The organism is Frischella sp. Ac48, assembly GCF_019641635.1.
In the GTDB taxonomy this organism is placed as follows: Bacteria; Pseudomonadota; Gammaproteobacteria; order Enterobacterales; family Orbaceae; genus Frischella; species Frischella japonica.
Window position 1 is genome coordinate 115,343 of record NZ_JAETXP010000009.1, and the last position, 221,657, is coordinate 336,999.

Below are 221,657 nucleotides of genomic sequence, written 5' to 3' on the forward strand. Positions count from 1 at the left end.
CGTGTGATTAAGGATTTACGTACTGTTCACCATTTTAATGGTTATATTCATATGAAAACGATACCTGGTGCCAGTCGTGAATTAGTTTATCAAGCCGGATTATATGCTGACCGTTTAAGTGTCAATTTAGAAATCCCGACCGAAGCTAATCTTAAACGTTTAGCACCAGATAAAGATCATCAAAGTATTTATTCACCAATGAGACATATTCAACAACATTTATTGGAAAATAAAGAAGAGCGTAAAAAATATCGTCATGCGCCAAAATTTGCTGCCGCTGGACAAAGCACGCAAATTATAGTTGGTGCTACGGATGAGTCTGATAAGCAGATTTTAGAGCTTAGTTCAAAACTTTATAAACGACCTAGTATGAAGCGCGTCTACTATTCTGGTTTTATACCGGTCAATAGCTATGATAAACGTTTACCCGTTGTACAAGATGTGCCACGTAAGCGAGAAAATCGTCTCTATCAAGCTGATTGGTTATTGCGTTTTTATCAATTTGAAGTCAATGAAATCGTTAATGATGATTATCAGGAGCTTGATTTAGATATGGACCCAAAATTAGCTTGGGCAATTAGGAATCCGCAATTTTTTCCGGTAGATATAAACCGCGCCAGCTATGAGAAGATATTACGGGTTCCAGGAATTGGCCTAAAATCGGCAAAATTAATCGTTACTGCCCGCCAACATGGGCGGTTGAATATTGATGCTTTGAAAAGGATCGGAGTGGTACTAAAACGAGCTCAATTTTTTATTATTTGTGCAGGAATGCGAACATTTAAGATGCAAGAAGCATCAGCTGATTATATTCGATTATCATTACAAGAGCCGATACCATTAATTGAAACGGCTCAACCGCAACAGTTAACGATGCTTTTATAGGAATAGTATGCTGGTTTTTCGTTATGATGAAACTTTTGAAGGGTTATTGACCGCAGTATTTGATGCATTTGCATTGAAAAAATGGCCAGAGCAGGTATTAAGTCGGCATGACGTGGTACCTTTATTTACTAGTGAAGAGTATATCGTTTTCACGGATGATAAAAAAGCTGAACGTGTTAGTACTGCAATGAAAAAACGTCTACCAAATATAGCCTTAAATCAATTAACTTATGTGTGGTTTTCTGAATTACCTGAACGCAGTTCGCTCATTTTCCGCTATTTAATAAAACTCTTTAAAACAAAAAAAGATATTTCAACTAACTTTGCTGATCCAGATGTCTTAGCTGTGAAGCAATTAGCGAAAAAAGTATCAAATGAACGTCATTATTTAATGATGTTTGTCCGTTTTAATGCAATTGAAAATCAAGGTGAAAAAGTTTATTTTGCTACGGTAGAACCTAGGTATAATGTTTTACCATTAGTTGTTGCTTTTTTTAAAGATCGATTTGCTGATCAGAAATGGGCTATTTTTGATACTAAACGCCAGTTCGGTTATTATTTTGACCTTAAGCAGTTAGATCTTGTTACGTTGGATGAGCAAGCTGATTTGTTACTCGACGGTGCCATTAATCAAAATTATCTATCAGCTGAAGAAAGACAGTTTCAGAAATTGTGGTATCATTATTGCCAAGCTTTAACGATTAAGGAACGAATTAATCCTAAACTACAACGGCAATTTATGCCTAAACGCTTTTGGAAACATCTACCCGAAACTTGGCATAAAACATTTGATAACTAATATCAAAAAGTTTTATAGCAATATAACTGACATTTTCTATGTTTATGCATTGATATATTTGGTACGTTCAGGTAACCAACTATTAATGAATTTTAGTGCAATGTCAGGTTGAAATTTTAAAATATATTGCGCTACTTTTTGGATATGGTGAATTAACATTTGGTCGCGTATTAAGTCAACGACTCTAAAATCGGCTAGACCAACTTGTCGGGTACCTAAGATTTCGCCTCCACCACGAATTTCAAGATCTTTTTGTGCAATAACAAAACCATCATTACTGTCACGCATCACGTTCAGCCGTTGTTTAGTTACTTGACTTAGGGGAGCTTGGTACATTAATACACAGTGTGAGGTAGCTTGTCCACGCCCGACTCGACCTCGTAATTGATGTAATTGAGATAATCCGAGCCGTTCAGCATTTTCAATAATCATCAAACTAGCATTAGGTACATCTACACCAACTTCAATAACCGTGGTTGCAATTAATAACTGAATTTCACCCTGTTTAAATGCTTGCATAATCTGTTGTTTTTGCTGTGGTTTCATTTTGCCATGTACTAAGCCGACAGTTATGTTAGGTAATAATTGTTGTAGTTCTCTATAAGTCACTTCAGCTGCTTGGGCAGATAATATTTCTGATTCTTCCACTAAAGTACAAACCCAATAGATTTGCTTACCGGTTAAACAAGCTTGTTCAATGCGTTCAATAACTTGATCACGTCGTGTATTTGGTAATACTACTGTTGTGACAGGCGTACGTCCAGGTGGTAATTCATCAATAATCGATATATCTAAATCTGCATAAATTGTCATAGTAAGGGTACGTGGAATTGGTGTAGCCGTCATAATTAACTGATGTGGATAACGGTTATCTTTAATCCCTTTTTGCCATAAGGTTAAGCGTTGATCAACACCAAAACGGTGTTGTTCATCAATAATTACCAAGCCAAGCTGGGCGAATTTAACTTGCTCAACAAATACCGCATGGGTACCGATTAGGATATTCGTTTCACCTGATTCCAACTTGGCATAACATTCACGTTTTTGTTTAGCAGTTAACTTTCCTGCCAATAGATTGATCGTCAAACCTAATCGCGTAAACCACTGTGTAAAATTGTGATAATGCTGCTCAGCTAGAATCTCTGTAGGGGCCATTAATACGACTTGTTTATCATTTTCGACTGCATTAAGTGCTGCTAATGCAGCAACTAACGTTTTACCACTACCGACATCTCCTTGTACTAAACGCATCATTGGTTTATCTAGTGCCATATCGTGCCATATTTCTTGCACGACACGTGTTTGGGCTCGAGTTGGTGAAAAAGGCAAAGCCTCCAAAAAAGGGGTAATAAAACGATTTTTAACAATCATTGGGATTGCTAAATGGCTCTGATTCCGCGATTTCAATAACTGCATGCTCAATTGATATGCAAGAAGTTCCTCAAAGATCAGCCGTTTTTTGGCAGGATGACTACTGTCTTCGAACGATGCTATATCAATATCCAGAGGGGGTTCATGTAAAATGGTTAATGCTTGCTCTATACTGGGAAAATCCGCGATAAACTGTTTAGGAATAATCTCTTCTGTTGGATTGCGTGTTAGAAGTATTAAACTCAAATGTATAAATTTACGTATAATTGTTTGGGTTAAACCATATGTTGCGCCGTAAATCGGAGTATATTTCTCAGTTTCAAGATTCGTGAATGCTTGGGGGATATCGCGAACTTGTATTTGGGGATGAATCATTTCTGGATAAAGTTTGCCTTTTTTAACTTCACCATATGCTTTTACCCATTTTCCAGTTGCAAGATTTTGTTGCATGTTTGGATAAAAATTCATAAAACGTAATGTAATGATTCCGCTTTCGTCTCGTATCGTGCAAATTAACATTCTTTTTTTAGTAAAAAGGATTTCGGATTTAATGATTTGACCTTGAACAGTGGTATGTTCACCGATGATGATTTGTGCGATAGGACTATAAGTTGAACGATCTTCATAGCGTAGGGGTAAGTGTAGTAACAGATCACGAATGGTGTAAATACCTAGATGATTAAACTTTTTAGCTAATGCATCACCTAATCCAGGTAAATGACTAATCGGTAAGTGTTGCAATAATCGTTTAGAGACCGTCATAATTAATTGATATTACGTACTACACTGACTACATCCTGCTGGAGACCGATTTTTCTAATAATTTCATTTAGCTGCGTAAGATTTTTTACTTCAATATGTAGGATAATCGTATAGATTCGCGAATCTTTCTCTTCAGTATTTAGCCATTTCACGTTGGCTGATTCTGCTTTTATCGTCGAAATGATATATTCTAAGGCATTAGCAGTATTATCAGCGATATCAATTAGTACTTCTGCCACTAATAATTGATTTATTGACGGTGACCATTCTAAGGCAATATATTTATCAGGTTGATTTTGATAACCGGTAATATTTCGACAAGATTCATGATGAACGGTTAGCCCTTTTTCTGGATTAACACGACCAATAATAGGATCACCCGGAATAGGATGGCAACATTTTGCAAAGGTGACTAAGAGTCCTTCAGTTCCGGTAATTGCCAATTTTTTAGGGATTTTACTATCGTCAATAATCTCACTATGGTCAATCCCTTTGGCAACTAATTGACTCATTATATTACCGAGACCGATTTCAGCTAATAGATCATCAAAACTATTGAGCTTAGCAAAACTAACAATCCGATCAATGATTTTGGCTGGCACATTTTCAACACCACCTTTATCTGCCAAAGCATAACCTAAAAGTCGTTTACCTAACATGATAGCATCATCACGTTTTAAGTTTTTAAGAACTTGTTTAATACGTGAACGAGCTTTAGAGCTAACCACAAAATTTAACCATCCAGGATTAGGTCGACTATAAGCGGAAGTAATAATTTCAACCGTTTGACCATTAGATAAAGATTGTGACAATGGATATGGTTTACGATCTACCAATGCACCTACACATTGATTACCAATATCAGTATGTACGGCATAGGCAAGATCAACTGGTGTAGCTCCTTCTGGAAGCTCAACGATTCTTCCTTTTGGCGTGAAAACATAAATCTCTTTAGGAAAGAGTTCTGATTTTACATTTTCAATAAATTCAAAAGAATTTCCTGCACTTTGTTGTAATTCCAATAATGTTTGCAACCAACGTTGTGCTTTAATCTGTGCAGTTGTATGTTTAAATTTATCTTTCTTGTTGTACATCCAATGTGCTGCTACACCCATTTCAGCGATTTGGTTCATATCCTCGGTACGAATTTGAATTTCAACTGGGGTACCGTGGGGACCGATCAATGAAGTGTGGAGTGATTGATATCCATTGGCTTTTGGTATTGCTATATAATCTTTAAAACGATTATGGCGTGGTTTGTATAAGTTATGAATTAGACCGAGTACACGATAACAATTGTTCACATTATTGACAATAATGCGAAAAATATAGATATCCATGATGGTTTGGAAGCGTTGTTCTCGGTGTTGCATTTTCTGATAAATGGCATAAATATTTCTTTCAATGCCTTGTACCGATGCTTTAATTTTCGCTTTCGATAAACGTACTTCAATTTCTGACAGAATTTGTTGGATTAATTCTTTACGAGTTTGTCTAGCTGATATGACAACCTTATTTAAAACTTGCGCTCGATTGGGATACATAGCCGTAAAACTTAAAACTTCTAATTCTGTTTTAATGTGATGAATTCCTAAACGATGAGCTAAAGGTGCGTAGATTTCCAGCGTCTCTTTTGCAATTCGCCTTCGTTTGTCTGGTCTTAGTGAATCAAGCGTTTGCATATTGTGAGTACGGTCAGCAAGCTTAATCAAGATAACCCGTACATCTTCCACCATAGCCAAAACCATTTTACGAAAATTTTCCGCTTGTGCTTCCTGACGATTGCGAAATTTCAATTTATCTAGCTTAGAAACACCTTCTACTAATAAACCGACAGGTGCACCAAATTTTTGAACTACATCTTGATAGGTTACAGGCGTATCCTCAATGGTGTCATGCAATAAAGCGGCAATGATCGCCTCATAGTCTAATCGCATGTTTGCCAGAATACAGGCAACAGCAACTGGATGAATTATATAAGGTTCGCCGCTGGCGCGAAATTGTCCATCATGAGCGCTATATGCAAATACATAAGCTTCCCAGATTCGCTTAATTTGCTTACCGGGAAGATACGTTGTGATCAATTTTTCCAAAGGGGAAAAATATTGCATATCCGCAGACATTGTTTTGATACTTTAATGCTGATTATTCGTAAGAAGATTCATCTTCAAAAAGAATAGTATCATGTAAAATAGAGCGGGTTTCAGTTTCTTTTTCTTGGCGAGCCTGATACTCAGAAGCATCAAGAATATTTTTGTTAATAAAACCTTCTTCAATTTCACGTAATGCAATAACGGTTTCTTTATCGTTTTCTTCAGAAACCAACGCGGCTTTACCTTCAGCCTGTAGTTGATGTGCGCGTCTTGCGGCGATTAAAACCAGATCAAATCGATTACCAATGATATCAACCGCATCTTGAACCGTTACACGTGCCATGTTTACCCCTATATTTTTCCGAAATGTTAAAGATTTTCTTAACCTAATCTTTAATTTTACTGAATTTTAAAATAGATTGCTATGCTTATTTAATTGTTATCATTATTATATTTAACTTTTTAAAGAAAAATTTTCGTAAATTTTATTTAAGTAATTGATTTATAGTGTTTTTGTTGTTTATTTGTTGTTTCGTTGTTTTCAAACTTTCAGCAATGATAATTGACGATAGTTGTTCCAAAGCAGTACTAAAATTTTCGTTAATAATTGTATAGTCATATTCAGCGTAATGTGACATTTCTCTATGTGCCTTTTGCATACGTTTTTCGATCACTTCTAGCGAATCCTGACCACGTTTAAATAACCTTTTTTCTAGTTCGGTTATGGAAGGAGGCAGAATAAAAATACTTTTAGCTTGAGGCATTTTTTCTCGAACTTGTCTAGCTCCTTGCCAATCAATATCCAGAAAAATATTAAATCCTTGCGCTAATTTTTGACTAATAGCGGATTTAGACGTACCGTAGTAATTACCAAATACGGTAGCATGTTCAATAAAAGCATCTTGTTTTATTAATTTCTCAAACTCATCATTTTGAATGAAATAATAGTGTTCCCCATTATTTTCACCAGGTCTTGGTGTACGTGTTGTATGTGAGATAGATACCATTGCTGGATGAGGATTAGATTGCATTAAATAAGCGTTAATTAAACTTGATTTTCCCGCACCACTTGGCGCTGAAATAATAAAAAGTGTTCCTGTAAACATTATATTTTCAATATCAATGAATTTGCATCTATTATTCATAAAAATGAGTAAAAAGAAAATAGAATAATGTAAAAAACAATCAATCGGTTGTGATAATTATTATTATTTTTACAACTACCTTGAGTGCTCACCAATTATTGTGATTGTTCTAAGCTTAAGATTGAATATAAAAACAAATGTAAAGTGATATTTACTGTAAGGTCCAACTGCAAAATCCATTAACTTTATGATATCATTACAAATATTGTTATTCTTCTTATTTTTCAACTATGACCACAATTAAAGATATCGCTAAATTAGCTGGTGTTTCGCATGGTACTGTTTCCAATGTGTTAAATGGGAGGGGAAATGTTAGTGTCAAGAAAATCAAATTAGTTGAAGAAGTCGCACAAAAGTTGGGATACCAATTAAATGTCCAAGCTAAAATATTAAAAGAAGGCTTTGCTAAAACGATATCGATAATTTTACCCAATGTAATAGCACAGCAATTTAGTTATCTTTATAACAAATTATTTATATCTCTAAATGAATTGGGATATGAAACAACTATTTATCTAACCTATAATACCCAAGAACTTGAATTACAATTTATTCAAAAAATTGCCACGAAACGTGATTTAGCCATTATTACGGTTTCGTGCCTTGATAATGCCCAAGTCTATTATCAAAATTTAGCGATTCCTCGCGATAAGATTATCTTTGTTTATAATCGTCCAAAGTTAGCAGAAAAATTCATTTCGCTCGATTTTAAACAAGCGGGAGAATTTATGGCAAAAGCTATTATGGCTAGAAACTATCATAATATTGGTCTATTAGTTGATGCTGAAAATAATACTTATGCTCATGTATTTAAGCAAAGCATGTTAGGCAAATTTAAACAGTCAAAATATCTAATTAATGTACATAATCAATTAAGCTCAAATTGTACAGAGTATAATAAGGCTTTTGATTTTTTCAGGGATCCTGATATAAGATTTGATGCTATTGTTACTAGCGGAATTGAAAAGGCACATTATATTAAAAATGCATGCTATTTTGGTTCTCAGCAACATTGTCCGCCTATTTTTACACTGAGTGATAACTGTTATGCATATCGAGATGATTTTTACCAATATCAAATGCATTATGGGTTATTAAGCCAATCGATTGTCAATGTGATCGAAAATAAAAAATTATCACCTTCAATTGATAATAGTTATCGACTTTTAACCTCATTTAAGAGTATCAATAATATTGAAAAAGATACTATTAACGTATTAGTATTGCCGAGTCCAACTACCGAAATCGTAAAAAAATTATTACCTCATTTATATAAAAAAACCGGTGTTACCGTAAATTTGATTATTAAATCGTTTGATGAGGTACATAAAATTCTGCATAATTTAGATAAATATCCCGAAATTGATGTTGTCCGGGTAGATATTGCTTGTTTTCCATGGTTCGCTCATTCGGCTTTTAAACCGTTAACCAATCTCGATGTTAATCTTGAGCAGTGCTTATCTCAATACTCAACTTATATTGTTGAGCGTTTTAGTTATATCAGCGGTGTCCCCTATGCAATACCCTTTGATCCAAGTATTCAAATGTTATTTTACCGGAAAGATATTTTTAATGATCCATTGGTTAAACGTTATTATTTTGAAAAATATCGGCAACAGTTAATGGTCCCAACAACGTTTAGTCAATTTAATCAGCTGACTGAGTTTTTTAATCAATATTTCAACCCCGAATCACCGATAAAATTTGGTAGTTGTGTAACATTAGGTAATCCAAAAATTTTAGCTTCGGAATTTTTGTTAAGATACTATGCTCATGGCGGTTCATTAGTCCAAAATGATCATATTGAATTAAATAAAATTACTGCATTGATCACCTTACGTGAATTTGAAGAATTTATACACACCGCTAAGAATTTAGATGCTGATTGGTGGCTTGAATCGGTTAAACAATTTGAACGTGGCAATATTGCTATGTTAATTGTCTATATGAATTTATTTTATGGTGTATTTAATCATCGTATTTTACCTCTTACTGGCTATGCAGCCGTACCCGATAATAAACCTTTATTAGGTGGTGGATCTTTATGCATGTCAAAATTTAGTGGAAAAGATAAAGCAGTTTCTGCATTTTTTAATTGGCTTTTCTCGTCAGAAATTAACGAACAGATCGCTTTGCTTAGCGGTTCAAGTTTTACGGATAATATTTCTATGAGTCAACAGGTCATGAATAATTATCCATGGTTAAATATTGCTAAAACAAACTATCTTAATGGAATTCGAGAAAACTCGATTAATAATAAATTTTATTTAGATTTACCTCAAATAGAAAAAATTATTGGTCATCATCTTTTGTTATGGTCAAAACAACAATACAGTATTGAAGAAACAATAAATAATTTGAATATTGAGTTAGCTAAAAAAACCGGAGAATTATTAAACTCGGGGCTAACAGTTTAGATAGATTTCTAAATTAAAAAATAATTATTTGTTATTTTGAATGTTGTGATTGAATTTTATTGGCTAGAATATTTAAGATAAAAAAATTGCTAATAACCCATGAAATTATTAGCAATTTGAGTCACATTCCCTGTAATTAGAAAATTATTATTATTATTTTGATATTATTTTATTATTATTGTTGTTTTATTATTGTTGTATTCCCTCTCCCTTCATCATTATATTAAAGCTTATTGATTTGTTTTTTTCGCTAATACATCTTTGTCATTAAAGAAAATCCAGAAACCTACTGCTACTACTGCGGCAACGACTGCTGGATAGATCCAAAATTCCTGCCATTGAACGGCGGCTTGTGGCATTGTTTCTTCTGTAACAATACGGTTATTAATAAACCCACATACAGAGGCAGCCATAAAAACACCGAATCCATTTGAAACAATAAAGCGTAATCCTTGAGCTTGGGCTTTTATATCTGTGCTAGCTTTTCTATCGATATAGATGTCACCTGCGGTGAAAAAGAAATCCCAGCAAAGACCTTGTAGTAATAGTGCCCCAATAACATAATATAAATAATTTTCCGATACAGCTGCTTCAGAGAGCATTAGACAGCGGATAATCCAACTGATGGCGCCAAATAAAATGACTTTTTTAAACCCAAATTTGCTCAAAATAAATGCTAAGAAGACCATAAAAATAACTTCTGTAGCAGTCGCAATTTGCATCATTGATGCTGGATCAATTTGTAAAACTGGAAAATAGACAGGAAGATAAGCACTATAAGCGGTTTTAGATATCATTAATATAAATGTTGAAAACATAAAAACTGAGAAGTATTTATCTTTAAATAAAGATAATGCATCTAAGCATAGGATTTCTCGCATTGAAATCGTTTTGTTTTTAGCCGCTGGGGGTGTATTAGGTAAAGTAAAACAATAAATGCCATAAATGATTGAGGCACCAGCAGCCAAAATAAAGGTGTTAGTTGTTTTTGTGATATTAAGGACTTTGTCACCCATTAAAAAGCCTACCGTCATAAAACCAATAGTTCCAAACACACGCACAATCGGGAACCATTTTACACCATCAATATGCCTAAAACTTACACTGTTTGCCAGCGCGGTAGTCGGATAGAATAATAGACCGACTAAAAAAATCATAATTAAAAAACCAACTTCATTATGTTCATGAATAAACATAGGAATTGAAAAAAGTATTCCGGCGTTTAATAAATGTAAGATACCCATTACTTTTTGCGAAGCAAAAAATCTATCAGCAATCATTCCTACAAAAAGAGGAGAAATAATAGTAGCTACACCCAACATTGAATAGGTTGAACCCACTATTTCTTTTAAACTGTAAGCGGCAAGGACTGCCCCAATTACCATATTCCATGCACCTTGCACAAAATATTGCAAAAACATCATGACTAATAAGCGGGGTAATTTAAACATTATTTATATTTCCTTTTTAGACCATTTTTATTAAGCCATCATAGGCAACTTCAATTTTATATGGTTTAAATATTTCAACTAATTCATCATGCATAAACCCACAGCTATGAGAATGATGAGATGTTATCAATTGTGTTTGTTCATGGAAAATATTCTCACTAAGCATTCTTTTTTGTGCAGCTAACACAGTTTCAATACTCATATGATTATCTGTTCTATCATTTTGTCGGTAGCCATAGGTGCATTCAAATACAGCTAAATCTGGCTGTATACCACTATCTTTTAACCACTGCCATGTTAGCTCAGGAAAATATCCTGAATCGTGTCCATATAATATGGTTTTTCCACATTTTTCAATTAAATAAATATAACAAAACTCCCACTTAGCATGGTTAGCTAATAAAGGTGTAATTCGGTATCCACTTGATGTTGTTACTGTTTGAAATGGTACGATTAAATTAAATACAAAACGTTCACTACTATATTCAGGTAATACATGTAAGCAACCATTAATCGCAACATCGTTTCCATAAATATATAATGGATGGGTAATGTTAAACCCAAAATTAATCATACGACTATATAAATCACCAACATTAAAATGATCGGGGTGTGTATGCGTAAAGATTAAATCTTTTATTTTTGTTACATCAATGTTTTCGCGCATTACTTGATAACTAAATTCAGGGGCAAAATCAATCTGCATAAGATCATCAATAATAACAGAACTTCGTGTTCTTACATCCTTACCTTTTTGGACACGTGTTTTTTCACATATTTCACATTTACAAAAAGGATTAGGAATACCTTCTGATGCAGCGGTTCCAAGAAATTGGATCTTCATTTTTATCTGAACACCTAAATTTATTCGATTAACTATTTGTTATTCTATACTATTTTTTTTTATATTGGAACGTTTCAATTTAAAAAAAATTAATTTCCTAAATCATAAATTTCGACGATGTTTTTTTAAATTGTATTATTCAAAAAAATTATTGAAATAAAAATGGACATTGTTCTATTACCATGTGATTTGAATAAAATGGCGAAGTTTTTACTTTTTATAATTGGGAAGGATTTTTAGGTAGATGAAACGAAAATATTAAGCTATTAAATATTTTCGTTTTTTAATCGGTACTAATTTAAAATTAGGTTAGACTTCTTTCCATAAAATCATTGCTTCGGATGAAATTTCGCTCGCATCAAAACTATTAATGGGGAGCGTTTCTTCATCAAAGGCAATATCACCACCATCGATAATTTTGTCACCTTTTTTAATTTCTTTGAAATCAAATACTTTAGTGTCACATAAATGAGAAAGGGTAATATTTTGAGTTGCTCTAAACATGGTTTCAATGCGACCAGGGAATTTTTTATCCCATTGCGTTAGCATATCTTTAATCACTTTGCGTTGTAAATTAGGTTGAGAACCACATAAATTGCATGGAATGATTGGGAAGTTTTTTAACTCTGCGTATTTGGCAATATCTTTTTCTTTACAATAAGCCAAAGGACGGATCACAATATGTTCACCAGTGTCATTCATTAGTTTTGGTGGCATTGCTTTCATTTTTCCACCATAAAACATATTAAGAAATAATGTTTCTAAAATATCATCGCGGTGATGACCGAGGGCAATTTTAGTCGCCCCAATTTCGCTTGCAGTACGGTATAAAATACCCCGTCGCAATCGTGAGCAAAGCGAACAAGTGGTTTTACCTTCTGGGATCTTTTCTTTTACAATACCATAAGTATTTTCACTTACAATTTTATATTCGATACCTAAAGAAGAAAGGTATTGTGGTAAAACATGTTCAGGGAAGCCTGGTTGTTTTTGATCAAGATTTACTGCTACTAGCTCAAATTCGATGGGGGCGCTGATCTTAAGGTTGATAAGAATATCAAGCAAGGTATAACTGTCTTTACCTCCTGATAGGCAAACCATGATACGGTCACCATCTTCGATCATATTAAAATCGGTAATTGCTTCACCAACTTGACGTCTTAAGCGTTTATGTAATTTATTTTGATTGTAGGTTTTCATTAAAATAGACTTTATTAATAAATAATGAATTTGGATAAAAAAGATAATTGGTTAATATCTGTACTAAATTTTGCTGACATCCGTTGAAACTCTAATAGTTAATTTTAAAAAGTATCGTTAAAGGAAAACTATGATTTATATCAAGTTAAATTGATTGCTTAGTGATGTAAATAGTTACTCTATCTTAAAGCAAAATTTATTAGGAATATGATCACAAGAGCTAACCTATAATATGATTCAAAAGTAAATTAAACAGTAAAAAGTAATACAACGGATATCTCTTATTAATCAGCTCGACTCATAAAACGACGTTCGACAACATGAATCTTTATTTTTTCACCATTATTGATATATTCAGGAACTTGCACGGTTAGGCCAGTTGTGAGTTTAGCTGGCTTGGTTCGAGCACTAGCTGAAGCACCTTTAATACCGGGATTGGTTTCGATGATTTGTAACTCAACGGTTTGTGGCAATTCTAGAGCAATAATTTGACCATCTACTGTTAATACTTGAATACCTGGAATGCCACCTTCAGGAATAAACAATAATTCATCTTCTATTTGATCTTGTTTAAATGAATAAGGTGTAAAGTCTTCATCATCCATAAAAACATATTCATCACCATCAATATAAGAAAAAGTAACTGGTCGACGACTTAATTCGATTGTGTCTAAAATATCATCACCTTTGAAGCGTTCTTCAACTTTTAAACCTGTTTTTACGTCAGAGAAACGCATTTTATATAGTGTACTCGCGCCACGAGCGCTAGGACTTTGCACTTCAATATCTTTAACTAAAAGTAATTTTCCATTATAGCTGATCGCATCGCCGCGTTTTACTTCATTTGCTTTTGCCATGATTCAGTTTTTCCCGTTTTGTAATAAACTTCTATTAATCTAAAGACGGCTATTTTAGCGCTAACTTGCTATGATAACCAATCATTTTCTTAAATAGGATTGTTAATGAAGCCGCCTCTTTTAATGTCTCACAATCATTGTGGTACTGGTTTGATTGTGCCAGCAATTAACCCTAACAATAGCGAGTAAACAAGTGGGAATGGCGATAATTATTTGGGTTGAGCAGAATTGTTGACGCTAATTTGTTCAATTCTCTGTTATCTATTCTAGCGAATAATCTAATTTAATCGATAAACATGTTTATTCTACTAAGGCGTTGGAAATTATTCTAACTTATAACTATCTAAAAAATAGCCATTCAATTGTTTTTAACGACGGTAAAGAGGCAAAAGTGTTAAAAGTTAAATGGTTATATCAGTTTTTTTATTAATATACCCAGCTTATTTAAGCTAGCTATTATTTTATAAGTTATTCCAGTGCTATAGGAACAATAATGAATTATCCTAATATTATCAAAAAGCTACTATCCAAATTTCGGCTTAATATTTAAGTCAATAAAATTGGTAAAACGAAAGACCATTTTTTACTCAAATTAGGTCATTTAAAGCCAATGCCAAATTTACTGTAATGACAAGCAGGAACTATCAAGCAAATTATCAAATGTTAAGCAAATTACTTGTTAATGAGTATTGGTTCTATTTAATAGAATTAGTTAATTATTAGAATTATTTATCTCGTAATAGTAAATTTTTGCTACACTTTGTTAAATTTTTTTATATTTTATCGGTTATGCAAAATAAACTTAAACGTGATCTTAAAGCTCGTCATTTATCCATGATTGCGATTGGTGGTTCAATCGGAACTGGATTGTTCGTGGCATCAGGTGCGACTATTGCGCAAGCAGGTCCTGCTGGTGCTTTACTTTCTTATGCCATTATCGGATTAATGGTTTATTTTTTAATGACAAGTTTAGGTGAACTGGCCGCTTATTTACCAGTATCAGGAACTTTTGCCACGTATGGCGCTAAATATGTTGATGAATCTTTTGGGTTCGCAATTGGTTGGAATTATTGGTATAACTGGGCGATAACGGTTGCGGTAGATTTGGTCGCTGCCCAATTAGTGATTTCATATTGGTTTGACTTGGGTAGTTATAGTTGGTTATGGAGTTTACTCTTTTTAATGATCATCTTTTTCCTTAATGCTATTTCAGTTAAAGGTTTTGGTGAAGCAGAATTCTGGTTTTCATTGATAAAAGTTGTCACTATTGTGATTTTTATTGCTGTTGGTTTATTAATGATTATTAGCATTTTGAAAGGGAATATGGGTGCTGCGATTGTTTGGCAAAATTGGATAATAGATGATGCGCCATTTGTAGGTGGATTTTCATCGATGATTGGAGTGGCAATGATAGTCGGTTTTTCATTTCAGGGCACTGAATTGATTGGTATTGCTGCCGGTGAATCCAAAGACCCTGAAAAGAATATTCCAAAATCAATGCGGCAAGTTTTTTGGCGTATTTTACTGTTTTATATTCTGTCTATTTTGGTGATCAGTTTTATTATTCCTTATACTGATCCGCGCTTGTTACGTAATGGTGAAACCGATATTAGTGTGAGTCCGTTTACATTAGTATTCCAAAATGCTGGATTGTTGTCTGCTGCCGCATTAATGAATGCGGTAATTTTAACCTCAGTGTTATCGGCAGGTAATTCGGGGTTATATGCATCAACACGTATGCTTTATGCGTTGGCTAAAGAGGGGAAAGCTCCTAAAATTTTTAGTCGCTTATCTAAGGGGGGAGTTCCAAGAGTGGCATTAATTGCAACAACGATTGTAGCAATGTTATGTTTTTTAACCTCTATGTTTAAGGACCAACAAGTCTATTTATGGTTACTAAACTTATCCGGTATGACAGGTTTTATCGCATGGTTAGGTATCGCGATTAGTCATTATCGTTTCCGAAAAGGATATATTAGACAAGGGTATAATATTTATGATTTACCTTATCGTTCAACCCTCTTTCCATTTGGACCAATATTTGCCTTTGTGTTATGTTTATTTATAACGTTAGGGCAAAACTATGAAGCGTTTTTACAAGATAAGATAGATTGGTATGGTGTACTGGCTACTTATATTGGTTTACCGCTATTTTTCCTTATCATGTTTACTTATAAGTATGTGAAAAAGACTAAGTGGGTAAGCTATGAAAAAATGGATTTTTCTCGTATCAAAGAAAATTAAACCCAACCAAATTTAACAATTTTAATTTGTAATTTTAGCCGGTATATTTCCGGCTAAATTTTTTTATTTAGCTCAATATGAGGACAACAGTTCCGTATAAATTTTTACTAACTAATTGTTAAAAAATATTTTTTCATTAACTATTTTGTAATGACATGGCATTTTGAAATAGATGATAAAATTTATTGTATTTAAGCTGCGGATATAAATTAAAATTAAGCGGATGAAAAATTTGCTAATTTTAAGTAATTCTACGGTCTAAGATTTATTAAAATAAAAGCGATAAAAACCCATATCGCGCAAAATGCGCGATACAACAATAGCTACTGTAGTGAGATTATTATTAGGTTTAACGACTACGAAAGATAATGCGAGCTTTTGATAAGTCGTAAGGCGTCATTTCAACAGTAACTTTATCACCTGTTAAAATTCGGATATAGTTTTTACGCATCTTACCAGAAATATGTGCTGTTACTACGTGACCATTTTCTAACTCTACACGAAACATAGTATTAGGCAATGTTTCAAGTATAGTGCCTTGCATTTCAATGTTATCTTCTTTTGCCATTGGTTCCTCGAAATATTAATTTGTACTCAAATTGCTAATGATTAACAAATAACTATCCATTTTAAGGGGTAGTTATTAAATATAATTTAGCCGGCGAAATGATGCCGAAAAAAGTTACAGAAGTAAAGTGATTTCTGTTATTTTTCATTAATTAAGCGCCATATAAATGTTGTGTTTGAATATATTGCCAAACTTTTGGTGGTAATAACGACTGATAATCCTGACGATTTTCAATATGCTGTCTAATTTCCGTTGCGGAGATGGCTTTTAAGGGCGTATTAGCAAAGTATATTGATCCACAAGGGTTTTGTTGAAGATCGGTGATATTCTTTGTGCTATGCTGTAATAGCCATTTTTGTAACTGAAGATTGTCAGTTGTATTGGTAAAACCGGGACGGGGACAGATTAATAAATGACAATAATCTAACAATGATTGCCAATGATACCACTTAGGTAAATTACATAATGAGTCCTGACCAATAATAAATGCTAAGCTCTTATGTTCACCATATTCAGACCGCCAGTTTTGTAAGGTATCAATAGTATATGAGGGTCTATTAGGTTTGGCGTGAGTGATTTCACGAACGTCAATTGAAAAAAGGGGGTAGTCTTCAATTGCTAATTTAATCATTGCGAGGCGTTGAGCAGTTGTTGCTTTGGGTTGTGCTTTATGTGGCGGAATGTAATTGGGTAATAGACTGATGTGAGTTAAGTTAATTTCTTTAGCCAATGCCATGCTCGGTAGTAAATGACCATAATGAATCGGATCAAAGGTACCGCCAAAGAGTGCTGTCAAATGGCCGGACATATTAATCTCCCACTATTTTTAAACATAAGGCTGTTAATAATTCCCAAATTGCCGCTTGATAATCGGATTTTAAAGCGATTTCCAGTTCGGTTAATTGTTTTAAAATTAGGTATAACTGTTCAAGGGAAGTTCTATTTAAATAAGGCGTAATGACATTTCGGCGATTTTGCCAAACTTTATTTATATCATAAGCGGATTTAAGATCATGCTTTGCAGAATATTTTTTTAGATTGATTAGTTGAATTAATTCACGTTGAATCGTTCGAACTAAGATCAGCGGTTCCGTGCCATTCATTTTGAATTGTTGCAAAATATGAATAACACGCTTTGTTTTAGTCATTAGCATGGCATCGATAAGATGATAAGGGGTAAAAATAGCACAATCATCTAAATTATTCTCCAACTGACTAAAGCTGATTTTACCCTTAGGATAAAGTAATTTTAACTGTTCAAGCGTCTGAGTGAGTGCTAATAAATTACCCTCATAGTAATAACATAAAAGTTCAATACCTTGTTTTTCTATTGTTAGATCAAACAATTGTAATTGCTGATTTAGCCAGATGGGTAATTGATTTGCATCAGGTGTATTACAGTTAATAATTAAAAGCTGATCAGACAATGTTTTTAGCCAACTTGCGTTTTCTTGTGCCTTTGTCATTTGTGATAATGTGACTAATAAACTGACATCGGGCGATAACGTTTGGCAAAGTTCATCTAATTTTTTAGCTATGCTAGCATTCAGCAAATTATCACCGAATTGCAATATCAATAGTGTTTGGCTTGAAAATAGACTCATCGCGCGACTATTTTCATAAATACTATCCCAGTTGGTTTGATTATCGATACTGAAAACAGTTTGTTCGGTAAAACCTTGTTGATGCATTTTCTTGATTATTTTGTTTTGAGTGACATCCCGAAGGTAGGGATCATTTCCTATCGTCAGAAAGTAACACCATGCACCATCCTGTTCTAGTTTTGCATCAAGCTGATTAGCAAAAATTTTTATCATGGTGTGTTAAGTTTATTATCAATAGTGTTGATTGATTTTAATTTACTAATTAATTGTTTAGCTACTTGGGTATACATTTCTTTTTCGATTAAATTTTGCTCGGCGCTTTTAGCCAATGCGGTAGCAGGATTGTCAAAAAATGTTCTAAATACTTTTGTCGTAATAGGGTAGATGTCATTACCGGCAATGATAACTTGAGCATTGACTGTTAAAATTAATTGATATTCAGCAGATTTACCATTTTGATAAATCGAAATGGTCTCTTTACTAATATCGTTACTTAAGATACGTAGGGAAGGATGATTTTGATTGGCATTTTCATTAACTAATTTGACTTTGTTCTTAACTAGTAAATCTTTGATAGTACGAGATAATGAACCATACGGATTGTCACTATAAAACGTCATGGTCTGAAATTGTTGTGGAATTTCTGTTTCATGTTGTAAATGAAATCCACAACCGGTTAACCACAACACTGCAAAAAATACTAAACAAAACAATTTTTTCATTTGGACTACCTAATTTTTCAGGGGTAATGATTATTACCCCAAATAGTTATAGCTAAATCAACTGTTGTATCAGGAAGTTATTAACTAACCACAAGGTTAAGTAATTTACCTGGAACATAGATGATTTTACGAATGGTAACACCGTCTAAATGTTTTTGGATATTGACTTCTGTTTTTGCCATATCCGTAACCAATGCTTCACTAGCATCAGCTGGTACTGTTAATTTAGCGCGTACTTTACCATTGATTTGGACAATAATGAGTTTTTCATCTTCAACCATGGCTGACTCATCGGCCAATGGCCATTGAGCATTATCAATAGTAGTTTTATGGCCTAATGCTTGCCACATAACGAAACATGCATGAGGTATCATTGGATAAAGTAAACGCACGATTGCGTTCAATGCTTCATCCATTAACGCTCGGTCTTGTTCAGTTTCTTGTGATGCTTTTTGTAAACGATTCATAAATTCCATCACAGCAGCGATCGCAGTATTAAATGTTTGGCGACGACCAATATCATCGCTCACTTTAGCAATGGTTTTATGTAATTCACGACGCAAGGTTTTTTGATCGCCGGTTAACTGATCAAGAATTAATGGCTTTACCACACCTTGCTGGGTGTGTTCATACACCAAGCGCCATACGCGTTTAATAAAACGATTGGCTCCTTCAACGCCAGATTCTTGCCATTCAAGTGTCATTTCAGCAGGTGAAGCGAACATCATAAATAAGCGTACAGTATCAGCACCATATTTTTCGACCATTTCTTGTGGGTCGATACCATTATTTTTTGATTTCGACATTTTGGTCATGCCAGCATGAATTAGCTCACGTCCGGTCTTATCAAACGCTTTGGCAATTCGCCCCTTTTCATCTCGCTCAACGGTGACTTCGGTTGGGGAAATCCAAATACGTTCACCTATTTCGGTGGTGTAATAGAACGCATCGGCTAATACCATACCTTGGCAAAGTAATCGTTTAGCCGGTTCATCAGAGTTGACCATGCCAAAATCACGCATTAATTTGTGGAAGAAGCGGAAATAAAGTAGATGCATGATAGCATGTTCAATTCCACCAACATATTGATCCACCGGTAACCAATAATTGGCCGCTTTTTCATCTAACATACCACTGTTATAGTGTGGGCAGGTATAACGTGCGTAATACCATGATGATTCCATAAAAGTATCAAAGGTATCGGTTTCGCGTAGTGCTGTTTCGCCATTAACGGTTGTTTTTGCCCAATTCGGATCGGCTTTAATAGGACTAGTTATGCCATCCATTTCAACATTTTCTGGTAAAATGACTGGTAATTGATCTTCCGGGGTCGGGATTGTTGAGCCATCAGCTAATGTGACCATCGGGATTGGCGCACCCCAATAACGCTGACGAGAGACCCCCCAATCGCGTAAACGATAATTGACTTTACGTTCACCAACACCTTTAGCAATTAATTTATCGGCAATGGCATTGAAGGCTTGTTCAAAGTTAAGTCCATCAAATTCCCCAGAATTAAATAAATTACCGTATTCTGTATAAGGTTGTTGACTCACATCTGGTGCATGACCTTGTTGATCTAGGATGACAGCTTTAATTGGTAAATGATATTTACAAGCAAACTCATGATCGCGCGCATCATGCCCCGGTACAGCCATAACTGCACCGGTTCCATATTCCATTAATACAAAGTTGGCGATCCAAACCGGAACTTTTTCATTCGTTAATGGATGGATGGCGTAAAAACCTGTAGCAATACCTTTTTTCTCCATCGTTGCCATATCAGCTTCTGCGGTTTTGGTGTTTTTACACTCAGCAATAAAGGCGGTAATTTCGGCATTATCTTTACTGGCTAATTGCGCTAAAGGATGCTCAGCCGCGACCGAAACAAAACTCACTCCCATAAAGGTATCTGGGCGGGTAGTATAGACTGTTAATTTTTCGTTGTAATTTTCAACGTTAAAGTCAATTTCAACTCCTTCCGAACGGCCAATCCAATTTTTCTGCATGGTTTTAACTTGCTCAGGCCAACTTTCTAAACTATCTAAGTCTTTTAATAGTTCATCGGCATAGGCAGTGATTTTGATAAACCATTGTGGAATCTCTTTACGTTCAACTGGCGTATTACACCGCCAACAACAACCTTCAACCACCTGCTCATTAGCTAATACAGTTTGATCAGTCGGGCACCAGTTGACTGCTGAGGTTTTTTTATACACCAACCCTTTCTCATAAAGTTTTGTAAAAAACCACTGTTCCCATTTATAATATTCTGGTTTGCAGGTGGTCACTTCTCTGTCCCAGTCATAACCAAAACCAAGTAGTTTTAATTGCTTTTTCATATAAGCAATATTTTCATAGGTCCATTTAGCTGGCGCAGTATTATTTTTAACCGCTGCGCCTTCTGCAGGTAAGCCGAAAGCATCCCAACCAATAGGTTGTAATACATTTTTACCCTGCATGCGTTGATAACGTGAAATAGTATCGCCGATGGTATAATTACGAACATGACCTAAATGCAGTCGCCCAGACGGATAAGGTAACATAGATAAGCAATAATATTTTTCTTTGCTTGGATCTTCAGTGACATGAAATGTGTTATTATCTTGCCAGTGTTGTTGCACATGCGCTTCAACTAGTTCTGGGCAATATTGTTCAGTAAAATGATTTTCTTTCATATTATTTGACATAGTCTGCTAAGGTCCTGTTAACGATATTCTTTGTATTTGTCATACAACCGTCTAAAAAAATGATCTGTTAATTGTATTGTTTATTGTCCCAAATTGAAATATCTTATCGAAATTTTGTGTCATTTTTGTTGCTTTTATCGGGGCTTTTATTTATTAAGATAAAATAGTTAATACTCTTTGTAATGAATTAAATTGTTTTTTTAAGTTTTCACAATTATTGGCTAATTTGTTTAGTTATCTTTATAAATAATAATTTGATTAATCAAACTAATCCTAACTGTTCCTTTAATAGTTTTAAATATCGGCGACTAGCAGGTACTGAAATATCATTATTGAGTATAATATCTGTGTGACTGGTATGGGAAAAACGAATTTCTTTTAGTTTTTGTATATTAATTAAATATTGGCGATGACAATAGATTAACTGCGTTTTTTCCTCTAATGTTTTTAAGGTGAGTTCTGTATAATACTCTACATTATCATGGTTAAAAACATAAACACCGCTGGTTCGGCAATTAGCATAATAAATATCATTAGGATCAATTAAATAAATCCGATTATGCCCCATACACGGGATATATTTTAAATATTTATCAGTTTTTAGTTGTTCTAGATTTTGTTTTTCATTAATGATTAATAGTCGTTGAATCGTCTTATTAAGGCGAAGGGGATCGATTGGTTTAAGTAAATAATCAAATGCTTGTTCTTCAAATGCTTTAATAGCATATTCTTCATATGCTGTTAGAAAGACAATATATGGCATGTGTAATGGTGAAATCATACTTAGCATTTCGATACCACTAATTTTAGGCATTTGAATATCTAGAAATACCACATCAGGTGATTGATTATGTATAGCTTTAATAGCTTCAAAAGCATTGCTACATTCGGCAGTAATATTAATTTCTGTAAATTCCTTAAGTAAACAACGTAAATTCTCACGTGCCAGCGGTTCATCATCAACAATTATGATATTTAGCATTTCTATGCTCCTTGTCTAATGGCAATTTTAAGATTGCTTTTGTATAGATATCTGACTCACATTGGATCGTTAAACCATATTGTTTACCATAACGTATTTGTATTCTTTCATGCACTAGGGTCATACCTAGCCCGTTATTACTTTTATGTTCTTTGCGATAATTACCCGCATTATCTTCAACTTCCAGAACTAAGATTTGTTGATATTTGTGAGCACGAATGGTAATAGTACCTAAACCAATCATTTGTGATATTCCATGTTTGATAGCGTTTTCTACAATTGGTTGTAAAGAGAATGCGGGAAGATAGGCTTGTTCTAATAATTTTGGTACATGGATTTGAATATCAAGTTTGTCAATAAACCGCATTTTTTCAATTTCTAGATAAGCTGTTATGTGATCAAGTTCATCTTTTAACGTCACGATTTCTTCTGGGCGTTTTAAATTTTTTCTAAAAAAAGTTGAGAGATGCTGGACTAATTTTGAAGCTTGTTCTTGATCACGGCGAATAACAGCAAGTAATGTATTAAGCGAGTTAAATAAAAAATGCGGATTGACTTGTGCATGAAGCAACTTAATTCGTGTTTGAGAAAGTAATTGTTGATAACTTTCGTTTTGACCAGTGAGAATTTGTGCAGATAATAAACTCGCTATCCCTTCACCTAGAGTCCGATTAATCGAACTAAACAATGTGTTTTTTGCTTCATAGATTTTTATGGTACCAACAACCTCTTTTTTTTCACCTCTTAAAGGAATGACCAGTGCGGATCCTAAGCGACATTGTTTATTAATCGAACATTGATAAAGTTCATGTAAACCATCGAGATATTTCACCTCGTTATCTTCAATCGATTCTAATGTAGCTTTTGAGGTTATTGGGGTACCTGGTAGGTGATGATCACTACCGATACCAATAAATGCTAGTATTTTTTCGCGATCGGTTATTGAAACGGCACCAACGCCAAGTTCTTGATAAATGATATGTGCCACTTTAGTACTGTTTTCTTGATTGAATTTATCACGCAATAGTCCTTCAGTACGTGCAGCAATACTTAAGGCTTTAGCTGAAAAAGTCGAAGTATATTTATCAAAGATAATTTTTCTATCTAATAAAATTTGCATAAACATAGCAGAACCAATGCTGTTAGCAACAATCATGGGGGCGGCAATGCTATGAACCGCATGTGAAACAACGTCATAGGGTTTAGAAAATACCAGAATCATGATCATTTCTAACGACTCAGATAGCATAGCTAAAATTGCGATGATAAAGGGGTTGTATATTAGATCTACCCTTCCTTTTTTTAACAAAATATAGTGAACTATCCCGCTAATAAATCCAGTTAATATTGTAGAAGTCATACAAATTTCGGCGGTAATTCCGCCTAAACTATAACGGTGCAAACCACCTGTAACACCAACTAGTAAACCGACATAAGGACCGCCAAGTATACCACCTAATATCGCACCAATTGCTCGAGTATTGGCAAGTGTATCTTCAATTCGAAAACTGAAATAAGTTCCCATTATGCAAAAAAAAGAAAAAATAACATAGCAGATTAATTTATGGGGCAGACTGACGGTGACTTGCATGATAGGTATAAATATAGGTGTTTTACTGAGTAGATAAGCAATAACTAAATAAACACACATCTGCTGTAACAATTGTAAAATCAGATTAAATTCAATCATAATTCTCTTAGATTAATTAGATTATGAACTAGCGACAGTGATGAACTTCAGCTAAACTATATTATTAAATTATTGTGTTTAAAGATAGTAATATGAATCAAAAATCCTTTATAAATGATAATTCCAATATCATGACATCCGAAATTTTGGCAGATGGTCGGCCACGTCGCCAAATTCGTAGTTTTGTATTAAGACAAGGTCGATTAACTAAAGGGCAAGAACAAGCTTTAGAAAAATTGTGGTCCAGTTGTGGTATTGATTATAATGATCAACATCAAATAGATTTCAATCAATTATATGCTCATCAACAACCAATTGTTTTAGAGATTGGTTTTGGGATGGGTGCTTCATTGATTGAAATGGCTGATAAGAATAAGAACGAGAATTTTTTAGGTATTGAAGTTCATCGTCCAGGTGTTGGGGCGTGCTTAATGGCGATTGAACAACATCAATTAAATAATATTCGGTTAATGTGTCATGATGCGGTAGAAGTACTGGAAAATATGGTTGCCGATGCATCGCTTAGTAAAGTTCAGATTTTTTTCCCTGACCCATGGCATAAAGCAAAACATAATAAACGCAGAATTATTCAACCTGAATTTGTACAGTTGTTGCGCAAAAAATTAAAAATGGATGGGATATTACATTTGGCCACCGATTGGCAACATTATGCGGAGCATATGTTAGAAGTATTAAATTCTGCTTTTGGTTTCCAAAACGTGTCGCTAAATAACGGATATATACCAAGGCCAGATTATCGCCCAATGACAAAGTTTGAAAAGCGTGGTTTAAATTTAGGTCATGGTGTTTGGGATTTACAGTTCAAGCGCATTAAATAATATAATTTATGTCGCATATTTTATTCCGGTTATGTTAAAGTAAGCAAAAAGTTTTATAAAAATTATATTAAGATTAATAAATCATAAAATCTTGAAATAAGAAAAAATCAAAACGATTAAATCTGGTGCTATTGCATTAGATTATCTATTAGTAGGAGAAAATATGTTTTTCTTGAAACGCAGTTTGATCGCATTTTGGTTAATGATTGCATTAATGACTTGTGTGGTAGCCAAATCTCACAAAGTTATATCGGGAGCCGTACATAACGCAGGTGCTGATGCAGTTTTTCCTGTAACGTCCACTATTTTATACACTCAAGATCAAGCAATGTTAATTGACACACAATTAACTAAAAAAGATGCGCAAAAAATGGTTGATGAAATCAAAAAAAGTGGTAAACCGTTGACGCTGATTTATATTAGTCACAGTGATCCTGATTTTTATTTTGGTTTAGAAACCATTCTTAAGGCTTATCCAAGTGCTCAAGTCATTGCTACGCCAGCAACCGTTGAGGTGATCAAAAATACTGGCCGGGAAAAATTAAAATATTGGCAAAAATTTATTGGTGAGCAAGCGCCAAGTCGTATTGTTATACCAACTGCAATAGTTGGTAATTCATTCTATTTTGGTAAAGAAGAATTCCAAATTAAAGGGAAGGATCCGCAACGAACTTATCTTTGGATGCCTCAGCAAAAAATGATCATTGGTGGCTCTTTGTTATCGAATAATATGTTTATTTGGACAGCAGATGCGCCAACTTCAGAACAACGCAAGCAATGGGATAGTATCGTGCTTGATATGAAAAAATTAGCTCCTAGAATCACCATACCAGGACATTTTTTAGGCGCTGATCCTATTGCAAATGAAGCAATCGAATTTACTCATCAATATATTCAAACTTATGATGATGTTTTAAAAAACTATCATTCATTTAATGAAATTATAAAGCAGATGAAAATACATTATCCTAACCTTGGCGGTGATCTAAATTTACAAATAAGCACAAAACTTATTTTAGATAAAACTAAACCTTAATGCATATTAATCATTAAGATGAGCAGCGATCAAAGGCTGGTTATATTTAATGTATAGCCGACAAAAAAAGCCCTATTTTGGTAAGCCATTATTATCAGATTAATTTGATCTGAATTTATGAGTATCTTGGTTTTACACAGAATATACATAGGTTAACAGACGATGGAGCAATATCAGTTAGAGCAAATTATTATTATAAGCCGACACGGAATAAGAACGGCGTTACCCGAAACGTTACGCTTTTTGCAAACCGTCACACCTAAATCATGGCCACAGTGGGATTGTAAGCCTGGTTATCTGACAACACGAGGTGGTACCCTAGAAAGTTTCTTTGGCGCATATTTTAGGAAATGGTTGCTACAACAGAAATTTGATATTTCACCTGATAAAGTTTTTGTCTATGCCAATAGCTTACAGCGTACAGTCGCTACAGCACAGTATTTTACGTTAGGCGCTTTTCCTGGTTGCGATATCACAATTCATCACAAATATCCGATTGAACGTATGGATCCGATATTTAATCCTTGTGTTCGTAATGCATCATCACTATTTAAGCAACAAGTTATCCATGATCTAAAGCATTATACTGGTTCAAGTGACTTGATCGAACAGTTAGATAAAAAGCTAACCCCCGCTTATGAGTTATTAGCGGAAATTTTGGATTATCGTCATTCAAAATGCTACCAAAAATACCAATGTGAATTTACTAAGTTACCTACGACTTTTGATTTAATTATCAATGAAGAACCAAAAATTAGAGGAGCATTGGCGTTTGGAACAGCTGTGGTCGATGCATTAACTCTACAATACTATTCCGGCTTTAAGCATCAAGATAATGCTTGGGGGATGATAAATTCGTTTCAACACCGAGCGATGCTTGCTAATATAAAAAATCAGTATATTAATTTATTATTTAAATCACCAATATTAGCTAATCATATTGCCAAACCACTTATCACGTTTATTAATCAAATGATGCAACAAAAACAACATCCATTAGTACTGCTAGTAGGGCATGATTGTAATATTGCGTCTATTATGGGAGCATTGGAATTCAAAGATTATCAATTACCGGAACAAATCGAAGAGACACCGATTGGTGGTAAATTAGTATTACAGCGTTGGCGTAATCTACAAGATCAGCAATCATACTTTAAAGCCGAATATTTCTATCAAACCATTGAACAATTGCACTTGGCGAGTGAATTGAGTTTAAATCATCCGGCCAGGCATATTACACTTGAACTTAATGGTTTACAAACAAATGGACAGGGTTTATATCCTTGGTCGGAGTTCAAAGAACGTATAATGAAATATTTGACAGGTGTAACATTTGAATTATAGTAAATAGAAAAAATGAAATAATAAAATAATTGCCAATTATATTATTAGAGCATATCAACATCAATCATATTAATACGAAAGAGAGAAATCCAAAATGTCTACATTTTATATTGCCATAAGTGTATTAGTTTTATTAGCCTTAGTTACTGTTTATAAAGGGATCACGATTGTTCCCCAAGGTTTTCAATATACCATTGAACGCTTTGGTAAATATACCCACACATTAGAACCTGGTTTAAATGTTATTATTCCTTTCATGGATGGTGTCGGGCGGAAAATTAATATGATGGAACAGGTATTAGATATTCCATCCCAAGAAGTCATATCTAAAGATAATGCTAATGTGCAAATCGACGCAGTTTGCTTTATTCAGGTTCAGGATGCTGCAAGAGCAGCTTATCAAGTCAATCAACTTGAAAGAGCGGTTATTAATTTGATGATGACCAATATTCGTACAGTATTAGGGGCAATGGAATTGGATGAAATGTTGTCACAACGTGATCATATCAATACGCGTTTATTAGGGATTGTTGATGAAGCAACCAGTCCTTGGGGTGTTAAAATTACCCGTATTGAAATTCGTGATGTCCGTCCACCATCAGAATTGATTGCAGCGATGAATGCCCAAATGAAAGCTGAGCGTAATAAACGAGCTGAAGTCTTAGAAGCAGAGGGGATTCGTCAAGCGGCTATTTTACGTTCTGAAGGTGAAAAGCAATCTGAGATTCTAAAAGCTGAAGGGGAAAGACAAGCTGCCTTTTTACAAGCCGAAGCTCGTGAACGTGCGGCAGAAGCTGAAGCAAAAGCTACTCAAATGGTATCTCAAGCAATTGCAGCAGGTAATATCAATGCGATTAACTACTTTGTTGCACAAAAATATACCGATGCCCTACAAAAAATAGGTTCATCTGAAAACAGTAAAGTGATTATGATGCCGCTTGATGCAGCTAATTTAATGGGAAGCATTGGTGGTATTGCTGAGTTAATAAATAGCACTAAAAAATAATTAATACAACCAAATGAGGATACAGATCATGGCTGAATTTCTAACCGCGTTGTATAGCAATCCATCTTGGGTATTCATTGCTCTGGGGGGAGTATTGTTAATTATTGAATTACTCGGTACCGGTGGTTATTCTTTATGGAGTGGTATTTCTGCTTTTATAGTGGGAAGCCTTGCTTGGATCGTACCGTTTTCTTGGTCAATGTTATGGATTTTATTTGCGATTTTTACGTTGCTAACGGATTATGTGTGGTACTTATGGTTGAAACGTAAAGATAAGTCTAAAAGAGGTGTCTCAAATCAACCTCAACGTAATTTATGGGATGATTTTTGGGATACCTTGGTGGATTTGCTGAGTTAATAAATAGCACTAAAAAATAATTAATACTATCAAATGAGGATACAGATTATGAATGAATTTCTAACCGCGTTGTATAGCAATCCATCTTGGGTATTCATTGCTCTGGGGGGAGTATTGTTAATTATTGAATTACTCGGTACCGGTGGTTATTCTTTATGGAGTGGTATTTCTGCTTTTATAGTGGGGAGCCTTGCTTGGATCGTACCGTTTTCTTGGTCAATGTTATGGATTTTATTTGCGATTTTTACGTTGCTAACGGCTTATGTGTGGTACTTATGGTTGAAACGTAATGGTAAAGATAAGTCTGAAAGAGGAGTCTTAAATCAACCTCAACGTGATTTAATTGGGTTAAAAACAGTTGTAGTTGAAGCAATCATAAATGGACATGGTAGAATAAAAGTCAATGATAGTACATGGATGGCAAAAAGTGAACAAAATTTTAATATCGGAGAATACGTAACAGTTGTAGATTTTGACGGCAATATCTTAAAAGTTGTTAAAACTCAATAGTAAAAAATAATTAACTTGATAGCAAATGTCATAGATGTTTTAAAATTATTTTCAGTTTGAATGTTAAGAATATAAAGAGGAAATGCAATGGATAGTCTTAGAAGTTTTAAACGTAAACTTATGCTAGGGGCCGGTTTGTTTGCGATGGTCGCCACTAGTAATCTTTATGCAGCAGGGACGTTAGTCTATTGCACTGAAGCTTCACCCGAAAATTTTAATCCACAAGTTGTAACCAGTGGTGTTTCAATGGATGCGGGTGCGGTGCCTGTTTTTAATCGTTTGGTCGAATTTAAATTAGGTACTACTGAAATCATGCCATCTATTGCTAAGTCTTGGGATGTTAATGAAGATGGTACTGCTTACACATTCCATTTACGTGATGATATTAAATGGCATAGTAGTAAAAACTTCAAACCAACTCGTAATCTTAATGCTGATGATGTTATTTTTAGTTTTATGCGTCAAAAGGATGCCAATCATCCTTATCATAATATATCAGGCGGTCAATATGAATATTTCACCAGTATGGGAATGGATTCGCTTATCACTAGTATTGAAAAGGTTGATGATTATACGGTGATTTTCCATCTTGCACATCCAGAAGCCCCGTTTTTAGCCGATATGGCAATGTCATTTGCTTCTGTTATGTCAGCAGAATATGCCGATAAAATGATGAAAGCGGGTACGCCAGAAAAATTTGATCTCAATCCAATCGGTACAGGACCATTTACGTTTATACAATACGAAAAAGATTCTCGTATTTTATACAAAGCAAATTCGGATTACTTTGGCGAAAAAGCCAAGCTCGATCGTTTAGTGTTTTCAATTACCCCCGATGCTGCAATGCGTTATGCCAAAGTACAAAAAGGTGAATGTCATGCAATGCCATATCCAAATTTGGCAGATATCGAACGTATGAAGCAAGATAAAAATATCGTTGTTGATGAAATGGCCGGATTAAATATTGGTTTTCTATCTTATAATATGGATAAAGCGCCATTAGGTGAATTAAAAGTTCGGCAGGCACTAAACTTAGCAATCAACAAACAAGCTATTATTGATGCAATATTCCAAGGTGCAGCTGAGCCAGCGAAAAATTTTATTCCACCAACCATGTGGAGTTATAATAATGAAGTTAAAGAAGATCCTTATGATCCAGAGCAAGCAAAACAGCTATTAAAAGAAGCTGGACAAGAAAACGGGTTTACCATTAATTTATGGGCGATGCCAGTACAACGTCCGTATAATCCAAATGCTCGCCGTATGGCCGAGATGATCCAAGCTGATTGGGCCAAAATCGGCGTAACGGCTAATATAATTAGCTACGAATGGGGAGAATACCTTACTCGAGTTCGAAGGGGTGAACATGATGCGGTATTAATGGGTTGGTCCGGTGATAATGGTGATCCAGATAATTTCTTCTCAGTAATGATGAGTTGTGATGCGGTTAAAGCCGGCTCTAACTATTCTCATTGGTGCTATAAACCTTTCGATGATCTATTACAACAAGCGCGTGTTGAATCCAATCATGAAAAGCGTGTTGAACTTTATAAACAAGCACAATTGATTATGCATGAACAAGCTCCAGCCTTCTTGATTGCTCACTCAAGAGTGTATATGCCGGTGCGCAAAGAAGTTAAAGGTTACATTATGGATCCGTTAGCGTTACATAATTTTAACCAAGTTAGCATTGAAAAATAAGTGTGTTCATATAAACCTACATAAAGTTCTGTTTTTATCGGCAGAACTTTATTTTTATCCTTCTTTAATTTATTGATGGCTTTGATTTTAATCAATAAATATTTAGTTATCACCTTTTTAAACAAAATCATTACTTATGATCCAATAGTGTGCCTTATATTAACACAAGATAAGTATAAGCTACGCATATATGAACATAAGACAATTTATGGTTGATTGGTATAGACAAATAATTAGAATTCACTATACTTTAATGCCTTATTTTTATAATAGTACAAACGTAATAAGAATGGTTGAAGTAAATGTTAGCTGCTTGTAAAGCTGTTAACGTTAGGATGATATTCGTAAAACAATCCCGCCCATTATTTAATATAAATATTGAATAAATTACCTTTAATCTTTCGCGTAAATATTATCTTACTATATAAATTTAATAAAAATAATATTCATTCTTAATATAAGCAAAGAGCAATATAATATGTTCCAATTCCTTTTAAAACGATTTGGTGTATTAATACCGACATTTTTAGGTGTTACGATCTTAACCTTCGTTTTTGTGCATTTAATTCCCGGTGATCCTGTCCTAATTATGGCTGGAGAGCGTGGTTTATCGCCGGAAAGGCACGCTGAATTAATGGCACAACTTGGTCTTGATAAGCCCTTATATCAACAATATTTTAATTACTTAATCGGCATTTTTCATGGTGATTTAGGTGTTTCTTTTAAAAGCCAAATTCCGGTTTGGGAAGAATTTGTACCACGTTTCAAAGCAACCTTTGAATTGGGTATGTCTGCTATGGTGTTTGCGGTATTTTTTGGTATTCCTATTGGTGTACTTGCTGCCGTTAAGCGCGGTTCGATATTTGATCATACCGCAATTAGTTTGTCATTAACCGGTTATTCTATGCCAATCTTTTGGTGGGGGATGATGCTAGTTATGTTAGTGTCAGTCCATTTAAATCTAACCCCTGTTTCAGGTCGGGTGAGTGATATGCTATTTTTAGATGATAGTAATCCTTTAACCGGTTTTATGCTGATTGATACCTTATTTTGGGGTGAAGAAGGTGATTTTATTGATGCAGTGCAACACCTAATTTTACCATCCATCGTATTAGGTACCATTCCTTTGGCTGTCATTGTTCGTATGACGCGTTCAGCAATGCTTGAAGTATTAAATGAAGATTATATTCGAACTGCTCGAGCTAAAGGGGTTAGTCGTTGGCGAATTATTATGGTGCATGCATTACGTAATGCGATGATTCCAGTTGTGACAATAATTGGTTTACAAGTCGGATCAATGCTTGCCGGTGCAATATTAACTGAAACTGTTTTTTCATGGCCGGGAATTGGGCGCTGGCTGATCGATTCATTACAGCGTAGAGATTACCCTGTCGTACAGAGTGGGGTATTGATTGTTGCAACGCTAATCATTTTGGTCAATCTGGTGATCGATATGTTATATGGCATTATTAATCCACGAATACGTCATAAAAAATAAGAGTCTTTTGCCCATGAATAGTAAAATTTTATCAGAAAATGTTATTGAGCAAGATATGGAAAATAGTGCACCACTACCAATGACACCATTACAAGAATTTTGGTGTTATTTTAAGAAAAATAAAGGTGCAGTTGTTGGTTTAATCTACATCATTATTGTCGTTTTTTTAGCAATTTTTGCCGATTTTGTGGCTCCGCATTTGCCGGCTGAACAATTCAGAGATTATTTACTTGCCCCACCTGTTTGGATGGAAGGAGGAAGTTGGCAGTTTATTCTTGGTACCGATGATGTTGGTAGAGATATTTTATCGCGTTTAATTTATGGCGCTCGGTTATCATTATTAATTGGTTGCTTGGTTGTTATTTTATCGCTAATTTTAGGTATTACCCTTGGTTTAATCGCCGGTTATGTTGGTGGGATTGTTGACAACCTCATTATGCGGATTGTCGACATCATGTTAGCTTTGCCAAGTTTAATATTGGCATTGGTTATGGTTGCCATACTCGGTCCATCTATTATCAATGCAGCAATAGCTTTGGCATTTATTGCACTACCTCACTATGTTCGTTTAACCCGTGCCGCAATGATAACCGAATTAAATAAGGATTATGTCATTGCATCAAAAGTGGCTGGTGCAGGTGCATTTAGACAAATGTTTATTAATATCTTACCCAATTGCTTGTCCCCTTTAATTGTGCAAGCATCATTAGGTTTTTCCAATGCCATATTAGATATGGCAGCACTTGGTTTTCTAGGTATGGGCGCTCAGCCACCAACACCAGAATGGGGAACGATGCTCTCAGATGTTTTACAATTTGTACAATCTGCATGGTGGGTTGTGACATTCCCAGGACTGGTCATTTTAATGACAGTGCTTGCATTTAATTTAATGGGTGATGGTTTGCGTGATGCACTGGATCCAAAGTTGAAACAGTAAGGGGATGTAATATGGCGTTATTAGAAGTTAAAGAATTAGCTGTTCAATTTGGTGAATTTAAAGCGGTAGATCGTATTAGCTATCAAGTTGAACAAGGTCAGGTAGTCGGGATTGTTGGTGAATCTGGGTCGGGTAAATCGGTTAGTTCATTAGCAATTATGGGACTCATTGATTTCCCAGGTAAGGTAACTGCCAATGCGTTACATTTTGATGGGCATGATCTGAAAACCATTTCTGAAAAAGCACGACGTAGAATAGTCGGTGCTGATGTCGCCATGATTTTTCAGGATCCAATGACCAGTTTAAACCCCTGTTTTACTGTGGGTTATCAAATTATGGAAGCAATTAAAATTCACCATGGTGGCAGTAAAAAGCAACGTCGTGAACGAGCTATTAAATTATTAAACTGTGTTGGTATTCCTGATCCAGCTAATCGGTTAAATGTGTATCCACATCAACTTTCTGGTGGTATGAGTCAACGTGTGATGATAGCGATAGCGATTGCTTGTAATCCAAAATTATTGATAGCCGATGAACCAACTACTGCATTAGATGTGACCATCCAAGGGCAAATTATCGAGCTATTATTAGATCTGCAGAAAAAAGATAATATGGCGTTGGTATTAATCACCCATGATCTTGCGTTAGTTGCTGAAGCTGCCCATAAAATTATAGTCATGTATGCAGGGCAAATCGTCGAAATTGGTGATGCCGAAGTGATTTTTAAATCACCGTTACATCCATATACTCAGGCATTACTTAACTCATTGCCGGAATTTACCCAAGATAAGCAACGTCTTGCGTCTTTATCAGGTGTGGTACCCGGCAAATATGATAGACCACATGGCTGTTTATTAAATCCTCGGTGTCCTTATGCTGATAAGCAGTGTAAAACCGTTGAACCAATATTACATGCGCGAAGTGAAAATCGACAAGTGAAATGTCATTATCCCTTATCGCCAGAGGGGAATCCAAGTTATGAATAACAATACCGATAATCCTGTACTATTAGAAGCTAAAAATCTTAAACAATATTATCCAGTTAAAAGTGGTTTATTAAAAAAGCAGACCAAACAAGTTAAAGCGGTTGATGGGGTATCCTTTAGCCTTGAAAAAGGCAAAACATTAGCGGTTGTTGGTGAGTCTGGTTGTGGTAAATCATCATTAGCCAGAATGTTGACGATGATCGAACGACCGACATCGGGTGAGCTCTTTTTCAAAGGACAAAGCTTATTAGAAGCTGATCCTAAAACCGATAAATTACGTCGTCAAAAGATCCAAATTGTTTTTCAAAATCCCTATGCTTCATTGAATCCACGAAAAAAAATTGGCACAATTTTAGAAGAGCCATTATTAATTAACACCGAATTATCAAAGAGTGATCGCAAAGCCAAAGTTTTGGCGATGATGAGCAAAGTTGGATTAAAAGAAGAATTTTATGATCGTTATCCGCATATGTTTTCCGGTGGACAACGACAACGCATTGCTATTGCTCGAGGTTTAATGCTTGATCCTGAAATAGTCGTCGCTGATGAGCCAGTATCTGCGTTAGATGTTTCGGTTCGCGCTCAAGTGTTAAATTTAATGATGGATTTACAAGATGAGCTTGGTTTATCTTATGTGTTTATTTCACATGATCTTTCCGTCGTTGAGCATATTGCCGATGATGTTATGGTAATGTATCTAGGACGATGTGTTGAACAAGGCAGTAAAAATACCGTCTACGATAACCCGCAACATCCCTATACTCAAGCTTTATTGTCAGCTACGCCGCGTTTAAATCCTGATTTAAGACGAGAACGTATCAAACTGACAGGTGAGTTACCTAGCCCATTAAATCCACCAAAAGGGTGTGCCTTCAATGCGCGCTGCCGATTAGCATTTGAGCAATGTACACAACAACAACCACAATTAATTGATTATGATCAGCATAAAATCTCATGCTTTTTTGTTGAAAATCAAACTTATCAGCCTTAATCAAATGATAAATATTAGATAAAACCGTCTTTTTAAATAGCTGCTGCATATGTAATATGCAGCACGACAATCCATGTTAAATTAATATTATCAAATCCAGTTTTATCCGATTTTCTTTGTGATAAAAGTTTGTCGTATTATCCAGCAATTTTTGAATTACAAATGAATATGACGCTTTAATTTTGGTGATTAATTATCTATTTATGCTATCCGAAATTAACTTTAGTCAATTTAAAATTCTCATTATATAAAGTATGACTGAGTATTTTTTAATACTCAGCTTAAAATAGATAATATTCTTTTGATTTTAAGCAATATATCAAATATATAACAGTCTTTAAGTAAAATTTTGCAATTTGACGGTTTTTACTTATATACTGTTTAGTAGTACGATAAATAATTTAAATTAAATAGCTATTGAGAAAATAAAAATGGTAAAAATTATAAATACAGAAAATGCTCCAGCTGCAATTGGTCCTTATGTTCAAGCGGTTGATTTAGGTCAACTATTATTTGTTTCAGGACAAATTCCTATTGACATAAAAACCGGTAGTATGCCAAGTGATATAAGTGATCAGACTCGCCAAAGTTTAGCCAATATTAAAGCTATTCTACTGGCGGCTGGTTGCGAACCAGCTAATATTATTAAGACGACGGTATTTTTAGCTGATTTAAATGATTTTACCGCCGTAAATGCGGTTTACGAACAATTTTTTAGAGAAAATAATGCATCTTTTCCCGCCCGTTCTTGTGTTGAGGTGGCGCGTATTCCCAGGGATGCTAAAGTTGAAATTGAAGTAATCGCAGTTAAGAACCCATAATGGGCAAATCATAACAGTTAAGCTTTTCGATTATTTTATCTTGTTAGATAACAAATTATATTAATGACTAATTTTTGAATATGTATCAATGATGAGGCGCCATAATGAGTAAATTTCTTTTGAGAGTGGTTCTAATTAGTTTTTCTTTATTCGTTTTCGGTAACGCAGCCGCTGCTTTGACTGAAAATAAAGACTATATTCTTATAAAAAATCAACCAGCTAACCATGAAAATAATCAGGGTAAGATAGAAGTGATAGAATTTTTTTCTTACGGTTGTTCTTATTGTTACAAATTGGAACCGGAAATTGTGTCATGGCTAGCTGAACAACCTAGTAATGTGACCTTCAAACGTGTTGCCATACCGCGAAAAGGGAAATGGTTTGCTTATGCCAAATTTTTCTATGCTTTAGGTATGATTTCACCGACTGAGCAAACACGGATAATGCCTTTAATTTATAAAGCGATTCATGAGCAAAAATTAAATCTTGAAGATGAAAATGAATTATTAGATTGGGCTGAAAGTGAAAATGTAGATCGCCATTTGCTTGAACAATTTTATCAATCTGATGATGTTGAACAGCAAGTCTCTCAAGCGCTCGATTTAGCTAAATCTTATGAGTTGCAATATGTACCGACGATTATTGTGAATAATAAATATCAAATAGTATTAGATAGTACAAATAATTATGCAGGTACAAAAGAGAAACTGAAAGAACTGATTGAGCTTGCCGCAGCTAATGATTAATGATAATAAATTATTGAAATTCAATATGTTAATTATCACGACCGGTTATTACAAAATCATAATAAAAAGAAATGATCTATATTGATTGGTTAAAAACTTAGTGTAATAATCGATACATATTCATTAACTCACTCTAAGAAAAAGAAGGCAGTTATTATGTTTGAGAAAGTCGCTCCCTATGCAGGCGATCCAATTTTATCTTTAGTATATGATTTTATTCAGGATAAAAGGGATGAAAAAGTTAATCTGAGTATCGGTTATTATTATGATGAAAATGGTAAGGTGCCACAATTGTCTTGTGTAAAAACAGCAATTGATGCCTTGTATCAAACGCGTGATAACGCGACGCTATATTTACCAATGAGTGGATTAGCAAGTTATTGTCAGGCAATTCAAAATTTGCTGTTTGGTAGTGATAGCCCGATAGTAAAGTCGGGTCGAGTTGTGACAATTCAAACGCTAGGGGGATCGGGGGCACTAAAAATTGGTGCAGATTTTCTGTGTCGTTACTTTCCAGATTCCCAAGTTTGGGTCAGTGACCCGACTTGGGAAAATCATGTTACCATCTTTAAAGGTGCCGGTTTTACAGTTAATCATTATCCTTATTTTGATAGAGATACAGGTGGGGTAAATTTTGATGCAATGTTAACGACTTTAAGTCAATTACCCGCTAAAAGTATTGTTTTGTTACATCCTTGTTGCCATAATCCAACTGGCGCTGACCTGACAAATTTACAGTGGGACTTAGTGATCGAACAACTCAAACAACGTGATTTAATTCCTTTTATGGATATTGCTTATCAAGGATTTGCCAGGGGAATTGATGAAGATGTTTATGCTATCCAAGCGCTTGCTGCATCAGGAATATCCGGTTTTATCAGTAATTCTTTTTCGAAAACTTTTTCATTATATGGTGAACGGGTAGGAGGGCTGTCAGTAATTTGTGATGATAAAAACATTGCGAAAAATGTTTTTGGTCAATTACAAGCAACGGTACGTTGTAATTATTCCAGCCCAGCCAATACCGGAGCTCAAATTGTTGCTCATGTTTTAAATAACCCTTCGTTAAAAGCATTGTGGATAGAAGAAGTGAATACAATGCGTAATCGCATCAAACAGATGCGTACCACAATGGTTGACACGTTAAAACAGATTATACCTGATCGTAATTTTGATTATTTATTACAACAACAAGGGATGTTTAGTTATACCGGATTAACCAAAGATCAGGTTGAAAAATTGAAAACAGATTATGCTATTTATTTAGTTGGCAGTGGTCGTATGTGTGTTGCCGGACTAAATAATCGTAATGTCGTTAATGTCGCTTCAGCATTTGCTGAAGTTTTTTAAGTCAAGGAGAAATCTAATGCGTAAAATAGTATTGATGTTATCAAGTCTCTTAATCGTTCTTGCTGTTGCTGGTTGTCATACAGTAAAAGGGGTCGGTGAAGATATTCAATCGGGTGGTAAAGCACTGTCAAATGCATCAGGTGAATAGGCTATTTTAATGAAAGGGAGTGTTACTGTGCTAAATTAAAATCAGTTGGCACTTCCTTATTTTATGCATAATGAAAAAGTTGTACGTAATACTATTTTCCCTTTTTGGCTTAGTAGGTTGTCATGCTTTAAATTTTAAAGTTCAGCCTGACAGGCTACCACATTGTCAATACAATACATTAGCAGGTATTGAATTCCAATTTAATCAATTACCCCAAAACAAGCTTACTGAAGGCTTTAATCACATTTATGTTGCACAGAGTCGAGCTAGTGCAACCCTTTCATCAGCATATCAGGGCATGAAAGGTAAGTTAACGGGTGAGATTATTCAACGTGAATATCCTGATTCTCATATTTGGATACACCGATTTAATGCACTTTCTGTTTTGTTTGATGATGATGTAGATAATGATCTTTATTTAACAACGGAACAAAAAGTCCGAAGAGATCGAAATTCAAACTATATTTTTTATAAGGCAATTTTATCTAATTGCCAAATAGTTTATATTTCTGTCAATTCACTATCAAATAATTTTTATGATCCACAGTTAATTAGTGATCAAGGACTCACTGTTATAAATGATTAAGTTAAATTTAAAGAAAATTATTTCTTCTCTAAATTAATAATTACTCTTAAGCGTAATTGAGTTAGATTATTTTTCTACGCATGGTTAACAGGATATTAACTTTACTTTCAATAAATGTGGGGAATCATTCTCTTAAATGTAAAATACTATCAATTGACACGATAGTTAAACTGTATTAGAAATTTGTTATTACATCACATCTTATGAAATAAAGATTGGGTTCCGTAATAATTGCTGTATTATTTGGTATTTATGATTAATAAATTACCGATATAATTTGTTATTAGATACCAAATTATATAGCATTATCAATGCTAATAATTATTTTATAAAGAATAGATTGGATTTGGCTGTTTTTTCATTTATGTATGATTTAAGGACACCTTGTTGCAACAACGCGTTAAGCTTATGCTAAGATAGTTGATACTATCCGTTATACACTGAATTTTATTTATAGGATAAGGATTTTTATGTTTACCAATTTTCAATCTTCGGTAACAGGCAAGGTTACCAAAGCGGTGATACCGGTTGCCGGATTAGGGACTAGAATGTTACCTGCAACAAAAGCAATTCCGAAAGAAATGTTACCGGTTGTGGATAAACCGTTAATTCAATATGTAGTGAATGAGTGTATTGCGGCAGGTATTACAGAAATTATTTTTGTTACACATTCGTCTAAGAACTCTATTGAAAACCATTTTGATACCAGTTTCGAATTAGAAGCAATGCTAGAAGCACGTGTTAAGCGACAATTATTATCGGAAGTACAATCAATTTTACCAAAAAATGTGACGCTTTCCAGTGTGAGGCAAGGGCTTGCCAAAGGGCTAGGGCACGCTATTTTATGTGCTTATCCGTTAGTTGGTAATGAACCTTTTGCGGTGGTATTGCCGGATGTCATCATTGATGAATACACCAGTAATTTAAAGCAGGATAATTTAGCTGCGATGATTGCTAATTATCATCAAACTAAACATAGCCAAATAATGGTAGAGCCGGTACCTCATGAGATGGTATCTTCTTATGGTATCATTGATTGTCATGGTGAAGAACTTTCTGCTGGCAATACCATACAAATGTATGGAGTTGTTGAAAAACCATCGGAGAAAGAAGCGCCTTCTAATCAATCCATTGTCGGACGTTATGTTTTGTCAGAAAAAATTTGGCCATTATTAGCAAAAACTCCCCCAGGTGCCGGCGATGAGATTCAATTAACCGATGCAATAGCTATGTTGCTCGAACAAGATAGTGTTGATGCCTATTGTATTATTGGTCGTAGCCATGATTGCGGTAATAAACTGGGCTATATACAAACCTTTGTAGAATATGCTATGCGTCATCAATCATTAGGTGAAGATGTAACAAATTGGTTGAAAACATTGAAGTTTTGATTTTCATCACTTAAATTGATTTTGACTAAACTGTTTTTTGTTTATTTCTGTTCAGTTTAAGTTCTTATGATAACAGCTTGCTTCATTTCTTTAACACTAATGGAGCAGGTGAAACAGATGAGATTACTGATTACGTAGGTTAAGTATAAAATTTGTTAAAAATAACCAACCAATTTAATCTTGTTTAGCTAAAAAAATCATCATGTTAAATAATGATAGTAAAATGAGACTGATTATTAGTTGGTTGGCGATGACTTAATAATAAATCATTATGTTGTTCTAGCTATTTTCAAGCGGGTTTATTTTATAAAAAAGCGATAGTATTAGTTAATTAAATAACCGACAATTGTCGGTTATTAATCGAATATCGGATTATACAATTAACATTTTAAACGCTCAGGCCAATCATTTTGCGTTAATGACAAAAACTCTTTAACAATTTTCGGTGAACCAGCAACGACATTGCCGGAAACTAAATAATTATTACCGCCATTAAAATCAGTAATAATACCGCCAGCTTCTCTTAAGATAAGTTCACCTGCCGCAATATCCCATGGTTTTAATCCAATTTCGAAATATCCGTCTAACCGCCCACTGGCAATATAGCAAAAATCTAAAGCAGCTGAGCCATTACGCCGAAAATCGCTACATTTGGTAAACATCTTTTCTAAAACATTAAAATAGTATTCACTATATTGTTTCATTTTATGTGGGAAGGCAATGGCAAATACACTACCTTGTATCTCTTTTACACTCAGATTGGTACGAATACGATAACCATTTAGCTGCGCACCCTGACCTCTGGAGGCAGTAAATAACTCATTAAGCATCGGGTTATAAACGACACCAACTTCCGTTCGCCCTTTAATACGAACAGCAATGGAAACTGCACAATGAGGAATGCCTTTAATAAAGTTGGTGGTGCCATCAATTGGATCGATAATCCACTGAATATCAGTATCTTGACCTTTAATCAGCCCACTTTCTTCACTGATGATGGTATGATCTGGGTAAGCTTTTTTAATTGTTTCAATAATTAATGATTCAGCCGCGCGATCAACATTGGTGACAAAATCATTTTCACCTTTCGCATCGACCTTAACAGAAGATGGATTTTCATAAGATTTTATAATTACATTACCCGCTTTACGGGCAGCGCGAATAGCGATATTCAGCATCGGATGCATAACGATATTTCCAATTGGTGTTAAAGAACAAAATATTTTCCCCAAAAAATAATGGGGTAATGAGACGATTTAGCCGTATAGTATAACAGTATTTTAGGCTTTTTCTAGTTTATGTTAAAATACGACATAAATTTTCTTGGATTTTCAGATAATGCTTTCATTGACAAATATAAAAATCGTTTTAATCGAAACTTCACATACTGGTAATATGGGCTCAGCTGCTCGAGCTATGAAAACCATGGGTTTAACGCAATTGTGTTTAGTTAATCCCATCATTAAACCGGATTCGCAATCCATTTCATTAGCCGCCGGTGCGAGTGATATTATTAAAAATGCACAAATTGTTAATTCTATGGAAGAAGCTATTGCTGAATGCGAAATGGTTATTGGGACTAGTGCACGCTCACGTCATTTACAATGGCCTCATCTAGAGTCTTATCAATGTGGTGAGAAAATTGTGGCAGAGCTGCAACAAGGCCATAAAGTTGCATTGGTTTTTGGGCGGGAGCGAGTTGGCTTAACCAATGAAGAATTGCAAAAATGTCATTATCATGTTTCAATTCCGGCTAACCCAGAATATAGTTCATTAAATTTAGCCATGTCAGTGCAGGTATTATGTTACGAGATTCGGCGCACAATTATTCAATTTAATCAGCAACCTCAACAAATAAATGAAGCAAATGATTATCCAAAAGATATGGACATAGAACGTTTTTACCAACATTTGCAACAGACATTAATTAATACTGGTTTTATTAATGTTAATCATCCTGGGCAAATTATGGGGCGTTTACGTCGACTATTTACCCGCGCTCGTATAGAACAGCAAGAGTTAAATATTTTACGTGGTATTTTAACCTCAGTTGATAAACAACAGAAAAATTAATCTAATCAGATTAGATGTAATGTTTTTTATATTTCTGTAAATTTTAGTTCCGATTTTAATCTATTTACAAACTTGTTTGATTATTCAGCAACTGGATTTTATTAAATATTTATGCGGAGAAACAGTCTTCCCATTAACGGATTCTGGTGGCAACAAGTTAGATTGTAATATTCCTCAATAGTGCGTGTAATTATGTCGGTTAATGTTATGATAATCCATAAAATTCATTGAGTTATAGTACAGGAAAATCCTGTAAAGCTATGACGGATAATTAATTAGATATTGATAAATAATTAATCGTTATAGTGCATCAGTGATTATTATTGATTGTGGTTTGTGAAAATAGGTACTATTTGTTAATTAAGATGACTTATGCGCCATGCGGATAATTTATTTCAATGTTTCTCTTTCAATGAACAGGGCCATTATTATTACTAGATAGCTTGTAGATCGTTTGCGAGTTTCTAAAAAACAATTTACATAAATATCCAAAATCGTATTAATCATTATCAAATAAAAAATACAATTAGATTTAAAAAATCACTAAAGTTTAGCGATATTGTTCTTATTACTCAAACATACCAAAGATTATAAAGAGTATTTGTTATTATCCAAAGTACAGTGATTAGCAGCAAAAAAGTTATCATTTATCGGTAATGACTTATTATGAGATAAAATTGTTTTTTTCAACTAAATATACCATCGATTTTTATTGTCTGGGACTTTAATACTAAAAATATTAAGTATAGAGGGTGTTAAGATTTTTAATAAGTAAATAGAAAGTAAGAAAATTTGGTTTTTACCCTGATTTTAATGTTTATTTATAGCTGTCATAAATATTTAAGTAAAAAACGAATTCTATTTAAGAATTTTTGAAAAATACATTAATGAACTAATAAATCAGTTTGTAAGTTATGATACAAACTGATTTAAGCGATTAATATTAAATTGCAACACTAGACGCTTTTTTTACGCCAAGTGGTACCGTTTGCACCGTCTTCGAGCACAATATTCATTGCGTTTAATGCATCTCGAGCTTGATCGGCAAGTGCCCAATCTTTTGCTGCGCGAGCTTCATTACGTTGTTGAATTAATGCCTCAATTTTCGCAATATCCAAATTATCTTGGTTATCACTTTGTAAAAAGTGTAGCGGATCTTGTTCGAGCAGTCCAAGTACCTGTGCTAAATAACGCAATTCAGCCGCTAACTGATTAGCTAATTCAAGCTGAATATCAGCTTTGGTTTTATTGATTTCTCTCGCAAGGTCGAATAATACCGAGAAAGCTTCAGGAGTATTAAAATCATCATTCATAGCGAGGCAAAATCGTTGTAGATAATGGCTATTAGCCGGCACATATACCAATGATTTATCTGTATCACGTAAAGCAGTATATAATCGTTCGAGTGCAATGCGAGCTTGTTTTAGGTTTTCTTCACTATAATTAAGTTGACTACGATAATGTCCCGATAGTAAGAAATAGCGTACTGTTTCAGGATCATAATGTTTTAAAACATCACGAATCGTGAAAAAATTACCTAATGACTTAGACATTTTTTCTTGATCAACCATGACCATACCTGAATGCATCCAATAATTAACGTACTGGCCATGATGTGCACAAGTGGATTGGGCAATTTCATTTTCATGATGTGGAAACATTAGATCAGAACCCCCACCATGAATGTCAAAATGCTCACCTAATTTATCGCAATTCATAGCAGAACATTCAATGTGCCAACCTGGACGACCTTTACCCCAAGGTGAATCCCAGCTAGGTTCATTTGGCTTAGACATTTTCCATAAAACAAAATCCATCGGGTTACGTTTAACATCGACAATATCGACTCGCGCCCCGGCTTGCAATTGTTCTAAATTTTGTCTGGATAGAATACCGTAATTTGGATCACTATCGACAGCAAACATCACATCACCATTATCGGCAACGTATGCATGGTCATTGGCTAATAATTTTTCAACTAGTTTTATAATTTGTGGAATTTGCCGCGTAGCCCGAGGTTCAATATCAGGACGCTGAATATTTAAAGCATCGAAATCAGCATACATTTCTTGTAGCATGCGTTCGGTAAGTTGATCACAGGTTTCGCCATTTTCTAGCGCTCGTTTGATTATTTTATCATCGACATCAGTAATATTGCGCACATAGGTTAAGTCATAACCTAAAAAGCGTAGATAGCGCGTGATAACATCGAATGCAACAAACGTTCTGCCATGACCAATATGACATAAATCATAGATCGTTACCCCACAAACATACATGCCAACTTTTTTTGCATGAATCGGTTGAAATAATTCTTTTTCGCGAGTTAACGTGTTGAAGATTTTTAACATGAAATTTCCAGTTAAATGTTATTAACATGTTCAACAATATAACAAACTTAGTCGTAGGCTCCAATAGAAAGGGTAAAAGAAAATTTTGCCGACTACTGAGAAAATAAAAAATGTATCGGGGAAGGCCCGACAAAAGTCGGGCTAAAAATCAATAAATTTAATTTTTGATAAGGCGATAAATCCAAATCAATAAAATTGCGCCTAATACAGAAATGATTAAACTTGGGAAATTAAAACCTGAAACGCTTCCCCAACCAAGGAAAGTACTGATATAGCCCCCAATTAGTGATCCAGCAATACCTAATAAAATCGTTTTAACCACACCAACGCTTCCAATTGGCATGAAAAATTTTGCTAACCAACCAGCAATAAGACCTAAAATAATCCAGCTTAAAATACCCATGATTCTTTCCTTTATTAATGACATTGATGAAAATCTTAGTTACTACACTGTTTTAAATTTTACTTTAAAACAAGACTGATTTAGGTTTTAACATTATTACTGATTGTTAAATCTTTTTTAGACTCGTTATTGATCAATAAATCAGAAATGCAATGAGCTTGTCAAAATCAATATTTAATAACTTTAAAAAATAATTATATTCATTCTATAAAAATATTTATAAAAATCCAATAGTTATATTTATTTTATCTGATAGGGTGTGACAATTAATTTAGTTAAAAACGCCACTTTATGATTTGAGAGGGTCTTCGAATTGGTGGGCTGTGTTACCCACCGATTAGTCAATTATTCAAATAAAGATTGATGTAGAAGATTTACAATTGAGTCGGCATCATTACTCTTAACTAAAAAGCAGATATTGTGTGTACTGGCACCATAACAGGATAGTCGAATACTAAATTGTTCTAATGGATCAAAAACTTTTTTAGCCATACCTTTAATCGTAGTTAGATTATTTCCAATTATTGCAACTAAGGCTAAATCTTCTTGCACTTCTACATTGCATAATGAGGACAGCTCATCAAGTAATTCTTTAGTGATTAAGCTACAACCATCGGTACTTGTTCCAGTAGTATCAATCGTTAATGCAATACTAACTTCAGAAGTGGTGACTAAATCGACAGAAATATTATGTTTAGCTAAAATAGCAAATACATTAGCCAAAAAACCTTGGGCATGTAGCATATTTAGGCTATGCAGGGTTAAAAGTGTTTGTTTACGACGTAACGCGACAGCTCTAAATAGTGGTAATTCAGATTTAATACTATTGGCGCTATAAACAATCGTTCCTCCTTCATCGGGTGCTTTACTTGAACCAACAAATACAGGTATATTGCTGCGAACTGCTGGCACTAGTGTTGCAGGATGAAGTACTTTAGCACCAAAAGTCGCCATTTCGGCAGCTTCTGCAAAGGTAATTTCATCAATACGTTTAGCATTCGATGCGATACGCGGATCGGTGGTAAAAATTCCTGCTACATCAGTCCAAATATCTATTTGTGTGGCATTTAATGCTTCGCCTAGCAAAGCTGCCGTATAATCACTGCCTCCACGACCTAATGTAGTCGTTTTACCTGAACTTTCGCTGCCAATAAAACCTTGTGTCACGATGATATGTTGTGTGTTTAACGATTTAAGATGAGCACAGCAAAGTTGTTTAATTTCTTCAATCTTTGGCACTGCTTTGCCAAATTTATTATCAGTTCGCATTACTTTACGCACATCAAACCAGATAGCCTGTTTATTTTTTTGTTTTAACACTTCAACAAATAAGCGTGAAGACATTAATTCACCGTAACTGACTAATTCATCGGTAAGAGCGGGAGAAGTGGCCAAACTGGCGGCTTCGGATAAAGAGGCGATGCTATTAATAGCGTGATCTATTTCTTCGCGAAGGTGTGGATTCTCAGGAAGTTGTTCTAAAATATTATATTGAATGTTTTGGATTTTAGCGATGTGCTGCTTACGAACTTCGGGTTCACGTCCTTCAGCTAAGGCTACTAATAAATTGGTTATTCCTGCCGACGCCGATAAAACAACGACTTTAACATTGGGATTATTCAAAACGATATTTGCACTGTTACTCATCGCCTGATAATCGGCAACACTGGTGCCACCAAATTTTGCAATAACACATTGTTGACTTTGATTGCTCATTCTTTCCTCGTTATTATTCTACGGATTGGTGTCTGTTAAGATGATTTATCTAGCATTTTACAGATTTTATCTGATTAAAGTAGTCACGATTAAAAAATATTATGTTGTTATATTTTTAAGAAAATATCATGATATCTCGTTCATTGTAGAAATGATAATCAAAGATTTGTTAATATTATTCTAAAATTGCGAGATAAATGTGATGCTAAATTAAATCATTAGCCATTCTGTAGGACAACTGTCCCACAGATTTTTGGTGTTATTTGATTAATTCATTGTTTGTTTTAATTTTGTATAAACCGATAATAATTGTTGATGAGCAGTAAATTCTGAAAGATTGTTATCAAAGGCAAATAACCCAAAGAAACGTTTTTCAGCAGTGACATATTGCCACATGGTCGTAACCGTTGTTTCACCATACATTTTATTAAATGCTGCTTGGTAATCTGAAAACTGTTGTTTATCGCGCGATAATGCAAAATCGACTAGCGTTTGCAAACAACGATAGGCATGGTTACGTTCCTTACTGAAAATCGAACTATTCATTTCGATAGTCCAATCGATCCAATCTTTTGCTTGTTCTAAATCTTGTCCTGCTAAGGCTAACATGGCTTTTAATTCTCCAACGCGTAGAGTAAACCAAGCATTATTACTACCGGTTGCCAGACCTAGTAACTCACGAATTCGGCCAGAATCATCGAAACTATTATTGTCAAGTTGGTTAATCAGGGCTAAATATTGATCAATGTTTAGTTCACTATTAGGTAATGACAATATGGTATTACGCCAATCTATCGCCATGTTATTGTTAGCAATTAACAAATCTTCAGGGGGGTAAATTTCTGACATACCGACGGCTAAAATACGACAAGCATATACGTCTAAATGTTGATAATCCATAATCAAAACTTCAATATCTTGTTGCTTCATGATGGACATAAGATTATGAAATTCTTGTTCAGTTGAACCTGAAAAATCCCAATCGACAAACGCATAATCAGCTTGTTGACTGAATAAGTCCCATGAAATTAATCCACTTGAGTCAATGAAATGGGTTTCTAAATTGCTAAGATCAGCTACATCATCATTATCAAATGAAGGCGGGGAAAAAACATCTAAGTCTTTTAAGCTCCGACCTTGTAATAACTCAGTAACAGTTCTTTCTAGTGCAACCCCAAAATCAGGATGTGCGCCAAATGAAGCATAACAGGTACCATTGTCTGGATTGAACAAAACTACGCAGATTACTGGAAACTGTCCACCTAATGATGCATCAAAACAGAAAATAGGAAAGCCTTCTTGTTCTAATGATGCTATCGATTTTACGGTATTAGGATAGCGGTTTAAAACGTCATTAGGAATAGTTGGCAAACTTATAGCTTGTGTAATAATAGAGTTTTTAACATAACGTTCAAAAATTTCTGATAATGCTTGAACCCGAGCCTCGTTTTGGCTATTGCCAGCAGACATACCATTTGAAGCATATAAATTAGCAATCAAATTAACGGGGACATACACGGTTTTTTGATTTGATTGTTGTATAAAAGGTAAGGCACATATACCACGTGCATTATTACTGGATTGTAAATCAATCAGATCACGTGCTGATAATTCATGATCAGGATCATAGAATGATAATAATTCTGGTGAAAGTATTCCCTCTGGTAAGCGATTATCATCAGTAATGGCAAACCATTTTTCTGTAGGGTAATGGACGAAGTCACTATTTGCTACTTTTTGTCCTAAATAAAAATCAGAAAAAAAGTAGTTAGTCGACAAGCGTTCAAAATATTCACCTAAAGCTGAGGCTAAGGCTGCTTTTTTGCTAGCACCTTTACCGTTAGCAAAACATAGCGGGCAGTTTTTATTTTGAATATGTACTGACCAGACATTGGGCACAGGATTAAGCCAAGATGTTTCGTTAACTTCTAAATCGAAATTAGCAAGGCGTTGCTGGAAATGGGTAATTGAATCTTCTAAGGCGGCATCTTTACCGGGTATATAAGTTTTCATTAAAAAGTCTCAAAATTTTATTATGTTAATATTATTGCATTCTTAATTATAATACCTTTAATTAATGTAGCAGTTAATTATTGCAGAGAAAATCGATTATCTCTAAAAATTTTTATAGGAAAATTAATAAAAAATTGTTAATCGACAAAGACTTTTAGTCATAGCTTTTTTAATTTATGATACATCGTCGACGACAAAATTCTTTAATTTTAATTAATTGAGTGGCATTAGCATGGAGGATATTTATCGGTTAAACCACAATAATTAACGCTTTGCTTTATCAAATTTTAGTTACGCATTTGCTATGTTAGGGGATATAAGGGGATCCTATCCATTATTTTAAGTTCAGTAAGTATTCGTAACAGATACGAATTGATGTCAGTGTAATTTAATTTGAGTCATAATATTGGAAAATTAGTTTACGTTTTACCAACCACTAAAAATGAAAAAAGCTTATCATCAAATGATTATGCAGATCATTATATTTATAAAATCGATAATGAGTAGCCGCTTTGCTTCTGTTTTATCTGTATAATTTAAAAATATGTTATTAAATATCCTGTTTTAACGAGTAACATATTTTTCAATATTATTCAGCAGTTGGTCAATTCGTTTAATGGCCATCGTGGTTTAACATTTATAGCTAAATCAGTAGCTTGTTGAGCTTTTAAACGCACCATGCCTGCGTAAGCTATCATTGCGCCATTATCGGTACAAAATTCTACCCGTGGATAATGTATTTGCCCATGAATTTTATGTATCATTTCACCTAGCTTTTGGCGTAACACGGTGTTAGCACTAACCCCACCAGCAATAACTAAACGTTTATATCCCGTTTGTTCTAAAGCTCGTTTAGATTTGATTACTAAAGTGTCAACTAATGCGTCTTCAAAAGCTCGAGCAATATCAGCTTTAGTTTGCTCATTTAATGGTAAATGTTGATGAATAGTATTCGCAGCAAAAGTTTTTAGACCAGAAAAGCTAAAGTCGAGTCCTGGTCTATCGGTCATAGGACGTGGGAAACGGAAACGATTTGGGTCCCCGAAACGTGCTAAACGAGATAATTTTGATCCCCCAGGGTAATCTAATCCTAATAATTTAGCCGTTTTGTCAAAAGCTTCGCCGGCGGCATCATCAATCGATTCCCCTAATAATTCGTAGTGTCCAATTTCTGTTACTTTAATGAGTTGAGTATGTCCACCGGATACAAGTAAGGCAACAAACGGAAATTTCGGTGGATTTTCTTCCAACATAGGGGCTAATAGGTGTCCTTCCATATGGTGTACTTCGATAGCTGGTACCTGCCAAGCATAGGCTAAAGAGCGTCCAATAGAGGCTCCGACAAGTAAAGCACCAATTAATCCCGGACCGGCAGTATAAGCAACTGCATCGATGTTCTGTGAGGATAATCCTGCTTCCTGCAATGCTGCCTTGATTAAAGGGACCGTTTTACGGATATGATCACGTGAGGCCAGTTCTGGAACAACTCCACCGTAATCAGCATGCAGATCAATTTGTGAATAAAGTTGATTAGCCAGCAAACCTTGTTGGTCATCATATATTGCAATACCTGTTTCGTCACAGGAGGTTTCAATTGCCAAAATTTTCATTAGTTATACTCATTACTTTTGCATAGGTCTATTCATTCGTTTCAACGTAGTGCATCATTGATCAAGTTTGATGTACTCATTCAAGAATGTCACATGTCTGATTACTAATTGGTCATATTGTCTAGTGGGTGGATTGAAAATTGCCTATTGTTCATTATGACATTTCATCGTCATGTTGGAACGTTGCCATATTGCCTTCGCTCCATAAATCTTCTTCAATGGGATCATCAGCAGCAATACGATGTGATTCATTGGCCCATTCGCCTAAATCAATTAATTGGCAACGTTTGCTACAAAAAGGTCGATAAGAATTCTCGTTACTCCATTCAACCAATTTTTGACAAGTTGGACATTTTACAATGTTTTTTTCTGCTTTCATATTTATTATGCCATTAATAACATTCTAATTATTATAGCATAGTCTTACCTTTACTTTAATTCAACAACACGCTAATTCAAATTCGACCAACATTTCTTGGTCATTATTATTCATAATCGGTTCCAATGGTAAAAAACGAATAGCATACCGGTTATTATTGCCAGAAACTTGTGGATATAGTTTTTTATCTAACGGGACTTTAATTCTCAATAAGCTAATGTCATCCTGACTATTTTGATAAAAATGATTAGTACAAGAGAGCTGTTCAAAGTGACTCGATTGACGAATGAGTTGCATACATAGCGATATCGTTTGAAATAAAGTCGACAAACTTTGTAACCATTGATCGATTTGCTCTTCTCTAATCGTTTGTGGTTGTTGTAACCATAGGTGAAAAAAAGGTAAATCAAAACTACAGCATCCACCAGGGATTGTGATTCGTTTACGAATTGAAGATATGAAACGATCTTCCTTTAAATCCTGACCTAGTTTAGGATTGAAATTCAGTTCGTGTATAAAAGTATTTAATTTAATTAATAGATCATCAAGTAAAGGCTTATCTACACCTGGTACATCAAGCCAAATTGATAATTTCTGTTTCTGTTCTTCAATATTTTTGAGTAAGTCACTCCGAATATCATTGCGCTCGATGATTTCCAAAAGTTCGTCTAATAAATGAAAGAAAAACAAAGCATTGTTGGCTTCAAAATTTTTATTATGTAGCAGTTGCTTAATTAAAAATTCGAGACGTAACCAAATTCGCATTTTTTCATTGAGTGGATGTTCAAAAATCACCATAGTTTTTGCATTATCCATGTGTATATATAATTAATTTCTAAATAATTTTTTGTGATAATTTAAGGTATTGTTTATGTAATTGTGTAACTTGTTGAGAAAGGTCAGCTGTTTGATCATCATTGATAATAATATCATCGGCATAACGACGTCTATCTTCACTAGTTATCTGCGATGATATCATATTTTTTGCTAAGTTTTTATCAATTTTATCGCGTTTTTGTAGTCTTTCTAATTGAACTTGCTGCGATGTTTCAATTATTAATATGCGATCAGCATATTTATGCCATTGATTTTCAATTAATAATGGTACAACCCAAATGACATATGGGGTATGGAATTGCATTATTTGTTGTTGGGTTTCAGATTGAATGATAGGGTGTAAATATTGATTTAACCATGACCTTTGTTCTGGATAATTAAAAATTATGTTACGTAATTTGGCTCGGTTTAATTCTCGAGATGGTAAAACGATATGTTGACCAAAATGGGCTACAATATGTTGATAAGCTGGTGTATCAGGTTTAACAACTTGTCTAGCAATCATATCGGCATCAATAATCGGTACTCCCAATTGCGCGAAAAGATTGGCAATAGTTGTTTTACCACTTGCTATTCCACCGGTTAAAGCAACAATATAAGGCATAATAATTAAATTAAATTCTCGATCATGTTATTAGCTTATCATACCGAGTTATAACTGCAAAGGTTTGTAATATTATTGGTTATAGCTGATTTTTATTCTCAAAAAAGCGTAAATAATCCCATTAAAAGTGAGCTATTTAGATAAAAAACGAAATAGTGATTTCAATAAAATGCTCATTTTATAATGATAAATTCAACAAATTAATAATCCATAACCTGCAATAAGTAAATATGGACCAAATGGAATAGCTGTCATTTGATTAATGGTGTGTTTCTTAAACGATTTTATCCAAGATTTTTTAATAATAAAAAAATGAATCAGACCCAATGAGCTGGCGATAATTAGCAATATTGGTAATTGAGGATATTCAAGCCAAGAGCCTAATGCGACGAGCAATTTAATATCGCCACTACCTAAACCGATACGTTTGGTTAATAAATAATAAAAAAGGGATGGCAACCCCAGTAAAAGTAACCCAAATATACTTCCACATAATGCCTCCATTAAATTTAAACGACCGAGTTCAAAAACCGCACAGATCATTCCTAACAATAAGATTGAATAATTAAAACTATCTGGTAGTAGCAAATAAACGTAATCAATAATGATTAAAATGGTGAAAATAATACTTAATAAAATTAATATTATTGACCACAGGCAAATGCCATAATAACTGACAATTAACATGCAAATAATGGCAAAAAATAGTTCAGCAAGTAAATAATGAATCGCAATTGGTGCAGCGCATGAATGGCATTTACCTTGTTGCATTAACCAAGAGATAACCGGGATAAGTGAGAACCATGTTAATTGGGATTCGCATTTGGGACAATGAGAACGTTGCAATATAATTGCATTAAAAAATTGGTGACTAGTTTGGATTGGGGAATAACGACTTACCACTAAATGGGTAAAACTACCCAAACATAATCCCAACCAGCCAGTTACGATGATAACAATGGTACTCATTAATGGATAATGCTCCCTAATTGAAAAATTGGTAAATACATTGCTATGACTAAGCTACCGATAATTAGTGCCATGATTGAAATCATAACTGGTTCAATTTTGCTTGTTAAGCTGTCAGTTAGTTGATCATTGTGTTGTTGATAATAATTAGCTAGTCGTTCTAACATAATATCAAGAGTACCTGATTGTTCGCCAATCATGATAAGCTGAAAACAGAGTTTTGGAAAAATTATAGATTCATTAATAGCAAAACTGAAGGATTTACCTTGTTCTATGGTCATTTTGATATTATTTAGAACCTCTTGAAATATATGATGGTAAGTCGTTTTTTGGGCTGTCATTATGCCAGTGACTAATGGAATACCGGATTGTTGAGTAACTGTTAAAGTTTCGAAGATCTGCGTTAAGTTGGCTGTTGTCATTAATTGGCCGATAATTGGTAGTTTAAATAATTGTTTTTCAATTATTTTTTGATAACGTTGTTTGAGGTATTTTTGATAAATAATACCAGACAGCAAACCAATGCCAAAAATAGACAGTACGTGATCACGCAAGAAATCAGAAAATACTATAATTGTTAAGGTAAAAGGGGGAAGTTCAGCATCAAAATTTTGATAAATATCTTTAAAATTAGGTAATACAACTAATAACATAATCAGGCTGACAGTTATAGTCATTAATAATAAAAAAATTGGGTAGCGTAACGCTTTTTTTATTCTATTATTAAGCTGTTGACTCTTTTCTAACTGTTCACCCAAGCGCTCAAAACTGTTTTCTAATTGTCCTGTTAGTTCTCCAGTGGCAATAATTTCTTGATAAATTATTGGAAAAATATCCGGATAAAAACGCAGGGTTTGAGTAATTGTTTTACCTTCTATTAGGTGTTGTTTAATTTCATTAAGTAACCATTGCCATTGAAGAATGGGGTGTTCATTTGATATTAATGTTAACGTTTCTATAATTGGTAGCCCGGCTTTTAACATGGTTGCTAACTGTTTGGTTATCACAATCAATTGCTGACAAGAAAAGCTTCTTTTGGTGATATATCCTTTTGCTGTCAACTTAAAAAATATTTTTTGCTGGCCCAACAATAATTGCCGGGCTTGTATGCCTGAGTTTGCTACTATTACGTGCTGCTTGCCGTGAAGGTCGTACCAAAGATAGAGTTTTTTCATAAACATAACCACCGATTAATAATTTTCTCCCAGTGCGCGTTGAACTTCTGCAAATGAAGTAATGCCTTGTTTGACTAGATTTAATGCAGATGTGGATAACGTGATAATTTGCTGTTGCTGCATTAGTTGCTGTATTTGGTCTAACGTGAATTGATTGTGCGCCAGGAGTAAGGAACGAATCGCCGGTGTAATCAATAGAAATTCATAAATACCCGTGCGACCACAATAGCCACCAAGGCAATATTGGCAACCTTTAGCAAGGTAATGAGAATAATGTTTGGGCTGGTCATTTTCTTCAACAATCAAAGTATTTTCGGCTAAAACTTTACAATTAGGGCATAACTTCCTGATTAAGCGTTGTGCTATGATGAGTTTTAAACTCGAAGCGATGAGATATGTTTTAATCCCCATTTGATTAAGCCGGAATAGTGCTTCAGCACTTGAATTAGTGTGGAGTGTTGAAAGTACTAAGTGACCAGTTTGTGAAGCTTGAATTGCGATTTCGGCAGTAATTGTGTCACGTATTTCCCCAATCATAATAATATCTGGATCTTGTCTTAATAACGCTCTTAAGATCGGAGCAAAATCTAATCCTGCCTTTAGATTAATTTGTGTTTGATTAATCCCTTCTAATGGGATTTCGATTGGATCTTCAACACAACAAACATTACGTTGTGAACTGTCAATATAATTCAATCCACTATATAAGGTGACAGTTTTGCCACTACCGGTAGGTCCGGTGACTAAAATTAATCCCTGAGGATTATCAAGTACAGTTTGATAATCTAATTGTTGTTCAGCGGTTAAACCAATCTGGTTAATTAATAAACTATGTTGAGCACTATCCATAATGCGTAATACAATTTTCTCACCATCAATCACCGGTAACGTCGAAATCCGCATATTTAGTTTTCCTAAACATAATAGCCCATCTTGTGGTAAACGTTGTTCGGCGATATTTAGATTAGCCATAATTTTAATGCGTACTGTAATTTGTTTAGCTAATTGAGTCGGTAAGGTATTAAAGAGCTGTAATATTCCATCAATGCGTATTCGAATACGGTAAACATTCTGATAAGGTTCAAGATGAATATCTGAAGCTCTTTTCATTACTGAATCTTGAATAATTTGGTTAGTCAATTCAATGACTTCATATTCGGCATATTGTTTAGAATTGTTCATTATTAAAACCTAAATACGTCGTTACAAGCTTGAGTCAACCCATTATTTAAAGGATTGGTTTGACAGTTCTTTGACCAACTTATATCACCATTTGTCGTATTAATTGTGGGGGTTAATACCACCGTTAGACCCGATAGAGTATTACGTCCTATTATGGTAATGAGACCGGATGCAACTTTTATGGACGCAACATAATTAGTTGTTTTAGTATCGGCAATACCATTACTTCCACTATGACAAGCCGAGAGTTTCCCTTGTTCAAATGCACAGATTTCAACAGCAGATTTATAATGACTCATGGTCTGTAACATATCGGTCATTGCTGCTTTTTGAACATAGCCTTGATAAGTCGGTAAACCGATGGCGGTTAAAATCGCAATTACTGCTATGGCGATCATTAATTCAATTAATGTAAATCCTGATTGGTGAGCAGTTAAGTGTAAAGAGTGTTTGAACATAAATGTCTCGGTAAATTTTCAAATTAATCTGAGTGATAAAACTATATTCTTTTTTGAATTTGATTTGACTTAGGAAACTAAAATATGGTGGGTAAAAAGCAAATCATTAACCAAGATTCCAACACATGATATAATTTTGCGACATGAAGTACAAAATGCTGATACTAAAATAGGATTAAAATGTTTAGCAAAATACAAAATGGTCGTTTAAGCGGAGCCGAATTTATTGCTTCGCCATTTTTTGATGAGCGACCAGTTGGCGAAATGATTACATTATTGGTAATTCATAATATTAGTTTGCCTCCTCAAAAGTATGGTGGGCCATATGTTGAGCAGTTATTTACTGGGCAACTTAGCCCTAATGAGCATGAATATTTTCAATCCATTTATCAATTAAAAGTATCAAGTCATTTATTTATTCGGCGTAATGGCGAAGTTTTGCAATTTGTTTCTTTTGATAAACGAGCTTGGCACGCGGGGGTATCATGTTTTGAAGGCAAAGAAAAGTGTAATGATTATTCAATCGGTATTGAATTAGAAGGAAGTGATTTTGATGCATTTACTGACATTCAATATCAACAATTGACTATGATAACCCAATGTTTAAAAAAGTATTATCCGATTAAAGCCTTAGTTGGACATAGTGATATTGCACCGAATCGTAAAACAGATCCAGGACCTTATTTTGATTGGGAACATTACCATAATTTATTAAAATAATCGTGTAGTTATGATTAATTTAGATAAACGATAACCTTATAGTGTGAACGAACATGGATAATTTTAAACAACAGTTAAATCAGCTACTCAATGACATTGAGTTAGAGATGCAACGCATTGCGTTATGGCAAGCGCTACCTCCCGAGCCAAATGCTTTTTTAAGTGAGCAACCTTTTGCTATTGATACGATGCAATCCAATGAATGGCTTCAATGGGTATTCTTACCCAGAATGCGTGCCATTATCGATGCTAATAGTGATATTCCACGTAATTTTGCTTTACATCCCTATTTTGAAGAAAGTTTGAAAGAAGAGGAGGAGGTATTAAACCTACTCCAGCTAATCAAAACCCTCGATGAGTTAGTTAAAGAATAAAAAACAGCAGGCTATCAATTAAAAAAATAGGCATTAATAGGCCAATTGACCAACGCATATAACCAAAAAAGCTGGGCATATCAAAACCAGATTGTTCGGCAATACTTTTCACCATAAAATTAGGTGCATTACCAATATAGGTAAGCGCTCCCATAAAAACAGATCCCATTGATATTGCTAATAAAGTTGTTGGTAAACTTTGCATAAGAAAATTCGCCGAACCAGAGGCAAGATTAAAAAAGACTAAATAAGTGGGTGCATTATCCAAAAATCCAGATAGCAAGCCACTCAACCAAAAATACATTAGATTTATTGGCTCACCATAATCGTTAGTTACTAACGATATGATATTGGATAAACTGCCTTCTTTGCCCATTTTTAAAATAGCAATCACAGGTGAAATGGTGATAAATATACCTATAAACAATTTGGCCACTTCAATGATGGGTTGCCAATTAAATTGATTTTGCTCGCGAATGGATTTGCTGGTCATGAGTGATAATAAGGTAAGAATGACTAATATCATATCACGAATTATATTGGGTAATGTGAGCGTTGTTCCTAATATGTTGATTGATATATCTGACTGCCATACACTTGTAGCCAATATGGTAACAATGATGGCAAATAAGATAATAAAATTGGTTTTTCCTTTGATGGTTAATGACAACGTTGGCTTACTTAGCAATCGTTGACAGTCTTTTCGGTAATAATAACCATCAATATTATAAAATAAAATAAGTAATAATGCTGTATTGATTAATACTGGTAAACTCATGTGCTTTAATGTCCAAATAAAATCGACACCATTTAGAAAACCGATAAATAACGGAGGATCGCCCAATGGGGTTAATCCTCCTCCAATATTTGCTACCAAAAAAATAAAAAAGATGATGGTATGTACTCGGTATTGACGTTGTTTATTGGCACTTATGATAGGGCGAATCATTAACATTGCCGCGCCAGTAGTTCCCATGACAGATGCTAAAAACGTACCAATGGCGAGTAACAGCATATTATGTTTTGGGCTACCATTAAAATTTCCTTCAATTAAAATTCCCCCAGCTACGGTAAATAATGCGGCTAATAGGATAATAAATGGGATATATTCGATTAGAACAGTATGGCAAATGAGATGAGTTATCGCTAATAGACCAAATTGCCAACCATAAGCTATGATAAATAATAAGCTACAACCGCCAATGATTTTGCCGTAATGTCGATGCCATATAGTGCTAATCAATATAGGTAATAGGGCAATAGCAAATATGATTACGATAAAAGGAATCGTCCAATACAGTGAAAGAGGGGGAATGCTATGATCATTCGCATATGTGAATGGTGAAATAAAACAGAATAAACCAGTGATAATAAGCGATTTTAATGACATTTTTATTCAATATAGTTTCGATTTTGAACCGACTATTCTAACAATCATTTTTGTAAAGAAAAAATAAAACTTTCTCATTTTGTTTTAAAAATGTTCTATGTTAATTGCTTGATATATAGCGTATCTTTTGTTGTATTAGTATTTTAAATCGCGGCTATCTTCTTCTGAAATATTGTTTTATTAATTTACAGGCGATCTTTCAATGAAAAAAGTCTATATAAAACATTGTCATTTCTTTTCAAAAAATAACATTATAAATTTAATGTAGATTATCTTGTTACAGTTTATAAAATAGTTAAATATTGTCGGTAAACAATAGCTTATAAATTGAGTTGTTGAAAATAAAGTTACTAAGTAAACATTTTTATGCTGTTAGATAATATTAAGGCATCTTTTGATGCCTTATAAATATCAATGAGAAATGTTTTATTCAGGAACGTAGTTTTTAATACTTTCGGATGCACGTCGAGATTCTGCTTTATGTTGCAGTTTATTGAGCTGTTTTTCAAGTTTGCTAATTAATTCGTTGACAGCAGTATACATATCATCATGTTTTGCCGAAGCTACAAGTGGAGATCCTTTGGTAGTGATAGTGGCATCAACCATGAAACCATCAGGTTCCTTAGATAATATGAAGTGAGGATTAATCAGTTGCGCTCGCCATTTATTGAGTTTAGACATTTTATCTTCAATATAACTTCTGATCGCTGGTGTAATATCCATTTGTTTACTTGTAATATTTAAAGTCATGATTGACCTCCCTTTTTATTATTTAGGAACAAATAACCCTGATTAGATTTACTTATTACATTGGCAAATAATTGACAAAAGGTCAACTGTTCTTTGCCAAATATTTGAATATGCACCTAACATTAATTTTTATAGTACTAAATTTATACAATAATAAAATTATTTAGTTATCAGAACGAAGCAGTTAGCCTAAATTAATCTTCACCATAACCGGCTGATGAGATAAGTTTACCGTCTAAGTAAGCTTTGCCATCTTGCATATTTAAGCGATTATCACAAAACCATTTGACAACTAATGGATAGATTCGATGTTCCTGAGTTAAAACGCGTTCAGTAACATCTTGTTCTGTATCATTATCAAAAATAGGTACTTTAGCTTGCAAAATTATTGGTCCACCATCTAAGTCTTCGGTAACGAAGTGAACGGTGGTACCATGTTCTTTATCTCCTGCTTCGATGGCTCGGCGGTGGGTGTGTAGTCCAGGATATTTTGGTAATAAAGAAGGATGAATATTTAACATCTTACCAGCATAATGTTGAACAAAATCTGTTGTTAGAATACGCATATAACCAGCGAGAACAATCAAATCGGGCTGATAGCAGTCAATTTGTTGTTGTACTTTATCATCAAATTCTTCACGTGAAATAAATGCCTTATGATTGATGACATGACTAGGAATATTTGCCTGTTTAGCGCGAATTAAGCTATAAACATTGGGTTGATTACTTATTACTGCAACCACTTTACCATTTATTTGATTTGATTGGCACGCATCAATAATCGCTTGGAGATTTGAGCCGTTACCAGACACTAATACCACAATTTTTTTTTTCATTTTTTATCCAAAAATAAAGGGCAGGAATTTGCCCCTTACCCATTTTGTTATTCAATAAGCACGCGTTCTGCAGATTGGGATGCTGTTATGTGACCTAATAACCAGGCGGTTTCGCCACTGTTATTAAGTATTGTCAAGGCTTGTTTTACTGATGATTCGGGTAATACAATGATTAAACCTACGCCACAGTTAAAAGTACGATACATTTCATGTGTATCTACATTACCGGCTTGTTGTAACCATTTAAAAATAGCAGGCCATTGCCAACTCTTAGCATTAATCACTGCTTGGGTATTATTAGGCAGGATGCGTGGGATATTTTCCCAAAATCCACCGCCTGTAATATGTGCAATGGCATGAACGTCAATTTGTGTGAGTAAATTCAGTACAGATTTGACATAGATTTTGGTTGGCGCTAATAGATGATCGGCAAGTGGTTTATTAGTTAGCTGTTCTGTATTGGGATCAACGCCACTCACTTCAAGAATTTTACGCACTAAAGAATAGCCATTGGAATGTGGTCCACTAGATGCTAATGCAATGATAGCATCACCATCTTGAACCTTAGTGCCATCAATGATGTCAGCTTTTTCGACTACACCGACACAAAAACCGGCAATATCATAATCGTTTTTATGATACATACCAGGCATTTCAGCCGTTTCTCCGCCGACTAAGGCACATCCTGCTTGTTGACATCCTTCGGCGATCCCCGTTACCACAGTGGTAGCAACTTCAACATCTAATTTGCCTGTGGCATAATAATCTAAAAAGAATAGCGGTTCAGCGCCCTGAACAATTAAATCATTTACACACATAGCAACCAGATCGATCCCGATAGAATCATGGCGATTTAAGTCCATAGCCAAGCGTAATTTGGTGCCGACACCATCTGTACCAGAAACTAAAATAGGCTGTTTATACTTTTGTGGAATTGCGCACAACGCCCCAAATCCACCTAAACCTCCCATTACTTCTGGGCGAACAGTTTTTTTTACAACGGGTTTAATACGATTAACTAATTCATTGCCGGCATCAATATCAACACCAGCATCTTTATAACTTAGCGGAGTTTTGTGTGACACGGTGAATTTCCTTTCTGGTTAGAGTAAAAAAATTGCCACTATTCTAGCAATGTTATGAATAATAGGCGATAGGTTATTTAGATAATCAGTAAGCGAGCGATTATTGTTAACTATAAAATGTAAACAAGGTGATATCAATAAATTGAAATTTGACCAGCGTAGTCAGTTTTATTGATTGGCTGATTAAAGTCATGGTCGTTTAACTTGCTATTTCACTAAATCAAAGTATAATTAGCAGCCATTCATGAGCAGGTATTTTTATTTGTTGTGAATTTTGTTGGAGTCACTGAATTAGAGATCGGGGCTTCTGTTTTTTTTATTAATCTAATATTGAGGTTTTTTATGTCTCTAACTGCTGCAGATAAAGCAAAAATTGTTGCTGATTTTGGTCGTGGAACTAACGATACTGGTTCTACAGAAGTACAAGTTGCTCTTTTAACCGCTCGTATTAATGACTTACAAGGTCACTTTTCTGAGCATAAAAAAGATCACCATAGTCGTCGTGGTTTATTACGTATGGTGTCTAGCCGTCGTAAATTACTTGACTACTTAAAACGTACTGATGTTGAACGTTATAATCAGTTAATTCAAAAATTAGGTTTACGTCGCTAATTTTAAAAAACGCAAGAAGAAAGCCACTTATGAAAAGTGGCTTTTTTTATCACTGGAAATACGTTTATATATTTCTTAATAGTGCATTCAAATATTAAATATTTTCATAAATTGCTGGACATTTTCAGACAATATATTCAATATTTAATCATCAGAATAAGTCCTTTTCCTTTTGTTGTCTCGATCATATCATTTCTTTTTGTAGATGGAGTAAACATCTATGGCGGTGAGTTAGCTGATAAGCTAATACTCTTAAAATAAGGAGGATCATGATAACAAGCCATCAACATTTTATAGCATAATTTGAACATGATATAACTGTACTGATGGTTATGAGAAGATATACAGAAACAAAATGTTAGTATCAATTTTTTATAAAGCGATCATTTACTCGCTGTCATGTTTAATTTTAGCGTCTTTGTTTACATTTATCAGATAGAATTTGCCACTTTGAGGGAGTAAGATTTATTGGATTGTTGCAAGATTATCACTCTGATATTTACCGCATCATAGCTAATGGCTTTATTGACTCAGTAAATTAATTGATTTGGTTACTGACTTTATTTTTTACAAAATCTAAAAAAATGTTCAGTCTATTGACTGAACATTTTGAATATTTTCTTTTTACAAAGAAGTCAGAAATATCTGTAATTAAAATTTACTTCAACAAAGTTTTAGCTTGTGCTAAAACATTATCAACGGTAAAACCAAATTCCTTGAAGAGTAGATCTGCCGGTGCAGATTCCCCAAATGTGGTCATACCAATCACTTTTCCAGTTAGACCGACATATTTATACCAATAGTCTGCAATGCCCGCTTCTATTGCAATACGCTTGGTGACAGCGCTTGGTAGTACTGTTTCTTTATAAGCAGAATCTTGTTTATCAAATACATCCGTTGCCGGCATAGAAACAACGCGTACGTTTTTACCTTGCTCAGTTAACTGTTCATAAGCTTCAACGGCAAGTTCAACTTCTGAACCCGTTGCGATCAAGATTAGCTCTGGTGTACCGTTACAATCTTTCAGAATATAACCGCCACGATAGACATTTGCGAGTTGTTCTGCGCTACGATCTTGTTGTTTTAGATTTTGACGGGAGAAAATCAATGCGGTTGGTCCATCTTGTCGTTCAATAGCATATTGCCATGCGATAGCTGATTCTACCTGATCACAAGGACGCCATGTACTCATATTTGGTGTTAAACGTAAACTTGCTGTTTGTTCAACAGGTTGGTGGGTTGGCCCATCTTCTCCTAAGCCAATTGAGTCATGGGTGTAAACAAAAATTGAACGGATTTTCATTAATGCCGCCATTCTTAAAGCATTACGTGCGTACTCCATGAACATTAAGAATGTTGCACCATAAGGCACAAATCCACCATGTAAAGCAATACCATTCATGATAGCAGACATACCAAATTCACGTACACCATAGTGAATATAATTACCATTAGGGTGGGCTAAAATTTCTTTAGAACCAGACCACATGGTTAAGTTACTTGGAGCAAGGTCGGCACTACCGCCTAAGAAGTCTGGTAAAATTTTGCCAAATGCTTCAATGGCATTTTGCGAAGCTTTACGAGTAGCAATAGTTGCTGGATTAGCCTGTAAATGTTCGACAAATGCTTTAGCTTCTTGTTGCCAATTCTGTGGTAATTGATTAGCTGTACGACGTTTAAATTCTTTGGCTAGTTCAGGATATACTTTTTCATAAGATGCAAAACGAGCATTCCATTCATCTTCTGACTTTTGACCTTTTGATTTTGCATCCCATGCCGCGTAATATTGTTCAGGGATTTCAAATGGTGCATATTGCCAACCTAGATTTTTACGTGTTGCTTCAATTTCCGCGTCACCCAATGGTGAACCATGGCAATCGTGTCCACCCGCTTTATTTGGAGAACCAAAACCAATCACGGTTTTACACATTAATAATGATGGTTTATCAGTGACTGCTTGTGCTTGTTCAATTGCTAATTTAATTGCATTGGCATCATGGCCGTCAATATCTCGGACGACATGCCAACCATAGGCTTCAAAACGCTTAGCTGTATCATCAGCAAACCAACCTTCGATATGACCATCAATAGAAATACCATTTTCATCATACAATGCGATAAGTTTGCCTAATTTTAAAGTACCAGCCAGTGAACACGCTTCGTGAGAAATACCTTCCATTAAACAACCATCACCGACAAACGTATAGGTAAAGTGGTCTACGATTTCATGCCCTGGTTGATTAAATTGTGCTGCTAAGGTTTTTTCTGCTATCGCCATACCGACCGCATTAGTAATACCTTGTCCCAGTGGACCAGTTGTTGTTTCGACACCAACAGTATAACCATATTCAGGGTGTCCTGGCGTTTTGGAGTGTAATTGGCGGAAGTTTTTAATATCATCAATTGTTAAATCATAACCGCTTAAATGCAATAAGCTATAGATCAACATTGAACCATGCCCATTGGATAAAACAAAACGGTCACGGTCGACCCAATTAGGATTACCAGGATTATGTTTCAGAAAACCTCGCCACAAAACTTCAGCAATATCTGCCATACCCATAGGGGCGCCGGGATGTCCTGATTTGGCTTTTTGTACGCCATCCATACTCAATGCGCGAATAGCATTAGCTAACTCACGATGAGATAACGTGGTTGTATTCATGTTCTATTATCTCCAACAATATCAATTTTATAAGGGATAGAATTATCTATAAATTAATCAATGTCATATGAGATTGATTACAGTAATTTTGCTAGCATATCTTCCAGTTTTCCTTGATCAACGGCAAAAGCACGAATACCTTCAGCCAATTTTTCAACCGCCATTGCATCAAGGTTATGTTGCCATCTAAATTCTGCTTCAGTCATTGCCGCTGGTCGACTAGCTTGTGGTTGATTTGGATTCAATTTACGCTCAACTGGTGCTGTAGAATTTTGCATTTCCGTTAGTAAATTAGGTGCAATCGTTAAACGGTCACAACCAGCTAATGCTAAAATTTGTTCCACTTTACGGAAACTTGCTCCCATCACAATGGTTTTATAATCATGCTGTTTGTAGTAATCGTAAATGTTACGTACTGAAATGACACCGGGATCTTGATCGGCATTGTAGTTGGCAATAGGTTGTTTGGCTTGATACCAATCATAAATACGTCCTACAAATGGCGAGATTAAAAAGACATTTGCTTCAGCACAAGCGCGTGCTTGGGCAAACGAAAATAATAACGTTAGATTACAATTGATCCCTTCTTTTTCAAGCTCTTCAGCTGCACGAATACCTTCCCAGGTAGAGGCTAATTTAATTAAAATTCGCGATTTATCAATGCCTTTTTGTTGATATAGCTGAATTAATTTACGTGCTTTTTCAATACATTTTTGGCGGTCAAAAGAGAGTCTGGCATCGACTTCTGTGGAAATGCGTCCTGGTACATATTTTAATATTTCGACACCAATATTGACGGCGACTTGATCACTGGCATTAATCAATTGCTCTTCTTTTGAACCTCCAAGTTGTTTTGCTGTTTGTATAGCTGATTCAATTAAATGCTTATATTGTGGTAATTGTGCGGCTTTAAGCACTAATGATGGGTTAGTTGTGGCATCTTCCGGGGAAAATTGCTTGATTGAATCGATATCGCCAGTATCGGCTACAACAACAGTAAACTTTTTGAATTCTTCTAATTGACTCATATGCCTGTCCTCAAAATAAATGTATGTTTTAACATTATAAGCGAGCTTATTATAGTGATGTCGTATTTGAATAATACTATAATAATTGTTAATGATGTTTTATTATTAAACCAATATTTATTGATTTTATTTGTAAAATGAAACGATAATATTTTTCGTTAAGGATTAGATTTTTCATTAGATATTGATTTTATTCTACTAATAAAACTGTCATGCCATTATTATTTCATAATTAAAAATTATAGTGTCAGTAAATCAATCTGAACAGTTTTCATCCCTATTCTATGATGTTTTTACTTTTTATTTACTTATTGCTAATAAAAAAGGTAACAAACATTAATTTCAAAAGAAAATGTTATCGTTATATTTATCTTATATAGTCGTATTCTACTCTTAATTTATATTTAATAACGTTGCATCTATCACATAATTGTTAACTTTTTGTGTAATATTGGGTTGAATTACTAAATGTTTTATTTAATAGCTTAATAAATGTCTAAGAAGAGTTTAAAATAAAAAGCCTTGCTATTTAGCTAAATAGCAAGGTGATAAAATCTAAACAAGTTAATTATTTTTTCGCGCGTTCGAATGATTCTAAAATTTCTTTACGAGCGGCATCGGCATTATCCCAACCATCTACTTTAACCCATTTTCCTGATTCAAGATCCTTGTAATGTTCAAAGAAATGTTTAATCTGTGCTTTTAATAATTCAGGTAAATCATTAACATCTTTGATATGATCATATTCTTTAGAAAGTTTAGTATGTGGAACGGCAATTAATTTTGCATCCTGACCGGCTTCATCCGTCATTTTTAATACGCCAACTGGGCGACAACGAATTACTGAACCTGGTTGTAAAGGATATGGTGTCGGTACAAGTACATCAACTGGATCACCATCAAGCGATAAAGTATGGTTAATGTAACCATAGTTACAAGGGTAAAACATAGCCGTAGACATAAAGCGATCAACAAAAACCGCACCACTTTCTTTATCAACTTCATATTTGATTGGATCAGCATTAGCTGAAATTTCAATTACTACATAAATATCATCAGGTAGAGATTTACCTGCAGGTACATTTAAAAGACCCATTTTATTATCCTTAGATTTGCTTGGTAAAAGTTGGCATATTATATACTGATTCTGGTTAAGTTTGTACTTTTTGATTGTTAGTGAAGATGAGTTTAAGGGAATGTTTTTGTCATGAATATTATTGGATTATGTGATCATTACTTGGTTAGCTTTTTTTAAAAAAGATGATGTTTATATGGGCATTAATGGCTGAAGTGTAGTACTTAATATTTTACTAGTAGCCGAGTCAAGAATAGGCAAGCTCTCAATGTTCCTTGTTAGCGGCGGGGGAAATTGGTCTCTAGGTGATTACTTTTCGCTATTGTCTGGTTCAAACGTGCTAACCTTCCGCTGTTGACAATACTTTGTAAGTCGTAGAACCATATCAAAATTTTTATCTTGACGTATTAATATACTTTAATTATATAAAATAATTACTATATATAAAATCAATTAGTTATATAGTGTTAATTAACCTCATATCGACACAGCAGAATGACGTATCCAAAAGGTATTCGTATAAAAAATTACCAATTACATAAGCATCGAAAGCAATATATTGTGCCGTTATAATAAGGACGAAAAAAATAGCAGGTAAAGTTAGAAAGCAATCAGTGCATGTTAGTTAAATTACAAGGTATCCAAAAATTCTATTACTAATGTGTTTATTGAGATAAATTTAAATAATAATATAATCAATAAATTATAACCCTTTCAAAAAAGGGTTTTTAATTCCCAAATTGCAGTTTGCCTCTTTATGCATAAAGTTTATGTTTTGTTCACTGTCGTATAGCAATAACAGTAAAATACATCATAATTTATGATGTGTTTTTTGTTTTTATTTATCTGGTTGAAACATCAGAATCTGAAGTTTTCTTTAAAAACTTGAGCGAAGTAATTGAGGCACTATATTTTAGTGCCTTATTTTGATATAAAAATTAATAAATATACAATTTCCTTAAGTAAATATTACTAATGGTTTGACTAGATTTTATAAGACCATAAAAATACCTTAAGCTAAAATGATCTGAAAAGTTGCTTTATTAATAATCTTATATCACTCGATTTTTTATTGCCGATAAAGCACGACGAATAAATGCGATGCATATCACAATAAAGATCGTTAATCCCAAAAATTGTTCAACCACACTCGTATGATTACCGAAAATAGCCTGCATAAAATGCGTTAAAGCTAATGGTGAACTATCGTTATCACTTGAGCTACTAATAACAATCACAATAGCTAAAATAACGCCAACTAGGGTTTCACCGACAATTAATCCTGAGGCGATGAGCGCACCTTTTTGTTCAACCTTGCGTTCATGTTGTGGATTATGGCTGATTTTGTTGGCTTGACGACGCACAAACCATGAAATTAAGGCGCCTATAAAAATAGGGGTAATAATTAATGGTGGTAAATAAATTCCCATCCCAACGGCAAGTGCTGGTAGGCGAAATTTACTTTTAGTTAATCCAAGGCATAAATCAATAACAATAATCACTGCACCAATTGCAATGCCAATTAAGATCATGGTCCATTCCATTTGATCAGTAAAAATTCCTTTGGCGATGGTAGCAACTAGAGTGGCTTGCGGGGCAGCTAAAATTTGTTTTGGATCCATATTTGCTCGTGGAGTAGCGCCACTGAATCCATAAGCATGGTAGAGAATATCTAACACTGGGGCTATGACAATTGCGCCAATGACGACACCAATTAACAATGCAACTTGTTGGCGCCATGGTGTAGCTTTGACGAGGTATCCAGTTTTTAAATCTTGTAAATTATCATTAGATATGGTGGCAACAGCTAATACTGCACTAGTAGTGAACAGTGCTAAAGCGGTAATAAAGTGTGAACCTTCTACGGTATTTAACATGCCATTGATTTCGCCTAAGCCAAGAAATAATAAAGCTATGACGGTAATCGCAATAATACTAATTCCCGAAATTGGGCTAGCAGAAGAACCAACTAACCCCGCCATATAACCACAAGCTGCGGCAATCAAAAAACCCATAAAAAAAGCAAATAACACTGAGCTGATGACTAATGTCCAGGCAATACCGGCTGATAATCCACTATCAGCAATAAAGGAATAAAAGGTAAAAAACAAAATCACCAACATACTAGCCATAATGATTAAAATCGTTTTTGGCGACAAATCTTGTTCTGTCCGTTCGATTTTTTGATGGTGTTTTTCAGATTTTAGTGAAGTTAACGAACTTTTTAATCCTTGATATACTGGTTTGATTAAGGTTAATAACGTCCAGATCGCAGCAATCGAAATGGTACCAGCACCGATAAATCGCAGATCTTTTGACCATAAACCCATTGCAACATTCATTAATGAGGCATCAGTTGGATAATCTGTTAAGGAACTTAAAATTGGAATGGCAAAACACCATGAAATGATATTACCGATTAAAATAGCAATTCCTGACATAATACCAACTAAATAGCCAGCACTTAATAATGCTAAAGAAAAACCAAGAGGGATTTGAAAAATTGATTTTCCGTAACTAAACCAATAAGCTGTACCATCAGCAATCACTTTAAAACCGTTGGTTAATAAACTAACGCCAGCAGCAATGGTTCCACCAAATATTATATCTTTCAAACCTTCATTATCCGCTTTAGCAACTTGATGATTATCGACATCACTGCCGGCTTTTAAGATTTCTGCGGCAGCCACACCTTCCGGAAAAGGGAGATCACTTTGTACTACCATGACTTGTCGTAACGGGATTGTAAATAAAACGCCAAGCATACCGCCAGAAGCACAAATAGCAAAGGTCAGCCAAAAAGGAAAGCTCTGCCAGTAACCGACCATTAATAATGCCGGTAAAATAAAAATCATGGATGATAGAGTACCTGCCGCAGAAGCTTGCGTTTGTACCATATTATTTTCAAGAATCGAGGAACCAGGGAAAAAGCGTAATACCGCCATTGAAATTACCGCAGCCGGAATAGCAGAAGAGATGGTTAAACCCACCTTCAGCCCCAAATAAATATTTGATGCAGTAAAAATGACTGTAATAAAAGCTCCTAAGATCATGCCTCTTAGGGTAAGTTCTCGTAAATTATGCATAAGTTTATATCAATATCAATAAGTTAAGTTAATTAGTATACTATAATTTTTTCTTCGTGAAAAACAACATGAGTTCGTGTATTTCTGTTGTAAAATTAGATTTAATATAATTATTGATTAATAATCAATATATTACAATTTATTATTGTTACTGTTGAGGGAGTATTATTTTTATATTTAGTGAGAAATTTGTCTTTTAAACATTAATCATGTTACAAAATAATGATATTTGTTGATCGAGAATTCGGTTAATCTCGCATTTTTAGTTACTATCAGTATAATAGCTTTTTAACAGCCATTTTTGAGAGGCTATTGTGCAATCCATTGAAAAATTAATTGCAATAATGAAGCAATTGCGTGACCCTACGACGGGATGTGAATGGGATCGGATTCAGACATTTGATTCGATCAAATCTTGTACTTTGGAGGAAACTTACGAGGTTTTGGATGCGATTGAACATAAAAATTATGCCGAACTTAAAAAAGAGTTAGGGGATTTACTGTTCCAAATAGTCTTTTATTCTGAATTAGCTGATGAACAAAACTTATTTAATTTTAATGATGTATGTCAGGCAATCAGTCACAAATTAATTCAACGTCACCCTCATATTTTTACGGATAATAAACAAAAAATTGCCTGGGAAACATTGAAACAGCAAGAACGTAATCATAAACAACAGTTTTCAATTCTCGATGATATTCCGGCGTCAATGCCAGCATTAATGCGAGCTGAAAAAGTGCAAAAACGCTGTGCTGCGGTGGGTTTCGATTGGGATAACTTAGCACCAGTAATTGAAAAGGTGCAAGAGGAGTTAGATGAAGTTATCACTGAAGTACAACGCACGCCACCAATACAGCAAAATATTGAGGAAGAAGTTGGTGATTTATTATTTGCAACCGTTAATCTAGCTCGTCATTTAGGTTTGCGTTCGGAATTCACATTACAACGAGCAATCGGTAAATTCACGCAGCGCTTTAAACAGGTTGAAGCGCATATACAAAATCGTCATCAATCATTAAGTGATGTTTCACTTGAAGAGATGGAACAGATTTGGCAACAAATTAAGCAACGAGAAAAGCAGAATATAACTTAAGAGGTATTTTATGTCGTTAGAAAATAATGAACTTTATCAGGAAATTCAAGCATGGGCGCAAAATGCCGTATTTAATAGTCCCACCTGGAGTATCAATCAATTAGATTACTCGGAAAAAAGTATCAGTGTCATTGAAGTGATTTTAAGTGAATTAGCAGAAAAAAATTTAATATTATCTGAAGAACAGGTCACAATGATTACGCAAGAGTATGGCTGCTATTTATTGTTAACGGCGCATAAATTATACGGTGGAGAATTTTTTTGGAATAGCGATAATAATCAGCCAATGTTAATTGTTGGTGAACCTGAAGCGACGATTGTATTATTGACATGGCAAAAGGTTCGTGGTCGATTATTGGGAGATAAAGCTGATCATATTGCTTATTTTATGGAACAGTTTGGTAAAGAAGCAACACATCCTGAGGCAGGTAAGCAATTAATCTTTATGTAATGGCTGAAAATTCATTATGCAGTATTACGTTACGCAGTATTTGATTAAATACATTATTGTTTCGTTTTAATTACATGTAGTTATACACTTAAATACATATTAAAAGGTATTTGTACAATTTCCATTAAGTTAGCTATGATATAGGCTTATATTATATTGAAAATAAGGCAACTTTAATGTATTTATCTGAAGTTTATATAAATGGTTTTAAAGGTATAAAACAGTTGACCTTAGCGTTGAATAAAGATGCGAATGTCATGATTGGTGAAAATCAATGGGGGCGTTCAAGTTTAATTAGTGCTTTAATGTTATTATCATTGGATAATTTATTTTATCAGTTTACCGAAAGTGATTTTTTCGATGATGAGCATTATCAGCCAAATACTGCAACTGTACGTTTTATTTTTACCGAATTGGCTGATCATGAATTAGATACGCCAGCTTATCAATCATTAAATGCTATTGCCTATCAAACAATGGATAAGCATAAATCTATTACTTATCTTATTGAAGCAACTAAGGTAGAAAATGCCATTGTTACCAAACATGAATTATTAGATCAAAATGGTAAGGTAATGACTCATGTTAATCAGCAAGATTTGATTACACAATTAATTAATCTTCATCCAGTGATGCGATTAAAAAATCCAGTTGATGATAGCTGTTTACCTGTTACCAATCAGCCACTTTCTGATTATTATGCTAAGCAATTAGCAATGCAATTATCAGAGCGTGCTCAGCAGTTTTCTGCTGATGATTTAACCAAAAGTTTAGCAGCAGCAAAAGCATTGTTTGAATATTATTTAGCTTATGATCCTTCACGCTTACGCTACAAGAAGCAATTTTGCCAATCACCAGCTAGTAATCAAGCTTGGGATTCTTTAGCTCGGCTAAATAATATACTTGATGATCTCGATGATCATTATACCCGAACAATGTTACTCGGCATTTTTGGATCTTTATTTCTGGCGCAAGAAGGGAAGCAATTAAACCAACAAGCTACACCAATAATGATCCTTGAGGAACCAGAAAGTCAATTACACCCGATTATTTTATCGGTTGGATTTCGGTTACTAAAAAATTTTCCCGCGCAAAAGTTTATTACCACTAATTCAAGTGATTTAGTGTCATTATTTTCATTAAACCATATTTATCATCTTATCCGTAAACCATCAGGTATTATTGCTATGCATACTGGTGAACACGGATTAAGTCGTGATGACAATCGTAAAATTTTATTTCATATTCTATATCGTCGGGCATCAGCAGTGTTTGCGCGTTGTTGGTTACTTGTAGAAGGTGAAACGGAAGTTTGGCTATTAAGAGAACTTGCCGAACTCAGTGGTTATCATCTCAACACTGAAGGTATACAATTGATTGAGTTTGCTCAATGTGGACTAAAACCGTTAATCCGTTATGCGAATAAAATGGGTATTCATTGGTATGTGATCACTGATGGTGATGCGGCAGGCAAAAAATATGCCGATACGGTGCGCACACTATGCCCAGAAGGAAGTGATATTCATCAGTTTTTGACAATATTGCCAGCACGGGATATCGAAAATTTTCTATTTGAACATGGATTTAGTCATGTTTACAAACAGATTGGTTTTAACACTACTGAGCATATTGATATGCCAGTTAATCGTATTGTTCATAAAGCAATACGCAAAAGTTCTAAACCGGATTTAGCGATTGCAATATGCGATGATGTCAGAAAGCGAGGCATGCAAACAATTCCTCATTTACTCACCCATACCTTTGCTAAAGTTATCCGTTCGGCTAAACAATTTTATTAACACGAGCACTTAAAAATAAAATTATTTGATTGTGGCTATAGATCGGTTCTGTTATACTACGCTCCCGTCTTGTTGATAATAATGTCTTGGTTAATTTCGTATGTATATCGTTTAATAAACCGGCACTATTAATTCTTGTTATTAAAAATAAAGGTACTATTTTTTATGGTCACAAATTATATCTTTGTTACGGGCGGTGTAGTTTCTTCCCTTGGTAAAGGCATTGCGGCAGCATCTCTAGCTGCTATTCTTGAAGCGCGTGGTTTAAAAGTGACCATGCTTAAACTTGATCCCTATATTAACGTTGATCCTGGTACAATGAGCCCAATTCAACATGGGGAAGTTTTTGTTACAGACGATGGCGCGGAAACGGATTTAGATTTGGGTCATTACGAACGTTTTATTCGTACTAAAATGACTCGTAAAAATAATTTCACAACAGGTCGTATCTATTCTGATGTATTGCGTAAAGAACGTCGTGGTGATTATTTGGGTGCGACAATTCAGGTGATTCCTCATATTACTAATGCAATAAAAGAAAAAGTTATCGAAGGGGCAAACGGATTTGATGTTGCGATTGTAGAAATCGGCGGGACAGTCGGTGATATTGAATCATTACCTTTCTTGGAAGCGATCCGTCAACTTGCAGTTGATGTAGGGCGTGAACATACTTTATTTATGCACTTAACATTAGTACCTTATTTACCTTCATCAGGTGAAGTAAAAACGAAACCGACGCAACATTCAGTTAAAGAGTTGTTATCTATTGGTATTCAACCCGATATCTTAATTTGCCGTTCTGATAGAGCAGTACCAGCAAATGAAAGAGCGAAAATTGCGCTATTTTGTAATGTGCCGGAAAAAGCCGTTATTTCATTAAAAGATGTTGATTCTATTTATAAAATTCCAGCATTGTTAAAATCCCAAGGGTTAGATAGTTACGTTTGTAATCGATTTCATTTAGATTGTGCGCAAGCCGATTTATCGGAATGGGATCAAGTAATTTTCGAAGAAGCCAATCCTGTTGGTGAAGTTACCATCGGGATGGTGGGAAAATATACTGAGTTACCTGATGCCTATAAATCGGTTAATGAAGCATTAAAACATGGTGGTTTAAAAAATCGCATTTCTGTCCATATTCGTTATATCGATTCTGAAGATTTAGAATCAAAAGGGGTCGACATGCTTAAAGATCTGGATGGTATTCTCATTCCAGGTGGTTTTGGCTATCGTGGTGTGGAAGGTAAAATCCTTGCTGCACGATATGCTCGTGAAAATAAAGTTCCTTATTTAGGCATATGCTTAGGTTTGCAAGTTGCTTTAATCGAATTTGCACGTAATGTTGCTGGTATTAAAGATGCGAATTCGACCGAATTTGTAAAAGACTGTGAAAACCCAGTGGTAGCGCTGATTACTGAATGGAGTGATGAATCCGGCGAAGTGGTGCAACGTAGTGAAAACAGTGATCTTGGTGGCACTATGAGGTTAGGCGCACAAATTTGCCACTTAGAACCTAATTCTTTAATTCACAAAATGTACAATAAAGATTCGATTATAGAACGTCATCGTCATCGTTATGAAGTGAACAATAGTTTATTACCTGAAATTGTTAAAGCAGGTTTAAAAGTTACAGGTTTATCTACTGATAGAAAATTAGTTGAAATTATTGAAAATCCAGATCATCCATGGTTTGTGGCCTGTCAGTTCCACCCGGAATTTACATCTACACCAAGAGATGGCCATCCACTATTTAGTAGTTTCATTCGTGCTGCAAAGGATTATCAACAGCATTAAAGTTTGAGTTAAAATTTTATTATTAATTATGTCATAAGAGGAAAAAAAAATGGCAAAGATCGTTAAAGTTCATGCTCGTGAAGTGATTGATTCGCGTGGGAATCCAACTGTAGAAGCTGAGGTTCACTTAGAAGGTGGATTTGTAGGACTAGCTATTGTTCCATCAGGTGCTTCAACAGGTTCTCGTGAAGCATTAGAACTGCGTGATGGCGATAAATCTCGCTTTTTAGGGAAAGGGGTATTAAAAGCAGTAGCTAACGTTAATGGTCCGATTGCGAGTGCATTAATCGGTAAAGATGCATTAGATCAAGCCGCTGTTGACCAAATCATGCTAGATTTAGACGGTACTGATTTTAAATCTAACTTAGGTGCTAATGCTATTTTATCTGTATCTTTAGCTAATGCTAAAGCTGCTGCAGCAGCTAAAGGTGTACCACTATTTGCACATATCGCTGATTTAAATGGTACTCCAGGTCAATATTCTATGCCACTTCCAATGATGAATATCATCAATGGTGGTGAACATGCTGATAACAATATTGATCTACAAGAGTTTATGATTCAGCCAGTTGGTGCTAAAACAGTACGTGAAGCAATTCGTATCGGTTCTGAAGTTTTCCATAATCTAGCAAAAGTATTACATGCTAAAGGTATGAATACCGCAGTAGGTGATGAAGGTGGTTTTGCTCCTAACTTAGCATCTAATGCTGATGCATTAGCTTGCATTAAAGAAGCGGTAGAAAAAGCAGGTTATGTATTAGGTAAAGATATCACATTAGCGATGGACTGTGCTGCTTCTGAATTCTATAATAAAGAAACCGGTAAATATGTATTAAAAGGTGAAGGAAATAAAGAGTTTACTGCTCAAGAATTCACCCATTATTTAGAAAGTTTAACTGAACAATATCCTATCGTATCAATTGAAGATGGTTTAGATGAAAGCGATTGGGAAGGTTGGGCATATCAAACTAAAGCATTAGGTCACAAAATTCAATTAGTTGGTGATGATCTATTTGTTACAAATACTAAAATTTTTAAACAAGGTATTGAAAAGGGTATCGCTAACTCTATCTTAGTTAAAGTTAACCAAATTGGTACCTTAACTGAATCTATCGCTGCAGTGAAAATGGCGAAAGATGCTGGTTACACTGCGGTAATTTCACATCGTAGTGGTGAATCAGAAGATTCAACCATTGCTGATTTAGCAGTTGGTTTAGCAGCAGGTCAAATCAAAACTGGTTCTATGAGCCGTTCTGACCGTATTGCTAAATATAACCAATTAATCCGTATTGAAGAAGCACTTGGTGAAAAAGCACCATTCAACGGTTTAAAAGAAGTTAAAGGTCAAGGTAAGTAATTATACTTAGTCCTGATTTTAATAAAACCCACTGAAATTTCAGTGGGTTTTTATTTTAGATTGTGATTATTCTTAATATTTATAATTGCCAACGTAACCAAGTAAATAAAATATTACCCGTATTGTGTTTAATTCCAGGTACATAAGTACTTTGTATAGATAATCGATCATATTCTATTGAAGCTAATGGTAGTGGGGCAGGAAAAGGGATCCAGTTATAATCCCGTCGTGCTGTAATACCAATGGTATAGCCAATTCCAAAGCGTAATTTTTGGTTTTCGGTTGGGCGCCAATAGGTTTGATAGCCATAGCCAGCGAATGGTTCAATGACATTATGTGAATCTTGAAATTCCATGATATAAAGTGCATGCCAGTCACCATTTTTATCAAATCGATAAACACCAGCACCAATCCCCCAAGGTCGTTCATTATAACTATCGATTTTATCTTTATCATAAGTGGCACGATTATGCCAAGTATTGGCTGGAATATAGAGTTCATATTGATCACTCTTCCACGTGTCGGTTAATGTTTGCTTGATATTTAGCCATAAATCTGAAATATGGCTAGCATAGGTTGAAAAGGAACAAAATGTTAAAAGAAGTAATACGTAAACGTTTAACATAATAAAATCTTCAATAAAATTAATATCTTATTATTTATTTTAGGATGATTTTGTTGTTTATAAAAGTTAAATCTTAGCATTACTGTTAATTTTATTAATTAAATCAATAGGTTATTTTTAATTTCTTATGGTTGATTATTTTATAATTGATGCTTATATCAAAAAATAATATTGTATTAAATTATGATCACAGTATAGTTAAGCGATTATAATTTTTATAAGCATTTTTTGATTTACGTCATCCGCTTTGGTTAGACGGGCAGTTTAAATAGGTTTTAAATGAATTATTCTACCAAACAGGTTGCATTACTAGCTAATGAGCTAAACCTTAGCAATTTTCAACATTATCCTAGCCAATTAGCTTTACAGGCCTTATTAAAGGAAGTCTGTTTATCACCCAAACCGGGATTAGTAGACATGATGAATAATGGTTCGCATCGCGACATGAACTTCAATACCTTTATTGCTAGTATTAAAGCAATATCTCAATGGTTTGATGATTTTTACCTTTATGGTTACCGATTAAAGCCACAACATCAATCTAATTTTCTGGCGGGGATTCGACCAATAGGGTTAGCTTGCGAGCAGGCTATGTATCAAGCGACTAACGGTGTCAATACCCATAAAGGTGGGATCTTTGCCTTTGGATTATTACTTGGGGTCATCGGTTATTTACAACAGCAACAAAAACATTTAAATGTCGAGGTCATTTGCAATACTTTGGCCACTTTTTGTCATGGTATTGTTGATAATGAGTTAGCGCGATCTAATTCAGCTCAAACCATGGGAGAACAACTTTTTATTCGACATCGTTTATCGGGAGCTCGTGGTGAAGCAGAATCTGGTTATGCCACAGTAAGACAAATATCATTACCTATTTATCATCAGATGCAACTAGCTGGTTTCGATGAGGAAACCAGCCTATTACAAGCAATGTTACATTTGTTAGCCTTTAACCAAGACACTAATTTAGTATCAAGAGGCGGGCTTGAAGGACTTCATTTTGTGCAAAATACTGCACAAAAGTTAGTTAAACTAGGCGGAATAACTCATCAAAATGGCGATAATCATTTAATTGAATTTGATCAACAGTTAATTGCACGCAATTTAAGCCCTGGAGGCTCGGCAGATCTAATTGCCATAACTTGGTTTCTTGCCCAATACCAATATTAATCAGAAACCACTTTTACTTATTAAGTTGCTTATATAATCTTTCTGGACGACCAATTTTGCCGTGATTTATCTCGACAATTAACAATTTTGTTTGTACACAGTATTCTAAATATCTACGGGCAGTGGTTTTACTAATTCCCGTTTTTCTAACCACATCCTCAACTGTTTGTGGTTCATCGCTTTGAGTAAATACATCTTTGACTTTTTGTAAGGTAATTTCTTCAATACCTTTAGAATGACGATTCATATCGACAAAGTCTTTAGTTTGTAAATTGAATAATTCATCAATTCGACGCTGGTTAAGGTGTTGTTGAATGCTTTGTCGGTATAAAAACAATTGAAAACGTTCAAGCGAATGCTTTAATCGTTGATACGATACCGGTTTAATGAGATAGTCAAAAGCCCCGTAGCGTATCGCCTTGCTACAGGTTTCAATGTCACTCGCCGCAGTGATAAAAATGACATAGCAATTTAGTTGATTATTAATAATATATTCAAATAATTCGATACCTTGACCATCTGGTAAAAAATTATCCAGTATAACCAGATTAGGTTTCAGTTTTTCAACCATCATTTTTGCATCCGTTAAGTTAGATGCAATGGCTAATGCTTTAACTTTCGGATCGCGTTGAATAAATTCAGCCGTTAATTCAGCTAATATTGGCTCATCTTCTACGATAAGTGCTTGTATAATATTATCATTTGCTTTATTCATGTTGTACTCTCAATATTTTGGTATAAAAACAGAGAAAATGGTGCCATATGGTTCATTATTATCATAAGTAATATACCCATTTGCTTTTTGGGTGAAAGTTGCTACAAGATGTAGCCCAATACCATGTTCTTTGGGGTTTTGTGAGGTAACTCCAGGTTGAAACATCGAATCACGAAGTTTGTCATCAATGCCACATCCTTGATCACTGACTTCTAATACGATTTCATCGGTTGCATCACTTAAATATAACAGCACTGATTTATCACCTTGTTGATTTTTTAGGCAAGCATTAAAAGCGTTATCTAATAAGTTCCCTAAAATCGACATAAATTCTATTTCAGAGATTGTTGATGGTAACCTAGATAATTGACATGCAGGATCAAAGATTAGTTTTAATCCTAATTCATGGGATTTAGAAAATTTTCCGATTAATAAACCGCAGATGGCTGGAATTTTGAAATGTTGAGTAATAAAATCTAAACATTTTTGATTATCTATCGAGTGTATCGTAATAAAATCTTGCGCTTCTTGGTAGCGTTTCATGTAAATTAAACCAGACAACGTTGCCATCCAGTTCAAATGTTCATGACGTAAAGCGCGTAAATTATCTACATATTGAGTAATTTGGGTTAATTGCGAACTTAATAAATTCACTTCATCGAATTTACGAAATGTAATCACCCACCCTTGAATTTTATCATCAACAATGACTCTCACGCGATTAGCGATCACTAAACAATCATTAAAATGGCAGATATGATCATGCAAATCTTCCATCTGATTATTACTATTATAAATAAAATCAGTTGCTTTTATAATATCAGATATATTATGATTAACTAACTCTTTGTTATTATTAGTTATATTTAACATTTTACGGGCTGACTGATTGATATTTGTGATGTTATAATGGGTATCAATTGCAATGATGCCTTCAAAAATCGCTTCCATAATCGATTTTTGGCTCTTTACTAATAAGGCTATACTTTTAGGTTCAAGATTAAACATTTGTTTTTTAATTAACTTAGTGAAACATAATGAGAAAATAAATAAAGCTAAAAATAATAACCCGCAAAAGATAATAAAAGGAATTAACCTTTCTCTATGTAATTGAGAAATGTTATCAACTAAGTACCCAACGGAAACAATACCAATGACTTGATTATCATCATTGATTATTGGAGCTTTCCCTCGCAATGACGCCCCTAGTGAACCTTCTCGAATGGTGATAATACTATTGCCACTCAATACTTCTTGATTATCTCCTCCTAACATCGGTACATATAATGGACTATTGGCTGTATGAAAAAGACGATGAGCTTGATTATCGCCAATTACAATAAAACTCGCATCACTCTGTTTATAGATATCAGTGACCAATTGAGCAATCTTATCAGTATCTTTATTTTGAACATATTGGATAAGGCTTGGAATAACCGCTAATTCTTTAGCTTGAACTTGCGCTTTTTGACCTAAATTACGATAAAGATCAGTTTCTGTTAAGCTCCAGATATAACTTTGTAAAAGTGTTAATGAAATGATCATTAATAGTAATAAAGATAAAAAAAGCTTTGTGGTGAATGAAAAACATTTCATTTTCATCGTACAATAAAAACAATTGATTATGGAATAAACATGCAGAAAGTCTAACATAGGATTGAAATTTATAAATCATTTAAGACCATAAAAACCACAAATTTTCTTTGATATAAGTCACAGAATTTGTTAATTTTTTTTGCCACTATACGCGCCAATTAATCCTTAATCTTAAATCTTGGAGAATTTGACGTATGATTGATAGTGGTTTGAAAAACAACACTAGTGAAAAGCAAAATTTTTGGCCATATGGCTGGTGGAAATTAATGGACAATTACAAAATTGGTGTAATACCACTGCCATTATTTATCATTGCAGGGCTAATGATTTTTGCTGAAGTATTAGTAACAGGGAAATTACCGAGTGAAATTGTTGTTATGGTTGTAACCTGTGCTTTTTTTGGTTTTTTATGTGGTGAAATCGGTAAACGTTTACCAATCGTTGGGAAAATGGGGGCAGCAGCAATTTGTGCAACCTTTATTCCTTCTGCATTAGTTTATTATGGTATCCTTCCTCAACCTATCGTTGAAGCAACAACTAAGTTCTATAAAGATACCCATATTCTTTATTTATATATCTGTTGTATTATCGTGGGAAGTATTATGAACATGGATAAGCGCACGCTTATTCAAGGTTTTTTAAGAATCTTTGCTCCGATGCTTTGTGGTGAGATTGTTGGTATGGTTGTCGGTGTAACAGTCGGCTATATTCTTGGTTTAACACCTTTTGAAACATTCTTCTTCTTAGTATTACCTATTATGGCAGGTGGTGTTGGTGAAGGAGCTATTCCACTTTCTATTGGTTACGCTTCAATTTTAGGTATGGAGCAAGGTGATGCACTTGGTCGGGTTCTACCTATCGTTATGTTAGGTGGTTTAACTGGAATTATTTGTGGTGGTGTACTTAACCGTATTGGTAAAGTGTATCCGCATTTAACTGGTAATGGTCGTTTACTACCGGCTGCAAAAGACGACGAAATGATGAACCAAAAAGGGGCTAAAACAGAAATGGCAATGGATGTTACCACTTTTGCCTCAGGAGTATTATTAGCGGCTATTCTTTATATGGTTGGTATGATTGGTCATAAATTAGTTGGTCTTCCTGCACCAGTGGGGATGTTATTTGCAGCTGTATTTGTTAAATTAATATCAGGTGTTTCACCAAAAGTATTGAGTGGTTCACAAGTTGTTTATAAGTTTTTCCAGACATCTGTGACGTATCCTATTCTATTTGCAGTAGGTGTGGCAATTACGCCATGGGAAAGAATTGTTGATGCTTTCACAATTACTAATTTAATTGTTATTGTTTGTACAGTAGTGAGCTTAGTTTCCACAGGTTTCTTTGTTTCCAAATTACTTGGTATGTACCCAGTAGATGCAGCAGTCATTTCATGTTGTCAAAGTGGTCAAGGTGGTACCGGTGATGTGGCAATTTTAACTGCAGCTGAACGTATGGAATTAATGCCATTTGCTCAAATTGCAACTCGTATCGGTGGTGCAATCAATGTTTCTGTGTCATTACTTATTCTCGGCAATTTCTTAGTATAGATTTTACAATTCAAAATGCAACCTTAGTTTATACTAAGGTTGTCTATTTTGAATTAGTTATATTTAGTATAAATAGCTTTTAAGGAGTTTTCATGAAGCTTGTTAGTTATCTTGTCTCAGGGAGAGCAAGTTTTGGTCTTCTCACTAATAATGGTATTGTTGATTTAAAACAAAGATTCGGTGATAAATATGTCGACCTAAAATCATTAATTAGTGATAGTGAAGGTTTAGCGCTTGCTAAAAACTATATAAATGAAGCGAGTGATATCAATGAGCAAGATATTACTTATTTACCTGTCATTCCAAATCCAAATAAGATTTTATGCGTTGGTATGAATTATGCCGAAAAACGTGCTGAATTTAATGAAACAAGTTCGGCTCCAACGTTGTTTGTTCGTTTTCCGGATTCACAAACTGGTCATAAAACCGATATTATTAAACCGGCCATTACTGAAGAACTCGATTACGAAGGTGAATTAGCGATTGTCATTGGTAAAACCGCTTTTCGTATTCAACCAGAAGAAGCTTTATCATATGTAGCGGGTTATAGTTGTTACATGGATGGTTCAATTCGCGATTGGCAGTATTCTTGGTTTACTGCTGGTAAAAACTGGCCAAGTACCGGTGCATTTGGTCCATGTTTAACTACTACTGATGAAATTCCTGATCCTAAAGTATTAACCTTAGCGACCTATTTAAATGGTCAAGAAATGCAACGTGATTCAGTCAAGAACTTAGTTCATACCGTACCAGAATTGATTTCATATATCAGTACTTTCACCCGTTTATCACCGGGCGATGTAATTCTTACTGGGTCACCAGGTGGTGTAGGTAAAAAACGTAACCCACCTGTATTTATGAAAGATGGCGATAAAATTGAAGTTGAAATTACGGGGATTGGTCGTTTGACTAATTATGTGGTAGCAGAAAAGTAGGTGGTATTATGTATAGTTTAGTCGATTTTTCAGTTGTTGATATCTCTAAATCATTATCTGAGCGTGAACAAATCATACAATTGTTAACATTATCGGATCTAAACTTAGACCCTCAAGTTAACATTTTTATTGTCGCTAACATGGACGGTAAAATGGTGGCTTGTGCAGGTATTGATAATAATATCATTAAATGTGTTGCAATTGACCCAAATTATCGTGGTAATCAACTTAATCTAACATTGTTAGATCATGTGATTAAATATGCCAATGAACAGGGTCATTTTCATCTGTTTTTATATACTAAACCTGAAAATATTGACTTTTTTAAAGGATGTGGATTTTATCCTATCGTTGAAATTAATAATCTGGTTGTGTTAATGGAAAACACTCCAGTTGGGATTAAGCAGTACTGCAAACAGCTAAGCGAACAACGCCAAAACGGTGCTAAAATTGGTAGTGTGGTAATGAATGCTAATCCGTTTACTAAAGGCCACCAACATCTTTTAGAATATGCAGCCAGCCAATGTGACTGGTTACATGTTTTTGTGGTTAATGAGAATGTGTCATTATTTCCGTTTGATGTACGTCTACAATTAGTAAAAGAAGGTGCTAAGCATTTAAAAAATATTACAGTGCATGCAAGTTCTTCATATATCATATCAAGAGCGACATTTCCCACTTATTTTTTGAAAGATAATATTAAAATTGATTACGCCTACATGGGGATCGATTTATTAATTTTCCGTAATTATATTGCACCAGCGCTGAATATCACCTACCGTTTTGTTGGTACCGAACCCTATAGCCAAGTGACAAATGCTTATAATACTTCTATGCGCTATTGGTTACAGGATAAAGACGTCAGTTCATATCCGGTCATTACATTAATTGAAATTCAGCGCATCCTTGAAGGAGAAGATATTATATCGGCTTCTTTAGTTAGAAAACTGCTCGCCGCTGAGCAATATGAGCAGGTTAAGCGATTAGTTCCGGATACAACTTGGAATTATCTAGAGGCAAATTTAGATTCAGTCAAAAAATTAATTCGTTCAAAAGGTAACTAAATGAAAATTAAAAAAGATGCGATGGCTGGCACTCTCGAATCAAGTGATTTGTTAGTGAAAGTTAGTCCTAATACAGGAATCGAAATTGTTATTAATAGCGATGTTAATAAACAATTCGGCGATCAAATACGTACTGTAGTTGATCAAACTTTAAATGATCTCAACGTCACTGATGGTTTAATTATTATTGATGATAAAGGGGCACTTGATTGCGCTATTAAAGCAAGAGTTCAGTGTGCCGTATTGCGTGGTGCAGAAGAAGAAAATTTAGATTGGAGTAAGTTACTATGAAAAAAATACGTCGCAGTATGTTATTTCTGCCGGGTGCCAATGCCGCAATGTTATCAACTTCTTTTGTTTACAAACCTGATTCAATCATGTTTGACCTTGAAGATGCCGTTTCAATCAAAGAAAAAGATTCTGCTCGCTTGTTAGTTGCTCAAACACTACTATTACCGGTTTATCGAGAACATGGTATAGAAACAGTCGTTCGTATCAATGCCCTTAACACGCCATTTGGTTTAAAAGACCTTGAAGCTGTAGTTAGAGCTGGTGTAGATGTAGTTCGTTTACCAATGACAAATAGCGCAGAAGATATCCATGAGTTAGAAGCACATGTTGAACGAATTGAAAAAGAGTGTGGTCGTGAAGTAGGTAGTACTAAATTAATGGCGGCTATCGAATCAGCTCTAGGTGTGGTCAATGCTGTTTCCATTGCTAAAGCTTCACCACGTTTAATTGGTATAGCGTTAGCGGCGTTCGACTATTTAGTTGATATGCAAACTGAGCGTGGGGACGGTACGGAATTATTTTATGCACGCTGTGCTGTTTTACATGCAGCACGAGTGGCCGGTATTGATGCATTTGACGTCGTTTACTCAAATGTTAATGATGATGAAGGCTTCTTAAAAGAAGTTAGCTTAATCAAAAAATTAGGTTATAACGGTAAATCACTGATTAATCCAAGACAAATTGAGTTACTACATAATGCTTATGCGCCAACAGCGGCAGAAGTTGAAAATGCACAAAAAGTGGTTGAAGCAGCAGAAGAAGGAGAGAGAAAAGGCCTAGGCGTTATTTCTCTAAATGGCAAAATGATTGATGCGCCGATTATTGCTCGTGCCAGAAAGGTTATTGAATTAGCTAAATATTCTGGTGTACGTAAAGAATTTTGATAGGATTGAAAAATGACGACTTCTCTAAACAAAAAAATTGATGATTTGCTAAGACAGCATCCAGATCTCAAAAATATTACGCCATTTGTTGACGCTAATGCAACAACACCTTATTTAAAAGATGAATCTAAATATACTCGTAAATTATGTGATTCTATTGAGCAAGCGATAAAAAAATGTGAATTACGCGATGGTATGACGATCTCTTTCCATCACGCATTCCGTGAAGGGGATAAGGTTATTAATAAAGTTGTGGAAACTATCAGCAACTTAGGTATTAAAAATTTAACCTTAGCATCTAGTTCATTATTAAGTTGTAACTCTGCCTTGATTCCTCATATTGAAGCAGGGGTTATCACAAAAATTTATACGTCTGGTTTACGAGGCAAATTAGCTGATGCGATTTCTCACGGTTTAATGGAAAATCCAGTACATATCCATTCTCATGGTGGACGAGTAAAACTTATTCAAAGTGGGGAAATTAATATTGATATCGCATTTTTAGCGGTTTCAACTGCCGATGAACAAGGTAATGCAAATGGTGTATCTGGTAAATCACAATGTGGTGCTTTGGGTTATGCTATGGTTGATGCGCAGTTTGCGAAAAAAGTAGTTTTGTTGACTGAAGATATCGTTGGTTATCCAAATCATCCAGCAAGTATTCGCCAAGATCAAGTCGATTATATTGTCAAAGTGGATGAAGTTGGAGACCCAACTAAAATCAGTGTTGGTGCAGCACGTATCACGAGTAATCCGCGCGAATTGATGATCGCACGTTATGCTGCCGATGTTATCGAATATTCTGGTTATTTCAAAGATGGTTTTTCAATTCAGACCGGTTCCGGTGCGTCTTCAACAGCGGCAACCCGATTCTTAGAAAATCGTATGCGAGCTAAAAATATCACTGCATCATTTGCATTAGGCGGTATTACAGCAAGTATTGTGGATTTACATGAAAAAGGGTTAGTTAAACGTTTATTAGATACGCAAAGCTTTGACGGCACAGCAGGACAATCTTTAGGTAAAAACCGAGATCATATCGAAGTCTCAACCAATGTCTATGCAAATCCTGCATCGAAAGGGGCGAGTGTGGATGAGTTGGATATTGTTATCCTTAGTGCATTAGAAATCGATCTTGATTACAATGTTAACGTATTAACAGGTTCTGACGGTGTTATGCGCGGTGCATCTGGTGGTCACTGTGATACTGCAGCTGGCGCAAACTTAACGATAATTGTTGCTCCATTGATTCGTAGCCGTATACCAACTGTGATTAAGAAAGTAACGACACTTGTCACACCAGGTGAAAGCGTTGATGTGCTGGTTACCGATCATGGTATTGCTGTTAACCCTAACCGTCCAGAAATTGCTGAACGTTTAAAAGCAGCAAATTTACCAATTATGACCATTGAAGAGCTTTATCAACGCGCAGTTTCTTTAACTGGTGAGCCTAAACCAATCGAATTTGAAGATAAAATCGTTGGGGTTGTCCACTTCCGAGATGGATCGGTTATTGATGTAGTTCGTCAAGTTAAAGATTAATTTTTTCAACAGGATAACATCGAATTTTTATATGTGGTATAGTATATATTCGGTGTTATTTTTTATTTGAGAAAAAAAATATGTTGATTAATTTTCATGATGGATTACCTGTTAGTTTAGAGCAGGTTTTGCTAGCCAAAGAACAACGTGTTCAAAATCAGCAAACAGTTATCGCGCAATACCAAGCGCCAATCATTTCATTAACATTAGTCATTCCCGGACCTGTCAAAAAAAGTCCAGCGGCCAAATTTCTTTTTGATCAAGCATTAAATGCCATTCATCAAACATTATTAGCTAATGATTTACCGATAGTTTATGAGCAACATGAAGAAGCCATTACGGGTTTTGAGGCCATTATTGCCGTCACTTGTATTGCAACTAAATTAAAACAATTGTGTATCGAAATCGAACACAATCATCCGTTAGGTCGTTTGTGGGATATCGATATTATTGATCCAGTCACCCAAATGAGTATTCCGCGCACTGGTTTTGAACTAAAACCAAGGAAATGTCTAATTTGTGGCGATAATGCCAAAGCATGTGGACGAGGTAGACGCCACTCAGTTGTAGAAATTTTCGAAGAAATGAAAAAAATCATCAACAACTATAATGCAAAGCAAATATAACAGAATAATCTCATAAGATTATTGTTGCTACTTTATGGTTTAATCTATGACAAAGTGCAATATTCTCTGTATTTCATTTTAATATTTAACATTTAGCCAGTTAAATGGTGGTATTTTTATTGTTTGATAATAACTTATTGAATAATCTAAATATAATGTTAAAAATAATAATTTGTTGAACAATACTTGAAAATAATTTAACAGCACATATTTTAACATCAAGCAAGGGTTTAAATATTATTCACTATATTTAAACCAAAATATTGCAAGGGAGATAAATAATATGAGGTTAGATAAACTTACTAACAAGTTTCAACAAGCTTTAGCTGATGCACAATCATTAGCATTAGGTAAAGACAATCAATATATAGAACCTATTCATGTCCTTTCGGCGATGCTTAATCAAGATGGTAGCAGTGTAAAGCCTTTATTAGCGGCGGCAGGTGCTAATGTTACATCTTTACAACAAGAGTTAGCTCAAGCGATAGACCGATTACCACAAGTTCAAGGGGTAGGTGGTGAAATCATACCATCACAAGATTTTGTGCGCGTGTTAAATCTTTGTGACAAATTAGCGCAAAAAAGTGGTGATAGTTATATCTCGTCAGAACTCTTTATCCTGGCAGTTTTGGAAGACAAGGGGAGTCTTGGTGATATTCTTAAAAAATCAGGTGTCACTAAAGAAAGATTTAATCAGGCAGTAAGCCAAGTGAGAGGAAGTGATAACGTGAATGATCCAAATGCGGAAGAACAACGAGGCGCATTAAAAAAATACACTATCGATTTAACCGAACGTGCCGAACAAGGCAAACTCGATCCGGTTATTGGTCGGGATGAAGAGATTCGCCGTACTATTCAAGTATTACAACGTCGTACCAAAAATAACCCAGTGTTAATTGGTGAACCTGGTGTTGGTAAAACAGCGATTGTTGAAGGACTGGCGCAACGAATTGTCAATCGCGAAGTGCCAGAAGGATTACGTAATAAACGTGTTTTATCACTAGATATGGGCGCTTTAATTGCCGGGGCAAAATATCGAGGTGAATTTGAAGAACGCTTAAAAGCGGTGTTGAAAGATTTAGCCAAAGAAGAAGGACGAATCATACTATTTATTGACGAAATCCATACCATGGTCGGTGCCGGTAAAAGTGATGGTGCCATGGATGCTGGCAACATGTTAAAACCTGCTTTAGCTCGTGGTGAATTACATTGTGTTGGTGCGACTACCTTAGATGAATACCGTCAATATATTGAAAAAGATCCAGCATTAGAACGTCGTTTTCAAAAAGTGTATGTAGCGGAGCCTACCGTTGAAGATACTATTGCGATTTTGCGTGGTTTAAAAGAACGTTATGAGCTGCATCATCATGTGCAGATCACCGATCCGGCAATTGTCGCAGCGGCAACATTATCGCATCGTTATATTTCGGATCGTATGTTACCGGATAAAGCAATCGATTTAATCGATGAAGCGGCTTCAAGTATCCGTATGCAAATGGATTCGAAACCGGAGTCGTTAGATCGACTTGAACGACGTATTATTCAGCTTAAACTTGAGCAACAAGCGCTTAAGAAAGAGTCTGATGATGCTAGTAAAAAACGACTTGAGATGCTAAATGATGAACTTGCTGAGAAAGAAAAAGAGTATGCGTCGCTTGAGGAAGAGTGGAAGTCAGAGAAGGCTGCAGTTTCGGGCACTCAGACTATTAAAGCCGAATTGGAAAAAGCTCGTACTGAAATAGAACAGGCACGCCGAGCTGGTGATTTGAACAAAATGTCCGAATTACAATATGGCAAAATTCCAGAACTTGAGAAAAAATTAGCTTCGGCAACACAGCTCGAAGGTAAAACTATGAAGTTATTGCGTAACAAAGTGACCGATAACGAAATTGCCGAAGTGTTATCTAAAGCAACCGGTATTCCGGTTTCCAGAATGTTGGAAAGCGAAAAAGATAAATTGCTGCACATGGAAGATGCGTTACATAAACGTGTGATTGGTCAAGAAGAAGCAGTAGTAGCAGTAGCTAATGCGATTCGTCGTAGTCGTGCCGGACTTTCTGATCCGAACAAACCAATAGGATCTTTCTTATTCTTAGGTCCAACAGGTGTTGGTAAAACTGAGCTTTGTAAAGCACTGGCAAACTTTATGTTTGATAGTGAAGATGCCATGGTGCGAATTGATATGTCTGAGTTTATGGAAAAACATTCAGTCGCTCGATTAATTGGTGCGCCTCCGGGCTATGTTGGTTATGAAGAGGGTGGCTATTTAACCGAAGCGGTAAGACGCCGACCTTATTCCGTCATTTTACTTGATGAAGTGGAAAAAGCGCATCCGGATGTCTTTAATATTTTATTACAAGTATTAGATGACGGTCGCTTAACCGATGGGCAGGGTCGCACGGTTGATTTTCGTAATACCGTTATTATCATGACCTCTAACTTAGGTTCTGATTTAATTCAAGGTCAGGTTGAATTAAGCTATGATGAAATGAAAGCGTTAGTTATGACCGTTGTCACTAAACACTTTAGACCGGAATTTATCAATCGTATTGACGAAACTGTGGTCTTCCACCCACTTGGTCAAGAAAACATTAAAGCGATTGCTAAAATTCAATTGGCACATGTTGAAAAACGCTTAGAGGAACGAGGCTATCAATTGGAAATCTCTGATGCTGCATTAGAACAGCTTGCTAAAGTTGGCTTTGATCCAATTTATGGTGCAAGACCGTTAAAACGTGCAATTCAACAAGAGATTGAAAATCCGTTAGCTCAACAAATTTTAGCCGGGAAATTAGTACCGGGTAAAACTATTCATCTGGATTTAGTCGGTGATAACATTGAAGCTAAGCAGTAATTTGTGTGTTGAATAATGAAAATAAAAACCGGAAAACATCATGTTTTCCGGTTTTTTTATTGGTAATGATTACCCGACAAAAAATCTTAACCAGCCAACTTATAGAGGACTGACTTTAGTAAATTTAAAGATAAATTCAGGCTCTTTGACTTTACTGTCTAAAGTTAAACTTGATTCATAAATACAGATATTTCTATCTTTAAAGAAATTACCGGAAAATTTAACTTTTTGACCTTTCTTTAAGTTGGCAACAGCATCAAACAGTGGTGTAGCGGGTTGAATTAATGTTTTATGGTCACTATCCGAAAGCCAATTATTCCAGGTTTTTAGATAAACATTTTTAGCTATTTCAATCTTCAAAATGCCCAGACCGTCTGAACTAGAACCAATTTCGCTTACCTTTCCAATCCAATCTTCGACCGCTAATGGTCCCATATTGGCACAAATGGTTTTGCTTCTTTCCCTTAATGCACTACCTATTTGCATATCATTATCAGCTTTTTTGGCTTTATCAATAGCAAGTAACGATGCATTGATTAAAACGGTTTGATTAGCGGGGTATTGAATTTCCGGCTCAGACTCCTTTTTGCTCTCACTGTTATTACCGGCAAAAATGGCTAAGGCTAATAAAACTACTAAAACTACTGCGGCAATAACTATTTTTTGGGTCAAAGATATCTTCTTTTTAGTTGCGTCATTCATAAACATTCCTTTTTAGTTTCATAAACTATAAAACAAAAGCTGATACAGTTTAGATGAATGAAATTTTTTCTACAATAAATTTTAGTAATCATGGTTAAGCATTTCATTTGTTTCACCATGCTCGATGTTGATGCTTTGTTATTGTTGGCGGTCAAACTTAGCTAGTTTGTTAACTTGTCGTGTAACTGAAATGCGAAATCAATGCTAAGTTTTTAGGTGATAAAACCATAATCTAAAGAGCGTGTTGAAATTACTGCGTCAATAAAGGTTACAATCATTAACCAAAATAGATCAAGCATCAATCTTGCCAAATATTGCATAAAGTTGCATAATCAATCACGGTAATGATCTATCTCGTAAAATAAGTGAAAGGAAAAATGTATGATTAAGTTAATTATCAGTGATTTAGATGGTACTTTTTTAAATAATCAAGGTGATTATGATCGCCAGCTATTTACTAAAGTGTATCAACAAATAGCAAAACAGGATATCCATTTTGTCGCTTGTACCGGTAAGCAGTGTGAACGGGTAGAAGAGCTGTTTGGTGATTATCGTGATAAAATTTGGATTGTTGGTGATAGTGCGACGGCAATTAAATTTAATGGTGAGTTTATCTACCGCTCATTTTTAGCCAATCAATTAGGCCAACAAATTATTTCCACCCTCGAACAAGTTAATAAAAATCATGTCATTATTGCCTGTACTGCAAATGGTGCGGTCATTAAAGCCAATTTGCCGGAGCGGTTAAAACAAAAAGTACGACAATCTTATGCGGCAATGATTGAAGTTGATGATTTTAAAACTATTACTGATGATTTTATTAAAATTACCGTTTACGATGAAAACCAACAATGCCCGCAAACTCGTACCCATTTAACCCCTTATGACAACCAAGCCTACATTGTGGTATCTGAAGCAGCATGGATTGATATTACAGAACATAACGTGCATAAAGGTAATACCATTAAAAAATTACAACAACTATTAAATGTTGATTATGGACAAACCATGGCATTTGGTGACGGTTATAACGATATTGAATTGCTCCAGCAGGCTCAATACAGCTTCGCTATGCGTAATGCTTTTGATGAAACCAAAGCGGTTGCTAGATTTATTACCGGTTATAATGATGAAAGTGCAGTATTAAAAACCATTCAACTTATGTTGGATTTGCAGGCTCAGCCAAAAGCAGAATCTTAAGCTAAAAACGCAAGAACTTAAACCAGCTCAATTTGTAAATTGACTTGTTCAAAGCCTTCAATTTTTGATTCACGGCTGGCAATAACAATATCAATATCTTCACAAGTTGCCACTTTATAGCGTGCAACTTGCAACATTTTATCGGCAATTACCGCAGCGATTACCTCGTTACTTTGCGCAATCAGCTCTTTTTTAAAGCAAGCATCTTCATAATAAACCGCACTTAGCCCGGCTTGCGGATCGAGTCCACAAACGCCAATAAAAGTTTGATCAAAAATCATATTACGAATTTGATTAACGGTATCGGCACCCATGGTACTACCGGTTTGTGGATTAACTTTGCCACCGACTAAAATCAGTTCACCTTTGTTACGGCTACTTAACACGGTGGCAATTTGCGGGGAATTGGTGATAATGGTTAAATCCATATCTTGAGGAATGTAACTTGCCATAGCAAGATAAGTCGAGCCGGCATCGATAAAAATACAGGAATGGTTTTTAATCAACATAGCGCATCGTTTTGCGACTTTGGACTTTTCATCGACACTTTGTGTTATTCTGGTTTCGAAGCTTGCTGACTGTTTTAACTGACTGATCGCACCACCATACACACGCTTACAGATTCCGTTGCGAGCAAGTTTTTGCAAATCTCGCCGGATAGTGTGCTCTGACACACCAAGTTGCGTAATTAAATCAGCACTCACCACCCGACCTTTTTCAGCTAATAACTGCTGAATGTATGCTTGTCGTTGTTCCGGAAAGGCATTAAAGTCAACCATTTATTTTTCCTTAACATTTATGATAATACTAATATCTGAAGAAATTTCCACTATGTTGTTACTATGACAAATGATTTTAATTAGCTGAATCATCATCAACGATTTCATTCTAAATCCTTTATATTGTTCTCTGATTAACACGATGAAATCAGAAATCTCCACATAATGTATTATATGTTTTATGCAAATTATTCAATAATGATTTTTACTTATCTAATAAAATATTAATATTTTTTATATAAAAGAAAAAAGACTAGCTATAGCGTTCGCCATCTTGGGTATCGATAAAAATAATTATCATGAATAATATTAATTTTGAGATTATGTTATTTCTGGCAATAGCAGTTTTTATTATGGTTGGTTAGTATTATATGCATTTTCGTAATGATATTTTTATAGCAAATCCAAATAATTTTTATATTTCATTTATTGGTATTTTTAGGTTGTTATTTAAAAAAAACAACAATTTGCTTAGCGCATATTTGCTGTTAATAAACAAGTTAATAGTTTCAACTAACATCATAAATTGAATTGAATGTTTACTGTAACAAAAAAATCTTGTTCAATTTCTATAAGTTATTCAGTAATGTGATAACCGATGCTAATAAAAATTTGTTTTAAAGATATTGAAGGTCACTTAACTAAATTAGATTTTTACCTAATGTAAAAGTTAATATCATCGTTATAAAATAGAAAATTTCCATAATTTCTTAATAACTTTTACTTGAATATAATTATAAATCAATTTTAATCATGAACATGAAGAGCCATAAATGTTAGGATTCGCATTCGAATCACACGACTTGGTTTGACTATCGCTAAGTGGTGATCATTCTATTTCGCTAACGAAATAAGGTAGATCCCATGTACCACCGGCAAAACCACGACAAGATCCAGTAGTAAGATCTGATGAAAGCAAAAATTGCTGTCCATTCCATGTCCAATCTGTGCGACTCCAGCAATCCCCGACTCCTCGTGATTTATGTATTTCTGAGATTTCACCATCACTATAGTCGGTACCATTCCGCGTAACAAATTTAATCTCATTCTTATTGGCGGGCGTACCTTTTGGGATAACCCAATACGCTTCACCAAAATTGTAAGCTCCAAACCAACAAGAGGCAGCAAGTAAATCATTATCTTTGTTTAATGCAAATAGCTGGAATGAAGGTATGTCGCTATCTTCAGCAGATTTGGATAAATCAAAATCACAATCCGCTTCATTTTTATAATGTGTTTCAAAATCGGGGAAACGCCTTATCACTTCATCGAGCGTCAGTTTTTGACTTTGTTCAGGGCTGATCACCGCAGCTCTTTTAATTATAGGGGCAGGAATAGATGGATAAACTTGGGACTCGTCTCTATTGCCCGTTTTTATAATTGCACCTATCGTACCAATGCGACCTTGCACTTCATCCATCTTTAACATAACGGCGTTAAATCCCGCATTCGATAATCGCCATGTTTTATTATTTTGCTGAAAACTTACCGTTTTATCATTGCTTTTTAAGGCTGAAATAATTGATGAAATTTGCTTTGGTCGTAATTCATAGGGGTCGTCATCCATTTTTACGATACCTATTGCTTGATTATTGACTGCAACAGTTATAGGGGTATCACTTAGCTGCTCGATTTCGTCATCATTTGTTCTGACGTAGCCACTCATTGATTGATTAGCACCCGCTTTACGTACTAATAAGATTGAAATACTTGAATTATCTCCACTGGCTGGGTCTTGATAATCAAAGCCAACAGCACGACAAGTCAATGTGTTATCGCACACAATATGCCAATCTTTATGTTCAAAAAAGTTAACTTGATTTGCCTGAGCATTAACCAAATTGATGAATAAAAACAATGATAAATAACTATAAAAACGCAGCACATCAGTTTCCTATAAAATTCATCTTTCAGCTATCATAACAGATAAAAATTAAGGTTTATAATTATATTTGGTATAAATTGAAGCTAAATCAAATTTTATCATTAACATACCCTTATTAGCTTGTATTTGATAAATATCATTGCTAGTGAATCACCTCTTCTATTGAATGATCTTAGAAATAGAGGTTACTACCATCATCCTGATCATATAGTTTGATTTGACAGAGAATAGCCAATTTTCATGCTAAACAAACATAACAAATACAGCACCAAGCAATTTTTTTAAAGTGCAATCTCCGATTATCAACGCTAAAAAACACTCGTCTTTTACCCACAACAATGTTAATTTGTTATCAGAATTAGAATAAGGATTATGAGTTATTTTTATGGAAATGATCCATGCTACCGATCTCAAAACCATCTTACATTCAAAACGTGCCAACATTTATTACCTAGAGCATTGCCGTGTATTGGTTAATGGTGGGCGCGTTGAGTATGTTACCGATCAGGGGCAACAATCGCTTTATTGGAATATTCCCATTGCTAATACTACTTGTATTTTGTTAGGAACCGGTACCTCTTTGACGCAAGCGGCAGTAAGAGAGCTTTCCCGCGCTGGCGTGATGATTGGGTTTTGCGGTGGTGGTGGAACGCCACTTTTTTCCTCTACCGAAGCTGAATTTGCGTGTCAGTTTTTCTCTCCTCAAAGTGAATATCGTGCAACGGAATACTTACAACGTTGGTGTCAATTTTGGTTTGACGATGAACGTAGATTGCAAGCGGCTAAAATGTTACAACAAAGTCGCCTGGAAATCATTCGCGAGTGTTGGTCAAATTTTGATTGGGCGATTGATCAAAGTCAATTAGACAGTATTATAAATGATGCAATAACGCAATTTGATAATATAAATAACAGTCAAGCATTGCTCGCAGCAGAAGGGCGTTTAAGTAAAACATTGTATGGTATGGCGAATCAATTAACGTTAAGCGATAATAAATTTAAACGTGAACAAGGTACCCGTGGTAAAAGCTATGATCCGGCTAACCAATTTTTAGATCATGGCAACTACTTAGCTTATGGGCTTGGCGCAACCGCTTGTTGGGTGTTAGGATTACCGCATGGATTGGCGATTTTGCATGGTAAAACTCGGCGTGGTGGCTTGGTGTTTGATGCCGCTGATATTATTAAAGATGGCATAGTCTTACCGCAAGCTTTTTTGTCTGCAAAGCAAGGCGACAGTGAAAAAGCGTTTCGGCAAGCATGCATTTCACAATTTGCTCAGCTAGGCGCGTTAGATCGAATAATTGATACATTAAAACAGATAGCAGAAAAAGCATGAATATTTTATTAGTAAGCCAATGTAAAAAACGGGCATTAACCGAAACCAGACGAATTATTGATCAGTTTGCTGAGCGTTGTGGTGAACGGACATGGCAAACAGCAATGACCGAAGATGGATTACAAACCTTATATAAATTGTTGCGCAAAACGGCTCGCAAAAATACAGCCGTTGCTTGTTATTGGACTCATGGTAAAAATTTGACCGATCTTTTATGGATTGTTGGCGATCGTAGTCAATTTAATCAGCAAGGTCGAGTACCGACTAATCGCACCAAACGCAATATATTACAAGGTGGTAATGAAAGTAGTTGGCATTATGCAACAACGATTCAATTAATCACAACGATTGCCGGTTTATTACATGATCTTGGTAAAGCGACTATTGGTTTTCAATCTAAATTACGCGCAACAGAGAAAGTGGCTGGCGATCCATACCGTCATGAATGGATTTCGTTACAATTATTTTTATTAATGATTCAAGACTGCTCAACAGATCAAGCTGTTTTTGAACGTTTGGCAAATTTTTCTCAATATCAGCAGCAATACCCTAATTGGTATCAAAAACTTAACAAAACTGAAAAAACCGATCTGATGCAGTGGCCTTTATTAACACAGTGGATAGCTTGGTTGATTGTATCGCATCACCGAATGCCATTTTTAATTGATTCATTAAATGGTGATAAAAATAAGAAACAAACCAGAGATTTATATATTTCAGGTTTAAAAACAACCAGTTTTTATAAAACCCTTACCGCTGTTGAAAAATGGGTAAAAAATAGTTTTAGCCAACATCCTTCGCCTAATCAGTTTTGGCAACTTAAAAGCGATATAACGTTAAGTCAAGCATGGTTAAAAAAACTCAGCCGTTATGCTAATAAGGCGCTAACTCATCCACCTTTAATGCAATTAACGAATATTGATGCCTTTTTATTGCATATGTCGCGTTTAAGCCTAATGGTGGCAGATCACAATTATTCAAGTTTATCTTTATCGAATGAAGAAGCAGATGAAAATCATGAAATTCTGATTGCTAACACTAATTATCTTAAAAAGGCGAAACAGTGTTTAGATGATCACCTTATTGGTGTTGCCAATCTTTCTGCGCGTTTTGCGCGTTTACTACCGAAAATGGTTGATGAATTGCCAGCCATTAATCAACATAAACCTTTTACCAAACGGACGACTATCGATCGATTTCAATGGCAAAATCATGCTTATGATATCGCTAAGCATTATCAATCATTAAGCGATGAACAAGGCTTTTTTGGTGTAAATATGGCATCCACTGGTTGCGGTAAAACGCTTGCCAATGGTCGAATTATGTATGCACTGGCGAATCCTAAACGTGGCGTTAGATTTACCATTGCCTTAGGTTTACGTGTTTTAACCTTGCAAACCGGTAAAGCGCTGCGTGAAAAACTACAGCTTAGCGATGAACATTTAGCGATCTTAGTTGGCGGGCGAGCAACGCAAACGTTATTTGAGTTAGAGAATGAAGAAAAGTTACAAAAATCAAATTTAGAACAGCAGAGTATCTCAAAAGATAATTTAGAGCAAGAGGGTAGCGAATCGATAGAATCATTGGTCGATGACTATGTTGATGTGGCAGAAAGTGGTATTGCGGATAGTGAATTAGGCACAATTATTGAAAATAGCAAAGCTCGTCAACTAATTTATGCGCCGATTGTTACATGTACTATTGATCATATTATTCAAGCCAGCGAATGCATACGAGGTGGCAAATATATTGCGCCGACCTTAAGGTTACTTACCTCAGATTTGATTTTAGATGAGCCTGATGATTTTGACCAAAATGACTTGCCAGCTTTGGCGCGGCTCGTTCATTTAGCCGGACTTTATGGGAGTAAAGTGTTATTGTCATCGGCAACTTTAACGCCTGATTTAATTGCGGGTTTATTTGCGGCTTATCAAGCGGGACGAAAAATATGGAATCAAAACCATCAACGTAATAATGATTCGATCGTCTGTGGTTGGTTTGATGAGTATCAGCAATCAATTACGCAAATTTCAAATAATGCGGCATTTAGCCAACAACATCAGCTATTTGTTACTGAGCGCATTAATGAACTCGCTAAGGGCGAAGTGCGTCGTCAAGGACATATTTTAGAATTATTGGATTACCAGTATAAGAAACCAGAAAATGAAAAATTAAATTATGACTTACTAGCTAGTCAATTATTGAAACAAGCTTATCAATTTCATAAAAATTTTCATCAGACAAATATAAATTTCCAGAAAAAAATTAGTATAGGTTTAATACGCTTTGCTCATACTGAAGATTTAATTGCCTTAACTAAACAGATTTATCAGCAAACTAAAATTCCTAAAAATACAGTATTTCATATTGTCGATTATCATGCTAGACAGTTATTATTATTGCGTAACCAATTAGAGCAAAAGTTAGATAGAATTTTAAATCGTACTGATCCAAAAGCAATTTTTAAGCAACCAGAAATTATTGATGCGATCAAAGATAGTGAGCAAAAAAATCATATTTTTATTGTGATAGGTACGCCAGTAACCGAAGTCGGGCGAGACCATGATTACGATTGGGCCATTATTGAACCGTCATCAATGCGTTCAATTATACAGTTAGTTGGTCGAGTATGGCGCCATCGCCCCAATAAAGTTGCTAAAAGCCCTAATGTTGCTATTTTAGGCAGTAATATTGAATCAATTAAGCAGGGTGTGAACTATGGTGTCGGTTCAGCGTGTTTTTGTAAGCCTGGTTTTGAACAAAAACCTTTTTTACTTACGACACATCAAACCAATAAATTAATACCGCAACAACAATTAGCAAATATTGATGCTACACCACGCATAACTAATTCAACACAAGATGAGTTTACCCTTGCCGAATTGGAGCATAAAGTGATGGCACATCTATTTGCACTTAATGCACGAAATAGTAATTATGTTACGAGTTATTGGCAACCCGATTTAGCGCATCATCATTGTTCGCATTTACAATTAATTTCACCTTTTAGAATGCAAAATCATCAAGAAGATGAATTTATTTGTCAGCTTGATGAAAATGGTGATTATTCGTTCAGTTATGCCAATATTGCTTGGCAAATACCCAATGAACTTTGCCAAGATACGCAAAACAATCTAATTTCATATGATGACAGTTGGACATTCGATCATCCGTATATTCAACCTTGGTTAACTAATACGGTTCAACAAGCGCTAGAAAAATTGGCAGACCATTTTCCCAATAAAAATCAATATCGATTAGCTAATGAATTTTGCAGCGTTACCTTAAACAGTCAATATCGTTGGTATTTTCACCCATATTTTGGGTTTTATCAGATTAAAAATAGTGGTTAGTAAAATTTATATCCAAAAATAAGTGTTGTACGCAAAATATCTAAACAAACTGGTTATAGCTAGATATAAATAGATAATTAAACTATACTTGCATTGACTACCGAATAGGTAGCTTAGAAATATGATTGTTTGTTCAAATTTATTAGAAGTAAGATAGTTTACCGCCGTGTAGGCGGTTTTTATTTCTTTATTTATTTTCCCTATGAATGTGTATTCAGATTTATTTTTTTCTATTTTTTTTGATAAAAAATGATGACAAACTTGTAATTTTTATTTTTTTGGTTAAAATATAAAAAAACCCCAAATGCGCCAACATCTGAGGTTTGAATTTTAACCCCAATACCAAAAAGGAGTATAAAATTATGAATAATGATAAATTATATATAATGAAAAATCAATTTCCGACTGATAAGTTAGTGTTAAATAAATTGCAAAATTTTGCAATTAGCACTTTGGCTGCTAATGATGAGTCTGTAATTTTTTTGCCGGAATCGGTTGAATACTTTTCAATTACAGAACTAATGAAAATATTAAATATTTCGACAACCAAAGAAATCGAATATTTAATTAAGAAATTAGAACTTGATCAACCTAAGTACCGATATCTTAATGCTACTAATAAGTGGCTGTATAGCAATAAAGCACTTAATTTATTAGCGTTATATATAAGATTTAAAGCATCATAATTATAATTATTAAGGTCCATGATTTTTATGGACTTTTTTCGTTTAATAAAAGGAAATTAAGGAGGGCCAATGGAAGATATTTCTTGGCAAGATATAAGAAAGGTTATTGTCGACTTTCTTCAGCAGCGGCTTAATAATAATGCTAATTATAAAAGTGAAGTGACAAAACTGGATAAAGCTAAGCAAGCAAATGATGTATCGGCAATTAATGAATCTCAACAAAAAATTAATGATTTAGTTAAACGATTTGATTTTGAAACTTGGATGGAAGATGCCGCAACCAGAAGAATTTCATGGATTACTATTGGTAGTCATATTTCAAGGGGTATTCATCCATCCAGCCCAGCAGATGATGTTAATTATTTTGCACAAAATCAACCGGTTACGTTAAATTATGTGTCGTCAGCGACACCATCAACTTTAAGTATTAATTGTTCTGGAAATGCTGCAGCACTTGATATCTTTTCTTTACTTAATCAGTTTGTAAAAGATGATGTCACATTATTGCAATTAATTATACAAAATCATCCTGCTGTTTTGCCGGCGTTATCGGATGATGAGCAAAAGGCAGCGGTTTATTTAGCTAATTTAAAAAAAGCGATTTTTAATAATTTTGATAATCCAAAAGCATCTGAACTTAATAAACAATTATATTGGCCAAATAGTCAAGATACTTATCTTTCAGGGGTTGATAATCATTACCGTCTGTTAATTCCGTTGTATCCATCATCATTATGTCACTTGGTTTATCAAAAAGTACAAACAAGATTTTCTGACGAGAATAAAAAGGCTCGAGAACAAAGAAGAATCAAAGGAATTGAACATCAATCTTATTTTTCGTTTCATCACTTAGCCGTGGTTAAGTTGGGGGGCAGCAATCCACAAGGTGTTAGTCAATTAACCTGTAATCAAGGTGGACGTAATTTTTTATTACCGTCAATGCCGCCTAAATTTGAAAAATCCTCTTTTTTAACAATTAATAAGGTGCAAGAAACCATTTTCACAAATTCAATGCAATATTTTTGTCGCTTTGGCTTTAGATTGTTGTTTGATATGGTTCAAGCGCCCAAAAACAATGTTGAAGAGCGTGATAATCGCAAAGATGCTTTTGCCGTTATTTTATCGTTATTACTTAAATATGCCAGACACATTCAAAAAACCATGCCGGCGGGCTGGAGTCGTGATTACTCGCTCAAATTTAATCAAAAATTATGGTTAGATCCAAAGCGGTCTAATTTAGACGGTGAGCAAGATTTTAAACAAAAGTATGATAAAGGTGAATGGATAGTTGAACTAGAAAAAGACTTTGCTTTTTGGATCCAAAATGCTTTAGTAAAAAAATTTGAAAATATTCAACAGCAATTTAGTGATCCGGAATTTATGGAGTGGCGTAAAGAATTAAGCGCCGCTGTCAAAGCAAGTCAGCGTAAAAAGGAGGGGATCTTTTAATGGAAACATTAAATTACTATCTGTTTTTTGATCATGTCAAAATTCATAATGCTAATGCGATATCCAGCCCATTAACCTACGGATTTCCCGCTATTTCGGGTTTTGTTGGTGCTATTCATGCATTAAACCGTAAAATTGAATCGACTGATCCTATTTATTTAGATGGAGTATTGATTGCTTGCCATGAGTGTGATGTACAAGTTTATCGACCTAATGATTATAGTGATTATACTTTTCGATTAACCCGCAATCCAGTGGCTAAAAATGGTGATACCCGCGCAATTATCGAAGAGGGACGAGTGCATCTTGATGTTTCATTGCTGATTGAAGTAAAAATAGAAAATTTTGAAGCACTTTATGATGACGATCAAAAGAATGAATTTATTAATCAGATGAAACAAAAACTGTACCAACAGCGCATTGCTGGCGGTCATGTGTTAGAAATTGGTGATGCAAAATTAATTCCCTCTGATGCATCAGACGAAACATTAGCAAATTTGTTATTACCTGCTTTTGTATTAGTTGAAGCACAGCAAGATCTGCAAGAGATCACAGCTGAGTTACAACAACAAGATCCTAATGCAACCGCGCTTGATGCTTTAATCGAAACAGCGATGTTGCATCATCATCCACAAGAGAAAGAACACTGGCAAACCACATCAGTCAAACAGGGGCGAGGTTGGTTAGTCCCGATACCATTAGGGTATCAAGCAATATCACCGTTATTTGCTGCTGGTAAGTTGCAAGAAGCTCGGAGTAATGACCATCAATCACAATTTGTTGAATGTATTTATGGACTGGGTAAATGGGTATTTCCATTACGCTTAAAGGAAAACTTATCACAAGCGTTTTGGCGCTATCAATGCAGTACATTGCAATCAAATGGTGCAGAGATTTACATCATTAATCAAAAAAATAATTAAATAATTTTAAAGTTATACAATAAGGAATTTATTATGAGTAAAAGTAAAATCACTACCGCATCCGTTTTAGCTTTTGAACGTAGTTTTGATATTTCTGATGCTGTTTTTTCACAGCCAAGTTCTGCGAATCCTAAAATATTATCTCCAATTCGATTAACCGAAAAATCAGTACGCGGAACCATTTCGAATCGCCTTAAAAATGCCATTGCTAGCGATCCCGCTAAATTAGATGCCGAAATTCAAAAACCTAATTTACAGACCGTCGATGTTGCGGCCTTAGATGCCGATAAAGATACTTTAATTGTGACATGGAGCTGTAAAGTGTTACCTTTTACCGGTAAACCATCAGTATGTAATGATGTTGAATATCAAGAACAGTTAACAACGACAACTCAAGAATATATTAAAGATGTTGGCTTAAAAGCGTTAGCAAAACGATATGCCATTAATATTTTAAATGGTCGTTGGTTGTGGCGAAACCGTATGGCAGCCGAGCAAATTAATATTATCGTGAGTTATCAAGCGCACAATGATAAAGATGAGGCTAAGATAATTGACGTTGCTAACGTTGATGCCAAAAATTATCAGCTTAACAGTTTTGATTATGATAATAAATCTGTTCAAGCATTGACGGATCTTATTGAAGCAGGATTAGCCAATAAAAAATTTGTGATCTTTGATGTTACCGCAACACTAAAAATGGGCTTAGGACAAGAAGTTTACCCATCACAAGAATTAATTTTAGATACCGGTAAAGAAAAAAGCAAAGTGCTTTATGGCAAAAATGGTCAAGCAGCGATGCATTCTCAAAAAGTCAGTAATGCAATTCGTACTATCGATACCTGGTATGATGAAAAAGCGGAATTTCCAATTGCGATTGAACCTTATGGTTCGGTAACCACTATGGGGCATGCTTTCCGCCAACCTAAACAAAAAATAGATTTTTATACTTTGTTTGATAACTGGGTTTTAAAAGGTGAGCAGCCAAGTTTGGAACAACAACATTATGTGATTGCCGTATTAATTCGTGGTGGTGTCTTTGGGGCGAGTGGTAAGGAGTAAGCAATATGCATACACACTATTTTGAACTGCGCGCCATACCACAAATTGAAATAACTGAAGTGCAGGTAATTAATCAAGTGATGCAAAAATTGCATCACGTCTTGGTTAATTTTCAAGGAAATATAGGTATTAGTTTTCCCTGTTATAACGTGCGCCGTACACTGGGCGGAATTATTCGCATTTTTGGTACTGAAACCCAGTTACAGGAATTTAAAAGTGCGTTACAGCAACAGGCTGCCATTGCTGACTATGTATTGATTCTGCCAATCACAGCCATACCAGCTGAAGTTAAGGGCTATTTACGTTTTATTCGGGTTAATCCGAAAGGACAAAGTGCATTAAGACGTGCTGAAAAACGCTTAACCGCTCAGGGTAAATGGTCTAGCGATGTACAACAAAAAATGATAGAAAAATGGGGAAGCATTAATTTAACCTATCCTCATCTACATATAGATAGTCAAAGCACAGGTCAGCGATTTATTATGTGGTTAAAGCAAGAAAGCGTTACCGAGCCTGTAAAAGGTACATTTAATAGCTATGGACTCAGTAAAATAGCAACAGTCCCTTATTTTTAAATTACCAGACCCTTTTTTTGAGGTTGTTTTTAACCTATTGATATTTATTAAAATATCTAATATAGCGCAAAAAAGGGTCAAAATAAAAAAAAGTACTATAAGCTCTTTCACAATAAGGAAAACTAGCAAAAAAATTCTAGCTCAATACCGTATAGGTAGTTTAGAAATGCGATCTCATTACCAAAATCATCTACTTGCCGCTCAATACCGTATAGGTAGTTTAGAAAAGAGCTTGCATAAATGCGTATTCAAACCCTACGCTCAATACCGTATAGGTAGTTTAGAAACTAAAAAAATAAACACAGTGATGAGAATTGCTTAATACTGTATAAATAGTTAAATAAAATCATATTATCCTGCGTAAAACACATTTTAGTTTTACTGTTTCATTTAGATTTAAAAGATCATTACTACAACAGAATTTAATGATATATTAAATCATACTAAGCAATGTTTTATTAGCTGTATCATTATGATTAATTTGAAAAAATAAGTAATTCGTTAAATTTATAATGTTAAGATTTAGTTGATGATTATTTTTAACTTTTAGCCGTATATGATAAAATTAATAAAAATTGGTTCGCCAATGGTCGTTTGTCATTAAACTATTAGGTACATTTTGAAAACATCAGATACTCCAGTTCAGCCATCAATGAAAAGAAATTTAACGTTTAAACTATTTGCTATCGACGTGTTATTATTTTTCACGATTCTTGGTGCGATTTATTTAATGTTGTCATTAATTTCGTTTTCGTCTGCTGATCCTGGCTGGTCTCAAACGGCTTGGTATGAGCCTATTCATAATTTAGGCGGCGAAGTCGGTGCTTATTTATCCGATGTTTTGCTACAATTTTTGGGATTTGTATCTTATACAATTCCGTTATTAATCATCATATTTGTATTACAAATCAGAAAAAATCTCTATACACATTTTGAACAACACATAAACTATTTTAGTCTATCCTTTAGAATAATTGGTGTACTAGCCTTTCTTTTTTGTGCTGCTGGTTATCTATCTTTGAATATACAGGATTTAGATCAATTGCAATCAGGTGGTATTATTGGCGATATTGTAGCCGAAGAGATGTTATCATTAACTGATCATTTTTCTGCTACGTTGATATTACTCACCATTAGTTTTGCAAGCATTACTTTATTAACGGGGCTTTCTTGGTTATCTATTGCCGATATAATTGGGGTTTTAATTGTGTATTTGACTACCCCCCTATTTGTGCTCATTTTGCAGAAGTTTAAACCATCTAAAGCGAAAAACTCAGTCACGACAAATTATCATAACCAATCAGATTTTGCGATTGAATTAGATGACAATACGAGATGTGAAAGAAAATCAATTATTGACGATGAACCAATACCTTTTGCAGCCGATGCGCAGAAAAATGAATTTAATTCAATGGATATGGATTACGATGATTTAGTTACTCATAGTGAAGAATTGACGAATTTTATTAACAAAAATGAACTTGAGGCGATGATAGCACAGCAAACAACGATTCCATCTTTAAATCATGATGAACGTTATATGGCTTTAATTGATGAGAATAATCCACCGCCCCATTTTTCTCTTTCAGAAGATCATAATCATTCGAGTGAATTTTCAATTAATCCCGATTATTATTCACCACTTGTTACAATTGATTCCGCTGAAAATACGAATACTCAGCCCATATCTTCAGCAACTAAGTCAACATTACCGATTGATCTTGAGCATTTTGTTATGCCTAAAGAGCCTTCTAATGAAGCTTATTCAATCAAACCTCATGCTGAATCAAAAGAAATCGTTATTGATATGCCAACTGAAGAACACGAAAGAATAGCGACGAATCCGAGCAAAACGAATCTACACGATAGTTTAATTCATCCTTTATTACAGAAAGATACTAAACCATTAGTGAAACCAACAACGCCGTTACCTTCACTTGATTTATTAACAGCACCACCGGTTAAGCAAATCGAAGTTGATCATAATGCGTTAAAAATGACAGCAGCATTATTGGAAAAAAGTTTGGCTGATTTTAGAGTTAAAGCTCGGGTTGTCGGTTATTTACCCGGTCCGGTGATCACTCGTTTTGAGATTGAATTAGCGCCGGGGGTTAAGGCTGCACGGATTTCAACGCTTGATCGTGATTTAGCTCGTTCGCTATCAATGCCGTCAGTACGTGTAGTTGAGGTAATCCCTGGTAAACCTTATGTCGGTATTGAATTACCTAACAAACATCGTCAGACGGTATATTTTAGAGAAGTGTTGGATAGTCCACAGTTCAAAGATGCGCAATCACCATTAACAGTTGTATTAGGTAAAGATATTGCAGGTCAATCAGTCGTGGCAGATTTAACTAAAATGCCACATCTATTAGTAGCTGGAACGACCGGTTCAGGTAAGTCGGTTGGTGTTAATGCCATGATTCTTAGTATTTTATATAAATCGCAACCTGCAGATGCAAAATTTATTATGATTGACCCGAAAATGTTAGAACTTTCCGTCTATCAAGGTATACCTCATCTGTTAACTGACGTCGTTACTGATATGAAAGATGCAGCTAATGCACTTAACTGGTGTGTTAATGAGATGGAAAAACGTTATCGGCTCATGTCAGCTTTAGGCGTGCGTAATATTACCGGCTATAACGATAAAATTAAGCAAGCTAAAGAAATGGGTAGACCAATTCCTGATCCACTGTGGAAACCAACCGATAGTATGGATATCGAGATGCCAACACTAGAAAAATTACCTTATATTGTTGTTATGGTCGATGAATTTGCTGATTTAATTATGGCGGTCGGAAAAAAAGTAGAAGAGTTAATTGCCCGTTTAGCACAAAAAGCACGAGCAGCAGGTATTCATCTGGTGTTAGCGACACAGCGCCCATCAGTAGATGTTATTACAGGATTGATTAAGGCGAATATTCCAACACGTATCGCCTTTACTGTATCAAGTAAGATTGATTCACGTACGATCCTTGATCAAATGGGGGCTGAATCCTTATTAGGGATGGGGGATATGCTTTATCTCGCGCCAAACAGTTCAATTCCCATTCGGGTGCATGGCGCATTTGTTCGTGATGAAGAAGTACATAGTGTGGTACAAGACTGGAAAGCGCGTGGTATTCCGGCAAAATATATTGAAAATATTACTGCCGGAGGCGATGATGGTGACGGTAATAGTTTTGATAATAATGATGAGGAGCTTGATCCGTTATTTGATCAAGTGGTTGATTTTGTGGTTGAGAAACGTCGCGCTTCAATATCAAGTGTTCAGCGTCAATTTCGGATTGGTTATAACCGGGCAGCCAGAATCGTAGAACAAATGGAAGTACAAGGTATAGTCAGTGCGCCTAGTCACAATGGTAATCGGGAAGTATTGGCGCAACCAACGAATTTTGATTGAATGATTATCGGGTAAATGTGAGTAAAAATAGATATCATCAATTAATTTTAGCAATATTGGTTTGTTAAAGTATTCTTTTATTTTAGCTGTATTTTACTTTTAATTTTAACATTTTGATTTATGATACTAGCTATATTTATAAATTAGGTAGCGAATATGAAAAGAATTTTGGTTTTATTATGTGTATTTATCTCATGCTCGGTGTGGGCTGATGCTAAAGATCTTTTAAAAGAGCGATTAGCTAAGGTTGACAGTTTTTACGCTCAATTCAAACAAACAGTTACCACAGCGGATCAACAATTAATACAAGAAGGTCAAGGCGAATTATGGGTTAAACGCCCAAATTTGTTTAATTGGCAGATTAATGAACCCGATGAAACGTCAATTATTTCTGACGGTTTAGATTTTTGGATGTATACTCCAGCCGTTGAACAATTAACGATCATGTCATTTAAGCAAGCCACAGACAATCGTCTACTTATGTTGATCACTGATTCAAATAGCCCGGTTTGGCAAGATTATCGTGTAGAACGTAAACAGAACCAATTCACCTTGCTACCTACGGACAATAGTCAAAAATCTTATATGATTAGTGTATTACCGACAGGAATGATAGCTGATTTTGCTATTATTGAAGAAGATGGTCAAAAAAGTGTATATGAATTATCACATCAAACTTTAGGTCCGATTGATAATCAACGTTTTAGATTTATTGCGCCGCCAGGTACTACAATTGATGATCAACGTAATAATTAGGGCATTTATGGTAACTAAGTTAACCAAAATCATTGCTGGCTAAAGGTTATAATTTATATGACAAGTTTTTCACTTGATTTTGCCGATGATTCATATAAACCTTTAGCAGCGCGAATGCGTCCGCGTAATTTGTCGGAATACATCGGTCAATCGCACCTAATGGCAACAGGTAAACCCCTACCAAAAGCGATTGCCGCAGGGCATCTGCACTCAATGATTTTATGGGGACCACCAGGAACAGGTAAAACTACGTTAGCAGAAATTATTGCTCATCATGCTAATGCTAAAGTTGAACGGCTTTCTGCCGTGACATCAGGTATTAAAGATATTCGAGAAGCAGTCGAGCGGGCTAAAAATAATCAACAAATGGGCTTTCGAACCATTTTATTTGTTGATGAAGTACATCGTTTTAATAAAAGTCAACAAGATGCATTTTTACCCTTTGTTGAAGATGGTACGGTAACTTTTGTTGGTGCGACCACTGAAAACCCTTCCTTTGAATTGAATTCCGCGTTGCTGTCTCGAGCTCGTGTCTATCTACTCAAATCGTTGACAATTGATGAAATTGAGAAAATTTTGCAACAAGCCATGACGGATAAAGAGCGAGGTTATGGAGGGCAAGATTTTATTCTACCTTATGAGACCCGACGGCAAATCGCTGAGTTTGTCGGTGGTGACGCCAGACGCGCATTAAATACGTTAGAAATTTTGGTCGATATGTCAGGTGATAAAAAAACTTTAACACCGGAATTATTAAAAGAGGTTGTTGGTGAGCGCAGTGCTCGATTTGATAATCAGGGTGATCGTTATTATGACCTTATTTCAGCTGTTCATAAGTCGATTCGTGGATCGGCTGCTGATGCTGCTTTGTATTGGTATGCTAGGATCATTAGTGCCGGCGGCGATCCGTTATATGTTGCCCGTCGGTTATTGGCAATCGCTTCTGAAGATATTGGAAATGCTGACCCTAGAGCTATGCAAGTGGCTTTGGCTGCATGGGACTGTTTTACCCGAGTTGGCCCAGCAGAAGGCGAACGGGCGATTGCACAAGCCATTGTTTATTTGGCTTGCGCACCTAAAAGTAATGCAGTTTATTTAGCATTTAATCAAGCAATGAAAGATGCACAAAGTTTACCTGATTACGATGTACCGGAACATCTGCGCAATGCGCCGACTAAATTAATGAAAAAGTTGGGGTATGGTGAAGAGTATCGCTATGCCCATGATGAGGTTAATGCCTATGCTGCTGGTGAAAATTATTTCCCACCAGAAATGGCTGATCATCTTTATTATCAACCAACCGACCGTGGTGCAGAACGGCAGTATCGAGAAAAATTATCATGGTTGGCTGATTTAGATGCTAAGAGTACTCGGAAACGTTATAAGAAGTAAAGGGCTATATTAATTAGTTGTTCTAGGCATTAATCATGGAAAGGCAGTAGTTACGAATTCAAGGTCGGCAAGCCTCGGAATAATCCTTGCTTACCCCACAACAAAATGGTCACTGAGTTTATATGACGACCTTCTTTGAAATAATTGAGATTGTAGCGAATATTAATAATAACGATATATTTTAATTGAACATTTAACTAACGTCCGAGTTAGGGGATTTTGTGTCAAATCCACCCGACAACCGCGCCAGAAGTCTTGGTTGCTGGGTGATTCCGCTCGTTTTGCGATTTTCACTGATGAATCACCATTTATTGTCTATCCTATACGCTCAAGGTTTATTCAACTTCCATGCCTGAATATTTTATAAAAATTGCTTTACTCAGCAGTCGATAAGCGGGAAAGCTAAACAGCATTACGTCAATAACGGATTAATAATTAAAAAAACGCCACAAAGCTATCCCAACCTCAGCCCTGCACTGCAGCCAGAGGGTTTTCGTTTAAAAACCTTCAGGTCGCTTGAGCATCAGTAGCTATATATTACACTGGTGCTTGAAACACCAAATGAATAGCATGATAAGTAAGAAAGTAATCTGTATATAATTCTAACAATAGCAGTAAATTAAAAAGATAAGAAACGGGTTTTTTAAACTATGGTGCGGTTTTGATATTACAAAATACAGAATCCGATCTCTTCTCTTATTAAAATAAAACATTTAAATACGCTATTGCCAGACCCTTTTTTTTAGCTAAATTTAAAAATAAATATAATCAATAAGTTAAAACGTCTCTAAAAAAAAGGGTTTTTGATTCCTAAATTTAAGTTTGCCCTTTTGCTAATAAGGTTTATAGTATGCTACGTTCTAGTTCACTGCCGTATAGGCAGTTTAGAAATCTTGATATTATCGACCATCAGAATTATTACTGTTCACTGCCGTATAGGCAGTTTAGAAATATTGCACTAGTTTTATTGATTGTAAATAAGTGTTCACTGCCGTATAGGCAGTTTAGAAATTGTTGAAACTTCAATCAACAAACGATCGGGAGTTCACTGCCGTATAGGCAGTTTAGAAAAATGACGCCCGCACAGCTGCAAGAGTGGCAGGGTTCACTGCCGTATAGGCAGTTTAGAAATGTGGAGTTATTTAATTCACCAAAATATTTTTGTTCACTGCCGTATAGGCAGTTTAGAAAGCGCCATTTAAAGCGGCTTGGAAATTAGTAAAGTTCACTGCCGTATAGGCAGTTTAGAAAACCTCCAGATGAGTTCGATGAAGAACCGGACTGTTCACTGCCGTATAGGCAGTTTAGAAAATGCTCCTTGTAGGTCGTTAGGCTTCATACCTGTTCACTGCCGTATAGGCAGTTTAGAAATGCAACAGCCAAGCCAAAGCAACCACAAATGTGTTCACTGCCTTATAGGCAGCTATAAAAACCCAATATATATTGGTGTTTGTGTTGCTAATCAATTACAACTGCTTAACATTCTTAATATCACTCTAACAATGGTTATCCTTTACTTTATTGGGATAATCGTTGCACTTCCGTGAAAAAAGAGTATAATTCTGGGGCTTTTATTTCTGTTTTGTTAGTAATTTCATTGGCAAACGGCGATAAATTAAGCAAGAAACAATTTAATTTTAAGAGGAAGTTATGGTAACTATTCGTTTAGCTCGTGGCGGTTCTAAGAAACGTCCATTTTATCAAGTCGTTGTGACTGATAGCCGTAACCCACGTGATGGTCGTTTTATTGAGCGCGTAGGTTTCTTCAATCCAGTTGCTCAAGGTAACGCAGAAAAAGTACGTTTAGATCTTGATCGCGTAAATCACTGGGTAGGTTTAGGTGCTACTATGTCTGATCGTGTTCGTTCACTTGTCAAACAAGCGCAAAAAGCGGCTTAATCATTTGTGAATAGCTGTTTAGGTAATCCGTAGATGAATACTGAAAATTTAATCATTGTTGGCAAACTTGGTTCAAGTTATGGCATTCGTGGTTGGCTAAGAGTATTTTCATTTACTGAAGAGCCAGATAGTCTTTTTGATTATAAACCATGGTATATTCAACGTGCCGGTAAGTGGCAAGAAGTGGAAGTTGAAAGCTTCAAACCACATAATCAGGATACCATTGTCAAGCTGAAAGGTATTGACGACCGTGATGACGCTAACCTGTTAACAAATTTTGAAATTTATGTTAACGCGCAAGATCTCCCAAGTTTAGATGAGGGTGATTTTTATTGGAAAGATCTTATCGGTTGTAAAGTGGTGACCATTAATGGTTATGATTTAGGTCAGGTAAGTGATCTAATGGAAACAGGTTCAAATGATGTATTAGTGGTTAAAGCAAATTTAAAAGATGCGTTTGGTGCAAAAGAACGGTTGATCCCGTTTGTTGAAGAGCAATTTATTAAACAAGTTGATTTATCAACTAAACAGATCACAGTAGATTGGGATCCTGCTTTTTAATTTTTTAGTTACAGGTTAGCTGTAATATAAAAATTAAGCATTATGATGGAATTGGGGAGCACAATATGAAAATTGGTATTATTAGCCTGTTTCCTGAAATGTTCCAAGCAATTACAGAATATGGTGTTACGAGCAGAGCTGTCAAAAACAATCTATTAGAAGTTAAATATTGGAATCCGCGTGATTTTGCTTATGATAAGCATAAAACGGTTGATGATCGACCGTACGGAGGTGGTCCAGGCATGTTAATGATGGTACAACCGTTACGTGATGCGATTCGTGCTGCAAAAGCTCAGTTGGGTGAAGATAGCAAAGTTATTTATCTGTCTCCACAAGGGCGTAAACTCGAACAAAATGGAGTTTATGAGTTATCTAAACAAACTAAGATGATTCTTATTTGTGGTCGATACGAAGGCATAGATGAACGGATAATCCAATCTGAGATTGATGAAGAATGGTCAATCGGGGATTATGTGTTAAGTGGTGGCGAGTTGCCAGCAATGGTCATGATTGATTCGATCGCTAGGTTTATTCCTGGGGTATTAAATCATGAATCCTCAGCAGAGGAAGATTCATTTGCTAACGGTTTACTTGATTGTCCACACTATACCCGTCCGGAAGTGTTAGATGGTATGGCGGTGCCTGACGTATTAATGTCTGGTCACCATGAAGAAATTCGTCGTTGGCGATTAAAGCAATCACTAGGGCGAACTTGGCTTAGAAGAGAAGATCTTCTATTAAATCTAGCTCTGACTGATGAAGAGCAATGTTTATTAGCTGAATTCAAAACTGAATTTAATCATAAACAGTGCGACTAAAATTTCAGTGAACCTAGGGAAGAGAATTGATATGAAAAATGCAATTATTCAGCAATTAGAACAAGAACAAATGAAAAAGGACATTCCTGCTTTTCGTCCAGGTGATACTGTTGAAGTAAAAGTATGGGTTGTCGAAGGTAACAAAAAACGTTTACAGGCTTACGAAGGGGTTGTTATTGCTATTCGTAACCGTGGATTACACTCTGCATTTACTGTACGTAAAATTTCGAACAACGAAGGCGTAGAACGTGTATTCCAAACTCATTCACCAATTGTTGACTCAATTACAGTGAAACGTCGTGGTCAAGTGCGTCAAGCTAAACTTTACTACTTACGTGAACTTCGTGGTAAAGCAGCACGTATCAAAGAACGTCTTGCTTAATTACTTCGGTAAGTTGATAATGTTTAATCAGCCACATTTGTGGCTGGTTGTAGCATGATTTCCATCCTCTTTTTTAGCTTTTTGATCACTTAATCCGCCAATCGCATTCCACAACAAAGCTGTTATTTTAAAATATTCAATGTTGCTCAGTCGCTTCTTAATAGATTTAATTGATATAAAAACTTAATCTATTTGGAATCTTAGACAAAAGATCGTTCTGTCACGGCGCCGTACAAAGTTGTTACAAAAACCAAACATTAAACCCATAGTAAAAATTTCTAATTGGATAATAATAATCATCACTATTAAATGCATCTGATATAAAAATTTATGGAGTTTGTCATGAGTAAAACAAGCGAACAAACAAATAACCAATTACCAAGTGATGAACAATTATTAGCTGATGAAGCAAAATATTGTTCTTATGGTGATACCGTCCATTATGCCACCCCTGCTAAAATCTTCACTGGTTGCGATGGTAGCTATATGTATGATCGTCACGGTACCGCATATCTTGATTTACAAATGTGGTATTCTGCATGTAATTTTGGTTATGCTAATAAACGTTTAGATGATGTATTAAAAAAACAAGTTGATACATTACCACAATGTGCTAGTCAGTACCTTCATCCAACAAAAATTGAATTAGCAAAAACGATCGCGCAAGACATGGAACGTAAATTTGGTGAAAAAGGTCGCGTTCATTTTAATGTTGGTGGTTCACAATGTATTGAAGATTCATTAAAACTGGTACGTAATGCAAGTAACGGTAAAAGCTTAATGTTTGCTTTCGAAGGGGGTTACCATGGTCGTACATTAGGTGCGTCATCTATTACCTCTAGCTACCGTTATCGTCGTCGTTATGGTCACTTTGGTGAACGTGCAATGTTTATTCCTTTCCCTTATCCGTTCCGCCGTCCAAAAGGTATGACAGCCGAAGAGTATGGTGAACACTGTGTTGCACAATTTGCCCGTTTATTTGAAACTGAATATAACGGTGTATGGGATCCGAAAGCTAACCAATCTGAATATGCGGCATTCTATGTTGAACCATTACAAGGTACAGGTGGTTATGTTGTTCCACCACGTAACTTCTTCAAAGGTTTGAAGAAAGTTTTAGATCAATACGGTATCTTAATGGTTGTTGATGAAATTCAAATGGGCTTCTACCGTACAGGTAAACTTTGGTCGATTGAACACTTTGGTGTGACCCCAGATGTACTAGTGTTTGCTAAAGCATTAACAAATGGTCTTAACCCACTAGGTGGTATGTGGGCACGTGAGGAATTAATTAATCCACAGGTATTCCCAGTGGGTTCAACACACTCAACTTTTGCATCTAATCCACTTGGAACTGCATTAGGTCTTGAAGTTCTGAAAATGACACAAGAAACTGACTATGAAAGTATGGTCATGGAAAAAGGTGCGTACTTCTTAGAAGGCTTACGTGAGTTAGAGAAAAAACATAAAGAGATCGGTGAAGTCGATGGTTTAGGTTTAGCTCTGCGCGCTGAAATTTGTACCGAAGATGGTTTCACACCAAATAAACCATTGTTAGATAAAATGTTTGATATTGGGTTATTAGGTGATTTGGATTATAAAGGTCAAAAAATGGGTCTTATTCTTGATGTGGGAGGGTATTACAAAAACGTGATTACGTTTGCACCATCACTTCATATCAGTAAAGCTGAAATTGACCAAGGGATTGAGTTGTTAGATCAACTTATCACGCGCGCTAAAAAAGCGTAATTAGTTATTTCTTGAGTTGGGCGCAGTTTGCGCCCATTGACAGTAACGTAATATGAAATATCTTAATCAATTAGAACCAAACAGTTTAATTGCCCATTTTTTACAATATCCACCTCGTGATTTTAAGGCTTGGTTAACCGGTGAACAAGTACCAGTTTTTGAGGCAAATTTTGATTTGCTTACCACCGCCGAAGAGGATTTTAAAACGAAAGTTAATAAAATTCCATTCAAAAGATGGTGGCATAAACTGATTACCCCCAAAACATTATTCGTTGGTACAACGGTATCGGAATATGCACTGTTTAATGATCAAGTAACGGCTTCGCTATTTGCTCAATCTTTAAAGCAACAGTATGCTAAACATTACCCTCTGGTAATCGTCAAAGATATTCCTGATCTTTCGCCATTACAATCCGATGCGGCTAATCTATATAATCAACAGGTGATTACGGCATTAAAGCAGCACGATTTTATCGAAGTTGAAGGACAAGCATTAGCTTGGGTGCCGATTGATTTTACCGATATTGATGATTATATGTCGCGTCTTTCTTATCAGCGGCGTAAAAATTTCCGCCGGAAATTAAAAGCCAGACAACATTTAACCATTGATATCTTACATTGTGGTGACGATTGTTTTTTTGATGAACAGGTATTAAAACAATATTATCAACTGTATTTAAATGTCTTTGCCCAGAGTGAAATTCATTTTGATCAGCTAACGGCTGCATTTTTTAAGGCAATGTTACAAGATAACAGCGCTAACAGCCTAATTGTGACTTATTCTCACAATGGTCAATTAATTGGTTATAATATCTGTTTTATTGAAAATGGTGCATTGGTTGACAAATATATTGGTTTTGACTATCCAGCTGCGAGAAAATTTAACTTATATTATATTAGCTGGTTTTACAATTTAGAATATGCTTTACAGCATGGTTTGAAACGTTATATTGCAGGTTGGACAGACCCAAAAGTCAAAAAAGAACTAGGGGCGAAATTTACATTCACCAAACAACTTGTTTATATTCGTAATCCGTTATTTAGAGCAATTTTAAAACGTTTATCTTCTCATTTTGAGGGCGATCGACATAATCTTACAAATTAATAATAAAAAATAATCATATTGTAAGATTGAATTTGAATGGAGTTTACAGTATGCGTCACCCTGTTATTTTAAATTTTGATGATAGTATTGGTGAAATTGAGCAAAGTATAAAAATAGATTTAACCGAATGGCAAGAATCAATCCGTTTTGGTTGCTCTTTTGCAAAATACAAAAAACTAGCCGCTAATATCTATGCCCAATTACCGGCGCAGATTGGCACTGTATTGATGGGCAGTGGTGATTATCATCATATTAGTTTGATGCTAATTGAACGGTTAAAACAGCAATTAAAACCGAAACAACAGATTCAAGTGGTTATTTTTGATAACCATCCTGATAATATGCGATACCCATTTGGAATCCATTGTGGTTCATGGGTTAGTCATGCAGCTAAGCTGCCTTTTATTAGCCATGTTCATGTAATAGGTATTACTTCCCCCGATATTGGGATATTCCATGCTTGGGAAAACCGTTTAACTCCCTTACTTAAAAATAAACTTACGTATTGGTGCATGGATGTGAATGTTAATTGGGCAAAAAAATTAGGTATGAAAAATGCCTTTTTGAAATTTAATAGTCCTAATGAACTGATTACGGCTTTTATTGCTGAACAATATCATGATACATCACCGGTTTATTTATCGATCGATAAAGATGTGTTAAGTGAAGAGGTGGTAAAAACTAATTGGGACCAAGGAAAGCTAAAACCTTATCACCTGTATGATGTTATTGCTGCTTTAAACGACCGTATAATTGGTAGTGATATATGTGGAGAAATTTCTACATTTAAATATGCTAGTCGTTTTAAACAGTTTCTTAGTCAATTAGATCAACAACCGATGATTTCAGAATCGGATCTAAAAGCATATCAATCACAACAACAGGCATTAAATCTGGAGTTGCTGTCTTGCATATCACAACCAAACCGATAATATGCATAAGGTTTATCAGGTTGTGATGATTTAATGAGCAGATTGTCGGTTTAATACCTTCCGTTGTTTAATGTATTTTATAATATATGCTGAATTTTCTGGTTAGATTTGAAGTGGTTGAAATAACATGTTGCGACTTGTCTAAAATAATATAGTAATAAGCACGATTTATTGATCAACTGAACACGAAAAAAATTAATTTATACCTTACCTGACAAAAGACCGAGATGATAGTGATTTGCTGATAGCTAAGCTAAATAAGCTCACTGGATTAACAATTTAATATATCCACATGTTTCAGTCATAAGTTAACTGATGATGAAATCAGTATTATCCAGTTAGGCTGACTATTAGCTCTGGATTTTTAGTCTGATTTCATTATTAATTAACGTGTTTTTTGATCACCCGTAAAATTTGCTGAAATTGCAATTCGGTTAGCCATAAACTATTGGTTATGGTTAACATGGTTTGGGCAAAATTGGCTGCATTAGGCATAGAATGTGGTGGGATTATAGCATTCAAATATGTATAATTTGGTAAATCATAAATAAACAATCGACTTACCCCGAATGGGGATGCCCAGAGCTCATTTAATATATTGTCACGCTGTTGTTGAGTTGGCAGTTTTAACATAATAAACGGCCAAACAGCGGTGATGGTATCGCTGTTACTGCTTACGATATGCAGATTAGGTAAGTCCTGTAATTGTTTGATGCGTGTTAGTGCCTGTTGGCGAGTTTGTTGTAAAAACTCAGGTAAACGATCCACAGCATGAGTTGCCACATTTTGCCTAAAACGACTAACATGATGTAGTGGAATTGAAAAATCAAAATCATCACCAACAGCTTCTATTAATTGACCACGGTTTACTAATCGTCGTCTTACTTGACCGTAAACAAAATGTAAACCGAAGGGATTATAAAGTGCGGTATAGCCGAGTAGTTCAATAATTCTTTTTGCTTCAAAAAAAGGTCGTTGAGGGATTATTTGTTGTGCGGTCTCTTGTAATTGTATAGCCAAGTTTTGATTTGATGCGCCTAATAAACCGCCCTCAAATAGCGTTAAGCCTTTACCTGCCGCTAAACTATAAAATACAATGTCGCCAGATTGACCAACATCGGCTCCTAAGGCCTGTGCAGCGTCTTCAATCACTGTAATGCCATAGGGTGTAGCTAATGCTTTAACTCGTTTAACATCGGCAACTTGCCCACCTAAATGGGTTGGGAGGATTGCTAATACCTGTTCATCTACTATTTGTGCTAAGTGTTCGAAATCAAAATCAAACGTATTATAGCCTAAATCACAGAGTTTTATTTTTAAACCGCAGTGATGAATAGCCAGAGCGACTAACGGGCAAGTATAAGCAGGGATAATCACATAAGGTTTATGAGGATAGCGTTGTTTCAGCGTGGTTAAAGCAATCACCAAAGCTGCGGTACCCGAACATGTTAATTGCATCGGTGGTAAATGCAACATTTGACTGATTTTAGCTGTTAATGTTGATTGCGTGGGTAACCAATCATGCCAACGAACCGGTAAACCAGCAGTAGGGGGATTCTCATACAACAATACGTTAACCTCGTTTATTAAATACTATTGATTATGCTTGATCATTAGGTTGTAGCTTGTGTTCAGCAAGTGCTAAAAAGATAATGCCGATAATAATACATGCTGCACCCACTAATCTTAACCATTGCACTTCTTCATTAAATAACCAGATTGAAGCGAACATAACGGTTACCACTTCAAGATGAGATGCGGCAAATGCAGGACCAATCGGTGCTTTTTTTAACAGCAACATCCAAGTAAAAAAAGCACCGATATAACCTAATACAGCGGTATAAACCCAAGGATTGGTAAAAACACGTATAATCCAGTCAATACTCATTTCTAACGGTTTAGCATGTTCGGCAGTAAATTTAAAACTACATTGTCCTAATGTATCAAACAATAATAGAAAGAAAAAACCAATTAAATAAAATTTACGCATTACGAAACCCCCACTAGAATGACACCTATTGTAATAAAAAACATGCCGAGCACACGATGTAACGTGAGCATTTCTTTAAACAAAATACGTCCAACTATCATGACTGCTATGATATTAATTGAACCTAACAGAATTCCCTGTGATAAAGGAACTAACGTTAGAAATGCTAACCATAATAAAAATTCAGCAATATAAGAACCGATCCCTATCCATAACCAATAGTTACGAAATAGATCAACCCAATAATACCAACCATTACGGTTTTGCGGTGCGGTAGCAGAAAATTTGAATGCAATTTGCCCTAAGGTATCCAAGGTAATATTAGCTACCCATAAACATAAAACTATAATCAAAGGGTTGATCACAATGAATTACTCCTGTTACTTTTATTGTCATTTAGGGGATGCTGCATATTGTTGCACTATTTTGTCAAAGAATGCCACTGCAGTATTAATAACATCGCGACGTTGACGATCAATCGTAATCATATGATAACTTTCTTTTAGGCTAACAAACTTGGTTGGTGCATTAACCGTTTTTTCAATCATACGAGCATTAGTATTGATATTGGCAATGTCATCATGCTCGGCGTGCATAATTAAACAAGGTGAAGTGACTTGTGGCAGTTGCCGTTTAACCGTTTTAGCTAACAATTGCATTTCTGCTAATGCTGGGAAAGGGTTACCCGCTAATCCAGCTGCTGCGCTGTCACCACTGAACATGCTGTCAACAATGGTTGCGCGAATGCGTTCATCTTTTAGCCCATAAGGTGGTTGTTCGATAAATGAACGTTTTTGAAATAAATGCAGTTTTTTCAATAGTGGTAGAATCGGGAAGAAGGTTTTCGAAAACCATGGCATACTCCAACCATCATAGTAAAATGTAGCACCAAATACACCCACGCCTTTAATTTGAGCAGGATGATCAGCGGCTAATTTGAGAGACAATAGTGCTCCCATCGATAATCCACCGACAAATAAGCAACCACTCAGTTTGCTAGCTAAAAATTGCAAGGCATCTTCAACACTTTGATACCAATCTTGCCAAGTTGTACGGCATAAGTCAGCCTCGTCACCACAGTGACCGGCTAATTGCATGCAAAATACACTATAACCTGCTTTATTGAGTCCTTTAGCCAAAATCCGCATTTCTGTTGGGGTACCGGTTAAACCATGGATCAGTAATACACCATTTTCGTTACCTGGTAGAAAGAAAGAGTTATCAGTAATCATAAAGCAATTAGTCCGTTAATGTTATAGCGATTTTGGAAAAAGAATGAGTTTGAGTAAAACGAGGTAAAAGTCTAAGCACGTCATTAAAGTCCTGCATAGGATGATAAGCTATATGGTTTTCCTGACAATAGTTGATCAATTTACTTTTTGCAAATACCACATCGACTTTATTCGAAACACAAAAATCTGAAGCGCCGTCTCCCACATAAATGATTGAATTAGTTAGCGGTTGATGTTGTTTGACTAAAGCACATTTACAATTACCGCTCCCTTTAACACATGCATTATTGGCATATGGAAACGCTAACCGCCAACCATGATCAAAATCATGTAATAAATGATTGGCATAGATGGGTAAATCGTTTATACCATATTTTTTCAGAATATATTCAATGGCATAGTCCAGTCCATCACTAACGACTTTAACCGCAATCTGGTGCTGTTTGGCAAAGTTTAATACATCAATAAAATAGGGATCGATTTGGATACTATCCAACACTTCGTTGATTTCAGGTAGTGTTGCTTTCATTAAAGCAATTTGTTTGCCCATACACTCTTTTGAACTGATTTTGTCAGCTAACCAAAGTTCCTCAAGTTCTTGACAACCCGCCATGCCAAATTGTTCAAGTAAGGTGTCAGTAACATCTTTGTCGCTAATAGTTCCGTCAAAATCTGATAATATGATTGGTTGCGAGTTAGATCCTGCGCCATACAAAAGCCCTGAATGCAATGGTTCAGAAAAATGGTGTGCGTTTTTGGTAATTGTTAAGAATGTATTCATTGTTGTACCACAATTCATTGTAAATAACTGATATCGTAATAACTCATTAAGTCGTTGTAGAAGTGAAGATAAGGTGAGTTGGAAAACCATTTCACATCACGCTGTGAATTCTAAACGAATAGCGCATATTAATATGTTGTTTTTTTGTATTGTTTTTGTAACAACGTTTAAAAACGCACTAAAATCCCAATAATGGCTTAGAAAAATAGGTTGAGTCCGTTATAATAGATTTTATTTTTAAGTAAATCAAATAAATATGAGGTACTATGAACGGTAATATCTTGATTATTGAAGATGACGAACGCCTCGCTAATCTCATTGTTACTTATCTATCCAAGCACCAATATCAAGTAACTTGGTATGCCCGAGGGGATAGTGCTGAAGCAGAAATTGCTCGTTTAAATCCAGATATTGTTATCTTAGATGTGATGTTACCAGGGAAATCAGGATTTGATATTTGCCGGGATATCCAGTCATGGTATGAAGGATATGTACTTATAATGACAGCCAGTGAAGATAATCTTGATGAGATCATTGGTTTGGAACTCGGTGCTGATGACTATTTAGCCAAACCGGTGGAACCTCGTTTGTTATTGGCACGTGTTCGGGCTTTATTGCGTCGTCGACAAGCAGATAGTGGTGCCATGCATAAATCGCCGTCGGAAACCGTAGCGCCTAAGAATATTCTACGATATGGTCAATTACTAATTAATTTGGATCGTCATTTTGTTAGTTTAAATCAAAAAGAGATTAATCTGACGACGGCTGAATTTGAATTATTATGTTTATTAGTGCGTAATGCAGGAACGATCTTATCACGTGATGATATTTATAGTCAGGTGCGTGGTATTGAATTTGACGGACTCGATCGTTCGATGGATGCCCGTATATCTCGTTTACGACGTAAATTATCAAATGATGATGAAAGTAATAGTCAACAATTTATTAAAACTATTCGAGGCAAAGGTTACTTATTTAGTTATGAGGGAGAGACAGTTGTTTAAATCACTCCAAAATAAAGAAAGTATTTATCCATTTTTTTTTAAACGTTCGTTAGTTTATTTAATTATTTTATTGTTCATTCAATCTTTTATTGCTTATGGATCGATTTTGTTGTTTGATATGCTACCCGAATCGTTAACCGGTGTGCCAAAAGAGCACGTTATTCAACGACAATTTCAAACCGGTTCAGCTAACTTAATTCGTTTGCAAATTAAAGAACATCCTGAACGTTCCGCGCAGCAAACACTTAAACAATTACAGCCTTTATTTAATTATCAGTTGATGCTGATACCAAGCACTACCCAATTAAGTGATACGGTAAAAGAATCTTTACAGCATCACGGTATTGGTTTTGATGATGATGACAATTATATTTATGCTACTTTGGATGAGCATCAATTGTTGAAATTTGGACCGATGGCGTCAACGGATATTTTAGATGCGAATGTCATGTCTTTTTGGTTATATTTGATTTTATGGTCAATATTGAGTTCAGTGGTATTTTTTATTATTTTTTATTTTGCATTTGCTCATTATTGGCGTGATACCGTGAATATTCGCCATACTGCTGAAGCCTTAACAGAAGGCAATTTAAAAGCACGGGTAAGACCGGCACAAACATGGTTATTTAAACCTTTATCAATAGTTCTTAATCGTATGGCGGCACAAATTGAACAATTGGTTAATACTAATAAAACCATGAGTCATGCGATGGCTCATGAATTGCGTACGCCTTTAAGTCGAATTCGTTTTGAATTAAGTATGATGGAAGATGCACAACATATTGAAGAAGTTGTACCTTATGTTGATGGAATTAAGCAGGATGTTGAAGAACTTGAGGATTTAATCAACATTAGTCTTAACTTTTTTAAGCTACAACAAAATAAAATTATTCCTAATGTTATAAATGTGAATTTATCCACTTGGATCAGTAAATTATGTGATTCGTTAATCATGTTAAAACCGGAAAATTTTACTTTTACTTATCAATGTGAGGCTATTGAATATCCTATTGATACTCGCTTAACCGATATTATTGTAAAAAATTTGGTTATGAATGCGTTTAAATATGCTAACAGTAAAGCAGAATTAGCCATTTACCATAAAGATAATAAACTTTACATTGAAGTAGATGATGATGGAGCGGGGATTAGTCCAACTGAGCGACATAAAGTATTTATTCCCTTTTCGCGCTTAGATACTAGTCGAACTCGTTCTACTGGCGGTTATGGTTTAGGTTTAGCTTATGTAAAATTAATTGCTGAAGCTCACAATGGCAGTGTATTTATTACCACCAGTGAATTAGGTGGGGCAAAATTTGTGGTGATTTTAAACCATGAACTAGAAGAATAAGGGGTATATTTTTCATTTTGGCAAAATATCTTAATTTAAACGCGTCACGTAAAATGGCATCATATTTTTACGTGACATTGCTTATGTGGTTACTTTTTCTTAGAGCGATAACTAGTGACTAGTTCGCTGGCACAAGCAAACGCACTACTCCATGCCCATTGAAAATTATAGCCACCCAACCAACCGGTTACATCGACGACTTCGCCAATAAAATAGAGATTAGGTTCATTTTTGACCGCCATGGTTTTTGAAGACAAATAATTGGTATCGACTCCCCCTAATGTGACCTCAGCGGTACGATATCCTTCGGTACCATTTGGGGTAATTTGCCAATCCGTTAATGCGGTTATCAGGCTTTGTTGTTGTTTGATATTGAGTTGTTTTAATGGTAAATCAACAATCATTTGCAATTGGATTAAACAATCAATTAAACGCTTAGGTAAGAGTTTGGCTAATACCGTTTTTAATTGTTGATTGGCTGCTTGGTCACGTTGTTCGATAAAAAACGTTGGTAAATCAATATTTGGAAGTAAATTGATATGTATCGGTTCACCCATTTGCCAGTAGTTAGATAATTGTAATATCGCTGGGCCTGAGATACCTCGATGTGTAAACAGTATATTACCTTTAAAACATTGCTGCTTTACCGCAACTTCTGCTTCAATGGCAATTCCTGTTAGCTTAGCTAAGTGATCTCGTAATGTTGGTTGTAAGGTAAAAGGGACCAGTCCTGCTCGCACAGGAACAATCGGTACAGAAAATGATTCAGCAATTTTATAACCGATAGGCGTCGTTCCTAATTTAGGCATTGACAAACCACCGGTTGCGATTATGAGTTTGTCGGTATATATCATGCCTTTAGTGGTTGTTAGCTTAAACCCTGATGAGGTGGCAAAAACATCTAATAATTCGGTTTGCATACTAAAGTTAACCTGCCCAGATTGACATTCAGCTAATAACATGGCGACGATACTTTGGGCACCCTCATTACAAAATAGTTGACCTAGTTCTTTTTCATGATAAGCGATATCATGGCGCTGAACTAATTCGATAAAATCCCATTGGCTAAAACGTTTTAATGCCGATTTACAAAAATGCGGATTTTGAGATAAATAATGTTGTGAGTCAATGTTAAGATTAGTGAAATTACAATAGCCTCCACCCGACATTAAAATTTTTCGCCCAGGTTTTTTACCATTATCGATCACAGTAACATCAAAGCCTTGTTGTCCAAGTAAACTGGCACAGAATAAACCGGAAGCACCGGCACCAATAATGGTAATTTTAGGTAAGTGAGTATTTGACATAAGAAAATTCTTTAAATAGGGAAAGCGCGATAATGCATTTTGGGGTGTTTGATGTAATGCTGTGCTTTAATCATTTCAAGTTCCAAGCTATTGTGTTGTTTAGTTATATCTAACACATCATTGGCAATATTGGCAGCTAATTCAAACGCCTCAAGTTCTGATTTGCCATTAACCAAATGGGCAGTAAAAGTGGCGCAGATTAAATCACCTACTCCTAATGGTCGCCAAGTGAAATCATACAACGGTCGGGTAAGGTGATACATTTTTTGCTCAGTGGCTAAAATCATTTCAAATTCTTTGCTATTTTTTCCAGCATATTGTAAATTTTTCACAATAATTTTCGCTCGATTTTGCGCTTTTAATTGCTCAATTGCGTTAATGACATCGGTAAAGTTGTGCAGTGTCTGTTGCGCTAAAATCTGTAATTCAAGTAAATTAGGGGTAATATAATCAGCTAGTTTAATGGCGTGATTGCTGAAAAAATCGATGATATTTTGGGGTAAAGAACTGCCTTTACTAATATCCCCCCCCATAACTGGATCACACACATATATTGCCTGTGGGTTATATTGTTTGATTTTTTTGACAGCGTGGTAAATTTCTTTACCTTGTTCGGCACAGCCAATGTAGCCAGAAATGATCGCATCAATCGAGCCCAAGATTCCAATACTCTCTAGACTATTTATGATGCGTGAGATCTGTTTGTCACCTAATACAATACCGTCATAATGTTGATAAACGGTATTGCTTGATAGTTGAACCGTATGGATTGGCATAACCTCTATACCAAGTAGTTGCATTGGGAAAGTGGCAACTTTATTACCTGCATAACCGTAAACTACATTAGATTGAATAGATAAAATTCGTTTCATGATTAAGCTTTGTTACTCTTCAAAATGATTAACACGATTTAATAAATAAATACAGATGATCGAAACAATGCCTAAAGTGCAGTAAAAAAGCGCTAAAGGATACCACACAGTTTGATAGGTATATATCAAATAGCCACCAATCATTGGTATTAAGCTACCAAAAATTGCAGCACAACCTTGATAACTAATCGAAAGAGCAGTGTACCTAATTCTTACTGGGAATACATGACTTAAATAGCCGGCAATGACACCATAAAAGCCACTATAACAGATGACCAAAATAGAAATACCAATAATAAAACTGTTTTGAGTACCATTATTAATAATTGGGAATAGTACAAACATCGACAACATAGCCAATATAGCTGACAGAATTAAAAAATGGGCTGCTTTCATAAGTTCTGAAAAATAAGCCATAAAAGGTTGGGTAATAAAATGTACAATGGCGACCCAAAATAAGGCATCTAAAATAACGTGCTTTTCAACGTGCAGTACCAATGTGGTATAACCAATCATCAAGGTGTTGGAAAAAATACCACTAAACGATAAGATATTTGCACCGATCGCTAAAATTAATAACGGTAAAGCTTGCTTTATTACTTGAATCAATGGCGCAGATTCTCGCAGTTTAACGGCTGACAGTTGTTTTTCTGATTCAATAAAAACCGGTGATTCAGTTAAAGTTATGCGAGCAATAAAACCGATGATTAATAACACAAAACTGATTAAAAATGGGATGCGCCAATATTGTGCATCAAACAGTAAATCTTGTGGTAATCGCATAATGTAAGAAAAGACTAATAATGCTAGTACATTGCCCGCTGGACTACCCCATTGCGCAAAGGAGGAAAAGAAATTTTTAAATCCCTTTGGTGCATGTTCTGTAGCCATTAATACTGCACCTCCCCATTCACCGCCAACCGCAATACCCTGTAATATGCGTAGCAGCACTAATAAAATGGGTGCAACAATACCTGCAGTTGCAAAAGTAGGTAATAAACCAACAGAGGTGGTGGCGATCCCCATTAACATTAAGGTTATAATCAACGATTTTTTGCGCCCCAAGCGGTCTCCTATGTGGCCAAAAATAATCGCACCTAACGGGCGGGCTAAAAAACCAATGGCAAAGGTAGCAAACGATCCTAAAATACCAATAAATTCATTATCGGCTGGGAAGAATAATTGGCTAAAGATTAGCACTGAAGCAAGGGCATAAATATAAAAATCGTACCATTCGATGGTGGTGCCGATAAAAGCAGCAAAAGCGACTTTTTTTGCGGAAGAGTGAGCCATAAATTCCTCGATATAATTTGTGGATTGTATCTATCACTATTACAATGATAATTAAGGGAATTATCAATTATTTATGCTTATCCAGTAAGATAAGATAGAGTGTATTGTATAACATGATAATGCGAATAATTGATTTCGGCGAGAGCTTTATTACAAAATAGCAACATCTTCTATAAATTAGTAATGATTACGCCATTTTTTATTTAGCAATGTTATCAAAAGAATGTAACTAACTATTTAGCATGACTTTGAACACAAAATTTGGCGTTATCTTTATGATAAATGATCGTGGAAAAATCAAATGGTTCACCTGCACTGGTGTAAAAAATCTCATGCATGAATAGAGCTGTTGAGTCAACAGGTAATTTAAGATAGCTGGCGGTTGATTCATCGATGGTTAATAATTCGATATATTTATCAGAAAAACCAATATTAATTTGCCCAGTTTGGGTGATATACTCAAATATGGATCCTTTAGCAATTTCTTTATTTAAATAAGGAATTAATTTTTTGCGGTAATAAGAATGTTCTAATCCATAGATCTTACCGTCTGCATAACGTAAACGTTTGATGTAGTAAATTTCCTCGTCGCTATTGCAGTTTAAATTGGCTTGGATTTCTGTATTTGGACGAATAACATCGAATGCCAATACTTGAGTAAAACCTGGTAAATCACCTAAGTCATCGGTAAAACCATGGCTGGTCGCTAGATTCAGATAACCTGACTTTTTACGCTGACGAACAAAGATGCCGCTCCCTTGAACTTGGTAAATCACACCTTGTCGCTCTAAACGTGCAAGCGCTTTAACAATCGTAGTACGACTGACTTGATATTGGTTAATTAACTCTTCGATATTAGCTAACTGACTACCCTTAGGTAATTGTTGCTGATAAATTGAATCATAGATTTTTTGCGCAATATTCTGATATTTTAGCATGGATATTCTCGCTAACTGCGATTAATTATCGTAACAATACCACATTTTAATGGGCTCTTTAATAGATTAAAATTTTATTGCTTAAAAAGGATGATCGTGATCACAAACAATAAAATTGTGAATTCACAATTATTTTGTTTACGTTTAATATTTAGCCTTTCAGATTGAAAGGGCTAAAATATGACAGGAAAAATCAGAGATTATACCAAGCTTGCTGCTGATTTACTGCAGGAGTTAGGTGGTGAACAAAACATTGTTAAGGTTGCACGTTGTGCAACACGCTTGCGGCTAGTTGTTAAAGAAAGTCCAGCCGGTGCGAAAGAAAAGATAAGTCAATTACCTGGGGTAATAACAGTCGTTGAAAAGGGTGGTCAAATTCAGATTGTCATAGGAACCAATGTGGGTAAAGTTTATGATGCTTTCCTGAAACTGGTCAATCCACAAAATATCGCCACTACAGAAGATAATAATAATATTATAAATAAAATTATTGCCACTATGTCAGCGGTATTTGCTCCCTTCGTTTATATTCTTGCTGCTGCGGGTATTTTACAAGGTTGTTTGATTGTCATTAATCTATTTTGGCCAGAATTCGAAAAAACTGGTGTTTGTCAGGTATTCAGTTTCATTTCTTGGGCTCCTTTCATTTTCTTACCTATTTTTATTGCGATTACCGCGTCTCAACATTTTCGTTGCAATATTTATATCGCCGTTGCCTGTTGTGCTGCATTGGTATCACCGCAGTTGGGTCAAATGGTAGAACAAATCAAAGAAGGAAAATTAATTGTTGACTTCTTTGGTTTTCATTTATCGGAAACGACTTATACTTCATCTGTGTTACCACCGCTATTTTTAGTTTGGTTGTTATCTTATCTCGAACATGGGTTAGATAAGTTTTTGAATAATGTAATAAAACCGATATTCATGCCATTCATCTGTTTAGTGGTAATGGTACCTTTAACCTTATTATTGGTTGGTCCATTAACTGCTAATGCGGCACACTATATTGCTGATGGTTATAATTGGTTAGTCAATTTATCGCCGTCTGTGGCGGGTGGTGTGATCGGTGGAGCATGGCAAGGATTAGTGATCTTTGGGGTTCACTGGGGAATAATTCCGGTTATTTTAACTAATTTTAAACTTTATGGGCATGATTCATTCCAAGTCTATCAAATGATTGCGGTGATTGGTCAGGTCGGTGCTGCTATCGGCTTTTATATCAAAACTAAAAATCAAGAGATGAAAGGTGTTTCTCTTTCAGCATTTATTACCGGTATTTTTGGTATTACAGAACCAGCAATTTATGGTGTTAACTTACGATTCAAAAAACCATTTATTTTTGGTTCTTTAAGCGCGGCTTCAGGCTGTGTTATTGCAGGCTTATTCAATCCTTACTATTTCGCCTATGCCGGATTACCAGGTATATTAACCATTGTTAATGCCATCAGTTCAGAAATGCCATATTCATTTAAGGGTGCCGTTATTGGTAGTGCTATTGCATTTATTGGTCCGATTATTTTGATTCAACTATTTGGTACCGGTGAACCTAAAACTGAAACATCTTTGGAAGATGATACGCCAAATCTAAAACTTGATAGTGTCAAGCTGGCAAGTCCAATGACCGGTAAAGTCATTCCATTAGAACAAGTACCAGACCAAGTATTTTCAAGTAAAGCGATGGGAGATGGTATTGCCATTGACCCGACTGATAATCATGTTTATGCACCTTGTGATGGGGAAATTAAAGCGTTATTCGAATCTTCTAAACATGCGTTAGGACTCTTGTCAGATGATGGTATTGAGCTATTAATTCATGTTGGTATTGATACTGTTAATCTTACTGACAATCAGTTTAGTTACCATGTTACGATGGGGCAAAAAGTTAAGCAGGGCGATTTGTTAATCAGTTTTGATCCTGAAGCGGTCAAACAAGCTGGCTATCCATTAATTACACCAATTATTATCACTAATTCGGCTGAATATCAGCAGATTATTCCAACAACGAAAACTGATATTACGCCACAAGATATACTATTTACTGTTAAGCAATAATGAGGGTAAGACACATGACAACAAAAACATTTTTATGGGGTGGTGCATTAGCCGCCCATCAATTCGAAGGTGGTTGGAACGAAGGTGGCAAAGGCCCTAGTGTCGTCGATGTAATGACAGCCGGTGCACATGGTGTGGCTCGTCAAATCACTCAAGATATTGAACCCAATAAGTTTTATCCTAATCATACTGCAATCGATTTTTATCATCATTACAAAGCAGATATTAAATTATTTGCTGAATTGGGGCTAAAATGCTTACGTACTTCAATCGCTTGGACGCGCATCTATCCTAAAGGGGATGAATTAGAACCAAATGAAGCGGGATTACAGTTTTATGATGATGTATTCGATGAATTGATTGCTAATGGTATTGAGCCAGTTATTACGTTATCGCACTTTGAAATTCCGCTACATTTAGCCCGTGAATATGGTGGTTTCCGTAATCGTAAAGTGGTCGATTTCTTCGAGCGTTTCGCGACGACTTGTTTTGAACGTTATAAAAATAAAGTCAAATATTGGATGACGTTTAATGAAATCAACAATCAAATGGATACAAATAACCCAATTTTCTTTTGGACCAATTCAGGTGTACAAGTTCAACCGGGCGAAAATCCAAAAGAAGTACTTTATCAGGTAGCGCATTATGAGTTACTGGCGAGTGCGAAAGCGGTAATTGCTGGTAAAAAAATCAATCCAGATTTCCAAATCGGTTGTATGGTATCGCATGTGCCGATTTATCCTTATTCATGTAACCCTGAAGATATGATGGCGTCAGAAATTGCTATGCATCAACGGTTCTTCTTCCCGGATGTTCATGTTCGTGGCTATTACCCAAGTTATGCGTTAAAAGAGTTTGAACGTGAAGGATATAAGTTAGATATTACATCAGAAGATTTATCTATCTTAAAACAAGGTACAGTTGATTACATTGGTTTTAGCTACTATATGTCAACCGTGGTCAAAGCAGAAACCAATGTTAATCATGAACTAGGCAATATTGTTAATGGCGCATTACCAAATGCAGTTGATAACCCATATATCAAGAGTAGTGATTGGGGGTGGCCTATTGATCCAGAAGGATTACGTTATACATTAAATCGTTTATATGAACGTTATCAAATTCCATTGTTCATTGTTGAAAATGGTTTTGGTGCAATCGATCAACTTGAACATGATAACCAAATACATGATCAACCACGTATTGAATATTTAGCCGCTCATATTAAAGCTATGCTAAAAGCAATCGATTATGATGGTGTTGATGTAATGGGATACACTGCTTGGGGTATTATCGATGTTGTTTCATTTACGACTGGCGAAATGAAAAAACGTTATGGCGTGATTTACGTTGACCGTGATAATGAAGGCAACGGAACAATGCAACGTTATAAGAAAGATTCTTTTAAATGGTATCAAAAGGTTATTGAAACCAATGGTCAATGTTTAAAAAAATAGAATTGTACTTCCATTATTTTTTACCTCACTTTTTGAGCACTGAAGCATATTTAGTGCTCTTTTTTTATTGCTTGGTTTATAGCGGGCTGTTTATTGACAACAAAAGTCGTGGTTTGAAGATTAAAGTTTAACGTGCAATATGTAACACTTTATTAAAGCCTGATCTGGCAAATCTTTGCTGCCCATCATTGGCGTTGTGAGCTAAGTTGCCAATCGATGATTTATTTTTTTTCAAATAACCATGATTGTTTCGAACTTTGAAAATACTATTATTTATATTCAATATCTTGCTAACGTCCAAGTCGAGGGATTTTATGGAAAAATTGCTCTAATAATTTTTTTACCTGCAGAAAGTATCGGTCACTACCTGACTTTCTTTGTTCATCTATTTTTTACTGACAAAACGCCAAATATCGTTATCCTATAAGCCACGATTTATCGGCACTATGCCTAATATTCTCTGCAAATGGATTCCTTCAGCAATAATTAAGCAAGAAAATAAATACCATTATTTAAATAACTCTTATAATCACAAAGAAAATGAAGGTGTTTTCATAATAAAATCAGTTGGTTACAATATTTCCATGAAACTAAAACATATATTGAAACAATCATATATACCATTGTTGTCATTGTTTTTTAGCTTTGCGCAGCGGAAGGTGAGAGCCCGAGGATTTTTGTTTAAATACATCGGATCACTTGAGCTTTGAATGTTTGATACTTGGTTAGTTGTCATAAAGACTAATCAGATAGTACGATAATTTAGATCGTAATTTGCTTAAAAAAGCCAAAAAATAACGACTATGTTGGCATCAATGGGGAAAATATCCTATTTAAACTCTTAACTATCCCTGAGCTGTGTGCTAGCAATCTCTACGGCTTCCACCACATGCATCATAGACAATTTAATATTATATAAAATAACATCTAAATTCACCGCTAAATAAAAATTCACAATTAATGCATAAAAATTCATTTTAATATTGAATTGCTGAATAAAATCGATTATTCTATTGTTCAATAAAAGCTAAGAATAATAAGGATAATGATGTTAAAGGCATTAATTGTAGGTGCGAGTGGGTATGCTGGAGCACAACTGGCATATTATTTAAATAAACATCCTCAGGTAGAAATTGTTGGTTTGACAGTTTCCGAAAATAGCTTAGATGCTGGTAAACTTATTTCTGACTATGATTTACATCCACAGCTTAAAGGGGTGGTAGATCTGCCTTTATGGGCTATTGCTGATTATTCTTCACTAATTGATAATGTTGATATTGTTTTCTTAGCTACTGAACATGCCGTTAGTCATGATATCGCCCCGTATTTTTTGGAGCATGGATGTGTGGTTTTTGATTTATCGGGTGCTTTTCGTGTGAATTCTGAGCAGTTTTATACCCAATATTATGGTTTCACCCATCAACATCAACAGTGGTTAGAGCGTGCTGTGTATGGTTTAGCAGAGTGGAATGCTCACAAAATCAAAGATGCGCAATTAATTGCGGTTCCCGGTTGTTATCCTACAGCAGCACAATTGCCATTAAAACCTATTATTGAGGATGGATTATTAGATTCTACCCAATGGCCAGTAATCAACGCCGTTAGTGGGGTTAGTGGTGCAGGGCGTAAGGCATCATTAAAAAATCACTTTTGTGAAGTGAGTCTTCATGCATATGGGTTATTCACTCATCGCCATCAACCTGAAATAGCGACACATTTAGCGCAACAAGTTATTTTTATTCCTCATTTAGGTAATTTTAAACGAGGTATTCACGCGACCATTACTGGTCGAGTAAAAGAGGGCGTTATGGCGGAAGATGTCTTAAACGCTTTGAATAAATATTATTCCCAGAAACCTTTGATTCGCATTTATCAGAAGGATTGGCCAGCATTAAAATCGGTAGTAGGTTTACCTTATTGTGATATTGGTTTTGTACTTAATGATCGTCATTTAATTATGATTTCAGTTGAAGATAATCTTTTAAAAGGTGCAGCCGCTCAAGCGGTACAATGTATGAATATTCGTTTTGGCTTTGATGAAACGATGTCGCTAATTTAACAGAAGGTATGTGATGATGAATCCATTAGTCATTAAAGTCGGTGGGATTATACTCGATAATAAACAGGCAGTTGCTAATTTATTTGCTGTCATTAGCCAGTTTAAAGCTCAACAGCAACGCTCTTTGATTATTGTTCATGGTGGTGGTTGTTTAGTCGATGATTTAATGAATCGCTTAGCTTTGCCTGTTGTGCGTCGTAATGGTTTACGGGTAACACCAGATGATCAAATTGATATTATTGTTGGAACATTAGCGGGTAGTGCGAATAAAGTACTATTAGCTGAGGCGTATAAACATCATTTATTGGCGATAGGTTTGTCTTTAGCTGATGGCAATAGTGTTAATGTCACCCAATTATCACCTGAATTAGGTTGCGTCGGCGTGCCGACAACTGGCGATCCAACATTACTCAATCTATTGCTCACTCAACATTATCTACCGATTATTAGTTCAATTGGTATCACGCCGGAAGGGGATTTAATGAATGTTAATGCTGATCATGCTGCGGTGGCGATAGCAAAAAATCTTAATGCCGATTTGGTGTTACTATCAGATGTATCAGGCGTATTAGATCAGAATAAACAGTGCATTCCTATGTTAACTATGGAGCACGCAGAGCAGTTAATTGCTCAAGGAGTGATTCAAGATGGTATGGTTGTCAAAGTGAGATCAGCTTTTGATGCTGCTAAGATGTTAGCAAAACCGGTTCATATTGCCAGTTGGCAAGAGAATGAAAATTTAATTGATTTATTTAATGGTAAAGTAGTTGGAACGACATTGCTAGCTCAATGATCTACAAAAACTTTTTGATAAAATTTATGTTGAATATTTATCCGTTAAAATAATTTAATTACGAAAAAAATTATTAAATGGTTAAGCTAGTGGTTTACTTTGACTCCTGCGGTTAATTGGTAGAATTTGGGAAATTTATTACGGTGTAATCATCAATAAGTTGCTTGATATTACATCAAAATCAATAACAGTTTAACGCGGTTTTACATAAGACAATAAGATCGCCATGTGCATATAAATTCATAAAGGGTATAACATGAAACAAAGTGGAATAAAAAAAGTTGTTTTAGCTTATTCAGGTGGTTTAGATACATCAGCAATCATTCCTTGGCTAAAAGAAAACTACGCAGGTTGTGAGGTATATGCTTTTGTTGCAAACGTAGGTCAGGACCCTAAAGAACTTATTGATGTTGAGAAAAAAGCTAAAGCATCTGGTGCGGTGGCTTGTCGGGTGGTAGATTTACGAGAAGAGTTTGTCAAAGATTATGTTTATCCAGTTCTTAAAACCGGTGCACTTTATGAAGGAACCTATTATTTAGGTACCTCAATGGCTCGTCCGATTATTGCTAAAGCTCAAGTTGAGTATGCTTTAGAAGTTGGTGCTGACGCCTTATGTCATGGGGCAACAGGTAAAGGTAATGATCAGGTGCGTTTTGAAACCACTTATACGGCTTTAGCGCCACAATTAAAAGTGATTGCACCTTGGCGTGAATGGAATTTACGTTCTCGTGAAGCGTTGATTGATTATTTAAAACAACGCAATATTCCTACTACAGCAACGATCGAAAAAATTTATAGTCGTGATGAAAATGCATGGCATATTTCTACTGAAGGTGGTGTTTTAGAAAGTACCTGGAATCAAGCGAATGCCGATTGTTGGGCTTGGACAGTTGCCCCGGAAGATGCGCCTGATCAAGCAGAACTTGTCACCATAGGAATTGAACAGGGTGAGGTTGTTTCTGTTAATGGTCAAAAATTAACACCATATCATTGTGTTGCTGAACTTAATAAAATTGGTGCTAAACATGGTGTTGGGCGAGTCGATATTATCGAAAACCGTTTAGTTGGCATTAAATCACGTGGTTGCTATGAAACACCTGGTGGCACAATTATGATGACAGCATTACGAGGACTAGAACAATTAGTATTAGATCGCGATAGTTTTAAATGGCGTGAGCAACTTGGCTTAGAAATGGCTTATGTGGTATATGATGGTCGTTGGTTTGCGCCTTATCGTCGTTCATTACAAGCAGCAGCTGAAGTATTGGCTGAAGATATGACCGGTGAAGTGATTGTAAAACTCTATAAAGGAAATGCAACTGCAATTCAGAAGAAATCACCAAATAGTTTATATAATGAAGAGTTTGCTACGTTCGGTGAAGATGAAGTTTATGATCACAGTCATGCCGGTGGATTCATTCGCTTATTTTCCCTTTCTTCGCGTATTCGCGCCTTGAACGAGAAGAAAAAATAACAATTTAAGATTATTAATCAATAATCTTACTATGAAGTATTATTCAATTTCAAAAGGCGATGTTTAACATCGCCTTTAATGTTAATGAGTCATTTAAAATAATTTTTATGATTTTGTTACATTATATGATTAATGTGATATAGACAGAGATGACAGGTCAAACAGCAAACAATTGTTTGAATAATTAATAATAATCAGCCAGTCGGCTTAAATGAGGTAAATATGGCATTGTGGGGTGGGCGTTTTAGTCAGGCTGCAGATAATCGTTTTAAACACTTTAATGATTCATTATGTGTTGATTATCGTTTAGCTAAACACGATATTATCGGCTCAATTGCTTGGTCAAAAGCATTATTAACAGTTAATGTGCTAACTGTAGTTGAACAGCAAAAAATTGAGAATGGATTACAAGAATTATTGAGTACGGTTGAAGCTGATCCAGAGCAAATTCTTAATAGTGATGCAGAAGATATACATAGTTGGGTAGAACAGCATTTGATCGAAAAAGTGGGTGATTTAGGTAAAAAATTGCATACGGGTCGTAGCCGTAATGATCAAATTGCTACTGATTTAAAGCTTTGGTGCGTTGATGAAGTTCATTTATTAATAAACAATATTAACCAATTACGTCAACAATTGATTACTACAGCAGAAAAATATCAAACCGCGGTAATGCCTGGTTATACGCATTTACAACGTGCCCAACCAATTACGTTTGCTCACTGGTGTATGGCTTATTTTGAGATGTTAACACGAGATATAAGTCGTTTAAATGATACGTTAAAACGTATGGATAATAGTCCATTAGGCTCTGGAGCATTAGCCGGTACCGCTTATCCTATCGATCGGGATTTGTTAGCTAATAACTTAGGATTTGCTGTTGCAACGAATAACAGTTTGGATTCAGTTTCTGATCGTGATCACGTTATGGAATTATTAACCAATGCTACAATAGGAATGAATCATTTATCTCGGTTTGCCGAAGATCTGATTATTTTCAATAGTGGTGAAGCAAATTTTGTCGAATTATCAGATCGTGTTACATCGGGTTCTTCATTAATGCCACAAAAGAAAAATCCTGATGCATTGGAATTGATTCGTGGCAAATCTGGGCGAGTATTTGGTGCTTTAACTGGTGTGATGATGACATTTAAAGGGCTTCCTTTAGCATATAATAAAGATATGCAGGAAGATAAAGCACAATTATTTGACGCGCTAGATACTTGGCAAGAATGTTTAAGTATGGCTAAATTAGTTTTAGAAGATATCAAAATCAATGATAAAACTTGTTTAGCTGCTGCGAAACAGGGTTATGCTAATGCCACCGAACTTGCCGATTATTTGGTTGCCAAAGGAGTGCCATTTAGAGAGGCACACCATATTGTGGGAGAAGCTGTCGTTGGTGCAATTGCCAAGCAGAAAGCACTTGAGGAGTTGACTTTAACAGAGTTGCAACAATATAGTTCGGTAATTGCTGAAGATGTATATCAAATTTTATCAATCGAGTCATGTCTAGAAAAACGCTGTGCAAAAGGTGGTGTTTCGCCAGCTCAAGTTGCTTTGGCGATTAAAAGGGCAAAAAATAGCTTTATGGATTGAATGGATTAATAATAGAGAATAATATAAATTCAATAAAATCAATAAGTAATGCTTAATTTTTTATGCGAAATCAGTTAATATTATAACAATTATAATGATGAAGTTATAAAAAAACGCTATACTTTATAACTTGTTTTTTCTATTTATTTTACCAACCTATCATTGGGAGTATTCATGAATATTCGTGATTTAGAATATTTTGTGGCATTAGCTGAGTTTCGCCATTTCCGTAAAGCCGCGGACGCATGTAACGTAAGCCAACCGACTTTAAGTGGTCAAATTAGAAAACTCGAAGATGAGCTTGGTGTGATGTTGCTTGAGCGAACAAGTCGAAAAGTATTGTTTACACAAACGGGGTTAATGTTAGTCGATCAAGCGCGAGAAGTGTTACGGAATGTCCAAATATTTAAGGAAATGGCAAGTAAACAGGGAGAAGAAATGTCAGGACCAATGCATATAGGCTTAATTCCGACATTGGCTCCTTATCTACTACCCCATATCATTACTTTATTACATGATTCATATCCATCTTTAGAGTTATATCTTCATGAAGCACAAACCCATGTACTGGTTTCTCAGCTTGAACAAGGTAAGCTCGATTGTGCAATTTTAGCACAAGTAAAAGAGACATCCCCTTTTATTGAATTACCATTATTTGATGAACCGATGTTGTTAGCCGTACCTTCTGATAATCCATTGACTAAACAAAAAGAAATTAAACTATCATCGCTACGTGGTGAAAAATTCTTAATGTTAGAAGATGGTCACTGTCTACGTGAACATACGATGGGATATTGTTTTCAAGCTGGAATTGATGAAGACAAACGTTTTAAAGCAACAAGCTTAGAAACATTACGTAGTATGATTTCAGCTGGACGCGGAATCACGTTATTCCCAGAATTAGCGGCGCCAAATGAAAGGGTTCGCGATAATATTTGTTACATTCCATGTATTGATCCTGTTCCTTCTCGTGCAATTGAATTGATTTATCGACCAGGTTCTCCATTACGTAGTCGTTATGAACAAATTGCTAAAAAGATTCGTACACATATGCCAGAAGTATTGAAGGCTAAAGAAGAATTGTTGAATCTTAGTGTTTAAGTCCACAATTTTATGAAAAATAATAAAAATATTGCTTGTTCAGGAGTGCGAGCACAGCAAAAAGAACGTACTCGTCGCTCTTTAATTGATGCAGCATTTAATCAATTAAATGCTGAGCAAGGTTTTGCGAGTCTGAGTTTGCGTGAAGTAGCAAGAGAAGCAGGTATTGCCCCAACCTCTTTCTACCGCCATTTCCGCGATATGGATGAATTAGGTTTAGCGATGGTTGATGAAAGTGGTGTTACGCTACGTCAGCTAATGCGTCAGGCTCGTAAACGTATCGAAAAAGGGGGGAGCGTGCTACAAACCTCGGTCACTACGTTCATCGAATTTATTGATGATAATCCAAAAGTATTTTTATTGTTATTGCGTGAGCGAGCAGGTACTTCAGCCGCTTTCCGCTCGGCGATAGCACGAGAAATTCAACATTTCATCATAGAGTTAACCGATTATTTAAATAACGCCAATACGATGCCTCATCGCTTTAATGAAGCACAAGCACGGGCGATGGTAACTATCGTATTTAATTCAGGTGCTGATGCAATTGATTTTGAACCTGAACAGAAACAGCAATTGATTAATAGTTTAATTTTTCAGTTGCGGATGGTTTCACGAGGTGCCTATTATTTATACCATCGTGAAGAATTGAAAAATCTATAATTATCGTTGTGTAAAGGATAGCAGATTTTATATGCATGATCCTAAAAGATGTTAAGAATAAGAGCGATGATATTTGCTCTTATTCTTTTGGGCTATGTCATTAGAAGATCCATAAAAAATCTTTATCTTCATTGACTAATGGTGTTTCGCTAATATTAGCTTGCAACAATTGCTCTGCTTTGCTGGCTTCTTCAAATAAACCAAGCTGTAAGTAAGCATTTTTCATCAAATCAAGACCATGTCTGGTGGCATTGGTATCGGGATAATTTTCTAACATTCTAGCTACACGGTTAACAACCGCAACATACGCCCCACGTTCAGTGTAATATTGAGCAATTTTTAATTGATAATTAGCCAAACGGTTTTTTAAAAAAACTAAACGTTTTTCTGCATCATAACTATAAGGGCTATTTGGATAACTGGCAATCAAATAATTGAAGTCTTTAAAAGCCGCTGTGGCATATGCATAATCGCGGTCGGAACGATTAACGTTAAACCAACCTTGAATTTGATTATCATCTTGTGCCATATTTGATAAACCACGTAAATATAAAACCCAATCAATATTAGAGTTGGTTGGATTAAGTTTGATAAAACGGTCGATCGATGCGATGGCAAGTGGATAATCATTAGATTTATAATATGCATAAATTAAATTAAGTTGCACTTGTTGTGAATAAGGTCCAAAGGGATAAGATTTATCCATTTCTTCCAGAATAGCAATGCTTGAGCGAAGATTACCTTTCTGTAGTTCTTGATCCGCTTTAGTGAATAACTCCTTTTCTGGAACATTTTCAAAATTAGGTTTAGATGATGTACAACTAAACAACAGACCAGTGATCGAAACAGCTAAAAGATATTTAAGGTATAATTTCATTCAATATTTAATCCGTTTTATCCATTTATTCGTTTTTATGCTATGAAAAGCAAAATAAACATTAACCCATTTAAGTCTATATGATACTCTAATTTATCTTAGCTTTAAACACCTCGTTAAGAGGAAACTCTGATTTAGAGAGAATATAGTATATAAAATTATGTTAGAAAACTCATTAAAAAAACTTGTATTAGTGGAAGAAATCAAATCGCATCAATTAGGTATGCGATTAGATCAAGCCTTAGCGGAGATTTTTCCTCAATACTCACGATCTCGCATTAAAGACTGGATTTTAAATGGTCATGTTCAAGTCAATGGTTTGGTATTAACTAAGCCCAAAGAGCGAGTTTTAGGTGGTGAACAAATTAAAATTGATACTATTCTTGAAGAAGAAACTCATCATCAGGCAGAAAATATTCCGTTAAATATTGTGTATGAAGATGACGCAATTTTAATTATTAATAAACCACGTGATTTGGTTGTACATCCAGGGGCTGGCAATCCTGATGGCACGATTTTAAATGCTTTACTTTATCATTACCCTGATATTGTTAATGTACCCAGAGCAGGAATCGTTCACCGATTAGATAAAGATACAACGGGATTAATGGTGGTGGCGAAAACGATTGAAGCTCAGACACGTTTAGTTGAATCATTGCAATTGCGAGAAATCACCCGTGAATATGAAGCAGTTGTGATGGGAATTATCACTGCGGGTGGAACAGTAGATGAACCTATAACACGTCACCCAACGAAACGAACACATATGGCTGTATTTCCAACGGGTAAACCAGCTATTACTCACTACCGTGTTATGGAAAAGTATCGTTTGCATACACGGTTAAGATTACGTTTAGAAACAGGGCGGACCCATCAAATTCGGGTTCATATGGCACATCTCGCTCATCCTTTAATTGGTGATCCATTGTATGGTGGTCGTCCTCGCCCACCGAAAGGTGCAAATCAGGAATTTATGGACACTTTGCGTCATTTTGATCGACAAGCCTTACATGCCACAATGCTGCGTCTTTTTCATCCGACCACGGGTGAGCAAATGCAATGGCATGCACCAATTCCAGAGGATATGCAACAATTAATTAAAGTATTGCAAGATGATACAAAACAGCATCAAGATGAATTAGATTGGTGAGTTCATGGAAAATATCTATCCTTATTGGCCGGCACCTAAAAATATTCGTGCATTAACTACTATTCGCCAGGGTGGGGTGAGTCTACAACCTTACCAATCAATGAATCTGGCAAATCATGTTGGTGATGATGAGCTTGCTGTTATAACCAATCGGCAACAAATTATTTTACAGGAAAAGGTACCATCCTCCTTAGCATGGTTGATCCAAACACATAGTACTGAGGTGATAGATATTTCTTCTCTAACAGCTTTTAACACGCCATTGCATGCGGATGCAAGTTATAGCTGTTCGGCAAATATTGTTAGTGTAGTATTAACGGCAGATTGTTTACCGGTTTTGTTCTGTTCATCTTCGGGTGATCAAGTAGCGGCTGCCCATGCAGGCTGGCGTGGTCTTTGTGGAGGTATTTTAGAAAATACTGTTAAACATTTTGATTGTCCGACATCGAAAATCATGGCTTGGCTAGGGCCAGCAATTGGTCCCCAAGCGTTTGAAGTGGGTATTGAGGTTAAACAAGCTTTTACCCAACATGATGCCAAAGCTAATGTTGCATTTCAATTAAGTAAGCCAATTGAACAAAAATATTTAGCGAATCTTTATTTATTAGCTAAGCAACGTTTATTGCAATTAGGAATTACTCAAATTTATGGAGGTGAATATTGTACTTATCGGCAAAGTGAACGCTTTTTCTCTTATCGACGTGACAAACAGACTGGTAGGATGGCTTCAATGATTTGGTTTACCTAATAACGTTGAGTTTATATTTTAGATGTAATAAAATTCAACGTCATTGTGCTGACTATTTTATAGACACTTATTTCATTAATATGGTGTTACTGATAATTGTACAAATGAAAGTAGCAGCGATATTAAATAATATCACGATAAACGATATCGTTAAGATAGCTGAACTGGAGAAAATTGGATCTAACCAACACAGGATGAATAAATAGATTGAATATAGTGCACATCCTATACATGGAATTTGCCACAGTAATGTTCGCTTGTGACATTTTAAATGTCTTATAGCATACAGTAATCCAGTTAAAGCCGATGGAACAGCTAGCATTAAATATGCGAAATAGATCACTGTAGTTAAATTACCAAATGTAAATTGCCGCATATCATCATAATCAATAATCATAAACAGGTAAAAAAATATTCCATTTAACAATGGTTCTATAATGATAAAAATTAAAAAAGACAAAAAAAATAGAGTGGATTTATGCAAAATAAACACCTGATCGAATATTGATAACTGAATATATATTAAACTATTTTTTATTAATTTGTTGAATTATTTAATTAAAATGCATATTTTTGTTAGGTTAATACCACTGTCAGGCTATTAAGATATTATTTTATTATAAAAATAATTCAAGTAATGAATTGAGAAAGAGCTTCCCTTTGTTGGTTAAAAACCAATATTGTGTATCCTCTGTTAAATAGCCATTTTTTATTGCAAGCTTAATTGGTTTGTCAATTTCAAGCAGAGATAAATTCGTCCGTTTGATAAATAATAACTTTTTAGCTGGTTCCAGCAAGCGGAATTGATTCATAAAGAACTCAAAAGGTAATTCTTCTTTTGGCACTGTATAAGATTTATCTAAATAGCGTCCTTGCATATAACCTCTGGGATGGCGCGTTTTGATGGTGCGAATGATGCGGCCATCAGCTTGCGTTAATTTACCATGTGCGCCACAACCGATTCCTAAATAATCACCAAAATGCCAATAATTCAAATTATGTTGACATTGATAACCTGGTTTAGCATAGGCCGATGTTTCATATTGTTGATAACCGTTAGCAATTAAACAAGCATGTCCCTGCTGATAAATATCCCATAGACAATCTTCATTTGGTAAAATGGGGGGTTTAGAACCAAATAACGTATTTGGCTCAATTGTCAGTTGATACCATGATAAATGGGGAGGATCAAGGCTAATCGCTTGATTGAGATCATACATCGCATCTTGCAACGATTGATTTGGTAATCCATGCATTAAATCCAAATTATAACTTCTCAAATTCAATGTTTTTGCTAATTGGGCTGCTTTGATAGCCTCATGAGGATTATGTACTCGCCCTAATTGTGACAGTTTATCAGTTTGAAAGCTTTGAACACCAATTGAGATACGATTGATGCCAGCTTGGGTATAACCTACAAAATGTTTAGCATCTACTGAGTTAGGATTTGCTTCTATCGTAATCTCAATATTTGGCTCAAAAGCGATTACTTTTCGTATCTCGGTTAGTAAATTGTGAATTAAATCAGCAGAAAATAAACTTGGTGTACCACCACCAATAAAGATTGAATGGATTGATCGCTGATGGGTAAGTGGTAAATCTTGTTTCAGATCAGCCAATAAATGTTGTATGTATTGCTGATAATCAGATGTCTGCTTAATATTGTGAGAGTTGAAATCACAATACGGACATTTTTGTACGCACCAAGGAGTATGGATATAGAGGCTTAAAGGAATAACCGACATTGATTAATATAATAAATCCGATGACTAAAATAAGTTTATTAGCATAACAAATAATGACTTTTTTTTATAGAGATTGCTATCGGATATTGATATCAAATTTTTATACCAAAATGTGATCTAAACCAAGATTTACGTTGCCTGTGAGCGTTATTGAGGCTATCAATACTTTGAAGCGAAACGAAAGCATTTAAACCAGCCATAGCACGACTCCAATAGCAATAATAATTAACAGTATAATTTTCATTCTTTTAAAAAAAATGTTATGTTTCGACTAACTGCGTTACTACTAAAATAGCCTTAAGTTAACTGATACTTAACCGATTAATTTACCTTCAGCATATCATCAATGCATTTTGAATTTGCTTTGTAGTGATATAACATTTCAATAACACATATTATCGGTAATTTGGCGATTATAGAGAAAATTAAGATAAGTCTTAGAAAAATATCGAGAAGAATTAGAATACATTTTCTTAAATTGAATTTGATTTTTAAACCATTAAGAAATAATTAACATCAATATTTGATCCACACTTTGAATGATTATAAAGTAAATGGTACTTTATACAATTACTGTCATCTTGTTATTAACAAAAAAACTCTTAATTTCATTCATAAAAATCAATATAAATATAAGGAATTCGAATTATGATAATCTCGCTAAAAACAAATCGACCTAGTTTAATAAAAATAATGGATGTACCAATTATAGGCGGTTTTATTATGTTAATTTTTTCGTTAATTCCAATGTTTATTCTAATGATAACAGATGGATTTTTAGAATACAGTTATGAAGATATTCAAACAGGAATAATACAGATTATATGCGGTATTTATAACTTCATTTTATCTTTCTTTTTTAACATCAAAATATCGATTTTTTTTATACCTTGTTGGATCTTTTTTACCCTTATCGGTATATTAATTGTTGGTTCAACTTTTGTACTCAGCTATTTACTTTTATGTTAATTATTGGCATGCCGATTTTAGTTTTAGAATGGCTAATCGATCGTCGAGGGCAAAAACAACCAATCCATACTATGGAAGATATTGCAGTTTCTGAAGGTTACTTAAAATCTTGGTGTTATCGGTTTTTTTTAATCTTAATATTCTACAGTGTTATTGGTGGATGACTGACTGAATTATCTTAGTGGTAAAAGATGTTTTTGAAGAATTTATGGTAATATTATTGCCCAACTATTTTGCGACTTTCTAGTTAATGTAAGCAGCCTTTCAACTTGGCATAAGGTGTTTATGTTTGCTACTGACTTAATCGTCGCCTTTGGTGTGGATTTAGGGCGAGATGATGCCTAACTAGGGTAGGTTATTTGCTATTAGTGCTCGTTTGTTATGCCGTTTATGCCATTAGTCCTTCTTTCTTTAAAGCTAATAAATTTCTTTTTTACCTAACTGGTCGGCCTTAAACGGCATTGCAATTTAGCTGCTTTAAGACAGACGTTTTTGGCTTATTTCCTGTGATAACAGGATAAAATGACTTCAGAGATTGACTATTTTTATTTACAATAGCGGTTTTGTAATTAAAGATACCTATTATGCGATTAGATAAATTTTTAGCTCATCATTTAGGGATCAGTCGTAATTTGGTTACTAAAGTGCTACGAGCTGGTCAGGTCACGATTAATGATGAACTGATAAAGTCAGGTGCGACAAAGATCAATGTGACTGATGTTGTTAAATATCAAGATACTGTGTTGGAACATATAACCAGTAAACGTTATTTTATGTTACATAAGCCACAAGGTTATGTTTGTTCGACCGACGATCCCGATCATCCAACTATTCTTTATTTTATTGATGAACCGATGCCAGAAAGACTGCATTCGGCTGGGCGTTTAGATCTCGATACGACAGGTTTAGTGTTGTTAACTGATGATGGACAATGGTCACACCGTATTACATCCCCCAAACATCATTGCCAGAAAGTGTATTTAGTTGAAGTTGCGCGTCCGTTAACTGAAGATTTGATAGCTACTTTTAATCAGGGTATTAAACTTAATAACGAAAAAGCGTTGACTAAATCTGCAAAATTAGAAATTTTAGATAAATTTCATGCACGTTTAACCATTAATGAAGGAAAATATCATCAAGTAAAACGTATGTTTGCTGCGGTAAATAATCATGTTATCGCTTTACATCGTGAACAGATTGGTAATTTAAAATTAGATATATTAGAAGGTGAATATCGTCCTTTAACAGCAGAAGAAGTCAATTCGATCGGATCAGCGATTAAATAATTTAATGACCATACGGTTGGCAGAATATACCAGCTGTATGCTATTGGTTATGTCTATTATTGTTATTATAATTAATAACTTATCTACTAATTTACCCTTGTCAACCATTGATATCCCAGCCTCTTATAAATGTGAATCAGCGAAAGTAAAAAGTAAAATAACTATCATTTTTTGTTTTTTTGTGGTAAAAAGTGGGAAAAAGTGGCATAAAATAACAAAATATTAACTGTTTGATTTTATTAAGATAAAATTTATTCTTTTTGGTAAAGAGAGATGATGTTTAGTGGAGCAATCACCGTCAGCTTAGATAGTAAAGGTCGTTTAGCGATTCCTACACGCTATCGAGAAGTTATGCTAGAGGGCATGGTTTGTACTATTGGTTTGCATGATCCTTGTCTTATGCTTTACCCAATTGAAGAATGGCTTTTGATAGAGCAAAAACTTGCTAAATTATCGACCATGAATGAAATTGAACGACGTATTGTCAGATTGTTATTAGGACATGCATCGGAATGCTCAATGGATAATGCTGGAAGAATTTTAATCTCAAATACATTACGACAATATGCCCAATTAGATAAAAATATTATGTTTGTGGGACAGTCGAATAAATTTGAAATTTGGGATGAAGCAAAATGGCATCAGCAAATTGATCAAGATATCTCTATGATTGCACAAGATTTCGCTAATTTATCTGAAAATCTTAAACACTTAACGCTTTAGTAGGTACAATGAATATTGAGCTGCAAAATTATCATCATACAACAGTGCTATTAAATGAATCGATTGAGGCATTAGCGATCAAGCCTGACGGAATCTATGTTGATGGTACATTTGGACGCGGGGGGCACTCACGACTTATTCTAGAAAAATTAGGGGCTAATGGGCGGTTAATTGCGATCGATCGTGATCAACAGGCTATTATAGAATCACGTCATATTTGTGATCCACGGTTTAGCATTATTCATGGCGAATTTTCTAAAGTAGGGCATTATATTGACGAATTGGGTTTAATGGGCAAAGTTGACGGTTTTTTAATGGATTTAGGTGTCTCTTCACCACAATTAGATGATCCTGACCGCGGATTTTCATTTATGCGTGATGGGCCATTAGATATGCGAATGGATATAACTAAAGGCATTTCTGCCAGTGAATGGTTAATGCAATCTAATGCAGAAGATATAGCCTGGGTATTAAGGACATTTGGTGAAGAACGCTTTGCTAAACGGATTGCACAAGCTATCGTGATGCGAAATAAGCAAGCTCCGTTATCCCGTACTAAAGAATTGGCCACATTAATTGAACAAGTTAGTCCGATAAAGGAACGTCATAAACATCCTGCAACACGCAGTTTTCAGGCGATCCGTATCTTTATAAATAGTGAACTTGAAGAGGTAGAGATTGCTTTAAATAGTAGTCTGGAAATATTGGCTAAACATGGGCGCTTGGCTGTGATTAGTTTTCATTCTTTGGAAGATAGAATTGTTAAACAGTTTATTGCTAAGCAAAATAAAGGTCCAGATTTACCGCAAGGTTTACCGCTAACAGAAGAACAAATTAAGCAATATGGTAGTCGTTCATTAAAATCACTAGGTAAAATAAAACCCACACAGGAAGAGATTAATCACAATAATCGATCCCGAAGTGCGATATTGCGAGTTGCTGAGCGACTAAGATGATTAATACCACAGTTAAAAATCGTTTTAGTTTAGTTAAATTAATTATTGATGACATTGCCGAGTATCAAAAAATACCTCTGTTACTCTTAGTACTAGTAGTAGTATCAGCATTTACGGTATTGTTAACCACTCAGCAAAATAGGAAGCAATTATTTCAACAAGAGCAGTTAATGTTAGAACGCGATGTGTTAGAAAGTGAATGGCGGAATTTAATTATTGAAGAAAATGTGTTAGCTGATCCTAAGCGAATAGAATCTAAAGCTTATCAATTAGGAATGCAATATGTCGTACCAAGAAATGAAACGGTTATTGTGATTAAGAAAGAATAATGAAAGTTTTCAGATTAAAATCTGTTGCTAACAAGCCTTTTGAGAAATGGCGTTTTTACGTTGTATATGGCGTAATATTTTTAGCTTTGTTGGCGTTGATAATACAGTTAGCTTGGTTGCAATTAGTTGATGCGGATAAATTAATTGCTGAAGGTAATAAACGTTCTTTAAGATACCAAAACGTTTATGTACCCAGAGCTATGATACTCGATCGTAACGAACGGGCATTAGCTGTGAGTGTGCCAATGTATGATGTATGGGCTGATCCCAAAATTGTAAAACAATCCGGGGGAGTGGATCCAACCAACATTAAGTGGCAAGAATTAGCGAAAAGTGTCATAGTTCCTATATCGGAATTACAACAAAAATTAGACCAAGAAAAAGTGCGTTTTGTGCCATTAATTAAACAGATTACACCAACACAAGCTGATTATTTAAAACAACTTAAATTGAAAGGAATTAATTTTAATAAAACTTCAAAACGATTCTATCCTTTGGGTAGCAGTATCGCGCAATTAATTGGTTTAACGAATGTCGAAAATGGTATTGAAAGTGGCGCCGAAGGTATTGAAAAAAGTTACAACGATTTACTAATTGGTGAAACGGGACAGCGCGTTATTCGTCGCGATCGTTTTGGTCGAGTAATTGAAAAACTACAACATATTGATGGTGAAGTTGCTAACGATTTAGTCTTGAGTATTGATGAACGTTTACAATCACTGGTTTTTAGTGAATTAGAAAATGCAGTTAAGTTTAATAAAGCGGATAGTGGGACGGCAGTATTAATTGATATTAATACTGGTGAAGTGTTGGCAATGGCAACAAATCCTTCCTATAACCCAAATAATCGTTCACAGATTAATGCCAGTTTACTAAGAAATCGTGCTGTGACCGATGCGTTCGAACCAGGATCAACGGTTAAACCATTAATTGTAATGGCAGCATTAGAAAAAAAAATAGTTGATTTAAATACAATTATTGATACGCGACCTTTTTATGTTAATCGCTTTGAAGTAAAAGATGTATCTTATCAAAGATCGTTGAATTTGGCGGGAATTTTAGAAAAATCGAGTAATGTTGGGGTGAGTAAATTGGCATTGAAAATGAACCCGCATGAAGTGGTAGGTTTTTATTCCCGTTTTGGGTTAGGTCAACCAACTGGATTGGGTATTGGTGGTGAAACAAATGGTATGATAGCGGCAAATCGGGCAAAATGGTCTGATATTGAAAGAGCTACCTATGCATTTGGCTATGGATTAATGGTAACCCCATTACAATTAGCCAGAGCTTATGCAACGATTGGTAGTTATGGTGTCTATAAACCCGTATCCATTTTAAAAGTCACTGAACCGGTTGAAGGACAAAGAGTCGTATCCGAATCAATAGCGAAAACAGTTGTTAAATTGATGGAATCGGTAGCGATTACGGGAGGTGGTGTTAGAGCGGCAGTTCCTGATTATAGCGTGGCGGTAAAAACCGGAACAGCTAAAAAATTAGGTTCATCGGGTAAATATGTGAATGAATATATTGCCTATACTGCAGGTATTGCACCCGCATCTAAACCAAGGTATTCATTAGTTGTTATTATTGATAATCCCAAAGCGGGACAATACTATGGTGGTACAGTTTCGGCTCCAGTATTTAGCCGTATTATGAGTGGGGTTTTAAGAACGATGAATGTTGCCCCCGATCGTAAACAAGATAATAAAAACATTCGGTACTAATTTTTGATTAGATATACTAAAGTTTTTGTCATAATTTACTAACTAGATTAAATTTGGCGGAGTGGTAAATATTATTTCTGTCATTAATGACACCTTAAGGTATATTAAGTTAGTTAAGTTACTAATGTAAACGATAGCTAATTTTGAGGTATTTAACCGTTTGATTAATGTATTAACGATATAATATGAGAATTTGGTTAACTTTAAACCAAACATAGCGTGATTTATCATTTAAAGAAAATATTTAATTTAACAATGGATGATGGCTTAAGTATGGCGCATTATGATTTACAAAGATTAATTCATTATTTCAATATTGAACTACCGGTTGAGCAGGTAGGCATGATGTCATTTTATATGGCAGAGAAAATTAATCAACTTAAAATGGATAGTCGCCTGATTAAACCTAACGATATCTTCATTGCTTTACCAGGTTACACGGTTGATGGTAAGGAATTTATACCACAAGCGATAGCTGCTGGCGCCATTGCCGTACTCATTGAAACAGATGATAAACAGCAGGATAAAAAAATCGGTTTTTATACTCAACAAAATAAATACACACCATTGATTTATATTTATCAATTATCAAAATATTTGTCAGCGCTTGCCGATGATTTTTATGATCATCCTTCGGAGAAATTACGAGTTGTTGGTGTTACCGGCACAAATGGTAAAACTACTATTAGCCAATTAATAGCACAATGGGTTGAGTTATTAGGTGAAAAAACAGCTGTTTTAGGAACCCTAGGTAATGGTGTATATAATCATTTAACCCCATCAGCAAATACAACTCCATCTCCAGTGGAGATACAAGCATATTTGGCTGATTTTTATCAAAATGATGTGAAATTGGTTGCGATGGAAATTTCATCACATGGTTTAGTGCTTGATCGCGTAAAAGCGATCACTTTTGCTGCTACGGTGTTTACTAATATAAGTCGTGATCATCTCGATTTTCATCAAACCATGAAAAATTATCAACAAGCGAAGTGGTCACTTTTTTCTCCGAATGCAGAAGAAAGTGCTGTAAAAAGCCCCGGTAAACGAATTATTAATTATGATGATGTGGTTGGACAACAATGGATTTCTGTTTTAAATGATGTTGTGGTGGTTTCATCCAAACCGGAAAACTTATCGATTATTAAAACATTCGGCAAAGCTTATATTGGTGTTTCGAAAGTATCTTATCATGATAAAGGTATCACTATTGAACTAGAATCAAGTTATGGTAAAGCTCAATTATCTAGTGCATTGTTTGGAGCGTTTAATGTTTCTAATTTATTGTTGGCGTTTGCTACATTGTTAACACTTAACTATCCATTTGTAGAATTAGTCGATACTGCAGCACGTTTAGTTCCAGTTAGTGGGCGTATGGAAATTTTTACTGCCGTACATAAACCAACCGTTATTGTTGATTACGCTCATACCCCAGACGCATTAGATAAAGCACTATCAGCAACCAAAGAACATTGTCATGGTAAACTATGGGTGATTTTTGGTTGTGGTGGTGATCGCGATAAAGGTAAACGTGCTTTGATGGCTCAAGTTGCTGAGCAGTATACTAATAATATTATTGTCACTAACGATAACCCACGCACTGAAGATCAAGATGAGATTGTAGCGGATATTCTAAAAGGATTTACAAAATTAATGACATGGCAAATTATTAAAGACCGAACACAAGCTATTGCTTATGCAATTACACAATCACAAGAAAAAGATATTATTTTGGTTGCAGGAAAAGGTCATGAAGATTATCAAATCATTGGTAAGCAAAAGTATCATTACTCTGACAGAGAAACTGTATGTCGGCTTTTGGGAATATGACTATGATGAAATTAACGGTAACCCAATTGCAACAAATCGTTAATGGACAATCCATTGCCATTAGCAATGATCAAGCGTTCATCAATTCAATAACCATTGATTCGCGAAAAATATCATCTGGTGCTTTGTTCATTGCGCTAAAAGGTGAAAAATTTGATGGTCATCATTTTGTAAAACAGAGTATAGCAGAAGGAGCCTTATTAGCGCTCACTGAATATGTCATCGATGAAAATATACCACAAATCGTAGTTGAAAATACCCATCAGGCACTTGGACAAGTTGCCGCTTGGATAAGATTACAATCAAATGCAAAAGTAATTGCATTAACAGGGTCATCTGGTAAAACGTCTGTAAAGGAGATGACAGCGACTATTTTAGCGCAATGTGGTCAGACCTTATTTACACAAGGAAATCTTAATAACGACATCGGAGTACCGTTAACCTTATGTCGTTTAACCGAAAATGATAAATTTGCCGTAATTGAACTGGGCGCAAATCATATCGGTGAAATTGCTTATACTACCCAAATCGTTAAACCTCAAGCTGCCTTAATTAATAATATTGCAGCAGCACACTTAGAAGGATTTGGTTCAATAGAAGGGGTAGCGCAAGCTAAAGGGGAAATTTTTAAAGGATTAACCGAGGATGGTACGGCCATAATAAATTTAGATAGTTATTCACCAAAATGGCTTGATGCTGTAAGAAATTATGTCATCTATACTTTTTCATTGCAGAATGAAAATGCTGATTTTTATGCTAAATCAATAGTTCAGCTAGATGGTTCTACATTTGTACTTCATACGCCAAATGGCGAGATGACAATCCGTTTACCGTTAATAGGTTTGCATAATGTTTCTAATGCTGTCGCTGCTGCTGCATTGGCGATGTCTGTTGGTGCTAATTTAACACAAATTAAAGCAGGTTTAGAGCAAGTAACCGCCGTTAAAGGGCGACTTTACCCTATCGCTTTAAATGCTAAACAACTTATCTTGGATGATTCATATAATGCTAATGTGGGTTCGATGACCGCTGGTATTCATGTTTTAGCTCAACAATCGGGTTATCGTGTATTGGTCGTCGGTGATATGGCTGAATTAGGTAAAGATGCTGAAAAATGTCATCAACAGGTAGGCGAAGAAGCTAAACATGCGCAAATAGATTGTGTGGTAAGTGTCGGTAGCAATAGTGAACTTATTAGTCGGTTTAGCGGTGTTGGCCATCATTTTAAAAGTAAATCCGAAGTGTGTTCATTTTTATTGAAATTATTAAAGGAAAAGCAATATGTGACTTTATTAGTTAAAGGTTCACGTAGTGCCAAAATGGAAGAAATCATAGAAATTATTGTGAATAATCAGGAATAGATTATGTTAACGTGGGTATTTAATTATTTAGTCAAATATATCTCCTTTTTTCATGTATTCTCTTATTTAACGGTAAGAGCAATCTTTGCATTATTAACTGCTTTGATCATATCATTGTTGATGGGACAGAGAGTGATTGATTGGTTACAAAAATTACAAATTGGGCAAGTTGTGCGCAATGATGGACCAGAAAGTCATCTAAGCAAAAAAGGTACACCGACAATGGGTGGAACATTAATTGTCTCATCTATCACTATTTCGGTTTTATTATGGTCAGAATTGTCTAACCCTTACGTTTGGGTTACGTTATTTGTCTTAATTGGTTTTGCATTAGTTGGATTTGCCGATGATTATCTAAAAGTGGTACGTAAAGATCCTCGCGGATTGATAGCTCGTTGGAAATATTTCTGGCAATCTGTCATAGCGTTACTCGTCGCTTTTGGTATGTATGTATATGGTAAAGATACTGCGGTTACAGCCTTAGTTCTACCATTTTTCAAAGATGTGATGCCACAATTAGGAATGTTTTATATAGTATTTACCTATTTTGTAATTGTTGGCGCGGGTAATGCTGTCAATCTAACCGATGGTCTGGATGGTCTTGCCATTATGCCAACTGTATTTGTTGCTGGTGGTTTTGCATTAGTTTCATGGACGACCGGTAATGTAAATTTTGCTGAATATTTGCATATTCCCTATATCCGTCATAGTGGTGAGTTAATGATTGTTTGCATGGCAATTGTTGGTGCTGGATTAGGATTTCTGTGGTTCAATACGTATCCTGCTATGGTTTTCATGGGCGATGTTGGCTCGCTTGCGCTAGGCGGGGTATTAGGTATTATCGCAGTCTTATTAAGACAAGAATTTTTATTAGTTATTATGGGCGGTATTTTTGTCATTGAAACCTTATCCGTCATTTTACAAGTAGGTTCTTTTAAATTGCGAGGGAAGCGCATTTTTCGCATGGCACCAATTCACCATCATTATGAATTGAAAGGTTGGCCAGAACCACGTGTTATTGTACGGTTTTGGATAATATCATTAATGTTAGTTTTAATTGGATTAGTCACTTTAAAATTGCGGTAATGAGTAAAAGAAATCCAGTTAGGTATAAAAAGTAACACGATAGTCACAATTAGTTATTGAAAAAAATAAAAATATAACGATAACGAAGTAAAGGCAATAAAATGAGTAAATATCACGGTAAAAATGTAGTAATAATTGGACTCGGTGTCACCGGTTTGTCTTGTGTTAATTATTTTATTGCTCAAAATGTGATACCAAAAGTTATAGATACCCGGCAAAACCCAAATGGTTTAGCTGAGCTTGATCCTCGAGTTGAATATCATTTAGGTAGTTTGAATTCCAATTGGTTACTTAACGCTAATTTAATTGTTGTAAGCCCAGGAATTGCATTATCAACTCCGGAATTAGTACGAGCGCAAGCTAAAGGCATTGAAATCGTTGGTGATATTGAATTGTTTTGCCGTGAAGTTAATCAACTAAAAAATAGAAAAATTGCTGCAATAACCGGTGCAAATGGTAAAACAACGGTAACTAGTTTGGTCGGAGCAATTGTTGAAGCAGCCGGTATAAATGTTGGTGTTGGTGGGAATATTGGTCAACCAGCTTTATCATTATTGAATGAGAATTATGCTGTTTTTGTTCTAGAATTATCAAGCTTTCAGTTAGAAACAACCTCCAGCTTACAAGCCACTGTAGCAACGATTTTAAATATTTCTGAAGACCATATGGATCGCTATCCAGAAGGAATCATGCAATATACCGCAGCTAAACAACGCATCTATCGGCTTGCGGACAATTGTATAGTTAATCATGACGATAAATTAACTTACCCAACTAATGAGCCAAAGGATGCGAACTGTATTGAATTTGGTTTGCATAATGGTAGATATCATTTAGATCCCACATTGCGGTATTTAATGGTTGATAATCAAAAAGTACTTGATACGATGAATATGCAATTAATTGGTGTTCATAATTACCTTAATGCATTAGCCGCACTTGCCATCGCTGATTGTTTGGATATCGATAGAGCAAATAGTCTACCTGCGATTGCTAACTTTAAAGGTCTGGCGCATCGTTTTGAATTGGCATTTAAAAACCGCGGTGTAATATGGATAAATGATTCAAAAGCGACCAATGTCGGTAGTACAGTAGCAGCATTAACGAGTGTGGTATGTAGCGGTACATTATATTTGTTACTGGGTGGTGATGGTAAAGCAGCAGATTTTACCCCACTTTTACCCCATTTAATTAGGCCCCAAATCAGGATTTTTTGCTTTGGTCGTGATAAAGTTTTATTGGCAAAATTGAGACCTGAAGTGACAACCGTTGTAGATACGATGGCTGACGCAATCATTGAGATAGCAAAGCTTGTTAAAGCTAATGATGTAGTGCTACTTTCGCCAGCTTGTGCTAGTTTGGATCAATTTAAGAATTATATTGAGCGTGGTCAAGTATTTACTAGTTTAGCCCAGGAGCATGGTTAAATGCGATTATTTCATGTTCGGCAATATGTTGATGCACAAAATATTCTTTATGATCGTTCATTGTTATGGACCATCATTGGTTTAATCATATTTGGTGTCATTATGGTAACGTCAGCTTCAATGTCAATCAGTGAGGCAAACCCGTTATTTTATACGCAGCGTGAGTTTATTCAGTTGGGTATTGCATTAAGTATTATGCTCTTAGTGCTATATATTCCTATTTTACGCTGGCAACAAGCAAGTATTGCGCTACTATTAATTACTATTGGAATGTTAGTTGTTGTTCTGTTTGTTGGGTCTTCAATAAAAGGTGCGTCGCGATGGATACCATTAGGTATATTTAATTTTCAACCTGCTGAACTGTCTAAATTAGCATTATTTTGTTATTTGGCTAGCTATCTGTCACGCAAAACCAGTGAAGTTCAAAGTAGTTTTTGGGGATTTTTTAAACCGATGACCGTCATGTCAGTTTTGTCGGTTCTTTTATTAAAACAACCAGATTTGGGGACGGTAATCGTATTGTTTTTTGTTACATTAGGTATTTTATTTATCGCTGGAGCTCGAGTTTGGCAGTTTATTGCTATACTGGCTAATGGAATTTTTTCAATGATATTATTGATTCTATTTGAGCCATATCGAATGAAACGTTTTACTACCTTTCTTGATCCATGGAAAGATTCATCAGGTTCAGGTTATCAATTAACTAATTCCTTAATGTCAATGGGGTATGGTGGATTTTGGGGCAAGGGCTTAGGTAATTCGGTACAGAAATTGGGTTATTTACCTGAAGCTCATACTGATTTCATTTTTGCAATTTTAGCCGAAGAGTTAGGTTTTATTGGTGTGGTGTGTATTTTAGCTTTGTTATTTTTCTTAACCTTTAAATCACTCTCTATAGGTTATCGGGCTTTAAGCGTTAATTCACTTTTTTCTGGTTATTTAGCATGCCAAATTGGCATTTGGTTTGGTTTTCAAACTTTTGTGAATGTTGGGGTTACTTCAGGGATGTTGCCAACCAAAGGTTTAACATTACCGTTTATTAGTTACGGTGGTTCGAGTTTAATTATTATGTGTTTGGCAGTAGCAATATTATTACGCATTGATTTTGAGTTTCGTCAAGAAGGCATCCAAGCACGAGTTAGGGCGGTAAAATGACAAAAAAATTATTAGTAATGGCAGGTGGAACAGGAGGTCACGTATTTCCTGGATTAGCTGTTGCACAACAACTCATTAAAGAAGGTTGGCAAGTAAGATGGTTAGGCACAGCTGATCGCATGGAAGCACAGTTAGTTCCACAATATGGTATCGAAATTGATTTTATTAAAATAACAGGTATTCGAGGTAAAGGGATTCTAGCAAAATTATTGGCACCAGTCCGGATATTGAAAGCTGTAATACAAGCACGACGAATTATTAAAGCTTATCAACCTGACGTCGTGTTAGGTATGGGAGGGTATGTATCAGGTCCCGGTGGATTAGCCGCTAAGATTTGTGGTGTTCCCATTGTATTGCATGAACAAAATGGTGTTGCTGGTTTAACAAACAAATGGTTAGCAAAGTTTGCTACTACGGTTTTGCAAGCTTTCCCTTCAGCGTTCAAAGATGCCAAAGTAGTAGGGAATCCAGTGCGTGAAGATGTGTTAGCATTAGCTGAACCAAATCTACGTTTAGCTGAACATACCGGACCGATTAGAATATTGGTTATGGGGGGAAGTCAAGGGGCAAAAATATTAAATGATATCGTGCCAAAAGCATTTAAACAGCTAGCAAAAAATTATATTATTTGCCATCAAACTGGAAAAGGAGCTAAAGATGCAGTGTTATCTGCTTATGATGGTATAAACTTGACAGAAAATCGTGTTATTGAATTCATCAATGATGTTGCTGAAGCTTATAATTGGGCTGATATTGTTATTTGTCGCAGTGGGGCTTTAACAGTAAGCGAAATCGAAGCAGTTGGTTTGGGAGCGATCTTTGTGCCATTTATGCATAAAGATCGTCAGCAGTATTGGAATGCAAAACCATTACAAGATGTCGGCGCAGCAGTGATAATTGAACAAAGGGATTTTTCCGTTGAAAATTTGCTTGAAGTATTAACAACACTTGATCATAAAAAATTATTGGAAATGGCAACAAAAGCACGTTCTTTAGCAATAACTGATTCTTCAGAACAAGTGGCTCAAGCAATTAAAGCGTGTGTTGCGTAAAGCAAATTACGTAACATATAGGGAAATGATATTACATTATTGATAACTTTATTAAATGAACGAATTAAACATGAATATTAATGCAACACAATTAGCTCAATTGAGAATGATGATCCCTGAAATGAAACGTGTCAAACATATTCATTTTGTTGGTATTGGTGGGGCCGGTATGGGGGGAATTGCTGAAGTATTAGCTAATGAAGGTTATTACATCAGCGGTTCAGATATCGCAGAAAATCAAGTGACACAACATTTAGCCAGCTTAGGCGCGCAAATTATTATTGGTCATGATGCGAAAAATATTTTGGGAGCTAGCGTGGTGGTGATCTCTTCAGCTATTTCTTCGGATAATGTTGAAGTTATTGCTGCGATTGAAGCAAGAATTCCTGTTATTCAACGCGCACAAATGTTAGCGGAATTGATGCGTTTCCGTTATGGTATTGCAATTGCCGGAACTCATGGCAAAACTACAACTACTGCGATGGTAACAGCAATATATGCAGAAGCAAAATTGGATCCAACTTTCGTTAATGGTGGCTTAGTTAAAGCGGCAGGTACTCATGCACGCTTAGGTAATAGTCGCTATTTTATTGCTGAAGCAGATGAAAGCGATGCGTCTTTTTTACATTTACAACCTATGGTCTCGATTGTTACTAATATTGAAGCGGATCATATGGATACTTATAAAGGAAATATCGATAATTTAAAAAATACATTTATTTCTTTTTTACGTAATTTGCCCTTTTATGGTTTAGCGATTATGTGTTATGACGATCCAATCAATCGTGAACTGTTACCGATTGTTGGTCGAAAAATTATTACTTATGGCTTTGATAATAATGCAGATGTTGTTATTAAAGATTATCGACAAGAATTAAATCGTAGTTTTTTTACGGTATGTCGTCGAGGATTACCAGAATTAATTGTAGATCTTAATGCGCCAGGAAAACATAATGCGCTTAATGCAACAGCTGCGATTATTGCTGCTACTGAGGATAGCATTGATGATCAGGCAATATTAACGGCATTAGCGAATTTTGGTGGTACAAACCGTCGTTTTGATTTCTTGGGTAACTTTGCGCATCCAGCTGGTGGAGAAGTGATGATGGTGGATGATTATGGTCATCATCCAAGTGAAGTTAATGCCACCATTCAGGCTGCAAGAAATGGTTGGAGTGATAAACGATTAGTGATGCTATTTCAACCGCACCGCTATACACGAACTCGTGATCTCTTCGATGATTTCGCCAATGTTTTATCACAAGTGGATATATTGATTATGTTGGATGTCTATCCAGCCGGTGAAAAACCGATAGCGGGTGCAGATAGTCGGGCGCTATGTCGAACGATTCGTAATCGAGGTAAAATTGATCCAATTTATGTTTCCGATTTACAAATGTTACCAGAAGTAATGGCATCGATTTTAAAAGGTGGCGATCTATTATTAACTCAAGGTGCAGGAAGTGTTGGTAAAATTGCACGCAATTTATCAGCTACTGGTTTATTTTCAGAACAATCTTATTTAGAGGGTAACAAATAATGGCGGAGAAAGTCGCAGTATTATTTGGTGGAACTTCTGCTGAACGTGAAGTTTCTTTAAAATCTGGCCAAGCTGTTTTAAAAGCGCTATTAGCAAAAGGTGTTAATGCTTATGGTATTGACACTCAAGATTATTCAATTATGCAATTAAAGGACGATGGTTTTACCAAAGCTTTTATTGCGCTACATGGACGTGGTGGAGAAGATGGTATAACACAGGCTATTTTGACATATCAAAATATTCCTTATACAGGTAGTGATGTTTTATCTTCTGCTTTAACGATGGATAAGTTAAAAACTAAACAGGTATGGCAATCATCAAATCTTCCTATAGCTGATTATGTGATGATTGAGAAAGATCAACCTTATGATGTTCAAAAAATTGTTGATCAATTAGGTTTACCATTATTTGTAAAGCCAAGTCATGAAGGCTCAAGCGTGGGCATGAGCCGAGTGAATGCCCCACAAGAATTGAAGCAAGCACTAAACCAAGCCTTTCAATATGATAATGCAGTGATGGTAGAATCATTTTTATCCGGTGCTGAATATACTGTTGCTATTGTTGGTGAGGAAGTTCTGCCATCAATCCGAATCAAACCAAGCGCAACATTTTATGACTATAATGCAAAATATTTATCGGATGAAACACAGTATTTTTGCCCAAGTGGGCTTGATTTTGAACAGGAACAAGCGCTACGGTCATTAGCTTTGCGAGCCTATCAAGCGGTTGGATGTCGCGGTTGGGGACGTGTTGATGTGATGTTTAATGACGAAGGTAAACCACATTTACTTGAAGTGAATACGGCACCAGGTATGACTAATCATAGTTTAGTGCCGATGGCAGCTAAACAATATGGTTGGTCATTTGATGATTTAGTTTATCAAATTTTATTATTAGCAAAAATTTAACTCAATTTTTTTGCTTAAACTTTTTTAAAATACATATTCAAGATATTATAAGTATATAAAAATATTGAATTTTTTATGAATTATCGTCATATTAAGACGATGACTGTAATGACTTAGTGATGAATACGATTTTGACAGATTTTTAGTTATAAATGGCATTATTTTTGTTATTACAAACATACTAAAGAACCTTTGGTACATTACATATAAAGATATTTTGATATGAAGAAACCACAGCAAGCAGCACAAAGAAAAGATATCAGGAAAAAAAAGGTGTTTATGTTTGCTGATTTTGAGCAATTTTTAGGTTTTATTTTCTTTGTTATAGTGATCGTAACTTGTAGTTGGAGTGTAATAACTGTCAAGAGTTGGATTGATGATCCTGAACGAGTTATTTTATCTCAGTTGATCTTAACGGGTGATAAACGATTTACTACGGAACAAGATGTACGTAAGGCTATCATGGATTTAGGATTACCTAATACCTATATTGGTCAAGATGTTGATAGTATCCAACAAGAAATTTTACGTTTACCATGGATAAAACAAGTAAGTGTTCGTAAGCAGTGGCCAGATCGTTTAATTGTGAATATTGTTGAGTTTAAACCTAAATTCTATTGGAACGAGGTCTTTTTATTAGATGATGATGGTAATTTATTTAATGTACCTGACGAACAAATACAAGAAAATTTACCGAGATTGTTTGGACCGATCGGTAAAGAAAAGATAATTTTAGATAATTATAGACAATTAGAAGCAATCGCTAATCAATTATCTAAAAGAGATTATCAAATTTATATTGATATAGCTTTAGCAGATGAGCGTAATGCATGGCAATTATTGTTAAAACCATGTTTTAAGGGTGTTTGTGCAAATAATAAAGATATTAAAGTAACATTAGGAAGAGAGTATATTGGGGATAGATTTAAACGATTTGTCCGTTTTTTCAAAAATATTCAAGCTGATCTTCCTAGAAATGAACGAATCAGTGAAGTCGATTTACGCTATGACAATGGCATTGCTGTTAAAAGACAGAAAATTGAATCATAATTAGGATATGCTAAGTATGAAAGCAACAGATAAAAAGTTAGTAGTTGGACTGGAAGTTGGGACATCGAAAGTGCTTGCCCTTGTTGGTGAAGTCTTACCGGATGGTATTGTTAATATTATCGGCGTAGGTCATTGTCCTTCAAAAGGGGTAGACAAAGGTGGCGTTAATGATCTTGAATCAGTTGTCAAATCAATACAAAGAGCGGTTGATCAAGCAGAACTAATGGCTGATTGTCAAATTTCTTCCGTTTATCTTGCATTATCAGGTAAGCATATCCGTTGTCAAAATGAAATTGGTATGGTGCCAATAGCTGAAGGTGAAGTCAGTAGCGATGACGTGGAAAATGTGGTTCATACAGCAAAGTCAGTACGCATTTTAGATGAGCATCGAATTTTGCATGTGATTGCACAGGAATATTCTATTGATTTACAAGAAGGTATTAAAAATCCGATCGGTTTATCTGGGGTAAGAATCAAATCTAAAGTTCATTTAATTACTTGTCATAATGACATGGCAAAGAACATTGTTAAAGCAGTTGAACGCTGTGGACTGAAAGTAGATCAGTTGATTTTTTCTGGTTTAGCTTCGAGTGATGCGGTTTTAACAGATGATGAAAAAGAGTTAGGGGCATGTGTGATTGATATGGGAAGTGGTACCATGGACATTACCGTATATACTGGTGGAGCATTAAGACATTCGGTTGTAATACCGTATGCCGGTAATGTGGTAACCAGCGATATTGCTTACGCATTTGGTACACCACCAATGGATGCAGAAAATATTAAAATTAAATATGGTTGTGCAATAGGTGCATTAGTCGGTAAAGATGAGGTCATTGATGTGCCAAGTGTAGGTGGTAGACCTTCCCGAACATTACAGCGTAAAACCTTAGCAGATGTTATCGAACCCCGTTATATCGAATTATTATCATTAGTGCAAAAAGAGTTAACAGTATTACAAGAAAATTTAAAACAACAAAATGTTAAACATCAGTTAGCCGCAGGTATAATATTAACCGGTGGGGCTGCACAAATTAAAGGAATTGTTGAATGTGCAGAGAAAGTATTTCAAAACCAAGTGAGAATTGGGTATCCGTTAAATATTTCTGGTTTAACGGATTATGTGCAAAAACCTTATTGTTCAACGACTGTTGGGCTTTTACACTATGGAAAACAAAGTTTATTAAATGATGATAGCGATATTAGAAATCGGTCATCACTTAAAGTACTAGCTAAACGTTTAACGGGTTGGTTTAAGAAGGAATTTTAGCTAGGTTTTTTTTTATCATATTAATTCATTCTTTGCGTGACTTTACTTACGCTTAACTGTAATATATCCGCAGAGCGATTTTTATACGCGCAGAGTACGTAAATTTGGAGAGTAATTATGTTTGAACCTATGGTTGCATCAAATGAGCCAGTTATTAAAGTTATCGGTGTTGGCGGTGGCGGTGGTAATGCCGTTGAACACATGGTTACGGAACATATTGAAGGTGTAGAGTTTTTTGCAGCTAACACGGACGCACAAGCTTTGAGAAGAATCAAAGTGGGTCAAACAATTCAAATTGGTAGCAATATCACTAAAGGTTTGGGCGCAGGTGCAAATCCCGAAGTTGGCAGAACTTCAGCTGAAGAAGATCGCGATGTCATCCGCAGTGCATTAGAAGGTGCAGATATGGTTTTTATCGCTGCAGGTATGGGTGGCGGAACAGGAACAGGGGCAGCACCTGTAGTGGCTGAAATCGCTAAAGAATTAGGTATTTTGACGGTTGCTGTTGTAACAAAACCATTCGGTTTTGAAGGTAAAAAACGTATGGCTTTTGCTGAGCAAGGTATTGCTGAGCTTGCTAAACATGTTGACTCTCTAATTACAATTCCTAATGATAAATTATTAAAAGTGTTAGGTCGTGGTGTTACACTTTTAAATGCGTTTTCTGCGGCTAATGGTGTATTAATGGGGGCAGTGCAAGGCATTGCTGAGTTAATCACTAAACCAGGTATTATTAATGTTGACTTTGCTGATGTTAGAACGGTTATGTCAGAGATGGGCTATGCCATGATGGGTTCGGGTAAAGCATCGGGTGACAATCGCGCTGAAGAAGCAGCGGAAATGGCCATATCTAGCCCATTATTAGAAGATATTGATTTATCAGGTGCCCGAGGCGTATTAGTCAATGTTACCGCCGGTTTTGATTTAAGTTTGGAAGAGTTTGATACGGTAGGACGTACTGTTCAAGCATTTGCTTCAGATAATGCTACCGTTGTAGTCGGTTCAACAATTGACCCTGAAATGAGTGAAGAAATTCGTGTTACAGTGGTTGCTACTGGTATCGGTATGGACAAACGTCCAGAAGTCAAAATAGTGCAGACAATTCCACAAAGACCGATTTATCATCAGGCTGCGCCGGCGACTCCGCTTCCACAAGAAGCAAAACAAGCACAAGTTGTAAATGATCAAACTAATGCCGCGGTAAGTAAAGAAGATTATCTAGATATTCCGGCATTTTTGCGTAAGCAAGCGGATTAATGGGAACTTTTTGAATAAAGTTATTGTCGAATAGTTAAGAGCGTTATTATAGCGAAACAATAGGTGCAAAGTGAAACAAAGAACATTAAAAAGCAAAATTCAAACGACCGGTGTTGGCTTACATACAGGTAAGAAAGTGACACTGACGTTACGCCCTGCGCCGGATAATACAGGAATTATTTATCGTCGAACTGATTTAAATCCAGCCGTTGATTTTCCGGTAGATGCCAAATCAGTGCGTGATACAATGTTGTGTACATGTCTCGTTAATGAAAATAATGTTCGTATTTCGACTGTAGAGCACATTAATGCTGCTTTAGCTGGTCTTGGTATTGATAATTTAATTATAGAAGTTGATGCACCCGAGATTCCAATTATGGATGGCAGTGCTAGCCCATTTATCTACTTATTATTGGATGCTGGTATTGAAGAGCAATCTGCGCCTAAGAAGTTTTTACGTGTTAAAGAGATGGTTCGTGTTGAAAATGGTGATAAATGGGCAGAAATTAGACCATATAGTGGTTTTAAATTAGATTTCACTATTGATTTTAATCATCCGGCAATTGATAGTAGTTCTCAGCGTTATCAGATTGATTTTTCTTCAGAATCATTTATCCGCCAGATTAGTCGTGCCAGAACATTTGGTTTTATGCGTGACATTGAGATGTTACAATCGAAAGGTCTTTGCTTGGGCGGTAGCCTTGATTGTGCGATAGTGGTAGACGATTATCGCGTACTAAATGAAGATGGTTTACGATTTGAAGATGAATTTGTAAGACATAAAATGCTTGATACCATTGGTGATTTATATATGTGTGGTCATAATATGTTGGCTCAAGTGATATGTTATAAATCGGGTCATGCATTAAATAATCAGTTATTACAAGCTTTATTAGCTAAGCAAGAAGCATGGGAAATGGTGACATTTGATGATGTTCAATCTGTACCAGTTGCATTAACAACACAATCGTTAGTGTTAGCTTAATTTTGCTTCTTTTTTCTGATAAAACGCTTTCATGTAATAAAATGGAAGCGTTTTTTTATTTATTAAATAAAAGTGAAAACCATGACAGTAAATCAAAGCCACTTTTTTGCACATCTTTCGCGATTAAAACTGATTAATCGTTGGCCATTAATGCGGAACGTTCGAACAGAAAACGTATCTGAACATAGTCTACAAGTCGCATTTGTTGCACACGCACTAGCAATTATTAAAAATCGTAAATTTAACGGTAACGTCAATCCAGAACGTATTGCATTAATAGCAATGTATCATGATAGTTCAGAAGTATTGACTGGCGATATGCCTACACCTACTAAGTATTATAATCCACAAATAACGGTTGAATATAAAAAGATTGAAAAAATTGCTCAAAATAAATTAATTGCTATGTTACCTGAAGAATTACAAGATGATTTTCGCCCATTAATTAATGATGATTATTATTCAGAGCAAGAAAAGCATATCGTTAAACAAGCTGATGCATTGTGCGCTTATCTAAAAACAATAGAAGAATTAAGTGCTGGCAATAATGAATTCAAATTAGCGGAACAACGGTTAAAGAAGACATTATCTGAGCGAAGTAGTCCCGAAATGGAATATTTTATGCAAATATTTGTCCCAAGTTTCAATTTATCACTTGATGAAATTACCTCAGAGTAATCAATTTCGATGATTTAGATTTATGATAAAATTGATTTTTAATTAAAAAAATTAAAATATATCAAATAGTTGTTGAATTTTTGCTTTCTTAGATGTATAAAGTTAATGAATATTAAATAATATTCAACCACTTAATTAAATCTTAACTAAGGATTTTAAAATGGCTAAAACTCCAGCAACTAAAGATGCAGCAAAAGCACCAGCAAAAGCTCCAGCAAAAGCACCAGCTAAAAAGAAATAATTTTTAGTATGATTAATAATTAAAAGGGCAGTATGCCCTTTTTTTATATTTTTAATATTTATTGAAGATTTTTTGTTGTCGGTAATCACGAGCTAAAAATACTAAGCATAACCAAGTAAATCAAAATCGCAATCAAATTTTCGAAAAAGGGCATGCGCTCATTTTTTCATTTTATGTTTAAGAAATTGCCAACTTTACTAATCTAACAACTCATATAAACCTAATAATTAATTTGAGATCTAAACTGAAATATTTTAAATCGCAGAGCATTATCATATATAAATATCAAACTGAATTATTTATGGGTTATGATTCTGGGAAATTGTTCGTTTGAACGCAAAGTTAAGATTTCAGCACCATCATCGGTAACCAGAATGGTATGTTCATATTGTGCTGATAATCCATGATCTTTAGTTTTGACAGTCCAACCATCTTTCATCGTTCGTGTACGCCAGTCGCCAGTATTTACCATTGGCTCAATGGTGAATGTCATCCCTGATTGTAAAATTACACCTCCATCGTCAGCATTGTAATGAAGTACTTGCGGTTCATCATGATAAATTTCTCCAATACCGTGACCACAGTATTCACGTACACTTGAAAAACCAAAAGATTCAACATATTGTTGAATGGTTTTACCAATTTCACGTAATCGAACCCCTGGTCTTATAATTTTGATCGCTTCATAAAGACTATTTTGTGTCACTTCACACAATTTCTTCCCCGTTATGGTAGGTTTCCCTGCAATATACATTCTTGATGTATCACCATGGTAACCATCTTTAATAACAGTAACATCAATATTTAAGATATCGCCGTCTTTGATTTTTTTTTCAAAGCTCGGAATTCCATGACATACAACATCATTAATTGAAATACAGCTGGTATGTTGATAACCACTGTAACCAATATTTGCTGGAATTGCTTTTTGCACGTTAACGATATGTTCATAACATATTTGATCGAGTTCACCAGTTGAAATACCGGGTTTGACATAGGGTTCAATCATTTCGAGAACTTCGGCAGCTAATTTACCGGCAACTCGCATTTTCTCGATTTCTTCAGGAGTTTTTAATCTAATAGCCATAAGAATATCCTTATTTATAAATTGCCTACTATAGTAGCATAATTATTTCTCATCTTATAATAAACCGATTAAGCATCGTTTTCTTAAAAGTATAAGTCATTTTTTATCGGTATTATCGAGATAATAACCAATTTATCAAATTAATAGCATTATCTTCATCAAATCAATGACTAAGACAAAGCTTGAGCTTGTTGTTGACTGCGTCGAAATATCCATCGGTTTTCATCGGATAATTGTTTAACAAATTGATAACCACCAAGATTAAATGATTGTATATCCTTAATTTGCGATAGTTGATGCTTTATAATATAACGACTCATTAATCCACGAGCTTTTTTAGCATAAAAACTGATGATTTTATAATTTCCTTTACTTTCATCGAGAAAAATAGGTTCAATAATACGACAATGTAACTGCTTTGATTTAATTACTTTGAAATATTCATTGGAAGCAAGATTGATCATGCATTCAGTTGCCTCTAATTGTTGATTGAGAAGATCTGTAATGACATTATTCCAAAATTGATAAAGATTCTCATTGTGACCATTTTTCAGTTTAATTCCCATTTCTAAGCGATAAGCTTGAATTAAATCTAATGGTTTTAATAATCCATATAAACCAGATAATATTCGTAAATGTTTTTGGGCAAATGTCAAATCGTATGACGAAAAATCCTCTACGTTTAACCCTTCGTAAACATCCCCCTTAAAAGCTAATATTGCCTGCCTTGCATTTTTGAGTGTGGAATTAGCTTGCCAATTTTGAAAGCGCTGATAATTAAGTTCAGCTAATTTGGGGCTAATCTTCATCAATTTCGCTATTTCGCTTATTGTCAATTGTTGACAATATGCGATTAATTGTTGGGTATAATGCAATAATTCTGGTTGCGTATATTTTGACGTGATTAAGGGCGAATCATAATCAAGGGTTTTCGATGGTGAAAGTAAAATTAGCATAATTCTCAAATCGGTTGAATAAATTTATCAATATTATGCTATGTAATAACCAAAAATTTAACTAATTTTAGGAATAGATATTTTTTTATTCGTAATGCATAAAATTTGATAGTATTATGGATAAAAGTTAATATTTTTAAGGAGATGAATTATGAATCCGCGTAAAAAAGAAGCACATGAAATTAAATCTTGGGCAACAACACGTCAAACATCTATTGAAATAGCTGAAGCAATTTTTGAATTGGCCAACTATGATGAAACACTAGCTGAAAAAATTTGGGAAGAAGGTAGTGATGAAGTATTACCGCTGGCTTTTTCAAAAACAGATCAAGATCAATTGTTTTGGGGAGAACAAACCATTGAACGGAAAAATATTTAGTGATATTGACATTTCTCGGCACTAGTGCCGGTACAATAACAACAGAAAGGAATGTTTCAGCCTCACTATTGCAGCTTACTGCTCGATCAAATCGTTTATGGTTATTTGATTGTGGTGAAGGCACTCAGCATCAAATGCTGAAAGCTAAAATCAGTTTATCCAAGCTGGAGAAGATTTTCATAACCCATTTACATGGTGATCATATATTCGGTTTGCCCGGTTTATTGGCCAGCCGTTCTTTGAATCAGCATGCAATGCCTTTAACTATTTATGGTCCAAAAGGAATAAGACAATTTATTGAGATGACGCTTAATATTTCTTGTTCGATGATGACCTATCCCTTGCAAATTGTAGAGATTGAGCAAGCTACAACACTCTATAAAGATGAACAGGTAACGATTTATTGTGATGAATTAGCGCATCGAGTTCAGTGCTTTGGTTATCGTATTGAGGAAGCTGAACGGGCTCCCAAATTAGATATTGTTAAATTACAAACCGAAAATATACCAGTCGGATCTTTGTATGGTGAGCTAAAGAAAGGGAAAATCATCACTATGCCAGATGGTAAAATACTTGATGGTAAAAATTATTGGTTGGGGAAAAAACCTGGTTTTAAAATTGCTATTTTGGGCGATACGACGCCTTGTGATGCATCAATAAGATTAGCCAGTGAAGTTGATTTATTAGTGCATGAAGCAACTTTTAAGCACGAGTTACAAGAAAAGGCCCAATTAGTCGGTCATTCAACGACGGTTGATGCTGCTAATATTGCGAAAATATGTCAAGTGAAAAGACTGATCATTACGCATATTAGTACAAGGTATGGATTATCGGATAATGAGTCACTATTAGCCGAATGTCGACAAATCTTTCCTCAAACGGATATAGCGTATGATTTATTTCAAGTGAATCTAGTTTGAATTTAAAGATTACCCGTTGTTATATTTTGGGTAAATTGTTATAAAAGAAGATAATTAAACAAAATTGCTAAAAAAAAGTTGCACTTTTATGAAAAGCGAGTATTTTTAAATAGGTACTTATTTTAGTTATCAATAGTGTTGTATTAATAAATTTAAAGTATATAAAAACATAATTAATCAGTTAACAGACACCAAATTTTCATGAATTTATTTAGCTTTCTTATCGTCCTCATTAGCATTATTAGCGTGGTCATTGTACCGACGCGGGGGCGCTATTAAGTTAAAATGTCAGAACGACAATTTAAAACCCCCGCAAAGTTGCAGGGGTTTTTTTTATTAAGCAGATAATAAAACAGGGGATTGGAATAATGATGACAGGCGCACAATGGATCGTTCGATCATTAAAACAGCATAGTGTTAAAACCGTTTTTGGCTATCCTGGTGGTCAAATAATGCCTTTATATGATGCACTATATGATGGTGGTTTGGAGCATGTCTTATGTCGTCATGAGCAAGGAGCTGCATTTGCCGCCATTGGTTATGCAAGAGCAACTGGTGAAACTGGGGTCTGTATTGCAACATCGGGGCCGGGTGCAACAAATTTATTAACAGGGTTAGCCGATGCATTAGTTGATTCTGTACCAATAGTGGCGATTACCGGACAAGTTCCGTGTGCATTGATTGGTACGGATGCATTTCAAGAGGTCGATATGCTAGGTATGTCAATGGGCTGTACTAAGTATAGTTTCCTAGTTAATGATCCAACATCCTTACCCGATATCATTGAGCAAGCTTTTATTATCGCAAATTCGGGGCGTCCCGGCCCGGTACTGATTGATATACCTAAAGATATTCAATTAGCCAAGCATGATTATCAACATTATTGTCACAAGTCAATTTATCACCAACCTGTAACGCCAGCACAATCGATATCTAAATCCTCTTCACTTTCCTCTTCTGTATTACAAACCATTCAAACTGCAAATCAAATGATTGCTCAAGCTAAAAAACCGATGCTTTATATTGGTGGTGGTATTATTATGGCAAATGCAGTTGCTGAATTACGGCACTGGATAAAAGTTACAGCGTTACCGGCAGTATCTACCTTAAAGGGATTAGGGAGTCTTGATATAAATGAACCATGTTATTTAGGTATGGTTGGCATGCATGGTTTTAAATCGGCGAATCTTGCAGTACAAGAAAGTGATTTACTGATAGCGATAGGTGTGCGATTTGATGATCGCGTTACCGGTAATTTGAATCATTTTGCCAGCCAAGCCAAAGTGATTCATATCGATATTGACCCTGCTGAACTTGGTAAATTAAAGCAAGCTCACGTTGCCATTGCGGCTGATGCTAAAACGGTTTTACCGTTATTAAATTGTTCAATCGATATCACTGCTTGGCGAGAACGTATATTACAACTTAAATCGCTTTATCCAGCCCGATACGATCATCCAGGAAAAGGGATTTATGCACCATTATTGCTAAAACAGCTATCAGAAAAAATACTAGCACGTCATGCTGTGAAAACAATTGTTACCACTGATGTCGGTCAACATCAAATGTGGGCGGCGCAACATATGTTATTTAAACAACCAAATTCGTTTATTAGTTCTTGTGGATTAGGCACAATGGGGTTTGGTTTACCTGCTGCCATTGGTGCGCAAATGGCTCAACCGGATAGCTGTGTGATCTGCATTTCTGGTGATGGTTCTTTTATGATGAATGTTCAGGAGTTAACCACCATTAAACGTAAACATTTACCGGTCAAAATTGTGCTTATTGATAATTCACGCTTGGGAATGGTTCGTCAGTGGCAGCAACTCTTTTTTAATGAACGATACAGTGAAACGGATTTATCAGATAATCCCGATTTCATCACTTTAGCGCGTGCATTTGATATCCCTGGTATCACCATTTCTGAAAAAGAACAGGTTTTACCAGCTATCGATCAGCTATTATCTAGTAAAGGCGCATTTTTACTGCATGTAAAAATTGATGCAATGGAAAATGTCTGGCCATTAGTTCCACCCGGAGCTGCTAATCACGATATGTTAGACTCATTAAATAAGGAAGACGCTTAAGATGGAAAATTATGAATTAATCGTTAAAGCTTATGATAGACCAGGGACATTAGAGCGAATATTACGTGTTATTCGCCATCGAGGCGGAAATATTCAATCAATGAATATGAACGTTGCTTCATCGCAACAGCTTTTAATCACATTTAAATTCATTAATAGTAAAAACAAAACGCAAATAATCAATCAGCTACTTAAATTGGCTGATATTGTGGCAATTGATTAATCATAATCAATATAAAAATTAAACGATATATTTAAGTGACAAATTAGAGGGATAATAAAATGGCAACAACTGTAAAAGCGGATTATATTTGGTTTAATGGTGAAATGGTAAAATGGGGCGAAGCTAAAGTTCATGTTATGTCACATGCATTACATTACGGCACTTCTGTTTTTGAAGGAGTACGTTGTTATGACACCCTTAATGGTCCAGCTGTTTTTCGTCATCGTGAACATATGCAACGCTTACATGACTCAGCAAAAATCTATCGCATGCCAATGAGTTATTCAGTTGACGAATTAATGGCAGCAACACGTGAAACCTTAATTAAAAATCATTTAAATAGTGCATATATTCGACCATTAGTTTTTATTGGTGATGTGGGAATGGGGGTGAATCCGCCAGATGGATATAAAACAGATGTAATTATTGCCGCTTTTCCATGGGGGGCGTATTTAGGCGCTGAAGCATTAGAACAAGGGATTGATGCGATGGTATCTTCTTGGAATCGTTCAGCACCAAATACTATCCCGACCGCCGCAAAAGCTGGGGGCAACTATTTATCCTCTTTATTAGTTGGTAGTGAAGCGCGTCGTCATGGTTATCAAGAAGGGATAGCGCTTGATGTACATGGTTATGTTTCAGAGGGGGCAGGGGAAAATATCTTTATCGTGAAAAATAATATTCTTTTCACTCCAACCTTAACATCAGCTGCGTTACCGGGCATTACGCGTGATGCTATTCTAACTCTGGCGAAAGATCTTGGTATTGAAATCCGTGAACAAACACTCTCTCGTGAATCACTTTATCTGGCGGATGAAGTCTTCATGACTGGAACTGCAGCAGAAATCACACCAGTACGAAGTATTGATGGTATTCAAGTTGGAATTGGGCGCTGTGGACCGATCACCAAACAAATTCAACAAGCCTTCTTCGGATTATTCAATGGTACAACTGCTGATAAATACCACTGGCTTGATGCAGTAAAATAAAATCGATAGATAATAAATGCAGAATAAACATTCTGCATTAACTTATTAATTAAATAATTAGTAGCAAATCATATTAAAAAAGGAATTGGGAGCATTTTATGCCGAAGTATCGTTCTGCAACATCAGTAGAAGGTCGTAATATGGCTGGGGCACGCGCATTATGGCGTGCTACAGGCGTTAAAAATGAAGATTTTGGTAAACCGATTATAGCTGTTGTTAATTCATTCACTCAATTTGTACCCGGTCATGTACATTTGAAAGATATCGGCCAATTAGTTGTTCAACAAATAGAAGCTGCAGGCGGCATCGCCAAAGAGTTTAATACGATCGCGGTAGATGATGGAATTGCCATGGGGCATGGCGGAATGCTCTATTCATTACCTTCACGTGAGCTGATTGCCGATTCTGTCGAATATATGGTTAATGCACACTGTGCTGATGCCATGGTATGTATTTCCAACTGCGATAAAATTACTCCTGGTATGTTAATGGCTGCACTGCGTATTAATATTCCCGCTATATTTGTTTCCGGCGGACCGATGGAAGCAGGGAAAACCAAATTATCTGATCAAATCATCAAACTTGATTTAATCGATGCGATGATTCAAAGTGCTGATCCTACTGTAACGGATAGTGTCAGCCAACAAATCGAGGAAACGGCTTGCCCAACGTGTGGTTCCTGTTCAGGAATGTTTACGGCTAACTCAATGAACTGTTTAACGGAAGCCTTAGGCTTATCATTACCCGGTAATGGTTCATTAGTCGCAACCCACAAGCAACGTGAAGGGTTATTTAAAAAAGCTGCAGCGCATATTGTTGCGATAACTAAACGTTATTATGAACACGATGATGAATCAGTTTTACCACGTTCTATCGCAACCAAAGCTGCATATGAAAATGCCATGTCATTAGATATTGCGATGGGAGGCTCTACCAATACCGTATTGCATCTATTAGCTACCGCGCAAGAAGGCGAAATCGATTTTACCATGTCCGATATTGATCGCTTATCACGACGAGTACCCCATTTATGTAAAGTTGCGCCGAGCACGCAAAAATATCATATGGAGGATGTACATCGTGCTGGCGGTGTGGTTGGGATCATGGCAGAACTTGATCGCGCAGGGTTGCTAAATCGTAATGTCAGAAATGTGTTAGGCTTAACACTGCAACAAACGTTTGCACAATATGACATCATGCAAACGCAAGATGAAGAAGTAAAAAAGATGTATCGTAGTGGTCCAGCTGGTATTCGAACTACTAAAGCTTTTTCGCAAGATTGTTATTGGGATAGTTTAGATAATGATCGACAAAATGGCTGTATTCGCGATAAAGCACATGCTTATAGTCAAGATGGTGGTTTAGCGACGTTGTATGGCAATGTAGCGATCGATGGGGCTATTGTTAAAACAGCTGGTGTTGCTGCTGAAAACTTAGTATTTAGAGGGCCAGCTAAAGTGTTTGAAAGCCAAGAAGATGCGGTCAGTGCGATTTTAGGTGGTCGTATTGTTGAAGGTGATGTTGTCGTTATTATTTATGAAGGACCTAAAGGTGGTCCGGGTATGCAGGAAATGCTTTATCCAACCAGTTATCTAAAATCTATGGGATTAGGTAAAAAATGTGCCTTGATTACCGATGGACGTTTTTCGGGAGGCTCATCCGGCTTATCTATCGGCCATATATCCCCGGAAGCAGCAAATGGTGGGGTTATTGGGCTAGTTAAAGACGGCGATATTATTGATATTGATATTCCTAATCGTAAATTAATTCTTGATGTTCCTGAAACGGAATTGGAAATGCGTCGTGTTGCTGAACTAGCCAGAGGCGATAAAGCATGGACGCCACACAACCGCGCTCGTAAAGTATCTTATGCTTTAAAAGCTTATGCTAGCTTAGCGACCAGTGCGGATAAAGGCGCGGTTAGAGATAAAAGTAAACTAGCTGGTTAAGGCAGGTAATATAATGAAACGACAGATGACAGGTGCACAGTACTTGCAGGCAACGCTCTGTTCTGCAGTTTATGATGTTGCAACCGTGACGCCATTAGAGGAAATGGAAAAGATCTCGCAACGAGTTGGTAATCGTGTGTTTGTAAAACGTGAAGATCGTCAGGTAGTACATAGTTTTAAAATTCGTGGCGCTCAAGCGATGATTGCGAGTCTCAATGATCAACAGAAAAAGTGTGGTGTCATTGCGGCTTCCGCCGGAAATCATGCTCAAGGTGTCGCTTTATCAGCAACTAAATTGGGTATCAATTCTTTAATCGTTATGCCAATGACAACCCCTGATATTAAAGTGGAGGCAGTTAAAGGATTTGGTGGAGAAGTGTTGCTCTATGGTGCTAATTTTGACGAAGCAAAAAATAAAGCTATTGAGCTTGCCGCCGAGCAGAATCGGACTTTTATTCCTCCCTTTGATCATCCCTTGGTGATTGCTGGTCAAGGTAGTATCGCAATGGAGTTACTGCAACAAAATGCCAAACTCGATCGTATCTTTGTGCCGGTTGGTGGTGGTGGATTGGCTGCGGGTATCGCAGTGCTGATTAAACAAATATTACCATCCATCAAAGTGATTGCTGTTGAAGCGAAAGATTCAGCCTGTTTAAAAGCAGCATTAGATGCAGGACATCCGGTCGATTTGAATCGAGTTGGTTTATTTGCCGAAGGGGTAGCCGTAAAACGCATAGGCGATGAAACATTTCGTCTATGTCAGCAATATATTGATGATATTGTATTAGTGGATAGTGATGAAATTTGCGCGGCAGTTAAAGATTTGTTTGATGATATCAGAGCGGTTGCTGAACCTTCTGGTGCTTTAGCATTAGCCGGTATGAAAAAGTATATTGAACAGCACAATATTCGTGGTGAGAATCTTGCACATATTTTATCTGGTGCAAATCTTAATTTCCATACCTTACGTTATGTTTCTGAACGGTGTGAATTAGGTGAAAAGAAAGAGGCGTTGTTTGCTGTGACCATTCCCGAAGAAAAAGGGAGCTTCTTAAAATTCTGTCAATTGTTAGGTGGTCGTTCTGTAACTGAGTTCAACTATCGTTATCATGATGATAAAAATGCCTGTATTTTTGTTGGGGTACGTATTACTAATGGCGATATTGAAAAAGAAGAGCTGATTCAAGAATTGACTGCCGGTGGTTATCAGATTTTTGATTTGTCTGATGATGAAATGGCTAAGTTACATGTGCGTTATATGATAGGTGGTAAACCGTGTAAAACTTTAAAAGAACAGGTTTATAGCTTTGAATTCCCAGAATCAACTGGGGCATTGTTAAAATTCTTGCAAACATTGGGTACAAATTGGAATATTTCTTTATTCCATTATCGTAGTCATGGTACGGATTATGGTCGCGTGCTTGCCGCTTTTGAAATCGAGGCTCATAATCAGGCCTTTGAAACTCATTTAGCTGAACTTAATTATGACTATCATAATGAAAGTGAAAATCCGTCATTAAAATATTTTTTAACGGATTAGTTGGCTATGATGGCTTAAAAATATTGAAAGTTCTGGCAGAGAGGGATTACCTAAGTTATCCCTCATTTAACATATGAGTTGTCTTCATATATTTTCCTCACACTTTATTATAGTAAAAATGCAATGCTCCAGATGCATAACTACAAAATAATCATGTAAAATGATAAGGTTATTTTGATTCATTAAGGTTTTTATTGTTTCTGATAAACTGATCTATCTGAATTTAACAAGATTTAATTAAAAATACTTCACGCCCTTAATTTAATAGATAATGTCCCTTTAATGAGCATTTAACAATCCGTTACAGATATAGTAACAATATTTCATCATAATTTTTATTTACAAAACTAGCGATTTTATTTTATTTCTGTATAATAAGCGCACCCACGTTACGGCGATGTTTTCCCAACATTGTCTTTTAGTTTAACTTCACTGCATTCATGACTCGAAGGGGTTGATGGTAAAGTGAATAAAACATAAGTGTAAATAAATTGATTGTATTAACAATGATTTATTGACGTGAGATTAATTTAAAAATATTGGGTAAATTACTAATGAGTACTTTTTCAGCTAAACCAGAAACAGTAAAACGCGACTGGTATGTTGTTGATGCGGCTGGTAAAACACTAGGTCGTCTTGCAACTGAAATCGCTAGCCGTCTTCGCGGTAAGCACAAAGCAGAATATACACCACATGTTGATACAGGTGATTACATTATCGTTATTAATGCGGAAAAAGTTGCTGTAACTGGCAAAAAACGCACTGATAAAATGTATTATCGTCATACTGGTTATATCGGTGGTATCAAGGATGCAACTTTCAAAGAAATGATTGAACGTCATCCTGAACAAGTTATCGAGATTGCTGTTAAAGGCATGTTACCGAAAGGTCCTCTTGGTCGTGCAATGTACCGTAAACTAAAAGTTTATGCAGGTAATGAGCACAATCATGCGGCACAACAACCGCAAGTATTAGATATTTAAGGGGATAAAAGATGGCTGATAATCAATATTACGGTACAGGTCGCCGCAAAAGTTCTTCTGCTCGTGTTTTCATTAGACCAGGCAGCGGTAACATTATAATTAATAAACGTTCTTTAGAGCAATACTTTGGTCGTGATACTGCACGTATGGTTGTAATGCAACCATTAGAGTTAGTAGAAATGACAGACAAGTTTGACCTTTACATCACAGTAAAAGGTGGTGGTATTTCTGGTCAAGCAGGTGCTATTCGTCACGGTATTACTCGTGCATTGATGGAATATGATGAGACTTTACGTTCTCCACTACGTCAAGCTGGCTTTGTAACGCGTGATGCGCGTGAAGTTGAACGTAAGAAAGTTGGTCTACGCAAAGCGCGTCGTCGTCCGCAATTCTCTAAACGTTAAAGTGCGACAAGTTGCACTTGTATTCTTGTTTTTTTATGGATTTTTTCTGTATTTTACAAGATACCAAAGAAAGAAGTTGTCCTACGGGGCAACCTCTTTTTTATATTTAGAATAATAATCATTAAAAATCAACTAGAGCTATCAAATATATAAATTATGTTATATTCGTTAGTTTACGAGTTGATGATACCCACCTTCATGAGGCAGTTCTTCTTCAAAGTGACATGATGCGACTATTTGATATTGTTCTGTCTACAAGTAAGTTAATAATTGTTCAATAAATGCCTTACATTGCAATTCTTTTGCTTCATCAACAAGATCTATCTCTATAAAATAGTGATAAAAAATCCATCAGGAAAATCTTGAGCATTGGTTTCATTAAATTCTTTATTGTATTGTTTATCAATAGTAAAAATATCATTGCTTATATGATTTAATTTACTCTTCAATAAATTGCTGAGCTCTGTAATAGGTACCAGTCCAGACCAGGCAATCACATCTTCCCCGAGTGTGGTGACTTCTTTATCGGTTAACATCCGACTGATGTCAGCTGCAATATTATCACTACCAAATTATCACATGAATAAATCCTAGGGCAACAGCAGTACCCGTGCCGAACGATGCGCCTTCAATGGTGCCTGCAACGGCTAACGTTAATATGCCTCTTGCAACTTGCATACCACCTAATTGATTTATGTTTGGAGTTAAAATTAATAAAAATCTTCTTGTTTGAGTTGCTTTCCTGTTGCTACAACCTCACCTTTATCAAAATACAAAAGATACTCTTCATCATAAAGCTTCACCGCATATCCATAAAGAAACCCATCTTCTTCACTAGCCCCCATTATCCCTCCTTTTTTTCCAACATATTTCTCATTTTTTTTATTATTACTGGGTAATATTTCAACCTCTTGATAAAAATTAATCTTGTTCTCCATAAATATTTTCCTCAATCATTATTTATGTGTTATTTTTCCATCTAAAGATACATTTAGATGCGAACCATCTTTTGTCGCCCAACTCAACTGAATTCTACCTTTAGGCGATAATTGAACATCCCACTCAAATTCCTGCCCTGTCGTTCGAGATGGACCTTTTACCCATTCATTACCAAATTTATCAAGATAACCATTTCTAGGTCCTTTAGACAATGGATTATTCGCTGAATAATTGCTATCAGGTATAAAACGGATTTTCCCAGTGGTGGGTAATTTAGCATATTTCAATCGTTGAGCAATAGTCCATGGTTTAGCCGCTCCCATAGAGCCAAAAGGATTAAAAGTCGGTTCTTTTAATTCAACTACATGCCGTTGTTTTCTACTATTTTTAGATAGCTTCTCAACATAGACTCTGATATCTCGAATAAATGAGGGCTTTTTCCCTAGCTGAGTGACGTATTTAATTGATACAATATTGTGCGCAGCTGAGGGGACCTTACTCAGCAGCATCGTTTTACTACCTAGCGCTAAATCAACCAGTCCATAAGTAATGCCTTCATAGCCTTTAGGCACCAGTCCAGACCAGGCAATCACATCTTCTCCGAGTGTGGTGACTTCTTTATCGGTTAACATCCGACTGATGCCAGCTGCAATATTATCACTACCAATAAATCCTAGGGCAATGGCAACAGCAGTACCCGTGCCGAACGATGCGCCTTCAATGGTGCCTGCAACGGTTAACGTTAATATGCCTCCTGCAACTTGCATACCACCTAATTGATTTATGTTTGGAGTTAAAATTAATAAAAATCTTCCCGTTTAAATTGTTTGCCTGTTGGTTTTAAGCAATTTGGATTTAAGCAAATACCACTTTCGCCATCTATTAAAGTAATTGCATAACTATAAATCATTCCATTCTCTTCACTTACTCCCATCACAATACCTTTTTTACCGACATATTCGGAGTGTTCGCAATTAGGAAGAACCTCTACTTCTTCATAAAAATTGAATTTTTGTGTCATACTTACATCCTATTTATGTGTTATTTTGCCATCTAAAGAGACATTCAGATGTTTATCATCCCGAGATGCCCAACCAAGTTGTTTCGTTCCTAATTTGGATAACTGAACGTCCCACTCAAACTCTTGCCTGCTGTTCTTGATGGACCTTTAACCCATTCATTATCAAAATTATCTAAATAACCATTATTTGGACCCTTATGGAGAGGTTCATTAGGTTTATAGTTTTTTCTAGGAATAAATCTTATCTTCCCTAAAGTCGGTAATTTAGCATATTTCAATCGTTGAGCAATAGTCTATGGTTTAGCCGCTCCCATAGAGCCAAAAGGATTAAAAGTCGGTTCTTTTAGTTCAACATGTAGCAACACCTTGACCTGTATTATTGATGTTATGTACGTCAATATTACTAAAGTATTCATCAATAAATGACACCTCTACGGCGCTGGTTTCCAGTTGCTAATCATCAATGTGCGCCCACTTTTGCGGAATTTTGATATCAGTCAGTCCGTCTGGATTAAACCGACCTACAAAGCGATAACCTTGGTTCACGGAAGTAATCGCATATTTATGGTCTTTTTGGAACTCAAGATAAAAACCTTCGGATGATTTCAGTTCTATATAACCATAATCAAGTTGAGTGACATTAAGTTGATATTCACGTCGCGTTTCCATATGCCGAATCATTCCCGGCTCGCGCAGGTGTTTTAGCAGTTTAATGGCATTAAGATAGAGCGATGCAATATCCGTCAGTTGGTCATCCGCCGTAGCCTGTTTTACCTGATTAACTAAAACTGATTCCGCATCGTTATCACCACCACTGCCATCCATCACAACTGGAATGCCTAAATAGTGGCTGGCGGTTTGAGATAACGCATCACTGTGATACGCATAAGTATGGCTTGTCCTGACCTTCACTGTGGCGAATCTCATGCAGGTTTTTTAGGTTTGAAGAAAATAAAACTTTTTCTGTGATATAGAATTATTATATAAAAATACCGATGTGTTATTCAAAAATAATTTTCATCTTAGTATTTTTTGCATAATTTTCGATATCTTTGATTATCTGCTGTTTTTTTTCGTCGTTTATTATTTCACCAGAATAAGGAGGCTCCCATATTGTTATGCTATTTTTATCAGCATAAAAACCACCGATAACTAATTCTCCAGTTATTATTATTTCGTGGCTGTCATCAAATAAAATTCTAATATAATGATTCGTTCCAGTTATTTTCATCCTTTACCTCTTACAAATACTATTTTCTCAATTTTAGTTTTTGGATCTATTGTTATTATTTGAGTAACGTTCTCGTTATTTTTTAATCTAGGTAGTTCTATATTTTCCCAAATGTTTCCAGGACGTAAATGGGTACCTACAACAGCCTTAACTTCTCCGGAAACCTGTATTGCATAAACTTCGGAAACTTCCTCCCAAGCTTTTATGGATAAAGGGTCATTTAAGTTCCACTCAGGTATATTTATATTTTTCTTCTTTATCAGTAATTCTAAAGTAGTTCCAGATTTTGATTTAGCAATTTGTTCTGCTACAACAGCTCCACCAATGTTTTCTGTTTTACCCGACCAAAAAAACGCTGAATTTGGTTCGGTTTTTAATATAGAATAAATTTCTTTTGTGACAAACTCATATTTTTTATAATTTATAACATGCCGTTGTTTTCTACTATTTTTAGATAGCTTCTCAACATAGACTCTGATATCTCGAATAAATGAGGGCTTTTTCTCTGCCTGAGTGACGTATTTAATTGATACAATATTGTGCGAGGCTGAGGGGACCTTACTCAGCAGCATCGTTTTACTACCTAGCGCTAAATCAACCAGTCCATAAGCAATGCCTTCATAGCCTTTAGGTACCAGTCCTGACCAGGCAATCACATCTTCCCCGAGCGTGGTGACGTCTTTATCGGTTAACATCCGACTGACGCCAGCTGCAATATTATCACTACCAATAAATCCTAGGGCAATGGCAACAGCAGTACCCGTGCCGAACGATGCGCCTTCAATGGTGCCTGCAACGGCTAACGTTAATATGCCTCCTGCAACTTGCATAACACCTAAAATCTGATTTTCATATTTTATACAAGTCGATTTAATTTCATCGCCGTAAAGATAACCCGATATGCCACCAATTAGCATACCATTTGCTCCAAAAAAGCTACCTGTAGCAACACCTTGACCTGCATTATTGATGTTATGTACGTCAATATTACTAAAGTATTCATCAATAAATGATACCTCTACGGCGCTGGTTTCCAGCCGCCAATCATCAATGTGCGCCCACTTTTGCGGAATTTTGATATCAGTCAGTCCGTCTGGATTAAACCGACCTACAAAGCGATAACCTTGGTTCACGGAAGTAATCGCATATTTATGGTCTTTGTGGAACTCAAGATAAAAACCTTCTGCTTGCTGCAACTCAATGTATTGATAGTTAAGTTTTGTTGCCTTTAATCGATATTCACGTCGGGTCTGTACATGCTTAATCAGTCCGGGTTCACGTAAATGTTTTAACAGTTTGATGGCATTGAAATAAAGGCTCTGAATATCCGTCAGTTCATCAGCTTGTAGATCGTGGCTAATTTGCTGTTTGAGTTTTGTTTCATAGTCGTTATCATCCCCAGTGCCGTCAAGCACTAAAGGTCTACTTAAAAATTCACCGGCAATTTTAGCAAGTTTGTCACTGTGGTAAGCGAAATCGCTTTTATCATAACCGTCACTGTGACGAATGTTATGTAGTGCTTTGATGGCTTGTTTGAGTAATCCGGGGTCAGTAATCGCACCTTCACTCTCGTTATACCCTAGATCACCGATACGCTCGGTGGCGGTAATAAAGTGGGTTTGGTTTAGTACTAACACCACTTGATAAAATAGGGCGCCAATGCGTTCATCGGGTCGAAATAGGCTTTTATTATCAAGTTTTTTAATCGATGAGTAATGTTGCGGTGAAAAGCCATAGTTTATCGTGCTGGCTAATGCCTCATCTTGCTCAACGGTAAACGGCGAATTACCTGAGCCTAGCAAAGAACTCAATTCATCTAGCCATTGCTGTGCTAGCTTTTTAACTCGTAGTTGTTTTTCACCGCGTAGTGTTAAATCGGTTTCACCTTGGTTACCGCCAATTAACAAATGCACTTTCGGTAGTACTTCACTAACCGAAAAGGTATCACCATGCCTTAAAAAGATGTTGTTAGGACTAGTCTGCACTTTGGTAATCGTTTGCTGGCTATCCCCACCATCACGAATATCCATCAGTTCAGGCTGATGATTAACCAAATTAACCACTAACCAACTGTTATCTGGTTCATAATAGGGCTCTTTTTTGATAACAGGAAGAGGAACGTTAGAGAGCTGACTAGTGGATGATTCAACATAATGGCTACTTTGTGGCGGCAGTTCAATCAGTATCGCGGTTTCTGTAAACAAGGCTGTTTTTAATACTTCGGATACTTTATTGGGAATTTTATGATAGTAACTTTGATAAGGTAATCCTAGTTGTTGTAATACCGCATAGAAGTCTTTGCAAATCTCTGACTCTGCGACTAGTCGTTTAACAATGTCATCATAGCCCGTATCATAAAAGTGCTTAATGCGTTTGGGTTTAGGTAAATATCCTTGACCTGCCTCTCGGGCTAATTGATAGGCTTCTTGTTGCTGTTGCCATGATTTGACTGACAGTAATTGATAAACATACATGTTTCGCTATTCCATTGGCTGATTCGTTTTTATTGTTATTGCTTTTTTAATGATGCTTTAGGTAATCGTTTTATTATTTTATGCAAAACAGCATAAGCATAGCATGCTCCGGCGCTACGGCAAATGGAAATGCTGAGTATAGGATTTGATAATCGCATCTGATTATGATTTATCCTTTGTTGTTTATTGATATCATCAATTAAATAGTCATTAATCTGAGATTAATCTCAATTGATTCTTACGTTTTGTGCTAGTCTATCCATAGTTTGATTAATAGCGTATTTATTCCCACTGTATTTTGACAAAGAGTAGCAAGATGTTTTCACCAGCTAACGAAACCGCTTTTCACTTCAGCGTAGAAGGACTGGAAAATGATGTGCCATCATTTTAATGGACAGTTTATTTTCAAATTGAACAGGTGATAAATGATTGAAATGTGAATGTTTTCTTATCTGGTTATAGTAAGCTTTGATATATTACAATATCATTGATTTTTTGATACCTCAAATATATCAAATAATCGTTGTTTCGGTAAACCATGTTGATTTCTAATATATGCGTAATTTGCTATTTCAGGCTTGCGAAGTACCGTACGGTTTTTTTAGAATTTCAATCTTTTTTAAGTAAATCAAGCGCTTTTTTCATTGCTTTATTTTTGCCGCTTTAGTGATTGCTAATCTGGTTTGTTATTCATTTTTATCGCTTTCAGTGTGGGTATATTTTTTCATTTGATACATCTAATTACAAAAGGTTTTGTAATTTATACCTAAATCATCAGAGACGCCTTTCTGATATTAAACAGTCTCTGCTAAAATGGAGGCAGATCAATTTGCACGTATATTTCTTTAAGGAAGCACAATAATAATGTTGTGTTCTTATCTGACTTGTCATCGTACAGAATCAAAAACCCGATTTATATCGGGTTTTTTTATATCTTGTTACCTGTGCCAATGAAGTTTTTGCTAAACTAATATCAATATAGCGGAGATTTTAATTATGTGAAATTATCAGGCAAATTATTCCAAGAACAAAACAGTTTTACTGGATAAATTAAATTACCCGCGAAAATTGCTGTTGGCGAGCAATATTACGCATATAGATATCAAAACACATGCAGATATTACGGATTAATAGTTGTCCTTTCGCTAACACGTTTATCATATTAGGTTGATTGATTAGTAATCCATCGTGAATAAGTGGCGAAAGTAGCTGTAAATCTTCAGCAAAATATTTATCAAAGCTAATTTGATATTTATCTTCAATCTGCGTTTTATCTAAATAAAAGTGGCAAATTAATTGTTTAATCACATCACGACGAATTTTATCATCTAAACTTAAAGTAAAACCTTTCCATAATGCATTACCTGATTGATGCACATTAGTTATATAACTATTTAAATCTTTTTGATTTTGCGCATAACTATCGCCTAACATGCTAATTGCTGACACGCCTAATCCTAATAAATCAGCATCGCCTTGGGTAGTATAGCCTTGGAAGTTACGATGAAGTTTGCCTTCCTTTTGGGCAATGGCGAGTTCATCGCTTGGTTTAGCAAAGTGATCCATACCAATAAAGGTATACCCAGATTGTGTTAGCTGGGTAATACTGCTGTGTAGGATTTTTAATTTCTCAATAGGATTTGGTAAATCGGTATCTTTAATTTTACGTTGAGCTGCAAAACGAGTTGGTAAATGGGCATAATTAAATATACTTAATCGATCAGGAGACAATCCAATAACTTTATTCAATGTATGCTCAAAACTTGCTACCGTTTGTTTGGGTAAACCATAAATTAGATCCAAACTAATTGATGTAAAATGGTTTTTTCTGGCTTGGTAAATGAGATCGGCAATTAACTTTTCATCTTGTTGACGATTAATTAACGTTTGGATTTCATGATTAAAGTCTTGAATTCCCATACTTAACCGATTGAAGCCAACCGCAGCTAAATGATCGATGGTCGCAATCGTAATCTCTCTAGGATCGATTTCGATTGACTGCTCTACCGTTGCTGCAAACTGAAAATTTTCTTTTAATAATTTGATTAACCAGCTAATTTCATCATTATTAAGATAGGTCGGTGTCCCGCCACCCCAATGGATTTGGCTAACAATCCTATGCTTAAATAAAGGTGCGCGGTGATAAATCTCTCGTTCTAATGCCTCAAGATATTTCGCCACTTTATGATGTTGGCGAGTAACCATTTTATTACAACCACAAAAATAACAAAGCTTATGACAAAACGGGATATGGACATAAATAGATAAAGGATTATCGGGATATAATGTTGCAGAGTCAAGAAAATCTTGTTGACTAAACTGTTCATTAAATTCTAATGCAGTTGGATAAGAAGTATATCTTGGTCCTGAATAATTATATTTTTCGATTAAACTTTGATCCCAAATATTTGAGACCTTATTTATTTGTTTTGCCATTGTGTTTAAAATCATTGTGATTAGTAGAGAATCTCGATTTTTTGGTTAATATCTTATTGATTTTGCTTGTTTTTATTAGGTGGAATAATAAACAACAGGCTAAACCAAAATAGAGACTAAGCATTATTAACATTAACATATTTTTAACGTCTTTTTAATAAACTCATAATATCTTCTTGCATCTCAGTCTCTTCAATGAGTTCATCATCAACGTAACCGATTTGTTGCATTAATTCATCGATACGATCTAACATGGTATTTAAATCTTGTTGTTGTTGAATGGATAATTGCAAATCATCTTCAACCATATCTAATAATTGTTCCAGATATGGATTATTTTCCAGTTCTTGTAGCTCTTTTTCTGGCGATAATTTTTTTACGTCAATTGTTTTAGCGTTGCTATGCGTTTTAGTTATTGATGACGTTGTTTCAGTTACGATTAAGGGAATTGGTTTTTTGCTGCCAATTCGGCTATCGCTGACCGTTTGTGTAGTTTTAGTTGTAGATTGATTTGTTTGATTTATTCGTGAACCACTCGGTAACCCTTTGTGTTTCTTTTTACGTTTTAACAAGCGAGATTGTTCATTAATTTCGGCACGACTTAATTTGGTTTTTTTCTTAATCATAATAATATATTGGATCAAATAATAATAAAAAAGGTTAACTTAATCTGATGATCAGACATTTTTATAAATTATACACTCAAGTCTATTTAATTGGCAGTAAATCTGTGATTTTAATTGCTGTTAACTAGGGTTTATTACTGATATTGCTTATTGCATGTTGCATTATTCAGCTTGATGAGTAAAAATGACGATAATATTAGTATTTAAATTATGAAATTATCGATTCTTAACTAAATATCTTATGGATAACAATCATTTAAGCCCTTATATGACGTTTGATCGTAAAGCGTGGGCGGCTTTACGTAATGCGGTACCCATGACGCTTACCCAATCAGAGCTAACGTCTTTACAAGGTATCAATGAAGATTTATCGTTGCAAGAGGTCAGTGAAATTTATTTACCCCTTTCTAGACTACTTAATTATTACATAAGTAATCATTTTACCCGTCACATGATATTGTCTCGTTTTTTAGGACAAAATCATAAGATTCCTTATGTTATAGGTATTGCAGGTAGTGTTGCTGTAGGTAAAAGTACAACTGCTAGGGTATTACAGGCACTATTAACGCGCTGGCCTGAGCACCGTAAAGTGGCTTTGGTTACCACAGACGGTTTTCTTTATCCTAATCGCGTTTTACAAGAACGAAATATAATGGATAAAAAGGGGTTCCCCCAATCCTATGATGTAAAAAAATTATTAAAATTTGTTGCCGATATCAAATCTGGAGTTGATAAAGTCTCAGCACCAGTCTATTCACATATGGTATATGATATTGTTGATAATCAAACTATCGAGATTGAAAATCCAGATATATTGATTTTGGAAGGATTAAACGTTTTACAAAATCAAGCTAATGGTGCAGCAAAAAGTAATCGGGTTTTTGTATCGGATTATGTCGATTTTTCGATTTATGTTGATGCGGAAATACCTTTATTACATGATTGGTATATAAATCGCTTTTTAAAATTCCGTGCTGGTGCATTTAGTGATCCTAATTCTTACTTTCATCATTATTCACAAATATCTGAATCAGAAGCATTAGCTAGAGCTGAAAAAATTTGGAAAACAATTAACGAATTAAATTTGATCGAAAATATTTTACCGACCAAAGAACGCGCCAGTTTAATTTTGACTAAAGGTTATGATCATCGAGTCGCTCATGTTCAATTAAGAAAATAATTTTTGGGTATTGATATAGTGTAATAATTTTACTGAGAATGAATAGGGGATTATGGTGTTATGAAAAATAAAACAATGATTAACGTGATTGTATCCGTTTTGCTTTTGTCATTTAATGTGATGGTGAATGCTAAAGATGTTAATGGTTTGACCTGTTTAGGTAAACAAAATTCATTAAATAAACAGATAGAATATGCCAAGAAGATAAAAAATCAATCTCAACTCAAAGGATTAGAAAAGGCATTAGATGAGGTTACTGCATTTTGTAATAATGACAACCTAAAAGAGAAGTATCAAGAAAAAGTGAAAGCTAAGTTGGAAAATTTACATGAGAAACAAGAGAGTTTACATCAAGCTAGATTAAAATCTGATGCCGAAAAAATCGCGCAACAAGAAAAAAAAGTCACTAAAGCTGAAAAAGAATTAAAACAAGCACAACAACAGTTGAATTCCTTTTACCAAGCTCTTGAATCAGAACGTCGATGAGAAATAAAGTTAATTTTTTTAAAGTAAAATCGCAAATTAACATTATTTTGTAATTAATGGTCATTCTAATTGATAAATCATAGAGATAAATCAGGTAGATGCTTGCAAAATAAAGTCATTTCTTTATCATTGTAGCCATAGTTGAGCACGATTTATTTTACATTGGTATAATTTAATCATGCTGTTAGCAATTGATTGGTTTTTAGGCTATTTTAAAGTCGCTATGTAAAATAATCGCAATCCAAATTTAATAGATAAAAAATTTAGGAGCTTTTATGTTGACACCCCATATTAATACTAATTCTGATGTCTTAGTTGAATTAGTACTTATGTCTGGTGAAGCTTTACATATGCAATTAATAACCAAAACTTTTTTAAATTATTCTTGTGATCAAATCGATGTTCGTAATGAATTTATGTATACGGCGGGTATCACGTCATTCGAATGTCGGTGATTTAACATGGTTTCAAAATGCCTATATATGCAGTTTAGGCCATCAATATAATTTAAAGTAATGATAAATAGCGCTTAATTAGTTTAAAATTATAAGTCGAAAACGAGTATGTTTATCCATATACGTTATGCTAACACCTCAATTGTTTGTAGGGTTTATAATCATATTGATCAAAAAGAATGCTCGCTGTTAAATATAAAATTCTGTTATCGAAATGATTATTGCTGTGCTTAAGTCGGTGTTATTTGCTCAAAGTATAAAATATGTTAATTAAGATCAGTTAATCCAAGTATGTCATTGTGACGAGACAATATTTATGAATATTATAAATCGATTAAAAACATTATCCTTTTTACAATTTTTCATCTGGGGATGTTGGTTAATAACCCTCGGTTCTTATATGATTAATACCCTCAAATTTTCGGGATCAGATGTTGGATGGGTATATAGTACATTGGGAATTGCATCAGTTTTAATGCCGGCGCCGATTGGCATATTAGCTGATAAATATATTTCTGCTAATCGTTTATATGCATTTTGCCATATTATCTGTGGTATTTCGCTTTACTTTGCAGCCAGTGCAACAACGGTAAATGAAATGTTTTGGATAATGTTAATTAATTCATTAGCATTTATGCCCACGTTATCATTATCTAATTCGGTTTCGTATTATTGTTTAGATAAGTATAAATTGGACACTGTTGCAAATTTCCCGTTAATCCGTGCTTGTGGTACCATGGGCTTTATTTTAGCTATGTGGATTATTAGTATATTACATTTAGAACTGAGTAATTACCAACTCTATATTGCTGCGATAAGTTCTTTGGTATTAGCGATTTATGCATTGACTTTACCAACCGTAGAAACGGTTAATGTTACAACTGAAACCTCGTTAATTACCAAATTGGGCTTTGATGCATTTGAATTATTTAACTCCTATAAAATGGCAATTTTCTTCTTATTTGCGATGCTATTAGGGGCTGTATTACAAATCACGAATACTTTTGGTAATCCATTTTTACATGATTTCGCTCTTAATCCAGATTATAAAGATAGTTTAGTTGTCGAATATCCGGCAATCTTATTGTCATTATCTCAAATTTCTGAATTTGCATTTATTTTAACGATTCCGTTTTTCTTAAAGCGTTTAGGTATTCGTATAATCATGTTAATGTCGATGTTAGCTTGGACATTACGCTTTGGTTTCTTCGCTTACGGTGATCCCTCACCAATAGGATGCATTTTTCTAATGTTATCTATGATTATTTATGGATGTGCATTTGATTTCTTTAATATTTCTGGTTCCGTCTTTATCGAAAAAGAAGTTGATCCAAAAATTCGAGCGAGTGCTCAAGGATTGTTTATGACCATGGTTAATGGCTTCGGACTTTATTTTGGTATGCTATTTAGTGGTAAAATTGTTGATTATTTTACTGTAGATAATATTAAAGATTGGCATTCAATTTGGCTAGTCTTTGCTGGTTATTCTTTAGCATTAGCCGTATTATTTTATTTTATGTATCCAGATAAAAGAAAAATATAAAGTAATCATAATGTCTATCATCTTATGATTGCATTCATAACCGATGATTTATCATCGGTTTTTTGTATTTTACATGCAGTGTTATTATTACTTTTGAGCAAAAGATTCAGGTTTTTACCTGCTATGTAAAAGTAATTTATCACTTAATAACAAATAATTTATTCATTGGAGTGAGTATTTATATTCAAATACATTTTTGACAATGCTTATCAGGCATCTAGCCAACTTTTAGGATTATGTTCCGAAGGCAAGATAATAAATGTTACAGATTATCTAATGAAAAATTTTAGTTTTAAATCATTGTCAATTTATTAATGGACATCGTATCTGGTTGTGTAACGGTTATTTTACTCACTACCACGGCATTTGATATTATCAAGTCAATCTCCACTTTTATATAAAATTTCTTAACCAAAATTCGAATTTGTTAGTTTAATGATTCTGAACGGTAAAGTTAGATGCTGTTTTTACTATTTCAGCTGCTTGGGTTGCTATTAAGAATTTAATACTACTATGTCAATAACCTAATATTAGGTGCAGCATTAAATCACCCGACATTATCGTTAAGTTAAGTGAAAAAACTAACGGCTTGTTTAATTCATTTAGCAGAAAAAATGGTTGATTTTCACAATTAATAATCACAGCAGATTAAAGCTTGCTGATAAATCATTAATAAGAAAAACAGCATCCTAGCTGGATTAGATAGTTGTATTTGTTTAGTAGGTGATAATGCCGACAGAGTAAAGTCGGCATTATCTTTCTATTTTAACCCTATTGGTGAATGATGTTTTTCAATTGGTCTAACAAGCCTGTATAATCAACTTTAGCATAATCAGTAACATCTACTTCGATTAAATGACCTAAAGCAAATTGATCGTATTTTCTGGTGTGACAAATTTGATAAAACTGTTCTTTAGTTACTAAATCATCGGCTAAATTGCGATCAGCAAGCTTATCGCCATAATGATAATGCTGCATTATATGACTTAAATGGCGTTCTGATGAACGATCGCGCTGGTAGCGACGTTGCCATAACACATCAAAGTCAGCTACCAAACGAATGGTGATCACTTGATAATGATATTGCTGCGCAAATTGGCTAAGTTGCTTTTTCTGCTTATCACTAAAAGGGTATTCAGAAATAATGATCTTTTTACCCGCATCCATGTACAATGCTAGGATTCCATAATAAAAATGCCAAACTTTGTGTTCTAATGCCACCTTTTCCGCCTTAGAATTAAAGCCAATCGATTCGGCATACAAAACTTTAGCTTCATCGGGTGTTATTACCAAACTATCATTAAATTGCTGTTGCAATTTAGTGATCAGATAGGTTTTTCCAGTACATGGGCAGCCCGCCAATAAAATGAGATATTTCTGCATACCCACGTTCCTCAATTAATGCGACTATTCAAATTAAGAAATAAACGCATTTTATGTTTCACAATCTCTTTTACTGCTTGATTTGCAGGAATAATATTGTGCCTTAATGACTGATTTACTTCAGTTTGTGCAAACTTATCTTTGGCAGCTTGGGTCCAATTAACTAACAACTCAGTACCAACATTAAATTTGCGAATGCCATTATTGATAAGTTCTGGATAATCTTCTTCTTTGACGCCTGTACCACCATGAATCACAAGTGGAATATCAACCATAGCATGGATCTCTTTCAATAACGGAATATTAACTTCCGTTTTTGATTTAAATTGACCATGATTCGTGCCAATGGCTATGGCTAAAGCATCAATGCCGGTTGCTTTGACAAATTCTAATGCATCTTTAGGTTTAGTGTAGACTTTATCATTAGGATTGACGTGAATGCCTTCTTCTGTGCCACCTATGGTACCTAATTCACCTTCAACCGATACACCATGTGCATGAGCATATTCAACTACGGCACGCGTTTTTAAAATATTTTCTTTAAAAGGGAGTGATGAACCATCAAACATGACCGAAGTGAAACCACTATCGATTGCCTCTTTGATATCATCAAAACTTTTAGCGTGATCTAAATGTAATACAGCATCAACAATCTCTTCATCTGCGATGGCTTTTACGGCATTAACTAATACTTTAAAACCAATATAACGTGCTGTATCCACACTAGTTTGGATAATAATTGGTGCGCCGACTTCTTTGGCAGCTCGAAGCATATCGGGCAACATTTCTAAATTGTGCGTATTAAATGCGCCAACGGTAAAATTAAGTTTTTGGGCTAACGAAGTCACATCTTTTAGGGTAGTATACATAATAAATTTCCTTTAATCTCGTTGAATCGTTACTTGTTTGGCGATATTGCGCATAGCATCCATCTTATTCATCCAAAAATCGATATCGGCCAGCGAACCATTTTTTGCTGCATCAGCGCGTTTTTGATTGTATAAACTCATTAACATTTTATAACCCTCGCCAATGGTTTTTTTATGTTGTAGGCTGATTTCTAAGTTCTCGATAGCCAAATCAATATGATCTAATTGCTGATAAAATATGCCGGTTTTTTCATATAACGCCGCTAAGGTAGATGCATCATCTGTATCAGCGATTTGCTGTTGTATTTGAGTTATCGATTGCTCAATTTGTGCGATTTGTTCTGATGTTAAACAACTTTTTATTTCACTCTTTGGCGCTTCGCTGTGTGGTTTATTCCTTTTGAAGAAGCTAAACATATTACGGCTCCTTAATTAAAAGTGTTTCAGGATTGGACCTAAAATCCATGCATAGAGTAATGCGACCGTAACTGTATCAACATCGGTTGCTGTCGCATTGACAAAGCCCATTTGAGTGAAGATAGTGACTAACAATGCCGGTAATAAGGTAATAAAGAAGCCATGGGCTATGCCACCAATTAAAGCTCCCCTTCGTCCGCCTACTGCGTTGCCAAAGATACCGGCGGTACCACCAGCAAAGAAGTTAGTTAACATACCCGGTAAAATCATCGCTAAACCAAAGATGGGTAAGGTTAACATCGCAATAACAGTTCCAATTGAAGTAGTGATAAAACCTAAAATAACGGCATTCGGGCTATATGGGAAAAACACTGGACAATCAAGCGCTGGTATTGCGTTAGGTACAATTTTCATTGCAATACCTCTAAACGCAGGAACTATTTCACCTAATAATAAGCGTACACCTGCTAATAATACATAGATACCTACCACAAAGATAATTGATTGTGTAAAAGCATAGATCACATAGTTTTGTCCACCAGATAAGGTTGAGGCATAGTTTTCACCAGCAAATAGTGCGGTAATAATATATAGAGGCACCATCACGACCATAACTGATAGGTAAGTATCTTGTAGAAATTCGAATGACTTCGGTAATTTCATATCTTCAATTGAACGTTTATTTTCACCTTTTTCACCCACTGCGTAAGCAACACCGGCTTCAAATAGATACCCGATAGTACAAAAATGACCAAGAGCGATATCATTCGAACCAGTGACTTTACGAATAATCGGTTGTGCAATGGCAGGCATTAACACCGCAAAAATAGCACCAATTAAACCACCTACCAGAATTAAGGTGACACCAGTCAGACCCGCCACACTACCAAATACTGTAGTCATGGTTGCCATCCATAATATAGCCTGACCGGTTAAGAAGATATATTTCCAACGGGTAAAGCGCGCAATAAGAATATTAAAGATGAAAATCATTAAAAAAGTGAGGGCAATATCACGTCCTAATCCAAGCTGATTCATGGCTTGCCCATTAATTGCTTCAATAGAAGGAATGATTCCCTGCATGGCAAATCCAGCAGTGAAAATCTGACCAAAATAGGTTAAACTGCCAACAATAATACTTGAGCCAGCATTAAGTACCTGAAAACCTAATAAGGTTTTAAGAGTCCCTGATAGTATTTGTCCAATTGATTTTTTTTGCAGAATAAGCCCAAGCATCGCGATTAAACTAATGGTGATAGAGGCCTGAGTTAAAATGTTATCAATAATGAAATTAATTACGTTCATAGTATTCTCCTATTTACCCTCTAGATCAGTCCTTTTTGTTGTAAAACGGGACTTAGCTTTTCCTCAATTTCGACTTTGGAAACAATATTTTTGAGAAACACAATGGTGGTTTTTTCACTAATATTGAACTTAGCAAATTGCGGACGGAAGTTTTCTGCGGTTATGATAATATCGGCATTCATAGCGGCAGCAGAAGAAATATCAGTATGATCTAATTTAGCATTTACGCCTTTAGCTTTTAGTACATCTTCAGTTGCCATTTGTGCAGCAAAACTACTACCTAGTCCAGCACCACAAACAAATAAAATGGTTAAATTTTGCATTTACTCTTCTCCTACGTGTTAATAGTTCAAACTTTATTTAGTTCATTAAATAATATTGCTTTAAATTGTTGTATCGAATGACACATTATGAGTTGGTCTAGTTTCTGTTCATCATTGATGAGTTCAATCAAACTACGCATAATATTAAGGTGTGAAAATGAATCGATGGCTGCCAAACAAAAGATAATCTTGACCGGTCCCATATCTGGATTACAAAAATCAACCGGTTCACGCATAGTGACCACACTGACCCCTAATTGCTTAACACCATCTTCAGGGCGAGCATGCGCTAATGCTAAATGCTTACCTATCACAATATACGGACCATACTGCTCGACCGAGTTAATCATAGCTTCGATATAGGAAGGTAAAATAAAGTGTTTTGTTAATAATGGCTCAGCAGCAAGGGTGATAGCTTGGCGCCAATCACGACAATGTTGCTGTAAGATAATGTCTTCATCTGTCAGAATATCTTTCAACATAGGCTGAATTTTCCTTTTATTAATTTTAAGATTGTTAAGCGCTAGACACTGTTCGAGTCGGTTATAAATGGGGGCAGATACAATACCGCCACTATCTTGAATTAAATCGACGAGTGAATAGAAAAGATCAGTTGCATCAGCTAAATGATTGACAATGCGTTGATTAGCTCGATGTTTAGCTAAAAAATCGGTGATAATAGGATGATTTTTTTCTTTTAAAATGGGTTCTAATACTAAAACAGGATGCGCAGTATGCTGTAATGGAAATGTTGAAAAGATGAGGTCAAAATCAAGCTGTTCCAATAAGTCTAAATCATTACGTCCCAAAATTGCCAGGATATCAATATTAAAAAATTCTTTGAGTGTTTCAGCTAACAAATTGGAGGTAGCAATACCATGATCACATAGCACCACTGCTTTAAAATAGTAACTACGATCTTGATTTATCGCACTGGCAAACGTTGAAAAATGAATGGTTAAAAAAGCGATCTCATCATCTGAAACTTTATGACTTAATGTTGTTTCTAGCCCTTGTACAAAGTTTTTTATCGCTAAGTAAATTTCACCATAATTTTGTTTGATGCTATCAAGTAGTGGATTAATAATATGAATATTATTGCTCACTCGTGCAATCAATCCGGCTAGATGTTTGCAAAGATTTTCGTAAAGTTGTTCTTGTTTAGTTGAGAAAGGGATTTGTGTTTTTTCTTCGACATAGTTAACTAACTTGATGGCTAATAACTGTGCATTTAACCACTCGACATAATTATTAATATCCTTAGTATTAAAGGCCTCTAGCATGTAAATGATATATTGCTGCTCTTGCCGATTAGCTTGTAAAGACATCCGTCGACAAACTAAATCAATAAATTTGGTGATTTGGTCGGATTCAGTATGATTAAAATCGCTTCTGATCATTGTCAAATGATGTTGATGCATATTACGAATCAACCAAATCGCGGTGAAAATAACAATTTGTTGTACATAAATTTCATCATGAATCTGGCTAATCGTTTGATGAGCAAGTTTTAATAAATTTTGAATAAGTTTATGTGGAATAAAGTTAAATAAAAGTTGTTGTATTGAACTTAATTCATGCAAAGGTTTATCAAGTTCAAGATTGCCATAAAATTGATTAATTGCTTCGTACATCATTAAGCGGATTGAACGTTCTAATCCGACAAATTGCATGCCTTGCTTAGGTAAACTGGTTAATTCAATATCATACTTTCTTAAACGGGCTTTAAGTTTGCGGATATCTTCATCTAATACACTTTTAGATACAAAATAGATACTTTCTTTATGAGTTAAAATAGTTGGGCAAGCGGAAAAAGCGATTGACAATAATAAATCAAATTGACGTTCGTCTTTACTTAGAAAGGGTGAAATAGCTACTCTCAATAATGCACTATGAATGGACTGCTTTTGATCGGTTGTTGCATCTAGTATAAAACCTTTACGACGTATCGTTGAAATGAAAGGTAACTGTCTATTTTGTAAAAAAACATTCATTTCATTAATTTCGTTACGAATGGTTCGGGCACTAATTTGAAATTCTTCTGATAACATTTCAATGGTTAATGGGTAGTCGACTGAAATAAATTTTTTAAATAATTCTATTGTTCTTGTTCTCATAAATTTATTCACCTATTTACTTCTTAAAAGTAGTATATGTGAGACAAATTTGCTTACCTAGTTGGTATTTTTGCAAATATAAGTTGCAAAAATTATGGATAAAAGCATATAAACATAAGTAAGTTTATGATTAATAGTTAAAATTATTAGCTAATGACGTTGCGTATTCTCAGCTAATAAAATTAACCGGTTTGACATTTAATAATTAATCTCAGCAAATTGGGTTTATTTCAAACGATATGAGTTGTGCAACATAAGCAACCATTTTCAATATAATTGGCTAAATGCTGGAATTAAAGGTAATCATACTGTTTTAAAATAGATAAATTATTTTGCAAACAATGAGTTAAAAATTTTTGTAGATATTAAGAACGCTATTCATTTATCGTGATGAAACAAGGGAAAGTTTTAAAGCGGTTATAAATCGGATAACCCAAGCCAAAATTCCTTTTACTTTAATAAGTAAGCTAACTAATTATTTATTAAAAATTAATAAATATTAAAGATGGCGGAGTTAATTTGAATTAACTAATTAGGTAAACAATCGATTAAAAGTGAATATTATATGGATTGAATAATTTTTAATAAGAAAAGTGGTGGGTCGTGAAGGATTCGAACCTTCGACAAACGGATTAAAAGTCCGCTGCTCTACCGCCTGAGCTAACGACCCATCTTGCAGATGGTGGGTGATACCGGGTTCGAACCAGTGACCCCCTCCTTGTAAGGGAGGTGCTCTCCCAACTGAGCTAATCACCCCAAAATGAAATTAAAAAAAGATCTAATTTCAAATTACACGGTTAAGAATTGGTGGGTGATACCGGGTTCGAACCAGTGACCCCCTCCTTGTAAGGGAGGTGCTCTCCCAACTGAGCTAATCACCCTGACCGTGTGGAAAAGCATTATAAGGATCCTGACTTCTCAGTCAACACTTTTTTTCATTTTTTTGGAGATAGTTATTCTTCCGATGTAAATTTAAACATATTTTGCGTAAGCTTTCGCAGAAATACTATATTTGGGCGGTTTTAGATCAATCTTTTGTAGATAATCACGATTTCGCAAACTGATTAAAGGTTGATAAAACGTGTATTACATTACAATTTTTGTTGAAGAATTTTTACTAAACTGCTGTATTGGTCAATTGAAAGGGCAAAAAATAATCATTTTAACCTCTCAAACGTTTAATAAAGATGAACAATCAATAGCAGATTTAACACTATATATAAAAAAAAACTTGCCTCAGGTAGAAATAAAGCCGATTTGTCGGTGTATTTTAATCGATCATGGTACAAAAAAAGCCAGTTTGGCATTACCTAACATTCCGTTATTACCTTTTGAAATAGACAATTATGTCAAACAAAGTTTATCTAGAATATTTATTAACCAGGAAAGTTTAGCTTATGATTTTATAATTGAAGATAAAAGGCAAACGGCGGAAGAGAATCTACAAATTATTGTTTATGCTTATCCAAGTAGGCAAATTGATAGATTAATAAAACTTTTTCCATGGCAAGTTATCTTTGTAGGTATTCCTAATCAGTTCATAAATGAATCAGATGTTCTAAAGTTTGACGTTAATGCGCTGGCAACAATGAAACAAATTGACGGTATTAATTTATTACCCTGGCGCAATTGGCAAAGAAAAGCCCGAAGAAAGCAATTTTTTTATGTATGCTTTAGTCTATTAATAGTTATAACATCAGTGTCAATAATCTTATACTATTTGGCCTTACAAGCACTAAATCAACAAATTCATCGTAATACTCAATTACAAGATCTTTATTTAAAATCCAAATCACAGTTAACACAATTAATTGATATCAATAAACAAAATAATCAATTAAAAGCGACTTTGACTCAACGACAATCGATTACTAACAATTATGCACACCTTATAGAATCATTAATGAGTTTATCGGAAACGATTCCCAATAACCTATGGTTAAATTCACTTGAATATTACGATGATCACTTGAATATCAACGGTGTCAGTTATTTATATGATGATATTTTATTGTTTTCACTGCAATTAGAACAGCATAATTTGATTATGAAGAGTGAAATTACAACCATAAAGAAACACTATGAACAATTGTTATTTAATATCAAGATTCAATTAGATCACGCACAAAATAGTAGGGGATTAGATTATGAATGAAAAACTTGATTATTGGCTTTATCAACCGAATAAGTTCCGTTATAGCACTATTTTAATAATGGTACTAATAATCTCCTATGCTATTTATCTCATTGGAATACGGCCTATTTATGATCAGCAAGAGCAACAAAATTTGCAATATCAAACATTAGAACAAGATATTACACATTTAGAGCAGGAAATAACTCAATTTCCAACATTTTCTATATTAAATCATGAGAATGAACAATTAGTTAGCCAATTACAAAAACTAACCTTCATGCTAAAACAACAAAATCATATCTTTATGCAACTGCTGGCGCAAAGTCATTTAAAACTAATGGAGTTCACTAATAAGAATGACACGGATGTTATTCATTATCATGTTAAAGTAAGCGGTTATTTTCATGATTTACTGATTTTCCTTGAAAGTTTAAGTCAGCGCTCAATTTTTCTTCAACTTGAGACAATTGGTATCGAGAGACAAAACGATAACCTGCTTGTTTCTTTGTCTTTTCTTTCTAAATATCATCAGGTTTCTTATGAATAAATATGTGGGGATTTTATTATTGCTTTATTCATTAATAACGCATGCAGCTCAAAATAAAATTATGACATTAAAAGATCCTTTTCAAGTACCGCCATCAATCCCATGCGCAGATATAGAAACACAATTGCGAAATCAAATAAATCAATGGCAATTTCAAGGTTATGTTGAGCAGCAAATGGGCAGTCAGCACATAATTGCAATTATTCATAAGGTTAATAACAAAATATGGTTAACGCTTTCTGATTTAACCGTTCCTATGCAGCTTTTGCCGTGGAAAATTATAACCATTACACGAACTGAGATCCATTGGCAAGCGAATTTACCTGATTATTGTCAGAAAAACTTAATTTTGACAATGAAATTACAAGGGGTATAGCATGAATTATTATCGATATCTAAATCAATTGATTAAAAGTGGTATTTTATTAATTTTACTATTAATTACCCGTCAAGGATACCCAGCTGAAAGCCATCAGCCAGATCGTATCTCGATTAATTTTTATCGAGCACATACCAGTATTATTCTTCAATCTTTGGCCGAACAGCAGCAGCTTAATTTAGTGTTTAATGATAGCATTGATCCTATCCAAACCATTAAACTTAATAATGTTAAATGGCATAAAGTATTAGATGTGGTGACCCAATCTGCAAAATTACAATATCAGATTGATGATAACTTATTACTGGTTAATCCTCTGCCCGATCCTAAAATTATCGCAGAACAAAAACTGCAACAACAAAAAGATGAAGAGTTAAAATTGCCGCTAAGCCATTTATCAGTTGCAGTCAATCATGCCGAACCGAAAACAATTAGCACTATGGTTAGTGAACAAAATTTATTATCAGATAGAGGCAAAATTTTTATAGATGATCGTACTCATAACTTGATCATTTTTGATATTGAACCAAATTTGCCCAAAATAGCCACCTTAATTAAACAATTGGATCGGCCTATTCCACAAATTCATATAGCGGCTCACATTGTCACAATGAGTACGGAAAGTGCTGATGAGTTAGGGATAAAATGGGGATATACTAAAAATTCTTCGCAATTTATTCAACAGTTAGATATTAATATGGGGGTTAGTAATGCGCCTGCTACTATAGGGTTTAACTTAGCTAAACGTTCTAGCAATTTATTAAATTTAGAATTATCGGCTTTGGAAGCTGAAAATCAATTAGAGATTATTGCTAGCCCAAATTTATTAACTTCTCATCAACATACGGCCTATATTAAACAAGGAACAGAAATTCCTTACGAAGTCTCCGGAGAAAATAACGGAACTACAACTATTGAATTTAAGCAAGCCGTATTAGGGCTAGAAGTAACGCCGCGGGTTTTAACTGAGCATCAACTGGAGTTAACTTTATCTATTACACAAAATACTATAGGGCGTTCAATCAAACGTAGTGATGGTGGCGAAGCTTTAGCAATTAATACCCAAGAAATTCATACTCAAGTATTAGTCAATAATAATGAGACATTAATCCTTGGTGGTATATTTCAACAGAGTCATAACCAAAATCAACAAGCAGTACCCGGTATTAGTCATGTTCCTGTGATAGGGGAACTTTTCAAATATCGTGGCAAACAGTGGCAAAAAAGAGAGTTGATTATCTTTATAACCCCACAGTTAGTATATTAATTAATTTTACTTATATTATAACTAGTAATTTAGCGTTGATTTGGCCATCGTGTATAAACTATTCAATCCACTTTAATGGTAGTCTTGGTTAGTATATAATAAGGCCTACAAATTTCAATTATAACGAGTTTATTATGTTCCATATTGTTGCATCGGATTTAGATGGTACCTTATTAAACACCGATCATGCTCTATCTGCTTATACAAAAGAAACGTTACAAAAGTTAAGAAAAAAAGACATACATTTTGTTTTTGCTACTGGCAGGCATCATATTGATGTGGCTCAGATGCGTGATAATATGGATATTGATGCCTACATGATTACCTCAAATGGTGCCAGAGTACATGATAGTAAGGGAAATGTTATTGTCAGTTTAAACTTACAACCCTCCATTGCTTATGAAATTGCTCAAGTTGCTATGGATGATTCATTAGTCTATACTCACATTTATCGTGGCGATGAGTGGTTGATTAACAAAGAAGATCCTGAGTCACTCGAATATTTTAGTGAAAGCCATTTTAAATACCGTTTATTTGAACCAATTGATTTTGCCACTGATGATATCGCAAAGATCTATTTTACGACTAATGACGATTCTCATAATATTCGTTTAATTGAATTAAAAAACCGTTTAAAAGCCCATTATGGTAATGAAATTTCAATAGCTTTTTCAACAGCAAATTGTTTAGAAGTAATGGGTGCTAATGTGTCAAAAGGTAATGCTCTAGCAGCAGTGGTAAAAAAATTAGGCTACACGTTACAAGATAGTATTGCTTTCGGTGACGGTATGAACGATTTAGAAATGTTATCGATGGCTGGTAAAGGATGTATTATGCAAAATGCTAGTGACGAATTAAAACAATGTTTGCCACAAATAGAAATTATTGGATCTAATGCTGATGATGCGGTTCCTCATTATTTAAATAACCTTTATTTCAACTCAATTAAATAGTATGTACGCAGATAGAGAACTTGATACCTTAGGATTACGTTGCCCCGAACCAATTATGTTGGTGCGTAAAACTATACGGGAAATGAGTAATGGGCAAATTTTACACATTATTGCTGATGACCCAGCAACAATACGTGATATCCCCGGATTTTGTCGTCATATGGAACACCAACTTATAGACGCACAAACCGAAACAGCACCATATCATTATTGGATAAAAAAGCATTAAGAGTATTAAAGTTTCAATGCTTAATCGAAACTGTCAATATATCCAAGAATAGTTTCAAAATTCATAAAATGCTAAATTTTATCACTACCTACAAAAATACAGCTGCCAAAACATAGTTTTTATTTGGCAGCTGATGCGAGCGTATTAATTATCAAAAATACCTTAAAATTTATTGATCAATGATTTTATCATCAAGTAGCTCATCATAATATGCTAATTCATCATAGGTTTTAACCATTATATTTGATTCTAGTGGAAATGCTTCAAATTTAAATTCGGTAGATAATTGATCTGATTTAACCCCAATTTCATTAGCAAAAAGATCTAAAAAGTGAAATGCTGATAAGTTTTTCTTTGTATAAATATGATCTTTTATATTCGATTTAATGATAAAAAGCGGGACTTTGTATCCTTGTTTATATTTACCAGAATGTTGAATCATAACTTGATTGTTTTCATCAAATGACATTTTTTGCCCGTGATCTGAGAAATAGATTAATGAATAGTCTTTATTTGCTTGAATTAATTGATTATTAATATTCTCAATAAATGCATCAAGTTTATTCAATGTAGCTAAATAGCAGTTAAATTTAATACCATATTGTAAGTTATAGCTATTCGGATAATTAAATAATCGTTTACATGGATTGTTATGTGAACCATACATATGAACAAATATTATTTTAGGTGAAGGGTCTTTAACCAAAATTTTATCTAATTCATCTAGTAAATCGAAATCATCCCGATATCTATTTATGGATGTTTTTTCATTAAGAAATTTAATATTATCAGCATACATAGCAATTTGACTAATTAAGCTATCATGTATACCAATGACACCTTGATTTGAAATCCAATATGTTTTATAACCTGCTTGCTTAGCTAACGTAACGATATTATTAGCAAAATTAATCTCTTCTTTATCCAAAGTTTGTGCTAATGTTCTTGATAAAGAATATGTTGTAAAAGGTGCAGTTGCTATATAGCCATCAATGAATATACCATTAGCTTTATTAAGAAATGGTGTGGTTTGATGATGATAGCCATATAGTGATAAGTATTCTCTATTAACACTCTCACCAATTACTACCACAATATTATTATTTTTCTTATCAACTGATATGATATCCCATGTAGGTTGACTATTAAAAGACTGTTCAAATTTCTCAATATTTTCAAAAAAATAAATTGATTGTTTTACAGCATCGGTTACATGATCTCCACTAGGAAGCAAAATAAAGATGAATGGAAATAATATTAAAAATATCAATTGTTTTAAAATATGTTTAGATTTTTTTCCATATTTCCAATAAGAATATACATAATAACTACTAGATAATATTACCAGCAAACTTAATAAATAATAATAGCCTGGATAGATAAGTATATTATCAAAGGCTTCTGTTATATTTGTTTCTCTCAGTGCATATAGTAATCCACCATTAAGTTGACCATATGTAATCCCAAAAGGAAGATAAATCGCAGCTATTATTGAATATACAAACATGATTATTACGGTAATAAAATGATATCTTGCAAAAAGGAATAACAATACCAGCATAAAAAAATTCATTAATTCAAAATTATAACCATATGCAATTGGAGATATATAGGCGAGATAAATCATCGAAATAAATGTTAATGAAATGTGAAATAGACTACTATTGAAAAAATTATAACCTCTTTTTATCATTTTTTGAGGTAGAGCCATTTGATCCTCTCAGTTAATTATTATGTAATCAAATTTTGATTAAAATTATCTATATTAATTACTAATTGTCAAAATTAATTTAAAAATGTCATTTGGGTTAAAAAATTAAAAATCAATCAATTAATTAATTGATTAATTATTATTTTTTAATGTTTTACAATATAATTAAAATCTATTACATAGATAGCTATCAATTTAATTTATTTAATAAATAATATTATTTTCAATTAGGAATTGACTTTTACACTATAAATGATAATAATTCTCATTATCTTTTAAAGTAAATAATTGGAGTTGAATATGAATTGGTTTGTTGCAAGGATAAATAAAAAATTTTTTTCCTTAGTCGGTTTATCACTGCTTTTCTGTATTAGTCAATTTAGTCATGCTGCCGAAAAAAAATTCAAAGTGGTTACAACTTTTACAATTATTCAGGATATTGCGCAAAATATTGCTGGTAATGCGGCAATTGTCGAATCAATTACCGTTCCTGGTGCAGAAATCCATGAGTACGAACCCACACCAAAGGATTTAGTCAGAGCGCAATCTGCAGATCTGGTACTTTGGAATGGTTTGAATTTAGAACGTTGGTTTGAACGTTTTTTTGAGGATATTAAGGATGTACCGTCGGTAATAGTGAGTGAAGGTGTTGATCCAATGCCTATTCGTGAAGGTAGTTATAAAGGTAACCCGAATCCTCACGCATGGATGTCCCCAACGGAAGGGTTAATTTATGTCGAAAATATCCGTAAAGCATTAGTGAAATATGATCCTAAAAATGCTGAAATTTATAACCAAAATGCGGCTAGCTATATCAAAAAAATTCAGGATATGGATCGGCCACTACGTGAAAAATTATCCCGTATTCCACAAGAAAATCGTTGGTTAGTAACCAGTGAAGGTGCATTTAGTTATCTAACGCGTGATTATGGTTTTAAAGAAGCCTATCTATGGCCAATTAACGCTGAGCAGCAAGGAACACCAAAACAAGTTAAAGCAATAATTGATTTAGTCAGAGCTAATAAGATTCCGGTCATTTTTAGTGAAAGTACGATTTCAAATAAGCCAGCAATTCAAGTTAGTCGTGAAACCGGCATTAAGTATGGTGGCGTATTATATGTTGACTCACTCTCACAGCAAGATGGTCCCGTACCGACCTATATTGATTTATTAAATGTCACTGTTGAAACGATAGCAAAAGGTTTTGAATAATGAATGATCATGTCCATCCTGTCACATTAGATGTTAAAAATCTTACAGTAACCTATAACAACGGTCATACTGCGATTCATGATGTTAATTTTACACTTCGTGGCGGAACTATTTGTGCTTTAGTCGGTGTAAATGGAAGTGGAAAATCGACACTATTTAAAAGCATCATGGGAATGGTAAAACCAAGTAAAGGTCATGTTGCTTTAAATGATACTCCTGTCACAGCAACATTAAAGCAAAATATTATAGCTTATGTTCCACAAACTGAAGAAGTCGATTGGGATTTTCCTGTGTTAGTTTCTGATGTCGTGATGATGGGACGTTATGGCAAAATGTCTTTTCTTCGAATACCCTCGAAGGAAGATAAACGGCAGGTAGATATTGCATTAGAATTGGTAAATCTCTCCGCTTTAAAAAATCGGCAGATCGGTGAACTTTCTGGTGGTCAAAAAAAACGAGTATTCATTGCCCGTGCTATGGCGCAACAAGGTAGGGTATTGTTACTCGATGAGCCGTTTACTGGTGTTGATGTTCAAACCGAAAATGCCATTATCGATTTATTGAAAACACTACGTGAAAAAGGGCATTTAATTTTAGTATCAACTCACAATTTAGGCAGTGTACCTGAATTTTGTGATCAAGTTGTGTTATTTAATCGTACGGTACTCACTTACGGCCCAACCAAAACGACATTTACGCCACAAAATCTTATGCAAACCTTTGGTGGTGCATTGCGTTATTTGAGTTTGTCTGGCAGTCAATTGCATGATGATGAAGATTCGCGAATAGTATCTGTTTTAACTGATGATGAAAGAGCGGCTGTTTTTTATGGTGAAGGTGAAAATCAACCTCCTCATGATAATTTATTAATTGACGAGTTACGGACAAAATAATATGTGGGATATCCTTTTAGAACCTTTTCAATATGAATATATGATTAAGGCAATTTGGGCGAGCAGTATTGTTGGCGCAGCCTGTGCATTTTTATCTGCCTATTTAATGTTAAAAGGTTGGTCACTTATGGGCGATGCATTATCACACTCAGTGGTACCTGGGGTCGCCGGAGCTTATGCACTAGGCTTACCTTATTCGATTGGTGCCTTTTTTACTGGTTTTTTAGCTGCAATATCAATTATTATCATTCGTTATGTAAGCCGTTTAAAAGAAGATGCCATTATTGGTTTTATCTTTTCAACTTTTTTCGCTATTGGTTTATTAATCATTTCACTCAACCCAACTTCAGTCAATGTGAATAATATTATAATGGGCGATATTCTCACCATTCTTGACGAAGATATGTTTCAAGTTGAAATTATTATTGCAGCCTCCTTATTTGTACTGGTCTTTATTTGGAAAGACTTATTACTGGCTTTTTTTGATGAAGTTTATGCGCGTTCGATTGGCATTAATACTTTACTATTAAAGATTATATTTTTTACAATACTTAGTGCTTGCACTGTTGCTGCATTACAAACTGTTGGTGCAATACTAGTCATTGCAATGGTGATAACCCCTGGTGCAACGGCTTATCTATTAACTAATCGTTTTCCTATTTTATTAATCATCGCGGTATCAATTGGTTTTGTGACAAGTGGCATTGGCGCTTGGATCAGCTATTATCTTGATGGAGCTACCGGAGGGGTAATTATTTCGTTACAAACCATGATTTTTATCTTGGCATTTCTGTTTGCGCCGCAACATGGATTAATTCCTAATCGACTGCGAATTCGGCGCAAATCGAGAAATAAGGAGCATGCATAATGGATTGGCTAAATATTCTTATTGAACCGCTCAGTTATCCATTTATGCAGCGGGCTATTATTGTATCGATTACGACTGGATTTGTATGCGCTATTTTATCTTGTTTTCTGGTGCTTAAAGGTTGGTCATTAATGGGGGATGCGATTTCCCATGCGGTATTACCGGGAATTGTTTTGGCGTATTTAGGTGGTATTCCGATCGTAATAGGTGCTTTTATTTCGGGCTTTTGTTGTTCGTTAGCGACTGGCTATATTAAGGAAAATTGCCGTGTTAAAGAAGATACGGTAATGGGGATTGTTTATTCTGGGATGTTTGCCTTTGGGCTAGTATTATTTTCCAAAGTCGATACCGAACAACATCTTAATCATATTTTATTTGGTAGTTTATTAGGCACAACCAAAGCAGAGTTATATCAAATTGTCATTATTGCGACGATTGTTTCGTTAATTGTGTTATTCAAACGTAAAGATTTAATGTTATATTGCTTTGATCCGGTTCAGGCGAAAGTAATTGGTTTATCGGTAAGATTACTGCATTATGGTTTACTTGCCTTTTTAGCATTAACCATTGTGGCCTCATTGCAAGCTGTTGGCGTGATTTTGGTTATCGCCATGTTAATAGCACCAGGCATTATAGCGTTTCTCTTATCCAGAAGATTTGAACGAATGTTAGTGATAGCAGTTGTCGTTTCAATCAGTTCGTGCACTTTTGGAACGTTGATTAGTTTTCACTATAGCGCAAGTAGTAGTGCATGTATTGTTTTAATTCAAGCATTAATTTTTATTATTGCACAATGTTATCGCCTGCTGACTAACTATTATCATACTACACTCAATAAGAAACATATTCATACATCACAAAAGTAGTAAAGCTAAAAAATAAATGGATGCCAGTGTTAATAACTTGGCATCCACTATTTTACAAATATTTAATAAACTTTAAAATCGTTTATTAATTATTCAGCCCAAAAACCAACAACATTGACTTTGTCCTGTTGAAGAACCGCACGAATTGGCATTTCATCAACGTCACTACCTTGCAATGCTTTTTCCAGTACTTGTTTCTTTGATTTACCATTCAATAATAAATAGATATGATGGCTGTTAAGAATAGCCGGTAATGTTAATGTCATTCGTTCATGCGGTGCGGTTAATGGCACCATGCCAACCACTAATTTACCCGAATTCATATCTAAACCATGATGTAGATTTTCAGCATGAGGGAATAAAGAAGCGGTATGACCATCTTCCCCCATACCTAAAATAACGACATCAAACGGAAGAGGAATTTCACGCAGTTTTTCTTGGGTATACTCTTCGCCGGCAAATGGCGTTGGAGCATTATTTTTAAAACCAATAAAGTTAGCCATTTTAGCATTGTTAATTAGTAAATGTTTCATGACTAAATTTTCGTTGCTGTCTTGGTGTGTAGTATCAACCCATCGATCATCGACTAACGTGATATAGACTTTGTTCCATGCTAATGGTTGTTCGCTTAATTTTTTGAACAATGGAATAGGGCTACTACCTCCTGAAACCGCAATTGACGCTCGACCACGTTGTTCAATGGCATGTTGCAAATCCCTAATAATATTTTTGACCATATCATCAATAAGTAATGATGATGAATTATATTGATTTAAATTAAACATTGCGCTACATCCTTCTATTCATAGCCATTCCATGAATGACCGTCTTTGGTGATTAAATCAACTGATGCCACTGGCCCCCACGTACCAGCCTGATAAGGTTTTGGTAGTTCTTTATCCTCAGCCCAAGCATTGAGAACCGAATCAGTCCATTTCCATGCAGCTTCTACTTCGTCACGATGAACGAAGAGTGCTTGTCTACCATGCATCACTTCCAATAACAAACGTTCATAAGCATCGGCAATGTGTTGGCTGAATGTTTCATTAAAGCTGAGATCCAATTTTGTGGTTTGTAAACGATTGTGGTTTTCTAAACCGGGAACCTTATTTAAAATCTCGATATCAACTCCTTCGTCAGGTTGTAGGCGAATAGTCAGCTTGTTTTGTGGCAAACTTGAATAATAATCTTTGAATAGGTTAATCGGTTGATTTTTAAAATAGATGACTATTTCGGAACATTTTGTTGCTAAACGTTTACCGGTTCTCAAGTAAAATGGAACACCAGCCCAGCGCCAGTTATCAATGTCAACGCGAATTGCTACGAAAGTTTCGGTATGGCTGGTTTTATTCGCGCCATCTTCCTCTAAATAACCTGGAACATTGATATTATTAATAAATCCAGCAGTATACTGACCGCGCACGGCTTTTTCAGCAACATTAGATTTATCTATAGGTCGTAACGCATTTAATACTTTAATTTTTTCCTGACGGAGGCTACTATCAGAAATATCCGATGGTGGCGACATAGCGACCATAGTAAGAATTTGCAACAAATGATTTTGAACCATATCGCGCATTTGACCCGCTTTATCAAAATACCCCCAACGTCCTTCAATGCCAACCTGTTCGGCCACCGTAATTTCGACATGGTCAATTGAGTTTCGATCCCATAAATTGGACAATATGGGATTTGCAAAACGTAATGCCAATAAATTAAGTACGGTTTCTTTACCTAAATAGTGGTCTATGCGGTAAATTTGTGACTCTTGAAAATAGCTAGCTGCTGCATCATTAATTTTTTGCGATGATTTTAAATCAGTACCTAATGATTTTTCTAATACAATGCGATTTTGTGGTTGATTAAGTCCCGCTTCGCCCAAGCCTTGACAAATTGAGCCAAAAATAGTGGACTGGGTTGCAAAATAAAAGATAGCAGGTCGATTATCATTAAGTTTATCTTTTAATCCTTTATATGCAACAATATCATTAACATCCAATTTATGAAAATCTAAACGATTAGCAAAACGTTGCCAAATATGTTCATCAATCTCTTCATTCATGAACATTTGCAATGCTTCTTTGGCAATTTTAGCATACTCTTGTTGATTCCAATCGGCACGACCAACACCGAGTATTTTGGTTTCTTTAGGCAGATAGCCACTTTTTTCAAGTTGGTATAAAGATGGGAGAAGTTTTCGTCTTGTCAAATCTCCTTTAGCGCCAAATATAACCAGATCACAGGCAGGAATTGCCATATTATCAACGGACATGAATACTCTCCTAAAACTAACTAAATTTACATACTACAATCTAATGGTGTAATTATGATGATTTAGCGCTAAAAATCCAGTTATTTATATAAATTATAACAATCTGTATGATTGATGATGATAAACCTATTCGGGCAACATCCTAATTCTGCTGGTATGTTTTTAATATTACTCTTTGTTTTTATTGATATTTTTCATAAATTCTATTTTTTAAACAATCTTTTTAGCGTAAACTGCTTAAACGACGATTGGAATAGGATGAAAGTGTTTTTTATGATTAAAAACAAAATGTTATTGTATTTTATCTCGCTAGTTTTGTTGTTAATAAGTGTGGTTTTAATTATTGGTGGCGGATGGTTGATAAGTCTAGGCGGATCATTTTATTACTTACTTTGTGGCGCCGCTATTATGGCAAGCACTGTTTTGTTGGTAAAGCATAATGCCTGGGCCTTAATTCTTTATGCCGGTATGCTAGGATTGTCGACAATTTGGTCCGTTTGGGAAGTGGGTTTAAATTGGTGGCAATTAGTACCACGATTGTGGGTATGGTTTGTTATCGGTTTAGTATTGTTATCTCCTTGGCTTAGGCAAACGATTATTAAACCATGTGTTGCTTCTTGGTTACTGCTCGTTAGTATAATATTTACAGCAATCGTGGGTATCGCTTCGTTATTTACGTCTCCTAATGAGATTAATGGTAAAATTGAAAATACCGATTTAATTAGTGTCAACCCGTCACAAGCAGCCAGCGAGGAATGGATAGCATATGGTGGGACGAATGCCGGATTACATTATTCTCGTTTACATCAGATTGTTCCAGAAAATATTCACAAGTTAAAAGAAGTATGGCGTATTCAAACGGGTGATTTACCTACCGCTGATGATCCAGTTGAACTAACCAACGAAAATACTCCCTTAAAAGTGAATGATAAACTTTATACCTGTACTGCTCATGGCTGGGTTCTGGCACTCGAACCTGAAACTGGTAAAACACTATGGAAATATGATCCCGCTATCTCAAATGGCGGTACAGGTACATTTAAAGGTTGGGCACATATGACATGCCGAGGTTTATCATATTACGATAGTGATCGTTATCTCAAACAATCACCGAATAATGCGATTGCGAGAAAAGTAAAAAGCAGTCCGTGTCCACGGCGGATATATTTACCAACCGCTGATGCACGTTTAATTGCTTTAAATGCAGACAATGGTGAAAGGTGTAATAGTTTTGGTAAAGATGGACAAGTAGATTTGACACAGGGAATCGGACCGTTTACGCCTGGCGGTTACTATTCAACGTCGCCGGCATTAGTTACAAAACAACTTGTTATTGTTGGCGGTCATGTGACGGATGATGAATCAACCAATGAACCTTCAGGTGTTGTTAGAGCATTTGATATTCATGACGGTCATTTAGTTTGGAATTGGGATAGTGGAAATCCAGAACACACTTCACCAATAGCCAAAGGTCAACACTATACCCGTAATTCACCGAATGTGTGGTCGATTACTAGTGTTGATGAAGCATTAGGTTTGGTGTATTTACCTTTAGGAAATCAAACTCCAGATCAATATGGCGCTGATCGTACCGCCGCAACTGAAAAATATGCTGCTGGTCTAGTGGCTTTAGAGATTGCAACCGGTAAGGTAGCATGGAATTATCAATTTACCCATCATGATTTGTGGGATATGGATGTACCAGCACAACCAATATTAGTTGATTTAAAAACCCAAAATGGTATTGAACCTGCGGTTATTCAACCAACAAAACAGGGAAGCATATATATATTGAATCGTAAAACAGGTGAACCAATAGTGCCAATTGATGAGGTTAAAGTCCCGCAAGGTGCGGTTAAAGGGGATTGGACATCACCAACTCAAGCCCGTTCCCGACTCAATCTTACCCCTCCACCATTACAAGAACGTGATATGTGGGGAGCAACACCTTTTGATCAACTAAGCTGTCGTATCAGATTTAAATCCTTACGTTATGAAGGACAATATACCCCACCTTCATTGCAAGGGAGTTTGATCTATCCGGGTAATGTTGGCGTAATGAATTGGGGGGGCGTAGCCGTTGATCCAGTCAGAAAAATTATTTTCGCTAGCCCTAATTATATGGCTTTTACATCGCAATTAGTTCCACAGTCTGAAGTTCAAAAAGATGAAACACAAGCTTCTGAGGGCGCAGGTTTACAGCCGAATCGCGGTGCGCCTTATGCGGTGATTATAAAACCGTTTTTATCTATTATGGGGTTTCCGTGTCAAGCGCCATCTTGGGGCAATGTTGCTGGTATTAATCTTGCGGATAATCGGATAACTTGGATGCATCCGAATGGTACATCGCGTGATAATACCCCAATTATACCTTTACCATTCCCAGTAGGGGTACCTGCTATGGGTGGCCCCATGACCACTGCTGGTGGTATTGCGTTTTTAAGTGGTACGTTGGATCAATATCTTCGAGCTTATGACATTACTGATGGTCGAGAGCTTTGGTCTGTAAGGTTACCCGCCGGTGGACAAGCGACACCAATGACATTTTTGGGCAAAGATGGTCGCCAATATGTTGTTTTAGTCGTTGGCGGTCATGGATCTTTCGGTACTAAAATGGGTGATTATATTATTGCCTATGCGTTACCTAAAAGTAAATATGAAGTTTTTCGTGGCAAAATTCACTAATAAATAATAACGATTGATACTGTCAAAAGTTATCCTCATCAACAATGTATGATGAGGATAGCTTGTTAGTTCATTATTCAGCTTAAGAATTAGCGGTTGATTGACTCAGATGCGTTTGTTCATTGCTAAAATCAGGAATGATTTGTTGCAAATGACCACTATGCCATAGCCATACGCCACTTACTATAATTCCAATTGCTAACGCAATGAAAAATACGATCCAATATTTATAAACTTTTTTTCGCATCGGATCGATATAGGTTCGAGAAGCATTAGGAGGTAGTTCTGCTTTCGACGTTAATTGCCCACCTAAGAAAAGATTAATTTTCACTTGTCCATTAATAGCCCAACCTGAAGCTTCCAACAGTGGTCCCAGTGTTCGTTGGCGTAATTTTATCCAGGCTAAAACGACGGAAGGCCCAGAAATCACTAAAAAAATACCTAAAAAGACTAAAGGAAATTGCCACCATTTTAATTGGAAAAGTGAACTGGCAATGCTAGCAAGCGCTGTACCTAAAGCACCTAACGCTAAACCTATAGCGGCAAAAATTCCCATACTTTTACTAAGATCAAACTTTTGGGTTTCTGGTGTCTGCACCGCTTTATTGGCAGAGTCCATAAGTGCTGAGTCTTTCGAACTGGCCCATTTATTGATTTGATCGGTAATAAAACGACCTATTCGTTTATAAGGGTCCCATATGGCTTGGCTTATGCTAATTGGTTTACTAATAATCTTAACGACTTTCGCATCCCAGTCATGTCCTTCATTATCAATGAACACGCCATTACGCCCTTCAAGTAAGAAATCTGCGTCACCAGCAGTCATGGCGGCCACAATGGTTTTCTTTTCTTGATTACCGGTTACTGGCGGATTTTTACGAGTACATTCACAATAAAGTAAGAACAGTTCGGAGTAATTGGCTAAAACAGTATGTTTACTGATATCGTTAACCGGAATACATAGCGAACAACAGCGACCATCAATAAATAAGCGTCCGGCCTGAAATGCCGCACGACGAGTATCTAAATCAAAGAAATCTTCAAAGGTAACAAAATTCATTAATAAACGATAAAGATGCCGGTGATAAATTATTAACTTTTCTACATCAGCAACATCAGCGGCAGCAGCAGGGGTTTTGCTGTCTTTTTCAGCTAAGTTTTCAAATTGCTCAAATAAATCACTGTTTAAAATTTCTTTTATCCGAGCTTCACCCAGTTTATCGATAGTCATTTTGGGTTGAATTGTAATATCTACGTTGGCTAATGCTGGTTTAGAAGTTACGGCAAGGGCATACGGCGATAATAATTTTTGCACATGTAACCAATCATCACGGGTGAGTTGATTTTCATTAGCAAGAAATGGTTTTATTAAATGCGCTAGCCGAGTTATTTTATCCCGCCATATTGGATTTAAACCACTATCAAGAATTAAAGGTCGATCAGCAATAACTTTTGATAAGGGTAATTCTGCAAGGGTAGCGTCAGAAAGTAAGCCATTATCACTTGGTACAATGTATTTTTCATCTACATTTAAAGCATTTTGTGCTTGGGGGGCGTAACTAGCTAATTCAATTCGCAAAAAGTAATCATTAACCTTATCTTTAACATCTTGCACTAATTGCCATGCTTCGGCAGTGTCTTCACCCAGTGGCGTGGTGGTAGAACCAACACTATCATGCCATAATATCCACTCTTGTAACGAATGCTTAAAACCCTGTGTAATTTGACAATTAACACCATCTAAACCGCTGGCGTCTTTTACCCCCCCCATCACATTTAGCGTATCTTTAATAAAGTCTTGTAATTCTTGTGAGATTTTATTGGTAATCGGAATAATTCCGTCACCATTATAGAGATTACTACTATTAAGTAAGGTCGAGGCATTTAAATCGGATAAACAAATCGTGGTCTTATCAGACTTATTAATATTTGCAAGTATTGCTTGGGCCGTGATTAGTAGTGTTTTACCGTCATCAATCTCTGTATTAATAGCGGCTAAAGGAAGCTCTTCTGCACAATCAATAATACTATCGAGTCGTTTAAGTCGAGCTTTCAGCCATTTTACTGCATCAATAACTTCCGGAATACGGATGCGATCATCCTTATCTTCGTCCAGTAATGCTAATGTTTTATCGTCAAAATCAAAACCAGATGCAGGACAGCTTAGTGCGACCCAAAGTTTCGGATCTAATTCATCTAAGTGGGCAATATCTTCAGCACTATTAAGTATAACTTGATCTATACCCCCAACACGTTTAAATTTCCAATGATATTTTGTTATGTTTCCTGTCATGCAATTTACCTTTCTAATCTGATTAGCGCAATTAAATTTATTCAGTTGATTTAAAGCCTTATCCTGCTTTTTAAAGCAAAATTAGGTAGTGATAAAAACATCGTGCACATTTTCATGTTAGTAAATGTTTTTGGACCTTGCTTTTAACATAGTCTTTAAAATTTTTTTGTAGTTTATTATGCTATAGATGATTTTTTTATGCTATTAAAATAAGTCATTAATTATAAAGAGTTTTTGTTTTTGGCATCATAATTAAAGCATATAAAATACGTTAATCAATTAAGTTATTATTACCTATTTAAGTCTTTAATATTGTCTTTTAATGATATTTAACCATTGAATTTCTTTTAATATCGATTTTAGTATAAATTTATAACGAAATAATCCGATTTTTTATAACTTTATTATGTAAAGTCAGTAATAACATGGCATAATTCGGCATGAGTTTAATCCTTATTCAAATAATTAATATCTATGGCTTTAATTACATTACATAATGCATACTTGTCTTTTAGTGATGCCCCACTACTGGATCATGTCAATTTATCCATTGAGCGTGGCGAAAGAGTTTGTTTGGTTGGGCGAAATGGTATGGGGAAATCAACATTATTAAAAATCCTCAATCGAGAAATTCCGCTTGATGACGGACAAATGATTGTTGAAAATGATATCGTGATAGCCCGCTTACAACAAGATCCACCACGCAATATCGGTGGAACAATTTATGATTTTGTTGCAGAAGGTTTGCAAGATGTTGCTGATTTACTTAAACAATATCATTATTTATCACGCTTAATTGAACATGATGCTAGTGACGAAAAATTAGCACAACTAGCGCGTTTACAAGAACAGTTAGATATTAAAAACGGTTGGCAAATGGACAATCGTATTAACAATGTGTTATCTGAACTTGCGCTTCAACCTGATATTGAACTATCCAGTTTATCGGGCGGGTGGTTACGTAAAGCTGCACTAGCGAAAGCATTAGTGAATAAACCCGATCTTTTATTACTCGATGAACCAACAAACCACTTAGATATTGACGCGATTGCTTGGTTGGAAGAGTTTTTAAAAGGATTTAGTGGCAGTATCGTTTTTATATCCCATGACCGTTCATTTATTCGCCATATGGCGACACGAATTTTAGATCTTGACCGTGGTAATATTACCTCGTGGCCTGGGGATTATGATCAATATCTCCTTGGCAAAGAAGAAGCTTTGCGTGTTGAAGAGTTGCAAAATGCTGAATTTGATAAAAAGTTAGCACAAGAAGAAGTTTGGATTAGGCAAGGTATTAAAGCCAGACGTACCCGCAATGAAGGTCGTGTCAGAGCCCTTAAAGCGTTACGTCAGGAATATGCTAACCGTCGACAAGTGATGGGAACAGCGAAAATGCAAATTGAGGAAGCATTACGATCTGGGAAAATCATTTTTGACTTAGAAAATGTTAGTTATCAGATTGAAAGTAAAAAATTAATCACTAATTTTACCGCACAGGTATTGCGTGGTGATAAAATTGCCTTAATTGGACCCAATGGGGTTGGTAAAACCACATTAATTAAATTAATGCTAAAAGACATTGCGCCAACTTCCGGTTCAATACATTGTGGGACAAAACTAGAAATTGCTTATTTTGATCAACATCGTGCCGATCTTGATCCAGACAAAACCGTTATGGATAATCTTGCTTATGGTAAACAAGAAGTCACCGTAAACGGGCGTAATCGACATGTGCTTGGTTATTTGCAAGATTTTTTATTTCATCCTAAACGTGCCAGAACTCCGGTTAGTGCATTATCTGGTGGCGAAAAAAATCGCTTATTGTTAGCAAAATTATTTCTGAACCCCAGTAACTTATTAATTCTTGATGAACCTACTAACGATCTAGATATTGAAACGTTGGAATTATTGGAAGAATTGATCAGTGACTATAAAGGAACCGTTCTTTTAGTGAGTCACGATCGACATTTTGTTGATAATGCGGTGAATCAATGCTGGTTTTTTGAAGGGAATGGCAAGGTTGTTGCTTATGCCGGTGGCTATTATGATGCTTATCATCAACAGCAAAACACAAAACTCATTGCCAAACAATCGCCTATAAAAAATGAAGCAGTAAAGACGGATGTAAAAGGGGGACAGGAAAAACCTTTATCCAATAGTAAAAAGCTAAGTTATAAACAAACTCGTGAACTTGAAGCGTTACCAGCTAAAATCGAGCAATTGGAACAAACAATTAGTCAATTGCAACAACAAATTGCAGCGCCAGGTTTTTTTGAGCAATCCCATGAGGTAACTAATAAAATACTTAGTGAGGTTGCTGAACATGAACTAGCACTAGAGCAAGCGTTCAATTTATGGGAAGAACTTGAAGGGATTAAAAATGGTGCTCACTAAAATAATTAAATAATGCTTTTAGTAGGTTATTAAGGTATTCTAGATAAAATAATAATTCAGTATTTTGATTAATTTTATTACTATTAAATTTTGAAAGTGATTTTATTTATCTAGAAAATCAGGTTATCTTAATTAATAAGATAATCTGAGTGGAGTCAAGTTAAGTTATTTTATGACAACAAATACTGAATCAAAGGTCCAGTACGCTTTATGTTTTCATTGCGATTTACTCAGTGAATTGCCGGATATCACTAATCACCACAAAGCTATTTGCCCACGCTGTCATACTCGCTTAGCGCGAGCAAGTTTGCATATGAAACGCGATACGCTAATTTATTCGATTTGTGCGCTTATTATGTTGATTTTGGCTTGCAGTTTTATCTTTATTCATATTCGTGTAGTTGGTAATACTAATAATTTGAATTTACTTGAGATCTCTACTCTTTTACTCGAAGATCATTATATTTCGTTAATGTTCTTATTTGTTTTGTTTGTTCTCTCACTACCTATTTTGTCGCTAAGCATTCAAATTATTGTATGCAGTAATTTACCATTATCCAAATTTCGTAAACGTGACTTGATGATTTTATATGATAAGCTAAGCCATTGGTCAATGCCGGAAATTTTTATGGCAGGCGTATTAGTAAGTTTTGTGAAATTAACGAATTATGGTGATATTGGTATTGATCAGGCTTTTTGGGCGTTTTGCTTATTTATTATTTTTCAACTGAAATCAACATTGGAATTTTCATCCAGAAAAATCTGGAATGAAATTGCCACATTTAATTTTGTTAATAGCAAGTTGTTACCTGGTAAAATTGGCATTAAACAAAATATCCGCTTATGTTTATGTTGTCATGCTATTTTACCTGCTTTACAACGTCATTGCCCACGTTGTAAGCAAAAAGGTAAATTGCGTGAAAATGATAAAATACAATGGACAATGGCGTTATTGATTACCTCGCTTATTCTTTATATTCCAGCAAATCTATATGGCATTATGAACACTATATTTTTAGGATCTGCGTCCAGTTCAACCATTATCGATGGGGTAATTTATATGTGGCAAGAAGGTGACTATCCAGTGGCATTAGTTATCTTTACGGCGAGTATCATCATTCCTGTTCTAAAGATTCTTGCGCTGAGTTGGCTATGTTGTTTTGTTTTATTCAAACACCAAAAAAAACAGCGTGATTGTATAAAAATGAGCCGATTATATAAAATGGTTGAGTTTATTGGACGTTGGTCAATGATTGATATTTTCGTCGTTGCTGTTATATCAACTTTAATTCGTAATGGTGAATTAATTTCAGTCTACCCTGATATTGGAGTCATATATTTTGCTGCGGTTGTGATTATTACCATGATAGCATCACATCAATATGATCCTCGGCTAATTTGGGATAAACATTAATTTGGTAAATTTTGAAACATTAAAACTCAGTCAATGGCATTATTATTAGTATTGAATGTAATTATTAGGTGAACTATGTCTGCACTATCACGCAAAATTGCTAAAACGGTAAAAATAGATCGTATATCAGCAATTTGGATTATCCCAATTGTTACATTGGGTATTGGAATATGGATGTTATATAGTCATTTTGCCGAACAAGGTAAGAGCGTGACTTTATTAGCTCATGATGCCAGCGGTATTGTTGCCGGCAAAACGGTGATTAGAAGCCGGAGCGTCGATGTTGGGATAGTAGAATCTGTAACATTAAGTAAAGATTATAAAAAAGTGGTTATTCATGGTCGAATAAATAAAGATATGGAACCCTTAGTCAAAAATGATTCAATCTTTTGGATTGTTAAACCGCAAATTGGTCGAGAAGGCGTTACTGGTCTTGGTACATTACTATCTGGTGTGTATATTGAGCTGGTAGCAGGTAAGGATCAATCTGATTTTAATGATAAACCATTTAGTTTATCTGATACACCGCCATTAACTGCACCAAATGAAGCTGGAATCAGAATTAATTTGGAAAGTAGTCAAAGTGGCGTCATTCCGCGAGGTGCATCTGTTTTATTTAGAGGATATCGGGTAGGTAACGTTGAAACTTCCGATTTTGATATTCAATCTCGCAAAATGAAATATCAATTATTTATCTCAAAGCCATACGATACATTGATCACGCAAAATGTGAGATTTTGGAAAGAAGGTGGCGTGAATTTATCATTATCTTCACAGGGTGCCAATTTAGATATTCCCTCGATTGACGTTTTACTTTCAGGCGGAATTAGCTTTGATGTGCCAGACGGGACTAAATTTGGTGAACCGGTTAAACCTTTCGCAACTTATCAACTTTATCAAAATAAAAAATCTATTCAGGATTCTCAATATACTGATTATCATGAATTTTTATTGTTTTTTAATGATTCTATCTCTGGTTTGGAGGTAGGTGCACCAGTGGAATATCGAGGTATTCGTATTGGTTCGGTGAGTCAGGTTCCGTTTTATACCAGAAAAATTCTGGCTACAAATCCCATTTCAAATCACAATATACCGGTTTTAATTCGAATTGAACCAGGGCGATTAAGTGATGTCTTAGAGCAACCTACCGATTTAGCCAAGATTATTATCAATGAACAACATAATGGCTTAAGAGCTGCGCTTAAGTCAGCTAATTTTATTACTGGGGCATTATATATTGATCTTAATTATTATTCCGAATACCAAAATACACCGTTCGAAACACAAAGCCAAGCATTTGGTTATGATACAATTATGACAGTGCCAGCAGGACTATCCCAATTGCAAGCTAAGTTGCTACAAACGTTAGACAATTTTAATAAATTACCTTTAGATAAAACCGTGAATGAATTGAATCAATCATTACAGAAGAGCCAAAAATTATTGGAATCTTTAACGGCAATAACTAATAGTAAAGATATGCAAAATTTACCTAAAGAGCTGAAAACAACTATTGAGTCGCTTAATAAAACCTTACAAAGCCTTCAACCCGGTTCAGCCTTGCATAATCAATTACAAACCGATTTGCAGAAATTTGAAAGTATGATGGACCAACTTTCACCAGTGCTTGATACGTTGAATGATAAAAGTAATTCTTTAATCTTTGCAGCACCGAAAAAACAGGATCCACAACCTAAAGCGCGAGGACATTAGTCGTGAAAAAATTATTTATCTTGATAATGTTATTTTTAGTTGTTGGTTGCGCTTCTTCGTTACCAAATAAAACCTATTATCAACTAAAGAGTGATTTTAGTGATAGCCATATTTTGCATTCACATAAAGTCAAAGATGTAATATTGATTAATAATATTCAAGTGGCGAATTATTTGGATAAAAATGGTATTGTTTATCAAACCAATGATATGCAATATGTTACAGCAAATAATAATTTATGGTTAACGCCATTATCAGATCAAATCAAACAGCGTTTAGTGCAAGACTTAGCTGTTTTAATGCCTAATTATTTGCTTACGACTCAACCCACTAACAATCCCAAAGCAACATTAACGCTTTATATTGATAGTTTTCATGGAGTGTATACTGGCGATGCAGTGATTAAAGGGCATTGGGTGATTACGACGGTTAAGGATGTTATCACCAAACATTTTGATTATCGACTTCGCCTGACTGATGACGGTTATTTAGCTGTCGTTAAAGCGTTATCCCAAGGTTGGCAAGAAGAAGAAATTGATCTAGTTAAAAGTATGCAGTTTTGAATTAGAATAATAGCGAGCTAATACTGCTCGCTTTATATTATAACCAGATTAGTCGGCACCGAAATTACTTTTCAACGCTAATTTCGACCCCATAGCGTGCAAATTGCTGTGGTGTTAACATAATCGGATGATGGATTCGACAGGTTTCAACACAAACAAAATGTTGATAGCTATTATCAGCAAGATCACTCATCGCCTTTGCTTTTTCTACCCATGGATTCCAAACTACAACATCACTGTATGTAAAATGTTGAATCTTAATTGAACGATGGCGATCTTTAATATAGCTAATCGGTTCTGGTTGAGTATAAATACGATCCACTTCTTGATCAAACGTCATGGAACCAACATTTTTAGGGGGATTAACTGTCGATAATTTATCAATATAATCTGCACCTAAACCTTCGATGGTTACTTGATGAATATCACTAACGCCAAAATAGCTATGTAAGGCACTGGTAGCCGAAAAATCACCCTGACACGATAGTTCTACTTTGCACGTTTTACCTAATTGAAATCGCATTTCTAAGCCAAATTCGTGAGGCCAATATTGTAATGTTTCATCAGTCTGATGCAATGATAATAGTAGCTCAACGCCTTGGTCATCTTCATGGACATATTTCAATTGCCAATCTACTATTCGGGCAAAACCATGTGCGGGTGACAAGGTGTTACCAAACCAAGGCCAGCAGACGGGAATACCACCACGAATCGCTTTTCCGCGTTTAAATAACGCATTATCACTTAACCAAACCACAGGAGATGCTTCATCGGTTGGTTGCCAGTAAAGAAGATGAGCACCTTGTAATGATATTGCTGCTTGGCACAGTGGATGATCAATAACACATAAAGCGTGTTCATCAAATTGAATTTGATTGATGTGTTGACTAATTGTTTTTATATGATTACGACAGTTTTGAATAGCTTGAATGATAGGCATAAGTATACGCTCCCAAATGGATTTTCTTGCTCGCTATTTTACGCTTTCTTTGCCATGGATTAAACCCTGTATTTTAGATCAAATTAAAACGATACATCTATGAAGAGCGGTGATGACTATACAGGAAAAATGAGATTAATCGTTCGCACGAAACAAAAGCAGATAATGTAATGACTAATTAATATCACCATCATGCCAGATGGTGATATTTAACTATAAGAGATAGTTTACTTATGATTGAATTTAATTAAAGGGTTAGCATAATCCATGCCATGGATTAAACCTTGTATTTTAAATCAAATTAAAACGATACATCTATGAAGAGCGGTGATGACTATACAGGAAAAATGAGATTAATCGTTCGCACGAAACAAAAGCAGATAATGTAATGACTAATTAATATCACCATCATGCCAGATGGTGATA

193 protein-coding genes, 3 tRNA genes, 1 pseudogene and 2 CRISPR repeat arrays (1 of these 199 cut by a window edge) are annotated in these 221,657 nt (G+C 35.2%); of the genes and pseudogenes, 116 read left to right on the forward strand and 81 right to left on the reverse strand.

Features of this window, described 5'->3' with window-relative positions:
• Together JMI89_RS05360 and JMI89_RS05365 are read left to right on the forward strand one after the other, a co-directional pair.
• Nucleotides 1-885: the 3' portion of a putative DNA modification/repair radical SAM protein gene (locus JMI89_RS05360; RefSeq protein ID WP_187754518.1), read on the forward strand. 375 nt of this gene lie to the left of the window's left edge; 885 of the gene's 1,260 nt are visible here — the last part of the coding sequence; its start codon lies off the left edge, out of view; it ends in the stop codon at nt 883-885.
• 7 nt (nt 886-892) lie between these two features.
• Entirely contained in the window at nt 893-1,684 is a 792-nt protein-coding gene (locus JMI89_RS05365; protein ID WP_220679509.1) for a TIGR03915 family putative DNA repair protein, read from the forward strand.
• Between the two features lie 42 nt (nt 1,685-1,726).
• Here the strand turns inward: JMI89_RS05365 and recG are convergent, their stop codons facing one another.
• The 4 genes from recG to gmk all read right to left on the reverse strand — a co-directional run bounded on the left by recG (nt 1,727) and on the right by gmk (nt 7,016).
• The gene (recG, locus tag JMI89_RS05370; protein ID WP_220679510.1) at nt 1,727-3,817 is read right to left on the reverse strand and encodes an ATP-dependent DNA helicase RecG; all 2,091 of its coding nucleotides are present in this window, start codon (nt 3,815-3,817) and stop codon (nt 1,727-1,729) included.
• A 2-nt stretch (nt 3,818-3,819) separates the two neighbouring features.
• Nucleotides 3,820-5,928 (reverse strand): bifunctional GTP diphosphokinase/guanosine-3',5'-bis pyrophosphate 3'-pyrophosphohydrolase, encoded by a 2,109-nt coding sequence (spoT, locus tag JMI89_RS05375; protein WP_370633721.1) that lies wholly within the window; start codon nt 5,926-5,928, stop codon nt 3,820-3,822.
• Between the two features lie 34 nt (nt 5,929-5,962).
• Nucleotides 5,963-6,253 carry a DNA-directed RNA polymerase subunit omega gene (rpoZ, locus tag JMI89_RS05380; RefSeq protein ID WP_187754521.1) on the reverse strand — a complete coding sequence of 97 codons (291 nt, stop codon included), beginning with the start codon at nt 6,251-6,253 and terminating at the stop codon, nt 5,963-5,965.
• Between the two features lie 142 nt (nt 6,254-6,395).
• Complete coding sequence (gmk, locus tag JMI89_RS05385) at nt 6,396-7,016, reverse strand: guanylate kinase (protein ID WP_187754522.1); 621 nt, start codon at nt 7,014-7,016, stop codon at nt 6,396-6,398.
• A gap of 269 nt (nt 7,017-7,285) precedes the next feature.
• On the opposite strand from gmk, the gene JMI89_RS05390 reads away from it, so the two are divergent.
• The gene (locus JMI89_RS05390) at nt 7,286-9,472 is read left to right on the forward strand and encodes an extracellular solute-binding protein (protein ID WP_220679512.1); all 2,187 of its coding nucleotides are present in this window, start codon (nt 7,286-7,288) and stop codon (nt 9,470-9,472) included.
• A gap of 230 nt (nt 9,473-9,702) precedes the next feature.
• On the opposite strand, the gene JMI89_RS05395 is transcribed toward JMI89_RS05390, so the two are convergent.
• From JMI89_RS05395 to yeiP, 4 genes are all read right to left on the reverse strand, one after another.
• A complete protein-coding gene (locus JMI89_RS05395; RefSeq protein ID WP_187754524.1) occupies nt 9,703-10,923 on the reverse strand; it encodes an MFS transporter in 1,221 nt (406 codons plus the stop codon).
• A 16-nt stretch (nt 10,924-10,939) separates the two neighbouring features.
• Nucleotides 10,940-11,767, reverse strand: coding sequence for an MBL fold metallo-hydrolase (locus JMI89_RS05400; protein WP_187754525.1), 828 nt, complete (start codon nt 11,765-11,767; stop codon nt 10,940-10,942).
• A gap of 309 nt (nt 11,768-12,076) precedes the next feature.
• A complete protein-coding gene (gene ttcA, locus JMI89_RS05405) occupies nt 12,077-12,967 on the reverse strand; it encodes a tRNA 2-thiocytidine(32) synthetase TtcA (RefSeq protein WP_187754526.1) in 891 nt (296 codons plus the stop codon).
• 284 nt (nt 12,968-13,251) lie between these two features.
• Complete coding sequence (yeiP, locus tag JMI89_RS05410; RefSeq protein ID WP_187754527.1) at nt 13,252-13,824, reverse strand: elongation factor P-like protein YeiP; 573 nt, start codon at nt 13,822-13,824, stop codon at nt 13,252-13,254.
• Between the two features lie 789 nt (nt 13,825-14,613).
• On the opposite strand from yeiP, the gene JMI89_RS05415 reads away from it, so the two are divergent.
• Nucleotides 14,614-16,068, forward strand: a complete 1,455-nt coding sequence (locus tag JMI89_RS05415) for an amino acid permease (RefSeq protein ID WP_220679513.1) — start codon at nt 14,614-14,616, stop codon at nt 16,066-16,068.
• Between the two features lie 349 nt (nt 16,069-16,417).
• Here JMI89_RS05415 and infA read toward each other — a convergent pair whose 3' ends face one another.
• The 7 genes from infA to JMI89_RS05450 form a co-directional block, all read right to left on the reverse strand.
• The gene (gene infA, locus JMI89_RS05420; protein ID WP_024495300.1) at nt 16,418-16,636 is read right to left on the reverse strand and encodes a translation initiation factor IF-1; all 219 of its coding nucleotides are present in this window, start codon (nt 16,634-16,636) and stop codon (nt 16,418-16,420) included.
• Between the two features lie 151 nt (nt 16,637-16,787).
• Nucleotides 16,788-17,444, reverse strand: a complete 657-nt coding sequence (nadD, locus tag JMI89_RS05425; RefSeq protein ID WP_187754529.1) for a nicotinate-nucleotide adenylyltransferase — start codon at nt 17,442-17,444, stop codon at nt 16,788-16,790.
• A gap of 1 nt (nt 17,445) precedes the next feature.
• Nucleotides 17,446-18,453 (reverse strand): DNA polymerase III subunit delta, encoded by a 1,008-nt coding sequence (gene holA, locus JMI89_RS05430; protein ID WP_187754530.1) that lies wholly within the window; start codon nt 18,451-18,453, stop codon nt 17,446-17,448.
• Nucleotides 18,450-18,962 (reverse strand): LPS assembly lipoprotein LptE, encoded by a 513-nt coding sequence (gene lptE, locus JMI89_RS05435; RefSeq protein WP_187754531.1) that lies wholly within the window; start codon nt 18,960-18,962, stop codon nt 18,450-18,452. The genes holA and lptE overlap by 4 nt, the downstream gene beginning before the upstream one ends.
• Nucleotides 18,963-19,042: 80 nt before the next feature.
• Nucleotides 19,043-21,640: a leucine--tRNA ligase gene (leuS, locus tag JMI89_RS05440; protein WP_187754831.1), complete on the reverse strand. Its 2,598-nt coding sequence runs from the start codon at nt 21,638-21,640 to the stop codon at nt 19,043-19,045.
• Between the two features lie 274 nt (nt 21,641-21,914).
• On the reverse strand, nt 21,915-22,634 hold the full coding sequence (gene btsR, locus JMI89_RS05445; protein ID WP_187754532.1) for a two-component system response regulator BtsR: 720 nt from the start codon (nt 22,632-22,634) through the stop codon (nt 21,915-21,917).
• A complete protein-coding gene (locus JMI89_RS05450; RefSeq protein WP_187754533.1) occupies nt 22,612-24,324 on the reverse strand; it encodes a sensor histidine kinase in 1,713 nt (570 codons plus the stop codon). The genes btsR and JMI89_RS05450 overlap by 23 nt, the downstream gene beginning before the upstream one ends.
• Before the next feature lie 92 nt (nt 24,325-24,416).
• Here JMI89_RS05450 and trmB point away from each other — a divergent pair, with 92 nt between their 5' ends.
• The 17 genes from trmB (at nt 24,417) to galU (ending at nt 40,572) form a co-directional block, all read left to right on the forward strand.
• A complete protein-coding gene (trmB, locus tag JMI89_RS05455) occupies nt 24,417-25,163 on the forward strand; it encodes a tRNA (guanosine(46)-N7)-methyltransferase TrmB (RefSeq protein WP_187754534.1) in 747 nt (248 codons plus the stop codon).
• Nucleotides 25,164-25,326: 163 nt separating this feature from the next.
• On the forward strand, nt 25,327-26,199 hold the full coding sequence (locus JMI89_RS05460; RefSeq protein WP_187754535.1) for an MBL fold metallo-hydrolase: 873 nt from the start codon (nt 25,327-25,329) through the stop codon (nt 26,197-26,199).
• 162 nt (nt 26,200-26,361) lie between these two features.
• Nucleotides 26,362-27,543 carry a histidine-type phosphatase gene (locus JMI89_RS05465; protein ID WP_220679515.1) on the forward strand — a complete coding sequence of 394 codons (1,182 nt, stop codon included), beginning with the start codon at nt 26,362-26,364 and terminating at the stop codon, nt 27,541-27,543.
• A gap of 94 nt (nt 27,544-27,637) precedes the next feature.
• Nucleotides 27,638-28,549 carry an SPFH domain-containing protein gene (locus tag JMI89_RS05470; RefSeq protein ID WP_220679516.1) on the forward strand — a complete coding sequence of 304 codons (912 nt, stop codon included), beginning with the start codon at nt 27,638-27,640 and terminating at the stop codon, nt 28,547-28,549.
• A 28-nt stretch (nt 28,550-28,577) separates the two neighbouring features.
• Nucleotides 28,578-28,907 carry an NfeD family protein gene (locus JMI89_RS05475; protein WP_220679517.1) on the forward strand — a complete coding sequence of 110 codons (330 nt, stop codon included), beginning with the start codon at nt 28,578-28,580 and terminating at the stop codon, nt 28,905-28,907.
• A 48-nt stretch (nt 28,908-28,955) separates the two neighbouring features.
• The gene (locus JMI89_RS05480; RefSeq protein ID WP_187754539.1) at nt 28,956-29,417 is read left to right on the forward strand and encodes an NfeD family protein; all 462 of its coding nucleotides are present in this window, start codon (nt 28,956-28,958) and stop codon (nt 29,415-29,417) included.
• Nucleotides 29,418-29,504: 87 nt separating this feature from the next.
• Nucleotides 29,505-31,118: an ABC transporter substrate-binding protein gene (locus tag JMI89_RS05485; RefSeq protein ID WP_220679518.1), complete on the forward strand. Its 1,614-nt coding sequence runs from the start codon at nt 29,505-29,507 to the stop codon at nt 31,116-31,118.
• Nucleotides 31,119-31,596: 478 nt separating this feature from the next.
• Nucleotides 31,597-32,616, forward strand: coding sequence for a dipeptide ABC transporter permease DppB (dppB, locus tag JMI89_RS05490; RefSeq protein WP_187754541.1), 1,020 nt, complete (start codon nt 31,597-31,599; stop codon nt 32,614-32,616).
• A gap of 55 nt (nt 32,617-32,671) precedes the next feature.
• Nucleotides 32,672-33,553, forward strand: a complete 882-nt coding sequence (gene dppC, locus JMI89_RS05495) for a dipeptide ABC transporter permease DppC (protein ID WP_187754832.1) — start codon at nt 32,672-32,674, stop codon at nt 33,551-33,553.
• Between the two features lie 11 nt (nt 33,554-33,564).
• Nucleotides 33,565-34,539: a dipeptide ABC transporter ATP-binding protein gene (gene dppD / locus JMI89_RS05500; RefSeq protein ID WP_187754542.1), complete on the forward strand. Its 975-nt coding sequence runs from the start codon at nt 33,565-33,567 to the stop codon at nt 34,537-34,539.
• Nucleotides 34,532-35,530: a peptide ABC transporter ATP-binding protein gene (locus JMI89_RS05505; RefSeq protein WP_187754543.1), complete on the forward strand. Its 999-nt coding sequence runs from the start codon at nt 34,532-34,534 to the stop codon at nt 35,528-35,530. Before dppD ends, JMI89_RS05505 begins: the two co-directional genes overlap by 8 nt.
• Before the next feature lie 431 nt (nt 35,531-35,961).
• Nucleotides 35,962-36,351: a RidA family protein gene (locus JMI89_RS05510; protein ID WP_187754544.1), complete on the forward strand. Its 390-nt coding sequence runs from the start codon at nt 35,962-35,964 to the stop codon at nt 36,349-36,351.
• Nucleotides 36,352-36,455: 104 nt separating this feature from the next.
• Nucleotides 36,456-37,097: a thiol:disulfide interchange protein DsbA/DsbL gene (locus JMI89_RS05515; RefSeq protein ID WP_220679520.1), complete on the forward strand. Its 642-nt coding sequence runs from the start codon at nt 36,456-36,458 to the stop codon at nt 37,095-37,097.
• 156 nt (nt 37,098-37,253) lie between these two features.
• Nucleotides 37,254-38,447 (forward strand): amino acid aminotransferase, encoded by a 1,194-nt coding sequence (locus JMI89_RS05520; RefSeq protein WP_220679521.1) that lies wholly within the window; start codon nt 37,254-37,256, stop codon nt 38,445-38,447.
• A gap of 16 nt (nt 38,448-38,463) precedes the next feature.
• Nucleotides 38,464-38,595: an entericidin A/B family lipoprotein gene (locus JMI89_RS05525; RefSeq protein WP_187754547.1), complete on the forward strand. Its 132-nt coding sequence runs from the start codon at nt 38,464-38,466 to the stop codon at nt 38,593-38,595.
• A gap of 70 nt (nt 38,596-38,665) precedes the next feature.
• The gene (locus JMI89_RS05530) at nt 38,666-39,181 is read left to right on the forward strand and encodes a hypothetical protein (RefSeq protein WP_220679523.1); all 516 of its coding nucleotides are present in this window, start codon (nt 38,666-38,668) and stop codon (nt 39,179-39,181) included.
• 470 nt (nt 39,182-39,651) lie between these two features.
• Nucleotides 39,652-40,572, forward strand: coding sequence for a UTP--glucose-1-phosphate uridylyltransferase GalU (galU, locus tag JMI89_RS05535; protein WP_187754549.1), 921 nt, complete (start codon nt 39,652-39,654; stop codon nt 40,570-40,572).
• A 380-nt stretch (nt 40,573-40,952) separates the two neighbouring features.
• Here the strand turns inward: galU and suhB are convergent, their stop codons facing one another.
• Complete coding sequence (gene suhB / locus JMI89_RS05540) at nt 40,953-41,759, reverse strand: inositol-1-monophosphatase (protein WP_187754550.1); 807 nt, start codon at nt 41,757-41,759, stop codon at nt 40,953-40,955.
• 151 nt (nt 41,760-41,910) lie between these two features.
• Here suhB and trmJ point away from each other — a divergent pair, with 151 nt between their 5' ends.
• Nucleotides 41,911-42,645: a tRNA (cytosine(32)/uridine(32)-2'-O)-methyltransferase TrmJ gene (trmJ, locus tag JMI89_RS05545; RefSeq protein WP_187754551.1), complete on the forward strand. Its 735-nt coding sequence runs from the start codon at nt 41,911-41,913 to the stop codon at nt 42,643-42,645.
• A gap of 956 nt (nt 42,646-43,601) precedes the next feature.
• Here the strand turns inward: trmJ and cysS are convergent.
• From cysS to ppdD, 12 genes are all read right to left on the reverse strand, one after another.
• A complete protein-coding gene (gene cysS / locus JMI89_RS05550) occupies nt 43,602-44,996 on the reverse strand; it encodes a cysteine--tRNA ligase (protein WP_220679524.1) in 1,395 nt (464 codons plus the stop codon).
• Nucleotides 44,997-45,153: 157 nt separating this feature from the next.
• The gene (locus JMI89_RS05555; protein ID WP_187754553.1) at nt 45,154-45,399 is read right to left on the reverse strand and encodes a GlsB/YeaQ/YmgE family stress response membrane protein; all 246 of its coding nucleotides are present in this window, start codon (nt 45,397-45,399) and stop codon (nt 45,154-45,156) included.
• Nucleotides 45,400-45,744: 345 nt separating this feature from the next.
• Nucleotides 45,745-47,115, reverse strand: coding sequence for a lysine-sensitive aspartokinase 3 (gene lysC, locus JMI89_RS05560; protein ID WP_220679525.1), 1,371 nt, complete (start codon nt 47,113-47,115; stop codon nt 45,745-45,747).
• Nucleotides 47,116-47,382: 267 nt separating this feature from the next.
• Nucleotides 47,383-49,128: a 30S ribosomal protein S12 methylthiotransferase accessory factor YcaO gene (gene ycaO, locus JMI89_RS05565; RefSeq protein ID WP_220679526.1), complete on the reverse strand. Its 1,746-nt coding sequence runs from the start codon at nt 49,126-49,128 to the stop codon at nt 47,383-47,385.
• A gap of 593 nt (nt 49,129-49,721) precedes the next feature.
• Nucleotides 49,722-50,738, reverse strand: a complete 1,017-nt coding sequence (gene tsaD, locus JMI89_RS05570; protein WP_220679527.1) for a tRNA (adenosine(37)-N6)-threonylcarbamoyltransferase complex transferase subunit TsaD — start codon at nt 50,736-50,738, stop codon at nt 49,722-49,724.
• A 154-nt stretch (nt 50,739-50,892) separates the two neighbouring features.
• A complete protein-coding gene (gene yacG / locus JMI89_RS05575; protein WP_187754557.1) occupies nt 50,893-51,117 on the reverse strand; it encodes a DNA gyrase inhibitor YacG in 225 nt (74 codons plus the stop codon).
• Between the two features lie 60 nt (nt 51,118-51,177).
• Nucleotides 51,178-51,933, reverse strand: a complete 756-nt coding sequence (gene zapD, locus JMI89_RS05580) for a cell division protein ZapD (protein ID WP_187754558.1) — start codon at nt 51,931-51,933, stop codon at nt 51,178-51,180.
• 19 nt (nt 51,934-51,952) lie between these two features.
• On the reverse strand, nt 51,953-52,558 hold the full coding sequence (gene coaE, locus JMI89_RS05585; protein ID WP_220679528.1) for a dephospho-CoA kinase: 606 nt from the start codon (nt 52,556-52,558) through the stop codon (nt 51,953-51,955).
• A 192-nt stretch (nt 52,559-52,750) separates the two neighbouring features.
• Nucleotides 52,751-53,527, reverse strand: a complete 777-nt coding sequence (locus tag JMI89_RS05590; protein ID WP_220679529.1) for an A24 family peptidase — start codon at nt 53,525-53,527, stop codon at nt 52,751-52,753.
• Complete coding sequence (locus JMI89_RS05595) at nt 53,527-54,702, reverse strand: type II secretion system F family protein (RefSeq protein WP_220679530.1); 1,176 nt, start codon at nt 54,700-54,702, stop codon at nt 53,527-53,529. Before JMI89_RS05595 ends, JMI89_RS05590 begins: the two co-directional genes overlap by 1 nt.
• 15 nt (nt 54,703-54,717) lie before the next feature.
• Complete coding sequence (locus JMI89_RS05600; protein ID WP_220679531.1) at nt 54,718-55,884, reverse strand: GspE/PulE family protein; 1,167 nt, start codon at nt 55,882-55,884, stop codon at nt 54,718-54,720.
• Between the two features lie 2 nt (nt 55,885-55,886).
• Nucleotides 55,887-56,342 (reverse strand): prepilin peptidase-dependent pilin, encoded by a 456-nt coding sequence (gene ppdD / locus JMI89_RS05605; RefSeq protein WP_187754563.1) that lies wholly within the window; start codon nt 56,340-56,342, stop codon nt 55,887-55,889.
• Between the two features lie 180 nt (nt 56,343-56,522).
• Between ppdD and ampD the strand changes: the two genes are divergently transcribed.
• Both ampD and JMI89_RS05615 read left to right on the forward strand, forming a co-directional pair.
• Entirely contained in the window at nt 56,523-57,062 is a 540-nt protein-coding gene (ampD, locus tag JMI89_RS05610; RefSeq protein WP_220679532.1) for a 1,6-anhydro-N-acetylmuramyl-L-alanine amidase AmpD, read from the forward strand.
• A gap of 53 nt (nt 57,063-57,115) precedes the next feature.
• Nucleotides 57,116-57,436: a YqcC family protein gene (locus JMI89_RS05615; RefSeq protein WP_187754565.1), complete on the forward strand. Its 321-nt coding sequence runs from the start codon at nt 57,116-57,118 to the stop codon at nt 57,434-57,436.
• Here the strand turns inward: JMI89_RS05615 and JMI89_RS05620 are convergent.
• The 4 genes from JMI89_RS05620 to purM all read right to left on the reverse strand — a co-directional run bounded on the left by JMI89_RS05620 (nt 57,426) and on the right by purM (nt 61,497).
• On the reverse strand, nt 57,426-58,826 hold the full coding sequence (locus JMI89_RS05620; RefSeq protein WP_187754566.1) for a sodium:proton antiporter: 1,401 nt from the start codon (nt 58,824-58,826) through the stop codon (nt 57,426-57,428). The genes JMI89_RS05615 and JMI89_RS05620 overlap by 11 nt on opposite strands.
• A 426-nt stretch (nt 58,827-59,252) precedes the next feature.
• Nucleotides 59,253-59,576 (reverse strand): ribosome-associated translation inhibitor RaiA, encoded by a 324-nt coding sequence (gene raiA / locus JMI89_RS05625; protein ID WP_187754567.1) that lies wholly within the window; start codon nt 59,574-59,576, stop codon nt 59,253-59,255.
• A gap of 194 nt (nt 59,577-59,770) precedes the next feature.
• The gene (gene purN / locus JMI89_RS05630; protein WP_187754568.1) at nt 59,771-60,412 is read right to left on the reverse strand and encodes a phosphoribosylglycinamide formyltransferase; all 642 of its coding nucleotides are present in this window, start codon (nt 60,410-60,412) and stop codon (nt 59,771-59,773) included.
• Nucleotides 60,413-60,459: 47 nt separating this feature from the next.
• A complete protein-coding gene (purM, locus tag JMI89_RS05635) occupies nt 60,460-61,497 on the reverse strand; it encodes a phosphoribosylformylglycinamidine cyclo-ligase (protein WP_187754569.1) in 1,038 nt (345 codons plus the stop codon).
• Nucleotides 61,498-61,839: 342 nt separating this feature from the next.
• Between purM and rpsO the strand changes: the two genes are divergently transcribed.
• Nucleotides 61,840-62,109, forward strand: coding sequence for a 30S ribosomal protein S15 (gene rpsO, locus JMI89_RS05640; RefSeq protein ID WP_187754570.1), 270 nt, complete (start codon nt 61,840-61,842; stop codon nt 62,107-62,109).
• 658 nt (nt 62,110-62,767) lie between these two features.
• Here rpsO and tkt read toward each other — a convergent pair.
• The 4 genes from tkt to JMI89_RS05660 all read right to left on the reverse strand — a co-directional run bounded on the left by tkt (nt 62,768) and on the right by JMI89_RS05660 (nt 69,963).
• The gene (gene tkt / locus JMI89_RS05645) at nt 62,768-64,774 is read right to left on the reverse strand and encodes a transketolase (RefSeq protein WP_220679533.1); all 2,007 of its coding nucleotides are present in this window, start codon (nt 64,772-64,774) and stop codon (nt 62,768-62,770) included.
• 77 nt (nt 64,775-64,851) lie between these two features.
• Complete coding sequence (tal, locus tag JMI89_RS05650; RefSeq protein ID WP_187754572.1) at nt 64,852-65,802, reverse strand: transaldolase; 951 nt, start codon at nt 65,800-65,802, stop codon at nt 64,852-64,854.
• Nucleotides 65,803-66,370: 568 nt separating this feature from the next.
• On the reverse strand, nt 66,371-66,898 hold the full coding sequence (gene ppa, locus JMI89_RS05655; RefSeq protein WP_220679534.1) for an inorganic diphosphatase: 528 nt from the start codon (nt 66,896-66,898) through the stop codon (nt 66,371-66,373).
• A 1,031-nt stretch (nt 66,899-67,929) separates the two neighbouring features.
• Nucleotides 67,930-69,963: an OPT family oligopeptide transporter gene (locus tag JMI89_RS05660; protein WP_220679535.1), complete on the reverse strand. Its 2,034-nt coding sequence runs from the start codon at nt 69,961-69,963 to the stop codon at nt 67,930-67,932.
• A 311-nt stretch (nt 69,964-70,274) separates the two neighbouring features.
• On the opposite strand from JMI89_RS05660, the gene mazG reads away from it, so the two are divergent.
• The 5 genes from mazG to eno all read left to right on the forward strand — a co-directional run bounded on the left by mazG (nt 70,275) and on the right by eno (nt 76,458).
• Nucleotides 70,275-71,057, forward strand: coding sequence for a nucleoside triphosphate pyrophosphohydrolase (gene mazG / locus JMI89_RS05665; protein ID WP_370633722.1), 783 nt, complete (start codon nt 70,275-70,277; stop codon nt 71,055-71,057).
• Between the two features lie 10 nt (nt 71,058-71,067).
• Nucleotides 71,068-71,508: a hypothetical protein gene (locus JMI89_RS05670; protein ID WP_220679537.1), complete on the forward strand. Its 441-nt coding sequence runs from the start codon at nt 71,068-71,070 to the stop codon at nt 71,506-71,508.
• A 176-nt stretch (nt 71,509-71,684) separates the two neighbouring features.
• Nucleotides 71,685-73,307 (forward strand): DUF2813 domain-containing protein, encoded by a 1,623-nt coding sequence (locus tag JMI89_RS05675; RefSeq protein WP_220679538.1) that lies wholly within the window; start codon nt 71,685-71,687, stop codon nt 73,305-73,307.
• A 165-nt stretch (nt 73,308-73,472) separates the two neighbouring features.
• Nucleotides 73,473-75,101, forward strand: a complete 1,629-nt coding sequence (pyrG, locus tag JMI89_RS05680) for a glutamine hydrolyzing CTP synthase (RefSeq protein ID WP_187754577.1) — start codon at nt 73,473-73,475, stop codon at nt 75,099-75,101.
• Nucleotides 75,102-75,150: 49 nt separating this feature from the next.
• Nucleotides 75,151-76,458 carry a phosphopyruvate hydratase gene (gene eno, locus JMI89_RS05685; RefSeq protein WP_187754578.1) on the forward strand — a complete coding sequence of 436 codons (1,308 nt, stop codon included), beginning with the start codon at nt 75,151-75,153 and terminating at the stop codon, nt 76,456-76,458.
• A gap of 79 nt (nt 76,459-76,537) precedes the next feature.
• Here the strand turns inward: eno and pagP are convergent, their stop codons facing one another.
• Nucleotides 76,538-77,083, reverse strand: coding sequence for a lipid IV(A) palmitoyltransferase PagP (gene pagP, locus JMI89_RS05690; RefSeq protein WP_187754579.1), 546 nt, complete (start codon nt 77,081-77,083; stop codon nt 76,538-76,540).
• 279 nt (nt 77,084-77,362) lie between these two features.
• Between pagP and citG the strand changes: the two genes are divergently transcribed.
• Nucleotides 77,363-78,256: a triphosphoribosyl-dephospho-CoA synthase CitG gene (gene citG, locus JMI89_RS05695; protein ID WP_220679539.1), complete on the forward strand. Its 894-nt coding sequence runs from the start codon at nt 77,363-77,365 to the stop codon at nt 78,254-78,256.
• Between the two features lie 13 nt (nt 78,257-78,269).
• Here the strand turns inward: citG and JMI89_RS05700 are convergent, their stop codons facing one another.
• Nucleotides 78,270-78,971 (reverse strand): response regulator, encoded by a 702-nt coding sequence (locus JMI89_RS05700; protein ID WP_187754581.1) that lies wholly within the window; start codon nt 78,969-78,971, stop codon nt 78,270-78,272.
• Between the two features lie 9 nt (nt 78,972-78,980).
• Nucleotides 78,981-80,567, reverse strand: a complete 1,587-nt coding sequence (locus JMI89_RS05705) for a sensor histidine kinase (protein WP_220679540.1) — start codon at nt 80,565-80,567, stop codon at nt 78,981-78,983.
• A 194-nt stretch (nt 80,568-80,761) separates the two neighbouring features.
• Here JMI89_RS05705 and JMI89_RS05710 point away from each other — a divergent pair, with 194 nt between their 5' ends.
• The 8 genes from JMI89_RS05710 to clpB all read left to right on the forward strand — a co-directional run bounded on the left by JMI89_RS05710 (nt 80,762) and on the right by clpB (nt 90,310).
• The gene (locus JMI89_RS05710; RefSeq protein ID WP_187754583.1) at nt 80,762-82,114 is read left to right on the forward strand and encodes a 2-hydroxycarboxylate transporter family protein; all 1,353 of its coding nucleotides are present in this window, start codon (nt 80,762-80,764) and stop codon (nt 82,112-82,114) included.
• 92 nt (nt 82,115-82,206) lie between these two features.
• Nucleotides 82,207-83,049 (forward strand): fumarylacetoacetate hydrolase family protein, encoded by an 843-nt coding sequence (locus tag JMI89_RS05715; protein WP_187754584.1) that lies wholly within the window; start codon nt 82,207-82,209, stop codon nt 83,047-83,049.
• 8 nt (nt 83,050-83,057) lie between these two features.
• Nucleotides 83,058-84,113 carry a [citrate (pro-3S)-lyase] ligase gene (citC, locus tag JMI89_RS05720; protein WP_187754585.1) on the forward strand — a complete coding sequence of 352 codons (1,056 nt, stop codon included), beginning with the start codon at nt 83,058-83,060 and terminating at the stop codon, nt 84,111-84,113.
• Entirely contained in the window at nt 84,114-84,404 is a 291-nt protein-coding gene (gene citD, locus JMI89_RS05725; RefSeq protein ID WP_187754586.1) for a citrate lyase acyl carrier protein, read from the forward strand.
• Nucleotides 84,401-85,288: a citrate (pro-3S)-lyase subunit beta gene (citE, locus tag JMI89_RS05730; protein WP_187754587.1), complete on the forward strand. Its 888-nt coding sequence runs from the start codon at nt 84,401-84,403 to the stop codon at nt 85,286-85,288. Before citD ends, citE begins: the two co-directional genes overlap by 4 nt.
• Before the next feature lie 12 nt (nt 85,289-85,300).
• Nucleotides 85,301-86,830: a citrate lyase subunit alpha gene (citF, locus tag JMI89_RS05735; RefSeq protein ID WP_187754588.1), complete on the forward strand. Its 1,530-nt coding sequence runs from the start codon at nt 85,301-85,303 to the stop codon at nt 86,828-86,830.
• Between the two features lie 80 nt (nt 86,831-86,910).
• Complete coding sequence (gene citX / locus JMI89_RS05740) at nt 86,911-87,456, forward strand: citrate lyase holo-[acyl-carrier protein] synthase (protein WP_187754589.1); 546 nt, start codon at nt 86,911-86,913, stop codon at nt 87,454-87,456.
• A gap of 283 nt (nt 87,457-87,739) precedes the next feature.
• A complete protein-coding gene (clpB, locus tag JMI89_RS05745; protein WP_187754590.1) occupies nt 87,740-90,310 on the forward strand; it encodes an ATP-dependent chaperone ClpB in 2,571 nt (856 codons plus the stop codon).
• Nucleotides 90,311-90,409: 99 nt separating this feature from the next.
• On the opposite strand, the gene JMI89_RS05750 is transcribed toward clpB, so the two are convergent.
• On the reverse strand, nt 90,410-91,012 hold the full coding sequence (locus JMI89_RS05750) for a hypothetical protein (RefSeq protein ID WP_187754591.1): 603 nt from the start codon (nt 91,010-91,012) through the stop codon (nt 90,410-90,412).
• Between the two features lie 381 nt (nt 91,013-91,393).
• Between JMI89_RS05750 and JMI89_RS05755 the strand changes: the two genes are divergently transcribed.
• A complete protein-coding gene (locus tag JMI89_RS05755) occupies nt 91,394-92,212 on the forward strand; it encodes a Cof-type HAD-IIB family hydrolase (protein ID WP_220679541.1) in 819 nt (272 codons plus the stop codon).
• Nucleotides 92,213-92,229: 17 nt separating this feature from the next.
• Here the strand turns inward: JMI89_RS05755 and JMI89_RS05760 are convergent, their stop codons facing one another.
• Both JMI89_RS05760 and JMI89_RS05765 read right to left on the reverse strand, forming a co-directional pair.
• Nucleotides 92,230-92,991 carry a DeoR/GlpR family DNA-binding transcription regulator gene (locus tag JMI89_RS05760; protein WP_220679542.1) on the reverse strand — a complete coding sequence of 254 codons (762 nt, stop codon included), beginning with the start codon at nt 92,989-92,991 and terminating at the stop codon, nt 92,230-92,232.
• A gap of 829 nt (nt 92,992-93,820) precedes the next feature.
• The gene (locus JMI89_RS05765; RefSeq protein WP_220679543.1) at nt 93,821-94,876 is read right to left on the reverse strand and encodes a DUF1176 domain-containing protein; all 1,056 of its coding nucleotides are present in this window, start codon (nt 94,874-94,876) and stop codon (nt 93,821-93,823) included.
• A 385-nt stretch (nt 94,877-95,261) separates the two neighbouring features.
• Here JMI89_RS05765 and cas1f point away from each other — a divergent pair, with 385 nt between their 5' ends.
• From cas1f to JMI89_RS05850, 17 genes are all read left to right on the forward strand, one after another.
• A complete protein-coding gene (gene cas1f / locus JMI89_RS05770) occupies nt 95,262-96,215 on the forward strand; it encodes a type I-F CRISPR-associated endonuclease Cas1f (protein ID WP_220679544.1) in 954 nt (317 codons plus the stop codon).
• Nucleotides 96,212-99,568 (forward strand): type I-F CRISPR-associated helicase Cas3f, encoded by a 3,357-nt coding sequence (gene cas3f, locus JMI89_RS05775; protein ID WP_220679545.1) that lies wholly within the window; start codon nt 96,212-96,214, stop codon nt 99,566-99,568. Before cas1f ends, cas3f begins: the two co-directional genes overlap by 4 nt.
• 362 nt (nt 99,569-99,930) lie before the next feature.
• Nucleotides 99,931-100,254 (forward strand): hypothetical protein, encoded by a 324-nt coding sequence (locus JMI89_RS05780; protein WP_220679546.1) that lies wholly within the window; start codon nt 99,931-99,933, stop codon nt 100,252-100,254.
• A gap of 69 nt (nt 100,255-100,323) precedes the next feature.
• Nucleotides 100,324-101,703 carry a type I-F CRISPR-associated protein Csy1 gene (gene csy1, locus JMI89_RS05785; protein ID WP_220679547.1) on the forward strand — a complete coding sequence of 460 codons (1,380 nt, stop codon included), beginning with the start codon at nt 100,324-100,326 and terminating at the stop codon, nt 101,701-101,703.
• Complete coding sequence (gene csy2, locus JMI89_RS05790; RefSeq protein ID WP_187754599.1) at nt 101,703-102,626, forward strand: type I-F CRISPR-associated protein Csy2; 924 nt, start codon at nt 101,703-101,705, stop codon at nt 102,624-102,626. Before csy1 ends, csy2 begins: the two co-directional genes overlap by 1 nt.
• 33 nt (nt 102,627-102,659) lie before the next feature.
• Entirely contained in the window at nt 102,660-103,688 is a 1,029-nt protein-coding gene (csy3, locus tag JMI89_RS05795) for a type I-F CRISPR-associated protein Csy3 (protein WP_220679548.1), read from the forward strand.
• A gap of 5 nt (nt 103,689-103,693) precedes the next feature.
• Entirely contained in the window at nt 103,694-104,263 is a 570-nt protein-coding gene (gene cas6f / locus JMI89_RS05800; protein ID WP_220679549.1) for a type I-F CRISPR-associated endoribonuclease Cas6/Csy4, read from the forward strand.
• Nucleotides 104,264-104,402: 139 nt separating this feature from the next.
• A CRISPR array of direct repeats spans nt 104,403-104,607; the repeat unit is 28 nt; unit sequence GCTCAATACCGTATAGGTAGTTTAGAAA.
• Between the two features lie 308 nt (nt 104,608-104,915).
• The gene (locus JMI89_RS12015; protein WP_370633723.1) at nt 104,916-107,669 is read left to right on the forward strand and encodes a DNA translocase FtsK 4TM domain-containing protein; all 2,754 of its coding nucleotides are present in this window, start codon (nt 104,916-104,918) and stop codon (nt 107,667-107,669) included.
• Between the two features lie 156 nt (nt 107,670-107,825).
• On the forward strand, nt 107,826-108,425 hold the full coding sequence (gene lolA / locus JMI89_RS05810; RefSeq protein ID WP_187754603.1) for an outer membrane lipoprotein chaperone LolA: 600 nt from the start codon (nt 107,826-107,828) through the stop codon (nt 108,423-108,425).
• A gap of 57 nt (nt 108,426-108,482) precedes the next feature.
• A complete protein-coding gene (locus JMI89_RS05815; RefSeq protein WP_220679550.1) occupies nt 108,483-109,817 on the forward strand; it encodes a replication-associated recombination protein A in 1,335 nt (444 codons plus the stop codon).
• Nucleotides 109,818-110,680: 863 nt separating this feature from the next.
• Nucleotides 110,681-111,248: direct repeats of the CRISPR family, unit length 28 nt; unit sequence GTTCACTGCCGTATAGGCAGTTTAGAAA.
• A gap of 219 nt (nt 111,249-111,467) precedes the next feature.
• A complete protein-coding gene (gene rpsP, locus JMI89_RS05820) occupies nt 111,468-111,716 on the forward strand; it encodes a 30S ribosomal protein S16 (protein ID WP_187754605.1) in 249 nt (82 codons plus the stop codon).
• A 33-nt stretch (nt 111,717-111,749) separates the two neighbouring features.
• Nucleotides 111,750-112,277 carry a ribosome maturation factor RimM gene (gene rimM, locus JMI89_RS05825; RefSeq protein WP_187754606.1) on the forward strand — a complete coding sequence of 176 codons (528 nt, stop codon included), beginning with the start codon at nt 111,750-111,752 and terminating at the stop codon, nt 112,275-112,277.
• 65 nt (nt 112,278-112,342) lie between these two features.
• On the forward strand, nt 112,343-113,095 hold the full coding sequence (trmD, locus tag JMI89_RS05830; RefSeq protein ID WP_187754607.1) for a tRNA (guanosine(37)-N1)-methyltransferase TrmD: 753 nt from the start codon (nt 112,343-112,345) through the stop codon (nt 113,093-113,095).
• Between the two features lie 31 nt (nt 113,096-113,126).
• A complete protein-coding gene (gene rplS / locus JMI89_RS05835; RefSeq protein WP_039103800.1) occupies nt 113,127-113,477 on the forward strand; it encodes a 50S ribosomal protein L19 in 351 nt (116 codons plus the stop codon).
• A 342-nt stretch (nt 113,478-113,819) separates the two neighbouring features.
• Nucleotides 113,820-115,226 carry an aspartate aminotransferase family protein gene (locus JMI89_RS05840; protein WP_187754608.1) on the forward strand — a complete coding sequence of 469 codons (1,407 nt, stop codon included), beginning with the start codon at nt 113,820-113,822 and terminating at the stop codon, nt 115,224-115,226.
• Nucleotides 115,227-115,278: 52 nt separating this feature from the next.
• Nucleotides 115,279-116,331, forward strand: coding sequence for a GNAT family N-acetyltransferase (locus JMI89_RS05845; protein ID WP_187754609.1), 1,053 nt, complete (start codon nt 115,279-115,281; stop codon nt 116,329-116,331).
• 50 nt (nt 116,332-116,381) lie between these two features.
• Entirely contained in the window at nt 116,382-117,263 is an 882-nt protein-coding gene (locus JMI89_RS05850; protein WP_187754610.1) for an arginase family protein, read from the forward strand.
• A gap of 381 nt (nt 117,264-117,644) precedes the next feature.
• Here JMI89_RS05850 and JMI89_RS05855 read toward each other — a convergent pair whose 3' ends face one another.
• Genes JMI89_RS05855 through JMI89_RS05875 form a run of 5 tightly spaced genes read right to left on the reverse strand, consistent with a single transcriptional unit; the run spans nt 117,645 to nt 121,266 of the window.
• Nucleotides 117,645-118,829 (reverse strand): DegT/DnrJ/EryC1/StrS family aminotransferase, encoded by a 1,185-nt coding sequence (locus JMI89_RS05855; RefSeq protein ID WP_220679551.1) that lies wholly within the window; start codon nt 118,827-118,829, stop codon nt 117,645-117,647.
• 34 nt (nt 118,830-118,863) lie between these two features.
• Nucleotides 118,864-119,253 (reverse strand): multidrug efflux SMR transporter, encoded by a 390-nt coding sequence (locus JMI89_RS05860; RefSeq protein ID WP_187754611.1) that lies wholly within the window; start codon nt 119,251-119,253, stop codon nt 118,864-118,866.
• On the reverse strand, nt 119,253-119,615 hold the full coding sequence (locus JMI89_RS05865) for a hypothetical protein (RefSeq protein ID WP_370633724.1): 363 nt from the start codon (nt 119,613-119,615) through the stop codon (nt 119,253-119,255). Before JMI89_RS05865 ends, JMI89_RS05860 begins: the two co-directional genes overlap by 1 nt.
• A 30-nt stretch (nt 119,616-119,645) precedes the next feature.
• Nucleotides 119,646-120,485 carry a carboxylesterase gene (locus tag JMI89_RS05870; protein ID WP_220679552.1) on the reverse strand — a complete coding sequence of 280 codons (840 nt, stop codon included), beginning with the start codon at nt 120,483-120,485 and terminating at the stop codon, nt 119,646-119,648.
• A 7-nt stretch (nt 120,486-120,492) separates the two neighbouring features.
• Nucleotides 120,493-121,266, reverse strand: a complete 774-nt coding sequence (locus JMI89_RS05875; RefSeq protein ID WP_187754613.1) for an MtnX-like HAD-IB family phosphatase — start codon at nt 121,264-121,266, stop codon at nt 120,493-120,495.
• A 266-nt stretch (nt 121,267-121,532) separates the two neighbouring features.
• Between JMI89_RS05875 and JMI89_RS05880 the strand changes: the two genes are divergently transcribed.
• Together JMI89_RS05880 and JMI89_RS05885 are read left to right on the forward strand one after the other, a co-directional pair.
• Nucleotides 121,533-122,270 carry a response regulator gene (locus JMI89_RS05880; protein ID WP_187754614.1) on the forward strand — a complete coding sequence of 246 codons (738 nt, stop codon included), beginning with the start codon at nt 121,533-121,535 and terminating at the stop codon, nt 122,268-122,270.
• Nucleotides 122,263-123,621 carry an ATP-binding protein gene (locus JMI89_RS05885; protein ID WP_187754615.1) on the forward strand — a complete coding sequence of 453 codons (1,359 nt, stop codon included), beginning with the start codon at nt 122,263-122,265 and terminating at the stop codon, nt 123,619-123,621. Before JMI89_RS05880 ends, JMI89_RS05885 begins: the two co-directional genes overlap by 8 nt.
• Before the next feature lie 89 nt (nt 123,622-123,710).
• Here the strand turns inward: JMI89_RS05885 and JMI89_RS05890 are convergent, their stop codons facing one another.
• From JMI89_RS05890 to JMI89_RS05905, 4 genes are all read right to left on the reverse strand, one after another.
• On the reverse strand, nt 123,711-124,928 hold the full coding sequence (locus tag JMI89_RS05890) for an NAD(P)/FAD-dependent oxidoreductase (protein ID WP_220679553.1): 1,218 nt from the start codon (nt 124,926-124,928) through the stop codon (nt 123,711-123,713).
• Between the two features lie 11 nt (nt 124,929-124,939).
• A complete protein-coding gene (gene pdxY, locus JMI89_RS05895) occupies nt 124,940-125,800 on the reverse strand; it encodes a pyridoxal kinase PdxY (RefSeq protein WP_220679554.1) in 861 nt (286 codons plus the stop codon).
• 12 nt (nt 125,801-125,812) lie between these two features.
• Complete coding sequence (locus JMI89_RS05900; RefSeq protein WP_220679555.1) at nt 125,813-127,093, reverse strand: MFS transporter; 1,281 nt, start codon at nt 127,091-127,093, stop codon at nt 125,813-125,815.
• Nucleotides 127,094-127,326: 233 nt separating this feature from the next.
• Complete coding sequence (locus JMI89_RS05905) at nt 127,327-128,031, reverse strand: GntR family transcriptional regulator (RefSeq protein WP_187754619.1); 705 nt, start codon at nt 128,029-128,031, stop codon at nt 127,327-127,329.
• Between the two features lie 180 nt (nt 128,032-128,211).
• On the opposite strand from JMI89_RS05905, the gene JMI89_RS05910 reads away from it, so the two are divergent.
• From JMI89_RS05910 to fabR, 8 genes are all read left to right on the forward strand, one after another.
• The gene (locus JMI89_RS05910) at nt 128,212-130,083 is read left to right on the forward strand and encodes a glucose PTS transporter subunit IIA (protein WP_220679556.1); all 1,872 of its coding nucleotides are present in this window, start codon (nt 128,212-128,214) and stop codon (nt 130,081-130,083) included.
• A 14-nt stretch (nt 130,084-130,097) separates the two neighbouring features.
• Nucleotides 130,098-131,540, forward strand: coding sequence for a 6-phospho-beta-glucosidase (locus JMI89_RS05915; RefSeq protein WP_187754621.1), 1,443 nt, complete (start codon nt 130,098-130,100; stop codon nt 131,538-131,540).
• A 1,048-nt stretch (nt 131,541-132,588) separates the two neighbouring features.
• Nucleotides 132,589-133,599, forward strand: a complete 1,011-nt coding sequence (gene argC, locus JMI89_RS05920; protein ID WP_187754622.1) for an N-acetyl-gamma-glutamyl-phosphate reductase — start codon at nt 132,589-132,591, stop codon at nt 133,597-133,599.
• 13 nt (nt 133,600-133,612) lie between these two features.
• Nucleotides 133,613-134,392 carry an acetylglutamate kinase gene (gene argB / locus JMI89_RS05925; protein WP_220679557.1) on the forward strand — a complete coding sequence of 260 codons (780 nt, stop codon included), beginning with the start codon at nt 133,613-133,615 and terminating at the stop codon, nt 134,390-134,392.
• A gap of 256 nt (nt 134,393-134,648) precedes the next feature.
• Entirely contained in the window at nt 134,649-135,866 is a 1,218-nt protein-coding gene (locus JMI89_RS05930; RefSeq protein WP_187754624.1) for an argininosuccinate synthase, read from the forward strand.
• Nucleotides 135,867-136,088: 222 nt separating this feature from the next.
• Complete coding sequence (gene argH / locus JMI89_RS05935) at nt 136,089-137,465, forward strand: argininosuccinate lyase (RefSeq protein WP_220679558.1); 1,377 nt, start codon at nt 136,089-136,091, stop codon at nt 137,463-137,465.
• A gap of 174 nt (nt 137,466-137,639) precedes the next feature.
• Entirely contained in the window at nt 137,640-138,566 is a 927-nt protein-coding gene (gene oxyR, locus JMI89_RS05940; protein ID WP_187754626.1) for a DNA-binding transcriptional regulator OxyR, read from the forward strand.
• A gap of 12 nt (nt 138,567-138,578) precedes the next feature.
• Nucleotides 138,579-139,226, forward strand: a complete 648-nt coding sequence (gene fabR / locus JMI89_RS05945; RefSeq protein ID WP_187754627.1) for an HTH-type transcriptional repressor FabR — start codon at nt 138,579-138,581, stop codon at nt 139,224-139,226.
• Nucleotides 139,227-139,326: 100 nt separating this feature from the next.
• On the opposite strand, the gene bamD is transcribed toward fabR, so the two are convergent.
• Entirely contained in the window at nt 139,327-140,103 is a 777-nt protein-coding gene (bamD, locus tag JMI89_RS05950) for an outer membrane protein assembly factor BamD (RefSeq protein ID WP_187754628.1), read from the reverse strand.
• Between the two features lie 160 nt (nt 140,104-140,263).
• Between bamD and rluD the strand changes: the two genes are divergently transcribed.
• Together rluD and pgeF are read left to right on the forward strand one after the other, a co-directional pair.
• Nucleotides 140,264-141,253 (forward strand): 23S rRNA pseudouridine(1911/1915/1917) synthase RluD, encoded by a 990-nt coding sequence (gene rluD / locus JMI89_RS05955; protein ID WP_187754629.1) that lies wholly within the window; start codon nt 140,264-140,266, stop codon nt 141,251-141,253.
• A gap of 4 nt (nt 141,254-141,257) precedes the next feature.
• Complete coding sequence (gene pgeF / locus JMI89_RS05960; protein ID WP_187754630.1) at nt 141,258-142,001, forward strand: peptidoglycan editing factor PgeF; 744 nt, start codon at nt 141,258-141,260, stop codon at nt 141,999-142,001.
• A 617-nt stretch (nt 142,002-142,618) separates the two neighbouring features.
• On the opposite strand, the gene hemW is transcribed toward pgeF, so the two are convergent.
• Nucleotides 142,619-143,746 (reverse strand): radical SAM family heme chaperone HemW, encoded by a 1,128-nt coding sequence (gene hemW, locus JMI89_RS05965; RefSeq protein ID WP_220679559.1) that lies wholly within the window; start codon nt 143,744-143,746, stop codon nt 142,619-142,621.
• 962 nt (nt 143,747-144,708) lie between these two features.
• On the opposite strand from hemW, the gene JMI89_RS05970 reads away from it, so the two are divergent.
• The 19 genes from JMI89_RS05970 (at nt 144,709) to yfbR (ending at nt 165,332) form a co-directional block, all read left to right on the forward strand.
• A complete protein-coding gene (locus tag JMI89_RS05970) occupies nt 144,709-144,879 on the forward strand; it encodes a hypothetical protein (RefSeq protein WP_220679560.1) in 171 nt (56 codons plus the stop codon).
• 420 nt (nt 144,880-145,299) lie between these two features.
• Nucleotides 145,300-146,001 (forward strand): 16S rRNA pseudouridine(516) synthase RsuA, encoded by a 702-nt coding sequence (gene rsuA / locus JMI89_RS05975; protein WP_220679561.1) that lies wholly within the window; start codon nt 145,300-145,302, stop codon nt 145,999-146,001.
• Nucleotides 146,002-146,277: 276 nt separating this feature from the next.
• The gene (mraZ, locus tag JMI89_RS05980) at nt 146,278-146,724 is read left to right on the forward strand and encodes a division/cell wall cluster transcriptional repressor MraZ (RefSeq protein ID WP_370633725.1); all 447 of its coding nucleotides are present in this window, start codon (nt 146,278-146,280) and stop codon (nt 146,722-146,724) included.
• 20 nt (nt 146,725-146,744) lie between these two features.
• Nucleotides 146,745-147,680 carry a 16S rRNA (cytosine(1402)-N(4))-methyltransferase RsmH gene (gene rsmH / locus JMI89_RS05985; protein WP_370633726.1) on the forward strand — a complete coding sequence of 312 codons (936 nt, stop codon included), beginning with the start codon at nt 146,745-146,747 and terminating at the stop codon, nt 147,678-147,680.
• Nucleotides 147,677-148,009, forward strand: coding sequence for a cell division protein FtsL (gene ftsL / locus JMI89_RS05990; protein ID WP_187754635.1), 333 nt, complete (start codon nt 147,677-147,679; stop codon nt 148,007-148,009). Before rsmH ends, ftsL begins: the two co-directional genes overlap by 4 nt.
• Entirely contained in the window at nt 148,009-149,733 is a 1,725-nt protein-coding gene (gene ftsI, locus JMI89_RS05995) for a peptidoglycan glycosyltransferase FtsI (protein ID WP_187754636.1), read from the forward strand. The genes ftsL and ftsI overlap by 1 nt, the downstream gene beginning before the upstream one ends.
• A gap of 273 nt (nt 149,734-150,006) precedes the next feature.
• Nucleotides 150,007-151,563: a UDP-N-acetylmuramoyl-L-alanyl-D-glutamate--2,6-diaminopimelate ligase gene (gene murE, locus JMI89_RS06000; RefSeq protein ID WP_187754637.1), complete on the forward strand. Its 1,557-nt coding sequence runs from the start codon at nt 150,007-150,009 to the stop codon at nt 151,561-151,563.
• Between the two features lie 2 nt (nt 151,564-151,565).
• Nucleotides 151,566-152,924, forward strand: a complete 1,359-nt coding sequence (murF, locus tag JMI89_RS06005) for a UDP-N-acetylmuramoyl-tripeptide--D-alanyl-D-alanine ligase (protein ID WP_220679563.1) — start codon at nt 151,566-151,568, stop codon at nt 152,922-152,924.
• Between the two features lie 3 nt (nt 152,925-152,927).
• A complete protein-coding gene (gene mraY, locus JMI89_RS06010) occupies nt 152,928-154,010 on the forward strand; it encodes a phospho-N-acetylmuramoyl-pentapeptide-transferase (protein WP_187754639.1) in 1,083 nt (360 codons plus the stop codon).
• Nucleotides 154,011-154,111: 101 nt separating this feature from the next.
• Entirely contained in the window at nt 154,112-155,437 is a 1,326-nt protein-coding gene (gene murD / locus JMI89_RS06015; protein ID WP_220679564.1) for a UDP-N-acetylmuramoyl-L-alanine--D-glutamate ligase, read from the forward strand.
• Nucleotides 155,438-156,592: a cell division protein FtsW gene (gene ftsW / locus JMI89_RS06020; RefSeq protein WP_187754641.1), complete on the forward strand. Its 1,155-nt coding sequence runs from the start codon at nt 155,438-155,440 to the stop codon at nt 156,590-156,592.
• A complete protein-coding gene (murG, locus tag JMI89_RS06025) occupies nt 156,589-157,644 on the forward strand; it encodes an undecaprenyldiphospho-muramoylpentapeptide beta-N-acetylglucosaminyltransferase (protein WP_220679565.1) in 1,056 nt (351 codons plus the stop codon). The genes ftsW and murG overlap by 4 nt, the downstream gene beginning before the upstream one ends.
• 76 nt (nt 157,645-157,720) lie before the next feature.
• A complete protein-coding gene (gene murC / locus JMI89_RS06030; protein ID WP_187754837.1) occupies nt 157,721-159,184 on the forward strand; it encodes a UDP-N-acetylmuramate--L-alanine ligase in 1,464 nt (487 codons plus the stop codon).
• Nucleotides 159,184-160,092, forward strand: a complete 909-nt coding sequence (locus JMI89_RS06035) for a D-alanine--D-alanine ligase (RefSeq protein ID WP_187754643.1) — start codon at nt 159,184-159,186, stop codon at nt 160,090-160,092. Before murC ends, JMI89_RS06035 begins: the two co-directional genes overlap by 1 nt.
• Nucleotides 160,093-160,314: 222 nt before the next feature.
• Nucleotides 160,315-161,142 carry an FtsQ-type POTRA domain-containing protein gene (locus JMI89_RS06040; protein WP_187754644.1) on the forward strand — a complete coding sequence of 276 codons (828 nt, stop codon included), beginning with the start codon at nt 160,315-160,317 and terminating at the stop codon, nt 161,140-161,142.
• Between the two features lie 16 nt (nt 161,143-161,158).
• Nucleotides 161,159-162,412, forward strand: a complete 1,254-nt coding sequence (gene ftsA / locus JMI89_RS06045) for a cell division protein FtsA (RefSeq protein WP_187754645.1) — start codon at nt 161,159-161,161, stop codon at nt 162,410-162,412.
• Between the two features lie 117 nt (nt 162,413-162,529).
• The gene (gene ftsZ / locus JMI89_RS06050; RefSeq protein WP_187754646.1) at nt 162,530-163,669 is read left to right on the forward strand and encodes a cell division protein FtsZ; all 1,140 of its coding nucleotides are present in this window, start codon (nt 162,530-162,532) and stop codon (nt 163,667-163,669) included.
• A 70-nt stretch (nt 163,670-163,739) separates the two neighbouring features.
• Nucleotides 163,740-164,654 (forward strand): UDP-3-O-acyl-N-acetylglucosamine deacetylase, encoded by a 915-nt coding sequence (lpxC, locus tag JMI89_RS06055; RefSeq protein ID WP_187754647.1) that lies wholly within the window; start codon nt 163,740-163,742, stop codon nt 164,652-164,654.
• 81 nt (nt 164,655-164,735) lie between these two features.
• Nucleotides 164,736-165,332, forward strand: coding sequence for a 5'-deoxynucleotidase (yfbR, locus tag JMI89_RS06060; RefSeq protein WP_187754648.1), 597 nt, complete (start codon nt 164,736-164,738; stop codon nt 165,330-165,332).
• Between the two features lie 135 nt (nt 165,333-165,467).
• On the opposite strand, the gene JMI89_RS06065 is transcribed toward yfbR, so the two are convergent.
• The 3 genes from JMI89_RS06065 to yaaA all read right to left on the reverse strand — a co-directional run bounded on the left by JMI89_RS06065 (nt 165,468) and on the right by yaaA (nt 167,616).
• The gene (locus JMI89_RS06065; RefSeq protein ID WP_187754649.1) at nt 165,468-165,662 is read right to left on the reverse strand and encodes a hypothetical protein; all 195 of its coding nucleotides are present in this window, start codon (nt 165,660-165,662) and stop codon (nt 165,468-165,470) included.
• 206 nt (nt 165,663-165,868) lie between these two features.
• Entirely contained in the window at nt 165,869-166,660 is a 792-nt protein-coding gene (map, locus tag JMI89_RS06070) for a type I methionyl aminopeptidase (RefSeq protein WP_187754650.1), read from the reverse strand.
• Between the two features lie 170 nt (nt 166,661-166,830).
• Nucleotides 166,831-167,616 (reverse strand): peroxide stress protein YaaA, encoded by a 786-nt coding sequence (yaaA, locus tag JMI89_RS06075; protein ID WP_220679566.1) that lies wholly within the window; start codon nt 167,614-167,616, stop codon nt 166,831-166,833.
• A 151-nt stretch (nt 167,617-167,767) separates the two neighbouring features.
• Here yaaA and JMI89_RS06080 point away from each other — a divergent pair, with 151 nt between their 5' ends.
• From JMI89_RS06080 to rpsI, 9 genes are all read left to right on the forward strand, one after another.
• Complete coding sequence (locus JMI89_RS06080) at nt 167,768-167,995, forward strand: YccJ family protein (RefSeq protein WP_187754652.1); 228 nt, start codon at nt 167,768-167,770, stop codon at nt 167,993-167,995.
• Nucleotides 167,995-168,915, forward strand: a complete 921-nt coding sequence (gene rnz / locus JMI89_RS06085; protein ID WP_220679567.1) for a ribonuclease Z — start codon at nt 167,995-167,997, stop codon at nt 168,913-168,915. Before JMI89_RS06080 ends, rnz begins: the two co-directional genes overlap by 1 nt.
• A gap of 371 nt (nt 168,916-169,286) precedes the next feature.
• A complete protein-coding gene (gene ilvG, locus JMI89_RS06090) occupies nt 169,287-171,002 on the forward strand; it encodes an acetolactate synthase 2 catalytic subunit (RefSeq protein WP_220679788.1) in 1,716 nt (571 codons plus the stop codon).
• Nucleotide 171,003: 1 nt separating this feature from the next.
• The gene (locus tag JMI89_RS06095; RefSeq protein WP_187754654.1) at nt 171,004-171,225 is read left to right on the forward strand and encodes an ACT domain-containing protein; all 222 of its coding nucleotides are present in this window, start codon (nt 171,004-171,006) and stop codon (nt 171,223-171,225) included.
• 59 nt (nt 171,226-171,284) lie between these two features.
• Nucleotides 171,285-172,214 (forward strand): branched-chain amino acid transaminase, encoded by a 930-nt coding sequence (locus tag JMI89_RS06100; protein ID WP_220679568.1) that lies wholly within the window; start codon nt 171,285-171,287, stop codon nt 172,212-172,214.
• 98 nt (nt 172,215-172,312) lie between these two features.
• Entirely contained in the window at nt 172,313-174,163 is a 1,851-nt protein-coding gene (ilvD, locus tag JMI89_RS06105) for a dihydroxy-acid dehydratase (protein WP_220679569.1), read from the forward strand.
• A 13-nt stretch (nt 174,164-174,176) separates the two neighbouring features.
• Entirely contained in the window at nt 174,177-175,703 is a 1,527-nt protein-coding gene (ilvA, locus tag JMI89_RS06110; RefSeq protein ID WP_187754657.1) for a threonine ammonia-lyase, biosynthetic, read from the forward strand.
• A gap of 554 nt (nt 175,704-176,257) precedes the next feature.
• Nucleotides 176,258-176,686, forward strand: a complete 429-nt coding sequence (gene rplM, locus JMI89_RS06115) for a 50S ribosomal protein L13 (RefSeq protein WP_187754658.1) — start codon at nt 176,258-176,260, stop codon at nt 176,684-176,686.
• An 11-nt stretch (nt 176,687-176,697) separates the two neighbouring features.
• Nucleotides 176,698-177,090: a 30S ribosomal protein S9 gene (gene rpsI, locus JMI89_RS06120; RefSeq protein ID WP_187754659.1), complete on the forward strand. Its 393-nt coding sequence runs from the start codon at nt 176,698-176,700 to the stop codon at nt 177,088-177,090.
• Between the two features lie 326 nt (nt 177,091-177,416).
• On the opposite strand, the gene JMI89_RS06125 is transcribed toward rpsI, so the two are convergent.
• The 11 genes and pseudogenes from JMI89_RS06125 to yihI all read right to left on the reverse strand — a co-directional run bounded on the left by JMI89_RS06125 (nt 177,417) and on the right by yihI (nt 185,817).
• Nucleotides 177,417-177,626: a hypothetical protein gene (locus JMI89_RS06125; protein ID WP_220679570.1), complete on the reverse strand. Its 210-nt coding sequence runs from the start codon at nt 177,624-177,626 to the stop codon at nt 177,417-177,419.
• 174 nt (nt 177,627-177,800) lie between these two features.
• Nucleotides 177,801-178,028 carry an Imm31 family immunity protein gene (locus JMI89_RS06130; protein WP_220679571.1) on the reverse strand — a complete coding sequence of 76 codons (228 nt, stop codon included), beginning with the start codon at nt 178,026-178,028 and terminating at the stop codon, nt 177,801-177,803.
• Nucleotides 178,029-178,046: 18 nt separating this feature from the next.
• Nucleotides 178,047-178,796, reverse strand: a complete 750-nt coding sequence (locus JMI89_RS06135; RefSeq protein ID WP_220679572.1) for a polymorphic toxin type 17 domain-containing protein — start codon at nt 178,794-178,796, stop codon at nt 178,047-178,049.
• A 32-nt stretch (nt 178,797-178,828) separates the two neighbouring features.
• Nucleotides 178,829-179,050 (reverse strand): Imm31 family immunity protein, encoded by a 222-nt coding sequence (gene imm31, locus JMI89_RS06140; protein WP_220679573.1) that lies wholly within the window; start codon nt 179,048-179,050, stop codon nt 178,829-178,831.
• A gap of 9 nt (nt 179,051-179,059) precedes the next feature.
• A pseudogene (locus tag JMI89_RS12020) lies at nt 179,060-179,328 on the reverse strand (polymorphic toxin type 17 domain-containing protein).
• Between the two features lie 175 nt (nt 179,329-179,503).
• The gene (locus JMI89_RS06155; RefSeq protein ID WP_220679575.1) at nt 179,504-179,977 is read right to left on the reverse strand and encodes a hypothetical protein; all 474 of its coding nucleotides are present in this window, start codon (nt 179,975-179,977) and stop codon (nt 179,504-179,506) included.
• Between the two features lie 73 nt (nt 179,978-180,050).
• The gene (locus JMI89_RS06160; protein WP_220679576.1) at nt 180,051-180,281 is read right to left on the reverse strand and encodes an Imm74 family immunity protein; all 231 of its coding nucleotides are present in this window, start codon (nt 180,279-180,281) and stop codon (nt 180,051-180,053) included.
• Nucleotides 180,278-182,755, reverse strand: coding sequence for a hypothetical protein (locus JMI89_RS06165; protein ID WP_220679577.1), 2,478 nt, complete (start codon nt 182,753-182,755; stop codon nt 180,278-180,280). The genes JMI89_RS06160 and JMI89_RS06165 overlap by 4 nt, the downstream gene beginning before the upstream one ends.
• A 350-nt stretch (nt 182,756-183,105) precedes the next feature.
• Nucleotides 183,106-183,228 (reverse strand): IS3 family transposase, encoded by a 123-nt coding sequence (locus JMI89_RS12025; protein ID WP_370633727.1) that lies wholly within the window; start codon nt 183,226-183,228, stop codon nt 183,106-183,108.
• A gap of 577 nt (nt 183,229-183,805) precedes the next feature.
• On the reverse strand, nt 183,806-185,191 hold the full coding sequence (gene hemN, locus JMI89_RS06170) for an oxygen-independent coproporphyrinogen III oxidase (RefSeq protein WP_220679578.1): 1,386 nt from the start codon (nt 185,189-185,191) through the stop codon (nt 183,806-183,808).
• Nucleotides 185,192-185,334: 143 nt separating this feature from the next.
• A complete protein-coding gene (gene yihI, locus JMI89_RS06175) occupies nt 185,335-185,817 on the reverse strand; it encodes a Der GTPase-activating protein YihI (protein ID WP_220679579.1) in 483 nt (160 codons plus the stop codon).
• Between the two features lie 241 nt (nt 185,818-186,058).
• Between yihI and coaA the strand changes: the two genes are divergently transcribed.
• The 4 genes from coaA (at nt 186,059) to JMI89_RS06195 (ending at nt 189,481) form a co-directional block, all read left to right on the forward strand.
• Nucleotides 186,059-186,997, forward strand: coding sequence for a type I pantothenate kinase (gene coaA / locus JMI89_RS06180; RefSeq protein ID WP_187754665.1), 939 nt, complete (start codon nt 186,059-186,061; stop codon nt 186,995-186,997).
• A gap of 60 nt (nt 186,998-187,057) precedes the next feature.
• Nucleotides 187,058-187,483: a DUF1090 domain-containing protein gene (locus JMI89_RS06185; RefSeq protein WP_220679580.1), complete on the forward strand. Its 426-nt coding sequence runs from the start codon at nt 187,058-187,060 to the stop codon at nt 187,481-187,483.
• A gap of 275 nt (nt 187,484-187,758) precedes the next feature.
• Nucleotides 187,759-187,938, forward strand: a complete 180-nt coding sequence (locus JMI89_RS06190) for a hypothetical protein (protein WP_220679581.1) — start codon at nt 187,759-187,761, stop codon at nt 187,936-187,938.
• A 316-nt stretch (nt 187,939-188,254) separates the two neighbouring features.
• Complete coding sequence (locus JMI89_RS06195; RefSeq protein WP_187754668.1) at nt 188,255-189,481, forward strand: nucleoside permease; 1,227 nt, start codon at nt 188,255-188,257, stop codon at nt 189,479-189,481.
• Between the two features lie 771 nt (nt 189,482-190,252).
• Here the strand turns inward: JMI89_RS06195 and JMI89_RS06200 are convergent.
• The 9 genes from JMI89_RS06200 to JMI89_RS06240 form a co-directional block, all read right to left on the reverse strand.
• Nucleotides 190,253-190,864 (reverse strand): AAA family ATPase, encoded by a 612-nt coding sequence (locus JMI89_RS06200; protein WP_220679582.1) that lies wholly within the window; start codon nt 190,862-190,864, stop codon nt 190,253-190,255.
• An 11-nt stretch (nt 190,865-190,875) separates the two neighbouring features.
• Nucleotides 190,876-191,733 carry a class II fructose-bisphosphate aldolase gene (locus JMI89_RS06205; RefSeq protein WP_220679583.1) on the reverse strand — a complete coding sequence of 286 codons (858 nt, stop codon included), beginning with the start codon at nt 191,731-191,733 and terminating at the stop codon, nt 190,876-190,878.
• Between the two features lie 12 nt (nt 191,734-191,745).
• On the reverse strand, nt 191,746-192,150 hold the full coding sequence (locus tag JMI89_RS06210) for a tetratricopeptide repeat protein (RefSeq protein ID WP_187754671.1): 405 nt from the start codon (nt 192,148-192,150) through the stop codon (nt 191,746-191,748).
• Between the two features lie 15 nt (nt 192,151-192,165).
• The gene (locus tag JMI89_RS06215) at nt 192,166-193,455 is read right to left on the reverse strand and encodes a PTS sugar transporter subunit IIC (RefSeq protein ID WP_187754672.1); all 1,290 of its coding nucleotides are present in this window, start codon (nt 193,453-193,455) and stop codon (nt 192,166-192,168) included.
• A 20-nt stretch (nt 193,456-193,475) separates the two neighbouring features.
• Complete coding sequence (locus JMI89_RS06220; RefSeq protein ID WP_187754673.1) at nt 193,476-193,778, reverse strand: PTS sugar transporter subunit IIB; 303 nt, start codon at nt 193,776-193,778, stop codon at nt 193,476-193,478.
• A gap of 26 nt (nt 193,779-193,804) precedes the next feature.
• Nucleotides 193,805-195,895: a PTS sugar transporter subunit IIA gene (locus JMI89_RS06225; protein ID WP_220679584.1), complete on the reverse strand. Its 2,091-nt coding sequence runs from the start codon at nt 195,893-195,895 to the stop codon at nt 193,805-193,807.
• Nucleotides 195,896-196,489: 594 nt separating this feature from the next.
• Nucleotides 196,490-196,565, reverse strand: a tRNA-Lys gene (locus JMI89_RS06230).
• A gap of 10 nt (nt 196,566-196,575) precedes the next feature.
• A tRNA-Val gene (locus JMI89_RS06235) sits at nt 196,576-196,651 on the reverse strand.
• 49 nt (nt 196,652-196,700) lie between these two features.
• A tRNA-Val gene (locus JMI89_RS06240) sits at nt 196,701-196,776 on the reverse strand.
• A gap of 200 nt (nt 196,777-196,976) precedes the next feature.
• Here JMI89_RS06240 and JMI89_RS12030 point away from each other — a divergent pair.
• From JMI89_RS12030 to tusA, 6 genes are all read left to right on the forward strand, one after another.
• The gene (locus tag JMI89_RS12030; RefSeq protein WP_220679585.1) at nt 196,977-198,050 is read left to right on the forward strand and encodes a PilN domain-containing protein; all 1,074 of its coding nucleotides are present in this window, start codon (nt 196,977-196,979) and stop codon (nt 198,048-198,050) included.
• Nucleotides 198,043-198,579, forward strand: a complete 537-nt coding sequence (locus tag JMI89_RS06250; RefSeq protein ID WP_220679586.1) for a hypothetical protein — start codon at nt 198,043-198,045, stop codon at nt 198,577-198,579. The genes JMI89_RS12030 and JMI89_RS06250 overlap by 8 nt, the downstream gene beginning before the upstream one ends.
• Nucleotides 198,572-198,955 carry a hypothetical protein gene (locus JMI89_RS06255; RefSeq protein ID WP_220679587.1) on the forward strand — a complete coding sequence of 128 codons (384 nt, stop codon included), beginning with the start codon at nt 198,572-198,574 and terminating at the stop codon, nt 198,953-198,955. The genes JMI89_RS06250 and JMI89_RS06255 overlap by 8 nt, the downstream gene beginning before the upstream one ends.
• A gap of 1 nt (nt 198,956) precedes the next feature.
• The gene (gene pilQ / locus JMI89_RS06260) at nt 198,957-200,225 is read left to right on the forward strand and encodes a type IV pilus secretin PilQ (RefSeq protein WP_220679588.1); all 1,269 of its coding nucleotides are present in this window, start codon (nt 198,957-198,959) and stop codon (nt 200,223-200,225) included.
• 134 nt (nt 200,226-200,359) lie between these two features.
• Nucleotides 200,360-201,178, forward strand: coding sequence for a sugar/pyridoxal phosphate phosphatase YigL (gene yigL / locus JMI89_RS06265; protein ID WP_187754679.1), 819 nt, complete (start codon nt 200,360-200,362; stop codon nt 201,176-201,178).
• A gap of 1 nt (nt 201,179) precedes the next feature.
• Complete coding sequence (gene tusA / locus JMI89_RS06270; protein ID WP_187754680.1) at nt 201,180-201,407, forward strand: sulfurtransferase TusA; 228 nt, start codon at nt 201,180-201,182, stop codon at nt 201,405-201,407.
• A gap of 169 nt (nt 201,408-201,576) precedes the next feature.
• Here tusA and JMI89_RS06275 read toward each other — a convergent pair whose 3' ends face one another.
• Complete coding sequence (locus tag JMI89_RS06275) at nt 201,577-202,914, reverse strand: phosphoethanolamine transferase (protein ID WP_220679589.1); 1,338 nt, start codon at nt 202,912-202,914, stop codon at nt 201,577-201,579.
• Nucleotides 202,915-203,418: 504 nt separating this feature from the next.
• Between JMI89_RS06275 and JMI89_RS06280 the strand changes: the two genes are divergently transcribed.
• The 4 genes from JMI89_RS06280 to JMI89_RS06295 are packed head-to-tail and all read left to right on the forward strand — an operon-like array spanning nt 203,419 to nt 206,957.
• On the forward strand, nt 203,419-204,330 hold the full coding sequence (locus tag JMI89_RS06280; protein ID WP_187754682.1) for a metal ABC transporter substrate-binding protein: 912 nt from the start codon (nt 203,419-203,421) through the stop codon (nt 204,328-204,330).
• Nucleotides 204,330-205,223: an ATP-binding cassette domain-containing protein gene (locus JMI89_RS06285; protein ID WP_187754683.1), complete on the forward strand. Its 894-nt coding sequence runs from the start codon at nt 204,330-204,332 to the stop codon at nt 205,221-205,223. The genes JMI89_RS06280 and JMI89_RS06285 overlap by 1 nt, the downstream gene beginning before the upstream one ends.
• Before the next feature lies 1 nt (nt 205,224).
• Nucleotides 205,225-206,091, forward strand: coding sequence for a metal ABC transporter permease (locus JMI89_RS06290; protein ID WP_220679590.1), 867 nt, complete (start codon nt 205,225-205,227; stop codon nt 206,089-206,091).
• The gene (locus tag JMI89_RS06295; RefSeq protein WP_255562857.1) at nt 206,091-206,957 is read left to right on the forward strand and encodes a metal ABC transporter permease; all 867 of its coding nucleotides are present in this window, start codon (nt 206,091-206,093) and stop codon (nt 206,955-206,957) included. Before JMI89_RS06290 ends, JMI89_RS06295 begins: the two co-directional genes overlap by 1 nt.
• Nucleotides 206,958-207,046: 89 nt before the next feature.
• On the opposite strand, the gene pgl is transcribed toward JMI89_RS06295, so the two are convergent.
• The gene (pgl, locus tag JMI89_RS06300) at nt 207,047-207,742 is read right to left on the reverse strand and encodes a 6-phosphogluconolactonase (protein ID WP_220679591.1); all 696 of its coding nucleotides are present in this window, start codon (nt 207,740-207,742) and stop codon (nt 207,047-207,049) included.
• Nucleotides 207,743-207,756: 14 nt separating this feature from the next.
• Nucleotides 207,757-209,229 (reverse strand): glucose-6-phosphate dehydrogenase, encoded by a 1,473-nt coding sequence (gene zwf, locus JMI89_RS06305; protein WP_220679592.1) that lies wholly within the window; start codon nt 209,227-209,229, stop codon nt 207,757-207,759.
• A 273-nt stretch (nt 209,230-209,502) separates the two neighbouring features.
• Here zwf and JMI89_RS06310 point away from each other — a divergent pair, with 273 nt between their 5' ends.
• Nucleotides 209,503-211,914 (forward strand): glucose/quinate/shikimate family membrane-bound PQQ-dependent dehydrogenase, encoded by a 2,412-nt coding sequence (locus JMI89_RS06310; protein WP_220679593.1) that lies wholly within the window; start codon nt 209,503-209,505, stop codon nt 211,912-211,914.
• Between the two features lie 82 nt (nt 211,915-211,996).
• Here the strand turns inward: JMI89_RS06310 and JMI89_RS06315 are convergent, their stop codons facing one another.
• Nucleotides 211,997-214,207: a hypothetical protein gene (locus JMI89_RS06315; protein WP_187754689.1), complete on the reverse strand. Its 2,211-nt coding sequence runs from the start codon at nt 214,205-214,207 to the stop codon at nt 211,997-211,999.
• 474 nt (nt 214,208-214,681) lie between these two features.
• On the opposite strand from JMI89_RS06315, the gene JMI89_RS06320 reads away from it, so the two are divergent.
• The 4 genes from JMI89_RS06320 to JMI89_RS06335 all read left to right on the forward strand — a co-directional run bounded on the left by JMI89_RS06320 (nt 214,682) and on the right by JMI89_RS06335 (nt 220,291).
• Nucleotides 214,682-216,601: an ABC transporter ATP-binding protein gene (locus JMI89_RS06320; RefSeq protein ID WP_187754690.1), complete on the forward strand. Its 1,920-nt coding sequence runs from the start codon at nt 214,682-214,684 to the stop codon at nt 216,599-216,601.
• 172 nt (nt 216,602-216,773) lie between these two features.
• Nucleotides 216,774-218,015: a PqiA/YebS family transporter subunit gene (locus JMI89_RS06325; RefSeq protein WP_220679594.1), complete on the forward strand. Its 1,242-nt coding sequence runs from the start codon at nt 216,774-216,776 to the stop codon at nt 218,013-218,015.
• A gap of 75 nt (nt 218,016-218,090) precedes the next feature.
• Nucleotides 218,091-219,728 carry an intermembrane transport protein PqiB gene (gene pqiB, locus JMI89_RS06330; RefSeq protein WP_187754692.1) on the forward strand — a complete coding sequence of 546 codons (1,638 nt, stop codon included), beginning with the start codon at nt 218,091-218,093 and terminating at the stop codon, nt 219,726-219,728.
• Nucleotides 219,729-219,730: 2 nt separating this feature from the next.
• The gene (locus tag JMI89_RS06335; RefSeq protein WP_187754693.1) at nt 219,731-220,291 is read left to right on the forward strand and encodes an ABC-type transport auxiliary lipoprotein family protein; all 561 of its coding nucleotides are present in this window, start codon (nt 219,731-219,733) and stop codon (nt 220,289-220,291) included.
• Nucleotides 220,292-220,355: 64 nt separating this feature from the next.
• On the opposite strand, the gene JMI89_RS06340 is transcribed toward JMI89_RS06335, so the two are convergent.
• Nucleotides 220,356-221,231 carry a D-hexose-6-phosphate mutarotase gene (locus tag JMI89_RS06340; RefSeq protein WP_220679595.1) on the reverse strand — a complete coding sequence of 292 codons (876 nt, stop codon included), beginning with the start codon at nt 221,229-221,231 and terminating at the stop codon, nt 220,356-220,358.
• Between the last annotated feature and the right edge of the window lie 426 nt (nt 221,232-221,657).

Excerpts from the sequence above, each read along its gene's own strand:
- coaE (WP_220679528.1), bottom strand. The coding sequence starts at position 52,558 with ATGCCTTATATTGTTGCTTTAACCGGTGGAATAGCAAGTGGTAAAACA.
- JMI89_RS05930 (WP_187754624.1), top strand. The coding sequence starts at position 134,649 with ATGAAACAAAGTGGAATAAAAAAAGTTGTTTTAGCTTATTCAGGTGGT.
- cysS (WP_220679524.1), bottom strand. The coding sequence starts at position 44,996 with ATGTTAAAAATCTTCAACACGTTAACTCGCGAAAAAGAATTATTTCAA.
- JMI89_RS05480 (WP_187754539.1), top strand. The coding sequence starts at position 28,956 with ATGAATGAATTTCTAACCGCGTTGTATAGCAATCCATCTTGGGTATTC.
- JMI89_RS06130 (WP_220679571.1), bottom strand. The coding sequence starts at position 178,028 with ATGGAGAACAAGATTAATTTTTATCAAGAGGTTGAAATATTACCCAGT.
- tusA (WP_187754680.1), top strand. The coding sequence starts at position 201,180 with ATGTACGCAGATAGAGAACTTGATACCTTAGGATTACGTTGCCCCGAA.
- zapD (WP_187754558.1), bottom strand. The coding sequence starts at position 51,933 with ATGGATAATGCAAAAACTATGGTGATTTTTGAACATCCACTCAATGAA.
- murG (WP_220679565.1), top strand. The coding sequence starts at position 156,589 with ATGACAAAAAAATTATTAGTAATGGCAGGTGGAACAGGAGGTCACGTA.
- JMI89_RS05850 (WP_187754610.1), top strand. The coding sequence starts at position 116,382 with ATGCGTCACCCTGTTATTTTAAATTTTGATGATAGTATTGGTGAAATT.
- JMI89_RS05890 (WP_220679553.1), bottom strand. The coding sequence starts at position 124,928 with ATGTCAAATACTCACTTACCTAAAATTACCATTATTGGTGCCGGTGCT.
- JMI89_RS06190 (WP_220679581.1), top strand. The coding sequence starts at position 187,759 with ATGTTGACACCCCATATTAATACTAATTCTGATGTCTTAGTTGAATTA.
- JMI89_RS05620 (WP_187754566.1), bottom strand. The coding sequence starts at position 58,826 with ATGTCATTAAAATCGCTTATTATCACTGGTTTATTCTGTTTTATTTCA.
- rplM (WP_187754658.1), top strand. The coding sequence starts at position 176,258 with ATGAGTACTTTTTCAGCTAAACCAGAAACAGTAAAACGCGACTGGTAT.
- cas6f (WP_220679549.1), top strand. The coding sequence starts at position 103,694 with ATGCATACACACTATTTTGAACTGCGCGCCATACCACAAATTGAAATA.
- holA (WP_187754530.1), bottom strand. The coding sequence starts at position 18,453 with ATGATAAAAATTTTTGCTAATCAGCTTGATGCAAAACTAGAACAGGAT.
- rimM (WP_187754606.1), top strand. The coding sequence starts at position 111,750 with ATGAATACTGAAAATTTAATCATTGTTGGCAAACTTGGTTCAAGTTAT.
- trmB (WP_187754534.1), top strand. The coding sequence starts at position 24,417 with ATGAATCAAAAATCCTTTATAAATGATAATTCCAATATCATGACATCC.
- JMI89_RS05515 (WP_220679520.1), top strand. The coding sequence starts at position 36,456 with ATGAGTAAATTTCTTTTGAGAGTGGTTCTAATTAGTTTTTCTTTATTC.
- ftsW (WP_187754641.1), top strand. The coding sequence starts at position 155,438 with ATGCGATTATTTCATGTTCGGCAATATGTTGATGCACAAAATATTCTT.
- hemN (WP_220679578.1), bottom strand. The coding sequence starts at position 185,191 with ATGGCAAAACAAATAAATAAGGTCTCAAATATTTGGGATCAAAGTTTA.
- dppC (WP_187754832.1), top strand. The coding sequence starts at position 32,672 with ATGGAAAATAGTGCACCACTACCAATGACACCATTACAAGAATTTTGG.
- tal (WP_187754572.1), bottom strand. The coding sequence starts at position 65,802 with ATGAGTCAATTAGAAGAATTCAAAAAGTTTACTGTTGTTGTAGCCGAT.
- tsaD (WP_220679527.1), bottom strand. The coding sequence starts at position 50,738 with ATGAAAATTTTGGCAATTGAAACCTCCTGTGACGAAACAGGTATTGCA.
- mraZ (WP_370633725.1), top strand. The coding sequence starts at position 146,278 with ATGTTTAGTGGAGCAATCACCGTCAGCTTAGATAGTAAAGGTCGTTTA.
- tkt (WP_220679533.1), bottom strand. The coding sequence starts at position 64,774 with ATGAATACAACCACGTTATCTCATCGTGAGTTAGCTAATGCTATTCGC.
- JMI89_RS06320 (WP_187754690.1), top strand. The coding sequence starts at position 214,682 with ATGGCTTTAATTACATTACATAATGCATACTTGTCTTTTAGTGATGCC.
- pdxY (WP_220679554.1), bottom strand. The coding sequence starts at position 125,800 with ATGAAACGAATTTTATCTATTCAATCTAATGTAGTTTACGGTTATGCA.
- csy1 (WP_220679547.1), top strand. The coding sequence starts at position 100,324 with ATGGAAGATATTTCTTGGCAAGATATAAGAAAGGTTATTGTCGACTTT.
- lptE (WP_187754531.1), bottom strand. The coding sequence starts at position 18,962 with ATGAAAAAATTGTTTTGTTTAGTATTTTTTGCAGTGTTGTGGTTAACC.
- argH (WP_220679558.1), top strand. The coding sequence starts at position 136,089 with ATGGCATTGTGGGGTGGGCGTTTTAGTCAGGCTGCAGATAATCGTTTT.
- rpsP (WP_187754605.1), top strand. The coding sequence starts at position 111,468 with ATGGTAACTATTCGTTTAGCTCGTGGCGGTTCTAAGAAACGTCCATTT.
- ampD (WP_220679532.1), top strand. The coding sequence starts at position 56,523 with ATGTTTAGCAAAATACAAAATGGTCGTTTAAGCGGAGCCGAATTTATT.
- ftsL (WP_187754635.1), top strand. The coding sequence starts at position 147,677 with ATGATTAATACCACAGTTAAAAATCGTTTTAGTTTAGTTAAATTAATT.
- pqiB (WP_187754692.1), top strand. The coding sequence starts at position 218,091 with ATGTCTGCACTATCACGCAAAATTGCTAAAACGGTAAAAATAGATCGT.
- ttcA (WP_187754526.1), bottom strand. The coding sequence starts at position 12,967 with ATGAAAACCTACAATCAAAATAAATTACATAAACGCTTAAGACGTCAA.
- JMI89_RS05525 (WP_187754547.1), top strand. The coding sequence starts at position 38,464 with ATGCGTAAAATAGTATTGATGTTATCAAGTCTCTTAATCGTTCTTGCT.
- JMI89_RS06185 (WP_220679580.1), top strand. The coding sequence starts at position 187,058 with ATGAAAAATAAAACAATGATTAACGTGATTGTATCCGTTTTGCTTTTG.
- JMI89_RS05400 (WP_187754525.1), bottom strand. The coding sequence starts at position 11,767 with ATGAAGATCCAATTTCTTGGAACCGCTGCATCAGAAGGTATTCCTAAT.
- ilvD (WP_220679569.1), top strand. The coding sequence starts at position 172,313 with ATGCCGAAGTATCGTTCTGCAACATCAGTAGAAGGTCGTAATATGGCT.
- JMI89_RS05470 (WP_220679516.1), top strand. The coding sequence starts at position 27,638 with ATGTCTACATTTTATATTGCCATAAGTGTATTAGTTTTATTAGCCTTA.
- JMI89_RS05520 (WP_220679521.1), top strand. The coding sequence starts at position 37,254 with ATGTTTGAGAAAGTCGCTCCCTATGCAGGCGATCCAATTTTATCTTTA.
- JMI89_RS05905 (WP_187754619.1), bottom strand. The coding sequence starts at position 128,031 with ATGCTAAAATATCAGAATATTGCGCAAAAAATCTATGATTCAATTTAT.
- JMI89_RS06035 (WP_187754643.1), top strand. The coding sequence starts at position 159,184 with ATGGCGGAGAAAGTCGCAGTATTATTTGGTGGAACTTCTGCTGAACGT.
- JMI89_RS05460 (WP_187754535.1), top strand. The coding sequence starts at position 25,327 with ATGTTTTTCTTGAAACGCAGTTTGATCGCATTTTGGTTAATGATTGCA.
- JMI89_RS05715 (WP_187754584.1), top strand. The coding sequence starts at position 82,207 with ATGAAGCTTGTTAGTTATCTTGTCTCAGGGAGAGCAAGTTTTGGTCTT.
- rpoZ (WP_187754521.1), bottom strand. The coding sequence starts at position 6,253 with ATGGCACGTGTAACGGTTCAAGATGCGGTTGATATCATTGGTAATCGA.
- JMI89_RS06040 (WP_187754644.1), top strand. The coding sequence starts at position 160,315 with ATGAAGAAACCACAGCAAGCAGCACAAAGAAAAGATATCAGGAAAAAA.
- JMI89_RS05875 (WP_187754613.1), bottom strand. The coding sequence starts at position 121,266 with ATGAATACATTCTTAACAATTACCAAAAACGCACACCATTTTTCTGAA.
- JMI89_RS05900 (WP_220679555.1), bottom strand. The coding sequence starts at position 127,093 with ATGGCTCACTCTTCCGCAAAAAAAGTCGCTTTTGCTGCTTTTATCGGC.
- JMI89_RS06215 (WP_187754672.1), bottom strand. The coding sequence starts at position 193,455 with ATGAACGTAATTAATTTCATTATTGATAACATTTTAACTCAGGCCTCT.
- JMI89_RS06220 (WP_187754673.1), bottom strand. The coding sequence starts at position 193,778 with ATGCAAAATTTAACCATTTTATTTGTTTGTGGTGCTGGACTAGGTAGT.
- JMI89_RS06125 (WP_220679570.1), bottom strand. The coding sequence starts at position 177,626 with ATGTTAACCGATAAAGAAGTCACCACACTCGGGGAAGATGTGATTGCC.
- JMI89_RS05840 (WP_187754608.1), top strand. The coding sequence starts at position 113,820 with ATGAGTAAAACAAGCGAACAAACAAATAACCAATTACCAAGTGATGAA.
- trmJ (WP_187754551.1), top strand. The coding sequence starts at position 41,911 with ATGCTTTCATTGACAAATATAAAAATCGTTTTAATCGAAACTTCACAT.
- JMI89_RS05660 (WP_220679535.1), bottom strand. The coding sequence starts at position 69,963 with ATGCATAATTTACGAGAACTTACCCTAAGAGGCATGATCTTAGGAGCT.
- JMI89_RS05780 (WP_220679546.1), top strand. The coding sequence starts at position 99,931 with ATGAATAATGATAAATTATATATAATGAAAAATCAATTTCCGACTGAT.
- JMI89_RS05590 (WP_220679529.1), bottom strand. The coding sequence starts at position 53,527 with ATGAGTACCATTGTTATCATCGTAACTGGCTGGTTGGGATTATGTTTG.
- rplS (WP_039103800.1), top strand. The coding sequence starts at position 113,127 with ATGAAAAATGCAATTATTCAGCAATTAGAACAAGAACAAATGAAAAAG.
- yeiP (WP_187754527.1), bottom strand. The coding sequence starts at position 13,824 with ATGGCAAAAGCAAATGAAGTAAAACGCGGCGATGCGATCAGCTATAAT.
- JMI89_RS05750 (WP_187754591.1), bottom strand. The coding sequence starts at position 91,012 with ATGAATGACGCAACTAAAAAGAAGATATCTTTGACCCAAAAAATAGTT.
- citF (WP_187754588.1), top strand. The coding sequence starts at position 85,301 with ATGACGACTTCTCTAAACAAAAAAATTGATGATTTGCTAAGACAGCAT.
- ftsI (WP_187754636.1), top strand. The coding sequence starts at position 148,009 with ATGAAAGTTTTCAGATTAAAATCTGTTGCTAACAAGCCTTTTGAGAAA.
- JMI89_RS05755 (WP_220679541.1), top strand. The coding sequence starts at position 91,394 with ATGATTAAGTTAATTATCAGTGATTTAGATGGTACTTTTTTAAATAAT.
- murF (WP_220679563.1), top strand. The coding sequence starts at position 151,566 with ATGATGAAATTAACGGTAACCCAATTGCAACAAATCGTTAATGGACAA.
- JMI89_RS05365 (WP_220679509.1), top strand. The coding sequence starts at position 893 with ATGCTGGTTTTTCGTTATGATGAAACTTTTGAAGGGTTATTGACCGCA.
- ilvA (WP_187754657.1), top strand. The coding sequence starts at position 174,177 with ATGAAACGACAGATGACAGGTGCACAGTACTTGCAGGCAACGCTCTGT.
- JMI89_RS05845 (WP_187754609.1), top strand. The coding sequence starts at position 115,279 with ATGAAATATCTTAATCAATTAGAACCAAACAGTTTAATTGCCCATTTT.
- argC (WP_187754622.1), top strand. The coding sequence starts at position 132,589 with ATGTTAAAGGCATTAATTGTAGGTGCGAGTGGGTATGCTGGAGCACAA.
- JMI89_RS05970 (WP_220679560.1), top strand. The coding sequence starts at position 144,709 with ATGTTAATTATTGGCATGCCGATTTTAGTTTTAGAATGGCTAATCGAT.
- JMI89_RS06210 (WP_187754671.1), bottom strand. The coding sequence starts at position 192,150 with ATGTTTAGCTTCTTCAAAAGGAATAAACCACACAGCGAAGCGCCAAAG.
- citC (WP_187754585.1), top strand. The coding sequence starts at position 83,058 with ATGTATAGTTTAGTCGATTTTTCAGTTGTTGATATCTCTAAATCATTA.
- trmD (WP_187754607.1), top strand. The coding sequence starts at position 112,343 with ATGAAAATTGGTATTATTAGCCTGTTTCCTGAAATGTTCCAAGCAATT.
- JMI89_RS05860 (WP_187754611.1), bottom strand. The coding sequence starts at position 119,253 with ATGCGTAAATTTTATTTAATTGGTTTTTTCTTTCTATTATTGTTTGAT.
- JMI89_RS06165 (WP_220679577.1), bottom strand. The coding sequence starts at position 182,755 with ATGTATGTTTATCAATTACTGTCAGTCAAATCATGGCAACAGCAACAA.
- JMI89_RS05615 (WP_187754565.1), top strand. The coding sequence starts at position 57,116 with ATGGATAATTTTAAACAACAGTTAAATCAGCTACTCAATGACATTGAG.
- eno (WP_187754578.1), top strand. The coding sequence starts at position 75,151 with ATGGCAAAGATCGTTAAAGTTCATGCTCGTGAAGTGATTGATTCGCGT.
- JMI89_RS05760 (WP_220679542.1), bottom strand. The coding sequence starts at position 92,991 with ATGGTTGACTTTAATGCCTTTCCGGAACAACGACAAGCATACATTCAG.
- JMI89_RS05705 (WP_220679540.1), bottom strand. The coding sequence starts at position 80,567 with ATGAAATGTTTTTCATTCACCACAAAGCTTTTTTTATCTTTATTACTA.
- JMI89_RS06325 (WP_220679594.1), top strand. The coding sequence starts at position 216,774 with ATGACAACAAATACTGAATCAAAGGTCCAGTACGCTTTATGTTTTCAT.
- JMI89_RS05395 (WP_187754524.1), bottom strand. The coding sequence starts at position 10,923 with ATGTTTAAATTACCCCGCTTATTAGTCATGATGTTTTTGCAATATTTT.
- galU (WP_187754549.1), top strand. The coding sequence starts at position 39,652 with ATGTTTACCAATTTTCAATCTTCGGTAACAGGCAAGGTTACCAAAGCG.
- mraY (WP_187754639.1), top strand. The coding sequence starts at position 152,928 with ATGTTAACGTGGGTATTTAATTATTTAGTCAAATATATCTCCTTTTTT.
- lolA (WP_187754603.1), top strand. The coding sequence starts at position 107,826 with ATGAAAAGAATTTTGGTTTTATTATGTGTATTTATCTCATGCTCGGTG.
- raiA (WP_187754567.1), bottom strand. The coding sequence starts at position 59,576 with ATGACTTTAAATATTACAAGTAAACAAATGGATATTACACCAGCGATC.
- JMI89_RS06315 (WP_187754689.1), bottom strand. The coding sequence starts at position 214,207 with ATGACAGGAAACATAACAAAATATCATTGGAAATTTAAACGTGTTGGG.
- ppdD (WP_187754563.1), bottom strand. The coding sequence starts at position 56,342 with ATGTTCAAACACTCTTTACACTTAACTGCTCACCAATCAGGATTTACA.
- JMI89_RS06095 (WP_187754654.1), top strand. The coding sequence starts at position 171,004 with ATGGAAAATTATGAATTAATCGTTAAAGCTTATGATAGACCAGGGACA.
- coaA (WP_187754665.1), top strand. The coding sequence starts at position 186,059 with ATGGATAACAATCATTTAAGCCCTTATATGACGTTTGATCGTAAAGCG.
- JMI89_RS05675 (WP_220679538.1), top strand. The coding sequence starts at position 71,685 with ATGTATTTATCTGAAGTTTATATAAATGGTTTTAAAGGTATAAAACAG.
- JMI89_RS05465 (WP_220679515.1), top strand. The coding sequence starts at position 26,362 with ATGGAGCAATATCAGTTAGAGCAAATTATTATTATAAGCCGACACGGA.
- pagP (WP_187754579.1), bottom strand. The coding sequence starts at position 77,083 with ATGTTAAACGTTTACGTATTACTTCTTTTAACATTTTGTTCCTTTTCA.
- JMI89_RS05475 (WP_220679517.1), top strand. The coding sequence starts at position 28,578 with ATGGCTGAATTTCTAACCGCGTTGTATAGCAATCCATCTTGGGTATTC.
- JMI89_RS06155 (WP_220679575.1), bottom strand. The coding sequence starts at position 179,977 with ATGAGATTCGCCACAGTGAAGGTCAGGACAAGCCATACTTATGCGTAT.
- map (WP_187754650.1), bottom strand. The coding sequence starts at position 166,660 with ATGGCTATTAGATTAAAAACTCCTGAAGAAATCGAGAAAATGCGAGTT.
- ftsA (WP_187754645.1), top strand. The coding sequence starts at position 161,159 with ATGAAAGCAACAGATAAAAAGTTAGTAGTTGGACTGGAAGTTGGGACA.
- JMI89_RS05710 (WP_187754583.1), top strand. The coding sequence starts at position 80,762 with ATGATTGATAGTGGTTTGAAAAACAACACTAGTGAAAAGCAAAATTTT.
- JMI89_RS05510 (WP_187754544.1), top strand. The coding sequence starts at position 35,962 with ATGGTAAAAATTATAAATACAGAAAATGCTCCAGCTGCAATTGGTCCT.
- JMI89_RS06205 (WP_220679583.1), bottom strand. The coding sequence starts at position 191,733 with ATGTATACTACCCTAAAAGATGTGACTTCGTTAGCCCAAAAACTTAAT.
- yfbR (WP_187754648.1), top strand. The coding sequence starts at position 164,736 with ATGACAGTAAATCAAAGCCACTTTTTTGCACATCTTTCGCGATTAAAA.
- JMI89_RS06295 (WP_255562857.1), top strand. The coding sequence starts at position 206,091 with ATGGATTGGCTAAATATTCTTATTGAACCGCTCAGTTATCCATTTATG.
- recG (WP_220679510.1), bottom strand. The coding sequence starts at position 3,817 with ATGACGGTCTCTAAACGATTATTGCAACACTTACCGATTAGTCATTTA.
- JMI89_RS06290 (WP_220679590.1), top strand. The coding sequence starts at position 205,225 with ATGTGGGATATCCTTTTAGAACCTTTTCAATATGAATATATGATTAAG.
- JMI89_RS06160 (WP_220679576.1), bottom strand. The coding sequence starts at position 180,281 with ATGAAAATAACTGGAACGAATCATTATATTAGAATTTTATTTGATGAC.
- citE (WP_187754587.1), top strand. The coding sequence starts at position 84,401 with ATGAAAAAAATACGTCGCAGTATGTTATTTCTGCCGGGTGCCAATGCC.
- citX (WP_187754589.1), top strand. The coding sequence starts at position 86,911 with ATGTTGATTAATTTTCATGATGGATTACCTGTTAGTTTAGAGCAGGTT.
- leuS (WP_187754831.1), bottom strand. The coding sequence starts at position 21,640 with ATGAAAGAAAATCATTTTACTGAACAATATTGCCCAGAACTAGTTGAA.
- citD (WP_187754586.1), top strand. The coding sequence starts at position 84,114 with ATGAAAATTAAAAAAGATGCGATGGCTGGCACTCTCGAATCAAGTGAT.
- JMI89_RS12015 (WP_370633723.1), top strand. The coding sequence starts at position 104,916 with ATGAAAAGAAATTTAACGTTTAAACTATTTGCTATCGACGTGTTATTA.
- imm31 (WP_220679573.1), bottom strand. The coding sequence starts at position 179,050 with ATGACACAAAAATTCAATTTTTATGAAGAAGTAGAGGTTCTTCCTAAT.
- JMI89_RS06200 (WP_220679582.1), bottom strand. The coding sequence starts at position 190,864 with ATGCAGAAATATCTCATTTTATTGGCGGGCTGCCCATGTACTGGAAAA.
- JMI89_RS06275 (WP_220679589.1), bottom strand. The coding sequence starts at position 202,914 with ATGTTTGTATATTCAATAATAGCTGCGATTTATCTTCCTTTTGGGATT.
- hemW (WP_220679559.1), bottom strand. The coding sequence starts at position 143,746 with ATGTCGGTTATTCCTTTAAGCCTCTATATCCATACTCCTTGGTGCGTA.
- fabR (WP_187754627.1), top strand. The coding sequence starts at position 138,579 with ATGAAAAATAATAAAAATATTGCTTGTTCAGGAGTGCGAGCACAGCAA.
- JMI89_RS05555 (WP_187754553.1), bottom strand. The coding sequence starts at position 45,399 with ATGGGTATTTTAAGCTGGATTATTTTAGGTCTTATTGCTGGTTGGTTA.
- pgl (WP_220679591.1), bottom strand. The coding sequence starts at position 207,742 with ATGTTTAATTTAAATCAATATAATTCATCATCATTACTTATTGATGAT.
- JMI89_RS05915 (WP_187754621.1), top strand. The coding sequence starts at position 130,098 with ATGACAACAAAAACATTTTTATGGGGTGGTGCATTAGCCGCCCATCAA.
- JMI89_RS05415 (WP_220679513.1), top strand. The coding sequence starts at position 14,614 with ATGCAAAATAAACTTAAACGTGATCTTAAAGCTCGTCATTTATCCATG.
- JMI89_RS06250 (WP_220679586.1), top strand. The coding sequence starts at position 198,043 with ATGAATGAAAAACTTGATTATTGGCTTTATCAACCGAATAAGTTCCGT.
- dppB (WP_187754541.1), top strand. The coding sequence starts at position 31,597 with ATGTTCCAATTCCTTTTAAAACGATTTGGTGTATTAATACCGACATTT.
- JMI89_RS06280 (WP_187754682.1), top strand. The coding sequence starts at position 203,419 with ATGAATTGGTTTGTTGCAAGGATAAATAAAAAATTTTTTTCCTTAGTC.
- csy3 (WP_220679548.1), top strand. The coding sequence starts at position 102,660 with ATGAGTAAAAGTAAAATCACTACCGCATCCGTTTTAGCTTTTGAACGT.
- yihI (WP_220679579.1), bottom strand. The coding sequence starts at position 185,817 with ATGATTAAGAAAAAAACCAAATTAAGTCGTGCCGAAATTAATGAACAA.
- JMI89_RS05450 (WP_187754533.1), bottom strand. The coding sequence starts at position 24,324 with ATGATTGAATTTAATCTGATTTTACAATTGTTACAGCAGATGTGTGTT.
- cas1f (WP_220679544.1), top strand. The coding sequence starts at position 95,262 with ATGGAAATGATCCATGCTACCGATCTCAAAACCATCTTACATTCAAAA.
- nadD (WP_187754529.1), bottom strand. The coding sequence starts at position 17,444 with ATGTCCGGCCATTTGACAGCACTCTTTGGCGGTACCTTTGATCCGATT.
- murD (WP_220679564.1), top strand. The coding sequence starts at position 154,112 with ATGAGTAAATATCACGGTAAAAATGTAGTAATAATTGGACTCGGTGTC.
- JMI89_RS05485 (WP_220679518.1), top strand. The coding sequence starts at position 29,505 with ATGGATAGTCTTAGAAGTTTTAAACGTAAACTTATGCTAGGGGCCGGT.
- btsR (WP_187754532.1), bottom strand. The coding sequence starts at position 22,634 with ATGCTAAATATCATAATTGTTGATGATGAACCGCTGGCACGTGAGAAT.
- yigL (WP_187754679.1), top strand. The coding sequence starts at position 200,360 with ATGTTCCATATTGTTGCATCGGATTTAGATGGTACCTTATTAAACACC.
- JMI89_RS06080 (WP_187754652.1), top strand. The coding sequence starts at position 167,768 with ATGAATCCGCGTAAAAAAGAAGCACATGAAATTAAATCTTGGGCAACA.
- yaaA (WP_220679566.1), bottom strand. The coding sequence starts at position 167,616 with ATGCTAATTTTACTTTCACCATCGAAAACCCTTGATTATGATTCGCCC.
- zwf (WP_220679592.1), bottom strand. The coding sequence starts at position 209,229 with ATGTCCGTTGATAATATGGCAATTCCTGCCTGTGATCTGGTTATATTT.
- ilvG (WP_220679788.1), top strand. The coding sequence starts at position 169,287 with ATGACAGGCGCACAATGGATCGTTCGATCATTAAAACAGCATAGTGTT.
- JMI89_RS05390 (WP_220679512.1), top strand. The coding sequence starts at position 7,286 with ATGACCACAATTAAAGATATCGCTAAATTAGCTGGTGTTTCGCATGGT.
- murE (WP_187754637.1), top strand. The coding sequence starts at position 150,007 with ATGGCGCATTATGATTTACAAAGATTAATTCATTATTTCAATATTGAA.
- JMI89_RS06310 (WP_220679593.1), top strand. The coding sequence starts at position 209,503 with ATGATTAAAAACAAAATGTTATTGTATTTTATCTCGCTAGTTTTGTTG.
- JMI89_RS05910 (WP_220679556.1), top strand. The coding sequence starts at position 128,212 with ATGACAGGAAAAATCAGAGATTATACCAAGCTTGCTGCTGATTTACTG.
- rpsO (WP_187754570.1), top strand. The coding sequence starts at position 61,840 with ATGTCTCTAACTGCTGCAGATAAAGCAAAAATTGTTGCTGATTTTGGT.
- JMI89_RS05595 (WP_220679530.1), bottom strand. The coding sequence starts at position 54,702 with ATGAAAAAACTCTATCTTTGGTACGACCTTCACGGCAAGCAGCACGTA.
- yacG (WP_187754557.1), bottom strand. The coding sequence starts at position 51,117 with ATGAAAGCAGAAAAAAACATTGTAAAATGTCCAACTTGTCAAAAATTG.
- lysC (WP_220679525.1), bottom strand. The coding sequence starts at position 47,115 with ATGAGCAATCAAAGTCAACAATGTGTTATTGCAAAATTTGGTGGCACC.
- JMI89_RS05815 (WP_220679550.1), top strand. The coding sequence starts at position 108,483 with ATGACAAGTTTTTCACTTGATTTTGCCGATGATTCATATAAACCTTTA.
- pyrG (WP_187754577.1), top strand. The coding sequence starts at position 73,473 with ATGGTCACAAATTATATCTTTGTTACGGGCGGTGTAGTTTCTTCCCTT.
- ppa (WP_220679534.1), bottom strand. The coding sequence starts at position 66,898 with ATGGGTCTTTTAAATGTACCTGCAGGTAAATCTCTACCTGATGATATT.
- JMI89_RS05670 (WP_220679537.1), top strand. The coding sequence starts at position 71,068 with ATGTCGTTAGAAAATAATGAACTTTATCAGGAAATTCAAGCATGGGCG.
- spoT (WP_370633721.1), bottom strand. The coding sequence starts at position 5,928 with ATGCAATATTTTTCCCCTTTGGAAAAATTGATCACAACGTATCTTCCC.
- argB (WP_220679557.1), top strand. The coding sequence starts at position 133,613 with ATGATGAATCCATTAGTCATTAAAGTCGGTGGGATTATACTCGATAAT.
- bamD (WP_187754628.1), bottom strand. The coding sequence starts at position 140,103 with ATGAAATTATACCTTAAATATCTTTTAGCTGTTTCGATCACTGGTCTG.
- JMI89_RS06195 (WP_187754668.1), top strand. The coding sequence starts at position 188,255 with ATGAATATTATAAATCGATTAAAAACATTATCCTTTTTACAATTTTTC.
- purN (WP_187754568.1), bottom strand. The coding sequence starts at position 60,412 with ATGAAAAAAAAAATTGTGGTATTAGTGTCTGGTAACGGCTCAAATCTC.
- JMI89_RS05530 (WP_220679523.1), top strand. The coding sequence starts at position 38,666 with ATGAAAAAGTTGTACGTAATACTATTTTCCCTTTTTGGCTTAGTAGGT.
- ycaO (WP_220679526.1), bottom strand. The coding sequence starts at position 49,128 with ATGAAAACTTATATACCCGGTAAAGATGCCGCCTTAGAAGATTCAATT.
- clpB (WP_187754590.1), top strand. The coding sequence starts at position 87,740 with ATGAGGTTAGATAAACTTACTAACAAGTTTCAACAAGCTTTAGCTGAT.
- JMI89_RS05880 (WP_187754614.1), top strand. The coding sequence starts at position 121,533 with ATGAACGGTAATATCTTGATTATTGAAGATGACGAACGCCTCGCTAAT.
- gmk (WP_187754522.1), bottom strand. The coding sequence starts at position 7,016 with ATGTTTACAGGAACACTTTTTATTATTTCAGCGCCAAGTGGTGCGGGA.
- suhB (WP_187754550.1), bottom strand. The coding sequence starts at position 41,759 with ATGCATCCGATGCTGAATATCGCTATTCGCGCTGCCCGTAAAGCGGGT.
- pgeF (WP_187754630.1), top strand. The coding sequence starts at position 141,258 with ATGGAAAATATCTATCCTTATTGGCCGGCACCTAAAAATATTCGTGCA.
- infA (WP_024495300.1), bottom strand. The coding sequence starts at position 16,636 with ATGGCAAAAGAAGATAACATTGAAATGCAAGGCACTATACTTGAAACA.
- rpsI (WP_187754659.1), top strand. The coding sequence starts at position 176,698 with ATGGCTGATAATCAATATTACGGTACAGGTCGCCGCAAAAGTTCTTCT.
- JMI89_RS05870 (WP_220679552.1), bottom strand. The coding sequence starts at position 120,485 with ATGATTACTGATAACTCTTTCTTTCTACCAGGTAACGAAAATGGTGTA.
- pilQ (WP_220679588.1), top strand. The coding sequence starts at position 198,957 with ATGAATTATTATCGATATCTAAATCAATTGATTAAAAGTGGTATTTTA.
- oxyR (WP_187754626.1), top strand. The coding sequence starts at position 137,640 with ATGAATATTCGTGATTTAGAATATTTTGTGGCATTAGCTGAGTTTCGC.
- JMI89_RS06285 (WP_187754683.1), top strand. The coding sequence starts at position 204,330 with ATGAATGATCATGTCCATCCTGTCACATTAGATGTTAAAAATCTTACA.
- JMI89_RS06225 (WP_220679584.1), bottom strand. The coding sequence starts at position 195,895 with ATGAGAACAAGAACAATAGAATTATTTAAAAAATTTATTTCAGTCGAC.
- JMI89_RS05700 (WP_187754581.1), bottom strand. The coding sequence starts at position 78,971 with ATGAATAAAGCAAATGATAATATTATACAAGCACTTATCGTAGAAGAT.
- JMI89_RS06340 (WP_220679595.1), bottom strand. The coding sequence starts at position 221,231 with ATGCCTATCATTCAAGCTATTCAAAACTGTCGTAATCATATAAAAACA.
- dppD (WP_187754542.1), top strand. The coding sequence starts at position 33,565 with ATGGCGTTATTAGAAGTTAAAGAATTAGCTGTTCAATTTGGTGAATTT.
- JMI89_RS06135 (WP_220679572.1), bottom strand. The coding sequence starts at position 178,796 with ATGCAAGTTGCAGGAGGCATATTAACGTTAACCGTTGCAGGCACCATT.
- JMI89_RS05600 (WP_220679531.1), bottom strand. The coding sequence starts at position 55,884 with ATGAACAATTCTAAACAATATGCCGAATATGAAGTCATTGAATTGACT.
- rluD (WP_187754629.1), top strand. The coding sequence starts at position 140,264 with ATGTTAGAAAACTCATTAAAAAAACTTGTATTAGTGGAAGAAATCAAA.
- rsuA (WP_220679561.1), top strand. The coding sequence starts at position 145,300 with ATGCGATTAGATAAATTTTTAGCTCATCATTTAGGGATCAGTCGTAAT.
- citG (WP_220679539.1), top strand. The coding sequence starts at position 77,363 with ATGAATTATTCTACCAAACAGGTTGCATTACTAGCTAATGAGCTAAAC.
- JMI89_RS06100 (WP_220679568.1), top strand. The coding sequence starts at position 171,285 with ATGGCAACAACTGTAAAAGCGGATTATATTTGGTTTAATGGTGAAATG.
- JMI89_RS06255 (WP_220679587.1), top strand. The coding sequence starts at position 198,572 with ATGAATAAATATGTGGGGATTTTATTATTGCTTTATTCATTAATAACG.
- ftsZ (WP_187754646.1), top strand. The coding sequence starts at position 162,530 with ATGTTTGAACCTATGGTTGCATCAAATGAGCCAGTTATTAAAGTTATC.
- csy2 (WP_187754599.1), top strand. The coding sequence starts at position 101,703 with ATGGAAACATTAAATTACTATCTGTTTTTTGATCATGTCAAAATTCAT.
- JMI89_RS05505 (WP_187754543.1), top strand. The coding sequence starts at position 34,532 with ATGAATAACAATACCGATAATCCTGTACTATTAGAAGCTAAAAATCTT.
- cas3f (WP_220679545.1), top strand. The coding sequence starts at position 96,212 with ATGAATATTTTATTAGTAAGCCAATGTAAAAAACGGGCATTAACCGAA.